Annotated in this window: 196 protein-coding genes, 6 pseudogenes and 2 riboswitches (2 of these 204 cut by a window edge); of the genes and pseudogenes, 115 read left to right on the top strand and 87 right to left on the bottom strand. The window is 72.6% G+C overall.

Features of this window, described 5'->3' with window-relative positions; all coding sequences use genetic code 11:
- Positions 1-299, top strand: partial view of a TetR/AcrR family transcriptional regulator gene (locus QK442_RS01790; RefSeq protein WP_282691946.1) — the final stretch only. It extends 391 nt beyond the left edge of the window; only the last 299 of its 690 coding nucleotides appear in the window; the start codon falls outside the window, past its left edge; its stop codon occupies positions 297-299.
- A 111-nt stretch (positions 300-410) separates the two neighbouring features.
- Entirely contained in the window at positions 411-1,181 is a 771-nt protein-coding gene (locus QK442_RS01785) for a bifunctional DNA primase/polymerase (RefSeq protein ID WP_282691945.1), read from the top strand.
- Between the two features lie 84 nt (positions 1,182-1,265).
- Here the strand turns inward: QK442_RS01785 and QK442_RS01780 are convergent, their stop codons facing one another.
- Positions 1,266-2,231 carry a hypothetical protein gene (locus tag QK442_RS01780; RefSeq protein ID WP_282692053.1) on the bottom strand — a complete coding sequence of 322 codons (966 nt, stop codon included), beginning with the start codon at positions 2,229-2,231 and terminating at the stop codon, positions 1,266-1,268.
- Between the two features lie 103 nt (positions 2,232-2,334).
- Positions 2,335-2,750, bottom strand: a pseudogene (locus QK442_RS01775) (FTR1 family protein); the annotation flags it as partial.
- 72 nt (positions 2,751-2,822) lie between these two features.
- Here QK442_RS01775 and QK442_RS01770 point away from each other — a divergent pair.
- Positions 2,823-3,500: a PhzF family phenazine biosynthesis protein gene (locus tag QK442_RS01770; RefSeq protein WP_282691944.1), complete on the top strand. Its 678-nt coding sequence runs from the start codon at positions 2,823-2,825 to the stop codon at positions 3,498-3,500.
- Positions 3,501-3,548: 48 nt separating this feature from the next.
- On the opposite strand, the gene QK442_RS01765 is transcribed toward QK442_RS01770, so the two are convergent.
- Positions 3,549-4,199 carry a biliverdin-producing heme oxygenase gene (locus QK442_RS01765; RefSeq protein WP_282691943.1) on the bottom strand — a complete coding sequence of 217 codons (651 nt, stop codon included), beginning with the start codon at positions 4,197-4,199 and terminating at the stop codon, positions 3,549-3,551.
- Between the two features lie 161 nt (positions 4,200-4,360).
- Positions 4,361-5,218 (bottom strand): type I methionyl aminopeptidase, encoded by an 858-nt coding sequence (gene map / locus QK442_RS01760; protein ID WP_282691942.1) that lies wholly within the window; start codon positions 5,216-5,218, stop codon positions 4,361-4,363.
- Positions 5,219-5,279: 61 nt separating this feature from the next.
- Between map and QK442_RS01755 the strand changes: the two genes are divergently transcribed.
- Positions 5,280-5,510: a hypothetical protein gene (locus QK442_RS01755; protein WP_282691941.1), complete on the top strand. Its 231-nt coding sequence runs from the start codon at positions 5,280-5,282 to the stop codon at positions 5,508-5,510.
- Positions 5,511-5,540: 30 nt separating this feature from the next.
- Here QK442_RS01755 and QK442_RS01750 read toward each other — a convergent pair.
- Positions 5,541-6,892, bottom strand: a pseudogene (locus tag QK442_RS01750) (MFS transporter).
- Positions 6,893-6,952: 60 nt separating this feature from the next.
- The gene (locus QK442_RS01745; RefSeq protein ID WP_282691940.1) at positions 6,953-7,552 is read right to left on the bottom strand and encodes a hypothetical protein; all 600 of its coding nucleotides are present in this window, start codon (positions 7,550-7,552) and stop codon (positions 6,953-6,955) included.
- 93 nt (positions 7,553-7,645) lie between these two features.
- Here QK442_RS01745 and npdG point away from each other — a divergent pair, with 93 nt between their 5' ends.
- Together npdG and QK442_RS01735 are read left to right on the top strand one after the other, a co-directional pair.
- Complete coding sequence (gene npdG, locus QK442_RS01740; RefSeq protein WP_282691939.1) at positions 7,646-8,380, top strand: NADPH-dependent F420 reductase; 735 nt, start codon at positions 7,646-7,648, stop codon at positions 8,378-8,380.
- Between the two features lie 139 nt (positions 8,381-8,519).
- Complete coding sequence (locus QK442_RS01735) at positions 8,520-8,705, top strand: hypothetical protein (protein WP_282691938.1); 186 nt, start codon at positions 8,520-8,522, stop codon at positions 8,703-8,705.
- On the opposite strand, the pseudogene QK442_RS01730 reads toward QK442_RS01735, so the two are convergent.
- Positions 8,702-9,486, bottom strand: a pseudogene (locus QK442_RS01730) (site-2 protease family protein). The gene QK442_RS01735 and the pseudogene QK442_RS01730 overlap by 4 nt on opposite strands.
- A 125-nt stretch (positions 9,487-9,611) precedes the next feature.
- Here QK442_RS01730 and QK442_RS01725 point away from each other — a divergent pair.
- Positions 9,612-12,914, top strand: a complete 3,303-nt coding sequence (locus QK442_RS01725; RefSeq protein ID WP_282691937.1) for a BTAD domain-containing putative transcriptional regulator — start codon at positions 9,612-9,614, stop codon at positions 12,912-12,914.
- 38 nt (positions 12,915-12,952) lie between these two features.
- Here the strand turns inward: QK442_RS01725 and QK442_RS01720 are convergent, their stop codons facing one another.
- From QK442_RS01720 to panB, 3 genes are all read right to left on the bottom strand, one after another.
- On the bottom strand, positions 12,953-13,807 hold the full coding sequence (locus tag QK442_RS01720) for an ABC transporter permease (RefSeq protein WP_282691936.1): 855 nt from the start codon (positions 13,805-13,807) through the stop codon (positions 12,953-12,955).
- Positions 13,804-14,814, bottom strand: coding sequence for an ATP-binding cassette domain-containing protein (locus QK442_RS01715; RefSeq protein WP_282691935.1), 1,011 nt, complete (start codon positions 14,812-14,814; stop codon positions 13,804-13,806). Before QK442_RS01715 ends, QK442_RS01720 begins: the two co-directional genes overlap by 4 nt.
- Before the next feature lie 117 nt (positions 14,815-14,931).
- Positions 14,932-15,846 carry a 3-methyl-2-oxobutanoate hydroxymethyltransferase gene (gene panB, locus QK442_RS01710; RefSeq protein WP_282691934.1) on the bottom strand — a complete coding sequence of 305 codons (915 nt, stop codon included), beginning with the start codon at positions 15,844-15,846 and terminating at the stop codon, positions 14,932-14,934.
- Between the two features lie 296 nt (positions 15,847-16,142).
- Between panB and QK442_RS01705 the strand changes: the two genes are divergently transcribed.
- Complete coding sequence (locus QK442_RS01705) at positions 16,143-17,171, top strand: endonuclease/exonuclease/phosphatase family protein (RefSeq protein ID WP_282691933.1); 1,029 nt, start codon at positions 16,143-16,145, stop codon at positions 17,169-17,171.
- A 21-nt stretch (positions 17,172-17,192) separates the two neighbouring features.
- On the opposite strand, the gene QK442_RS01700 is transcribed toward QK442_RS01705, so the two are convergent.
- A complete protein-coding gene (locus QK442_RS01700; RefSeq protein WP_282691932.1) occupies positions 17,193-18,971 on the bottom strand; it encodes an NAD+ synthase in 1,779 nt (592 codons plus the stop codon).
- A gap of 154 nt (positions 18,972-19,125) precedes the next feature.
- Here QK442_RS01700 and QK442_RS01695 point away from each other — a divergent pair, with 154 nt between their 5' ends.
- Together QK442_RS01695 and QK442_RS01690 are read left to right on the top strand one after the other, a co-directional pair.
- Positions 19,126-19,917: a DUF998 domain-containing protein gene (locus tag QK442_RS01695; RefSeq protein ID WP_282691931.1), complete on the top strand. Its 792-nt coding sequence runs from the start codon at positions 19,126-19,128 to the stop codon at positions 19,915-19,917.
- Positions 19,914-20,705: an alpha/beta fold hydrolase gene (locus tag QK442_RS01690; protein WP_282691930.1), complete on the top strand. Its 792-nt coding sequence runs from the start codon at positions 19,914-19,916 to the stop codon at positions 20,703-20,705. Before QK442_RS01695 ends, QK442_RS01690 begins: the two co-directional genes overlap by 4 nt.
- A gap of 27 nt (positions 20,706-20,732) precedes the next feature.
- On the opposite strand, the gene QK442_RS01685 is transcribed toward QK442_RS01690, so the two are convergent.
- The 4 genes from QK442_RS01685 to QK442_RS01670 all read right to left on the bottom strand — a co-directional run bounded on the left by QK442_RS01685 (position 20,733) and on the right by QK442_RS01670 (position 23,093).
- Positions 20,733-21,161 carry a CBS domain-containing protein gene (locus tag QK442_RS01685; protein ID WP_282691929.1) on the bottom strand — a complete coding sequence of 143 codons (429 nt, stop codon included), beginning with the start codon at positions 21,159-21,161 and terminating at the stop codon, positions 20,733-20,735.
- Positions 21,162-21,288: 127 nt separating this feature from the next.
- On the bottom strand, positions 21,289-21,921 hold the full coding sequence (locus QK442_RS01680; protein ID WP_282691928.1) for a DUF305 domain-containing protein: 633 nt from the start codon (positions 21,919-21,921) through the stop codon (positions 21,289-21,291).
- The gene (locus QK442_RS01675; protein ID WP_282691927.1) at positions 21,918-22,595 is read right to left on the bottom strand and encodes a DUF3105 domain-containing protein; all 678 of its coding nucleotides are present in this window, start codon (positions 22,593-22,595) and stop codon (positions 21,918-21,920) included. The genes QK442_RS01680 and QK442_RS01675 overlap by 4 nt, the downstream gene beginning before the upstream one ends.
- Before the next feature lie 75 nt (positions 22,596-22,670).
- Complete coding sequence (locus tag QK442_RS01670) at positions 22,671-23,093, bottom strand: hypothetical protein (protein ID WP_282691926.1); 423 nt, start codon at positions 23,091-23,093, stop codon at positions 22,671-22,673.
- A 225-nt stretch (positions 23,094-23,318) separates the two neighbouring features.
- Here QK442_RS01670 and QK442_RS01665 point away from each other — a divergent pair, with 225 nt between their 5' ends.
- The gene (locus QK442_RS01665) at positions 23,319-24,680 is read left to right on the top strand and encodes a glutamine synthetase family protein (protein ID WP_030755173.1); all 1,362 of its coding nucleotides are present in this window, start codon (positions 23,319-23,321) and stop codon (positions 24,678-24,680) included.
- Positions 24,681-24,787: 107 nt separating this feature from the next.
- On the opposite strand, the gene QK442_RS01660 is transcribed toward QK442_RS01665, so the two are convergent.
- Positions 24,788-25,120 (bottom strand): hypothetical protein, encoded by a 333-nt coding sequence (locus QK442_RS01660; protein ID WP_282691925.1) that lies wholly within the window; start codon positions 25,118-25,120, stop codon positions 24,788-24,790.
- A gap of 331 nt (positions 25,121-25,451) precedes the next feature.
- Complete coding sequence (locus QK442_RS01655; protein ID WP_282691924.1) at positions 25,452-26,189, bottom strand: GntR family transcriptional regulator; 738 nt, start codon at positions 26,187-26,189, stop codon at positions 25,452-25,454.
- 72 nt (positions 26,190-26,261) lie between these two features.
- Here QK442_RS01655 and QK442_RS01650 point away from each other — a divergent pair, with 72 nt between their 5' ends.
- The 3 genes from QK442_RS01650 (at position 26,262) to QK442_RS01640 (ending at position 27,831) form a co-directional block, all read left to right on the top strand.
- The gene (locus QK442_RS01650; RefSeq protein WP_282691923.1) at positions 26,262-26,723 is read left to right on the top strand and encodes an NUDIX domain-containing protein; all 462 of its coding nucleotides are present in this window, start codon (positions 26,262-26,264) and stop codon (positions 26,721-26,723) included.
- Positions 26,724-26,781: 58 nt separating this feature from the next.
- Positions 26,782-27,285, top strand: a complete 504-nt coding sequence (locus QK442_RS01645) for an Imm21 family immunity protein (protein WP_282691922.1) — start codon at positions 26,782-26,784, stop codon at positions 27,283-27,285.
- A 390-nt stretch (positions 27,286-27,675) separates the two neighbouring features.
- Positions 27,676-27,831, top strand: a complete 156-nt coding sequence (locus QK442_RS01640; RefSeq protein ID WP_282691921.1) for a hypothetical protein — start codon at positions 27,676-27,678, stop codon at positions 27,829-27,831.
- Positions 27,832-27,840: 9 nt separating this feature from the next.
- Here QK442_RS01640 and QK442_RS01635 read toward each other — a convergent pair whose 3' ends face one another.
- The gene (locus QK442_RS01635) at positions 27,841-28,272 is read right to left on the bottom strand and encodes a VOC family protein (RefSeq protein WP_282691920.1); all 432 of its coding nucleotides are present in this window, start codon (positions 28,270-28,272) and stop codon (positions 27,841-27,843) included.
- Positions 28,273-28,601: 329 nt separating this feature from the next.
- Between QK442_RS01635 and QK442_RS01630 the strand changes: the two genes are divergently transcribed.
- Together QK442_RS01630 and QK442_RS01625 are read left to right on the top strand one after the other, a co-directional pair.
- Entirely contained in the window at positions 28,602-29,765 is a 1,164-nt protein-coding gene (locus QK442_RS01630; RefSeq protein WP_282692052.1) for a cytochrome P450, read from the top strand.
- A 53-nt stretch (positions 29,766-29,818) separates the two neighbouring features.
- The gene (locus tag QK442_RS01625; protein ID WP_282692051.1) at positions 29,819-31,009 is read left to right on the top strand and encodes a cytochrome P450; all 1,191 of its coding nucleotides are present in this window, start codon (positions 29,819-29,821) and stop codon (positions 31,007-31,009) included.
- Between the two features lie 150 nt (positions 31,010-31,159).
- Here QK442_RS01625 and QK442_RS01620 read toward each other — a convergent pair whose 3' ends face one another.
- A complete protein-coding gene (locus QK442_RS01620) occupies positions 31,160-33,382 on the bottom strand; it encodes a PIG-L family deacetylase (RefSeq protein WP_282692050.1) in 2,223 nt (740 codons plus the stop codon).
- 565 nt (positions 33,383-33,947) lie between these two features.
- Between QK442_RS01620 and QK442_RS01615 the strand changes: the two genes are divergently transcribed.
- The 3 genes from QK442_RS01615 (at position 33,948) to QK442_RS01605 (ending at position 39,262) form a co-directional block, all read left to right on the top strand.
- The gene (locus tag QK442_RS01615; RefSeq protein WP_282691919.1) at positions 33,948-36,935 is read left to right on the top strand and encodes a bifunctional [glutamine synthetase] adenylyltransferase/[glutamine synthetase]-adenylyl-L-tyrosine phosphorylase; all 2,988 of its coding nucleotides are present in this window, start codon (positions 33,948-33,950) and stop codon (positions 36,933-36,935) included.
- Between the two features lie 64 nt (positions 36,936-36,999).
- Positions 37,000-37,938 (top strand): RNA polymerase sigma-70 factor, encoded by a 939-nt coding sequence (locus QK442_RS01610; RefSeq protein ID WP_282691918.1) that lies wholly within the window; start codon positions 37,000-37,002, stop codon positions 37,936-37,938.
- A 127-nt stretch (positions 37,939-38,065) separates the two neighbouring features.
- A complete protein-coding gene (locus QK442_RS01605; RefSeq protein WP_282691917.1) occupies positions 38,066-39,262 on the top strand; it encodes an FAD-dependent oxidoreductase in 1,197 nt (398 codons plus the stop codon).
- A gap of 49 nt (positions 39,263-39,311) precedes the next feature.
- Here QK442_RS01605 and QK442_RS01600 read toward each other — a convergent pair whose 3' ends face one another.
- Together QK442_RS01600 and QK442_RS01595 are read right to left on the bottom strand one after the other, a co-directional pair.
- Positions 39,312-40,235, bottom strand: a complete 924-nt coding sequence (locus tag QK442_RS01600) for a phosphatase PAP2 family protein (protein ID WP_282691916.1) — start codon at positions 40,233-40,235, stop codon at positions 39,312-39,314.
- Between the two features lie 82 nt (positions 40,236-40,317).
- On the bottom strand, positions 40,318-41,343 hold the full coding sequence (locus QK442_RS01595) for a LacI family DNA-binding transcriptional regulator (protein ID WP_282691915.1): 1,026 nt from the start codon (positions 41,341-41,343) through the stop codon (positions 40,318-40,320).
- Between the two features lie 435 nt (positions 41,344-41,778).
- Here QK442_RS01595 and QK442_RS01590 point away from each other — a divergent pair, with 435 nt between their 5' ends.
- From QK442_RS01590 to pulA, 7 genes and pseudogenes are all read left to right on the top strand, one after another.
- The gene (locus QK442_RS01590; protein WP_282691914.1) at positions 41,779-43,056 is read left to right on the top strand and encodes an extracellular solute-binding protein; all 1,278 of its coding nucleotides are present in this window, start codon (positions 41,779-41,781) and stop codon (positions 43,054-43,056) included.
- Between the two features lie 19 nt (positions 43,057-43,075).
- A complete protein-coding gene (locus QK442_RS01585) occupies positions 43,076-44,089 on the top strand; it encodes a sugar ABC transporter permease (protein ID WP_282691913.1) in 1,014 nt (337 codons plus the stop codon).
- Between the two features lie 41 nt (positions 44,090-44,130).
- Entirely contained in the window at positions 44,131-44,970 is an 840-nt protein-coding gene (locus QK442_RS01580; protein ID WP_282692049.1) for a carbohydrate ABC transporter permease, read from the top strand.
- Positions 44,971-45,020: 50 nt separating this feature from the next.
- Positions 45,021-46,688 (top strand): glycoside hydrolase family 13 protein, encoded by a 1,668-nt coding sequence (locus tag QK442_RS01575; protein WP_282691912.1) that lies wholly within the window; start codon positions 45,021-45,023, stop codon positions 46,686-46,688.
- Positions 46,676-47,731: a LacI family DNA-binding transcriptional regulator gene (locus tag QK442_RS01570; protein WP_282691911.1), complete on the top strand. Its 1,056-nt coding sequence runs from the start codon at positions 46,676-46,678 to the stop codon at positions 47,729-47,731. Before QK442_RS01575 ends, QK442_RS01570 begins: the two co-directional genes overlap by 13 nt.
- Positions 47,732-47,866: 135 nt before the next feature.
- Positions 47,867-49,552, top strand: a complete 1,686-nt coding sequence (locus QK442_RS01565; RefSeq protein ID WP_282691910.1) for a carbohydrate-binding module family 20 domain-containing protein — start codon at positions 47,867-47,869, stop codon at positions 49,550-49,552.
- Positions 49,549-55,019 (top strand): annotated as a pseudogene (gene pulA, locus QK442_RS01560) (pullulanase-type alpha-1,6-glucosidase). The gene QK442_RS01565 and the pseudogene pulA overlap by 4 nt, the downstream one beginning before the upstream one ends.
- Before the next feature lie 65 nt (positions 55,020-55,084).
- Here the strand turns inward: pulA and QK442_RS01555 are convergent.
- Positions 55,085-55,804: a TetR/AcrR family transcriptional regulator gene (locus tag QK442_RS01555; RefSeq protein ID WP_282691909.1), complete on the bottom strand. Its 720-nt coding sequence runs from the start codon at positions 55,802-55,804 to the stop codon at positions 55,085-55,087.
- 37 nt (positions 55,805-55,841) lie between these two features.
- Between QK442_RS01555 and QK442_RS01550 the strand changes: the two genes are divergently transcribed.
- Positions 55,842-56,198 (top strand): hypothetical protein, encoded by a 357-nt coding sequence (locus QK442_RS01550; protein WP_282691908.1) that lies wholly within the window; start codon positions 55,842-55,844, stop codon positions 56,196-56,198.
- A gap of 15 nt (positions 56,199-56,213) precedes the next feature.
- Here the strand turns inward: QK442_RS01550 and QK442_RS01545 are convergent, their stop codons facing one another.
- The 4 genes from QK442_RS01545 to QK442_RS01530 all read right to left on the bottom strand — a co-directional run bounded on the left by QK442_RS01545 (position 56,214) and on the right by QK442_RS01530 (position 61,117).
- Positions 56,214-57,278 carry a PDR/VanB family oxidoreductase gene (locus QK442_RS01545; RefSeq protein WP_282691907.1) on the bottom strand — a complete coding sequence of 355 codons (1,065 nt, stop codon included), beginning with the start codon at positions 57,276-57,278 and terminating at the stop codon, positions 56,214-56,216.
- Positions 57,278-58,162 (bottom strand): metal-dependent hydrolase, encoded by an 885-nt coding sequence (locus QK442_RS01540; RefSeq protein ID WP_282691906.1) that lies wholly within the window; start codon positions 58,160-58,162, stop codon positions 57,278-57,280. Before QK442_RS01540 ends, QK442_RS01545 begins: the two co-directional genes overlap by 1 nt.
- A gap of 106 nt (positions 58,163-58,268) precedes the next feature.
- Positions 58,269-60,251 carry a hypothetical protein gene (locus tag QK442_RS01535; RefSeq protein ID WP_282691905.1) on the bottom strand — a complete coding sequence of 661 codons (1,983 nt, stop codon included), beginning with the start codon at positions 60,249-60,251 and terminating at the stop codon, positions 58,269-58,271.
- Positions 60,252-60,316: 65 nt separating this feature from the next.
- Entirely contained in the window at positions 60,317-61,117 is an 801-nt protein-coding gene (locus QK442_RS01530) for a tyrosine-protein phosphatase (protein WP_282691904.1), read from the bottom strand.
- Between the two features lie 155 nt (positions 61,118-61,272).
- Here QK442_RS01530 and QK442_RS01525 point away from each other — a divergent pair, with 155 nt between their 5' ends.
- Both QK442_RS01525 and QK442_RS01520 read left to right on the top strand, forming a co-directional pair.
- Complete coding sequence (locus tag QK442_RS01525) at positions 61,273-62,013, top strand: hypothetical protein (RefSeq protein ID WP_282691903.1); 741 nt, start codon at positions 61,273-61,275, stop codon at positions 62,011-62,013.
- A 60-nt stretch (positions 62,014-62,073) separates the two neighbouring features.
- Complete coding sequence (locus QK442_RS01520; protein ID WP_282691902.1) at positions 62,074-63,537, top strand: PepSY-associated TM helix domain-containing protein; 1,464 nt, start codon at positions 62,074-62,076, stop codon at positions 63,535-63,537.
- A 257-nt stretch (positions 63,538-63,794) separates the two neighbouring features.
- Here QK442_RS01520 and glnII read toward each other — a convergent pair whose 3' ends face one another.
- Positions 63,795-64,826: a glutamine synthetase gene (glnII, locus tag QK442_RS01515; protein WP_282691901.1), complete on the bottom strand. Its 1,032-nt coding sequence runs from the start codon at positions 64,824-64,826 to the stop codon at positions 63,795-63,797.
- A gap of 217 nt (positions 64,827-65,043) precedes the next feature.
- The gene (gene tnpA / locus QK442_RS01510; RefSeq protein WP_282691900.1) at positions 65,044-65,505 is read right to left on the bottom strand and encodes an IS200/IS605 family transposase; all 462 of its coding nucleotides are present in this window, start codon (positions 65,503-65,505) and stop codon (positions 65,044-65,046) included.
- Between the two features lie 27 nt (positions 65,506-65,532).
- On the opposite strand from tnpA, the gene QK442_RS01505 reads away from it, so the two are divergent.
- Positions 65,533-66,753 carry an RNA-guided endonuclease TnpB family protein gene (locus tag QK442_RS01505; RefSeq protein WP_282691899.1) on the top strand — a complete coding sequence of 407 codons (1,221 nt, stop codon included), beginning with the start codon at positions 65,533-65,535 and terminating at the stop codon, positions 66,751-66,753.
- 633 nt (positions 66,754-67,386) lie between these two features.
- On the opposite strand, the gene QK442_RS01500 is transcribed toward QK442_RS01505, so the two are convergent.
- The gene (locus tag QK442_RS01500; protein ID WP_282691898.1) at positions 67,387-67,749 is read right to left on the bottom strand and encodes an arsenate reductase family protein; all 363 of its coding nucleotides are present in this window, start codon (positions 67,747-67,749) and stop codon (positions 67,387-67,389) included.
- A gap of 123 nt (positions 67,750-67,872) precedes the next feature.
- On the opposite strand from QK442_RS01500, the gene QK442_RS01495 reads away from it, so the two are divergent.
- On the top strand, positions 67,873-68,148 hold the full coding sequence (locus tag QK442_RS01495) for a hypothetical protein (protein WP_282691897.1): 276 nt from the start codon (positions 67,873-67,875) through the stop codon (positions 68,146-68,148).
- Between the two features lie 75 nt (positions 68,149-68,223).
- Here QK442_RS01495 and QK442_RS01490 read toward each other — a convergent pair whose 3' ends face one another.
- The 3 genes from QK442_RS01490 to glnA form a co-directional block, all read right to left on the bottom strand.
- Positions 68,224-69,417, bottom strand: a complete 1,194-nt coding sequence (locus tag QK442_RS01490; protein ID WP_282691896.1) for a cytochrome P450 — start codon at positions 69,415-69,417, stop codon at positions 68,224-68,226.
- On the bottom strand, positions 69,417-70,148 hold the full coding sequence (locus QK442_RS01485) for a tRNA-dependent cyclodipeptide synthase (protein ID WP_282691895.1): 732 nt from the start codon (positions 70,146-70,148) through the stop codon (positions 69,417-69,419). Before QK442_RS01485 ends, QK442_RS01490 begins: the two co-directional genes overlap by 1 nt.
- A gap of 233 nt (positions 70,149-70,381) precedes the next feature.
- The gene (gene glnA, locus QK442_RS01480) at positions 70,382-71,803 is read right to left on the bottom strand and encodes a type I glutamate--ammonia ligase (RefSeq protein WP_282691894.1); all 1,422 of its coding nucleotides are present in this window, start codon (positions 71,801-71,803) and stop codon (positions 70,382-70,384) included.
- Between the two features lie 222 nt (positions 71,804-72,025).
- On the opposite strand from glnA, the gene QK442_RS01475 reads away from it, so the two are divergent.
- On the top strand, positions 72,026-72,493 hold the full coding sequence (locus tag QK442_RS01475) for an RDD family protein (RefSeq protein WP_282691893.1): 468 nt from the start codon (positions 72,026-72,028) through the stop codon (positions 72,491-72,493).
- 116 nt (positions 72,494-72,609) lie between these two features.
- Here QK442_RS01475 and QK442_RS01470 read toward each other — a convergent pair whose 3' ends face one another.
- The 4 genes from QK442_RS01470 to lipB all read right to left on the bottom strand — a co-directional run bounded on the left by QK442_RS01470 (position 72,610) and on the right by lipB (position 75,799).
- Positions 72,610-73,320 carry a DUF4191 domain-containing protein gene (locus tag QK442_RS01470; RefSeq protein ID WP_282691892.1) on the bottom strand — a complete coding sequence of 237 codons (711 nt, stop codon included), beginning with the start codon at positions 73,318-73,320 and terminating at the stop codon, positions 72,610-72,612.
- A 10-nt stretch (positions 73,321-73,330) separates the two neighbouring features.
- Positions 73,331-73,552 carry a hypothetical protein gene (locus QK442_RS01465; protein ID WP_282691891.1) on the bottom strand — a complete coding sequence of 74 codons (222 nt, stop codon included), beginning with the start codon at positions 73,550-73,552 and terminating at the stop codon, positions 73,331-73,333.
- 393 nt (positions 73,553-73,945) lie between these two features.
- A complete protein-coding gene (lipA, locus tag QK442_RS01460) occupies positions 73,946-74,899 on the bottom strand; it encodes a lipoyl synthase (RefSeq protein ID WP_282691890.1) in 954 nt (317 codons plus the stop codon).
- Between the two features lie 102 nt (positions 74,900-75,001).
- Complete coding sequence (lipB, locus tag QK442_RS01455) at positions 75,002-75,799, bottom strand: lipoyl(octanoyl) transferase LipB (RefSeq protein WP_282691889.1); 798 nt, start codon at positions 75,797-75,799, stop codon at positions 75,002-75,004.
- A 318-nt stretch (positions 75,800-76,117) separates the two neighbouring features.
- Here lipB and QK442_RS01450 point away from each other — a divergent pair, with 318 nt between their 5' ends.
- Positions 76,118-77,596, top strand: a complete 1,479-nt coding sequence (locus QK442_RS01450; protein WP_282691888.1) for a regulator — start codon at positions 76,118-76,120, stop codon at positions 77,594-77,596.
- 13 nt (positions 77,597-77,609) lie between these two features.
- On the opposite strand, the gene QK442_RS01445 is transcribed toward QK442_RS01450, so the two are convergent.
- Both QK442_RS01445 and QK442_RS01440 read right to left on the bottom strand, forming a co-directional pair.
- The gene (locus QK442_RS01445; protein WP_282692048.1) at positions 77,610-78,908 is read right to left on the bottom strand and encodes an NAD(P)/FAD-dependent oxidoreductase; all 1,299 of its coding nucleotides are present in this window, start codon (positions 78,906-78,908) and stop codon (positions 77,610-77,612) included.
- A 569-nt stretch (positions 78,909-79,477) separates the two neighbouring features.
- The gene (locus QK442_RS01440) at positions 79,478-80,392 is read right to left on the bottom strand and encodes a TIGR01777 family oxidoreductase (RefSeq protein ID WP_282691887.1); all 915 of its coding nucleotides are present in this window, start codon (positions 80,390-80,392) and stop codon (positions 79,478-79,480) included.
- Positions 80,393-80,438: 46 nt separating this feature from the next.
- On the opposite strand from QK442_RS01440, the gene QK442_RS01435 reads away from it, so the two are divergent.
- Entirely contained in the window at positions 80,439-80,939 is a 501-nt protein-coding gene (locus tag QK442_RS01435) for a GNAT family N-acetyltransferase (RefSeq protein WP_282691886.1), read from the top strand.
- A 94-nt stretch (positions 80,940-81,033) separates the two neighbouring features.
- Here the strand turns inward: QK442_RS01435 and QK442_RS01430 are convergent, their stop codons facing one another.
- Positions 81,034-81,561 carry a DUF4240 domain-containing protein gene (locus tag QK442_RS01430; RefSeq protein WP_282692047.1) on the bottom strand — a complete coding sequence of 176 codons (528 nt, stop codon included), beginning with the start codon at positions 81,559-81,561 and terminating at the stop codon, positions 81,034-81,036.
- A 161-nt stretch (positions 81,562-81,722) separates the two neighbouring features.
- Between QK442_RS01430 and QK442_RS01425 the strand changes: the two genes are divergently transcribed.
- Positions 81,723-82,661 carry an SDR family oxidoreductase gene (locus tag QK442_RS01425; protein WP_282691885.1) on the top strand — a complete coding sequence of 313 codons (939 nt, stop codon included), beginning with the start codon at positions 81,723-81,725 and terminating at the stop codon, positions 82,659-82,661.
- Here QK442_RS01425 and QK442_RS01420 read toward each other — a convergent pair.
- Positions 82,652-83,641 (bottom strand): WYL domain-containing protein, encoded by a 990-nt coding sequence (locus tag QK442_RS01420; protein ID WP_282691884.1) that lies wholly within the window; start codon positions 83,639-83,641, stop codon positions 82,652-82,654. The genes QK442_RS01425 and QK442_RS01420 overlap by 10 nt on opposite strands.
- Positions 83,642-83,768: 127 nt before the next feature.
- Between QK442_RS01420 and QK442_RS01415 the strand changes: the two genes are divergently transcribed.
- Positions 83,769-85,301 carry a sodium-dependent transporter gene (locus QK442_RS01415; protein ID WP_282691883.1) on the top strand — a complete coding sequence of 511 codons (1,533 nt, stop codon included), beginning with the start codon at positions 83,769-83,771 and terminating at the stop codon, positions 85,299-85,301.
- Positions 85,301-85,438 carry a methionine/alanine import family NSS transporter small subunit gene (locus QK442_RS01410; RefSeq protein WP_282691882.1) on the top strand — a complete coding sequence of 46 codons (138 nt, stop codon included), beginning with the start codon at positions 85,301-85,303 and terminating at the stop codon, positions 85,436-85,438. The genes QK442_RS01415 and QK442_RS01410 overlap by 1 nt, the downstream gene beginning before the upstream one ends.
- A gap of 66 nt (positions 85,439-85,504) precedes the next feature.
- On the opposite strand, the gene aceE is transcribed toward QK442_RS01410, so the two are convergent.
- From aceE to QK442_RS01385, 5 genes are all read right to left on the bottom strand, one after another.
- The gene (aceE, locus tag QK442_RS01405) at positions 85,505-88,207 is read right to left on the bottom strand and encodes a pyruvate dehydrogenase (acetyl-transferring), homodimeric type (protein ID WP_282691881.1); all 2,703 of its coding nucleotides are present in this window, start codon (positions 88,205-88,207) and stop codon (positions 85,505-85,507) included.
- A gap of 273 nt (positions 88,208-88,480) precedes the next feature.
- Positions 88,481-89,104, bottom strand: a complete 624-nt coding sequence (locus tag QK442_RS01400) for a GntR family transcriptional regulator (RefSeq protein ID WP_282691880.1) — start codon at positions 89,102-89,104, stop codon at positions 88,481-88,483.
- 131 nt (positions 89,105-89,235) lie between these two features.
- Positions 89,236-91,023, bottom strand: coding sequence for a 2-oxoglutarate dehydrogenase, E2 component, dihydrolipoamide succinyltransferase (gene sucB, locus QK442_RS01395; RefSeq protein WP_282691879.1), 1,788 nt, complete (start codon positions 91,021-91,023; stop codon positions 89,236-89,238).
- A 62-nt stretch (positions 91,024-91,085) separates the two neighbouring features.
- Entirely contained in the window at positions 91,086-92,474 is a 1,389-nt protein-coding gene (gene lpdA / locus QK442_RS01390) for a dihydrolipoyl dehydrogenase (RefSeq protein ID WP_282691878.1), read from the bottom strand.
- A 317-nt stretch (positions 92,475-92,791) separates the two neighbouring features.
- Positions 92,792-94,300 (bottom strand): leucyl aminopeptidase, encoded by a 1,509-nt coding sequence (locus QK442_RS01385; protein WP_282691877.1) that lies wholly within the window; start codon positions 94,298-94,300, stop codon positions 92,792-92,794.
- A gap of 294 nt (positions 94,301-94,594) precedes the next feature.
- Between QK442_RS01385 and QK442_RS01380 the strand changes: the two genes are divergently transcribed.
- From QK442_RS01380 to QK442_RS01360, 5 genes are read left to right on the top strand one after another with little or no spacing between them, the layout of a single operon-like run.
- The gene (locus QK442_RS01380; RefSeq protein ID WP_282691876.1) at positions 94,595-96,682 is read left to right on the top strand and encodes a hypothetical protein; all 2,088 of its coding nucleotides are present in this window, start codon (positions 94,595-94,597) and stop codon (positions 96,680-96,682) included.
- 26 nt (positions 96,683-96,708) lie between these two features.
- Positions 96,709-98,247, top strand: coding sequence for a GT4 family glycosyltransferase PelF (gene pelF, locus QK442_RS01375; RefSeq protein ID WP_282691875.1), 1,539 nt, complete (start codon positions 96,709-96,711; stop codon positions 98,245-98,247).
- Positions 98,244-99,710: a hypothetical protein gene (locus QK442_RS01370; protein ID WP_282691874.1), complete on the top strand. Its 1,467-nt coding sequence runs from the start codon at positions 98,244-98,246 to the stop codon at positions 99,708-99,710. The genes pelF and QK442_RS01370 overlap by 4 nt, the downstream gene beginning before the upstream one ends.
- A gap of 12 nt (positions 99,711-99,722) precedes the next feature.
- Positions 99,723-100,343, top strand: coding sequence for a spherulation-specific family 4 protein (locus tag QK442_RS01365; protein WP_282691873.1), 621 nt, complete (start codon positions 99,723-99,725; stop codon positions 100,341-100,343).
- Positions 100,340-101,128 carry an endo alpha-1,4 polygalactosaminidase gene (locus QK442_RS01360; protein ID WP_282691872.1) on the top strand — a complete coding sequence of 263 codons (789 nt, stop codon included), beginning with the start codon at positions 100,340-100,342 and terminating at the stop codon, positions 101,126-101,128. Before QK442_RS01365 ends, QK442_RS01360 begins: the two co-directional genes overlap by 4 nt.
- A gap of 11 nt (positions 101,129-101,139) precedes the next feature.
- Here the strand turns inward: QK442_RS01360 and cobS are convergent, their stop codons facing one another.
- Positions 101,140-101,904, bottom strand: coding sequence for an adenosylcobinamide-GDP ribazoletransferase (gene cobS / locus QK442_RS01355; RefSeq protein ID WP_282691871.1), 765 nt, complete (start codon positions 101,902-101,904; stop codon positions 101,140-101,142).
- A gap of 77 nt (positions 101,905-101,981) precedes the next feature.
- Between cobS and QK442_RS01350 the strand changes: the two genes are divergently transcribed.
- Positions 101,982-102,746 carry a hypothetical protein gene (locus QK442_RS01350; protein WP_282691870.1) on the top strand — a complete coding sequence of 255 codons (765 nt, stop codon included), beginning with the start codon at positions 101,982-101,984 and terminating at the stop codon, positions 102,744-102,746.
- On the opposite strand, the gene QK442_RS01345 is transcribed toward QK442_RS01350, so the two are convergent.
- The 4 genes from QK442_RS01345 to QK442_RS01330 all read right to left on the bottom strand — a co-directional run bounded on the left by QK442_RS01345 (position 102,686) and on the right by QK442_RS01330 (position 107,658).
- Complete coding sequence (locus tag QK442_RS01345; RefSeq protein WP_282691869.1) at positions 102,686-103,399, bottom strand: hypothetical protein; 714 nt, start codon at positions 103,397-103,399, stop codon at positions 102,686-102,688. The two genes, QK442_RS01350 and QK442_RS01345, sit on opposite strands and share 61 nt — an antisense overlap.
- Positions 103,396-105,183 carry a phosphatidylglycerol lysyltransferase domain-containing protein gene (locus tag QK442_RS01340; RefSeq protein ID WP_282691868.1) on the bottom strand — a complete coding sequence of 596 codons (1,788 nt, stop codon included), beginning with the start codon at positions 105,181-105,183 and terminating at the stop codon, positions 103,396-103,398. The genes QK442_RS01345 and QK442_RS01340 overlap by 4 nt, the downstream gene beginning before the upstream one ends.
- 111 nt (positions 105,184-105,294) lie before the next feature.
- Positions 105,295-106,374, bottom strand: a complete 1,080-nt coding sequence (gene cobT, locus QK442_RS01335) for a nicotinate-nucleotide--dimethylbenzimidazole phosphoribosyltransferase (RefSeq protein WP_282692046.1) — start codon at positions 106,372-106,374, stop codon at positions 105,295-105,297.
- Between the two features lie 81 nt (positions 106,375-106,455).
- Positions 106,456-107,658: a bifunctional adenosylcobinamide kinase/adenosylcobinamide-phosphate guanylyltransferase gene (locus QK442_RS01330; RefSeq protein ID WP_282691867.1), complete on the bottom strand. Its 1,203-nt coding sequence runs from the start codon at positions 107,656-107,658 to the stop codon at positions 106,456-106,458.
- Between the two features lie 91 nt (positions 107,659-107,749).
- On the opposite strand from QK442_RS01330, the gene QK442_RS01325 reads away from it, so the two are divergent.
- Complete coding sequence (locus QK442_RS01325) at positions 107,750-107,959, top strand: hypothetical protein (RefSeq protein ID WP_282691866.1); 210 nt, start codon at positions 107,750-107,752, stop codon at positions 107,957-107,959.
- A 216-nt stretch (positions 107,960-108,175) separates the two neighbouring features.
- Here the strand turns inward: QK442_RS01325 and QK442_RS01320 are convergent, their stop codons facing one another.
- A complete protein-coding gene (locus QK442_RS01320) occupies positions 108,176-108,952 on the bottom strand; it encodes a methyltransferase domain-containing protein (RefSeq protein ID WP_282692045.1) in 777 nt (258 codons plus the stop codon).
- A 65-nt stretch (positions 108,953-109,017) separates the two neighbouring features.
- Positions 109,018-109,620, bottom strand: coding sequence for a DUF3043 domain-containing protein (locus tag QK442_RS01315; protein ID WP_282691865.1), 603 nt, complete (start codon positions 109,618-109,620; stop codon positions 109,018-109,020).
- A gap of 357 nt (positions 109,621-109,977) precedes the next feature.
- On the opposite strand from QK442_RS01315, the gene QK442_RS01310 reads away from it, so the two are divergent.
- The 5 genes from QK442_RS01310 (at position 109,978) to QK442_RS01290 (ending at position 116,563) form a co-directional block, all read left to right on the top strand.
- Positions 109,978-110,775, top strand: a complete 798-nt coding sequence (locus tag QK442_RS01310) for a PspA/IM30 family protein (protein ID WP_282691864.1) — start codon at positions 109,978-109,980, stop codon at positions 110,773-110,775.
- A 21-nt stretch (positions 110,776-110,796) separates the two neighbouring features.
- The gene (locus QK442_RS01305; protein ID WP_282691863.1) at positions 110,797-111,075 is read left to right on the top strand and encodes a hypothetical protein; all 279 of its coding nucleotides are present in this window, start codon (positions 110,797-110,799) and stop codon (positions 111,073-111,075) included.
- Positions 111,076-111,293: 218 nt separating this feature from the next.
- Positions 111,294-112,511, top strand: a complete 1,218-nt coding sequence (locus QK442_RS01300; protein WP_282692044.1) for a sensor histidine kinase — start codon at positions 111,294-111,296, stop codon at positions 112,509-112,511.
- On the top strand, positions 112,508-113,194 hold the full coding sequence (locus tag QK442_RS01295; RefSeq protein WP_282691862.1) for a response regulator transcription factor: 687 nt from the start codon (positions 112,508-112,510) through the stop codon (positions 113,192-113,194). The genes QK442_RS01300 and QK442_RS01295 overlap by 4 nt, the downstream gene beginning before the upstream one ends.
- 177 nt (positions 113,195-113,371) lie before the next feature.
- Positions 113,372-116,563, top strand: coding sequence for an efflux RND transporter permease subunit (locus tag QK442_RS01290; RefSeq protein ID WP_282691861.1), 3,192 nt, complete (start codon positions 113,372-113,374; stop codon positions 116,561-116,563).
- A gap of 91 nt (positions 116,564-116,654) precedes the next feature.
- Here the strand turns inward: QK442_RS01290 and nadA are convergent, their stop codons facing one another.
- Complete coding sequence (nadA, locus tag QK442_RS01285) at positions 116,655-117,848, bottom strand: quinolinate synthase NadA (RefSeq protein WP_282691860.1); 1,194 nt, start codon at positions 117,846-117,848, stop codon at positions 116,655-116,657.
- Between the two features lie 249 nt (positions 117,849-118,097).
- On the opposite strand from nadA, the gene QK442_RS01280 reads away from it, so the two are divergent.
- Complete coding sequence (locus tag QK442_RS01280) at positions 118,098-118,454, top strand: iron-sulfur cluster assembly accessory protein (protein ID WP_282691859.1); 357 nt, start codon at positions 118,098-118,100, stop codon at positions 118,452-118,454.
- A 95-nt stretch (positions 118,455-118,549) separates the two neighbouring features.
- Here the strand turns inward: QK442_RS01280 and QK442_RS01275 are convergent, their stop codons facing one another.
- Entirely contained in the window at positions 118,550-120,052 is a 1,503-nt protein-coding gene (locus tag QK442_RS01275; RefSeq protein ID WP_282691858.1) for a hypothetical protein, read from the bottom strand.
- A 66-nt stretch (positions 120,053-120,118) separates the two neighbouring features.
- Positions 120,119-120,325, bottom strand: coding sequence for a hypothetical protein (locus tag QK442_RS01270; RefSeq protein WP_282691857.1), 207 nt, complete (start codon positions 120,323-120,325; stop codon positions 120,119-120,121).
- Positions 120,326-120,455: 130 nt separating this feature from the next.
- Between QK442_RS01270 and QK442_RS01265 the strand changes: the two genes are divergently transcribed.
- Positions 120,456-121,430 carry a carbohydrate kinase family protein gene (locus QK442_RS01265; protein WP_282691856.1) on the top strand — a complete coding sequence of 325 codons (975 nt, stop codon included), beginning with the start codon at positions 120,456-120,458 and terminating at the stop codon, positions 121,428-121,430.
- Between the two features lie 379 nt (positions 121,431-121,809).
- On the opposite strand, the gene QK442_RS01260 is transcribed toward QK442_RS01265, so the two are convergent.
- Entirely contained in the window at positions 121,810-123,222 is a 1,413-nt protein-coding gene (locus QK442_RS01260) for a cysteine desulfurase/sulfurtransferase TusA family protein (RefSeq protein WP_282691855.1), read from the bottom strand.
- A gap of 334 nt (positions 123,223-123,556) precedes the next feature.
- Between QK442_RS01260 and coxB the strand changes: the two genes are divergently transcribed.
- From coxB to QK442_RS01240, 4 genes are all read left to right on the top strand, one after another.
- Positions 123,557-124,522 (top strand): cytochrome c oxidase subunit II, encoded by a 966-nt coding sequence (gene coxB, locus QK442_RS01255; protein ID WP_282691854.1) that lies wholly within the window; start codon positions 123,557-123,559, stop codon positions 124,520-124,522.
- On the top strand, positions 124,519-126,252 hold the full coding sequence (gene ctaD, locus QK442_RS01250; RefSeq protein WP_282691853.1) for a cytochrome c oxidase subunit I: 1,734 nt from the start codon (positions 124,519-124,521) through the stop codon (positions 126,250-126,252). The genes coxB and ctaD overlap by 4 nt, the downstream gene beginning before the upstream one ends.
- Positions 126,249-126,647, top strand: coding sequence for a cytochrome c oxidase subunit 4 (locus QK442_RS01245; RefSeq protein WP_282691852.1), 399 nt, complete (start codon positions 126,249-126,251; stop codon positions 126,645-126,647). Before ctaD ends, QK442_RS01245 begins: the two co-directional genes overlap by 4 nt.
- Positions 126,648-126,756: 109 nt before the next feature.
- The gene (locus tag QK442_RS01240) at positions 126,757-128,013 is read left to right on the top strand and encodes an Ig-like domain-containing protein (RefSeq protein ID WP_282691851.1); all 1,257 of its coding nucleotides are present in this window, start codon (positions 126,757-126,759) and stop codon (positions 128,011-128,013) included.
- A gap of 15 nt (positions 128,014-128,028) precedes the next feature.
- Here QK442_RS01240 and QK442_RS01235 read toward each other — a convergent pair whose 3' ends face one another.
- Positions 128,029-128,430 (bottom strand): hypothetical protein, encoded by a 402-nt coding sequence (locus tag QK442_RS01235; RefSeq protein WP_282691850.1) that lies wholly within the window; start codon positions 128,428-128,430, stop codon positions 128,029-128,031.
- A 201-nt stretch (positions 128,431-128,631) separates the two neighbouring features.
- On the opposite strand from QK442_RS01235, the gene QK442_RS01230 reads away from it, so the two are divergent.
- From QK442_RS01230 to QK442_RS01205, 6 genes are all read left to right on the top strand, one after another.
- On the top strand, positions 128,632-129,252 hold the full coding sequence (locus tag QK442_RS01230; protein ID WP_282691849.1) for a heme-copper oxidase subunit III: 621 nt from the start codon (positions 128,632-128,634) through the stop codon (positions 129,250-129,252).
- A 74-nt stretch (positions 129,253-129,326) separates the two neighbouring features.
- Positions 129,327-130,136, top strand: a complete 810-nt coding sequence (locus tag QK442_RS01225) for a c-type cytochrome (protein WP_282691848.1) — start codon at positions 129,327-129,329, stop codon at positions 130,134-130,136.
- The gene (locus QK442_RS01220) at positions 130,133-131,185 is read left to right on the top strand and encodes a Rieske 2Fe-2S domain-containing protein (protein ID WP_282691847.1); all 1,053 of its coding nucleotides are present in this window, start codon (positions 130,133-130,135) and stop codon (positions 131,183-131,185) included. Before QK442_RS01225 ends, QK442_RS01220 begins: the two co-directional genes overlap by 4 nt.
- Positions 131,182-132,807 (top strand): cytochrome bc complex cytochrome b subunit, encoded by a 1,626-nt coding sequence (locus QK442_RS01215; RefSeq protein WP_282691846.1) that lies wholly within the window; start codon positions 131,182-131,184, stop codon positions 132,805-132,807. The genes QK442_RS01220 and QK442_RS01215 overlap by 4 nt, the downstream gene beginning before the upstream one ends.
- Before the next feature lie 129 nt (positions 132,808-132,936).
- Positions 132,937-134,001 carry an anthranilate phosphoribosyltransferase gene (gene trpD, locus QK442_RS01210; protein WP_282691845.1) on the top strand — a complete coding sequence of 355 codons (1,065 nt, stop codon included), beginning with the start codon at positions 132,937-132,939 and terminating at the stop codon, positions 133,999-134,001.
- A gap of 87 nt (positions 134,002-134,088) precedes the next feature.
- Positions 134,089-134,205, top strand: a riboswitch (SAM riboswitch).
- A 179-nt stretch (positions 134,206-134,384) separates the two neighbouring features.
- Positions 134,385-135,785, top strand: coding sequence for an aminotransferase class V-fold PLP-dependent enzyme (locus QK442_RS01205; protein ID WP_282691844.1), 1,401 nt, complete (start codon positions 134,385-134,387; stop codon positions 135,783-135,785).
- Positions 135,786-135,854: 69 nt separating this feature from the next.
- On the opposite strand, the gene QK442_RS01200 is transcribed toward QK442_RS01205, so the two are convergent.
- Together QK442_RS01200 and QK442_RS01195 are read right to left on the bottom strand one after the other, a co-directional pair.
- A complete protein-coding gene (locus QK442_RS01200; protein WP_031006995.1) occupies positions 135,855-136,136 on the bottom strand; it encodes an Lrp/AsnC ligand binding domain-containing protein in 282 nt (93 codons plus the stop codon).
- A gap of 57 nt (positions 136,137-136,193) precedes the next feature.
- Positions 136,194-136,913 carry a rhomboid family intramembrane serine protease gene (locus QK442_RS01195; RefSeq protein ID WP_282691843.1) on the bottom strand — a complete coding sequence of 240 codons (720 nt, stop codon included), beginning with the start codon at positions 136,911-136,913 and terminating at the stop codon, positions 136,194-136,196.
- Between the two features lie 159 nt (positions 136,914-137,072).
- Here QK442_RS01195 and QK442_RS01190 point away from each other — a divergent pair, with 159 nt between their 5' ends.
- The 5 genes from QK442_RS01190 to QK442_RS01170 all read left to right on the top strand — a co-directional run bounded on the left by QK442_RS01190 (position 137,073) and on the right by QK442_RS01170 (position 142,563).
- The gene (locus QK442_RS01190; protein ID WP_282691842.1) at positions 137,073-137,315 is read left to right on the top strand and encodes a hypothetical protein; all 243 of its coding nucleotides are present in this window, start codon (positions 137,073-137,075) and stop codon (positions 137,313-137,315) included.
- A 34-nt stretch (positions 137,316-137,349) separates the two neighbouring features.
- The gene (locus tag QK442_RS01185) at positions 137,350-138,714 is read left to right on the top strand and encodes an NYN domain-containing protein (RefSeq protein WP_282691841.1); all 1,365 of its coding nucleotides are present in this window, start codon (positions 137,350-137,352) and stop codon (positions 138,712-138,714) included.
- Positions 138,715-138,980: 266 nt separating this feature from the next.
- Positions 138,981-140,036, top strand: coding sequence for a C40 family peptidase (locus QK442_RS01180; RefSeq protein ID WP_282691840.1), 1,056 nt, complete (start codon positions 138,981-138,983; stop codon positions 140,034-140,036).
- Positions 140,037-140,222: 186 nt separating this feature from the next.
- Entirely contained in the window at positions 140,223-141,260 is a 1,038-nt protein-coding gene (locus QK442_RS01175) for an NlpC/P60 family protein (RefSeq protein ID WP_282691839.1), read from the top strand.
- 151 nt (positions 141,261-141,411) lie between these two features.
- Positions 141,412-142,563 carry a hypothetical protein gene (locus tag QK442_RS01170; RefSeq protein ID WP_282692043.1) on the top strand — a complete coding sequence of 384 codons (1,152 nt, stop codon included), beginning with the start codon at positions 141,412-141,414 and terminating at the stop codon, positions 142,561-142,563.
- On the opposite strand, the gene QK442_RS01165 is transcribed toward QK442_RS01170, so the two are convergent.
- Positions 142,539-143,813 (bottom strand): glycosyltransferase family 87 protein, encoded by a 1,275-nt coding sequence (locus QK442_RS01165; protein WP_282691838.1) that lies wholly within the window; start codon positions 143,811-143,813, stop codon positions 142,539-142,541. The genes QK442_RS01170 and QK442_RS01165 overlap by 25 nt on opposite strands.
- A 125-nt stretch (positions 143,814-143,938) precedes the next feature.
- Here QK442_RS01165 and QK442_RS01160 point away from each other — a divergent pair, with 125 nt between their 5' ends.
- Complete coding sequence (locus QK442_RS01160; protein WP_282691837.1) at positions 143,939-145,081, top strand: glycosyltransferase family 4 protein; 1,143 nt, start codon at positions 143,939-143,941, stop codon at positions 145,079-145,081.
- 51 nt (positions 145,082-145,132) lie between these two features.
- Here QK442_RS01160 and QK442_RS01155 read toward each other — a convergent pair whose 3' ends face one another.
- Positions 145,133-146,929, bottom strand: coding sequence for an AMP-dependent synthetase/ligase (locus QK442_RS01155; protein ID WP_282691836.1), 1,797 nt, complete (start codon positions 146,927-146,929; stop codon positions 145,133-145,135).
- A gap of 256 nt (positions 146,930-147,185) precedes the next feature.
- On the opposite strand from QK442_RS01155, the gene QK442_RS01150 reads away from it, so the two are divergent.
- From QK442_RS01150 to QK442_RS01120, 7 genes and pseudogenes are all read left to right on the top strand, one after another.
- Complete coding sequence (locus QK442_RS01150; protein WP_282691835.1) at positions 147,186-147,953, top strand: metallophosphoesterase; 768 nt, start codon at positions 147,186-147,188, stop codon at positions 147,951-147,953.
- A gap of 119 nt (positions 147,954-148,072) precedes the next feature.
- On the top strand, positions 148,073-148,513 hold the full coding sequence (locus QK442_RS01145) for an SRPBCC family protein (RefSeq protein ID WP_282691834.1): 441 nt from the start codon (positions 148,073-148,075) through the stop codon (positions 148,511-148,513).
- Positions 148,514-148,544: 31 nt separating this feature from the next.
- Positions 148,545-148,646 (top strand): annotated as a pseudogene (locus QK442_RS01140) (ArsA-related P-loop ATPase); the annotation flags it as partial.
- Positions 148,647-148,985: 339 nt separating this feature from the next.
- On the top strand, positions 148,986-150,023 hold the full coding sequence (locus QK442_RS01135) for an ArsA-related P-loop ATPase (protein ID WP_282692042.1): 1,038 nt from the start codon (positions 148,986-148,988) through the stop codon (positions 150,021-150,023).
- 61 nt (positions 150,024-150,084) lie between these two features.
- Positions 150,085-150,561 (top strand): DUF5304 domain-containing protein, encoded by a 477-nt coding sequence (locus QK442_RS01130; RefSeq protein ID WP_282691833.1) that lies wholly within the window; start codon positions 150,085-150,087, stop codon positions 150,559-150,561.
- A 66-nt stretch (positions 150,562-150,627) separates the two neighbouring features.
- Positions 150,628-151,569 (top strand): ROK family glucokinase, encoded by a 942-nt coding sequence (locus tag QK442_RS01125; RefSeq protein WP_282691832.1) that lies wholly within the window; start codon positions 150,628-150,630, stop codon positions 151,567-151,569.
- A gap of 73 nt (positions 151,570-151,642) precedes the next feature.
- Positions 151,643-152,407, top strand: a complete 765-nt coding sequence (locus QK442_RS01120; protein ID WP_282691831.1) for an endonuclease/exonuclease/phosphatase family protein — start codon at positions 151,643-151,645, stop codon at positions 152,405-152,407.
- A gap of 42 nt (positions 152,408-152,449) precedes the next feature.
- On the opposite strand, the gene QK442_RS01115 is transcribed toward QK442_RS01120, so the two are convergent.
- Together QK442_RS01115 and QK442_RS01110 are read right to left on the bottom strand one after the other, a co-directional pair.
- On the bottom strand, positions 152,450-153,115 hold the full coding sequence (locus QK442_RS01115) for a hypothetical protein (RefSeq protein WP_282691830.1): 666 nt from the start codon (positions 153,113-153,115) through the stop codon (positions 152,450-152,452).
- On the bottom strand, positions 153,108-153,890 hold the full coding sequence (locus QK442_RS01110; protein WP_282691829.1) for an alpha/beta fold hydrolase: 783 nt from the start codon (positions 153,888-153,890) through the stop codon (positions 153,108-153,110). Before QK442_RS01110 ends, QK442_RS01115 begins: the two co-directional genes overlap by 8 nt.
- Here QK442_RS01110 and QK442_RS01105 point away from each other — a divergent pair.
- The 5 genes from QK442_RS01105 (at position 153,822) to QK442_RS01085 (ending at position 157,870) form a co-directional block, all read left to right on the top strand.
- Complete coding sequence (locus tag QK442_RS01105; RefSeq protein WP_282692061.1) at positions 153,822-154,031, top strand: hypothetical protein; 210 nt, start codon at positions 153,822-153,824, stop codon at positions 154,029-154,031. The genes QK442_RS01110 and QK442_RS01105 overlap by 69 nt on opposite strands.
- 34 nt (positions 154,032-154,065) lie before the next feature.
- Positions 154,066-154,812 carry a lysophospholipid acyltransferase family protein gene (locus tag QK442_RS01100; RefSeq protein WP_282691828.1) on the top strand — a complete coding sequence of 249 codons (747 nt, stop codon included), beginning with the start codon at positions 154,066-154,068 and terminating at the stop codon, positions 154,810-154,812.
- 38 nt (positions 154,813-154,850) lie between these two features.
- Complete coding sequence (locus QK442_RS01095; RefSeq protein WP_282691827.1) at positions 154,851-156,077, top strand: DUF5931 domain-containing protein; 1,227 nt, start codon at positions 154,851-154,853, stop codon at positions 156,075-156,077.
- A 41-nt stretch (positions 156,078-156,118) separates the two neighbouring features.
- Positions 156,119-156,766, top strand: a complete 648-nt coding sequence (locus tag QK442_RS01090) for a response regulator transcription factor (RefSeq protein ID WP_282692041.1) — start codon at positions 156,119-156,121, stop codon at positions 156,764-156,766.
- Positions 156,767-156,874: 108 nt separating this feature from the next.
- Entirely contained in the window at positions 156,875-157,870 is a 996-nt protein-coding gene (locus tag QK442_RS01085; RefSeq protein ID WP_282691826.1) for a 2-hydroxyacid dehydrogenase, read from the top strand.
- 1 nt (position 157,871) lies between these two features.
- On the opposite strand, the gene QK442_RS01080 is transcribed toward QK442_RS01085, so the two are convergent.
- Both QK442_RS01080 and QK442_RS01075 read right to left on the bottom strand, forming a co-directional pair.
- Positions 157,872-159,764, bottom strand: a complete 1,893-nt coding sequence (locus QK442_RS01080; RefSeq protein ID WP_282691825.1) for an anthranilate synthase family protein — start codon at positions 159,762-159,764, stop codon at positions 157,872-157,874.
- A 257-nt stretch (positions 159,765-160,021) separates the two neighbouring features.
- On the bottom strand, positions 160,022-162,802 hold the full coding sequence (locus QK442_RS01075) for an N-acetylmuramoyl-L-alanine amidase (protein ID WP_282691824.1): 2,781 nt from the start codon (positions 162,800-162,802) through the stop codon (positions 160,022-160,024).
- 185 nt (positions 162,803-162,987) lie between these two features.
- Between QK442_RS01075 and QK442_RS01070 the strand changes: the two genes are divergently transcribed.
- Entirely contained in the window at positions 162,988-164,340 is a 1,353-nt protein-coding gene (locus tag QK442_RS01070; protein ID WP_282691823.1) for a 3-deoxy-7-phosphoheptulonate synthase class II, read from the top strand.
- A gap of 122 nt (positions 164,341-164,462) precedes the next feature.
- On the top strand, positions 164,463-164,708 hold the full coding sequence (locus tag QK442_RS01065; RefSeq protein ID WP_282691822.1) for a (2Fe-2S)-binding protein: 246 nt from the start codon (positions 164,463-164,465) through the stop codon (positions 164,706-164,708).
- 11 nt (positions 164,709-164,719) lie between these two features.
- On the opposite strand, the gene bfr is transcribed toward QK442_RS01065, so the two are convergent.
- The gene (gene bfr / locus QK442_RS01060) at positions 164,720-165,196 is read right to left on the bottom strand and encodes a bacterioferritin (RefSeq protein WP_282691821.1); all 477 of its coding nucleotides are present in this window, start codon (positions 165,194-165,196) and stop codon (positions 164,720-164,722) included.
- 181 nt (positions 165,197-165,377) lie between these two features.
- On the opposite strand from bfr, the gene QK442_RS01055 reads away from it, so the two are divergent.
- On the top strand, positions 165,378-166,022 hold the full coding sequence (locus QK442_RS01055; RefSeq protein WP_282691820.1) for a sulfite oxidase-like oxidoreductase: 645 nt from the start codon (positions 165,378-165,380) through the stop codon (positions 166,020-166,022).
- A gap of 33 nt (positions 166,023-166,055) precedes the next feature.
- Here QK442_RS01055 and QK442_RS01050 read toward each other — a convergent pair whose 3' ends face one another.
- The 6 genes from QK442_RS01050 to thiO form a co-directional block, all read right to left on the bottom strand.
- A complete protein-coding gene (locus QK442_RS01050) occupies positions 166,056-166,586 on the bottom strand; it encodes a DUF4396 domain-containing protein (protein WP_282691819.1) in 531 nt (176 codons plus the stop codon).
- A gap of 104 nt (positions 166,587-166,690) precedes the next feature.
- Positions 166,691-167,542 carry a deoxyribonuclease IV gene (locus QK442_RS01045; protein WP_282691818.1) on the bottom strand — a complete coding sequence of 284 codons (852 nt, stop codon included), beginning with the start codon at positions 167,540-167,542 and terminating at the stop codon, positions 166,691-166,693.
- Between the two features lie 35 nt (positions 167,543-167,577).
- Positions 167,578-169,491 (bottom strand): Stk1 family PASTA domain-containing Ser/Thr kinase, encoded by a 1,914-nt coding sequence (gene pknB, locus QK442_RS01040; RefSeq protein WP_282691817.1) that lies wholly within the window; start codon positions 169,489-169,491, stop codon positions 167,578-167,580.
- Positions 169,492-169,593: 102 nt separating this feature from the next.
- Positions 169,594-170,388: a thiazole synthase gene (locus tag QK442_RS01035; RefSeq protein ID WP_282691816.1), complete on the bottom strand. Its 795-nt coding sequence runs from the start codon at positions 170,386-170,388 to the stop codon at positions 169,594-169,596.
- A gap of 5 nt (positions 170,389-170,393) precedes the next feature.
- Complete coding sequence (gene thiS, locus QK442_RS01030; protein WP_282691815.1) at positions 170,394-170,594, bottom strand: sulfur carrier protein ThiS; 201 nt, start codon at positions 170,592-170,594, stop codon at positions 170,394-170,396.
- A complete protein-coding gene (gene thiO / locus QK442_RS01025; RefSeq protein WP_282691814.1) occupies positions 170,591-171,781 on the bottom strand; it encodes a glycine oxidase ThiO in 1,191 nt (396 codons plus the stop codon). Before thiO ends, thiS begins: the two co-directional genes overlap by 4 nt.
- A riboswitch (TPP riboswitch) is annotated at positions 171,779-171,892 on the bottom strand. Its footprint overlaps the gene before it by 3 nt.
- Positions 171,893-172,026: 134 nt before the next feature.
- On the opposite strand from thiO, the gene QK442_RS01020 reads away from it, so the two are divergent.
- The 5 genes from QK442_RS01020 to QK442_RS01000 all read left to right on the top strand — a co-directional run bounded on the left by QK442_RS01020 (position 172,027) and on the right by QK442_RS01000 (position 176,314).
- Entirely contained in the window at positions 172,027-173,190 is a 1,164-nt protein-coding gene (locus tag QK442_RS01020) for an FAD-dependent oxidoreductase (protein ID WP_282692040.1), read from the top strand.
- 70 nt (positions 173,191-173,260) lie between these two features.
- Entirely contained in the window at positions 173,261-173,626 is a 366-nt protein-coding gene (locus tag QK442_RS01015) for an Rv2175c family DNA-binding protein (RefSeq protein WP_282691813.1), read from the top strand.
- Positions 173,627-173,703: 77 nt separating this feature from the next.
- Positions 173,704-174,354, top strand: coding sequence for a thiamine phosphate synthase (thiE, locus tag QK442_RS01010; protein WP_282691812.1), 651 nt, complete (start codon positions 173,704-173,706; stop codon positions 174,352-174,354).
- Between the two features lie 127 nt (positions 174,355-174,481).
- Positions 174,482-175,396 (top strand): methylenetetrahydrofolate reductase [NAD(P)H], encoded by a 915-nt coding sequence (metF, locus tag QK442_RS01005; RefSeq protein WP_282691811.1) that lies wholly within the window; start codon positions 174,482-174,484, stop codon positions 175,394-175,396.
- A gap of 54 nt (positions 175,397-175,450) precedes the next feature.
- Complete coding sequence (locus tag QK442_RS01000) at positions 175,451-176,314, top strand: hypothetical protein (protein WP_282691810.1); 864 nt, start codon at positions 175,451-175,453, stop codon at positions 176,312-176,314.
- A gap of 19 nt (positions 176,315-176,333) precedes the next feature.
- On the opposite strand, the gene QK442_RS00995 is transcribed toward QK442_RS01000, so the two are convergent.
- The 5 genes from QK442_RS00995 to QK442_RS00975 form a co-directional block, all read right to left on the bottom strand.
- Complete coding sequence (locus QK442_RS00995) at positions 176,334-177,743, bottom strand: NAD(P)/FAD-dependent oxidoreductase (RefSeq protein ID WP_282691809.1); 1,410 nt, start codon at positions 177,741-177,743, stop codon at positions 176,334-176,336.
- Between the two features lie 10 nt (positions 177,744-177,753).
- On the bottom strand, positions 177,754-178,392 hold the full coding sequence (locus tag QK442_RS00990) for a DUF4126 domain-containing protein (protein WP_282691808.1): 639 nt from the start codon (positions 178,390-178,392) through the stop codon (positions 177,754-177,756).
- Positions 178,393-178,759: 367 nt separating this feature from the next.
- Complete coding sequence (locus QK442_RS00985) at positions 178,760-179,371, bottom strand: TetR/AcrR family transcriptional regulator (protein WP_282691807.1); 612 nt, start codon at positions 179,369-179,371, stop codon at positions 178,760-178,762.
- 29 nt (positions 179,372-179,400) lie between these two features.
- Positions 179,401-181,545: a YhgE/Pip domain-containing protein gene (locus QK442_RS00980; RefSeq protein WP_282691806.1), complete on the bottom strand. Its 2,145-nt coding sequence runs from the start codon at positions 181,543-181,545 to the stop codon at positions 179,401-179,403.
- Positions 181,517-182,296: an ATP-binding cassette domain-containing protein gene (locus QK442_RS00975; RefSeq protein ID WP_282692039.1), complete on the bottom strand. Its 780-nt coding sequence runs from the start codon at positions 182,294-182,296 to the stop codon at positions 181,517-181,519. Before QK442_RS00975 ends, QK442_RS00980 begins: the two co-directional genes overlap by 29 nt.
- Before the next feature lie 251 nt (positions 182,297-182,547).
- Here QK442_RS00975 and QK442_RS00970 point away from each other — a divergent pair, with 251 nt between their 5' ends.
- From QK442_RS00970 to QK442_RS00960, 3 genes are all read left to right on the top strand, one after another.
- Positions 182,548-183,021, top strand: a complete 474-nt coding sequence (locus tag QK442_RS00970) for an SAV_6107 family HEPN domain-containing protein (RefSeq protein ID WP_282691805.1) — start codon at positions 182,548-182,550, stop codon at positions 183,019-183,021.
- 66 nt (positions 183,022-183,087) lie between these two features.
- Positions 183,088-183,876: a methyltransferase gene (locus tag QK442_RS00965; RefSeq protein WP_282691804.1), complete on the top strand. Its 789-nt coding sequence runs from the start codon at positions 183,088-183,090 to the stop codon at positions 183,874-183,876.
- 271 nt (positions 183,877-184,147) lie between these two features.
- Positions 184,148-184,540, top strand: a complete 393-nt coding sequence (locus QK442_RS00960; protein ID WP_282691803.1) for a DUF3040 domain-containing protein — start codon at positions 184,148-184,150, stop codon at positions 184,538-184,540.
- A 236-nt stretch (positions 184,541-184,776) separates the two neighbouring features.
- Here QK442_RS00960 and QK442_RS00955 read toward each other — a convergent pair whose 3' ends face one another.
- From QK442_RS00955 to QK442_RS00940, 4 genes are all read right to left on the bottom strand, one after another.
- Positions 184,777-187,131 carry a DUF3488 and transglutaminase-like domain-containing protein gene (locus QK442_RS00955; RefSeq protein ID WP_282691802.1) on the bottom strand — a complete coding sequence of 785 codons (2,355 nt, stop codon included), beginning with the start codon at positions 187,129-187,131 and terminating at the stop codon, positions 184,777-184,779.
- Positions 187,128-188,504 carry a DUF58 domain-containing protein gene (locus QK442_RS00950; protein ID WP_282691801.1) on the bottom strand — a complete coding sequence of 459 codons (1,377 nt, stop codon included), beginning with the start codon at positions 188,502-188,504 and terminating at the stop codon, positions 187,128-187,130. Before QK442_RS00950 ends, QK442_RS00955 begins: the two co-directional genes overlap by 4 nt.
- Positions 188,504-189,520 carry a MoxR family ATPase gene (locus QK442_RS00945; protein ID WP_282691800.1) on the bottom strand — a complete coding sequence of 339 codons (1,017 nt, stop codon included), beginning with the start codon at positions 189,518-189,520 and terminating at the stop codon, positions 188,504-188,506. The genes QK442_RS00950 and QK442_RS00945 overlap by 1 nt, the downstream gene beginning before the upstream one ends.
- Before the next feature lie 146 nt (positions 189,521-189,666).
- The gene (locus tag QK442_RS00940; protein WP_282691799.1) at positions 189,667-190,260 is read right to left on the bottom strand and encodes a carbonic anhydrase; all 594 of its coding nucleotides are present in this window, start codon (positions 190,258-190,260) and stop codon (positions 189,667-189,669) included.
- Positions 190,261-190,581: 321 nt separating this feature from the next.
- Here QK442_RS00940 and rsmH point away from each other — a divergent pair, with 321 nt between their 5' ends.
- The 16 genes from rsmH to QK442_RS00860 all read left to right on the top strand — a co-directional run bounded on the left by rsmH (position 190,582) and on the right by QK442_RS00860 (position 208,240).
- Positions 190,582-191,538, top strand: a complete 957-nt coding sequence (rsmH, locus tag QK442_RS00935; protein ID WP_282691798.1) for a 16S rRNA (cytosine(1402)-N(4))-methyltransferase RsmH — start codon at positions 190,582-190,584, stop codon at positions 191,536-191,538.
- Complete coding sequence (locus tag QK442_RS00930; RefSeq protein ID WP_282691797.1) at positions 191,535-192,068, top strand: hypothetical protein; 534 nt, start codon at positions 191,535-191,537, stop codon at positions 192,066-192,068. The genes rsmH and QK442_RS00930 overlap by 4 nt, the downstream gene beginning before the upstream one ends.
- Before the next feature lie 7 nt (positions 192,069-192,075).
- Positions 192,076-194,082, top strand: coding sequence for a penicillin-binding protein 2 (locus tag QK442_RS00925; protein WP_282691796.1), 2,007 nt, complete (start codon positions 192,076-192,078; stop codon positions 194,080-194,082).
- 120 nt (positions 194,083-194,202) lie between these two features.
- Entirely contained in the window at positions 194,203-195,807 is a 1,605-nt protein-coding gene (locus QK442_RS00920) for a UDP-N-acetylmuramoyl-L-alanyl-D-glutamate--2,6-diaminopimelate ligase (RefSeq protein WP_282691795.1), read from the top strand.
- A gap of 4 nt (positions 195,808-195,811) precedes the next feature.
- Positions 195,812-197,236 carry a UDP-N-acetylmuramoyl-tripeptide--D-alanyl-D-alanine ligase gene (gene murF, locus QK442_RS00915; RefSeq protein ID WP_282691794.1) on the top strand — a complete coding sequence of 475 codons (1,425 nt, stop codon included), beginning with the start codon at positions 195,812-195,814 and terminating at the stop codon, positions 197,234-197,236.
- Positions 197,233-198,303 carry a phospho-N-acetylmuramoyl-pentapeptide-transferase gene (gene mraY, locus QK442_RS00910; RefSeq protein ID WP_282691793.1) on the top strand — a complete coding sequence of 357 codons (1,071 nt, stop codon included), beginning with the start codon at positions 197,233-197,235 and terminating at the stop codon, positions 198,301-198,303. The genes murF and mraY overlap by 4 nt, the downstream gene beginning before the upstream one ends.
- A complete protein-coding gene (gene murD, locus QK442_RS00905; protein WP_282691792.1) occupies positions 198,285-199,724 on the top strand; it encodes a UDP-N-acetylmuramoyl-L-alanine--D-glutamate ligase in 1,440 nt (479 codons plus the stop codon). The genes mraY and murD overlap by 19 nt, the downstream gene beginning before the upstream one ends.
- Positions 199,725-199,778: 54 nt before the next feature.
- A complete protein-coding gene (ftsW, locus tag QK442_RS00900; protein WP_282691791.1) occupies positions 199,779-201,119 on the top strand; it encodes a putative lipid II flippase FtsW in 1,341 nt (446 codons plus the stop codon).
- A gap of 6 nt (positions 201,120-201,125) precedes the next feature.
- Positions 201,126-202,220 carry an undecaprenyldiphospho-muramoylpentapeptide beta-N-acetylglucosaminyltransferase gene (murG, locus tag QK442_RS00895; RefSeq protein WP_282691790.1) on the top strand — a complete coding sequence of 365 codons (1,095 nt, stop codon included), beginning with the start codon at positions 201,126-201,128 and terminating at the stop codon, positions 202,218-202,220.
- A gap of 25 nt (positions 202,221-202,245) precedes the next feature.
- On the top strand, positions 202,246-203,049 hold the full coding sequence (locus QK442_RS00890) for an FtsQ-type POTRA domain-containing protein (protein WP_282691789.1): 804 nt from the start codon (positions 202,246-202,248) through the stop codon (positions 203,047-203,049).
- A gap of 278 nt (positions 203,050-203,327) precedes the next feature.
- Positions 203,328-204,545 carry a cell division protein FtsZ gene (gene ftsZ / locus QK442_RS00885; RefSeq protein ID WP_282691788.1) on the top strand — a complete coding sequence of 406 codons (1,218 nt, stop codon included), beginning with the start codon at positions 203,328-203,330 and terminating at the stop codon, positions 204,543-204,545.
- Positions 204,542-205,285: a peptidoglycan editing factor PgeF gene (gene pgeF / locus QK442_RS00880; RefSeq protein ID WP_282691787.1), complete on the top strand. Its 744-nt coding sequence runs from the start codon at positions 204,542-204,544 to the stop codon at positions 205,283-205,285. Before ftsZ ends, pgeF begins: the two co-directional genes overlap by 4 nt.
- Positions 205,282-206,001, top strand: coding sequence for a YggS family pyridoxal phosphate-dependent enzyme (locus QK442_RS00875; RefSeq protein ID WP_282691786.1), 720 nt, complete (start codon positions 205,282-205,284; stop codon positions 205,999-206,001). Before pgeF ends, QK442_RS00875 begins: the two co-directional genes overlap by 4 nt.
- Positions 206,002-206,123: 122 nt before the next feature.
- The gene (sepF, locus tag QK442_RS00870; RefSeq protein WP_282691785.1) at positions 206,124-206,744 is read left to right on the top strand and encodes a cell division protein SepF; all 621 of its coding nucleotides are present in this window, start codon (positions 206,124-206,126) and stop codon (positions 206,742-206,744) included.
- Between the two features lie 82 nt (positions 206,745-206,826).
- Complete coding sequence (locus tag QK442_RS00865) at positions 206,827-207,117, top strand: YggT family protein (RefSeq protein ID WP_282691784.1); 291 nt, start codon at positions 206,827-206,829, stop codon at positions 207,115-207,117.
- A gap of 55 nt (positions 207,118-207,172) precedes the next feature.
- Positions 207,173-208,240: a DivIVA domain-containing protein gene (locus QK442_RS00860; protein ID WP_282691783.1), complete on the top strand. Its 1,068-nt coding sequence runs from the start codon at positions 207,173-207,175 to the stop codon at positions 208,238-208,240.
- Positions 208,241-208,460: 220 nt separating this feature from the next.
- Here the strand turns inward: QK442_RS00860 and ileS are convergent, their stop codons facing one another.
- Positions 208,461-211,598, bottom strand: a complete 3,138-nt coding sequence (gene ileS, locus QK442_RS00855) for an isoleucine--tRNA ligase (RefSeq protein WP_282691782.1) — start codon at positions 211,596-211,598, stop codon at positions 208,461-208,463.
- Between the two features lie 571 nt (positions 211,599-212,169).
- Between ileS and QK442_RS00850 the strand changes: the two genes are divergently transcribed.
- The 6 genes and pseudogenes from QK442_RS00850 (at position 212,170) to QK442_RS00825 (ending at position 217,944) form a co-directional block, all read left to right on the top strand.
- A complete protein-coding gene (locus tag QK442_RS00850) occupies positions 212,170-213,204 on the top strand; it encodes a TraR/DksA C4-type zinc finger protein (protein WP_282691781.1) in 1,035 nt (344 codons plus the stop codon).
- A gap of 111 nt (positions 213,205-213,315) precedes the next feature.
- Positions 213,316-213,894: a signal peptidase II gene (gene lspA, locus QK442_RS00845; protein ID WP_282691780.1), complete on the top strand. Its 579-nt coding sequence runs from the start codon at positions 213,316-213,318 to the stop codon at positions 213,892-213,894.
- A 43-nt stretch (positions 213,895-213,937) separates the two neighbouring features.
- Positions 213,938-214,879 carry an RluA family pseudouridine synthase gene (locus QK442_RS00840; protein WP_282691779.1) on the top strand — a complete coding sequence of 314 codons (942 nt, stop codon included), beginning with the start codon at positions 213,938-213,940 and terminating at the stop codon, positions 214,877-214,879.
- A pseudogene (locus tag QK442_RS00835) lies at positions 214,876-215,343 on the top strand (GNAT family N-acetyltransferase). The gene QK442_RS00840 and the pseudogene QK442_RS00835 overlap by 4 nt, the downstream one beginning before the upstream one ends.
- Before the next feature lie 375 nt (positions 215,344-215,718).
- The gene (locus tag QK442_RS00830; protein ID WP_282691778.1) at positions 215,719-217,305 is read left to right on the top strand and encodes a Na+/H+ antiporter; all 1,587 of its coding nucleotides are present in this window, start codon (positions 215,719-215,721) and stop codon (positions 217,303-217,305) included.
- Between the two features lie 57 nt (positions 217,306-217,362).
- A complete protein-coding gene (locus tag QK442_RS00825; protein ID WP_282691777.1) occupies positions 217,363-217,944 on the top strand; it encodes a dienelactone hydrolase family protein in 582 nt (193 codons plus the stop codon).
- Between the two features lie 60 nt (positions 217,945-218,004).
- Here the strand turns inward: QK442_RS00825 and QK442_RS00820 are convergent, their stop codons facing one another.
- The 4 genes from QK442_RS00820 to QK442_RS00805 all read right to left on the bottom strand — a co-directional run bounded on the left by QK442_RS00820 (position 218,005) and on the right by QK442_RS00805 (position 222,638).
- Positions 218,005-219,006: a zinc metalloprotease gene (locus QK442_RS00820; RefSeq protein WP_282691776.1), complete on the bottom strand. Its 1,002-nt coding sequence runs from the start codon at positions 219,004-219,006 to the stop codon at positions 218,005-218,007.
- A gap of 286 nt (positions 219,007-219,292) precedes the next feature.
- Positions 219,293-220,942 carry an alkaline phosphatase D family protein gene (locus QK442_RS00815; RefSeq protein ID WP_282691775.1) on the bottom strand — a complete coding sequence of 550 codons (1,650 nt, stop codon included), beginning with the start codon at positions 220,940-220,942 and terminating at the stop codon, positions 219,293-219,295.
- A 153-nt stretch (positions 220,943-221,095) separates the two neighbouring features.
- On the bottom strand, positions 221,096-221,911 hold the full coding sequence (locus QK442_RS00810) for a DsbA family protein (protein WP_282691774.1): 816 nt from the start codon (positions 221,909-221,911) through the stop codon (positions 221,096-221,098).
- A gap of 43 nt (positions 221,912-221,954) precedes the next feature.
- Positions 221,955-222,638 (bottom strand): hypothetical protein, encoded by a 684-nt coding sequence (locus QK442_RS00805; protein WP_282691773.1) that lies wholly within the window; start codon positions 222,636-222,638, stop codon positions 221,955-221,957.
- Between the two features lie 254 nt (positions 222,639-222,892).
- On the opposite strand from QK442_RS00805, the gene dnaE reads away from it, so the two are divergent.
- Positions 222,893-226,432, top strand: coding sequence for a DNA polymerase III subunit alpha (gene dnaE, locus QK442_RS00800; protein ID WP_282691772.1), 3,540 nt, complete (start codon positions 222,893-222,895; stop codon positions 226,430-226,432).
- 90 nt (positions 226,433-226,522) lie between these two features.
- Here dnaE and QK442_RS00795 read toward each other — a convergent pair whose 3' ends face one another.
- On the bottom strand, positions 226,523-226,696 hold the full coding sequence (locus tag QK442_RS00795; RefSeq protein ID WP_282691771.1) for a hypothetical protein: 174 nt from the start codon (positions 226,694-226,696) through the stop codon (positions 226,523-226,525).
- A gap of 235 nt (positions 226,697-226,931) precedes the next feature.
- On the opposite strand from QK442_RS00795, the gene QK442_RS00790 reads away from it, so the two are divergent.
- A complete protein-coding gene (locus tag QK442_RS00790) occupies positions 226,932-228,233 on the top strand; it encodes an NYN domain-containing protein (RefSeq protein WP_282691770.1) in 1,302 nt (433 codons plus the stop codon).
- Between the two features lie 11 nt (positions 228,234-228,244).
- Positions 228,245-229,137 carry the 5' portion of an ABC transporter ATP-binding protein gene (locus QK442_RS00785; protein ID WP_282691769.1) on the top strand. 91 nt of this gene lie beyond the right edge of the window, so only the first 893 of its 984 coding nucleotides appear in the window; the start codon lies at positions 228,245-228,247; its stop codon lies off the right edge, out of view.

The following is a 229,137-nucleotide window of genomic DNA, read 5'->3' as shown; positions in this document are numbered from 1 at the left end:
ACGACCCCCGCTACGACGCCCCCACCCGGGCGCTCGCCGCCGAGGGCTCCACCGACCCCGAGCTCGGCGCCCGCTTCACAAGTGCGCTGCTCGAACCCCAGCTCCGGCTCTTCGCCCGCCGCATCGAGGCCGCCCAGGCCGCCGGGCAGGCCGACCCCGCCGTCGACCCCCGGCTCGCCACCGAACTCCTCGTCGGCCCCCTCCACCACCGCTGGCTCCACCGCACCGGGCCCCTCACCCACGCCTATGCCGACGCCCTCGTCGAGCACGCCCTGCGCGGCCTCACCCCCCGCCCGTGACGGGCGTGAGCGTCGTCACCGCCCCCGGTTCCCCACTCCGGTCACCCGGGGCGCAGGATGGTGGGACCATGGGCAGAGCCGACCGGGCGAGCATGAGCTGTGAGGGGATAGATGGGCGACGGCATCGGCCGCTACCGCGGCACGGAGGGCAAACTCGCACAGTGGCTGCGCAGGCGTCCGAAACGCGCCGGGGCAGGGGACGGGAACACCCGCGAGAAGCTGCTCCTGGCCATCGCCGCCGCCGGGCTTCCCCTGGCTCCCGCCGCCCACCCCGTCGGCTACAGCTGTTCCTGTGAGCGGATCGGCTGCCCCACCCCCGCCCGGCACCCGCTCTCCTTCGCCTGGCAGACCCAGTCGACCACCGACCGCGCCCAGATCGAGCGCTGGGTGCGCAACGCGCCCGAGGCGAACTTCGTCACCGCCACCGGCATGGTCCACGACGTCCTCGACGTGCCGCTGGCCGCCGGCCGCGCCGCCCTCGACCGGCTCCTCGCCGAGGGCGTCGAGGTGGGGCCCGTCGCCGAGGCCCCCGACAGCACCGGCGACGGCGGCCGGATGCTCTTCTTCACCGCCACCCGGGGCACCCCCGAGGACGAGGACGAGTGGTGGCCCTGCGAGCTCGACTGCCACCCCGAGACCATGGACGAGCACCCCGGCCTGCGCTGGCACTGCCGCGGCAGCTACGTCCTCGTCCCGCCCGCCCGGCTCCCCGGCGACGAGGACGACCACCCCGTCGTCGGCTGGGTCCGCGGCCCCGAGCACGCCCTGCCCGAGCCGTTGAGCCTCCTGGAGGCGCTCACCGACGCCTGCGCCCGGCACGCCGCCGAGCGCGCCGACGAGGAGCACGCCGCCCACGGCGTCGCCTGGCCCCTCACCCGCTGAACCCCGCCGGGCCGGGACCCCCGCCCTCGGAGCCGTACGACTCAAGACTGTCGACCTCAAGACCGTCGGCGAAGGGCGAAGGGTCTACGAGCCCTCGACGGCCACCACGCCCTGGAGCCGGCCCGCGAACGTGACCGCGTCGCGGTCCTTGCCCGCCGGCTTCACCAGGACGGCCTGGCTCGACACCCACTCCTTGGTCACCGTGTTCACGATCTCGCCCCGCATGAGGGCCTTCAGCTCCGGGCCCACCTTCGGCCGGTAGCCCTTGGCGGTCGTCTGCCGCTCGAAGTGGCGGCTCGCGAAGAAGACCAGCGCCCCGCCGTCCTTCGTGGCCAGCGCCAGCGGCGCGAAGTCGCCGTCGTCGGCGGCGCGGTCGATCCACTGGACGGCCAGGCCGGGCCGCTGGGCGGTACGGGCCCGCCGCTCGCGCACCGCGCTGGTGTGCGGCCCGGCGGTGAACGGGCCCTCACCGCCGTCCTGGAGGTACGCGGCGTACCGCTCGCTCAGCTTGCCGGGGGCGACCGCGAGCGCGTCCGAACCGGCGGCGACCGGCACCGCGTCCCCCTGCTCCTCGGCGAACTCGGGCATCTCGTCCCGGCCGAGGATCACCAGGTGGGCGGCCTTCCACGGCTGGTCGGGGCCGCCGCGTACGAAGGCCACCAGCCAGCGGTTGTCCGCGCGGGCCGTGCCGTCGTCCCGGTTGGCGTCGGTGTCCGCGACGAACCAGCGCGGCCAGCCCGCCTTCCTGGGCAGCAGGAAACGGGCGTCGCGCAGCTCCAGCGGCTTGTGCGCCGGATTGCCCCCGGGCTGGGTCACCGCCTTCGACTTCAGACCGGCCTGGTTGATCGCCCCCAGCGGCCCGGTCACCTGTCCGGCGTCGAGCTTCGGGTCGTTGGCCTTGTCGGCCCGGTTGAACGCGGTGACGAAACCGGCCAGCGCCGCCGACGCCTCCTCCGGCGTCGCGCCCGGCACGACCGCCGTCTCGCCGTGGACGGTCACACAGCCGCTCGCCGTCAGCGCCACGACGGTCGCCGCGGCGACCGCCGCCAGGGTCCTGCCGGGACGCCGTCCCTCGGACCGCCGGGTCTGCCGCTCCAGCCTCAGCCTTCTCATCGGTCGCCTTCTGCTTCTCCACGCGCACGGACGGACCCGACCCTATCGGGGCGAGGAAGAGCGCGAGCGTCGGGACCGGATACAGCGCCCGCACCGTGACCTGAAGGACCGTCGGGTCCGGCCGGAAGCCGAGGCCGCCGAGGAAGCGGGCCTCCTGGAGGTCGCGCACCCCGTACGCGAGCACGCCCGCCGCCACCACGACCGGCGTCCCGCCGGTCCAGGTGAGGAACTTCGCCAGGCCGATCCTGAGCGCGCCCCGGTGGAACAGCCGGCCGAGCAGCACCGCCGTCAGCAGCCCGGCACCACGCCGATCAGCGGCGCGTGGCCGCCGTCGGAGGAGGCCCGTACCGACGCCCGCACGAAGAGCGCGGTCTCCACTCCCTCCCGGCCCACGGCCGGGAAGGCGGTGGCGACCAGCGCGCCGGTGCCCGTCGCCAGGGCCGCGTCCAGGCGGCCGAGGCCGTCCGTGCCGCCGGTGAAGGAGCAGCCGCGGCCCTGCCGCCCGCCCCTGGATGGTTCAATTCCGCCATGAACACGACTGGGGTGACGGGCACCGAGATCGACGTCCTGCGGGTCTTCTGCGCGGGCGACGGCCGCCACGGCAACGCCCTCGGGGTCGTACGGGACGGGCGCACCCACCCCGACGAGGCGTCACGGCAGGCACTGGCCAAGGAACTCGGCTTCAGCGAGACCGTGTTCGTCGACGACCCCGAGCGCGGGATCGTCGACATCTACACCCCCGGAGTGCGCCTGCCCTTCGCGGGGCACCCGCTCGTCGGCGCCGCCTGGCTGCTCGACCTGGAGGTGGTCCGCCCGTCCGTGGGGGAGGTCTGGGTGCGCGGCGACGGCGAGTTCACCTGGATCGAGGCGCGCGCGGAATGGGCGCCGCCGCGCACCCTGCGCCAGTACGGCTCCGCCGCCGAGGTCGACGCCCTCGGGGTGCCCGAGCCGGGTGAGTGGGTCTACGCCTGGGCGTGGGAGGAGGAGGCCGCCGGGCGGATCCGGGCGCGCGCCTTCCCCGGCCGGGGCGACGGCATCGACGAGGACGAGGCCACCGGCGCGGCGGCCCTGCTGCTCACCGAGCAGCTGGGCCGGGCCCTGAACATCACCCAGGGCCGGGGCTCGCAGCTGCTCACCGCCCCCGGCCCCGACGGCATCGTGGAACTGGGCGGCCGGGTCCGCCTGGAGGGCACGCTCACGCGCTGAGGGGCCCCCGCGCGCTGGAGCGCCGAGGGGCACCTGCGTGTCGGACCTCTACGCGCTGAGCCGGAACTCGTTCCCCAGCTCGCGGAAGACCGCCGTGTTGAAGGCGAAGGCCCGCCTGCACTCGTCGACGATCCGCTGCTTCTCCAGGTCGTCCGCGTTCACCCCGTCGAGGAGCGCGCGGTAGGCCCGCTTGAACGCGGCCGGGTTGTCGATCGCGTCGAAGACGTAGAACCGCACGCCGTCGCCCTTGCGGGCGAAGCCCCAGGTCCGCTCGGCCTTGTCGCGGATGATCTGACCGCCCGACAGATCGCCCAGGTAGCGCGTGTAGTGGTGGGCGACATAGCCGGCGGGCCAGTCGCGGGCGCACTCGGCGACCCGCTCCGCGTACGCCTCCGTGGCCGGCAGGGCGGAGAGCCCGGCGCGCCAGCCGGGGCCGCGCAGATGGGCGAGGTCCGCCTCCAGGGCGGCCGTGCGGAACAGCTCGGGCTGTATGAACGGTCCGGCGACCGGGTCCTCGCGCAGCGCCTCCGCGCTCTCCTCCAGGGCCCGGTACACGAACCACAGCTGCTCCGTGTAGCGGGCGTACGCCGCCACGCCGAGCCGTCCGCCGAGCAGGTCGCCCATGAAGGCCGAGGTCTCCGCCTCCGTGTGCTGCTCGTGCGAGGCCGTGCGGATGAGGGTGGAGAAGGGCGTGTCCAAGGCGTGCCTCCGGAGCCGATGGGGCGGGAACCAGCGACTCGATCGTGCCAAGTTAGGCTTACCTAAGTCAACTGGTTCCCGACGACCTGTCGGTAAGGAGCTGTACCCCGTCCGGGGCCAGGGGCAACGTCCGGGGCCCGGGACGACGTCCGGGCGGCCTTTCAGGGCAGCGTGAGGATGTCCGCCCCGGTGTCGGTCACCACGAGGGTGTGCTCGAACTGCGCGGTCCGCTTGCGGTCCTTCGTCACCACGGTCCAGCCGTCCTCCCACATGTCGTACTCGTGGGTGCCGAGGGTGAGCATCGGCTCGATCGTGAAGGTCATGCCGGGCTGGATGACGGTGGTGTGGTGGGGCGAGTCGTAGTGCGGCACGATCAGACCGGAGTGGAACGACGAGTTGATGCCGTGCCCGGTGAAGTCCCGCACCACGCCGTAGCCGAAGCGCTTGGCGTACGACTCGATGACCCGGCCGATGATGTTGATCTGCCGGCCCGGCTTCACCGCCTTGATCGCGCGGTTCAGCGCCTCCCGGGTGCGCTCCACGAGCAGCCGCGACTCCTCGTCGACGTCGCCGCACAGATAGGTGGCGTTGTTGTCGCCGTGGACACCGCCGATGTACGCCGTGACGTCCAGGTTCACGATGTCGCCGTCGCGCAGCACCGTGGAGTCCGGGATGCCGTGGCAGATGACCTCGTTGACCGAGGCGCACAGCGATTTGGGGAAGCCCCGGTAGCCCAGGGTCGACGGATAGGCGCCGTGGTCGCACATGTACTCGTGCGCGACCCGGTCGAGCTCGTCGGTGGTGACGCCCGGGGCGATGTGCTTGGCGGCCTCCTCCATCGCCTGCGCGGCGATGCGGCCGGCGATCCGCATCCGTTCGATCGTGTCGGAATCCTGCACCTCGGGCCCCGTGTACGGGGTGGGGGCGGGCTTTCCGACGTACTCGGGACGGCGGATCGAGCCCGGGACGGAGCGGGTGGGGGAGAGCTCCCCCGGAACGAGAAGCGACTGGCCAGACATGCCAGCGAGTCTAACGACCGCGTCTGGGGCAGCATGGTCCCGAAGGAAGGAGCCGACGACCATGGCCCTGTTCAAGAAGCGCACGGCCGGAAAGCCGGGCGAGTGGTACTACTGCCTGGAGCACAAGAAGGTCGAGGAAGGGCCCGAATGTCCGGCGAAGAACCGGTTCGGCCCCTACGCCAGCCGTGAGGAGGCGTCCCACGCCATGGAGACCGCCCGCGAGCGCAACCTGGAGTGGGAGACCGACCCGCGCTGGCACGACGCGCCCCCGCCGGAGGAGGGCCGGGAGTAGCGCCTCTCCGGTGGACGGCCGGCGCCCGCGTCACGCGGTCCCGGCCGTCGTTCCCTCCTGCCGGGCCTGCTGCTCCTTGCGGCGCAGCGCGTCCTCGTCCGTGGCGGAGTCGTACCGGACCAGCTTCGGCAGCGCCAGGCACAGCAGGCCCACCGAGGCGACGCAGGCCACCCCGCCCGCCCACACGGCCGCGCGGGTGCCGGTCCAGCCCGCCATCACGCCCGCCCGCACCTGGCCGAGCTGCGGACCCACGCTGTACGACAGCACCTCGATGCCCGCGAGACGGCCGCGCAGCTCCTCCGGGATCGTCTGGTTCCAGATCGTGGAGCGCCCGAGTCCGCTCAGCATGTCGCCGGCGCCCGCGAGCGCCAGGCAGAGCAGCACCCACCACACGTTCCCGAACCAGCCCGCGCCCGCGATCGCCAGGCCCCAGCCCGCCGCGCCGCCGGCCACGAGCAGCCCGTGCCGCCGGACCCCCGACGTCCAGCCACTGGTCAGCCCCAGCACCAGGGAGCCGACCGAGCCCGCCGCGTACTCCCCCACTGCCTTAAAGGCGTGGGAGGTGCCCCCAGGCCGAGCGACCACGGGGCGTCCAGCTCGTCCGCGAGGAACGGGAAGACCGCGTTAGGGAAGGCGAAGACCATCGCCGCCAGGTCGATCGCGTACGTGCCGAGCAGCACCGGCCGCGACGAGGCGTACCGCGCGCCCTCCGCGATCGACCGCAGCGACGGCTTGTCGGCGTCGTGCGCGGGCGGCGCGGGGCTCAGCCGCCGGCACATCAGCACCGAGACCGCGAACCCGGCCAGCGTCACCGCGTACGCCGGGGCGTGGCCCGCGTAGGCCACCACCACGCCCGCGAGCGAGGGGCCCGCGATCGCCCCGATCTGCCAGCGCAGCGAGTTCAGCGCGGCCGCCGCCGTCTGCTCCTCGTGCGGCACGATCCGGGCGAGCAGCGAGTCCAGGGCCGGCCGCTGGAGCCCGGCCAGCGCGGAGACGCCCGCCGCGACCACGTACAGCGGCCACAGCAGCGGCTCCGCCAGCAGCGCGTTCCCGAGCAGCAGCAGGGCGAGGAGGCCGAGGCCCGCCTCCGTCGCCACGATCACCCGCCGCCGGTCCACCGCGTCCGCCAGCGCCCCGCCGTACAGCCCGAAGACCACCAGCGGCACCAGCTCCACGGCGCCCATCGCCCCCACGGCGAGCGGCGAGTCCGTCAGCTCCTTGATCTGCAGCGGCAGCGCGACCATCGCCATGGCACTGGCGAAGTACGTGACGAGCCCCTGCCCCCACAGCAACCGGAAGTCACGGGAGGAACGCCACGGCGCGGTGTCCGGAAGCACGGCGGCGAGCCGGGCACGAAGTCGGGTCGGACGGGAGGGAGCCACGAGGGGCCATGCTCCGGAGGCGGACCGCCCCGGGCAACCGAATTAAAAGCCGTACGGCTCCTACCAGCGGGCCGGCGGCGGGGACGTCAGACGGTCTGCCAGGGAGGAGAGACGGTCCCGGAACCGGCGGCCCCGCGGGCCCGGCAGGCTGTTCTCGCCGGCCGCCGCGCTGACCAGGTGCTGCACCGTGTCCAGGCCCACCTCCGCGCCCTCCACGACCGTGAGCGCCTCATGGGCCAGGCCCCGGACCTCCGGATCGCCGCCGTCCAGGGACAGCACCGTCGCCCCCGCCCGGCGCGCGTCGTGCACCCGCTGGAGCAGGCCCGCCTCCGGCCGCTCCGGCGCCACCACGAGAAGCGTCGCCCCCCGGCCCGCCGCTTCGAGCCGACCGAGGCCGACGGCCAGGTGCGGGGGGTCCCCGGGCCGCGCCCGGTGCCGGACGAGCACCGGTGCCAGCTCCGGCAGCCCCGACCAGGCCGCCTCGTCCACCAGGTGCGCCGCGAGGTGCCAGGGCTCGTACGCCTCCGTGCCGACGAGCAGCAGTCCGCCCCGCGCCGGCACCACCGACGCCCGCAGCGCCCCGGCGAAGCGGCGGGCGGCCCCCGGCCACTCCGTCCCGGCGAGCACTTCCCGCAGCAACGCGACCCGTACGGCATCCATGGCGCCGCATGATGCCCCGGCCACCGCCCCCGCGCGGGGCGATCGTCGCCGAACCACCCGAACGGGGAACGAACCGGTGGGTAGGGTCGGGCCATGACTTCCTCGACCCCTCCTCCGCAGCAGGACGCCCCGCGGCAGAACGCCCCGAAGCAGGCCCCCAAGGACCCCTGGGACCTCCCCGACGTCTCCGGTCTCGTCGTCGGCGTCCTCGGCGGCACCGGCGACCAGGGCCGGGGCCTCGCGTACCGGTTCGCCGCCGCCGGCCAGCAGGTGATCATCGGCTCCCGCGCCGCCGACCGCGCCGAGGCCGTCGCCGCCGGGATCGGCCACGGCGTCCAGGGCGCCGACAACGCGGAGTGCGCCCGCCGCAGCGACATCGTCATCGTCGCCGTCCCGTGGGAGGGCCACGCCAAGACGCTGGAGTCCCTGCGCGAGGAGCTGACCGGCAAGCTCGTCGTGGACTGCGTCAACCCGCTCGGCTTCGACAAGAAGGGCGCCTACGCCCTCAAGCCCGAGGAGGGCTCCGCCGCCGAGCAGGCCGCCGCGCTGCTCCCGGACTCCCGGGTCACCGCCGCCTTCCACCACCTGTCCGCCGTCCTCCTCCAGGACGCCTCGATCGCCGAGATCGACACCGACGTGATGGTCCTCGGCGAGGAGCGCGCCGACGTCGAGACCGTCCAGGCGCTGGCCGGCCGCATCCCCGGCATGCGCGGCGTCTTCGCGGGCCGGCTGCGCAACGCCCACCAGGTCGAGTCGCTGGTCGCCAACCTGATCTCGGTGAACCGCCGCTACAAGGCCCACGCGGGCCTGCGGATCACCGACCTCTGACCGCCCCCGCCGCACCGGGAACAGCCCGGGGAGCGGAGCCGGGAAGCGGAGCCGGAGAACGGACGCTTCGGGGCATGGGGGACACTGGTCGGGCACCGTCAAAGCCGTACCCGGCCGTACCCGACAGGAGCCGACCCCCATGCCCCGTCTCGCCCTCTACGCCCTCGCGGTCTGCGCCCTGGCCGTCGCCGCCGCCGTGATCTCCTTCGTCAACGGCAGTTTCATCGGCGTCGTCTGGGTCCTCCTCGCCGGCCTCTCCTCCAACATGGCCTGGTACTACGTCCGCCGCGCCAAGGCCGAGAAGGAGACGGCCGCCTCGGTCTAAAGGGGGCAGTACTCCGGCGTGCCCTCCCAGAAGCGGAAGAGCGCCGAGCCGCAGTGACGGGTCAGCTCGTCGACGCCCAGGGAGCCCATCAGGGCGTCGACCGTGTCGAAGAAGGCGCCGTTGACGACCGGCACGAACAGCAGGGCGATCACGACGAAGAAGCCGTACGGCGCGAACGGCTCGACCTGTCTCTTCACCCGGTACGACAGCCAGGGCTCCGCGATCCCGTAGCCGTCGAGCCCCGGCACCGGCAGCAGGTTGAGCAGCGCGGCCGTCACCTGGAGGAACGCCAGGAACGCCAGCGCGTACCGGAAGGCGGCCGGCACCCCGTCGAGCGCGCCCAGCCAGAACGGGGCCGTGCACACCACCGCGAACAGCACGTTCGCCAGCGGGCCCGCCGCCGAGATCAGACTGTGCTTCCAGCGGCCCCGGATCCGGCCCCGCTCGATGAAGACGGCGCCGCCCGGCAGACCGATCCCGCCCATGATCACGAAGAGCACCGGCAGGACCACGCTCAGGACGGCGTGGGTGTACGCGAACGGGTTCAGGCTCAGATAGCCCTTGGCGCCCACCGTGATGTCCCCGCCGTGCGGGCGTGCGCGTACTCGTGCAGACAGAGCGAGACGATCCACGCCGAGGTGACGAAGAGGAAGACCGCCACCCCGGGCAGGGCGGCGAAGTCCGTCCACACCGCCCAGCCGGCGACCGCCATGACGGCGAGCACCCCCAGGAAGACGGGACTGATCCGGCGCTCCTGGCGGCGGACGGCGGCCGAACTCATCACGGACTCCCCCGGGGACGTGCCCGCACGACCGGTGAGCGGGTCTCGTGCGGGAGAACGTACCGTCCCGCCGCCGGGTTCCCCCGCCTCCCCGCGCCCGCCGGGCGCTCGCGGAGAATGGGGGCGTGCGCTACCACCTCCTCGGCCCGACCCGCGTGACGGCGGCGGACGGCACCGGGCCGTCCGTCGGCGGCCCCCGCGTCCGTGCGCTGCTCACCGTGCTCGCCCTGCGGCCGGGCAGGGCGCTGCCCGTGACCGCGCTCGTCGACGAGGTCTGGTACGGCGACGAGCCGCCCGCCGACGCCGTCGCCGCCCTGCAGGCGCTGGTCGGGCGGTTGCGGAAGGCGCTCGGCCGGGAGCGGGTGCGCTCCACCGGGGGCGGTTACCTGCTCGAGGCCGCCCGCGAGGACGTCGACCTGTTCCGCTTCGAGCGGCTCGCCGCCGAGGGCTCCGCCGCGCTCGCCGCCGGCGACCCCGGGAAGGCCGCCGCGCTCCTCGACGAGGCCCTCGCGCTGTGGTCCGGGCCCGTCCTCGCCGACCTGCCCGACCGGCACGCCGAGGCCGCCCGCTGGGAGGCCCGCCGCCTGGACGCCCGCCGCGCCCGCCTCGGCGCGGCGCTCGCCCTCGGCCGGGCCGCCGACGTCCTCCCCGAGCTCACCGCCCTCTGCGCCGACCGGCCGCTCGACGAACCCCTCCAGGCCCTGCGGATCCGCGCCCTGCGCGACTCAGGGCGTCCCGCCGAGGCCCTGGCCGCGTACGAGGAGGTGCGCGGGACCCTCGCCGAGCGGCTGGGCGCCGACCCGGGCCCCGAGCTGCGCGCCCTCCACGAGCGCCTGCTCGTCCCGGTCGCGGAGCCCGCTCCCGTACCCGCTCCCGTACCCACTCCCGCACCCGCTCCCGGCAATCTGCGGGCCCGGCTCACCTCCTTCGTCGGGCGCGACGAGGAGATCGCCGCCCTGCGGCAGGACCTGGCCGGCGCCCGTCTGGTGACCCTCCTCGGACCCGGCGGCGCCGGCAAGACCCGGCTCTCCCAGGAGGCGGCCGAACGGGCCGCGGGAGCCTGGCCCGACGGGGTGTGGGTCGCCGAACTCGCCCCCGTCCGCGACCCGGAGGCCGTACCCGAGGCCGTCCTCACCGCCCTCGGCGCCCGCGAGACCGTGCTGCGTGGCGCGGGCGCCGAGGAACTGCGCGTCGGCGGCGACCCGTCGTCCCGGCTCGTGGAGCACTGCGCGGGACGGCGGATGCTGCTGCTCCTGGACAACTGCGAGCACGTCGTGGACGCGGCGGCGCGGCTCGCGGAGACGCTCCTCGCCCGGTGTCCGGGGGTACGGGTCCTCGCGACGAGCCGGGAGCCGCTGGGCGTGCCGGGGGAGCGGCTGCGGCCGCTGGGCCCGCTGCCGGAGGCGACGGCGCTGCGGCTGCTCGCCGAGCGCGGCGCGGCGGCCCGCCCCGGCTTCGACGTGGCGCGGGACCCGGAGGCGGCGCGGGAGATCGTGCGGCGCCTCGACGGGCTGCCGCTGGCGATCGAACTGGCGGCGGCGCGGCTGCGGATGCTGTCGCCGCGGCAGATCGCGGACCGGCTCGACGACCGGTTCCGGCTGCTGACCTCGGGAGCACGGACGGTGCTGCCCCGCCAGCAGACCCTGCGGGCGGTCGTCGACTGGTCGTGGGACCTGCTCGACGGGCCGGAGCGGGCGGTGCTGCGGCGGCTCGCCGTCTTCACCGGCGGCTGCGACCTGGAGGCGGCCGAGGCCGTCTGCGCGGGACCCGAGGGGGCCGACGTCCTGGACGCGCTCGGCGCCCTGGTCGACAAGTCGCTGGTGGTGGCGGTGCCGGAGGAGGACGGGATGCGGTTCCGGCTCCTGGAGACCGTCGCCGAGTACGCGGCGGAACGGCTGGACGAGGCCGGGGAGCGGGCCGCCGCCGAGCGGGCCCACCTCACGTACTACCGCGAGCTCGCCCGCCGTACCGACCCCGGTCTGCGCGGCCCGGGGCAGCGCGCCGCCCTGGCCCGCTTCGACGCCGAGCACGGCAACCTCCGCACCGCGCTCGCCCGGGCCGTCGCCGCCCGCGACGAGGACGAGGCCCTGCTCCTCGTCCACGCCCTGTTCTGGTACTGGCAGCTGCGCGACCTGCGCTCCGACGCCCTGCACGCGGCGCAGGCCGCCGCCGGGCTCGGCCCCGACCCGTTCACGCCGCCCGCCGCGCCCGTCGCACCGCTCCACGAGCCGTGCACGGCCGCCCCGCCGCCGCTCTCCGAGGAGCAGCGCTGGGAGGCCCGGCGGGGCGTCCGCCTCGTCGAACTCCTCAACATGGACCACGAGACCGCCCGCTGGACCACCCCCGAGGGCACCGCCCGGCTCCGCGAGATCGCCGCCGTCTACCCGCCCGGGCTGCCCCAGACCTGCCGGCTCCCCGGTTCCTTCGCGGTCTTCGTCACCATCCTCATCGGCGAGCCCGACCGGCTGCACGAACTCCTCGACACCACCGTCCAGGCCTGCCGCGACCACGGCTACGCCTGGGAGCTCGCCCACGTCCTCCAGATGCGCGCCAACATGCTGGCCAACCGGGGCGACTGGGCGGAGCGGGCCATCGCCGACGCCGACGAGAGCCTGGAGATCTTCGAACGGCTCGGGGACTCCTGGGGCGCGGCCGAGGCCCTGTCCTCCCGCGCCGAGGCCCACGAGCGGCTGCTCGCCTTCGACGAGGCCGCCGCCGACTTCGCCGCCGCCATCGGTCACGCGGAGAAGATCGGCGCCCCCTCGCAGCGGGCCCTGCTGCGCGCCCGGTACGCCGACATCCTGGTCGAGACCGGCAGGACCGAGGAGGGCGAGGCGATCCTCCGGGAGATCCTGGACGGCGGGCACGCCCCCGGTCACGAACCGCAGGCCGGCGCCCGGCTCTTCCTCGCCATGACGCTCGGCCGCACGGGCCGCACCGAGGAGGCCCGCGAGCATCTGACCACCCTCCTGGGGGAGTTCGGCAACGAGACCCTCTCCCTCTTCGGCGGCTTCACCCTCGGCAGCCTGGGCTGGATCGACGCCCTGGAAGGCCGGTACGCCTCCGCGCTCCGCCACACCGCCGAGGCGTACGAGCGGTCGCTGGGCGCCCTGTCGATGACGGTGGCCCCGCAGATGCCGCCCGTCCACCTGGTCGTCGCGGCCTGGGCGCTCGCCGGCCTCGGCGGCCCCGGGGCGCGGACGGCGGCCGTGCTCCTGGGGGCACGGCAGGGCCTGGTCCCGGCAGGGCACCGGCAGCCGACGGTGGAGCGGGAGAACCTGGAGCGGGCGACGGAGCTGACCAGGGCGGCCCTCGGCGAGGCCGCGTTCGCCGCCGCGTACGCCGAGGGCGACGGCCTCTCCCACGAAGAGGCCGCCGCCCTGCTCGGCGCCGCCGCCGACGCGATCAGTGAGCGTGCCGAGTCCTGACCCCCCGTCCGTCCGTATCCCCGTCAGGTGGCGCTGTCTCAGGTCTTCTTGCGGAACTTGGCGACCGCGAGCGGCGCCGTGACGACGGTGATGGCCAGGGCCCAGCCCAGCGTCATCCACACGGAGTGGGCGACCGGGCCGCCGTTGATCAGGTTCCGGGCGGCGTCGGCGAGGTTGGACAGCGGGTTGTAGTCCGTGAAGGCCTTCAGCCAGTCGGGCATCGTCGTCGTCGGCGCGAAGATCGAGGAGCCGAACTGCAGCGGCATCAGGACCAGCATCGCCATGCCCTGGACCGCCTGCGCGGTCTTCAGGCTCAGACCGAGCAGGATGAAGACCCACATCAGCGAGGCGCCGAAGACCATCGACAGGCCGATGGCGGCGAGCAGGTGGAGCACCGAGGTGTGGATCGTCAGGCCGAGCAGGAAGCTCATGCCGAGCAGGATCGCGGTGGCGACCAGCATCCGGCCGATCTCGACGACGATCTTGGCGACGAGGACCGAGGAGCGGGCGATCGGCATCGTCCGGAACCGGTCCATCACCCCCTTCTTGAAGTCGTCGTTGATGCCGACACCGACGGCCATGGCGATGTTCATGCCCATCATCGCCATCAGGCCGGGCGCCACGTAGTTCACGTAGGCGTCGTTGTTGCCCTTGCCCGCGATGGCGCCGCCGAAGACGTACACGAAGAGCAGGATGAAGATGACCGGCATCAGGACGGCGTCGAACATCGACTCCGGGTCCTGCTTGATCTGGAGGGCGTTGCGCCGGGCCAGGGCGCCGATGTGGCGGAGGTTGGCCCGCAGGCCGATCCGGTCCTCGGCGGCGGACGCGGGGCGGGCGGGGGCCGGAGTCCGGCTGCCGGAGGGGGACTTGGTGGCGGTGGCCGTGCTCATGCGGCGACCTCCTCGTCGATCGCGTCGGACGGGTCGGGGAGTGCGGAGTCGGCGGTCTTCTGACCGGTGATCGCGAGGAACACCTCGTCCAGGCTGGGCAGATGGGTGCCGATGTGGGCGATGCCGAAACCGCGGGCGCCGAGCAGCGCGACCACGGCGGTCAGCTGCTGGTCGGTGAGGATCGGCACGTACAGCGTGGCCTCGTCGGGCACGACGGTCGCGCCGGAGACGCCGTCGAGACCGGCCTCGCGGAGCGCGGCCGCCATCGCGGGCAGCTGCTCGGGATCGGCCGGGCGGACCTTCAGGGTCCGGCCGCCGACCTTCGCCTTGAGCTCGTCGACCCCGCCCTTGGCGATGACCTTGCCCCGGTCGATGACGGTCAGCTCGTCCGCCAGCTGTTCCGCCTCCTCCATGTACTGGGTGGTGAGGAGGACGGTGACGCCCTCGGCGACCATCCGCTTCACCTCGTCCCACACCTCGTTGCGGGTGCGGGGGTCGAGGCCGGTGGTCGGCTCGTCCAGGTAGAGCACGGCCGGCCGGCCGATCATCGAGGCGGCGAGGTCGAGGCGGCGCCGCATGCCGCCGGAGTAGTTCATCGCGGGCCGCTTGGCGGCCTCGGTGAGGGAGAAGCGCTCCAGCATCTCGTCGGCGCGGCCGCGGGCGTCCGCACGGGACAGGTCGAGCAGCCGGCCGATCATGTACAGGTTCTCGAAGCCGGAGAGCTTCTCGTCGACCGAGGCGTACTGGCCGGTGAGGCCGATGGTGCGGCGCAGCTGCCGGGGCTGGCGCACCACGTCGTAACCGGCGACGGTGGCGGTCCCGGCGTCCGGCACGAGGAGGGTGGACAGGCAGCGGACGAGGGTGGTCTTCCCGGCGCCGTTGGGCCCGAGGACCCCGAGGACGGTGCCCTCGCGGACGTCCAGGTCGACCCCGTCGAGGGCCCTGGTCTCGCCGAAGTGCTTCACGAGGCCCCGGACCTCGACGGCGTTGGTCTGTGATCGCGTCATGCCCCCATGGAACAGGCCGCCACTGACAATCCGCTGACAGACGGCCGACAGCCCGCCGACGGACTGTCGGCGGGCTGTCGGCCGTCTGTCGGCCGTCCGGACGGTGCCGGGGCGGGCTCAGTGGAAGGTGTGCTCCTCGGCGGGGAAGGCCCCGCCTGCCACGTCCTCGGCGAAGGCGCGGGCGGCGTCACCGAGCGTCTCGCGGAGGTTGGCGTACTGCTTGCTGAAGCGCGGCACCTTGCCGCCGGTCAGCCCGGCCATGTCGGTCCAGACGAGGACCTGGGCGTCGGTGTCGGGGCCCGCGCCGATGCCGATGACCGGGATGTGCAGCGAGCGGGTGACCTCGGCGGCCAGCTCGGCGGGGACCAGCTCCAGGACGAGCGCGAAGGCACCCGCGTCCTGGGCGGCCTTGGCGTCGCGCAGCAGCCCGTGCGCGGCCTCGTCGGAGCGGCCCTGCACCCGGTAGCCCATGGTGTTCACGGACTGCGGGGTGAGGCCCAGGTGGGACATGACGGGGATGCCGGCCTGCACCAGCATCTCGGTCTGCGGCAGCGAGCGCTCGCCGCCCTCCAGCTTGACCGCCTGTACGCCGGCCTCCTTGACGAGGCGGGTCGCGCTGCGCAGGGCCTGGACGGGCCCCTCCTGGTACGAGCCGAAGGGCAGGTCGCCGACGACGAGGGCGCGCCGGGTGCCGCGGACGACGGCGGCGGAGAGCAGGGCCATCTCGTCCATCGTGACCGGCACGGTGGTGTCGTAGCCGAGGTGGCAGTTGCCCATGGAGTCGCCGACGAGGATCACCGGGATGCCGGCCTCGTCGAAGACGGACGCGGTCATGGCGTCGTAGGCGGTGAGCATGGGCCACTTCTCGCCGCGGGTCTTGGCGGCGGCGATGTCGTGGACGGTGAGGCGGCGCGAGCCCTTGCCGCCGTACAGCGTCTTCGTGCTGTCGGCCTTCGCGCTGTCGGCCTTCGCGCTGTCGGCCTTCGCGTTCGCGCCGTCGGCGGGCTGTTTCGAGGCAGCCTGAAGCGTCATGTGAACGACTCCTTCGTCATCTCGAGGCGCCCTGACGGCGTCCCCGGACCACCTCCATGGTGGCACCTCCCCCGAGGGGCGGGGAAGTGGGCCGGTGTGGCGCTGTTCACACGCCCTTGACTCGCACGAATGTGCGCGTTCTGTCACAGCCCGCCCGTACCGGCCCCGAAGCGGAACCCCGTCACGCGCCCCGCCCGTCCTTGGAGGAGTGCGCCGGGCCCGCCATCCCCTAGGGTCGTGAGCGGGTCGCGGAGCACGCACGGCACGACGGCACGGCAAGGCGAGTGAGGGCAGCGATGGCGCGGGTGGACATGACGGGAACGGACCACGGCGGCGCGGAAAGCGGGCGCTCCGGGACCCGCGACCGGCTCCGCTCCGCCCTCGCCCGGGGCCTGCGCGAGCCCGGCGTCTGGCGGCGCGGCATCCTCCTCGCCCTCTGCGCCGTCGTCCTCACCCTCCTGATGGCCTTCCACGCGCAGATCCCCAACAAGGTCGGCAACCTCGGCAGCCTCACCGAGACCTTCCTGCCCTGGCTCGGCCTCTTCGTCCCGCTCCTGCTCCTCCTCGCCCTGCTGCGCCGCTCCGCCACCGCCCTGCTCGCGCTGCTGCTCCCGGCGCTCGTCTGGCTCAACCTCTTCGGCGGCCTGGTCGCCGACAAGTCGGCCGACGGCGGCGACCTCACGGTGGCCACCCACAACGTCAACGCCGACAACCCCGACCCCGAGGGCACCGCACGGCAGCTCGCCGCCTCCGGCGCCGACGTGCTCGCCCTGGAGGAGCTGAAGGCCGACATGGTGCCGGTCTACGAGCGGGCGCTCGCCGAGAAGTACCCGTACCACTCCGTCCAGGGCACCGTCGGCCTGTGGAGCCGGCTGCCGCTGCGGGACCCGCGGCCGGTGGACATCCACATGGGCTGGACCCGCGCCATGCGAGCCACCGTCGTCGCCCCCCAGGGCGAGCTCCGGGTGTACGTCGCCCACCTCCCCTCCGTACGGGTCAGGCTGAACGCCGGCTTCACCGCCAACCAGCGCGACACCAGCGCCAACGCCCTCGGCGAGGCCATCGCGGGCGACCGGGCCGAGCGGCTCGTCCTCCTCGGCGACCTCAACGGCACCATGAACGACCGCGCCCTCAACGCCGTCACCTCGCAGATGCGCTCCACCCAGGGCGCGGCCGGCGACGGCTTCGGCTTCTCCTGGCCGGCCTCCTTCCCGATGGCCCGGATCGACCAGATCCTGGTGCGGGGCGTCGAGCCGGTCGCGTCCTGGGCGCTGCCGGAGACCAGGAGCGACCACCTGCCGCTCGCCGCCCGCGTCACGCTCTGACGACGTGCCCCGGGAGGGGCCTCAGGAAGCCGGGGGCGTCTCCCGCCAGCGGTTGGTGATCGGCAGCCGCCGGTCCTTGCCGAAGCCCTTCGCCGAGATCTTGGTGCCCGGCGGGTACTGGCGCCGCTTGTACTCCGCCGCGTCCACCATCCGCACCGTACGCGCCACGAGCTCCGGGTCGAAGCCGGCCGCCACGATCGTCTCCGTGCCCTCGTCCCCGTCCACGTACCGGGCGAGGATCCGGTCGAGCACGTCGTAGTCCGGCAGCGAGTCCGTGTCCACCTGGCCGGGGCGCAGCTCGGCGCTGGGCGGCTTGGCGATCGAGTTCTCCGGGATCGGCGGGGTCTGGCCCCGTTCCTCGGCCGCCCGGTTGCGCCAGCGGGCCAGCCGGAAGACGTCCGTCTTGTAGACGTCCTTGATCGGGCCGTAGGCGCCGACGGAGTCGCCGTACAGCGTGGAGTAGCCCACCGCCAGCTCGGACTTGTTGCCCGGGGCGAGGACGAGGTGGCCCTCCTGGTTGGAGATCGCCATCAGGGTCGTGCCGCGCAGCCGGGACTGGAGGTTCTCCTCGGCGAGGCCGGTCAGCTCCAGCGACCCCATGAAGGCGTCGAACATCGGCTCGATCGGGACGGTACGGAAGTTCAGGCCGGTACGGCGGGCCAGTTCGGCCGCGTCGGCCTTGGAGTGCTCGGAGGAGTACTTCGACGGCATCGACACCCCGTACACCCGCTCCGGGCCCAGCGCGTCGCAGGCGATCGCGGCGACCAGCGCCGAGTCGATCCCGCCGGAGAGCCCGATCACCACCGAGCGGAAACCGTTCTTCGCGAGGTACGCGCGCAGCCCGATGACCAGCGCCGAGTAGACCTCCTCGTCGTCGTCGAGCCGGTGCGCGTAACCGCCCGTCAGCTCCGCCTCGTACGCCGGCAGCGGCTCCCCGGCCTCCCCGGCGAGCACCGCCCGGTCGATCCGCAGCCCGTCGTCCACCACCGTGCCCGGCACCGGCGCCGCCGGGTCGGCGGCCGGCAGGTCCAGGTCCAGGATCACGCTGCCCTCCGTGAACTGCGGGGCCCGCGCGATCACCTCGCCCGCCGCGTCCACCACGATCGAGTCCCCGTCGAAGACCAGCTCGTCCTGCCCGCCGGTCATCGCCAGGTACGCGGTCGTGCAACCGGCCTCCTGGGCCCGCTTGCGGACCAGTTCGAGCCGGGTGTCGTCCTTGTTCCGCTCGTACGGCGAGGCGTTCACCGACAGCAGCAGGCCGGCCCTGGCACTGCGCGCCGCCGGCACCCTGCCGCCCTCCTGCCACAGGTCCTCGCAGATCGCGAGCGCCACGTCGACCCCGCGCACCCGCAGCACCGGCAGGGTGTCGCCCTGCACGAAGTAGCGGAACTCGTCGAAGACGCCGTAGTTCGGCAGGTGGTGCTTGGCGAAGCGGAGCACGGCCCGGCCGCGGTGCAGCACCGCCGCCGCGTTCTCCGGAGAGCCGGCCGGACGGCCGAGCCGGGGCACCGCGCGCTCCGTGCGGTCGAGGTAGCCGACGACCACCGGCACCTCGCCGAACCCCTCGTCGGCGAGCCGCTCCGCGAGCGCGAGCAGCGCGGCCCGGGAGGCTTCGACGAAGGACGGCCGCAGGGCCAGGTCCTCGACGGGATAGCCGGTCAGCACCATCTCGGGGAAGGCGACGAGGTGCGCGCCCTGCCCGACGGCGTGCCGGGTCCAGTGGACGATCGCCTCGGAGTTCCCGGCGAGGTCCCCGACGGTCGAGTCGATCTGATTCAGCGCGAGACGTAGTTGAGGCACGCCCCCCACTCTAATCGTCAAACCGACGCTATGTCCTGGGAAGTACGGCCGACCCCGTCACGGAACCCCTCCTCGTCCCTCCGTGCGCCATATGTCCACCCCGCTCGGTCACGGACCCGGGAACCTTCCGGCGCTCCCCGACGTCTGTCCCGGCATGCCCGGAAAGGTCACACGCGCGTCCGCCGTCCTGCTGTTCCCGGGGGCGCTCGCGTACACCGCCTGGGTCCTCGAAGCCGTCGTGGGAACCGGCCTCGACCCGCTCCGCACGTACGTCTCCGAACTCGCCGCCGCCGACCAGCCCCTCGGCGGCCTCTTCCGCGCCACCGACCTCGCCGCCGGGCTCCTCGTCCTCACCGGCGCCGTCACCGGCCTCCTCGCCACCCGCGCCACCGCGGGACCCGCGCCCGAACCCGGCGTCCCCAGCTGGGCCCGCACCGGCCCGGCCCCCGCAGGCCGCCGCCCCCGGCTCCTCGCCGGCTGGACCGCCCTCGCGCTCTTCGGCGCCGCCACCGCCGCCGACGCCCTCCTCCCGCTCAGCTGCGCCCCCACCGCCGACCCGGAGTGCGCCGCCCGCGAGGCCGCCGGGCTCCTCCCCGCCACCCACACGGCCCACGCCGTCAGCTCCGTCCTCGCCATGACCGGCGCGCTCCTCGCGATGCTCGCCCTCACGTCCGCCGCCCGCGGGTACGGCCTCTGGCGGCCCCTGGCCCGTACCGGACCGGTCCTCGTCGCCCTCGAACTCGCCGCCACCGCCTGGACCCTCGCCGCCACCGCCGCCTTCGAGACCGGCGGCGAGCTGTGGGCCCTCGGCGCCGCACAGCGCCTCCAGGTCCTCCTCGTCGCCGCCTGGACCGGCGTCCTCGCCGTCTCGCTCGCGCGCGAGCGGGCGACCGGGGAAGCGGCCTCCGTACGGCCCGCCGAGTCACGGCTCGGGACGCGCGCATGACCCTCGTACGCCTCGGAGGGCTCGCCCACCACGTGACCGTCGACGGCCACGGCCCGGTCTGCGTGCTCTCCGCCGGGCTCGGCCTCTGCTGGTTCGACTGGGACCCGGTCGTCCCGCTGCTCGCCCCGCACCGCACCGTCGTCCGCTTCGACCGCCCCGGCCACGGCCTCTCCCAGGGCAGCCCCGCGCCCCCCACCCTCGCCGGCGAGGCCGGCCGGATCGCCGCCCTCCTCGACGCCCTGCGCCTGCCCGGGCCCGTCACCGTCGTCGGCCACTCGATCGCGGGACTCCACGCCGAGGGCTTCGCCCGCCTCCACCCGGACCGCACGGCCGGCCTCGTCCTCGTCGACTCCTCCGTCGAGGACCGCCCCCGCACCGGCGGGCCCGGCCTGACCGTCGCCGCCGGGACCGTCCTCACCGCCCTCGGCCTGCCCGCCGCCCTCGGCCCGGCCCTCCGCCGCCTCGCCCTCCACCCCGACCCCGCGCCGCAGGACCAGGTCCGCCGGGTCTACCGCACCTCACGGGTCTGGCGCGGCGCCCTGCGGGAGAACGCCCGGTACGGCCCCGTCGCCGCCGAACTCCTCGCCCTCCGCCGCACCCGCCCCCTCCCGCCCGGCGCCCCCGTCACCGTCCTCGCCGCCCCCGACGGCTCCGCCCGCTGGGAGCACCGCCAGCGCACCCTGGCCCGGCGGCTCGGCGCCCGCTACGAGGCGGCCGTGCCGTCGGGCCACCTGGTCATGTGGGACGACCCGGGCACGGTGGCCCGGGTCGTCCTTGAGGCACTCTGAACCGATGGGTCAGGAGGGCCGGGAGCGTCAGGAGGAGGCGGGCGCGGAGTAGACGCTCTCGCAGAACGCCTTCAGCTGCTCGTCCGACAGCTGCTGCGCCAGATCGGCTTCGCTGATCATGCCGACGAGCCGCTTGTTCTCGATGACCGGCAGCCGGCGGATGTGGTGGCCCCGCATCTCCTCAAGGACCTCACTGACGTCCGCGCCCGCGTCGATCCAGCGCGGGGTGCCCTGCGTGATCTCCCCGCACGTCACCTTCGACGGGTCGTGGCCCATCGCCACACAGCGGACCACGATGTCGCGGTCGGTGACGATGCCGCAGAGCCGTTCGTTCTGGTCGGCGACGGGGAGCGCCCCCACGTGCAGTTCGCGCATCAGCTGCGCCGCGCGGTCGAGCGTCTCGTGTTCCGGGATCCACCGGGCTCCCGGGTGCATGATGTCCTTCGCCGTGGTCATGGGGTGCGTACCTTTCGTCGAACGTCGTTGTACGTACGTCGTCCCCGAGCGCCTTCATTCTGCGGGCACGCGTCGGCCCCCGCGACCGCAGCGGGTCACGGGGGCCGGGAGCAGGGGCGGGCTCCGCTCAGGCGGTGGCGCCGCGCTTGCGGAGCATGTCCGCCATCAGGGCGATCTCCGACTCCTGGGCGTCGACCATGCCCTGGGCGAGGTCCCGCTCGACCTCCACCGAGCACCGGTCCACACAGCCCTGCGCCATGTGCACCCCGCCCTTGTGGTGGGCGGTCATCAGCCGCAGGTACAGGATCTCGGCCTCCTTGCCGGACGCCTTCCGCAGCGCGTCCAGCTGCGTCCTCGTCGCCATGCCGGGCATCAGCGCGCCGTCCCCCGCGGAGTCGCCGGTGACGGGCATCCCCATCCAGGCCATCGGCGCGGCGGCCGACTCGACCTTCGGCAGGTCCCACAGGTCGAGCCAGCCGAGCATCATCCCGCGCTGGTTGGCCTGGGTGTTGGCGATGTCGTACGCGAGCCGGCGCACCGCCGGATCCGTCGTCCGCTCACGGACGATGAAGGACATCTCGACGGCCTGCTGGTGGTGGACCGCCATGTCCCGGGCGAACCCGGCGTCCGCCGAGGCGGAGTCCGGCGTACGGGGCCCCTCCTCGCGCTCGGCCGAGGCGACCGTGACCGCCCCCGCGGCGAACAGCACCGAGAGGGCGACCGCGGTGACCGCCGCGTACCGCGTGCGGCGGGCGCTCACTGGGGCATCCCGGTGCCGCCCATGCCGTCGGCGCCGACGCCGCCGGTGCAGGCCGCGCCCGGCTCGGGCGTCTGCTTGCCCTGCACGTACTTGGTGAAGAAGGCGTCCACGCGCGGATCGGTCGCGCTGTCCACGGTCACCTGCTTGCCCCAGGCGGACAGCATGATCGCGCCGGCCTGGTCGTCGACCGGGCTCATCAGCGTGTAGGGGGTGCGGGAGACCTTGTCCTTCAGCTTCTTGACGTCCTCGTCGGCGGCGTTCTTGTTGTACGTCACCCAGACGGCGCCGTGCTCCAGGGAGTGCACCGCGTTCACCTCGGGGACGGCCTTGTCGTAGACGTCGCCGTCGCAGTTCAGCCAGACCGGGTGGTGGTCGCCGCCGACCGGCGGCTTGGCGTCGTACTTCACCGCGGTCTCGACGTGGTTGCGGCCCAGCTTCGCCGCGTCCCAGGACTTCTCGCCGGCGATGGGCGCCTTGGCGGCGGCCTCCTTGGCGGCGTCCTCGTCGGACTTCTTCTTCAGCACGTAGCCGCCGAAGCCGACGAGGCTCAGCACGACGACGGTGGAGAGGCCGATGGTCAGGATGCGGTTGCGGCGCTCACGGGCCTGCTCGGCGCGGCGCATCTCCTCTATTCGGGCGCGGCGGTCGGCGGTGGCGGAACGGTTGGCGGCCATGGTGGTCTCGTCCTTCTGGGAAATCTGGAAAGAAAAAGGGGGATGTCGTTCAGGAGGGGGAAGGGCGGGGCCGCCCTAGGTCCGGAGAACTTGAAGGACGTGCAGGTCCGGGGCGCGCGCCCGCACCCCGGGCCCCCGCGCCGCACCGTCACCGCCGACCGCGTCCACGCGCGGCAGCCGGTCCTCCGCGTGCAGCGGCGGATCGAGGGGCGGGGCGCTGAGCACCGCGGGGGAGAGGGACGGGAAGAGGGAGCAGCCGCCCCGGTCGTACGGGCACACGTACGCCGACCGCCCGGGGGCGGGGACCGCGGTGAGGGAGGGCCCTTCGACCGCCAGGGCGGCACTCCGGCCGTGCCCCGGATGGCCGCCCGCCGCGTCCGCCCCGCCCGGCCCGCTCCCCAGACAGACGAAGAGCGCGGCAAGGAGCGTCGCCACGGCACTCGCCAGTGCCAGGGGACGCGCGCGCTGGGACGGGCGTTCGAGCCGGAGGGCTCCCATGTGCGCAGATGGTAGTGGGCGAAGGGCCCGCGTGGGCCGAACGGGGGACGACCGGAGGGCGACCGGGGTACGACTTCCCCCGCTCCTCGGTTACCTGTGTCACACCCGAACAGGCAGTATGGGTGTGCAACGTGCGCGAAACCATGTGGTGGGATGCTCAGGTGCCCCCCGATGTGCCCGAGGCGGTGGGAGCAGGCGGCCTGACCAGCGAGGATGGGTGTGGAAATGGACAAGCAGCAGGAATTTGTGCTCCGTACGCTCGAAGAGCGCGACATCCGCTTCGTGCGCCTGTGGTTCACCGACGTGCTCGGCTTCCTCAAGTCGGTCGCCGTCGCCCCCGCCGAGCTGGAGCAGGCCTTCGACGAGGGCATCGGCTTCGACGGCTCCGCGATCGAGGGCTTCGCCCGCGTCTACGAGTCCGACATGATCGCCAAGCCGGACCCGGGCACCTTCCAGATCCTGCCGTGGCGGGCCGAGGCCCCCGGCACGGCCCGGATGTTCTGCGACATCCTCATGCCGGACGGCTCGCCCTCCTTCGCGGACCCCCGCTTCGTCCTCAAGCGGGCCCTCGCCAAGGCGTCCGACCTCGGCTTCACCTTCTACACCCACCCCGAGATCGAGTTCTTCCTCCTGAAGGACAAGCCGCTCGACGGCTCGCGCCCCACCCCCGCCGACAACTCGGGCTACTTCGACCACACCCCGCAGAACGTGGGCATGGACTTCCGCCGCCAGGCCATCACCATGCTCGAATCGATGGGCATCTCCGTCGAGTTCTCCCACCACGAGGGCGCCCCCGGCCAGCAGGAGATCGACCTCCGCTACGCCGACGCGCTCTCCACCGCCGACAACATCATGACCTTCCGCCTGGTCATGAAGCAGGTGGCCCTGGAGCAGGGCGTCCAGGCCACCTTCATGCCGAAGCCGTTCTCGGACTACCCCGGCTCGGGCATGCACACCCACCTCTCCCTCTTCGAGGGCGACCGGAACGCCTTCTACGAGTCGGGCGCCGAGTACCAGCTCTCCAAGGTGGGCCGCTCCTTCATCGCGGGCCTCCTGAAGCACGCGGGCGAGATCTCCGCCGTGACCAACCAGTGGGTCAACTCGTACAAGCGCATCTGGGGCGGCTCCTCCCGCACCGCCGGCTCGGGCGGCGAGGCCCCCTCGTACATCTGCTGGGGCCACAACAACCGCTCCGCCCTCATCCGCGTCCCCATGTACAAGCCCGGCAAGACCGGCTCCTCCCGCGTCGAGGTCCGCTCCATCGACTCCGGCGCCAACCCCTACCTCACCTACGCCGTCCTCCTCGCCGCCGGCCTCAAGGGCATCGAGGAGGGCTACGAACTCCCCGCCGGCGCCGACGACGACGTCTGGGCGCTCTCCGACTCCGAGCGCCGCGCGATGGGCATCGAACCCCTCCCGCAGAACCTCGGCGAGGCGATCGCCCTCATGGAGAAGAGCGAACTGGTCGCCGAAACCCTCGGCGAACACGTCTTCGACTTCTTCCTCCGCAACAAGAAGCAGGAGTGGGAGGAGTACCGCTCCGAGGTCACGGCCTTCGAGCTGCGGAAGAACCTGCCGGTGCTGTAGCCGCAGGTCACGCCGGGTAGAGTCTCGAATCAGCACTCAGGGCCGACGTTCGCAAACCGTCGGCCCTGAGTCGTCCCACTCGCCCTGAGGCGCGAGGCGCGACGAACTCACGGTCCGGACCGCGAGGCCGGCCGGGTGCTCCAGGTGTGAGGTCCTGGGTGACCGGTGAAGAGAGCGCAGGCTTCCGGGACCGGGGCCGAGGCCGGGCCTCGGGCGGGGCAGTCGGGGAGTTCGGCGAGGGCGGTTTCGGTGTTGTGCCATCTGATCCAGAGGGCCGGGTCCTGATCCAGGGTGTCGAAGGCTGCGAAGTGGTGGCCGTCGGTGTGCTCGTCCAGGGAGCAGTGGGCGATGAGGTCCGGGACGGGGTCTCCCAGGCGGCGGCTGATCATGGCGCGTAACTGCGGAGCAAGTGGGGTGGAGGCGGTGCAGCGCGGCTTCATCGGGTGCCTTCCTCTCGACAGCGGGGGCACTCGCAGGGTGGGTACTGGTTCGGGTTCGAGATCGGGGCGAGCGGGACGTCTTCCGTGATGGTGGTGGTCGGGCCCCAGGTCTTGCCGGAGTCGCGGGAGACGCGCAGGGTCAGGCGTACGTGTCCGGGCGGGAGGTCCGTTCGGGTCGGGTGTCGGTGCCGCATGAGGGCTCCTCCGTAGAGACCTACCTCCTCTACTTATGTAGAGGAGTTGGTGAGGTGGAGCGTGCCCTGTCTCCTGCATGAGGGTCAATCCCTCATGGGGGTGAAGGCCTGCTTGTACAGGGGAAAGCGAGGGGTGGTCAGTCGGATGCCGGGATGCGGTAGCTGAGGACGAACTGGTCCGCCGCCATGAGCGTGTCGCAGACCTCGATCACCCGGCCGTCGCTCGCGATCGCGCTTCTGACCAGGTGGATCACCGGCGCGCCCGGATTGAGGGCCAGTTCGGTCGCCTCCGCCTTGGTGGCCAAGCGCGCCTGAAGGGTCTCCTCGAACTCCTCGAACCGGTGGCCCGCGTCTTCCAGGCGGGCGTAGATGCCGCCGGGGCCGGGGTTCTCCGCGAAGAGTTCCGGGATGTCCTTGGCGACGGGCCACGGCAGGTAGGACGTCGCCGTCTCGACCGGGACCCCGTTGCGGAAGTACAGGCGGCGGCGCGCCAGGACCTGGGTTCCGGGCGCGATGCCCAGGCGCTCCGCGATCTCGGCCGGCGGTTCGGCCGGGCCGACGTACACCACGCTCACCTTGGCCGTCGCCCCCGACTGCTCGGACTCGGCCAGGTACGCCGCCCTGCCGTCACGTCGGTGCGCGGCCCGGAAGCGGTCCGAAGAGCGGAGTCGTACCGGCGGGCGGTCCTTCACGAACGAGCCCTTGCCGTGGCGGGTGTCCACGAGGCCGCTCGCCCGCACCTCGACCATCGCCTTGCGGATCGTTCCGCCCGACACCCCGTAGCGCTCGATGAGTTCGGACTCGCTCGGGACCATGTCCCCGGCCTTGAGCGCTCCGGCGCGGATCTGCTGGACGATCTCTTCCGCGATCTGCACGTACCGAGGCACGGCCCGGTCGGTTCCTGTGGGGGTTCGCACGGTTCTTCCCGCCCTCCTAAGCTCCTGCACATGAGTAACAGCGCCCCCGGAGCCCGGTCAACGCCGCCCCTGCACTCGGTGTCCGTGGCCGGCGCCGTCGTACGCGAGGACGGGCGGCTGCTGGCGATCCGCCGGGCCGACAACGGTACGTGGGAACCGCCCGGCGGAGTCCTCGAACTCGACGAGTCCCCGCAGGCGGGGGTCGCGCGGGAGGTTCGGGAGGAGACCGGGGTCCGGGTCGAGGTCGGCGAACTGACCGGCGTCTACAAGAACATCGCGCGGGGGATCGTCGCCCTCGTCTTCCGCTGCCGGCCCGTGGGCGGGGGCGAACGGACCTCCGACGAGTCCACCGCCGTCGCCTGGCTCACCCCGGCCGAGGTCGAGGAGCGGATGGCCGAGGTGTACGCCGTGCGGCTTCTCGACGCCGTCGCTGCCTTCGATGGGGCCGGGCCTCATGTGCGTGTTCATGATGGGCGGCGGTTCGTGCGGTAGGGCGGGCGCTGTCGGTGGGCGGTGGCATGCTCGCCGCGTGAAGAGCTGGGCTCGGTCCATGGGTGGGCCACTCGTCGTGGTGCCGCTGTCGGGGCTGCGGGAGTGGCGCGGGTGTACGGATGACGGGGTTCTCGTCGGGGGCGGAGAGGAACCGGACGACTACGACCGGGCCTGTGCGGTGGAGGATCTCGCCGGGGTGATCGAGGGGAACGTCCTGGTGCTGGGGGACGAGCCCGCGACGACGCGGTACCTGCCCGGACGGCGGGCCTTCGTGCGGTGGCTCGGGGCCGGCTCCGAGGAGGAGCTGCTCGCTGCGGCGGAGGTTCTGCTGGACGATCCCGGTACTCCCTGGGAGGAGTGCGGGGTCTGGGAGACGGACGGGGCCGCCGTGCTGATGGACTCCGCCGAGGCCGGGGCCGATCTCGGGACGCCGTATCCCGGTGGCACGAGGATGCCGGAACAGGCCGATGTCGACGTACCGGCAGGGCGGTGGCGGGTCGGTGCCTGCCAGTCGACGGGTGGGGACACCTGGGTGGGAGTGGTGCGGCTTCTGGCCGACTGAAACCCCGTTGCCCGGGGTGCGGGTGGGTCTTCAGACTGCCCACCATGAAGATCGAATCCGTCGCCACCGAGCGGCTGCTCCTCCATCCCCTGACCGTCGCCGAGGGCGAGCGGATCGTCGCCCGGGAGGCTCTGCCGGGGGAGCGGTGGGCGGAGGGGTATCCGGGGGTGGGGGACCTCGCCTCCGTGGGGGCGTTTCTGCGGGGGTGCGCCGAGCGGGGGGATCCGGGGGCGTACCGGACGTATCAGATACGGCTCCGGGGGAGCGGGCTCGTCGTCGGCGGGATCGGGTTCCACGGGCCGCCCGAGGCGGACGGGGTGGCGGTTGTGGGGTACGGGGTCGTGCCGGGGGAGCGGGGGAAAGGGGTATGCCTCCGAGGCGCTCGTGGCGGTGATCGGCATCGCCCGGGGAGCCGGGGCCGCCGTGCTGCGAGGCGATGCCGATCCGGCGAACGCCGCTTCCCAGCGCGTGATGGAGCGGGCCGGGATGCGGCGCGTGGGGGAGAGCGGCGGGTTCGTGCGGTTCCTGGTGGAGTTCGGGCGGTAGTCCGCGCCCTCAGCGTTCGGACAGGTCCGACGGGGCCTCCTGGACCAGCCAGCCGTTGCCGTCGGGGTCCTCGAAGGTGAGGAAGGAGTTCCAGGTGTCGCCCTTGCCCTCCTCCCAGCCGGTCGCGCCTACGTGCATCACGGGGGAGGCGTCGACGCCCGCCTCGGTGAGCGCGGTTCTGGCCGCCTCGATGTCGGTGACGCACAGCTGGAGGCCGTGCAGGGTGCCGGGGGACATCGTCTTCGTGCCGGGCATCGGGGGCATGCCGGAGATCAGGGCGATGGAGCAGCGCGAGCCGGGCGGGGTCGCCTGGATGATACGGATGCCGGGGGCGACCTCGTCGTCCAGGTCGACGGTGAAGCCGCACTTCCCGGCGTAGAACTCCTTCGCCCGGTCCAGGTCGGTGACGGGGACGGGCACGACTTCCAGGGTCCAGTTCATAAGAGCACCGTCGCACAGACCCCACGCCGCCCCTCGGCCGACCTGACGGAAAAACACCTTTTCTTCGGGTGAGTGGCCTGAACATTTCGGCCGGTGAGCGAGATTGATCGCCCTCGACTGCTCCAGTGACACACAACCTCCCTATAGTGACCACGCGTTACCCGCATCGGCCGTGTCGACGCCACGTCCGCCCCAGGAGACCAGGACTCATGACGCGCTCCCCATCCACCGAGCCCGCTCCCGATCCGGCACCCCCGTCCGGGTGCCCCGCGGCCGTCCCGCTCTCCGGGCCCGGCTTCCAGACCGATCCGCAGGCCCTCTACCGGGCCATGCGGCGGGAGCACGGGTCCGTCGTTCCCGTGGAACTGCCGGGCGGGTTCCCCGCCTGGCTGGTCGTCGGCTACCGCGAGGTCCACCAGGTCACCAGTGACGGCGAGCTCTTCCCCCGGGACGTCGGGCTGTGGAACCAGTGGCCGCACGTCCCGGCCGACTGGCCGCTGCTGCCGATGGTCGGACAGCCCATGCCGTCCATCTACTTCACCGCCGGCGAGGAGCACCGGCGGCACGTGCGGATGGTCGTCCCCGCCCTGGAGGCCGTCGACCCCTTCGAAGTCCGCGGCCACTGCGAGCAGTTGGCCGACCGGCTGATCGACGGGTTCTGCGGGCGTTCCACCGCCGACCTCGTCGCCGAGTTCTGCGAGCCCCTCCCCGTCCTCGTCCTCGCCCGGCTCGTCGGCTTCCCCGACGACGAAGGCGCCGACATCGCACGGGTGTTGAAGGACCTCGCCGACGGCGGGCCCGAGGCGCAGGCCGCCCATCAGCGGTTCGGTGCCCACATGGCCCGGCTGGTCGCCGCCAGGCGGGCCGAGCCCGGCGACGACGTGACCTCCCGGATGCTCGCCTTCCCCGAGGAGTTCACGGACGAGGAGTACATGCTCGACCTGATGGCCGTCACGGCCGCCGGGCACCTCACCACCGCCGACTGGATCGGCAACTCCGTCCGGCTGATGCTCACCGAGGACGAGTTCGCCGACTCGATGGCCCGCGGCCGCCGCAGCGTCGCCGACGCCATGACCGAGGTGCTGTGGGAGGACGGCCCCACCCAGATCCTCGCCGGCCGCTGGGCGGCCCGGGACACCCGGCTCGGCGAGCGGTGGATCAGGGCCGGCGACATGCTGCTGCTCGGCCTCGGCGCCGCCAACACCGACCCCCTGATACGTCAGGACGCCCCCGGCGGCGGGCCGTCCGCGCGCGGCGGCGGCGGCGCCCACCTCGCCTTCAGCCACGGCGAGTACCGCTGCCCCTTCCCCGCCCAGGAGATCGCCGAGATCATCGCCAGGACCGGCATCGAGGTCCTCCTCGACCGGCTGCCCGACCTCGAACTCGCCGTCCCCGCAGAGGAACTCGTCCGCCGCCCCTCCGCCTTCCTGCGCGGCACCACCGCCCTGCCCGTCCGGTTCACCCCCGTCCCCACGACAGGAGCCCCCTCGTGACCTGCCCGCACGCGGCCGCCCAGGCCGCCGCCGCGCCCATCGCCGTCGACCCGATGGTCACCGACCTCGACGGCGAGACCGCCCGGATCCGCGCCGCCGGTCCGCTGGCCCGCATCGACCTGCTCGGCGTGCCCGCCCTGGCCGTCACGCGCCACGCCGACGCCCGGCGCCTCCTGGTGGACACCCGCCTTGTCAAGGACCTGAACGCCTGGAGCCTGTGGATGAGCGGCGCGGTCACCCACGCGTGGCCGCTCATCGGGATGATCGACGCGGGCCGGTCCATGTTCACCGTCGACGGCGACGAGCACCGGCGGCTGCGGACCAAGACCTCCCAGGCGCTGACTCCGCGCCGCCTGGAGGCGATCCGCCCCGCCATCGAGAAGTTCACCGCGGAACTGCTCGACGCCCTGGCGGAGGCCGGCAAGGACGGCGCCGTCGTCGACCTCAAGTCCGTCTTCGCGCAGCCGCTGCCCATGCGGGTCGTCGGCATGCTGATGGGCGTCGACCCGGACGCCAACGTGATGCTCACCCGGCAGTACAAGAAGTTCTTCTCGATGCTCACCCCGCAGGACGAGCGCCTCGCCCTCCTCGCCGACCTCGACGTCTTCTACACGGACCTCGTCCGCGAGAAGACCGCCCGGCCCACCGACGACCTGACCTCGGCGCTCATCCTCGCCGACGAGGGCGGCGAGCCGCTGACCGAGGAGGAGGTCGTCGGCAACCTCAAGGCGATGGTCGCCGCCGGGCACGAGACCACCATCGGGCTCATCCTCAACGCCGTACGCGCCCTGCTCGCCCGCCCCGAGCAGCTGCGGCTCGTGCTGGCCGGCGAGGTGTCCTGGGAGACGGTGATCGAGGAGACCCTGCGCTGGGACACCCCCACCACCCACCTCCTGATGCGGTTCGCCACCGAGGACATCGAGGTCGGCGACGAGGTCATCGCGAAGGGCGAGGGCGTGGTGATCTCGTACCGGGCGATCGGCCGCGACCCCGAGCAGCACGGGCCGGACGCCGACGAGTTCGACATCACCCGGGCGACCCCCATCCGGCACATGACCTTCGGCCACGGCCCGCACATCTGCCCCGGCGCGGCCCTCTCCCGGGTCGAGGCCGGCATCGCCCTCCCGGCCCTCTTCGCCCGCTTCCCCGGCCTGCGCCTCGCCGTTCCGGACACCGAGCTCCGCAACCTGCCGGTGATGACCCAGAACGACCTGGAGTCCTTCCCGGTGCTCCTCGACGCGTGAGCCGGTGCCGGGCCTGGCGCTTGAGGCGGTGCCTGGCCCGGTGCCTGAGCCGGTGCCTGGCCCGGCGCACGGACCGGCGCCTGCACTCGACGCCCGGGCCCGGCCGGGCCCGACGCCGGTCAGGCGGCGGGCCCCAAGCCGGTCAGGTCGTCAGGCCGTAGGGGACGGCGCCGGGCCGGGGGTCCAGTGCAGTCGGCCGTCCAGGCCGAGCGCGGCCACGCCGCCCGGGCCCGCCGCCGGGGCGCCCGCCAGGGGGAAGCCGGAGACGCGCCAGGCGCCGCCGCCCTGGAGCGAGGTCACGGCGAGGCGGCCGGTCCGGGAACGGGCCGCGAGCAGGCCGTCCGCCGCGCTGACCGGGCCGAAGCCCGCGATGCCGCCGGTCGGCGGGGCGACCGGCGCGAGGCGGGTGGCACCAGCGAAGTCGACCGCACGCGGCTCGCCGGTGGCCGGCACCCGGGACCAGAGCCGGATGGCGTCGCCGGTCGGCGCCGGGCCCGCGCTCAGCGCCAGGGTCGTCGCCGGCAGGCCGGTCGGCAGCGGACCGGCCACCGGGCCGCCGTCGGACGCGCCGGTCCACATCAGGACCGAGCGGGGCGTGCCCGCGAAGACGTAGACACGCCCCCGGGCGTCGGTCGCCGCCACCGGGTCGCCGTGCAGGTCCGCCCCGCCCAGCGCCCGCCACGGCCCCCAGGTGCCGCCCGGCGTCCGCTCACGGCCGGCGAGCCGGTGGTCGCCGTCGCGCAGGAAGAGCGAGACCCGTCCCGTGCCGTCCACGGTCACGGCGGGCGCGCTGATGTCCGGCGTCCGGTCCGCCTCGTCCCGCTTCCCCGGCGTGCCCAGCGAGCGCCACGGCCCCCAGGTGCCGCCCGGCGCCGTCTGCTCGACCGTGACGACCTCACGCCGGTAGCCCGCGGGCCCCTCGAAGGTGGTCCGGGTGCCGAAGACCGCGATCCGCCCGTCCGGCAGCCGTACGGAGCCGACGCCGCCGTCGAGCCCGCCGCCGTCCAGCAGTTCCGGCCCCCGCCAGGCGCCGCCGGGCGCCCGGTGCCAGGTCGCCAGGCGCCCGTCCTGGACGCCGAAGGCCAGGAGGCCGCCGTCCGCGGCCGGCTGGAGCCAGTTCGTCGAGGAGCCGCGCGCGTACCGCACCGTCCCCGTCCAGCCGCGCCCGCCCGGCCGGCCCGACGCCTTCAGGTCGCCGCAGCCCGCCGGGCTGCCGCAGTGGTCGGTCCCGTCCAGCCACGCGTACGTCTTCAGGCTGCGCAGCTTCTCCTCGGCGGTACGGCTGTCCAGGGCCCGGGGCAGATCGGTGTTCGGGTAGCCCATGTAGCTCTGCACGCCGACGTGCGGGTGCCCGGGCTGCTGCGCGTACCGGGCCAGGGCCGCCTGGACGAACCGCGCCCCGTACGCGTGGTCCTGGTGGTCCCGCAGCTTCCCCGTCTCCGCGTGGGTGCCGGGCGTCGGGTCGAGGGTGCGGACGAAGGTCGGCCGGAAGCGGTCGAGCAGCCCCGTCAGGGTGGCGGTGACCTGTTCCTTCGAGTACGCGAAGTCGGCGGCGACCGGCGTGCCCGAGGAGAGCTGCGAGCCGAGCGTGGCGATCCGGCCGTGCCACAGGCCCCGCAGGCTCACCGGGCGGTCGGCGGAGGTCGAGCCGGCCTCGCGCAGCTGGAGCCAGACCAGCCGCACCTCGGGCCTGGCCCGCAGGGTGTCCAGCTCGGCCGCGCCCCCGCCGGCCGTGGGGATCACGGTCCGGTCCCAGGGGCTGGTGCGGTCGCCGGTGGCCATCTCGGCGTACGCGGCGCGGATGCCGTTCTGCCGGGCCTCGGCGAACGCGGGCTTGTCCGGCGCGGTCACGGCGGCGGCCCGCCCGGCACGGGCGTTGACCCCGTTGGACTCGCCCGCCGTCAGGTACACGGTGGTCAGCGGGGTCCGGTCGGCCAGCGACTGCGCGGTGTCCGGGTTCATGAAGTACAGGTCGTCGTCCGGGTGGGAGACGAACTGCATGACGGAGAGCGGCGCGGTGCCGCGGGCGGCCGGACCGGCGGGGGTGTCCGGGGCGTCCCCCCGCGCGCCCCGGGCGGTGCCGGGGGTCGCCCGCGGCTTCGGGGCGGTGGAGCCCGCCTCGGCGGGGTCCTGGACGGCGGGGTCCTGGACGGCGGGGTCCTGGACGGCGCGGTCCTGGCTCCGGGCCGAGGCGGGGGCCTGGGCCTGGCTCTGGACCCGCTCCGCGCCCGGTATCGCCTCCTCCTGGGCGGCCGTCGCCGTGAGCACGCCCGCGAGGGTGCCGCCGGTCAGTGCGGCGACCGCCGCCGCGGTCACGACGGACCGGCGGTGACGGGAGGGGCGTATGAGGCTGGAGAGGCGGCGTACGGGCATGGGCACGGGAGGCTTTCTCTACCGGGGCGACGCGGTGCGCGCCGAGGGCGACGGGCGTCCGTGACGGCGACGGCGACGGGACGAACGACTCACATGGGTACAGGGCCGAAGCGCCGGACGGGTTCCCAAAAGGGCCCGATGTGCCCGAGGTCACGTGTGATCCGTACCGGATCCGGGCAGACGATCACGCCTTTCCCGCCCCTTCCCGGAGGGCACGCGCCCCCCTCCCGAAGGGCGTGCAGCCCCTGCGGCCCTGCACCGGGAGGCTCCGCCTTCGCACCGGGGCGCTGCCCTTGTGCGGGGAGGGCTCGCGTCTCCGTGCCGGGGTGCACTTCCGTGCCGGCAGTGCACCCCCGTTCCGGGAGGGCGTCCCCCGGCGCCGGAAGGCCGTCGCCCCCGTTCCGGGAGGGGTCCCGTCGGCAGGCCCCCCTTGCGCCGGGAGGGCGGACCACCCACCCCGGGAAGGCGCACCACCTCCGCCAGGAACCCCCGTCCCGCACGCCCGCTCCCGTCGCTGCGGATAGGCTCGATCCGTTCGGGCGTGTGGCTGGAGGGAGCGGCGGAGATGACGGTGCCGGGGCGCAGGAGCAGTACGTTCTCCCGGCTGCTGCGGCACGGGTTCACCGATCCTTCCGGGGCCGAGCGGCTGCTCGATCTGCCCGAGCTCGCCGCGCTCCGTGGGGACCCCGTGCTGCTCGACGCGCTCGGTGCCACCGCCGATCCCGATCTCGCGCTGCGCGGGCTCGTGCGGCTGGTCGAGGCGCAGCCCGCGACCGAGCGGCAGACGCTCACCACCACGCTGCTGTCGGCCAAGCCCTTCCGCGACCGGCTGCTCGGGGTGCTCGGGGCCTCGGAGGCGCTGGGGGACCATCTGGCCCGGCATCCGAGGGACTGGGAGACGCTGGTCACCTACGAGGCGGTGGACCTGCACCCGGGGGTCGCCGAGTTCGAGCGGGGGCTCGCGGAGGCCGACGACCCGGTGGCGCTGCGGGTCGCCTACCGGCGCTGTCTGCTCGGGATAGCGGCCCGGGACGTGTGCGGCACCACCGACGTCGCCCAGACGGCCGCCGAACTGGCCGACCTGGCCACCGCCACCCTGCGGGCCGCGCTCGCCCTCGCGGAGGCCGCCGCGCCCGCCGACGCCGCCCAGTGCCGGCTCGCGGTGATCGCGATGGGCAAGTGCGGCGGCCACGAGCTGAACTACGTCTCCGACGTCGACGTGATCTTCGTGGGAGAGCCCGTCGAGGGCGCCGACGAAGGCAAGGCGCTCCAGGCCGCGACCCGGCTCGCCTCCCACCTCATGCGGATCTGCTCCGAGACCACCGTCGAGGGCACCATCTGGCCGGTCGACGCCAACCTCCGCCCCGAGGGCCGCAACGGGCCGCTGGTCCGCACCCTCTCCTCCCACCTGGCCTACTACCAGCGGTGGGCGAAGACCTGGGAGTTCCAGGCACTCCTGAAGGCGCGGGCCGTCGCCGGCGACCCCGCGCTGGGGAGCGCGTACATCGACGCCGTCTCCCCGATGGTCTGGCAGGCCGCCGAGCGGGAGAACTTCGTCACCGACGTGCAGGCCATGCGCCGCCGGGTCGTCGACAACATCCCCGTCGCCCAGGTCGACCGCGAGCTGAAGCTCGGCCCCGGCGGCCTCAGGGACGTCGAGTTCGCCGTCCAGCTGCTCCAGCTGGTGCACGGCCGCAGCGACGCGACCCTGCGCGGCGGCTCCACCCTGGACGCGCTCGCCGCCCTCGCCGCCGGCGGTTACGTCGGCCGCGCCGACGCGGCCCAGCTGGGCGACGCGTACCGCTTCCTGCGCGCGATGGAGCACCGTATCCAGCTGTACCGGCTGCGCCGCACCCACCTCGTCCCGGAGGGCGAGGAGGACCTGCGCCGCCTCGGCCGCTCCCTCGGTCTGCGCACCGACCCGGTCGCCGCCCTGAACAAGGAGTGGAAGCGGCACGCGGCCGTCGTCCGCCGCCTCCACGAGAAGATCTTCTACCGCCCGCTGCTCGACGCCGTCGCCCAGCTCGCCCCCGGCGAGATCCGGCTCAGCCCCAAGGCGGCGGGGCAGCGCCTCGAAGCCCTCGGGTACGCCGACCCCGCCGCCGCCCTGCGCCACCTGGAGGCGCTGGCCTCCGGCGTCAGCCGCAAGGCCGCCATCCAGCGGACCCTGCTGCCGGTGCTGCTCGGCTGGTTCGCGGACTCCGCCGACCCGGACGCCGGGCTCCTCGGCTTCCGCAAGGTCTCCGACGCCCTCGGCAAGACCCCCTGGTACCTGCGGCTGCTCCGCGACGAAGGCGCCGCCGCCGAGAACCTGGCCCGGGTCCTCTCGGCCGGCCGGCTCGCCCCCGACCTGCTGCTGCGCGCCCCCGAGGCCGTCGCCATACTCGGCGACCCCGAGGGGCTGAAGCCGCGCGGCCGGGACCACCTGGAGCAGGAGGTGCTCGCCGCGGTGAACCGCGCGGACGACGCCGAGCAGGCCGTCGCCGCCGCGCGCGGGGTGCGCCGCCGCGAGCTGTTCCGTACCGCCGCCGCCGACCTCATCGACTCGTACGGCACCGAGGACAGCCCCCGCACCTCCGACCCGGGCGCCCTGGTCGACCGGGTCGGCGAGGCCGTCACCGACATCAACGCCGCCACGATCGCCGGCGCCCTGCGGGCCGCCGTGCGCGCCGGCTGGGGCGAGGAGCTCCCCACCCGCTTCGCGGTGATCGGCATGGGCCGCTTCGGCGGGCACGAGCTCGGCTACGGCTCCGACGCCGACGTCCTCTTCGTGCACGAGCCGCGCGAGGGCGTGGACGAGCAGGAGGCCGCCAAGGCCGCGGCCCAGGTGGTCGCCGAGATGCGCAGGCTCCTCCAACTGCCCACCACCGACCCGCCGTTGCTCATCGACACGGACCTGCGCCCGGAGGGCAGGAGCGGCCCCGTGGTCCGCACCCTCGCCTCCTACGCGGCCTACTACCGCCGCTGGTCGCTCGTCTGGGAGGCCCAGGCCCTGCTCCGCGCCGCGCCCCTGGCGGGCGACGCCGGCCTCGGCCGGCGGTTCGTCGAGCTGGTCGACCCGCTCCGCTACCCCGCCGAGGGCCTCGGCGAGGACGCGGTCCGCGAGATCCGCCGCCTCAAGGCCCGCATGGAGTCCGAGCGGCTGCCCCGCGGCGCCGACCCGACCCTCCACACCAAGCTGGGCCGCGGCGGCCTCAGCGACGTGGAGTGGACCGTCCAGCTGCTGCAGATGCGGCACGGCTGGGCCGAACCGGGCCTGCGCACCACCCGCACCCGCGCCGCGCTCTTTGCGGCCCGCGCCGCCGGCCTCATCGGCACGGAGGAGGCGCAGACCCTCGACGAGGCGTGGGTCCTCGCCACCCGGGTGCGCAACGCGGTCATGCTGGTCCGCGGCCGCCCCGGCGACACCTTCCCCACCGATCCCCGGGAACTGGCCGCCGTGGGACGGTACTTGGGGTACGGCCCTGGCCATGTCGGGGAAATGGTCGACGACTACCGCCGGATCACCCGACGCGCCCGCGCCGTCGTCGACGAACTCTTCTACGGCGCCTGAGGGTTGGGCGCGGCACGGCTCCCGTGCCGTGCCGCGCCCCGCCGGTTACGATCGCGGCACGCCCATGACCCTGAGTGACGTCGACCGGTTCGAGGCGGCGCGGCCCCGCCTGGAGGCCATCGCCTACCGGATGCTCGGCTCGTCGAGCGAGGCCGAGGACGCCGTGCAGGAGACCTTCCTGCGCTGGCAGGCCGCCGACACCGGCCGCATCGAGGTGCCCGAGGCATGGCTCACCAAGGTCCTCACCCACCTCTGCCTCAACCAGCTCACCTCGGCCCGCGCCCGCCGCGAGACCTACGTGGGCCAGTGGCTCCCCGAGCCGCTGCTCACCGGCGACCCGATGCTCGGCCCCGCCGACACCGCCGAGCAGCGCGAGTCCGTCTCGTACGCCGTCCTCGTCCTCCTGGAGCGCCTGTCGCCGAACGAGCGGGCGGTGTACGTGCTCCGCGAGGCCTTCGACTACCCGCACCGGGAGATCGCCGAGATCCTCGACATCAGCGAGGCCGCCAGCCAGCAGACCTACCACCGGGCCAAGAAGCACGTCGCGGACGGCAGGGCCCGCACCGAGATCGACGAGGCCGAGGCCCGCAGGATCGTCGAGGAGTTCCTGGCCGCCGCCACCAGCGGCCGTACCGAACCCCTCGTCCGGCTGCTCACCCAGGACGCCGCCGCCATCGGCGACGGCGGCGGCAAGGTCCCTGCCCGCGCCCGCGCCTTCGAGGGGGCGCGTGCGGTCGCCACCTTCCTGCGCGGCCTCTTCAGGCCGAGCGACGCCAAGCGGGCCCTGGTCGGCGGCTCGCCCGACTTCTACGCCTCCACCGCCAACGGCGAGCCCGCGCTCGTCGCCGTCGTGGACGGCCGGGTCATCGGGATCACCTGCCTGGAGGTCACCCCGGACGGCATCGTCGCCGTCCGCAGCCAGGTCAACCCCGACAAGCTGGACCGCGCCACCGCGCGCTGGGCGGCCGAGGGGCACGAGGAGGCCCCTCTGTACGCCTTCTGACACCCTCCCCGGGGTGTGTGACGCAGGTCACATCCGAATCCTGTCAGGAAACGCGGGGCCGTCCGGTTCAAGGTGCGCAACCACACCGGAGAAACGGCGCGGACCCCGCGCAGACAGGAGCACGGTCATGCAGCACCGCATCGTCGTCCTCGGAGCCGGCTACACCGGAGCCGTCGCGGCGGGCCGCCTCGCCCGCCGACTGCACCGCGCGGACGTGAGCATCACCCTCGTCAACCCCGAGCCCGACTTCGTCGAGCGGGTCCGCCTGCACCAGCTCGCGGCCGGCCAGGAGCTCCGCCACCGCCCCTTCGCCGAGATGTTCGCCGGCACCGGCGTCGAGCTGAAGCTCGCCCAGGTCGCCGCCGTCGACGTCGACCGCAAGGCGGTCACCGTGGACGGCCCCGCCGGACGCGAGGAGCTGGCGTACGACTCCCTCGTCTACGCCCTCGGCAGCGGCTGGAACCACGGCGGGGTCCCCGGCGTCGCCACCCACGCCCACGAGCTCGCCAGCCGCCCCGGCGCCCTCCGGCTCCGCGAGCGCCTGGCCGCCCTGGGGGCCGGACGGACCGTGGCGGTGGTCGGCGGCGGCCTGACCGGCGTGGAGGCCGCGACCGAGATCGCCGAGACCCGCCCCGACCTCGACGTGGCCCTGGTCACCCGCGCCGCCCTCGGCGACTGGCTCTCCGAGAAGGGCCGCGGCCACCTGCGGAAGGTCGTGCGGCGGCTCGGCGTCACCGTCCACGAGCACCAGGCGGTCGCCGCCGTGGCCGCGGACCGGGTGACCACCGCCGACGGCACGGTCGTCCCCGCCGACGTCACCGTCTGGACCACCGGCTTCGCCGTCCACCCCATCGCCGAGGCCACCGGCCTGGAGCTCGCCCCCGACGGGCGGATCGTGGTCGACGCCACCATGCGCTCGGTCTCCCACCCCGACGTCTACGCCGTCGGCGACGCGGCCATGGCCCTCGGCCCGGGCGGCAAGCCGCTGCGGATGTCCTGCGCCTCGGGCGTCCCGATGGCCTGGCAGGCCGCCGACGCCCTCGCCGCCCGGCTCGCCGGCGTCGAGGTGCCCAAGGTCTCCATCCGCTACTTCCAGCAGTGCGTTTCGCTGGGCCGCAAGGAAGGGCTCATCCAGTTCGTCACCGCCGACGACCAGGCCAAGGAGAAGGCCCTCACCGGCCGGACCGCCGCCCTCTACAAGGAGCTCATCTGCAAGGGCGCCACCTGGGGCGTCGCCAACCCGACCGGCGGCCTCCCCTCCCGCCGCCGGCGCGTCGCCCGGCAGGAGCTCCGGGACGCCGCCCGCGCCGAGGCGCTGGCCTGAGGGGCCGGAGCCTCCCCACCGGGCCGACCGCTCCGGCGGCCGGCCCGGTTCACGTACCGGAGCCGACCCGCTCCTCGTGGTCCGCGTCCGTACGGACGTCCGCGGCCACACCGGCCCCCTTCGCGGGGGCGGAGGCCCGCGGCTCGACCGCCGTCAGCGGCTCCACCTGCTTCGACAGGCGGTGCGGCCAGGTGCCGTACCAGAAGTAGGCGACCAGGAAGCCGAAGGCGAGGCAGATCACGCCGCCCACCGCGTCCAGCCAGAAGTGGTTGGCGGTCGCCACGATCACGACCAGAGTCGCCGCCGGGTAGAGCAGGCCCAGGACCCGGGCCCACGGCACCTTCGCCAGGAAGAAGATGGTCAGCCCGCACCACAGCGACCAGCCGATGTGCATCGACGGCATCGCCGCGTACTGGTTCGACACGTGCTTCAGGTCGCCCGAGGCCATCGAGCCCCAGGTGTGGTGCACCAGGACCGTGTCGATGAAGTCCTTGTTCTCCATCAGCCGCGGCGGCGCGAGCGGATACAGGTAGTAGCCGACCAGGGCCACGGCGGTGGTGGCGAAGATGACCGTGCGGAACGCGGCGTAACGGCCCGGGTGCCCCCGGTACAGCCACACGAGCACACCGATGGTGACGACGAAGTGCAGGGTCGCGTAGTAGTAGTTCATCGTCACGATGAGCCAGGTCACCGAGTTCACGGCGTGGTTGACCGCGTGCTCGAAGGCGAGCCCCAGGGACTCCTCGGCCCGCCAGATCCAGTCCGCGTTCCGCAGCGCCTCGGCCTTCTGCTCCGGCACCGCGTTGCGGATCAGCGAGTACACCCAGTAGCTGAGCGCGATCAGCAGCAGCTCGAACCAGATGCGGGGGCGCCGGGGGCTGCGCGCGCCCAGCCACGCCCACCGGCCGTCGGCCCCGATGGGTGACGACGGGGTCGTCCGGTCGTCCAAACTGTTCACGGTCGTTTCACCCATGGGCAGAGAGTGTGCCAGATCAACGCCCCCCGACCGATCATCCCTCGGTCGGGTGTACGGCGCACCCGCTCCCCCTCAAGTACTACGCGGAGACCGGAGGGGCCGAGGCCGTGGAGCCGCGCACGACCAGCTCCGGCATGAAGACGAACTCGGAGTGGGGGGCCGGGGTGCCGCCCACCTCTTCCAGGAGCGCCCGCACCGCCGCCTGGCCCATGGCCTGCACGGGCTGGCGGATGGTGGTCAGCGGCGGGTCGGTGAAGGCTATGAGCGGGGAGTCGTCGAAGCCGACGACGGAGACGTCCTTCGGCACGTTCAGCCCCTGCTGCCGGGCCGCGCGGATCGCGCCGAGCGCCATCATGTCGGAGGCGCAGACCACCGCCGTGCAGCCCTTGGAGATCAGGGCCGCGGCGGCGGCCTGGCCGCCCTCCAGGGTGTACAGGGAGTGCTGGATCAGCTCCTCGGACTCCTCGGGGGTGAGACCGAGCCGGTCCCGCATCCCCTTCTGGAAGCCCTCGATCTTGCGGAGCACCGGCACGAACCGCTTCGGTCCGACGGCGAGGCCGATCCGGGTGTGGCCGAGGGCGGCGAGGTGCGTGACCGCCAGCTGCATCGCGGCCCGGTCGTCGGGGGAGACGAAGGGCGCCTGCACCTTGGGGGAGAAGCCGTTGATGAGGACGTACGGGACGCCCTTGCCGCGCAGCTGGTCGTAGCGGGAGGTGTCCGCGGTGGTGTCCGCGTGCAGACCGGAGACGAAGATGATGCCGGCCACCCCGCGCTCCACCAGCATGTCGGTGAGCTCGTCCTCGGTGGACCCGCCGGGGGTCTGGGTGGCGAGCACCGGGGTGTAGCCCTGGCGGGTCAGGGCCTGCCCGATGACCTGCGCGAGGGCCGGGAAGATGGGGTTGTCCAGTTCGGGGGTGATCAGTCCGACCAGGCCCGCGCTGCGCTGGCGCAGCCGTACCGGACGCTCGTAACCGAGCACGTCGAGCGCGGCAAGGACGGATTCACGGGTGGCCGTGGCCACACCGGGCTTGCCGTTGAGCACGCGGCTGACTGTGGCTTCACTGACCCCCGCCTGGGCTGCGATGTCGGCAAGCCGCGCGGTCATGAGAGTGGACTGTACCGGTCACAGCGCGTATTGCCCACCGGTTCCCCGCGCCGATCGCGCGACGGATCGCGAGGGCGGCATCACGCCGCGTATCGCAAGGTCTTGCAGTTCTTGCAGCGGGGTGCGAGGGACCGCCGTCGCGGACGGGGTGGTTCCGTGCGAGATGGTGTGCCGCTTCTTGCCCCTCTCTGACGGGAGATTCCGGGCGAAGGGGTGGGAATGGAGGCTTCCGCGCCGCTGTCAAGCGGCCTGACGGCAACCTTCGGGACACGCGGATGTAACGATCGCCGTGCCTTGCAGAAATTTCCCGCAAGGTCTTTCGGCGCGTTTTCATCCCTGTTACGTTCCTGGCAACCCGGAGCGCCGCGAGGGAGCGGTCGCAATGAGGAAGGTTCCAGCCCCTCGTCTCCCCGGGATCATGTTGAAGGAGTTCACATGCGGCGTGGCATAGCGGCCACCGCGCTGGTCGCGGCCCTGGGCGTCACCCTGGCGGCGTGCGGCGGTAGCGACAGCGGTTCCAACGGCGGCTCGAAGGGCTCGGGCGAGCTCTCCGGCACCGTGACGTGGTGGGACACCTCCACGGTCGGCTCCGAGGACAAGGTCTTCAAGAAGCTCGCCGAGGACTTCACCAAGCAGCACCCCAAGGTCACCGTCAAGTACGTGAACGTGCCGTTCGGTGAGGCGCAGAACAAGTTCAAGAACGCCGCGCAGTCCGGCTCCGGCGCCCCCGACGTGATCCGCTCCGAGGTCGCCTGGACCCCCGAGTTCGCCGACCTCGGCTACCTCGCCCCGCTGGACGGCACCGCGGCCCTGAAGGACCAGGACGACTTCCTGGAGCAGGCCGCCGCCTCCACCAAGTACAACGGCAAGACCTACGCCGTCCCGCAGGTCATCGACTCCATGGGCATCTTCTACAACAAGAAGATCTTCAAGGAGGCCGGCGTCGAGGTCCCGAAGAGCATCGACGAGCTGAAGAGCGTCTCCGCCAAGATCAAGGAGAAGACCGGCAAGACCGGCCTGTACCTCCGCGGCGACGACCCGTACTGGTTCCTCTCCTTCCTCTACGGCGAGGGCGGCGACCTGGTCGACGCCGGCAGCAAGACGGTCACCTTCGACAACGAGGCCGGCGTCAAGGCCTTCAAGACCGTCAAGGACCTCGTCGACTCCAAGGCCGCGATCACCGACGCGACCAACGGCTGGGACAACATGCAGGCGTCCTTCAAGGACGGCAAGGTCGCGATGATGATCAACGGCCCGTGGGCCGTGGCCGACACCTACGCCGGCAAGGAGTTCGCCGACAAGGCGAACCTCGGCATCGCCCCGGTCCCGGCCGGCTCCGCCGGTCAGGGCGCCCCGCAGGGCGGCCACAACCTCGCCGTGTACGCGGGCTCCAAGAACCTGGACGCCTCCTACGCCTTCGCCGAGTACATGACCTCGGCCGAGAGCCAGGCCAAGATCGCCCAGGAGCTCAGCCTCCTCCCGACCCGCCAGTCCGCTTACCTCCACAAGGAGGTCGCCAAGAACGAGATGATCGCGTTCTTCAAGCCGGTCGTCGACAAGGCCGTCGAGCGCCCGTGGATCCCCGAGGGCGGCAGCCTCTTCGAGCCGGTCAAGGTCGAGTACACCAAGGTGCTCACCGGTCAGACCACCCCGGAGACCGGCGCCAAGGCCGTCGGTGACGCCTACCGCAAGCTCCTGAAGGACTGGAAGTAAGAGGAAGGCTGGCCGGCTGATGGCTGTGGACACTCCCAGCCAGTCGATGGCGAAGGCCGCGGGCGACAGCGTCGCCCGCGGCCGGCGCCGCGCGACTGGACCGAAGCGGCGGGCGCCGAAGCGTTCTCTCGCCACCCACTGGTACGCCTGGGCGATGGTCGCCCCGGTGGTGATCGTGATCACCGTGATCATCGGTTATCCGCTGGTGCGCGGCATCTACCTGTCGCTGACCAACGCCACCGAGCGCAACGTCGCGCGCACCATCGGCGTCAACGAGATCCCGGCCAGCTACGAGTTCGTCGGCCTGGACAACTACACGGAAGCCATCACCGGCAGCCAGTTCCTCGGCAGCCTCGGGTGGACGATCGTCTGGACCGTCTCCTGCGTGGCGATCACCTTCGCCCTCGGCCTGACCCTCGCCAACATCCTCAACCGCAAGATCGCCGGCCGCTCCTTCTACCGGATGCTGCTCATCCTGCCCTGGGCGGTCCCCGGCTTCGTCTCGGTCTTCGCCTGGCGCTTCCTCTACGACGAGCGCCGCGGCATGCTCAACCAGATCCTCTCGGGCATCGGTATGGACGCCGTCCCGTGGCTGAACGACCCGCTGATGGCCAAGTTCTCCGTCATCGCCGTCAACGTCTGGCTCGGCGTCCCCTTCATGATGGTGGCCCTCCTCGGCGGCCTCCAGTCCATCCCCGGCGAGCTCTACGAGGCCGCGGAGATGGACGGCGCGGGCGCCTGGCAGCGGTTCCGGAACATCACCCTGCCGGGCCTGCGGTCCGTCTCCACCACGGTGGTCCTCCTCTCCACCATCTGGACCTTCAACATGTTCCCGGTGATCTTCCTGCTCACCCGGGGCGGACCCGGCGAGGCCACCCAGATCCTCGTCACCCAGGCGTACAAGTTCTCCTTCGAGATCAGCCCGCGCGACTTCGCCCAGTCGTCCACGTGGGGCGTCCTCATCCTGGTGCTCCTGATGATCTTCGCCGCGATCTACCAGCGCGTCCTCCGCAAGCAGGGAGAAGTCTGGTGACCACCCTGACCCCCACGGCCCAGCGCCGCGCCCCCCAGGCCATGAACACCCCGGTCCGGGGCCGCCGTTCGCCGCTCGCCTCGGTGGCGCTGCACCTCACCCTGATCGTCGCCTCCGTGATCGCCGTCTTCCCGGTGCTGTGGGTCCTGCTGACCTCGCTCAAGCCCGCGAAGCACGCGACCACCACGGACTTCTTCAAGGAGCCGACGTTCGAGAACTACACGAACCTGCTGGGGGACACCCCGTTCCTCACCTGGTTCGGGAACTCGCTCCTCGTCGCCGGACTCACCACGCTCATCGGCGTGTTCATCTCCGCCACCACCGGCTACGCGGTCAGCCGCTTCCGCTTCCCCGGCAAGCGCGGCCTGATGTGGACCCTGCTCATCACGCAGATGTTCCCGGTCGCCGTCCTCATCGTCCCGATCTACAACATCATGGCGTCGATGGGGCTGCTCAACCAGCCGCTCGGCCTGGTCATCACCTACCTGACCATCGCCGTCCCGTTCTGCGCCTGGATGATGAAGGGCTTCTTCGACGGCATCCCGCGCGAGATCGACGAGTCGGGATACGTCGACGGGCTCACCCCCTTCGGCACCTTCTGGCGGCTGATCCTGCCGCTCGCCAAGCCGGGCATCGCGGTGACCGCCTTCTACTCCTTCATCACCGCCTGGGGCGAGGTCGCCTACGCCTCCGCCTTCATGGTCGGCGACGAGAACCTGACGCTCGCCGGCGGTCTGCAGAAGTTCGTCAACCAGTACGGAGCCCAGTGGGGTCCGATGACGGCGGCCTCCGTCCTCATCGCCATCCCCGCGGCCCTCGTGTTCCTCTTCGCCCAGCGTCACCTCGTCACCGGTATGTCCGCCGGCGCGGTGAAGGGCTGACGGCCCTGAGCGCCGAACCCGTACGCCCCTCCTTACCTCCCAGGGAAGACATGACCCAGCACCTCGCCACCCCCGCCGCCGCCCCGACCACCGGCACCGACACGGGCTGGTGGAGAGACGCGGTGATCTACCAGGTCTACCCGCGCAGCTTCGCCGACGGCAACGGCGACGGCATGGGCGACCTGGTGGGTATCCGCAGCCGGCTGCCGTACCTCAAGGAGCTCGGCGTCGACGCCGTCTGGCTCTCCCCCTTCTACGCCTCCCCGCAGGCCGACGCCGGGTACGACGTCGCCGACTACCGGGCCATCGACCCGATGTTCGGCTCGCTGCTCGACGCCGACGCCCTGATCCGCGAGGCCCACGAACTGGGCCTGCGCATCATCGTGGACCTGGTCCCCAACCACTCCTCGGACCAGCACGAGTGGTTCCAGCGGGCGCTGCGCGAGGGCCCCGGCTCCCCGCTGCGCGAGCGCTACCACTTCCGTCCCGGCAAGGGCGAGAACGGCGAACTGCCGCCCAACGACTGGGAGTCCATCTTCGGCGGCCCCGCCTGGACGCGGGTCGAGGAGGCGGACGGCACTCCCGGGGAGTGGTACCTGCACCTCTTCGCCCCCGAGCAGCCGGACTTCAACTGGGAACACCCGGCCGTCCGCGACGAGTTCCGCTCCATCCTGCGCTTCTGGCTCGACATGGGCGTCGACGGCTTCCGCGTCGACGTCGCCCACGGCCTGGTCAAGGCCGCCGGCCTGCCCGACATCGGCGCCCACGACCAGCTGAAGCTGCTCGGCAACGACGTCATGCCCTTCTTCGACCAGGAGGGCGTCCACGAGATCTACCGCTCCTGGCGGAAGATCCTCGCCGAGTATGACGGCGAGCGCGTCCTCGTCGCCGAGGCGTGGACCCCGACCGTCGAGCGCACCGCCAACTACGTGCGCCCCGACGAGATGCACCAGGCGTTCAACTTCCAGTACCTGGGGACCCATTGGGATGCAGCTGAGCTGCGTACCGTGATCGACGCCTCGCTCGCCGCGATGCGGCCGGTCGGCGCCCCCACCACCTGGGTGCTCTCCAACCACGACGTCACCCGGCACGCCACCCGCTTCGCCAACCCGGCGGGGCTCGGCACCCAGCTGCGCACCCCCGGCGACCGCGAGCTCGGCCTGCGCCGGGCCCGCGCCGCGACCCTGCTGATGCTGGCGCTGCCCGGTTCCGCCTACGTGTACCAGGGCGAGGAGCTGGGCCTGCCGGACGTCACCGACCTGCCCGACGAGGTGCGCCAGGACCCGTCCTTCTTCCGGGCCACCGGCCAGGACGGCTTCCGCGACGGCTGCCGGGTGCCGATCCCGTGGACCGTCGAGGGCTCCTCGTACGGCTTCGGCGACGGCGGCTCCTGGCTGCCGCAGCCGGCCACCTGGGGTGCGCTGAGCGTCGAGGCGCAGACCGGCGACCCCGGCTCCACCCTGGAGCTGTACCGCAGCGCGCTCGCCGTCCGCCGCGAGCGTCCCGAGCTCGGTGCGGGCGACTCCGTCGAGTGGCTGGAGGCACCCGAGGGTGTGCTCTCCTTCCGCCGCGACGGTTTCGTCTGCACCGCCAACACCACCGGCCGGGCCATCTCCGTCCCGCTGCCCGGCCGGTATCTCCTCTCCAACGAGGACGTCCGGATCGTCGACGACGAAGCAGTCGTGCCCGCCGACACCACCGTCTGGTGGGCGGTGTGACGATCCCCCCGCCGCGGGGCACCGGAGCCGGTGCCCCGCGGCTCGCGGACATCGCGGCCCAGTCCGGGGTCAGCGAGGCCACCGTCAGCCGGGTCCTCAACGGCAAGGCGGGGGTGGCCGGTGCGACCCGGCACAAGGTGCTCGCGGCGCTCGACGTGCTCGGCTACGAGCGTCCCGTACGGCTCAAACGCCGCAGCGCGGGCCTCGTCGGGCTCGTGGTGCCCGAGCTGACCAACCCGATCTTCCCGGCCTTCGCGCAGGTCGTCGAACAGGTCCTGGCCGGGCACGGCTACACGCCGGTGCTCTGCACCCAGATGCCCGGCGGCGCCACCGAGGACGAGCTGGTCGACCAGCTGGTGGAGCGCGGGGTGGCCGGCATCGTCTTCCTCTCCGGGCTGCACGCGGACGCCTCCGCCGACCCGGCGCGGTACGCCCGGCTGACCGAGCGGGGGGTGCCGTACGTCCTCATCAACGGCTACCACGAGCGGATCGACGCCACCTTCGTCTCCCCCGACGACCGGGCCGCGGCCCGGATGGCCGTGCGGCACCTCGCCGAACTCGGCCACGAGCGGATCGGCCTCGCCATCGGCCCCACCCGTTACGTGCCCTCGCGCCGCAAGGCGGAGGGCTTCGCCGCCGAGCTGTACGAGACGCTGGGCGTGGAGCGGGCGGAGGCCGAACGCTTCGTGCGGTCCACCCTGTTCGGCGTCGAGGGCGGGCACGCGGCGGCCGAGATCCTGCTCGACGAGGGCTGTACGGGGATCGTCTGCGGCTCCGACCTGATGGCGCTCGGCGTCATCCGGGCGGCCCGCGCCCGGGGCCTCGACGTGCCGAAGGACGTCTCCGTGGTCGGCTTCGACGACTCCCCGCTGATCGCCTTCACCGACCCGCCGCTGACCACCGTGCGCCAGCCCGTGCAGGCCATGGCGACGGCGGCCGTCGGCGCGCTCCTGGAGGAGATCGAGGGCAGCCCGGTGCAGCGCACCGAGTTCGTCTTCCAGCCGGAGCTGGTGGTGCGGGGCTCCACAGCGGCCGCCTTGTAACTCCTTGCGCAAGTCTTTGCGTTGTGTTGTGCGAACTCTTGACCGCACGCCTGTGCGCCCCTAGCGTCGCGGCTGAAAACAGTTGCTGAAGCTTTCGGCAACTTCTTGCGACAGGGACGTCGTACAGGAGGAAGCATGGCCAGAAAGACCGTGGCCGCTGCACTCGCCCTTGTGGCGGGGGCCGCTGTGGCCGTCACGGGGACCCCCGCCGCGCAGGCCGCAGCCCCTGGCGAGAAGGACGTCACCGCGGTGATGTTCGAGTGGAAGTTCGCCTCGGTGGCCAAGGCCTGCACCGACCAGCTCGGCCCGGCCGGGTACGGCTACGTGCAGGTCTCCCCGCCCCAGGAGCGCATCCAGGGCCCGCAGTGGTGGACCGCCTACCAGCCCGTCAGCTACAAGATCGCCGGCCCGCTCGGCGACCGCGCCGCCTTCAAGTCGATGATCGACACCTGCCACGCCGCCGGGGTGAAGGTCGTCGCCGACACCGTCATCAACCACATGACCGCGGGCTCCGGGACGGGCACCGGCGGCAGCACGTACACCAAGTACGCGTACCCCGGCCTCTACTCCGACGCCGACTTCCACTCCTGCCGCCGGCCGATCAGCACCTACCAGGACCGCTCCGAGGTGCAGAACTGCGAGCTGGTCGGCCTCTCCGACCTGGACACCGGCTCGGACTACGTACGCGGCCGGATAGCCGGGTACATGAACGACCTGCTCTCCCTCGGCGTGGACGGCTTCCGCGTCGACGCGGTCAAGCACATGCCGGCCGCCGACCTCGCGAACATCAAGTCCCGGCTGACGAACCCTTCCGTCTACTGGAAGCAGGAGGCCATCCACGGCGCCGGCGAGGCCGTCTCCCCGAGCGAGTACCTCGGCACCGGCGACGTCCAGGAGTTCCGCTACGCCCGCGACCTCAAGCGGGTCCTCCAGAACGAGAAGCTCGCCTACCTGAAGAACTTCGGCGAGGGCTGGGGCTACATGCCCTCCGGCCAGTCCGGCGTCTTCGTCGACAACCACGACACCGAGCGCGTCGGCGACACCCTCTCCTACAAGTCGGGCGCCGCCTACACCCTCGCCTCCGTCTTCATGCTCGCCTGGCCCTACGGCTCCCCGGACGTCCACTCCGGCTACGAGTGGACCGACAAGGACGCCGGAGCGCCGAACGGCGGCCAGGTGAACGCCTGCTACACCGACGGCTGGAAGTGCCAGCACGCCTGGCGCGAGATCTCCTCCATGGTCGCCTTCCGCAACACCGCCCGCGGCGAGGCCGTCAGCAACTGGTGGGACAACGGCAACAACGCGATCGCGTTCGGCCGCGGCTCCAAGGCGTACGTGGCGATCAACCACGAACCCTCCGCCCTCACCCGCACCTACCAGACCTCCCTGCCCGCCGGCACCTACTGCGACGTCCAGTCGAACTCCCCGGTCACGGTCGACTCCTCCGGCCGGTTCACCGCCACCCTCGGCGCCGACACCGCCCTCGCCCTGCACACCGGGGCCACGAGCTGCGGCTCCCAGCCGGTGACCGCCGGCGCCTCCTTCAACGTCACCGCCACCACGGTCTTCGGCCAGAACATCTACGTCACCGGCAACCGCCCCGAGCTCGGCAACTGGTCCCCGGCGTCGGCCCTGAAGCTCGACCCGGCCGCGTACCCCGTCTGGAAGCTGGCCGTCTCCCTGCCCGCCGGCACGGCCTTCGAGTACAAGTACATCCGCAAGGACGCGGCCGGGAACGTGACCTGGGAGTCCGGCGCCAACCGCACCGCGACCGTCCCCGCCTCCGGCCAGATCGTCCTGAACGACACCTTCCGCAACTGACGCCTTTCCCACCGCAAGGGCCGCCCCCGCCGGGGCGGCCCTCCCTTTCCCGTACCTCCAGGGAGCCCCCGTGACCCGCAAGAGAACAGCGGTCGCCCTCGCCACCGCCCTGTGCGCCGCCCTGGCGCCCGCCGTCCCCGCGACGGCCGCGCCCCGCCCCCCGGCCCCGCCCTCCGACCGGACGCTCGCCGCGCAGCCCGCCCGCCAGGACCTCACCCGCGAGCAGTTCTACTTCGTGCTGCCCGACCGGTTCGCCAACGGCGACGCCTCCAACGACCGGGGCGGCCTCACCGGCAGCCGTACCGCCACCGGCTTCGACCCCACCGACAAGGGCTTCTACCAGGGCGGCGACCTCAAGGGCCTCACCCAGCGCCTCGACTACATCAAGGGCCTCGGCACCACCGCCATCTGGATGGCGCCGATCTTCAAGAACCGGCCCGTGCAGGGCGAGGGCGAGAACGCCTCGGCCGGCTACCACGGCTACTGGATCACCGACTTCACCCAGGTCGACCCGCACTTCGGCACCAACGACGACCTGAAGAAGCTGATCGCCGCCGCCCACGCCAAGGGCATGAAGGTCTTCTTCGACGTCATCACCAACCACACCGCCGACATCGTCGACTACGAGGAGAAGTCCTACGAGTACCTCTCCAAGGGCGCCTTCCCCTATCTGACGAAGGACGGCCGCCCCTTCGACGACGCCGACTACGCCGACGGCACCCGGCCCTTCCCGAAGACCGACCGGGACTCCTTCCCCCGCACCCCCGTCGTCGCCGCCGACAAGAAGAACGCCAAGGTCCCGGCCTGGCTCAACGACCCGGCGATGTACCACAACCGAGGCGACTCGACCTTCGCCGGGGAGTCCTCCACGCACGGCGACTTCGTCGGCCTGGACGACCTGTGGACCGAGCGTCCCGAGGTCGTCGAAGGCATGAAGAAGATCTACCAGCGGTGGGTGCGCGACTTCGACATCGACGGCTTCCGCATCGACACGGTCAAGCACGTCAACACCGAGTTCTGGACCCAGTGGGCCACCGCCCTCGACGAGTACGCCGCGAAGCAGGGCCGCCCCGACTTCTTCATGTTCGGCGAGGTCTACTCCGCCGACACCTCGATCACCTCGCACTACGTCCGCGAGGGCCGCCTCGACGCCACCCTCGACTTCCCGTTCCAGGACGCGGCCAGGAACTTCGCCTCCCAGGGCGGCTCGGCGGCCCGCCTCTCCCGGCTCTTCGGCGACGACTTCAAGTACACCACCGACAAGGCCAACGCCTACGAGTCCGTCAGCTTCCTCGGCAACCACGACATGGGCCGCTTCGGCACCTTCCTCAAGCAGGACAACGCCAAGGCCGACGACGCCGAACTGGTCAAGCGCTACGGCCTCGCCAACGAGCTGATGTTCCTCAGCCGCGGCAACCCGGTCGTCTACTACGGCGACGAGCAGGGCTTCACCGGCGCCGGCGGCGACAAGGACGCCCGCCAGACCCTGTTCGCGTCCAAGACCGCCGACTACCTCGACGACGACCAGCTCGGCACCGACCGCACCCACGCCGTCGACGCCTACGACCCCACCCACCCGCTCTACCGGCGGATCGCCGCCCTCGCGCAGCTCCGCAAGGCCCACCCGGCCCTCGCCGACGGCGTCCAGATCGAGCGGTACGCGGCCGACGGCGCGGGCGTCTACGCCTTCTCCCGCATCGACACCCGGACGAAGACCGACTACACCGAGTACATGGTCGCCGTCAACAACGCCACCGAGGCGAAGACCGTCCAGCTCACCACGGAGTCCGCAGGGCGGACCTTCCGCCCGGTCTACGGCGACACCGCCGCCGCGACCAGCGGCGACGACCGGACGATCACCGTCACCGTCCCCGCGCTCTCCTCCGTCGTCCTGAAGGCCGACGGGCCCGTCGCCGCCCCCGCCACCGCCCCGGCCGTCACCCTGAAGGCCCCGGAGGCGGGCGCCACCGGCACCGTCGAGGTCACCGCCGACGTCACCGGCGGAGGACTCAACCGGGTCGTCTTCGCCGCCCAGCAGGGCGACGCGAAGTGGCAGGTCCTCGGCACCGCCGACCACGCCCCCTACAAGGTGAACCACACCGTCACCGCCCCGGCCGGCACCCCGGTCCGCTACAAGGCCGTGGCCGTCGACGCCAAGGGCCGCACCGCGAGCGCCCTCGCCACCACCACCGCGGGGCAGGCCCCCGCCCCCGAGGCGCCGACCGCGACCCAGCGCGACTACGCGATCGTCCACTACAAGCGCCCCGACGGCGACTACACCGACTGGCGCCTCTACGCCTGGGGCGACCTCGCCGACGGCGAGGCCACCCCCTGGCCCGAGGGCCACGCCTTCACCGGCCGCGACGCCTACGGGGCCTTCGCCTACGTCAAGCTGAAGCCGGGCGCCTCCGACCTCGGCTACCTCGTCATCGACAAGGACGGCAACAAGGACGTCTCCGCCGACCGCCACATCGACCTGTCGAAGACCGGCGAGGTATGGCTGGAACAGGGCAAGGAGCAGGCCCTGGACCAGGCCCCCGACGGCGCCTACCCGCCCCAGGACAAGACCAAGGCCGTCCTCCACTACCAGCGCGCCGACGGGAACTACGACGGCTGGGGCCTGCACACCTGGACCGGCGCCGCCCAGCCCACCGACTGGTCCAAGCCCCTCATGCCGGTCCGCACCGACGCGTACGGCGCCGTCTACGAGGTGCCGCTCGCCGAGGGCGCGACCTCCCTCTCGTACATCCTCCACAAGGGCGACGAGAAGGACCTCCCCGCCGACCAGTCCCTCGACCTCGCCGCCACCGGCCACGAGGTGTGGCTCCTGAACGGCCGGGAGAAGCACCTCCTGCCCCAGCCCAAGGGCGGCGGCGCGGCCCTCGACCTCGCCAGGTCCACGGCCGTGTGGATCGACGAGACCACCGTCGCCTGGAACGCCTCCGCCACGGCCGCCTCCAGCCAGCTCGTCTACTCGCCCACCGGCTCCCTGGCCGTCCAGGACGGCACCCTCACCGGCGAGGACCGCGCCCACTGGCTGCGGCTGAACAGGACCGCCCTGACCGACGCGCAGAAGGCCGCCTTCCCGCACCTGGCGCAGTACACCGCGTACTCCGTCGACCCGCGCGACCGCGACCGCGTCCGCACCGCCCTGCGCGGCCAGTTGATCGCCACCCAGCGGGCCGCCAACGGCGCCCTGCTCACCGCCACCGGCGTGCAGACCGCCGGCGTCCTCGACGACCTGTACGCGGCGAAGGCCACCCGGGCGGAGCTCGGCCCGGTCTTCCACCGGGGCCGCCCCACCCTCTCCCTGTGGGCGCCCACCGCGCAGTCCGTCGCCCTGGAGATCGACGGCCGGACCGTGCCCATGCGCCGCGACGACGCCTCCGGCGTCTGGAAGGCCACCGGGCCGAAGTCCTGGACCGGCAAGCCGTACCGGTACGTGGTGAAGGTCTGGGCCCCCACCGTCCAGAAGCTCGTCGAGAACCGGGTCACCGACCCCTACTCGACCGCCCTCACCGCCGACTCCGCCCGCAGCCTCGTCGTCGACCTCGCCGACCCGGCCCTGGCCCCCAAGGGCTGGAAGACGCTCAAGAAGCCGACCGCCGTGCCGCTGCGCGACGCCCAGATCCAGGAACTCCACGTCCGCGACTTCTCGATCGCCGACCCCACCGCGAACCCGGACCACAAGGGCACCTTCCTCGCCTTCACCGACAAGGACAGCAAGGGCTCGCGGCACCTCAAGGCCCTCGCCGACTCCGGCACCTCCTACGTCCACCTCCTCCCGGCCTTCGACATCGGCACCATCCCCGAGAAGAAGTCCGAGCAGACGACCCCCGCCTGCGACCTGAAGGTCTACGCCCCCGACTCCGAGGAGCAGCAGGCCTGCGTCGCCGAGGCCGCCGCGAAGGATGCCTACAACTGGGGCTACGACCCCCTGCACTACACCGTCCCCGAGGGCTCCTACTCCACCGACCCCGACGGCACCCGCCGCACGGTCGAGTTCCGGCAGATGGTCCAGGCCCTCAACGGCCAGGGCCTGCGCACGGTCATGGACGTCGTCTACAACCACACCGTCGCCGCCGGACAGTCCGACAAGTCGGTCCTCGACCGGATCGTCCCCGGCTACTACCAGCGCCTCCAGGCCGACGGCACCGTCGCCACCTCCACCTGCTGCGCCAACACCGCGCCCGAGAACGCCATGATGGGCAAGCTCGTCGTCGACTCGGTCGTCACCTGGGCGAAGCAGTACAAGGTCGACGGCTTCCGCTTCGACCTCATGGGCCACCACCCGAAGGAGAACATCCTCGCGGTGCGCCAGGCCCTCGACGCGCTGACCGTCGAGAAGGACGGCGTCGACGGCAAGGCGATCGTCCTCTACGGCGAGGGCTGGAACTTCGGCGAGATCGCCGACGACGCCCGCTTCGTCCAGGCCACCCAGCGGAACATGGCCGGAACCGGCATCGCCACCTTCTCCGACCGGGCCCGCGACGCCGTCCGCGGCGGCGGCCCCTTCGACAACGACCCCGGCGTCCAGGGCTTCGCCTCCGGCCTCTACACCGACCCCAACACCTCCACCGCCAACGGCACCCCCGAGGAGCAGAAGGCCCGCCTCCTGCACTACCAGGACCTCATCAAGGTCGGCCTGAGCGGCAACCTGGCCTCGTACACCTTCACCGACACCTCCGGGCGCACGGTCAAGGGCTCAGAGGTCGACTACAACGGCGCCCCGGCCGGCTACGCCGCCGCCCCCGGCGAGGCCCTCGCCTACGCCGACGCCCACGACAACGAGACCCTGTACGACGCGCTCGCCTTCAAGCTCCCGGCCGGCACCACCCCGGCCGAGCGGGCCCGCATGCAGCTTCTCGCCATGGCCACGGCCACCCTCTCGCAGGGCCCGGCGCTCTCCCAGGCCGGCTCCGACCTGCTGCGCTCCAAGTCCCTCGACCGCAACTCGTACGACAGCGGCGACTGGTACAACTCGATCCAGTGGGACTGCCGCGACGGCAACGGCTTCGGCCGCGGCCTGCCCCTCGCCGCCGACAACAAGGACAAGTGGGGCTATGCCAAGCCGCTGCTCGGCAACCCGAACCTGACGGTCGGCTGCGCCGAGATCGACGGCACCTCCGCCGCCTACCGGGACCTCCAGAAGATCCGCACCACCGAACCCGTCTTCTCCCTGGCGACGGCCGGTCAGGTGCAGTCCGCGCTCTCCTTCCCGCTCTCCGGGAAGGAGGAGACGCCGGGCGTGATCACCATGCGCCTCGGTGACCTCGTGGTCGTCTTCAACGCGACCCCGGACGAGCGGCAGCAGACGGTCGCCGCCCTCGCGGGCACGGCCTACGGCCTCCACCCGGTCCAGGCGAACGGCTCCGACGCCGTCGTCAAGTCGGCCTCGTACGAGGCGGGTTCGGGCACCTTCACGGTCCCGGCCCGCACGGTCGCGGTCTTCAGGGCCGCCGACTGATCCGGTAGGACCCGGCAGTACGGGCCCCGGCCGCCACCGGCGCGGCCGGGGCCCTTCTGCGAGCGCTACGAGCGCTGATCCGGTACGGCGACGGCGGCGGGCGCCAGTTCCAGGAGCCGGCCCACCAGGTCCGCGAACGGTCCGTCCGCCGGCTCCTCGGCCAGGACCGCGGTCAGGACCTTCGCCGTCTGCTCGTCGTAGACGGCGCTCACCGCCGTCAGGGCCGCGAAGTCGTGCACCAGCTTCTGCTCCAGCTCCGCGCGCGGCACCCGCCGCCCGTCCAGCCACAGCAGCGCCGTCGACTCCGCGAGCGACACCCAGGACCGCACCACCAGTTCGAGCCGCGGCGAGGGCTCCGCCACCCCGAGATGGGCCAGGATCTGCTCGTACGCGGCCTGCCGCACCTCGTCGATCATCGCGTTCGTCGTCGACGAACCCACCGCAGGACCGCCCCGCATCAGCGCCGCGAAACCCGGCCCGTGGTCGTCGACGAAGTCGAAGAACCGGCCCATCACCCGCAGGAGGCGCGCCCCCAGCGGCCCCTGCGGCGGCTCCAGGAAGCGGGCCGCCAGCTCGTCCGCCGCACGCCGCAGCGCCGCCTCGTACAGGCTCTGCTTGCCGGGGAAGTAGTGGTAGACCAACGGCCGGGAGATGCCCGCCGCGGCGGCGATCTCGTCGATCGAGACCTCGTCGGGGGAGCGGCGGCTGAAGAGTTCGAGTGCCACCCCGATCAGCTGCTGCTTGCGCTCCTCGACGCCCATTCTGCGCCGCACACCGGTCGTCATACGAACAGCCTAACGGGGTCCGTTACGCTCCTCGTTCATGAGCGCTTCCGACCAGGACACCCCGGCCGCCGAGACTCCCGGGACGGACGAGCCCGACGAGGCGGTGGTGGAGGAAGAAGAGGGCCGGGAATCCGGCGAGGGCATGACGCCCAAGCAGGCGAGACGGCTGCGCGTGGCGGCCGCCTCGGTCCTGCTCGTGGCGATGGGCGTGGTCCTGGTGATCCGCCTGGCGACCAGCACCTCCGTCCTCGTCGTCGGCGTGTACGGCCTCGCGATGATCCTCTGCGGCATCGTCATCGAGCTGTCCCGCAACGGCCGCACCCGCCTCGGCACCTGGCTCCTCGTGAGCGGCCTCGCGGCCGCCCTCGCCCTCGACTGGCTGGTCCTGCCCTGACCGGACCTGTAAGTCCTACAGGTCCAGGACGAGCTTCCTCCCGGTGCAGCGCGAGACGCAGACCAGCATCGAACCGGCCGCCCGCTCGGCCTCGGTGAGGAGTTCGTCCCGGTGGTCGACCTCGCCCTCCAGGACGGTCTGCACGCAGGTGCCGCAGAACCCCTGCGTGCAGGAGTACATGAGGCCGGGCACCTCCTCCCGTACCGCCGCGAGCACCGAACGGTCGGCGGCGACGGCCACCGTCCGCCCCGAGCGCCGGAGTTCGACCTCGAAGGGGGTGCCGCCGGCCGGGGCGACCGCCGAGAAGCGCTCCAGACGCGGCGCCCGGCCCTCCGGCATCGCGGCGGTGACCGCGTCCATCAGCCCGTCGGGCCCGCAGCAGTAGACCTGCGTCTCACTCGGCACGGAGCCGAGGAAGGCGAGGTCCGGATACCCGGCCTCGTCCTCCGCGACCACGGTCACGCGGTCCCCGCCGAGCCGTACGAGCTCCGCCAGGTACGGCATGGTGGCGCGGGACCGGCCGCAGTAGACGAGGCGCCAGTCCGCGCCCGCCGCCTCCGCGGCCCGCACCATCGGCAGGACCGGGGTGACGCCGATGCCGCCGGCGACGAAGACGTACGAGGGGGCGGCGACGAGAGGGAAGCGGTTGCGGGGGCCCCGGATCTCGACCTCCGCGCCCTCGTGGAGCTGTTCGTGCACCTCGCGCGAGCCGCCCCGGCCGCCCTGCTCCTCCTCGATGAGCCGGGTCGCGATCCGGTAGACGTCCGCCTGGCCGGGGTCGCCGCAGAGCGAGTACTGCCGGACCCGGCCCGAGGGCAGCACGACGTCGAGGTGGGCGCCGGGCTCCCAGGACGGCAGCCGCTCGCCCTCCAGGCGCAGTTCGACGACGCCCTCGGCGGGGACGGCCCGCCCGGTGACGAGCACCCGGCGCGGGACGGTGGCCCCGCGCCCGTAACCGGAGACCGGCTCCTCCAGGGACGGCAGCGGCCACAGTGGGGCGGTGGTCATCCGCGAGCGGACCGCCCGCCGGACGAGCAGCGCGGCGCCCGCGACCAGGGCGACGGTGGTGAACCGGGGCATCAGCGGCCTCCGTTGGCGCCGGGGGAGGAGGCGAGGTAGGCCACGGCCTGCGCGGTGTCGCCCTCCTGGGAGGGGTGGTAGGAACGGCTCAGATAGCGGGGGATCGAGCGCAGCATGGCCGGGACGGACGGCAGCACGCCCTGGCGGCCCCTGCGGTGGAAGTCCCTCCAGGACGCCTTGGGGTCGAGCAGGGTCGGATCGTTCTCCAGGAAGAAGCGGACCCCGCGCTGCCAGAGGAAGACCAGGGTGAAGAAGGAGAGCGCCCAGGTGCGGACGCGGCGCCGGTAGCCGCCGTCGAGGTGCATGAACAGCTCGAAGGCCACCGCCCGGTGCTCGACCTCCTCGGCGCCGTGCCAGCGCAGCAGGTCCAGCATCATCGGATCGGCGCCCCGCCGGTCCAGCTCCTCGGCGTTCAGCACCCAGTTGCCGAGGAAGGCGGTGTAGTGCTCGATCGCGGCTATCATCGCGACCCGCTCCTTCAGCCACCAGCGGCGCGCCCGCCCCGGCGGCAGCGTCCGGTCGCCGAGCAGCTTCTCGAAGAACCAGTCGACCTGCGCGGTGTACGGCGTCGGGTCGAGCCCCTGCCGGCGCAGGTGCGGCAGGACGTCGTCGTGCGCCTGTGAGTGCACGGCCTCCTGGCCGATGAACCCGATGACGTCCTCGCGCAGCCGGTCGTCGGTGATGTACGGCAGCGCCTGCTGGTACACGTGGACGAACCAGCGCTCCCCGGCCGGGAGCAGCAGGTGCAGCACGTTGATCGTGTGCGTGGTGAAGGGGTCGCCGGGAACCCAGTGGAGCGGGGTCTCCCGCCAGTCGAAGGCGACCTTGCGGGCCTTGAGCTCGACGTGTTCCGACGCCACCGGTGCAGGCTGCGTATTAGACATGCCGTCAATGTACTGAGGGGTAAGCACGACGAACAGAGCCGCGCACGGCCTTTTTCGGCCCGGTGGCCCGTCCTTTTCGGGCCGGGCGGCCCGTCCTTCTTCTTTATCACCCCTGCTTCAGCGCCGGCATGCGGCGGCCGTCCTCCAGGACGGCGCTCAGCTCGGCGCGGGCGCCGGCCTCGGCGGGGGCGGCGAGCACCGGGCCCTCCGCGCGGGCGGTCACACCGCCCGCGACCTCCACGGACGCCACGTCCGGGCCGCCCGCCGCCAGGACGTACCAGCCGCCGCCCGGCGCCTGCCACAGCGCCCCGGCAAGGACCCTCGGCTCCCGCGCCCCGCAGGCCGGGGAGTTCTCCGCGCGGGCCGCCACCGCGGCCGGGACCTTCGGGTCCGGGGCCAGGAACTGGGCGAGGACCCGGGTGCCGGTGCCCCGCCAGGTCTCCGTCCGGGTGCACACCCAGGCCGCACGCCCCCCGCCCTCCGGCAGCGGCTGCCGGGCGAACCGCCAGGCCCGCACCGACCGCACGCCCTGCCCGAGGACCGTCGTCAGCTGGCAGGCCGTCCGCGCCCAGACCGCCCGCGCCTCGCGCCCGGTCGCCTCCACGGGCGCGCCGGGAGGACCCCACAGCAGCCGGGCGGGCGCCGGCTCACCGAGGTCGCCGAGCAGCCGGCTGCCGGAATCGTCCTTCACCTCCAGGACGTTCCACCGCTCGCACCCCTCCGCGAGTGCGGGACTGGGCACGGCGTCGGTCACCCCGTGCGCGTCCCGCCGGAGCGCCCACGGCTCCTTGCCGGGCATCAGCAGGTCCCGCACGGAGGCGCCGGTCACCCACGGGGCGGTCAGATAGCGCACGTTGCCCGCCGCCCGCGTGACGGCCACGGCCGCGGCGCCGGGCCCCTCGGCGGCGTCGGTACGGGCGAAGTCGAGGCCCGCGCCCGCCGTGCCCTCCACCGGCTCGGCGTACCGCACGATCCGCAGCCCGTCGTGGAAGAGCACCACCCGGACCGCGTCCACCCGCCCCGCGAAGAGCAGCTGCGGCGGCCCCATCGGCGGCCCGACCGGCGTGCCCGGCGTCGCCGACGACTCCACCGCGCCGCCGGGCCGCGCCCACACGGCGAGCGCCCGCCGCAGCAGCGCCTCGTCCCCGGTGAGCTCCCCGCGCGCGGGCCACACCGAGAAGTCCCGGCGTACGGCCCCGGGCCACACGGCCGCGGAGACCCGCTTCACCCTCGCCGGGTCGAGCGCGGCCTCGGCGGCGGGGTTACGGGCGTAACTCGGCGCCGCAGCACCGTTTCTGCCCCAGCCGTCCCCCGGCAGCCCGAGCAGCGCCCCGCAGACGAGCAGCGCCACCAGACCCACCAGCGCGGCCCGCCCGTGCTGCCGCCGCCGCAGCAGATCCCCGGGCCGCGCCTGCAGGGTGCACGGGTCGAACTCCGCGGACTCCAGGAGCGAGCCCCCGCTGAACCGGGGACCGGCGGGACCGGTTTCCGCCGCTCCGTCCTCTGCTTCGGGGGCCGGAGCCCCGTCCTCCAGGGCGGCCAGCTCGGCGAGGGCGGCCTCCGGGTCCCCGGCCCCCACGGAGGCGAGGACCCGGAGGACCTCCGCGTCGCCCTGGCGCTCCAGGCCGCGCAGCACGTACGCCGCCCGCGCCGGGGCGGAGAGCCGGGAGAGGAGCTGGTCCAGGGCCAGTTCGTCCGCCCCGCCGGCCCGGGGGAACAGCCGCAGCCCCCACACCTGCGGCAGCAGCGGCGGCAGCTGGGCGCGGCGCGGCACCGCCAGCCGCCGCAGCGGGAGCCCGGCCACCAGCGCCTGCCGCAGCACCTCGCCCCGTACGTACGCGTACCCCGGGTCCACCGCGTCCTCGGGCCGCCGGGGCTCCGGCACGGCAGGACCCGGCACCCGCCTGCGGGGCAGCGCCCGCTGCACGAGCGCGTGCGCGGTCAGCACCCGCCGGTTGCGGCCCATCGTCGGCGGCAGGACCAGATAGGCGATGCGCACGAGACGCGGATAGCGCTCGACGAGCGCGGCCTCGGCCTGCTCGACGTCGACGGGGCCCACGGGCGACGGGACGAGATCCTGGGTGCTCACGTTCAGCAGAACGAGCGATTCTTCCGATGGTCACCCCGGAAGGGGCCGGGCCGGGCGCCGCCCCCTCAGACCGCGTACACCGTCAGCCGCTCCCTGACCAGCTCGGCCAGCTCGTCGGGAACGCCGAGCCCGTCCCGTACGTACGCCTCCATCGAGCCGTGCCGCTCCGCCACCTCCTCCAGCGCCGCGTCCAGGTACTCGGGGAGCACCCCGACCATCGAGAGCACGAGGTCGGGGTCGCCGCCCTGGGTGACGAACCCCTCGATCATCGGCGCGAACGCCTGCCGGACCGCCGGATTGACCGACAGGTACTCCTCCCGGACGGTCGCCTCGTCCGCACCGAGCAGCGAGAGCACCACCGCCGCCGCCCAGCCGGTCCGGTCCTTCCCCGCCGTGCAGTGGAAGAGCAGCGGCCCCGCGCCCGGCGTGCCCAGCTCGGCGAGGAGGGCCCGGTAGGAGGCGCGGGCGGAGTCGCTGCTCACGAAGGCGCGGTAGGTGCGGCGCATCGCCTCCCGGATCCGCCCGCCGCCGAGCTGCTGCTCGGCGAGGGCCGGGTCGGTGAGGAGGGTCTTGAGCCGGGCGGCCGGCGGAAGCCCGCTCGTCGCCAGGTAGTCGGCGAGCACGTCCGCGACGAGCACCCGCGCCCCGTCCGGCAGCAGATCGGGCCGGTCGGCCCGCTCGGCGGCGGTCCGCAGGTCGACGACGGTACGGATCTTCAGCCCGGTCACCGCCTCCTCCGCCGGGTCCAGCCGGTCGAGCTGCGCCGACCGCAGCACGAGCCCGGACCGCACGGACCTGCCGTCGCCCAGCGGCAGCCCGCCGAGGTCCCGGAGGTTGGCGACGGAGACGGCGGGTATCGCGGGCATGGCGTCGGGCTCCTCCCGTTGCACGGCTCTCCCCCGACCGTATGCGCCCCCGCCCCGCTCGGCACCACGAGACCGGCGCACGGCCCGGGAGGCGACGCCCGGGAGTCCGGGAGGCGGTCTGCCCCGTCCCTCCGGCGGGTGACAACATGTCTTCGATGACGCATTCCCGGTCGCCGCTGCGCACCCTGAGGGCCGCCCTGTTCGCGGCCGTATGCGTCGTACTGGCGGCAGTGGGGCATTCGTCCCTGTCTGCGCACTCGCTCGACCCGCTCACCCTTCTCACCGCCTTCGCCGCTACGGCAGGTGTCGCCTGGTGCGCGGCCGGCCGCCGACGCGGCCCCGCAGCCTGCGCGGGCGGCATCCTCGCCGCCCAGGGCGCGCTCCACACGGTCTTCTCCCTGGCCGGGGCCCATACCGCACCGGCCGCAGTCGGTCCGCCGACCCCGGCGGATCACGCGGCCCACCTGGGACACGCGGATCGCATGGGCCACATGGGCCACGTGGGCCACGTGGACCCGATGGGCCACGTGGACCCGATGGGGTCCACGGCGCACAGCGCTCCCGACGGCCTCGCCGCCCTCCTCGCCCCCGCCACCGACGGCGGCCCCGGCATGCTCGCCGTCCACCTCCTCGCCGCGCTGGTCTGCGGGCTGTGGCTGGCCCGCGGCGAGGCCGCCTTCTTCGCGCTCGCGGAGGCCGCGCTCACCCCGCTCCGCCACCTCCTCGCCGTCCCGCTCGGCCCCGCCGCCGTCCCCGCCGACCCGCGCCGCCCGGTCCGGCGGCCCCGCCGGAACGCCCGGCGCCCGCACGTCGTCGTCCTCGCCCACGTCCTCTCCCGGCGCGGCCCGCCCCGGCCCCCCGTCCCCCGCGCCACGGTCCTCGGTCCGCTCGTCTGACGCCGGGGGCCGCTTCCCCCTGCCCGACGGCAGCCCCCTCACAAGACTCCGAGGACAGTCATGACCATCGACGATCCCGCACGCCCCGGAACGGCCGACACACCCGAGGCGCCCCCCGAGGCCCCCGCGTCGCCCACCGTCCCGCGCCGACCCGGCGCCTGGAGCGCCCTGCGCCCCCTCCTCCTGCGGCTCCACTTCACCGCCGGACTGCTCACCGCCCCCTTCCTCCTCGTCGCCGCGCTCAGCGGACTGCTCTACGCACTCTCCTTCCAGGCCGAGAAGATCGTGTACGCGCACGAGCTGGAGGCCCCGGTCGGCGACACCGTCCTCCCGCTGGACCGCCAGGTCGGCATCGCCCGCGAGGCGAACCCGGACGGCACCGTCACCGCCGTCTGGCCCCCCGCCGAACCCGGCGCCACCACCCGCGTCCTGATGGCCGACCCCGACGCACCCGAGGGCACCTCCCTCGCCGTCTTCGTCGACCCGTACACCGGCGACGTGCGCGGGCAGCTGCCCAGTTACGGCAGCAGCGGAGCCCTGCCGCTGCGCACCTGGACCGACGGCCTCCACCGCGACCTGCACCTCGGCGAACCCGGCCGGATCTACAGCGAACTGGCCGCCAGCTGGCTGTGGGTGCTGGTCCTCGGCGGCCTGGCCCTCTGGTTCGCCCGGCGCCGCACCAGGCGGCGGGCGCTCCTGCTCCCCGAGGGCGGCCCCGCCTCCCGCCGCCGCACCCTCTCCTGGCACGGCTCCGTCGGCCTCTGGGCGGCGCTCGGCCTGCTGCTGCTCTCCGCGACCGGCCTGACCTGGTCGCGGTACGCCGGCGAGAACATCGGCGCCCTCCAGGACAGCCTCGGCGGCGCCACCCCCACCCTCTCCGCGAACGCGGGCACAGGCGCGGACGCGGACGCGGGCTCCGAGCACGCGGGCCACGGCACCGCCCACCACCCGACCGACTCGGGCACCGGCCCCGCCCCTTCCCCCGCCGACATCGGCATCGACCGAGCCGTCGCCGCCGCCCGCGCCGCCGGGCTCGACAGCACCTCGATAGCCGTCACGCTGCCCGCCGAAGGCAAGGGCTACGTCGTGAAGGAGACCGACAAGCAGTTCCCGGTCGAGCTGGACTCCGTCGCGCTCGACCCGGCCGACGGCACTGTCCTCGACCGGCTCGACTTCGCCGACCACCCGCTCCTCGCCCAGCTGACCCGGATCGGCATCGACGCCCACATGGGCGTCTTCCTGGGCCTGTTCAACCAGCTGGCGCTCGCCGCCCTCGCCCTCGCGCTGACCCTGATGATCCTCTGGGGCTACCGCATGTGGTGGCTGCGCCGCCCGCGCCGACCGGTCGGCCGCGGCGCCTGGCGGAAGGTGCCGGCGACGCTGCTGCTGCCGCTCGCCGCGGCGACCGCGCTCGTCGGCTGGTTCGTCCCGCTGCTCGGCATCAGCCTGCTGGTGCTCCTGGCAGCGGAGTCGGTCCTCGCCCTGCTGTCCAGGGCGAGGACGAAGCGGAGCGCCGCCTCCTAGAAGCCGGAGCGCTCCCACCCAGGGGCCCGCTCACGGCAGGCACTCGTATGCCGACCCGCCGCACGGTCCGGATCGTGCGGCGGTGCTCGGCGCCCGGCGGCAGGGGGTCGGCGACCCGGGCCCGCCCGGCGACCGCGCCGGGGACGACGGCGCACAGGCGGGGACGGGGCGGGGCGAACCCCGCCTCCATGACGAGAGGGGCGCCCACCGTACGGATACGGCGGGCGCCCCTCTCGTCAGCTACCGGGAAGCGAGGATCAGACCTGCCCGGCCTTCTCCAGCGCCTCGCAGCAGGTGTCCACCAGGAGGCGGGTCACCACGTACGGGTCGACGTTCGCGTTCGGGCGGCGGTCCTCGATGTAGCCCTTCCGGTCCTGCTCGACCTGCCACGGGATGCGGACCGAGGCGCCGCGGTCGGAGACGCCGTAGGAGTACTGGTCCCACGGGGCGGTCTCGTGCAGACCGGTCAGGCGGTCGTCGATGCCGGCACCGTAGTTCTTGACGTGGTCGAGCGGCTTCGAGCCCTCGCCCAGCGACTCGCAGGCGGTGATGATCGCGTCGTAGCCCTCGCGCATCGCCTTGGTGGAGAAGTTGGTGTGCGCGCCGGCGCCGTTCCAGTCGCCCTTCACCGGCTTCGGGTCCAGCGTCGCGGAGACGTTGAAGTCCTCGGCGGTGCGGTAGAGCAGCCAGCGGGCCACCCACAGCTGGTCGGAGACCTCAAGGGGGGCCAGCGGACCGACCTGGAACTCCCACTGGCCGGGCATGACCTCGGCGTTGATGCCGGAGATGCCCAGACCCGCCTTGAGGCAGTTCTCCAGGTGCGCCTCGACGATCGGACGGCCGTGGATCTCGTCCACGCCGACACCGCAGTAGTAGCCGCCCTGCGGGGCCGGGAAGCCGTTCACCGGGAAGCCCAGCGGACGGGTGCCCTCGAAGAAGGTGTACTCCTGCTCGATGCCGAAGATCGGCTCCTGGGCGGCGTACTTCGCGGCGACCTCGGCCAGCGCGGCACGGGTGTTGGAGGAGTGCGGCGTCATGTCCGTGTTCAGGACCTCGCACAGCACCAGGACGTCGTTGCCGCCGCGGATCGGGTCCGGGCAGGAGAAGACCGGCTTGAGGACGCGGTCCGAGGCGTGACCCTCGGCCTGGTTGGTGCTGGAGCCGTCGAAGCCCCAGATCGGCAGCTCCGCCAGCGGCAGCCCCTCGCCCGCGATGATCTTCGTCTTGGAACGAAGCTTCGCGGTCGGCTCGGTGCCGTCGATCCAGATGTACTCAGCCTTGAAGGTCACGGGGTTCATCCTTAGGGCGTGGCGTGCTGCTGCGGGGATCCGCGGCGGCTCGCGGCGCTGCGAGAAGCTGCGGGGCGGCGCCGAACGCCCGGCCGGTGACCCGGCCCGCCGTCGTGAGCGCCTTGCGTGTGACCGCAGCCTCGCAACACGGGATTTCCCTTCGGTTGCTCGTTTGTGAACCCCGTGTTACCGGACCTCTTGCGGAAAGCCCCGGCCTTCAGGCCGGGGATGAACGCATCTCGGTGCTGCTCTGACCCGCGACCTGGGGTGGACGATTCTGCTGCTCGATGTACTGGCGAACGATCGCCAGGGGCGCGCCGCCGCACGAGGCGGCGAAGTAGGACGGCGACCACAGGTGGCCGTGCGTGACGGCCCGGTCGATGCGGCCGGTGAACTCCTGTCGGATCAGCCGGGCCGAGACGCCTTTGAGGCTGTTGACCAGTTTGGAGACGGCGACCTTCGGCGGGAAGTGCACCAGGAGGTGCACGTGGTCCCGCTCGCCGTTGAACTCCTTCAGTTCCGACTCGAAGTCGACGCACACCTTTCGCATGATCTCTTCGAGCCGCGTCAGCATCTCGTCGTCGAACACCCCACGCCTGTACTTCGTCAAAAAGACCAAGTGGACATGCATCGCCGAAAAAACCTGTCTACCACGGCGGAAGTCGTCGGTTGTAGTCATGAGACCAACTGTACTAGGGTCACGATCATGCAGCTTCGCCACAACTACCGGGCCTACCCGGACGCCACTCAGCGCCGTGCGCTGGCCCAGGCGTTCGGGTGCGCTCGCGTGGTCTGGAACGACTGCCTGCGCACCCGGAAGGAAGCTCACGCGGCCGGTCTGCCGTTCGTGAAGTCGGCGGAACTGTCCAAGACCCACATCACGCAGGCCAAGCGCACCCCCGAGCGGGCATGGCTGGCCGAGGTGTCGGCTGTGGTCCTGCAACAGTCCCTCCGTGATCTGGACACCGCCTACAAGAACTTCTTCGACGGATTGGAGGGCAAGCGCCCGCGCGTGGGCGCGCCCCGGTTCAAGTCGAAGAAGGACACCCGGCAGTCCATCCGCCTCAACGCCAACGCGTTCTCCATGCAGGACAACGGCACGGTGTACGTGGCCAAGGTCGGCAACCTCAAGGTCACGTGGTCCCGTGGCCTTCCGGCCGCGCCGACGTCCCTGACCGTCACCAAGGACAGCTCGGGCCGGTACTTCCTCAGCTTCGTCGTGGACACCGAACCCGACCACTTGCCCGAGCGGGACGAGGAAGCCGGGATCGACCTGGGACTGTCCGCGTTCGCCGTCCTCTCCGACGGCACGAAGATCGCCGCCCCGCGTTTCCTGCGTCGGGCCGAGAAGAAGCTCAAGCGTCTTCAGCGGGGCCTGTCCCGCAAGGCCAAGGGCTCGAAGAACCGGGCGAAGGCCCGCATCAAGGTAGCCCGGCAGCACGCCAAGGTGGCCGACCGGCGCCGAGACTGGCACCACAAGGAATCCACGAAGATCATCCGTGACAACCAAGCGGTGTACGTGGAAGACCTCGCGGTGTCCGGCCTCGGACGCACCCGACTCGCCAAGTCCGTGCACGACGCCGGATGGTCCGCGTTCGTCTCCATGCTGGAATACAAGGCCATCAAGCACGGCCGGCACTTCGGCAGGGTCGGCCGCTTCGAGCCCACATCTCAGGTGTGCTCGGCCTGCGGGATCAAGGACGGCCCCAAGCCTCTCAGCGTCCGGGAATGGGCCTGCGGGGAGTGCGGGGCCGTCCACGACCGCGACATCAACGCCGCCAAGAACATCCTGGCCGCCGGACGGGCGGACAGGCTAAACGCCTCGTGGAGTGCTGGTAAGACCGGAACGAAAGTCCCGGCACAGCGCGGTGAAGCAGGAAGCCGCCGGAAGGGTCGGACGACCCAGGCCGGAACCCTCGCCCTTTAGGGCGGGGAGTACGTCAAAAGGCAGGTTCCGGAAGTCGCACCGAAGTCCCGCGACCGGCACCACAGCACGCTGACACCGGAACCGGGGACCGGAGCCACCGGATACCCCAGGCGAGAGCCCCGCCCCCGCCGGGCACTGGCCCCATGGCGATCCTCCCAGGCACCGACCCCCAGACCCCCGCCCTGAGAACCCTCACCCCTCCGTCTGGCCCCTCTGGCGCGAGGCCCGCCTCACCGCCCTCACGGTCTCGCCCGAGGCGTTCCGGACGGGCATGGAGGAGTGGCGGGCCGGCGGCGAAGCCCGCTGGCGGGCCCGTCTGGAGGACCCGACGGCCCTGGGCCTCGTCGCCCTCCTCGCGGGCCGCCCGGTCGGCCTGGCGGGCGGCCTCCTCGCCCCCGACGGGGTCCCCGAGCTCGCTCGCTCTGGGTCGCGCCCGAGGCGCGGGGCCCGGGGCCTGGCGGCCCGGCTGGTCGCCGCCGTGGAGGAGTGGGCCCGCGGGACCGGCGCCCCGGTGATCCGCCCGGCCGTCCTCACCGGCAACACCCGGGCCAGGGACCTCTACGAACGCCTCGGCTACCGCCGCGTCGGCGAACGCCCCGGCGAGCACCTCATGACCCGGCCCCTCGGCGCCGGTCAGCCCCGCCCGAGGGCGTCCCGTACGGCCTCCTCGGAGCGGGCGACGACGGCGGTGCCGTCGTCGGCGGTGATGATGGGGCGCTGGATGAGCTTGGGGTGGGCGGACAGGGCCTCGATCCAGCGCTCGCGGTCGCCGGGCTCCCGGCCCCACTCCTTCACGCCGAGCTCCTTCGCGACGGCCTCCCCGGTCCGCGTGATGTCCCACGGTTCGAGGCCCAGCCGGTCGAGCACCTTCCGGATCTCCTCCACGGAGGGCACGTCCTCCAGGTACTTCCGGACGGTGTAGTCGGCCCCTTCGGCGTCGAGCAGGGTGAGCGCCCCGCGGCACTTGGAACAGGCGGGATTGATCCAGATCTCCATCCCCCCAAGTTACCCCCGGACCCCGTCCGACCAGGGCCGATTGTCAGTGCGAGAACCTAAAATGGAAGCTGAAGGCAAGGGCCCCGGGGAGGGCCCCCGCCACCGTTCGCCAGGAGGTAGCCCATGGCAGCAGCCGTGATCCGCAGGCCGTCCATCGAACCCTTCACGCCGCTCCAGAAGAAGCCCCTCCCGGCGGGCCGCCCGCGTGAGTGGTACGTCACCCACAACCGCCGCCTCAAGGCCATGCGTCTCACGATCGCCCTCCTCGACGCCGGCGTCTACGTCCCGTCGAAGGCCACCAACGCCACGATCCGCACCATGGCCGAGCGCATAGGCATCCGCCCGCCCTCGGACACCACCTGCCGCATGGTCCGCACCCTCATCCGCTACAGCCGCTGAGGGCAGCGGCGCTGCCCGGTCCGGACGGGGACCGGGCAGCGCCGTCGGACCTCGCCCGCTACCAGGCCGAGCCCGTCACCAGGCCGCCGGCAGCCGTTCGGGGAGCCGCTTCATGAAGTTGGTGCGCCACACCAGCTGCTCGACCGGCACCGCGAGCCGCAGCCCCGGCAGCCGGTCGAGCAGCGTCTCCAGGGCGATCTCGGCATGCCGCTTGCCGAGCGCCGTCGCCGGGCAGTAATGCGATCCGCCACCGAAGGAGAGGTGGTCGGAGGCGTTCTCCCGGTCCGGCCGGAAGACCAGCGGATCGGGGAAACGCTCCGGATCGTGGTTCGCGGCCTCCACGAGCACCAGAACCAGCTCACCGGCCCGTACGTCGACCTCGCCGAGCCGCACGTCCTCCAGGGCGAGCCGCGGCAGCCCGTCGCCGATCGACAGATTGACCCGCAGCAGCTCGTCCATCGCCCCGGCGACCCCGCCGCCGGCGGTCAGCGCCTCCCGCACGTCCGGCCGGGTCAGCACCGACACCAGCGCCATCGTCAGGAACCCGGCGGTGGAGATCACCCCGGCCCCGAACAGCGTCACCCCCACCGTCGCCAGCATCTCGTCCGTCAGATGCGCGTAGTCGGGGTCCTCGCGCAGCGCCGCGAGCTCCGCCATCAGCCCGCCGGTCGCCGGATCGTCCAGGCGCTCGGTCATGTAGGCGATGTCCCGGTCCCAGTTGAGCCGGGCCGCCTCGATCTCGCGCGGCGCGTTCATGAAGGCCACGTCCAGGCTGCGCAGCAGCCGCGGCCCGTCCTCCTCCGGGATGCCCAGCATCCGGCAGTGCAGCCCCGCCGAGTACGGATCGGTGTACGCGCTCCGCAGCTCCCCGGGCGCCCCGTCGGCGACCAGCGCGTCCACCAGGGCGCCGGCCCGGGCCCGCAGCCACTCCTCCAGACCGGGCGCCTTCGGGTTGATCGCCTTCATCACGGCCTTGCGCAGCCCGGCCCCGGTGATGTTGCCCATGTTGTTCACCACGTGCGGCGGGATCGTCAGCGCGTACTGCCGCGGCGCCCCCGGCGCCGAGGTGTCCTTCAGGCTGAACCTCGGGTCCTCCAGGACCTGTCTGCACAGCTCGTACGAGGAGACCAGCCAGGCCTCGGCCCCGGCGATCGTGCGGACCTTCCGCACCGGCTCGGCGCGCAGCGCGCCGATCTCGGCGGGCAGCCGGGTCCCGTCCCAGTCGAAGGGGAAGGCCGGCAGGGTCTCGGTCTCGACGGCGACGCTCATCACGCGGCTCCTTCAAGGGACGTTCCGACGGGGGTGAGGATGCCGTGGCCCTGGTTGCGCGAGGCCCGGAGCCCGGACCCCCGCCCGTACAGCAGATCGGCCAGCGGCAGCGCCTGGTGGTAGCAGTTGAGCGAGGACGGCACCCCGAGGATCGCGGGCGTGTCCAGGAACAGCGGCACCTCGGCGCAGATGTACGCCCGGCACACCTCCCGCTGCCGTTCGTCGGGCCGCTGCCCCGGCGCCAGCTTCCCGGCCAGGAAGATCCCGGTCAGCGCGTCGCAGGTCTCCCGCACCACCGGGTCCGCCGCCACCGCGTCGAGCACCGTGCGGTGCAGCTCCCGGTACGCCGGGACGTCCGCGAACTCGGACATCCCCCGGGCCCGTACCCGTACCCCCGCGGGATCGGCCTCCGCCGCGGCCGCCCCGACCTTCGCCCGCACCCCCCGCAGGTTCTTGACGGCCTTCCGTCGCGCCTCGTCGGCCCCGTACCCCAGCGCCTCGTACATGTCGGCGACATGCAGATCGGTGTAGACGAGATCGACCTGATCGAAGTGGTCCGTACCCCAGCGCGTCAGCTCGCGCAGTCGCTGGGCGGTGAAATAACTGTTCCCCGGTGAGACGCCGATGACCACGTGCGCGCCCTCGTCGGCGATGACGCGGCAGTGGTCGGTGTACGGCTGGAGTCGGAGCGTCTCTGCAGGGGCGAAAGCCGCCTGAGTCACGTTCGGCATTCCTCATCGCGCCAGCTAGTCCCAGCGGAGCCCTGTGCTCCGGGTGTGGCGGCAGCGACGACGACACGCTATCGATCGGTCGCGGAGCGTGAACACCCTACTCGTAAGTACATACGAGAGTTCGTCAGCTGTTCGCCTTCCCGTGATCTTGGGCAGAAGGAAAAGGCGAGGCCCGCCGCCCCCTCGGAAGGGGACGACGGGCCTCGCCAGGAGCCTCGGGCGGCAGCCGCGGCTTAGAGGTCGAAGTAGAGCTCGAACTCGTGCGGGTGCGGACGGAGCTGGATCGGCGCGATCTCGTGGGTGCGCTTGTAGTCGATCCAGGTCTCGATCAGGTCGGAGGTGAAGACGCCGCCCGCCTGGAGGTACTCGTTGTCCTCCTCCAGGGCGCGGAGGACGGCCTCCAGGTTGGTCGGGACCTGCGGGACGCTCGCGTGCTCCTCGGGGGCGAGCTCGTAGAGGTCCTTGTCGATCGGCTCCATGGGCTCGATCTTGTTCTTGACGCCGTCGAGGCCCGCGAGGAGCAGGGCGGAGAAGGCGAGGTACGGGTTCGAGGACGGGTCCGGCGCGCGGAACTCGACGCGCTTGGCCTTCGGGTTCGAGCCCGTGATCGGGATGCGCATGGCGGCGGAGCGGTTGCGCTGCGAGTAGACCAGGTTGACCGGCGCCTCGAAGCCCGGCACCAGGCGGTGGTACGAGTTCACCGTCGGGTTGGTGAAGGCGAGCAGCGACGGGGCGTGCTTGAGGATGCCGCCGATGTAGTAGCGCGCGGTGTCCGACAGGCCCGCGTAACCGGCCTCGTCGTAGAAGAGCGGGGCGCCGCCCGACCACAGCGACTGGTGGACGTGCATGCCCGAGCCGTTGTCGCCGAAGATCGGCTTCGGCATGAAGGTCGCGGTCTTGCCGTTCCGCCAGGCGACGTTCTTGATGATGTACTTGAACAGCATCAGGTCGTCGGCCGCGGCGAGCAGCGTGTTGAACTTGTAGTTGATCTCGGCCTGACCGGCGGTGCCGACCTCGTGGTGCTGGCGCTCGACCTGGAGGCCGACCTTCTCCAGCTCCAGGGACATCTCGGCGCGCAGGTCGGCGAAGTGGTCGACCGGCGGGGCCGGGAAGTAGCCGCCCTTGTAGCGGACCTTGTAGCCCCGGTTGTCCTCCTCCTTGCCGGTGTTCCAGGCGCCGGCCTCGGAGTCGATGTGGTAGAAGCCCTGGTTCGCGGAGGTCTCGAAGCGGACCGAGTCGAAGACGTAGAACTCCGCCTCGGGACCGAAGTACGCGGTGTCGGCGATGCCGGTGGAGGCCAGGTAGGCCTCCGCCTTCTTCGCGATGTTCCGCGGGTCACGGCTGTACTGCTCGCCCGTGATCGGGTCGTGGATGAAGAAGTTGATGTTGAGCGTCTTGTCGCGGCGGAACGGGTCCAGGCGCGCCGTGGAGAGGTCCGCGCGCAGCGCCATGTCGGACTCGTGGATGGCCTGGAAGCCGCGGATCGAGGAGCCGTCGAAGGCCAGCTCCTCGGACGGGTCGAAGGCCGTCGCCGGGATCGAGAAGTGCTGCATCACGCCGGGAAGGTCGCAGAAGCGGACGTCGACCATCTTGACGTCCTCGTCCTTGATGAACTTCGCGATCTCGTCGGCGTTCTGGAACCCGTGCTTGGACATCCAACTCCTCCTACTCCCGGCCCGGGGAGGGGCGGGGTTGCAGCTCGGTGATGCGGCCGGTGCGGTGCCACACGCTCGGACCCGACCATAGGCAGCCGGGATTTCTCAAGCATGACCCATTTGTTTCGTCGAAGTTAACCGGGGCGGCCGCGGCCCGCCCGTGTCGCGCCCCGGCCGCACCCGGACCGAAGTGATCGAAAACGGGCGCAGTACGGTGGTCGGGTGGACAACAGGCAAGCACTCGGATCGTGGCTCTCCGGCCCCCGTGCCGCGGCGGAGCAAGCAGGCGTCGACTTCGGCTACCGCGGGAAGCAGCTCGGCCTCCCCGAGGAGGGCCCCGGCTCCATCGCCCGGCCCGGCCGCCGCCTCGGCGCCCTTGCCGTGGACTGGGGCCTGTGCATGCTGATCGCATACGGTCTCCTCACCGACGGCTACGGCCAGGCGACCGGCAACTGGGCCCTGCTCGTCCTCTTCGTCCTGATGACCCTGACCATCGGCACCGTCGGCGCCACCCCCGGAAAGCTCCTCTTCCGCCTGCGGGTCGTCTCGGTGAACGGCGGCCGCCTCTCCCCCCTCCGAGCCCTCCTCCGCGCGGCCCTCACCTGCCTGGCGATCCCCGCCCTCATCTGGGACCGCGACGGCCGCGGCCTCCACGACCGCTTCTCCGGCGCGGTCCAGATCCGGGTCTGAGCCGCGACCTCTGAGTCCCACCTTCCGCACGGAGTACAGACGGAGCGCAGACAAAGGGCGGTGCCCCGGACCATGAGGTCCGGGGCACCGCCCTTCGCACGTGCTCTCTGCGCCGGTCAGCGCATCTTCCCGCCGCGAGGCATCCGCATGCCCTTGGGCATAGGCCCCTTCGGCAGGGGCATGTTGCTCATAAGATCCCCCATCGCCCGCAGCCGGTCGTTGGCGGCCGTCACCTGGGGGCCGCTGAGCAGCCGGGGCAGCTTCAGCATCTTGGTGCGGACCTTCTTGAGGGGGACCTGGCCCTGCTCCTCGTCGTTGCCGACGATGATGTCCGTCACCGGCACGTCGACCAGGATGCGGGCCATCTTCTTCTTCTCGGCCGCGAGGAGGGGCTTCAGCCGGTTCGGGTTGCCCTCGGCGACCAGGATGATGCCCTGGCGGCCGACCGCGCGGTGCACGACGTCCTGGTTGCGGTTCATCGCGACCGCGGGGGTCACGGTCCAGCCGCGCCCGATGTTCTGCAGCACCGCCGCGGCGGCGCCCGGCTGGCCCTCCATCTGTCCGAAGGCCGCCCGCTCGGCGCGCCGTCCGAAGACGATCGCCATCGCCAGGAGCGCCAGGACGAAGCCCAGGATGCCCAGGTAGACCGGGTGCCCGATCAGGAAGCCGATACCGAGGAGGACACCGAGTACGACGATGCCCACGCCGGCGACGACGAGCCCGACCTTGGGGTCGGCCTTCCGGGTCATCTTGTACGTGAGGGCGATCTGCTTCAGTCGCCCGGGGGTCGCGGCGTCAGCGCCGCCCGTGTTTGCCTTCCTCGCCATGCCTTGAAGTCTACGTGGCCCGCGACGTCCGGCCCGACGCGCCCTCCAGGACGTGCTGGGCCTCCATGCGGTCCTTGGCGCGGCGGCGGTCCTCCAGGACGGAGGTCCAGGCGTTGCGGCGGGCGGTGCGCTGTCCGGCGCCCAGGAGCAGCGCCTCGACGGCCCGGAGGGTGCCGGTGACGGACGGGAGGGCACGGAGGCGTACATGCGTCGACGCGGCTGCGGCCGGCATGAGGGGTCCTCTCTCGATCGCGGATGAGACGAGGTGGGGGAGGGAGCGGATGGTGGCGGTGCGTGGAACCATGCTCACAGAACGGTGTTACCAGGGCGTGACCCGGCGGTCAAACACTGATGAAACGCTGATGCCGGGCCCCCGGACGCGGGAGCGGCCCGTACGGCCCCGCTGAGCTGCGGGGCCGTACGGGCCGCTCCTCGGTATGTATTACCGGTTGGTAATCACCTGTGTGGCGATTCACATCGGGATCACACCGCCTGCGTGGCCTCCACCGCGCCCCGCTTCTCGGCGCCTGTGGTCGCGCTCCGCCTCGCCACCGCTCCGGCCGCGTGCCCGCCCCCGTCCCTCTGGGGGCACCCCCAGAGGCAGCTCTGGGGGAGGACCCGCGACCTACGCTCCGGCTCGGCTGCGCTGCTCCATCGCCTGCTGGTACAGCCGGCCCGCGCGGTACGAGGAGCGGACCAGCGGGCCCGACATCACGCCGGAGAAGCCGATCTGGTCGGCCTCCTCCTTCAGCTCCACGAACTCCTGCGGCTTCACCCAGCGCTCCACGGGGTGGTGCCGGACCGAGGGGCGCAGGTACTGGGTGATGGTGATGAGCTCGCAGCCGGCGTCGTGCAGCTGCTTCAGCGCCTCGCTGACCTCCTCGCGGGTCTCGCCCATGCCGAGGATCAGGTTGGACTTCGTGACCAGACCGTAGTCACGGGCCTGGGTGATGACGTCCAGGGAGCGCTCGTAGCGGAAGCCGGGGCGGATCCGCTTGAAGATCCGCGGGACCGTCTCGACGTTGTGCGCGAAGACCTCGGGGCGGGAGTCGAAGACCTCCTTCAGGAGCTCCGGCACCGCGTTGAAGTCGGGGGCCAGCAGCTCGACCTTGGTGCGGCCCGCGGCGCGCTCGGCGGTCTGCTGGTGGATCTGGCGCACGGTCTCGGCGTACAGCCAGGCGCCGCCGTCCTCCAGGTCGTCGCGGGCGACGCCGGTGATGGTGGCGTAGTTCAGGTCCATCGTGACGACCGACTCGCCCACGCGCCGCGGCTCGTCGCGGTCGAGGGCCTCCGGCTTGCCGGTGTCGATCTGGCAGAAGTCGCAGCGCCGGGTGCACTGGTCGCCGCCGATGAGGAAGGTGGCCTCGCGGTCCTCCCAGCACTCGAAGATGTTGGGGCAGCCCGCCTCCTGGCACACCGTGTGCAGGCCCTCGCTCTTCACGAGGCTCTGCATCTTGGTGTACTCGGGCCCCATCTTCGCGCGGGTCTTGATCCACTCGGGCTTGCGCTCGATGGGGGTCTGGGCGTTCCGGACCTCCAGGCGCAGCATCTTGCGTCCGTCGGGTGCGACTGCGGACACATCGGCTCCTGTAGCTTCGATTCTTCGGCGCACACCAGGGTACGCCCGTTGCTTCCATGCCTTGCTACGTCTGGCCAACCCATGGCCAGAGCCCGGCATTCCTCAGGCCGAGGCCCGTTCGATCTCCCGCGGCTTCGGTTCCGCGTTCTCCAGTACGTCGCGCAGGTGCCGCTCCACCACCGGGAGGACCTCGTCGATCGTGATGTCGCGGCCCAGCTCGTTGGCGAGCGAGGTCACGCCCGCGTCGCGGATGCCGCACGGGATGATCCGGTCGAACCAGGCGTTGTCCGGGTTCACGTTGAGCGCGAAGCCGTGCATGGTCACGCCCTTGGCCACGCGGATGCCGATGGCGGCGAGCTTGCGGTCCTCGCGGCGCTGGCCGGCGTTGGAGGGGGCGTACTCGGGGCCGTTCAGGCGCGGGTCGAACTCCTCGTCCGTCAGCCGCGGGTCGAAGTCGAGCGACAGGCCGCCGAGCGACGGCCGTTCCTCCACCGGGTCGCCGAGGACCCACACCCCGCTGCGTCCCTCGACCCGGGTGGTCGCCACGCCGAACTCGGCGGCGGTGCGGATCAGGGCCTCCTCCAGGCGGCGCACGTGGGCGACCACGTCCACCGGGCGGGGCAGCTTGAGGATCGGGTAGCCGACGAGCTGGCCGGGGCCGTGCCAGGTGATCTTGCCGCCGCGGTCGACGTCGACGACCGGGGTCCCGTCGAGCGGGCGTTCGCTCTCGGCCGTGCGCCGGCCGGCCGTGTAGACCGGCGGGTGTTCCAGGAGCAGACAGGTGTCGCCGGTCTCGTCGGCGAACCGCGCCGCGTGCACCTCGCGCTGCTTGTCCCAGGCCGCCTGGTACTCCACGGCGTCCTCGCCGAAGCCCAGGCGGACGAATTGCAGCTCACTCACGGCCATGCCTCCTCCTGGGTGTCCGCGGCCGGGTTCCGGGGATCGTCCCGGGGCGGGAGCCGGCCCGGCACCCTGCGTTGTACGCGCCCCTGCCACTGTACGGCGGCGCGGCGCGAACCCTTCGGGCAGGTGGAGCCCGCAGGCGGAGGGCGCTTCCGTCACCGCCGGGCGACAACGAGGGTTCCGGTTCCTCACACGATCGGATGAATGTGGGGCGAAGCTGCTGGTCCGGGGCGGGATGACCGCTACATTCACGCCGTTCCATGAGGGTCGAAACGGGCTGCCCCTGCGCCCGGAAGGCAGGAGACCGCACAGCCGATGACGGAACGACCACCGCAGCGCGTCCCGAACCGCCAGCTCGCCGCGCTCATCGCCGAAGCCGGGTTCTCCAACGCGGGGCTTGCCCGAAGGGTGGACCAGCTGGGTCTGGAGCACGGGCTCGACCTGCGGTACGACAAGACCTCGGTGACCCGCTGGCTGCGCGGCCAGCAGCCACGCGGCACCACCCCCGCCCTCATCGCCGAGGTCTTCACCCGCCGGCTCGGCCGCCGGCTCTCCGCCCAGGACCTCGGTCTCGACGCCTGCGCGCCCGTCTACGCGGGCCTGGAGTTCGCCGCCACCCCGGAGGAGGCCGTGGACATCGTCAGCGGGCTCTGGCGCAAGGACTCCGGCAGCCACGCCGAGCTCCGCAAGATCGCCTTCACCCCGGCAGGACTCGTCGTGCCCAGCCGCGACTGGCTCATCGGCCGCGCCGACGACCGGGTCGCCCGCGGCACCCCGCCCCCCGCCCCGGTGGCGCGCCCCGGCGCCCCGGCCCGCCCCGACCCCCGCGTCCCGTCCCAGGGCCGCCACTCCGTCCCCCGCCAGCGCGGCGGTACGGAACGCGGCCCCGGCCAGCGCGTCACCGCCGGCGACATCGCCGCCCTCCGCTCCGTCGGCGAGCTCTTCCGCACCCTCGACCACGCCTACGGCGGCGGCCACGCCCGCCAGGCCCTCGTCCGCTACCTGGAGCACGAGGCCGAGCCCATGCTCCGCGGCACCTACGGCGAGACCACAGGCCGGCGCCTCTTCGCCGCCGCCGCCGACCTCACCCGGCTCGCCGGCTGGACCTCGTACGACATCGCCGCCCACGGCCTCGCCCAGCGCTACTTCGTGCAGGCGCTGCGCCTCGCCCAGGCCGCCGGGGACCGCGCGTACGGCTCGTACGTGCTCCTCACCATGAGCTGCCAGGCCGTCTACCTCGGCCACGGGCGCGAGGCCGTGCAGCTCGCCCGGGTCGCCCAGCAGGGCGTCGGGCCCGCCGCGCCCCCCGTCGTCCAGGCGATGCTGCACGCCGTCGAGGCCCGCGGGCACGCCGTCCTCGGCGAGGCGCGGGCGTGCAGCGCCTCCCTCGTCCGGGCCGAGCGGGCCCTGGAGTCCGCCCGGCCGGGCGACGAGGTCCCCTCCTGGGCCCGCCCCTTCGACGAGGCCGAGCTCGCCGACGAGCTGGGCCACTGCCACCGCGACCTCCAGCAGTACCGCCCGGCCGCCCTGCACGCCGAGCGGTCCCTGCAGCTCCGCGCCCCCGGCTACGCCCGCAGCCGGCTCTTCTGCCGGGTCGTCCTCGCCACCGCCCGGCTCGCCCTCGGCGAGCTGGACCAGGCGTGCGCGCTGGGCGCCGAGGCCGCCAAGGAGGCCGCCGAGATGCGCTCCGCCCGCGCCCTCGAGTACGTCCGCGACTTCGAGCGCCGCCTGGAGCCCTACCGCGACGCCCCGCCCGTCCGCACCTACCGCGACCGGGTCGCCGCCCTCGGCTGAGACGGGCCCGGCCTCAAGCGGCCTCCTCCGTCTCCTCCACGGGCGCCGGGCGCAGGCCCATGTCCGCCAGGACGGCGCCCGCGGCCCGCTCCGCGGAGGCGAGCGTGGAGCGCAGGGTTCCCGCCGCGCGGTGGTCGCCGCACACGTACAGGCCCGCGAGGAGCCGCACCGAGCGGCACGGGTCGTACCCCGGCGGGGTGACCAGGACCGCGTCCCGCGTGTGGTGCAGGGCGAGCAGCTCCCACTCGTCCGTCGAGGTGCCGTAGAGCGCCGCCAGGTGCTTGCGGACCCGCCGTTCGGTGTCGTCGGGCGGCGTCCCGAGGACCGTCGAGGTGATCAGCGGCCGGCCCGCCGGGGCCCGCGTCGGGTCCACCGCGCTCATCACCGCCGTGTGCGCCACAGGCCCGCCCCGGTCCGACTCCACGAAGAGCGCCGGATCCGCCGTGGGCGCCACCGGAGCCGTGTGGTGCAGCACCGTCACCGGGTGGTACGCCGGGACCCGCAGGCCCGGCAGCAGGCCGGCCGCCGTCCGCGCCCCCGTCGCGAGGACCACCGCCCGGCAGCCGACCGTGCCGTGCTCCGCCGTCGTCACCCGGGCCGCCGACACCTCCGTGACCCGGACCCCGGTCCGTACCGTGCCCGCAGGAAGCAGCGCCGCCAGCCGCTCGGGGAGCACGCCCGTCCCGCCCTCCGGCACCGAGACCCGGCCCCGGGCGAAGGCCCGCAGCGCCAGGTCGGCCCGGCGGCTCGACACCGCCAGGTCGGGATCGGCGAGGAGCGCCGCGACCAGCGGCCGCAGCACCCCCTGCACGGTCCGGGCGGGCAGCCGGCCCGACAGCGCCTCCCGGGCGGTCCGCTCCGGCCGGGCCAGGATCCGCTGCGTCGGGGTGGCCGCGAGCCGTACCAGCGAGGCGCCGAGCCGGGCCTGGTCCAGCGGGGCCACCGGATGCCGGGGGGCGCTCGCGAGGGCGCGCGCCACGGTGAACGCTCCCCCCACGCTCCGGTGCGTGCCGGAGCGGCGCGGGTGCGGGGCGCCCCAGCGCGCGTACCGCCCGTCGGAGTGGACGATCACCCCGGGCGCGAAGGGGCGCGGCACCACCCCGTCGAGGCCCGGCAGGGCCCGCAGCTCCTCCCGCGAGAGGGTGAGCGGCCGGCCCACCCGGTCGAGAAGGAAGCCGTCGGCCGCGGTGGTGGCGTGCCGTCCGCCGACGAACGGCTCGGCCTCCAGGACGGCGACCGAGAGCCCCGCCCCGGTCAGCCGCCGGGCCGCGGTGAGCCCCGCGACCCCCGCGCCCACGACGACGACGTCCACGTCCCCGAGGCCGTCGGCGCCCCCGTGCCACGGCGAGCCCGCCGCGTGCGGTGCCCGCTGTGCCCCTGGTGCCTGCTGTGCCTGCTGTGCGCTGCGTCCGGTACTGAGCACGTGCCCCTCCCCAGGTCTGCGCCGCCTGTTGGTGGCCTATGCCCCCAACAGGCCCCCGGAATACCCGGGTTCGCGATCCGTGTCGACTGGTGGGCACCGAGGCTGAAAGGCGTTCCGCGATTCCGGTACGATCGTCAAGTCCCGCAAGGGACAGGGCGAGAAGACGCCCTGAGGGAGTCAACCGCATCGTGTTCGTCACCGGCTTGCCGGCACGAATCACGCGGCAGTACGGCCCAGGCCGTACCTCTGCTCCCCGAACGCTGGACCAGCGCCCCGAGCGACCCCGGATGAGCCGCCCCCGGGCGACCACGCCGGACAGCTCGGGAACCGCCCCGGCTGCAATCCGTATCCCTACGGGAACAACGGACCAAGTCTTAGGCAGCGCTCCCACGGCACGGGCCCGCGCACAGCGGGCTTGCCGCAGCACGGGGGGAGCGCAGGGGGCGCGGGAGCCCCGCTCAGCGGGCCGCGGCGGCCCGGATCGAGGCGTCGATGGTGGGGAAGGCGAAGGAGAAGCCGGAGGAGAGCAGCCGCGCCGGGACCACCCGCTGACTGCCGAGGACGTCGTCCGCGAAGTCCCCGAGGACGAGCCGCAGGGCGGGCGCGGGGACCGGGAAGGGCGTGGGGCGGCGCAGCACCCGTCCCATCGCCGCGGTCACCTCGCGGTTGGTGACCGGTTCGGGGGCCGTCAGGTTCACCGGACCCGACAGCGACGGGGTGTCCATCAGGTGCCGCAGCGCGGCGACCTCGTCGTGGAGCGAGATGAAGGACCAGTACTGGCTCCCGTCGCCCATCCGCCCGCCGAGCCCCGCCCTGAAGAGGGGGAAGAGCCGCCCCCACGCGCCGCCCTGACGGGCCACCACGAGGCCGGTGCGGGCGTACGTGACGCGGATCCCGGCCTCCTCGGCGGGTGCCGCCGCGGCCTCCCACTCCACGCACACCGACGGCAGGAAACCGGTGCCGGCCGGGGCGCTCTCGTCCACCGCGCGGCTGCCTGTGTCGCCGTACCAGCCGAGGGCGGTGCCGCACACCAGCGCCTCGGGCGGCTCGGCGAGCCCGGCGAGGGTCCGGGCGATCGCGGTGGTGCCGAGCACCCGGCTGTCCCGGATCTCCCGCTTGTACGCCTCGTTCCACCGCCGCTCGCCGACGCCCGCGCCCGCCAGGTGCACGACCGCGTCCACGCCGACGAGCCCGGCGCCGTCCACGTACAGCCGCTTCGGGTCCCACTCGACCTCGTCGGCGGTCCTGGCGGGCCGGCGGACGAGCCGGAGGACGTCGTGCCCGTCGGCGCGCAGGGAGCGGACGAGGGCGGCCCCGATGAGCCCGGAGGCCCCGGTGACGGCGACACGCTTGCGGATGGCGGAAGGCTGCATGCGCCCATCCTGCCCGGTGGGCTCCGGGCGTGGCAGAGTGGCCTGCATGACCGAGCCGGAGACCTTCGTGATCCGAGCGGCCCTCCCGGGCGACGCCGAGCCGCTTGGCCTGCTGGACCGGGAGACCTGGTCCCCGCTCCACGCGGTGCTGCCCGCGCCCTCGGAGCCGTACCCGCCCTTCTTCGGCGAGCGCCACCGGCCCGAGGACCACCTGGTGGCCGAGCGGGGCGACGCCCTGCTCGGATACGTACGGATCGGCCGGCCGACCCCGCTCGACTCCAACGCCCACGTCCGCCAGATCCAGGGCCTCGCCGTCGCCGACGCGGCCCGGGGCCAGGGGGTGGGCCGCGCCCTGCTGCGCGCCGCCCTGGTGAAGGCCCGTGCCGACGGCGCCACCCGCGTCACCCTGCGGGTCCTCGGCCACAACGTCCCGGCCCGCGCGCTCTACGAGGCCGAGGGCTTCGTGGTGGAGGGCGTGCTGCCGGGCGAGTTCGTCCTCGACGGGCACCCCGTCGACGACGTCCTGATGGGCCGCTCGCTCAGCTAGCCGGCTCCCGGCCGGCCGGGACCGACGTCCCCGCCGGGACCGACGTCCCCGCCGGGACCGACGTCCCCGCCGGGACCGGCGTCCCCGCCGGGGCCTACGCGGCCCCGAACCGCTCCCACAGCCGGGGCAGCCGCTCCGCGAGCGCCGCCTCGTCGGACAGGTCCAGGGGTACGCCCTCCGGCTCCCCGGTCGGCATCACCAGACCCAGGTCCGGGGTCTCCGTCCCGGTCAGCGTCTCGTACGCCTCGTCCGCCGCGAAACCCAGCTCCTCGCCGTCCCCGTCCAGCTCCGGATCGAACTCGTCGAGCAGCTCCGCGAGCTCGTCCGGGTCCGCCACGCCGCCCTCGTACACCTCCCGGCCCTGGCCGATCAGCCAGCAGCGGAAGGCGTCGAAACCCTCCTCGCGCTCGCCCCGCCCGTCGAGCAGGACCGCCGCCGCGCCCCACACGTCCCAGTGGTAGGCGCGGTTGAAGCGGGCCTCGAAATGGCGTGCGTAGTCGAGCACCGTCTCCGGATCCAGCCGGGTCAGCCGTTCCACGAGCAGATCGGCCTGCTCCTCGGCATCACCCTCGGCCTCCTCACGGGTGGCGTCGATGATCTCCCAGAACTCGGTCTCGTCCATCACGCCACCAGCATCGGGGCTCGGGCGGGACGACGCACCCGGAATGCCCGAAAAGAAACCGGACAGCAGATGTCGTCATTGGCTGCCACCGTCGAGGCATGACGGACAGGACAGGCATGACGGACAGGACAGACGGGACGGCCATGACAGGTATGACGGGCATGACGGGTACGACAGCGGGAACGCGGCCGCTCCGCGGCAGGACCGCCCTGGTCGCCGGCGCCACCCGGGGCGCGGGCCGCGCCATCGCCGTGGAGCTCGGGGCCGCCGGGGCCACCGTGTACGTCACCGGGCGCACCACCCGGGAGAAGGCCAGTGAGGTCGGACGGACCACCGAGACCATCGAGGAGACGGCCGAACTGGTCACCGCCGCGGGCGGCGAGGGCATCGCCGTGCCCACCGACCACCTGGAGCCCGACCAGGTGGCGGACCTTGTCGCACGGATCGACCGGGAACGGGGACGGCTCGACGTGCTGGTCAACGACATCTGGGGCGGGGAGCACCTGGTCGCGGCCGGCTTCGGCAAGAAGATCCACGAGCTGGACCTCGCCGACGGGCTGCGGATGCTGGAACTCGGCGTCAAGAGCCACCTCGTCACCAGTGCGGCCGCCGTCCCGCTGCTGATCCGCCACCCGGGCGGACTGCTCGTGGAGGTCACCGACGGCACCGCCGACTACAACGGCACCCACTACCGCGAGAACATCTACTACGACCTGGCGAAGACCGCCCCGATCCGGATGGCCTTCGCCCTCTCCCACGACCTGAGGCCCTCCGGCTGCACCGCCGTCGCCGTCACGCCCGGCTGGCTGCGCTCCGAGCAGATGCTGGACCACTTCGGGGTGACCGAGGCGAACTGGCGGGACGCCACCGGGAAGGTCCCGGACTTCGCCGTCGCCGAGTCCCCCGCGTACCTCGGCCGAGGGATCGCCGCCCTCGCCGCGGACCCGGACCGGGCGCGCTGGAACGGGCGGTCCCTGTCCAGCGCGCAGCTGGCGAAGGAGTACGGCCTCACCGACACGGACGGCTCGCGGCCGGACGCCTGGGGCTTCATCCTCGCCAAGGAGACCGACGAGACGGTGTCGCCGGACGACTACCGCTGAGGACGCCGAGGACGGGGCTCCCCGTACAGCTCCGCCAGCCCCCTGGCCGCCCGCGCGAAGCGCTCGCGCAGGGTCTCCGGGGCCAGGACCTCCGCCTCCGGGCCCAGGGCGAGCAGCTGACCGTACGCCACCTCCTCGTCCTCCACCCTCAGGGTCGCCGTCAGGCGGCCCTCCGCGTCCCGTTCGGCCGCCGCCAGGGCCTCCTCGGCGGCCGCGCGGTCCGTCACGTGCGCCAGGCGGCGGGCTCCCGCCTCCGTCAGACGGAGGGTCACCTCGGCGCGCAGCAGCGAACGGGCGAACTCCGCCGCCCGTTCGGCCCAGAAGGACGGCAGGTCGAACTCCGGATCCCGTACGAAGTGCCCGGCGCGGAGCTCGACCGCCGTGAACCGGTCCACCCGGTACGTGCGCCAGGACCCGCCCGCGCGGGCGCAGACGTACCAGACCCCGGCCTTCAGGACGAGCCCGTACGGTTCGAGCTCCCGCGTCACCTCGCCGTCCGGCCGCCGGTAGCGGGCCCCGACCGGCCGGTCGTCCCAGACCGCCTCGGCGACCGGGGCCAGCAGCTCCGGGGTCCGGGGCTCCTGGTACCAGCCGGGGGCGTCCAGGTGGAAGCGCTGGGCGGCCGAGCGGGGCGCGTCCTTCAGGGCGGGGGAGAGCGCCGCGGCGAGCTTGAGCCGGGCCGTCGACGCGGTGTCCTCCAGGCCCATGTCGCGCAGCGCGCCGGGCAGCCCGGACAGGAACAGCGCCTCTGCCTCGTCGCGGGCCAGGCCGGTGAGCCGGGTGCGGTACCCGCCGATCAGCCGGTAGCCGCCGGTCCTGCCCCGGTCCGCGTAGACCGGGACCCCCGCCTCCGAGAGGGCGAGGGCGTCCCGGGTGATGGTCCGTTCGGAGACCTCCAGCTCCGCGGCGAGCTCGGCCGCCGTCATCGAGGGGCGGGACTGGAGCAGCAGGACCATCTTGATCAGCCGGGCGGCGCGCATGGCCGCCATTGTCCCCCGTCCCGCTCCGCCGCCCGGCGCTTCGAGGAGCGAACCGGGATGTTCCGGGCTAACGTGCCCTCAGGTCAGTTCTGGAGCAGGGACACCCGCGACGACCGAGGACAGGCACATGACGGTACAACCCCGTGAGCAGTGGACCACGCGTGCCGGATTCCTGATGGCGGCGATCGGATCCGCCATCGGTCTGGGCAACATCTGGAGATTCCCGGCCGTCGCCTACGAGAACGGCGGCGGCGCCTTCCTCCTGCCGTACCTGATCGCCCTGCTCACCGCCGGCATCCCTTTGCTGATCATGGAGTACACGATCGGCCGCAAGTACCGGATGTCACCGCCGGCGGCACTGCGCCGGATGTCCCGGCCCGCCGAGGTCATCGGCTGGTGGCAGGTGGTGATCTCGTTCGTGATCGCCACCTACTACGCGGTCATCATCGCCTGGGCCGTGCGGTACGTCGGCTTCTCGGTGGGCCAGCAGTGGGGCGACGACCCGCAGGCCTTCCTCTTCGGCGACTTCCTGAAGGTGGCCGAGACGCCGGGCACCGTGTCGAGTTACGTGCCCGGGGTGCTCTGGCCCCTGATCGCCGTCTGGGTCGTCGTGCTCGTCATCCTGGCGTTCGGCATCCGGCGCGGCGTCGAGCGCGCCAACCGGATCTTCATCCCGCTGCTCGTCGTCTTCTTCGTGGCCCTGGTGATCCGGGCGCTGACCCTGGACGGCGCCGCCACCGGGCTCGACGCGCTCTTCTCGCCCGACTGGTCGGAACTGGGCAACGGCAGCGTGTGGGTGGCCGCGTACGGGCAGATCTTCTTCTCGCTGTCGATCGGCTTCGGCATCATGGTGACGTACGCCTCGTACCTCGGGCGCAGGGCGGACATCACCGGCTCCGCGATGGTGGCCGGCTTCGCCAACAGCTCCTTCGAGATCCTCGCGGGCATCGGCGTCTTCGCGACCCTCGGCTACCTGGCCACCGCCTCGGGGGTCCCGGTGGGCGAGGTCGCCAGCGCGGGCCTCGGGCTCGCGTTCGTCGCCTTCCCCGCCGTCATCTCCGAGATGCCGCTGGGCGGCCTGTTCGGCGTCCTGTTCTTCTGCTCCCTGGTGGTCGCCGGACTCTCCTCGCTGATCTCCATCGTGCAGGTGGTCGTCTCCGCGGTGCAGGACCGCACCGGAATGCGCCGGATCCCCGCCGTGTTCGGCATCGGCGGCCTGGTGGCGGTCGTCTCGATCCTGCTGTTCCCGACCGACGACGGCGTGTACCTGCTCGACGCCTCCGACCACTTCATCAACGCGTACGGCATCGCGCTCGCCGCCCTGGTCGCCCTCGTCGTCATCGTCTGGCTGCTGCGGAAGCTGCCCGAGCTCCAGCGGAACGCGGACGCCACCTCGGCGATCGCCCTCGGCCACTGGTGGCGGATCTGCCTCGGCGTCATCACCCCGCTGGTGCTCGGCTGGATGATGATCGACAGCCTGCGCAAGGAGTTCGACGAGAACTACGAGGGCTACTCGACGACCTTCCTGCTCACCACCGGCTGGGGGGTCGCCCTCGGCGCCCTGGTCGTCGGAGTGGTCCTCTCCCTGATCCCGTGGAAGGCGGGCGGCGAGGACATCGACCTCGACATGGAGGCACCGGAAGAAAGGAAGGAGCCCTGATGTCGGCAGGCGCCATCGTCATGATGATCATCGCCATCGCCATCGTGTGGGGCGGCCTGGTCGCCGCCATCATCCGGCTGCGACGGCACGCCCCCGAGCCCGAGCCCCCGCCGCCGGGGGTCCGTCCGGCCGAGTGACCGGCGAACAGGTGGGGCCCCGCCGCGACGGTCTCCGTCGCGGCGGGGCCCCACCTGTCTCGGTTCCTACAGGCCGTAGCGCTCGCGCGCCTCCTTCACGGCCGTCGCCGGGACCTCGCCGCGGCGGGCGAGCCGGGCCAGCGAGGCGGCCACGATCGACTGGGCGTCGACACCGAAGTGGCGGCGGGCGGCGGCGCGGGTGTCCGAGAGGCCGAAGCCGTCGGCACCCAGCGAGGACCAGTCCTGCTCGACCCACTGCGCGATCTGGTCCGGGACCTGGCGCATGTAGTCGGAGACCGCCAGGACCGGCGAGTCGATGCCCGCGAGGGCCTGGCGCACGTACGGCACCCGCTCCTCGCCGCGCAGCAGCGCCGCGTCCGCCTCCAGGGCGTCGCGCCGCAGCTCGGTCCAGGAGGTGGCGGACCACACGTCGGCGCCCACGCCCCACTCCTCGGCGAGCAGCTTCTGCGCCTCCAGGGCCCAGTGGATCGCGGTGCCCGAGCCGAGCAGCTGGATCCGCGGGGCGTTGGCGGGCAGGGTCAGCCCGGCCGACTCGGCGGTGTTGAAGCGGTACAGGCCCTTGACGATGCCCTCGTCGACGCCGGCGTGGCCCGGCTTGGCCGGCTGCGGCAGCGGCTCGTTGTAGACCGTCAGGTAGTAGAAGACGTCCTGGTCCTCGCCCGGCGCGGCCTCGCCGTACATCCGGCGCAGACCCTCCTTGACGATGGCCGCGACCTCGTAGGCGAAGGCCGGGTCGTAGGTCAGGGCGGCCGGGTTGGTGGCCGCGATGACGGGGGAGTGGCCGTCGGCGTGCTGGAGGCCCTCACCGGTCAGGGTCGTACGGCCCGCGGTGGCGCCGACGAGGAAGCCGCGGCCGAGCTGGTCGCCGAGCTGCCACATCTGGTCGGCGGTCCGCTGCCAGCCGAACATCGAGTAGAAGATGTAGAACGGGATCATCGTCTCGCCGTGCGTGGCGTACGAGGTCGACGCGGCGATGAAGTCGGCCATCGAGCCGGCCTCGGTGATGCCCTCGTTCAGGATCTGGCCGTTGACGGCCTCCTTGTAGTACATCAGCTGGTCGCGGTCGACCGGCTCGTACGTCTGCCCCTTCGGCGAGTAGATGCCGAGCGAGGGGAACAGCGACTCCATGCCGAAGGTGCGGGCCTCGTCAGGGACGATCGGGACCCAGCGCTTGCCGGTCTCCTTGTCGCGCACCAGGTCCTTCACCAGCCGGACGAAGGCCATCGTGGTGGCGACCGACTGCGAGCCGGAGCCCTTGTCGAAGGCGGCGAAGGCCTTCTCGGCCGGGGCCGGCAGCGGGGCGACCGGGTGGACGCGGCGGGCCGGGGCGGGGCCGCCGAGGGCGGCGCGGCGCTCCTGGAGGTAGCGGACCTCGGGGGAGTCGGCGCCCGGGTGGCCGTAGGGCACCACGCCGTCGACGAACTGCGCGTCGGAGATGGGCAGTTCAAGAAGGTCACGCATGTTCTTGAACTCGTCCGTCGTCAGCTTCTTCATCTGGTGGTTCGCGTTCTTCGACGCGAAGCCCTCACCCAGGGTGAAGCCCTTGACGGTCTGCGCCAGGATCACGGTCGGCGCGCCCTTGAACTCCAGGGCCGCCTTGTACGCGGCGTACACCTTGCGCGGCTCGTGGCCACCGCGCGAGAGGTGGAAGCACTCCAGGATCCTGTCGTCCGAGAGCAGCTTCGCCATCTCGACGAGCGCCGGGTCCTTGCCGAAGAAGTCCTCGCGGATGTAGGCGGCGTCACGGGTCTGGTACGTCTGGACCTGCGCGTCCGGCACCTCGCGGAGGCGGCGGACCAGGGCGCCGGTGGTGTCGAGCGCGAACAGCTCGTCCCAGGCGTTGCCCCAGAGGGTCTTGACGACGTTCCAGCCGGCGCCGCGGAACTGGGCCTCCAGCTCCTGCACGATCTTGAAGTTGGCGCGGACCGGGCCGTCGAGGCGCTGCAGGTTGCAGTTGATGACGAAGGTCAGGTTGTCCAGACCCTCGCGGGCCGCGAGCGCGAGGGCGGCGGTCGACTCGGGCTCGTCCATCTCGCCGTCGCCGAGGAAGGCCCAGACGTGCGAGGCGGAGACGTCCTTGATGGAGCGGTTGGTCAGATAGCGGTTGAAACGCGCCTGGTAGATCGCGGAGAGCGGGCCGAGACCCATGGAGACGGTGGGGAACTCCCACAGCCAGGGGAGGCGGCGCGGGTGCGGGTAGGAGGGCAGGCCCTCGCCGCCGGACTCCTGCCGGAAGTTGTCGAGGTGGGCCTCGGTGAGGCGGCCGTCGAGGAAGGCGCGGGCGTAGATGCCGGGGGAGGCGTGGCCCTGGATGTAGAGCTGGTCGCCGGAACCGTCGGCTTCCTTGCCCTTGAAGAAGTGGTTGAAGCCGGTCTCGTAGAGCCAGGCCGCGGAGGCGAAGGTGGCGATGTGGCCGCCGACGCCGTGCTTGGAGCCGCGGGTGACCATCGCGGCCGCGTTCCAGCGGTTCCACGCGGTGATCTTCCGCTCCATCTCCTCGTCACCGGGAACGCCGGGCTCGGCGGAGGTGGGGATGGTGTTGAGGTAGTCCGTCTCCAGGAGCTTGGGCAGGGCGAGGCCCGCGCCCTCGGCGTGCTGGAGCGTGCGGCGCATCAGGTAGGCGGCCCGGTGGGGGCCGGCGGCCTTGGTGACGGCGTCGAGGGAGGCCGCCCACTCGGCGGTCTCCTCGGTGTCACGGTCCGGGAGCTGGTCGAGCTCGCTCGGAATCTTGCCTACGGGATCGGTCATGATCGCCGCCTTCCGGACAGGTGGGGTGGAGACAAAAACGGTGGCCTTGTCTGGCAGGACAGGGCGAAGGGCCGGGTGACGGCCCGCCGAAGACTGTAAACCGCCGATCGATGATCGATCAAAGGGTTGAAGGGGGAAACCTCTCCAGACCAGGAAAGTCGGCACAGGGTGCCGTGGAATCGGGCACCCGGTGCCGCGTTTTCGCTTCTTCTTTCGAATACCGGAAAACGCCGGAAACCCCGCCGGAACGGGGCTCCCACCTGCGGCGACGGCTCAGGCGCGCGGCGCGCAGCCCAGCACGTGGGCCTTCACCAGGGCCCCGATGTTCGGATCGCCCCGGCGGAAGGCCTCCACCAGCTCCTGGTGCTCCTCCGCGTACGACTTCTGCACCGTGCCCAGCCAGCGGATCGACAGGGCGGTGAAGACCTCGATGCCGAGCCCCTCCCAGGTGTGCAGCAGCACGCTGTTGCCGGCCGCCTTCACCAGCTCGCGGTGGAAGGCCACCGTGTGCCGGACCTGCGCTGTGCCGTCGGAGCTCGCGTCCGCCTCGTACAGGGCCGCCACGTGCGGCTCCAGGGCCGAGCAGTCGGCGGACAGCCGGGGCGCGGCCAGCTCGGCCGCGATCTGCTCCAGACCGGCCCGGACCGGGTAGCTCTCCTCCAGGTCGGCGGCGGTGAGGTTGCGGACCCGGACGCCCTTGTTCGGCGCCGACTCGATCAGCCGCAGCGACTCCAGCTCCCGCAGCGCCTCGCGGACCGGCGTCTGGGACACCTCCAGCTCGGTCGCGATCCGGCGCTCCACGATCCGCTCGCCCGGCTTCCAGCGGCCGCTGACGATCCCCTCCACGATGTGCTCGCGGATCTGCTCGCGCAGCGAGTGGACGACGGGGACGGTCATTGAGCGGCTCCTCCGGGAGTTCGTGACCCTTAGACAATACGGCGGTGCCCCCGTCCGGACCCACATCCGGACGGGGACACCGCTGGTGAGGCTTGTTACGTTGCCTCGGAGGGGTAGAGCCCTACAAGTCCTTACAGGCCGAGGTCCACCTCGAACTCGCCGGCCTCCAGGATCGCCTTCACGGCCACCAGGTAGCGGGCGGCGTCGGCGCCGTCCACCAGACGGTGGTCGTAGGAGAGCGTCAGGTAGGTCATGTCACGGATGCCGATGACGGTGCCCTCGGCGGTCTCGATCACGGCCGGGCGCTTCACCGTGGCGCCGATGCCCAGGATGGCGACCTGGTTCGGCGGAACGATGATGGTGTCGAACAGCGCGCCGCGCGAACCCGTGTTGGAGATCGTGAAGGTCGCGCCCGCCAGCTCGTCCGGGGTGATCTTGTTGCCGCGGACCTTGCCGGCCAGCTCCGCCGTGGCCTTGGAGATGCCGGCGATGTTCAGGTCGCCCGCACCCTTGATGACCGGGGTCATCAGGCCCTTCTCGGAGTCCACCGCGATACCGATGTTCTCGGTGTCGAAGTAGGTGATCGTGCCCTCGTCCTCGTTGATCCGGGCGTTGATGACCGGGTGGGCCTTCAGCGCCTGGGCCGCCGCCTTGACGAAGAACGGCATCGGGGAGAGCTTGACGCCCTCGCGGGCCGCGAACGCGTCCTTGGCGCGGGCGCGCAGCTTCATCAGCTTGGTGATGTCGACCTCGACGACCGAGGACAGCTGGGCCTGGCCGTGCAGCGCCTTCATCATGTTGTCGCCGATGACCTTGCGCATGCGGGTCATCTTGACGGTCTGGCCGCGCAGCGGGGAGACCTCCAGGGCCGGAGCGGCCTTCGCGGCGGCCGGAGCGGCGGCGGGGGCCGGGGCGGCCTTCTTGGCCTCGGCGGCCGCGAGGACGTCCTGCTTGCGGATGCGGCCGCCGACGCCGGAGCCCTTGACGGTCGCCAGGTCGACACCGTTCTCGGTGGCGAGCTTGCGGACCAGCGGGGTCACGTAGGCGCCATCCTCCGAGGGCGCAGTCGGAGCGGCGGCCGGGGCCGGGGTCGCCGGGACCGGGGTGACCACGGCCGGGGCCAGCGACGGGGCGGGCGCGGCCGGGGCGGCCGGAGCCTGCGCCGGGGCGGCGGCGGGGGCGGCCGGGGCGGGAGCCGGGGCAGCCGGGGCCGGAGCGGCCGGGGCCTGCACCGGGGCGGCCGGGGCCGGGGCGGCGGGCGCGGCCGGCGCGGCACCCGCGGCGCCGATGACGGCCAGCTTGGCGCCGACCTCGGCGGTCTCGTCCTCGCCGACGACGATCTCCAGGAGCACGCCGGAGGCGGGCGCCGGGATCTCGGTGTCGACCTTGTCCGTGGAGACCTCAAGGAGCGGCTCGTCGGCCTCGACGGTCTCGCCGACCGACTTCAGCCAGCGGGTCACGGTGCCCTCGGTGACGGACTCGCCGAGCGCGGGCAGGACCACGTCCGTGCCCTGGGCGGAACCGGCACCGGCGGCGGCCTCGGCGGTCGGGGCCGGGGCCGGCTCCTGGACCTCGGTGGACGGGGCGGCCTGCGGCGCCGGGGCGGCCGGGGCCTCGGCGGCCGGAGCCGGAGCGGCGGCGGTCTCGGCGGCGGGGGCCGGGGCGGCCGCGGGGGCACCCGAGCCGTCGTCGATGATGGCGAGCTCCGCGCCGACCTCGACGGTCTCGTCCTCGGCGACCTTGATGGAGGCGAGGATGCCCGACGCGGGGGCGGGGATCTCGGTGTCGACCTTGTCGGTCGAGACCTCGAGCAGCGGCTCGTCGGCCTCGACACGCTCACCCTCGGCCTTGAGCCAGCGGGTGACGGTGCCCTCGGTGACGCTCTCGCCGAGCGCCGGCAGGGTTACGGAAACCGACATGGTTTCAGTTGCTCCTAACGAATTGCGGAAGTTGGTCGTCGCGCCCTGTGATGACGTGAGCGTCAGTCATGGGAGTGCAGAGGCTTGCCGGCCAGGGCCAGGTGGGCCTCGCCGAGCGCCTCGTTCTGCGTCGGGTGGGCGTGGATGAGCTGCGCGACCTCGGCCGGCAGCGCCTCCCAGTTGTAGATCAGCTGCGCTTCGCCGACCTGCTCGCCCATGCGGTCACCGACCATGTGGACGCCGACCACGGCACCGTCCTTGACCTGGACGAGCTTGATCTCGCCCGCGGTCTTCAGGATCTTGCTCTTGCCGTTGCCCGCGAGGTTGTACTTGAGGGCGACGACCTTGTCCGCGCCGTAGATCTCCTTGGCCTTGGCCTCGGTGATGCCGACGGAGGCGACCTCGGGGTGGCAGTACGTCACCCGCGGCACGCCGTCGTAGTCGATCGGCACGGGCTTCAGACCGGCGAGCCGCTCCGCCACGAGGATGCCCTCGGCGAAGCCGACGTGCGCGAGCTGCAGGGTCGGGACCAGGTCGCCGACGGCCGAGATCGTGGGCACGTTGGTACGCATGTACTCGTCGACCACGACGTAGCCGCGGTCCATCGCGACGCCCTGCTCCTCGTAGCCGAGGCCGGCCGAGACCGGGCCGCGGCCGATGGCGACGAGCAGCACCTCGGCCTCGAAGGTCTTGCCGTCGGCGAGGGTGACCTTCACACCGTTCTCGGTGTACTCGGCGCTCTGGAAGAAGGTGCCGAGGTTGAACTTGATGCCCCGCTTGCGGAAGGCGCGCTCCAGGAGCTTCGAGCTGTTCTCGTCCTCGACCGGCACGAGGTGCTTCATGCCCTCGATGACCGTGACGTCGGTGCCGAAGGACTTCCACGCGGAGGCGAACTCGACGCCGATCACACCGCCGCCGAGGATGATGGCGGACTCCGGCACACGGTCCAGGGTGAGGGCGTGGTCCGAGGTGATGATCCGGTTGCCGTCGATCTCCAGGCCGGGCAGGGACTTCGGCACGGAGCCGGTGGCCAGGAGGACGTGGCGGCCCTCGACCCGGCGGCCGTCGACGTCGACGGAGGTCGGGGAGGACAGGCGGCCGGTGCCCTCGATGTAGGTCACCTTGCGGGAGGCGACGAGACCCTGGAGGCCCTTGTACAGGCCCGAGATCACGTCGTCCTTGTACTTGTGCACGGCCTTGATGTCGATGCCCTCGAAGGAGGCCTTGACACCGAACTGCTCCGCCTCGCGCGCCTGGTCGGCGACCTCGCCGGCGTGGAGCAGGGCCTTCGTCGGGATGCAGCCGTTGTGCAGGCAGGTGCCGCCGAGCTTGTTCTTCTCGATCAGTGCGACGTCCAGGCCCAGCTGCGCTCCGCGCAGCGCCGCGGCGTAACCGCCGCTACCGCCGCCGAGGATCACTAGGTCGAAAACGGTGCTGGCGTCGTTCGCCACGTCACGTCCTCCATGCATGTGCGCTCGTCGCCGGTCTTCGGTGACCGGGCGGCGGCTGGTGTCCGGCCGCATTATGTCGGCCCTGTGGTGGGGGCCCTGTCCTGCCGAGAACCCATCTTCGCACTTGTTGACGGATGGCGGGACGCGGGGCCGGTGGATGAGACCGGGTGATCGTCCTCACGGACGTCCAGAAGGACGTACGAACCTACGGATTTCGTCGTCGGCGAACAGGACGACACGGAGAAAGAGGAGGGAAACGGGGTGGGGAACGCGAGAAGGCCCCGGGCGGCAAGCCCGGGGCCCTCTCACCGGTGTGCTCAGAGCTCGCCGGCCGCCGTCAGCTCGGCGAGGCGGACTAGGGTGCGGACCGAGGAGCCGGTGCCGCCCTTGGGGGTGTAGCCGTACGGGGCGCCCTCGTGGAAGGCCGGGCCCGCGATGTCCAGGTGCGCCCAGGTGATGCCCTCGCCCACGAACTCCTGGAGGAAGAGGCCGGCGATCAGGCCGCCGCCCATCCGGACGCCCATGTTGGCCATGTCGGCGGTGGGGGAGTCCATCGTCTTGCGCAGGTCCGCGGGGAGCGGCATCGGCCAGGACTGCTCGCCGACCTCCTCGGCGATCTCGTGGATCGCGGTCCGGAAGTCGTCGTCGTTGGCCATGATGCCGAAGGTGCGGTCGCCGAGGGCGAGCACCATGGCGCCGGTCAGGGTCGCCACGTCGACGATCGCGTCCGGGTGCTCCTCGGACGCCTTGGTGAGCGCGTCGGCGAGGACGAGCCGGCCCTCGGCGTCGGTGTTGAGGACCTCGACGGTCGTGCCGCTGTACATGCGCAGGACGTCACCCGGGCGGGTGGCGGAGCCGGACGGCATGTTCTCGGCGAGGGCGAGCCACCCCGTGACGTTGACCTCGAGGCCGAGGCGGGCCGCGGCGACGACGGCGGACAGGACGGCGGCGGCGCCGCTCATGTCGCACTTCATCGTCTCGTTGTGGCCGGCCGGCTTGAGGGAGATGCCGCCCGAGTCGTAGGTGATGCCCTTGCCGACCAGGGCGAGGGTCTTCTCCGCCTTCGGGTGGGTGTACGCGATCCTCACCAGGCGCGGCGGGTTCACCGAGCCGCCGCCGACGCCGAGGATGCCGCCGTAGCCGCCCTTGGCGAGCGCCTTCTCGTCGAGGACCTGGACCTTGAGGCCGTGCTCCTTGCCGGCGGCCTGGGCGGCGGCGGCGAAGGTGGCCGGGTACAGGTCGTTCGGCGGCATGTTGATCAGATCGCGGGCGCGGTTGATCTCCTCGGCGACGGCCAGGGCGCGGTCCGCGGCGGCCTTGTGGGCCTTGTCGCGCGGCTTGGCGCCGAGCAGCGCCACCTCGGCCAGCGGCTTCTTCGCGTCCTTCGCCTGCTCCTGGTAGACGTCGTAGGAGTACGCGCCGAGCAGCGCGCCCTCCGCGATCGCGCCCGCGTCCTCGGCGGAGCCGACCGGCAGCGCGAAGGCGGCCTTCTTCGAGCCGGACAGCGCGCGGGCGGCGGTGCCGGCGGCGCGGCGCAGAGTCTCCGACTTGTACGCCTCGCCGTCCTCGGGGGCGGAGCCGAGACCGACGGCCAGCACGACGGGGGCCTTCAGGCCGGCGGGCGCGGGCAGCTTGGTCGTCTCACCCTCTCCACCCGAGGCGCCCAGGGTCTCCAGGACGGCGGCGAGGCGGCCGTCGAACGCCTTGTCGACGGCCTCGGCGCCGGGGGCGACGACGAGCGCCTTCCCCGCCTTCGCGACGCCGACGACGAGGGCGTCGGCACGCAGCGTCGCCGCTCCGGCAGTGCTGAGAGTGAGAGCAGTCACGGTGGTGATTTCTCGCTTCCATTGAGTTCTGTGGCGGTCGAGGGTTGGGCCGACCGAGCCCGCCGCATCGTATTTCGGCCCGATGAGCGCCGAGAACGAGCCTACGCTCGTACGCCCGGTTCGCTCACCGCGGCATCGATTCACTCATCCGTGGTGTCTCTTTCATGTTTGTCCTTCCGGCCGGTGTGCCGACGCCACACTCGCCTCATCCATGCAAGGGCGGCACTCGCGCCTTCGCTTCATCTCCACAGGTGCCCCCGCGTCCGGGCACTTGCCGAGGGGGGACACCACACCATGCACGCGAACAGATCCCGCACGCCCGCGGCCGCGCCGAGGAAGTCCGGAAACCAGGGGGTGCCGCGCCGCGCAGGGCGTGCCGCCGGGGCGCTCGCCGCCGCCGCGCTCCTCGCCACCGTGGTCCCGTCCGCGCAGGCCGCGGCCGCCCCCGAGCCCCGGATCGACCTCACCGTCCTGGTCGTGGACGACGGCGGCAGCGCGGTCGGGGCCATCACCGCCGAGCTGAAGGGCTCCGGCGTCCCGTACCGCACGGTCGACCTCAACGACCCGAACCGGCCCGTCCTCACCCCGGCCTTCCTCAGCGACACGGTCGACGGCCGGCCCCGCGCCAAGTACCAGGGCGTCGTCCTGCCCCACGAGGCCGCCTTCGGCCCCGACTCCGCCGAGCACACCGCGCTCCAGGCGTACGAGCGCGCCTTCGGGATCCCGCAGGTCGACGCGTACACCTGGTCCCACCCCGGCGTCGGCCTCGACTACACCACCGACGGCGGCTGGTCCGGCGTCCTCGACGGCGTCACCGCCGGCATCACCCCGGCGGGGAAGGGCGGCCCCTTCGGCTACCTCGCCGGCGACCTGACCTTCGAGGACAACGACCCGGCGATCTCCGAGAGTTACGGCTACGCGGGCCGCCCCAGGCCCGGCTTCACCAGCTACGTCGACATGCCGGTGGAAGGCGGCGGCCGGGCCAGCCTGGTCGGCGAGTACGCCGCCGACGGGCGCCGCGAACTCGTCGTCACCTTCGCCTACAACCAGTACCAGCGGCAGTACCGGGCCCTCGCCCGCGGCATCGTCGAATGGCTCACCCAGGGCGTCCACCTCGGGCAGTCCCGGAACTACCTCTCCGTCCACGTCGACGACGTCTTCGCCCCCGACGCCCGCTGGGACACCGTCCGCAACTGCACCCCCGGCGACTTCGACTGCGTCGGTGGGGACGACGAGGCGGAGAACCCCATCCGGATGACCGCCGCCGACGCCACCTACGCCGCCGCCTGGCAGAAGGCCTCCGGCTTCACCCTCGACATGGTCTACAACGGCGGCCAGGGCGAGCAGTGGAAGGCCGAGCACGGCGGCAGCGACCCGCTCGCCGCCCGGCTGATCGCCGACCGCGCCCAGTACCGCTGGATCAACCACACCTACACCCACCCCTTCCTCGGCTGCGTCCAGGACAACACCACCGTCCCCTGGCGGTGCGCCACCGACGCCTCCGGTGCCACCCTCTGGGTCAGCCGCGCCGAACTCTCCGCCCAGATCCGCGACAACGTGAACTGGGCCGCGCGCAAGGGCATCCCGATCGACCGCTCCGAGCTCGTCACCGGCGAGCACTCCGGTCTCAAGACCCTGCCCCAGCAGCCCGTCGACAATCCGAACCTCGCCGGCGCCCTCGCCGACAACGGCGTGAAGTGGACGGCCAGCGACAACTCCCGCGAGCCTCGGCAGCGGGCCCTCGGCGCCGCGAGGACCGTGCCCCGGCACCCCATGAACGTGTACTACAACGTGGGCACCGCCGCCGAGATGACCGACGAGTACAACTGGGTCTACACCTCCCGCGCCGACGGCGGCAGCGGCGTCTGCGAGTCCAACCCGGCCTCCACCTGCCTGCCCGCCCCGCTCGACACGGCCACCGGCTACGCGGAGTACATCGCCCCGCAGGAGGCCCGCATCGCCCTCGGCCACGTCGTCGCCAACGACCCCCGCCCCCACTACGTCCACCAGTCCAACCTGGCCGAGGAACGCCTCCTCTACCCGGTCCTCGACAAGATCCTCGGCGACTACAAGGCGATCTTCTCCGCCAACACCCCGATCGTGAACCCCCGTCAGAAGGACGTCGGCGTCGAGCTGAACCGCCGCGACGCCTGGGACGCCGCCCTCGCCGCCGGCAAGGTCACCGCGTACCGCATCGGGAACACCGTCACCGTCAAGGCGCCCTCCGGCGTCCGGATCCCGGTCACCGCTCCCGAGGGCACCCGCAAGCGGCTCCTCCTCGGCACCACCGCCTTCGGCACCGCCTACGCGGGCAGCCGCTCCGCCTGGACCGCGCCCGAACCGCTCCAGACCGCCGTCACACTCCAGCTCCCGACCGCCTGACCAGCACGTTCTGGGGGGACACGCACATGCCGAGCCGTGGCCGTCACGTCACCATGCTCACCGAGGGCACCTATCCGCACGTCCACGGCGGCGTCAGCACCTGGTGCGACCAGCTCGTCCGGGGCATGCCCGAGGTCACCTTCGAGATCCTCGCCCTCACCGGCAGCGGCCGCGAACCCGTCACCTGGGAGCTGCCGCCCAACATCGCCCGGCACACCGCGTTCCCCCTCTGGGGCCACCCGCGGGGACCGGCCGCGCCCACCCGCGCGCGCCGGGCCCCGCGGGGGCGTGACCGCCGCCGCTTCCTCGCCTCGTACGAGCACTTCCTGCTCGCCCTCCTCGACCCCGAGGCCGGCCACGACCTCGCCGGCAGCCTCTACGAGCTGGCCGCCCTCGCCCGCGAGGGCCGGCTCACCCCGGCCCTGCGCTCCGAGGCGGCCCTCCGCTCCCTCATGTGGATCTGGACCATGCCGCACCTGCCGACGCGCGCGGCCGGGCCCACCGTCCACGACGCCCTCACCGCCACCGACCTGCTGGAACACGCCCTGCGGCCGCTCGGCGCCCGGATAGCCGACGGCAGCGTGGCGCACGCCGTCTCCAGCGGCCTCGCCACCCTGCCCGCGCTCGCCGCGCAGCACTTCGAAGGGGTGCCCTTCCTGCTCACCGAACACGGCATCTACCTCCGCGAGCGCTACCTCGGCTACCGCACCGAGGCCCAGCGCTGGCCCGTCAAGGCCCTCATGCTCGGCTTCTACCGCGAGCTCAACTCCCTCGGCTACCGCAAGGCCGACCTCATCACCCCCTGCAACCAGTACAACCGGCGCTGGGAGGAGCGCGGCGGCGCCCCCGCCGACCGCATCCGCACCGTCTACAACGGCGTCGACCCCGCCCTCTTCCCCGAGGCCGGGCCCGAACCGGAGACGCCCACCCTGAGCTGGTGCGGCCGGGTCGACCCCATCAAGGACCTGGAGACCCTGATCAGGGCGTACGCGATCTCCCGCGCCGAACTCCCCGGGCTGAGGCTCCGCCTCTTCGGCCCCGTCCCCGCGGGGAACGAGGACTACCGCACCCGCCTGGAGAAGCTCGCCGCCGAACTCGGCGTCGCCGACGGCGTCTCCTTCGAGGGCCGCGTCTCCGACGTGCCCTCCGCCTACGCGGCCGGCAGCGTCGTGATGCTCTCCTCCATCAGCGAGGGCTTCCCCTTCTCGCTCATCGAGGCCATGTCCTGCGGCCGGGCGACGGTCTCCACCGACGTCGGAGGGGTACGGGAGGCGGTCGGCGACACCGGCGTCGTCGTCCCGCCCCGCGAACCGGCCGTCATGGCCGCCGCCGTCTCCGCCCTCCTCCGCGACGGCGCCCGCCGCGCCGAACTCGGCCGACGGGCCCGGCAGCGGGTCGTCGACGAGTTCACCCTGCACCGCTCGGTCGACGGCTTCCGCCGCATCTACCGCGAACTCGCCGCCTCCCGCACCCCCCTGCCGGTACCCGTCACCGTGCCGCTGCGCGTCAGCATCCCGGCCCCCCGGCGCTCCCCGGCCCGTGTCCCGGAAGGCTCCCCGGCATGAGCGGCTCCCTCTGGCTGAAACCCCCGGCCACCACCCCGCCCCTGCCGGAGGTGCCGCGCCCGGGACGGCGGACACCCCCGGCACCCGCCGCGGGCCGACCGGCCTCCGCCCCGGCGCCCGCCGGGCCCGGCACCGCCGCCGACCCGCTCGACGAACTCGCCGAACGCCTCGACGCGTTCGTGGCCGCCGCCGTCCACCCGGACGAGATAGCCGCGCTCCTGGAGTCCGACGGCATGACCGACGACCACATCCGGCTCACCTACGGGCGGAACGATTCCTTCACGCTCGCCGAGGACCTGTACGCCCGGGTGGAGCGCCGCCACCCCGAGCCGCCCCGCCGGAGGGACGCGGGCCCGCCGTGGTCCGAGGGGCTCGGCGGCTGCCTGCTGCGCGGGATCGTCTTCGCGCTGCCCGGCCTCGCCTACGTCCTGGCCGGGCCGCTGCTCGCCGGGCCGCCCGGGCGGTACGGGCTGCCCTCCGGGACCGTGCCGCTGCTCGCCGGGGCCCTCACCGGCTGGGTGTGGAACCAGGCCCTCTCGCACCGCGCCCACACCTGGCTCGGCCTCGGCGACCGGGCCGCCGCCGCCCGCGCCCTGCTCACCGGCGCCCCGGCCGGCGCGCTCGCCGGGACCGCCGTCGCCCTCGCGACCGCCCGCGCCGGCGAACTCCCGGCCGCCGTCTTCGCCGCCGGACAGTCCCTCTACCTCGCCGCCGCCACCGTCCTCCTCGTCCTCGGCCGCGAACGGGCCCTGCTCGCCGCCCTGCTGCCGCTCCTCGGCGCCCTCCCCGCCTTCCGCTGGGACCTGCCAGAGCCGCTGCGCGCCGGGCTGCCGGCCCTCTCGCTCGCCGCCGCCGTCCTCGTCGCCGCCCGGGCGCTGCGCCCCGGCACCGCGCGCGGCGCCGCCGGGCGGGGCGGACCGCCGCTCGCGGGCTCCGCCCCGTACGGCCTCTTCGGCCTCGGCAGCGGCGTCCTCGTGCTCCACGCCGGGCTCGGCGACTCCCTCGCCGCCGGGACGGGCGCGGTCATCGCGCTCACCCTCTCCATGGGGCCCGCCGAGTGGCTGCTGCACCGCTTCCGGGGCGGCAGCCTCGCCCGGCTGCGGACCCTCACCACCGCCCGCGCGTTCCGCCGCGCCGTCACCGGCACCCTGCTCCGCTGCCTCGGCGGCTACCTCGCCGTGCTGCTCGCCCTCACCCTCGCCGCGACCCTGGCATGGCCCGGCGCCCCCTGGCCGACCCCGGAGCGGCTGCTCGTCCTCCTCCTCGTCGGCACCGTGCTCTGGCTGGGGCTGCTGCTCCAGTCCTTCGGTGCCGTCACCGGCGCCGCCGCGGTCTGCCTGCTCGCAGCCGCCGCGCAGACCCTCGCACCGGCGGCGGGACCGCTCGCCGCCGGGGGAGCAGCCGCCGTCCTCGCCGTCCTCAGCCGTGCTCTGCTGGTCCGACCCACCGCCCACCGTCCCTGAGAAGGACCGCGCGTGAACCGTTCCCTCCTGGTGCCGTTCTACGAGCACCCCACCGACCGGCCCGAGGACTGGGCGGCCCTGCTCGCGGCGGCCCCGACCCTCCACGGCGTCGTCCTCAACCCCGCGAACGGCGCGGGCGAAGCCCCCGATCCGGCCTTCGCCGAAGCGGCCGACCGGCTCCGCGCCGCGGGCGTCCGGATCCTCGGCTACGCGGACACCGCCTACGGCCGCCGCCCGCACGGCGAGGTCGTCGCCGACCTGCTGCGCCACCGCGACTGGTACGGCGCCGACGGCGCCTTCCTCGACCAGACCGCGACCGGCACCGACGCCCTGCCGCACTACCGGCGGCTCGCGGTCGCGGCCCGCGCCGCCGGGGCGGCGACCCTCGTCCTCAACCCCGGCACCCACCCCGACCCGGGATACGAGGAACTGGCGGACCTCGTCGTCACCTTCGAGGGCCCGTGGGACACGTACCGCACCCTCGACCTGCCGGTCGCCCCGCACTACTGCCACCTCGTCTACGCGGCCCCGCCCGGCTTCCGCCCCGCCACCGAGGTCCACTGCGCGGTCCCGGGCACGGGCGCCCACCCCTGGGGCACCCTGCCGCACGACCTCCTGGAGCCCGCCCGATGAGACGCCTGCCGCTCCTCCTCGCGGGCCTGCTGCTCCTCCTCACGGCCTGCACCTCGGCCTCTGCGCCGGGCCCGGCGCCCGGCCCCGAGCGCTGGCGCCCGACGGCCGGCCTCGCCTGGCAGTGGCAGCTCAGCGGGAAGCTGGACCCGTCCGTCGACGTCCCCGTGTACGACATCGACGGCTTCGACCACCCGGCCGCGACCGTCGCCGACCTGCACCGCCGCGGCCGCAAGGTGATCTGCTACCTCTCCACCGGCGCCTGGGAGGACTTCCGCCCCGACGCCGACCGCTTCCCGGAGTCCGTCCTCGGCGAGGGCAACGGCTGGGACGGCGAACGCTGGCTCGACATCCGCCGCACCGACCTCCTCGAACCCCTCATGGCGGCGCGGATCGACATGTGCGGGGACAAGGGCTTCGACGCGGTGGAACCCGACAACATGGACGGCTACCGCAACCGCACCGGCTTCCCCCTCACCGCCGCCGACCAGCTCGCCTACAACCGCCTGATCGCCCGCCTCGCCCACGACCGGGGCCTCGCCGTCGGCCTCAAGAACGACCTCGACCAGATCCCCCAGCTCCTCGACGACTTCGACTTCGCCGTCAACGAGCAGTGCGCCCAGTACGACGAGTGCCACCGCCTCACCCCCTTCATCGAGGCGGGCAAACCCGTCTTCCACGCCGAATACGAACTGACCACCCGTCAGTTCTGCCCCGAGGCCCGCGCCCTGGGCCTCAGCTCCATGCTCAAGAAGTACGAACTGGGCGCCTGGCGCCGGTCCTGCTGAGGCCCGCCGTCTCAGCCCAGCGTCAGCGCCACCAGGGCCGCCGTCGCCGCCGTCTCCTCCACCGCGCCGAAGACGTCGCCGGTCACGCCGCCGAAGCGGCGGACGCAGCGGCGCAGGAGGAGGGCGGCGGCGGCGAGGCCGGTGGCGGTGGCGAGGACGGCGCGGGCGGCGTCGTACGGGGAGAGGAACAGGCCGGTGGCGGCGGTGAGGAGGAGGACGGCGGCGGTGGCGAGGGCCGCCGAGCGGAGCGGCACCGTCGCGGCGACGATCGCGCCGAGGCCCTCGGGGCGGGCCGGCGGGACGCCGTGCCGGGAGGCGTGGGTGAGGGCGAGCCGGGCGACCGTGGCGGCCAGGGCCACGGCGAACGCGCCGTGCGCCCAGCCCCTCCCGTACAGCTCGGTCACGGCGGCGACCTGGGCGAGCAGGACGAGGACGAGGGTGATGACGCCGAACGGGCCGATGTCGGACTGCTTCATGACGCGCAGCGCGTCCTCGGCCGGCTTGCCGCTGCCGAGGCCGTCGGCGGTGTCGGCGAGGCCGTCGAGGTGGAGGCCCCGGGTGAGCACGGCGGGGACGGCGACGGCGGCCACGGCCGCGACCAGCGGGCCCGAGCCGAGCGCGAGGAGCAGCCCGCCGGCCGCCGCGGCGAGGAGGCCGACGACGAGTCCGGCGAGCGGGGCGCAGAGCATGCCGGCGCGCGCCGCGTCCCGGTCCCAGCGGGTGACGCGGGCGGGGAGCACGGTGAGGGTGCCGAAGGCGAAACGCAGGCCGTCCATCCGGGCAGGGTAATCGCCGGGCCCGGCCGGTAGATTGCCCGTATCCGTACCTACCGGGCATAGCGGAACGGGGTGGCATGGGTCACTGGTTCTCCCGCAACATCCTGGAGCCGGGCAAGCTCCCGATGCTCCTCGCCCTGACCTCCTTCGTCCTCACCTTCCTGATCACCCGGACCGTCACCCGGCTCATCCGCGCGGGGAAGGGCCCCTTCCGGAACGTCTCCTCGGGCGGGCTGCACATCCACCACGTCGTGCCCGGCGTGGTCCTCGCCGTGCTCGGCGGCTTCGGCGCGGTCGCCAGCGGCCGGCACGGCGTCGGGGCGGCCGTCTTCGCCGTGGTCTTCGGGATCGGTGCCGGCCTCGTCCTCGACGAGTTCGCGCTCATCCTCCATCTGGACGACGTGTACTGGTCGGAGGAGGGCCGGAAGAGCGTCGAGGTCGTCGTCCTCACCGCCGCCCTCATGCTCCTCCCGCTCAGCGGCTTCTCCCCGCTCGGCGTCGACGACGTCACCGAGGAGGAGCGGCAGAACCGGGTGGCCTTCATCCTCTCCCTGGTCCTGGACTTCCTCCTCGTCCTGGTCACCCTGGTCAAGGGCAAGCTGCGGATGGCGCTCATCGGGGTCTTCGTGCCCTTCGTGGCGCTCGTCGGCGCCGTCCGCCTCGCCCGCCCCGGCTCCTGGTGGTGGCGGCACCTCTACGGCCGCCGGCACCGCGCCCGGGCCCGGGGCACGGTCCGCGCCTACCGGCACGACAAGCGGTGGACCCGGGTGCGGCGGAAGGTTCAGGACCTGATCGGCGGCTTCCAGGAGCGCGCCCCCGGCGGGGGCTCCACCCCGCCCTGACCGCGCTCCCGCCACGCCTGGACGGCGATCAGTACGAGGACGCCCGCGATGGCCGCCAGGTGCTCCTTGCCCGCCAGGTTCGGCTTGACGATCGCCTCGATCACCATGGCGAGCACCACCGCCGCCCCCGTCCAGTACGCCCGCTTCCGCCGGCAGACGTAGACGGCGAGGCCCACCACCGCCGCCGAAGGGCCGGTGTCCACCACGTGCGCGTCGGAGGCCGGAAGCCCCAGGAGGGGGGTGCCGGGGCCCAGCGCGAGGCCCACGCGCGCGTACAGCGTCCCGCACAGGGTCGCCAGGTAGGCGATCCCCAGCGTCCGCCACCGCCCGAGGCACAGCTCCGCGATCCCGAAGACCAGCAGGATCTGGGCGAGCGCGCCCCACACGGGCAGGTCGAGCGCCGGGACGAAGAGCGACAGCGGGGTACGCAGCAGGGCGAGCACCAGCGGGTCCTCGGCCCGCACCGCGCCGACCGCCCGCACCGGCCCGTACCCCCAGTCCTGGTTCTGTACGAACTGGAAGAGCGCGGTGAGGCAGACCGCCGTGAGCGTCAGCGGGATCGCCTTCAGACGGCGGGCCGTCAGCTCTCTTCGTACGGTGCCGAAGAGCGGCCCCCACTCACGCCGGGCGAACCGTCGTACGGGGGAGCTCACCGCCCACCCGCCAGGTGTCGGCGGTGCAGCCTCCCCCAAGGACTTCGTCCAGGGGGTACCCCCAGCAGCCCCGGTGCCTCCAGGAACCCCTCGGCACGTCCGGCGGCGAGGCCGATGCGCAGCAGGTCGGCACTCTTCTCGAAGAGCATGAAACGGGGCTCCCAGATCGGTCGGTACTTGGCATTGGCGCGGTACAGCGACTCGATCTGCCACCAGCGGGAGAAGAAGCCGAGCAGCGAGCGCCACAGCCTCAGGACCGGTCCGGCGCCGAGCTTCGAGCCGCGTTCGAAGACGGACCGGAACATCGCGAAGTTCAGCGAGACCTGAGTGATCCCGATCTCCTTCCCCCGCTGGAGGAGCTCGATCACCATGAACTCCATCAGCCCGTTCTCGGACTCGCGGTCCCGTCGCATCAGGTCGAGCGAGAGCCCCTTCGGCCCCCACGGCACGAAGGAGAGCAGCGCCCGCAGCTCACCGGCGCCGTCGGTGCACTCCAGCATCACGCAGCGCCCGTCGCGCGGGTCCCCGAGCCGGCCGAGCGCCATCGAGAAGCCGCGCTCGGTGGCCCCGTCCCGCCAGTCGTCCGCCTTCCGCAGCAGCTCGGCCATCTCCTCGGCGGGGATGGACTCGTGGCGCCGGATCCGCACCTCGTACCCGGCCCGCTTCACCCGGTTGTACGCCTGCCGGACGGTCCGCATCGCCCGCCCGTCGAGCGTGAACTCGTCGGTCTCCACGATCGCCTCGTCGCCCAGCTCCAGGGCGTCCAGGCCGTGCCGGGCGTAGATCACCCCGGCCTCCTCGCTCGCGCCCATGACCGCCGGGATCCAGCCGTGCTCCCGCGCCTCGGCGAGCCACGGCTCGATCGCCCCCGGCCACGCCTCGGGGTCGCCGATCGGGTCGCCGGAGGCGAGCGAGACCCCGCCCACCACCCGGTAGGCGATCGCCGCCTTCTCGCTCGGCGACCAGACGACGCTCTTCTCGCGGCGCAGCGCGAAGTAGCCCAGCGAGTCGCGGTCCCCGTGCCGGTCGAGCAGGGCCCGCAGCCGCTCCTCGTCCTCCTCGGTCAGCGGGTCGACCGCCCGCCGGGAGCGGAAGGCGGCGAAGAGCACCGCGAAGAGCAGCAGCGTGGACATCACGTTGACGACCACGTCCACCCAGCCGGGCGTGGCGATCCCGGGGACGCGGGAGTCGTCCGCGGCCAGCGTGACGAGCCGCATCACGCCGTACCGCCAGCGTTCCAGGAAGGTGGAGGTGCCGGTGGCCGTATTGGTGGCGGTGACCAGGACGGCGGCGAGCAGCGAGGTGACGAGCAGTCCGCCGGCCGCGACGGCCGAGGCGAGCAGCGGGTTGGAGCGGTCGCCCTTCGCGTAGAACTCCTCGCGGCCGAGCAGCAGGGAGAGGAAGAAGGCGGCGGACAGGGTCAGCGAGACCCAGTTCTGGGCGTGCTGCCGGATCTCGGGGAAGAACATCGCCACCGCGAAGAGCAGCAGGAACAGGCCGCTCAGCACCGTGTTGAGGATCCACGCGGCCCGCTTGCGGCGGCGCATGGTGATCGCCAGGAAGAGCGTGAAGAAGCCGGAGGCGAAGCCCGCCGTGAGCATGTACGGCGTGAAGTAGTCGTCCTCGTTGTGCCGGCGCAGGTCCTGCCCGAAGGAGACCCAGACGGCGCCCAGGAAGTTGACGAACGTGACGACGCGCAGGTACCAGACGGCGAACGCGGCGCTCCGCCGCGAACGGACGGTGCCCCGGGGTGCTCCTTCGGCGGACAAACGGACCTCTCCCATGAAAAGCGATCATATGGGGCACCGCTTTCCGTGCGGCGACGCCGGAGGCGGCCGTCCGCGCGTCGCGGACGGCCGCCTCCGGGCCTCACCGAATCGAGGACGCCTTCCCCGTCAGACCGCCTCGGCCGAAGCGGCACCGTCCGCGGTGGTCGGCCGCGGACGCTCGGGCAGCTCGGCGGCGAGCGCCGCCGCGGCCCGGACGAGGGGAAGCGCAAGCAGTGCCCCGGTTCCCTCACCCACCAGGACGCCCTGATCGAGCAGGGGGTTGAGCGCCATCCGGTCCAGCGCCTTCACCTGCGCCGGCTCCCCGGACACCTGGCCCGCCAGCCACCAGTCCGGCGCCCGGAACGCCGCCCGCTGCGCCACCAGCGCACAGGCCGCGCCCACCACACCGTCCAGGACCACCGGCATCCGCCGCACCGCGGCCTGGAGCAGGAAACCGGTCATGGCCGCCAGATCCGCCCCGCCGACCGCGGAGAGCAGCGCCAGCTGATCACCGAGGACCGGCCGGGCCCGCCGCAGCGCGTCCCGGATCGCCGCGCACTTGCGCATCCACGCCAGGTCGTCGATCCCCGCTCCGCCGCGCCCGGTCACCACCGAGGCGTCCGTCCCGCACAGCGCCGCGATCAGCGTCGACGCCGGGGTCGTCCCGCCCACGCTCAGATCGCCGAGCACCACCAGATCGGTGCCCGAGTCGGCCTCCTCGTCGGCGATCGCGATCCCCAGCCGCACCGCCGCCTCGGTCTCCTCCGGCGTCAGCGCGTCCTCGACGTCGATCCGGCCGCTGCCGCGCCGCACCCGGTGCCGGGTCACCGCCTCCGGAAGCAGCTCGGGATCGCAGTCCAGGCCCGCGTCCACGACCCGTACCGGCACGTCCATCGAGCGGGCGAGGACCCCGAGCGGGCTCTCCCCGTCGAGCAGCGACCGGACGAGGACGTGGGCGGTGCCGGCCGCACGGCCCGACACGTCCAGGGCGGCGACACCGTGGTCACCGGCGAAGACGACCACCTTCGGCTGCTCGATCGCCCGCACCCGCACCGCCGACTGGGCCGCCGACAGCCACTCGCCCAGCTCGTCGAGGCGCCCGAGCGCACCCGGGCGGACGGCGAGCCGCTCCCGGCGCTCCTCGGCGTCACGCCGGATCCCGCCGTCGGGGCGCTCGATCAGATCGGAGAAGTCGTCGAGATTCAGGGGGAGCAGAGGATCCATCGGAAGTTATCCGCCTTGTGACATCAGCGAGGTTCGGCACACAGGCCCATCGGGATCAGCACCCTACCCGCGCAGCACCAGGGCCTGACCGGCGACCACGAGCACCACCTGCTCGCACTCGTCCCCGAAGGCCGCGTTGAGCCGCCCCAGCTCGTCCCGGAACCGCCGCCCCGCCGCCGTCGCCGGCACCACCCCCGACCCGGCCTCGTTCGTCACCGTCACCACCGTCCTGCGGGTCGCCCGTACCGCCGCCACCAGCTCCGCCGTCCGCTCCCGCAGCGCCTCCCGCCCCCCGTCCGCCCACGTTTCGTCGTCCCAGGCCCCCACCCGGTCCATGGCGTCCGTCAGCCACAGCGACAGACAGTCGATCAGGAGCGCCGGACCGTCCTCCGCCAGCAGCGGCACCAGGTCGGTGGTCTCGGCGGTGCGCCACGAGCCCGGCCGCCGGTCCCGGTGCAGGGTCACCCGCTCCGCCCACTCCGGGTCGCCCTCGCGGGTCCCACCGGTCGCCACGTACACCACCTCGGGGAAGGTCTCCAGACGCCGCTCGGCCTCCACCGACTTCCCCGACCGCGCCCCGCCGGTCACAAGCGTCCGCCGCGGCACCTCCGGCAGCTCGTGGTACTCGCCCAGGTACAGCACCGTCCCGTCCGGCACCGCCCGTGCCCCGGCCGCCGCGAGCCGCCGGTCGAGCTCTGCGCCGGCCGGCGCGTCGTGGTCCAGGTGGACGGCGATCACCTCGGTCGCGGGCCCCACGGCACCGCTCGCCCGCAGCCGCGCCAGCGCGTCCGGCCGCCCCGTCACGTCCGCCGCCACCAGGTCGTACGGCTCCTGGTGGTTCTCCGCGAGCCCCGCCGGCGCCCCGCCGGGCGGCAGGTAGAGCAGCCGCTCGCCGTCGGCCGACACCACCTCGTACCCGGTCCCCGGCGAGTCCATCGCAAGGGCCCGCACCCGGTGCCCGCTGATCAGCGTCAGCTCCCGCCCGTCGGGCACCCGCACGGCCGTCGGCAGCCCGGCCGGCACCTCCACCGCGGGCCCGTCGTGCGGATGCGTCAGGAGCACCTGCCGCACCCCCACGAGGGACCGCCCCGCGCGGGCCGCGGCGAGCGCCGCGCCCGGAGTGAGGTCGAGCAGCAGGGCCCCGTCCACGAGCAGCGCGGTCGCGGCCCGCGCACGGCTCCCTCGGGAGCGCGCGCACACCGCGCAGGGACAGTCGGGACGGGGCAGGCCGAGCGGGGATCCGGTGCCGAGCAGAGTCAGTTCCACACCCTGATCCTCCCGCGCCCCCGCACGCGGTGCTCGCCCGGCTACGCTGCGGGCAGGAAACCGATCATCCGGTGAGCCCCAGGAGGCGGACATGGCATGGACGTGGCGGTTCGAGAAGTCCGACGGCACGGAGGTCGTGCCGGTGGTGACCCCGGAGGAGTTCACCACCCAGGGCGACGCCGAGAGCTGGCTCGGCGAACACTGGCGCGACCTCCTCGCGGGCGGCGCCGACCAGGTGACCCTCTCCGAGGACACCACGAAGATCTACGGCCCGATGCCGCTGGACGCGGAGGGCGCCTGACGGCGTGACGGAAGGGGCGGGACCGGCCGGGTCCCGCCCCTTCCCGTACCCGCCCCCTTCGCCCGCCCCGGAGGGCGCCTCCGACCGGGCGCATCCGTCAGGTGTGGCCCGCGCCGATCAGGGCAGGGGTACGGGTCGGAGGAAGGCGATACGCGGAGGGGCCGGCGCGCCGCATCGGCGCACCGGCCCCTCCGGCCGTCCCACGAGCGTGGCGGTTCAGCCCCGGACCCCGCACAGGTGCAGCAGCGCCGCCACCCGCCGGTACGGGTCGGTCCTGCCCGCCCGTTCCTCGGCGGCGAGCAGCCGCTCCAACTCCTCGGCGGCCGGCAGTCCCGCCGCCGCGGGGACCCCGTCGGTGAAGACCCGCACCCCGTACCAGGCGTGCAGCGGCGCCGCGATCCCCGCGAGCGTCGCCGTCAGCGCCTCCAGCCGGTCGGCCCGCACCTTCACGCCGTCGTCGTCCTGGTAGACGTCGGTGTCGAAGCCGGCCAGCGCGCCCGCCCAGTCCCCGGCGAGCCCCGGCCGCATGGCGAGGGCGTCCGCGTTCCGTACCACCAGGGAGAGCAGACCGCCGGGCGCCAGCATCCGGGCCAGGCCCGCGAGCAGCGCGTCAGGCTCCTCGGCGTACATGAGCACCCCGTGGCACAGGACCACGTCGAAGCTGCCCGGCAGGAAGTGGACGCCGGTCTCGCGGCCGTCCCCCTCGATCAGCCGGACCCGCTCGCGGATCCCGGCCGGCTCGGTCGCCAGCGAGTCGCGCGCGGCCTTCAGCAGCTCGGGGTCGGCCTCCAGACCCGTGACGGTGTGCCCGGCCCTGGCCAGCCGCAGCGCCTGCGTACCGGCCCCCATCCCCGCGTCGAGGATGCGCAGCCGCTGCCCCACCGGGTAGCGGCCGGTTATCTGTTCGTCGACCTGGCGGGCGACGATCTCCTGCCGGATGGTGTCCCGGAGCCCGCCGTGACCGGCGGGCCAGTGGACGACGGCGGGCAGCACGGGACCGCCCGTCCCGGAGGCGTCCACACCGAAAGCGTGACCGCCGGAGGCCGAGCCGTCCGCGCTCAGGGCCGCTCCCCGCGCTTGACCTGCGGCTTCGGCAGCCGCAGACGGCGCATCTGGAGGGTGCGCATCAGGCCGTACGCGATCGCACCGCGCTTCGACTCGTTCGGGAAGCGCGCGTTCAGCTGCTTCCTCAGCCGGATCCAGATGCCGATGGAGTCGATGACGATCATGATGATCACACCGAGCCAGAGCAGCAGCGAGATGTTCTGGAGCGACCGGTTCGCGTTGCCGAACAGCGAGAGCACCAGGATGACCACGGCCATCGGCAGGAAGAACTCGGCGATCGCGAACCGCGAGTCGACGAAATCGCGCACGAAACGGCGCACCGGACCCTTGTCACGGGCCGGCAGATAACGCTCGTCACCGCTGTTCAGCGCCTCGCGCTGACGCGCGAGGTCGGTCCGCCGCGCCTCACGGGCGCGCTTGGCGGCCTCCTTGCGGTCGAGCGGGACGGTCTGCGCACGACGGCGCTGCGACTGGGCCTCACTCCGCTTCGGGGTCGGGCGGCCCTTGGGGGCCTCGGGATCGCGGGGCTGCTTGGAGAGGTCCGCCGTCACCTTCTCGGTGGGGGCCTTCTCATCCTTCGAACGGCTACGGAACACAAAACCCAAGGGTACGGGGTGGCAGGCATGGAACCCCAGTCCGGGAGGGAACGATCCGCTCACAGCCGGCGTCGTAGCCGGTACGCACACGAGGACGCGCCGGGACCGGACACGGGACCGGACACGGGGCCGGGCAAGGGGCCGGGCAAGGGGCCGGGCAAGGGGCCGGGCAAGGGGCCGGGCACGGGATCTCCCGGAGATCCCTCCTCCTCCCGCCGGAGGGGGAGCCGGACCCAAGTCGTCCTTGGGGAGGAGCGCATCCTGCTCCGAACAGTGCGGTAATGGAGACAGGGACCGTAGTGTGGATCCTGACGAAGAGCTGGTGCCGAGTCCGTCAGAAGGGGGCGCGCGAAGCCCATGAGCGGTGTCATGAAGCGTATGGGGATGATCTTCCGCGCGAAGGCGAACAAGGCCCTTGACCGGGCCGAGGACCCGCGCGAAACGCTCGACTACTCCTACCAGAAGCAGCTGGAGCTGCTGCAGAAGGTGCGCCGGGGCGTCGCCGACGTGGCCACCTCCCGCAAGCGGCTCGAACTCCAGCTGAACCAGCTGCAGGGCCAGTCCGCCAAGCTGGAGGACCAGGGCCGCAAGGCTCTGGCGCTCGGCCGCGAGGACCTCGCCCGCGAGGCGCTGTCCCGCCGCGCCGCGCTCCAGCAGCAGGTCAGCGACCTGGAAGTGCAGCACCAGACCCTCCAGGGCGAGGAGGAGAAGCTGACCCTCGCCGCCCAGCGGCTCCAGGCCAAGGTCGACGCCTTCCGCACCAGGAAGGAGACCATCAAGGCCACCTACACCGCCGCCCAGGCCCAGACCCGGATCGCCGAGTCCTTCTCCGGCATCTCCGAGGAGATGAGCGACGTCGGCCTCGCCATCCAGCGGGCCGAGGACAAGACCGCCCAGCTCCAGGCCCGGGCCGGCGCCATCGACGAGCTCCTCGCCTCCGGCGCGCTCGACGACCAGTCGGGCCTCGCCAAGGACGACATCCAGGCCGAGCTGGACCGCCTCTCCGGCGGCACCGACGTCGAGCTGGAGCTCCAGCGCATGAAGGCCGAACTGGCCGGGGGCCCCTCCGACCGGCAGCAGGCCATCGAGGGCGGCACGACCGGCACCCCGCAGCAGAACCAGCAGCAGCCCCACCCCCGCTTCGACAAGCAGTAGCCGACCGGCAGAGGACGCGACATGATCGTACGGATCATGGGGGAGGGCCAGCGAAAGCTGGCCGACAGCCACTTCACCGAGCTCAACAAGCTCGACGACGAACTGCTCGCCGAGATGGAGTCGGGCGACGAGGAAGGCTTCCGCCGCACCCTCGGCGCCCTCCTCGAAGCCGTCCGCCGCCTGGGGACCCCCCTCCCCGACGCCGCCCTGGAACCCTCGGAACTCATCCTCCCGTCCCCGGACGCCACCCTGGAGGAAGTCCGGGACATGCTCTCGGACGACGGCCTGATCCCGAGCTGACGCCCCGGTGGGGGCAGGCGCCCCGCTGGGGCATGGGGGTCCCCCCTGGACGAAGTCCTCGGGGGAGGGTGGGCACACCGGAACGGCGCCCTCAGCGGCGCCTCCGCTGTTGTGCCCACCCGTAGGACGGCACTGTTCCACGCGCCCCGCACCCCACGTACCGTTCCCAGGTGACCCGCACCGCACCAGCCCCCGCACCGCCCGGGCTCGCCACCCGCCTGTGCACCCGTTTCCGCGACCACCCCTTGGCCTTCGACGCCGCCCTGGCCCTCGGTGTACTCGTCGCGATGATCGCCGCCTCCTTCACCGACCCCCACGGCAGTCCCACGGGGCCCACCTTCGGCGACCGCACCCCCACCCTCCTGGGCGTGGTGATGATGGCCGTCGCCGCCGCGGCCCTCGTGCTGCGCCGCCGCCGGCCCTTCGCCGTGCTCGCCTTCACCGGCGTCCTCAGCCTCGTCGAGCTGCTCGGCGAGACCCGCCCCGCGCCGCTCGCGATCAGCGTCGTCGTCGCCCTCTACACGGTCGCCTCCCGCACCGACCGCCCCACCACCTGGCGGGTCGGCCTCGCCACCATGACCGCGCTCACCGCCGCCGCCATGGCCTTCGGCCCCACCCCCTGGTACGCCCAGGAGAACCTCGGGGTCTTCGCCTGGACCGGCATGGCGGCCGCCGCCGGTGACGCCGTCCGCAGCCGCCGGGCCTTCGTCGACGCCATACGGGAGCGGGCCGAGCGCGCCGAACGGACCCGGGAGGAGGAGGCCCGCCGCCGGGTCGCCGAGGAACGCCTCCGGATCGCCCGCGACCTCCACGACGTCGTCGCCCACCACATCGCCCTGGTCAACGTGCAGGCCGGGGTCGCCGCCCACGTCATGGACAAGCGGCCCGACCAGGCCAAGGAGGCCCTCGCCCACGTCCGCGAGGCCAGCCGCTCCGCCCTCGACGAGCTCCGCGCCACCGTCGGCCTGCTCCGCCAGTCCGGCGACCCCGAGGCCCCCACCGAGCCCGCGCCGGGCCTCGCCGTCATCGACGGGCTCCTCGACAGCTTCCGCAAGGCCGGTCTGCCCGTCTCGCTGGCCCGGACCGACGGCGACCGGCCCCTCCCGGCGGCCGTCGACCTCGCCGCGTACAGGATCGTCCAGGAGGCCCTGACCAACGTTCGCAAGCACGCCGGGCCGGACGCCCGCGCCGAGGTGAGCGTCGTCCTCGTGGGCCGTACGGTCGAGATCACCGTCCTCGACGACGGCGCACCGCCCGCCGAACCGGCCCCCGACCCCTCCGGCGGCCACGGCCTGCTCGGCATGCGTGAGCGGGTCACCGCCCTCGGCGGCGCCCTCACCGCCGCCCCCCGCTACGGCGGCGGCTTCCGGGTGCAGGCGATACTGCCGCTGGCCCCCGGGACGTCCCGGGGGGCGGGAACGGGGGAGGACGGATGACGATCCGGGTACTGCTCGCGGACGACCAGGCCCTGCTGCGCAGCGCCTTCCGGGTGCTCGTCGACTCCGAGCCCGACATGGAGGTCGTCGGCGAGGCCGCCGACGGGGCCCAGGCCGCCGCCCTCGCCCGTGCCGAACGGCCCGACGTCGTCCTCATGGACATCCGGATGCCCGGCACCGACGGCCTCGCCGCCACCCGCATGATCACCGCCGACCCGGAGCTCGCCGAGGTCCGGATCGTCATGCTCACCACCTTCGAGATCGACGAGTACGTGGTCGAGTCGCTGCGCGCCGGCGCCTCCGGCTTCCTCGGCAAGGGCGCCGAACCGGAGGAGCTGCTCGGCGCGATCCGGGTCGCGCACGCCGGCGAGGCGCTGCTCTCCCCGGCCGCCACCAAGGGCCTGATCGCCACCTTCCTCGCCCAGAGCGCCGCCGACCCGGTCGGCGCCGGCGCCCGGGTCGACGCCGAACGGCTCGCCGCGCTCACCGCCCGCGAGCGGGAGGTCCTGGTCCTGGTCGGCGGCGGCCTCTCCAACGACGAGATCGCCGAGCGGCTCGACGTCAGCCCGCTCACCGTGAAGACCCACGTCAACCGCGCCATGGCCAAGCTCGGCGCCCGCGACCGGGCCCAGCTGGTGGTGACCGCGTACGAGACGGGGCTGGTGCGCCCGAGGCTGGAGTGACCCCGCCCGTCGGCGTAGCCGGGACCGGTGGCGTACTCCAGACGCGGTATGCGCGGCGTAAGGGATGGGGACCTGCGGCCGAGGACTTCGCCCCGCGGAGGGCCGATCCTTGAGGGGCTGGGGGGCGCTTCGGGCTGCCCGCCGCCCGCCGACGAGTACGCCACAGAAGAGAGACCCATGTCCTGGCTGTCGAGATTCAGTCTCGCGCAACGGGCCCTGATCGGGCTGATGTCCCTCATCGCCGTCGTCTTCGGACTGATCGCGATCCCGCAGCTGAAGCAGCAGCTGTTCCCCTCGATCGAGCTCCCGGTGGTCTCGATCATCGCCCCCTACCAGGGCGCCTCTCCCGACGTGGTCGAGAAGCAGGTCGTCGAGCCGCTGGAGAACAACCTCAAGGCCGTCGACGGCATCAAGGGGATCACGTCCACCGCCTCCGAGGGCAGCGCCGTGATCATGGCCTCCTTCGACTACGGGGACGAGTCCACCAAGCAGCTCGTCGCCGACGTCCAGCAGGCCGTCAACCGGGCCAGGGCGGTGCTGCCCGCCTCGGTCGACCCGCAGGTCGTGGCCGGCTCCACCGACGACATCCCGACCGTCGTCCTCGCCGCGAGCTCCTCCGGCAAGGACCAGCATGGGGGTACCCCCAGGCCGGAGGCCTTGGGGGATCTCGCCGAGCAGCTGGAGCGGACCGTCGTCCCCGCCCTGGAGGACATCGACGGCGTCGGACAGGTCAGCATCGACGGCGTCCAGGACCTCCAGGTCTCCGTCACCCCCGACGAGCGCAAGCTCGCCGCGGCAGGACTGACCTCGATGCGGCTCGCCGAGGCGATCCGCAACGGCGGCGGCACCATGCCCGCCGGCTCCTTCTCCGAGGCCGGCAAGAGCCGCACCGTCCAGGTCGGCGGCGGCTACACCTCGCTCCAGCAGATCCAGGACCTGCGCATCAAGCCCGAGAAGGGCAAGGCGGTCCGGCTCGCCGACGTCGCCACCGTGCGGCAGGAGGAGGCCGGCCGGGTCTCCCTGACTCGGACCAACGGCAGGCCCAGCCTCGCCGTCATGGCCACCATGGACAAGGACGGCAGCGCCGTCGCCATCTCCGAGGCCGTCGAGGAGAAGCTGCCCGAGCTGCGCGAGCAGCTGGGAGAGGGCGCCGAGCTGACCGTCGTCTCCGACCAGGGCCCGGCCGTCGCCAAGTCGATCTCCGGGCTCACCACCGAGGGCGCCCTCGGCCTCGTCATGGCCGTCCTGGTGATCCTGGTCTTCCTCGCCTCGATCCGCTCCACGCTGGTCACCGCGGTCTCCATCCCGCTGTCGGTCGTCCTCGCCCTGATCGTGCTGTGGACCCGCGACCTCTCCCTCAACGTGCTGACGCTCGGCGCGCTCACCATCGCCATCGGCCGGGTCGTCGACGACTCGATCGTGGTCCTGGAGAACATCAAGCGCCACCTCGGCTACGGCGAGGACCGCGAGTCCGCGATCATCACCGCGGTCAAGGAGGTGGCCGGCGCGGTCACCTCGTCCACGCTCACCACCGTCGCCGTCTTCCTGCCGATCGGCCTGGTCGGCGGCATGGTCGGCGAGCTGTTCGGCTCCTTCAGTCTCACCGTGACCGCGGCCCTGCTCGCCTCGCTCCTCGTGTCGCTGACGGTCGTTCCCGTCCTCTCGTACTGGTTCCTGCGCGCAGCCAAGGGCACCTCCGAGGACCCGGACGAGGCCCGCAGGCTCGCCGAGGAGAAGGAGGCGAGGAGCCGCCTGCAGCGCGCGTACGTGCCGGTGCTGCGGTTCGCCACCCGCCGCCGCCTCACCAGCGTCGCCCTCGCGCTCGTCGTCCTCCTCGTCACCTTCGGCATGGCGCCGCTGATGAAGACCAACTTCTTCGACCAGGGCGACCAGCCGGTCCTGACGGTCAAGCAGAAGCTGGCGCCGGGTACGGCCCTGGACGCCTCCGACGAGGCCGCGAAGAAGATCGAGAAGGTCCTCGCGGAGACGGAGGGCGTCAAGGACTACCAGGTCACCGTCGGCTCCTCCGGCTTCATGGCGGCCTTCGGCGGCGGCACCGGCGCCAACCAGGCGTCCTTCCAGGTCACCCTGGAGGAGTCGGTCTCGTACGAGAAGACCCGCGACTCCATCGAGTCCGCCCTCGCGAAGCTGGACGGCATCGGCGACACCTCGATCGCGGCCGGCGACGGCTTCGCCAACCAGGACCTGAGCGTCGTGGTGAAGGCCGGCGACCGCGAGCTGCTGCGGAAGGCGTCCGAACAGGTCCAGAAGGCCGTCGCGGAGCTGAAGGACGTCACCGGTGTCCAGAGCGACCTCTCCCAGTCGGTCCCGCGGATCTCCGTGAAGGCCACCGAGAAGGCGGCCGACGCCGGCTTCGACGACGCCACCCTCGGCATGGTCGTCGCCCAGGCCGTCCGGGGCACCCCGGCCGGCAAGGCCACCCTCGACGACACCGAGCGGGACGTCCTGATCACCTCGGCCGCCCCGGCCACCACCCTCGCCGAGCTGAAGGCGCTGCCCCTCGGCCCGGTGAAGCTCGGTGACCTCGCCACCGTCGAGCTCGTCCCCGGCCCGGTCTCCATGACCCGGATCGACGGCGCCCGCGCGGCGACCATCACCGCCAAGCCGACCACGGACAACACCGGTGCCGTGGGCGCCGCGCTCCAGTCGAAGATCGCCGCGCTCGACCTGCCGGAGGGCGCCACCGCCTCCATCGGCGGTGTCTCCGAGGACCAGACCGAGGCGTTCACCAACCTCTTCCTGGCGATGCTCGCCGCCGTGGCGATCGTCTTCATGCTGCTCGTCGCGACCTTCAAGTCGCTGATCCAGCCGCTGATCCTGCTGGTCTCCATCCCGTTCGCGGCCACCGGCGCCCTCGGCCTCCTGATCGCCACCGGCACCCCGATGGGCGTCCCGGCGATGATCGGCATGCTGATGCTCATCGGCATCGTCGTCACCAACGCGATCGTCCTGATCGACCTGATCAACCAGTACCGGGCCCAGGGGTACGGGGTCGTCGAGGCCGTCGTCGAGGGCGGCCGGCACCGGCTCCGCCCGATCCTGATGACCGCCCTGGCGACCATCTTCGCCCTGCTGCCGATGGCCCTCGGCATCACCGGCGAGGGCGGCTTCATCGCCCAGCCGCTCGCCGTGGTCGTGATCGGCGGCCTGATCAGCTCGACCCTGCTGACCCTTCTCCTCGTCCCGACGCTCTACGCCATGGTCGAACTCCGCAAGGAGCGCCGTGCGCAGAAGAAGGCGGCGAAGAAGGCGGCGAAGAAGACGCTCAAGAAGGGCGACGACGCGGAGATCCCGCAGCAGCCCGACGTCACCCCGCTGGACGCGAGCCTGCTGGACGCGCTCGACTGAGCCTCCGGACGGCGAGCCGAAGGGGCGCCCCCACGGTGGTGGGGGCGCCCCTTCGGCGTACGTACCGGTCGGCGTACGTACCGGAGAACCGTTACGGCAGCGCCAGCATCCGCTCCAGCGCCAGCTTCGCGAAGGACTCCGTCTCCTTGTCGACCTCGATCCGGTTGACCAGGTTTCCCTCTGCCAGAGATTCCAAGGCCCACACCAGGTGCGGCAGGTCGATCCGGTTCATCGTCGAGCAGAAGCAGACCGTCTTGTCGAGGAAGACGATCTCCTTGCCCTGGTCGGCGTAACGGTTCGCCAGGCGGCGGACCAGGTTCAGCTCGGTGCCGATCGCCCACTTCGAGCCGGCCGGGGCCGCCTCCAGGGTGTTGATGATGTACTCGGTCGAGCCCACGTAGTCCGCGGCGGCGACGACCTCGTGCCGGCACTCGGGGTGGACGAGCACGTTCACGCCCGGGATGCGCTCGCGCACGTCGTTGACCGAGTCCAGGCTGAACCGGCCGTGCACCGAGCAGTGGCCGCGCCACAGGATCATCTTGGCGGCGCGCAGCTCCTCGACGGTGAGCCCGCCGTTCGGCTTGTGCGGGTTGTAGACCACGCAGTCGTCCAGGGACATGCCCATGTCGCGGACGGCGGTGTTGCGGCCCAGGTGCTGGTCGGGGAGGAAGAGCACCTTTGTCGTGCCGGGCTCCCCCTGCTCGAAGGCCCAGTTCAGGGCCCGCTCGGCGTTGGACGAGGTGCAGATCGTGCCCCCGTGCTTGCCGGTGAAGGCCTTGATGTCGGCCGAGGAGTTCATGTACGAGACGGGCACCACCTGCTCGGCGATCCCGGCCTCCGTCAGCACGTCCCAGCACTCGGCGACCTGCTCGGCGGTGGCCATGTCGGCCATCGAGCAGCCGGCCGCGAGGTCCGGCAGGACGACCTTCTGGTCGTCGCCGGTGAGGATGTCGGCCGACTCGGCCATGAAGTGCACACCGCAGAAGACGATGTACTCGGCCTCCGGCCGGGCGGCGGCGTCACGGGCCAGCTTGAAGGAGTCGCCGGTGACGTCGGCGAACTGGATGACCTCGTCGCGCTGGTAGTGGTGGCCGAGCACGAAGACCTTGTCCCCGAGCTTCTCCTTGGCCGCGCGCGCACGCTCCACCAGGTCGGGGTCGGAGGGCGACGGCAGATCGCCGGGGCACTCCACGCCGCGCTCGCTCTTGGGGTCGGCCTCGCGGCCGAGCAGCAGCAGGGCGAGCGGCGTCGGCTGGACGTCCAGGGGGGTCTGGGCGGTGGTCACGTCACGCACCCTTTCTTGGGGGGACTTCTCAGGGGACCTTTTCGTCTAAATGACGTTATCTATCATAACCCCTTCACGTCATTCTGACGATGGCCATAGTGTCGATGTGACGAATTCGCCCTCCGCGTCTTCGGGCGCGGTGTGCGAGCATGAAGGAGGGAAATCCCACTCCGACCCGGAATGAATCCGGGGCACCGCCGGTTGCAACCGGTCGGCAAGCAGTCTCCGTACAACCCGGGAGAGATGTAGATGTCCGTATCGGACGAGACCAGCACCGTCAGCGACGGCATCCTTCTGAGCGACGCCGCCGCGGCCAAGGTGAAGGCTCTGCTCGAGCAGGAAGGCCGCGACGACCTGGCCCTGCGCGTCGCTGTCCAGCCCGGAGGCTGCTCCGGCCTGCGCTACCAGCTCTTCTTCGACGAGCGCTCGCTCGACGGCGACGTCGTCAAGGACTTCGACGGCGTCAAGGTCGTCACCGACCGCATGAGCGCCCCGTACCTGGGCGGTGCCTCGATCGACTTCGTCGACACCATCGAGAAGCAGGGCTTCACGATCGACAACCCGAACGCCACCGGCTCCTGCGCCTGCGGCGACTCGTTCAGCTAAGTCGTCGCCGGGCGACGACGAGGGCGGTGGCCCGGGAGGACGTCCTCCCGGGCCACCGCCCTTTCCCGTGCCGCTCCCGCCGGGCGGTGTGGCTCCTACCGCCTCGGGATCGCCTGGCCGCTCGCCGCGTCCACCACCGGCCGGTCGCCCAGCGGCGCCTTCAGCGTCACCTTCACGGTGATCTCCTTGGCGACCAGCATGCAGACCCTGTCGGGGTCCAGCGGCTCCTCGTCTATCCGGACCCTCACCTGCCGCGGGTCCTCCGCCGCGACCGCCGTGTAGCGGCTGCACACCCCGCCCCAGAAGGTCACCGCGAGCGTCCGCCCGTCGTCCTCGACCACGTACGAGCTGATCCGCCGCACCGGCTCCGTCCCGGGCTCCGGCTCGCTCGGCGTGGGCTCGGGCGACGGCGTCGCGGACGGCACCAGGTACTCCGGCGCCACCGCCGTCCAGGTCACCGTGTACGGTGCCCCGTCCGCCGGGTCCGCCGTGAACAGCCACGTCGGTACGAGGATCCGCCCGTCCGCCGTGTCCGTGGCCGCGAGGCCGAGCACCCCACTTGTCACCGGCACCTCGCGCGGCGGGGCCGTGTGCGCGATCGTCTCGCAGGGCATGTCCTCGCGGGGCGGCTGCTCCGTCCCGGCCGGAGGCGTCTCGGCGTGAGGCGTCCCGGCCGGCGGGTCGGTGGCGCAGCCGCCGATCCCGATCGGACCCGTGCCCTTCGACTCCTCGTTCAGCCGCGCGAGCGCCCGCTCCGCCGACACCACCGGGTACGTCTCGCCCCGCACCGGCTCCTTCAGGGTGCCGCTGCCCGCGACCGGCCGCCCGTCCGGGCCGATGTGCAGCCCCGTCGACCAGCCGTAGGTGGGCAGCCCGTCGATCACCGGATCGGCGTTCACCACCCGCACCGAGCCGTTCATGACCTGCGTCGCCGACACCTTGGCGTCGTCCTGCCCCAGCGCCTTGAGGACCGGCGCGGCCGCCGCCCTCGCCGCCGCCTCGCTCACCGGCGAGCCCCCGGCCGGCGGCTTCGTCTCCCCGGGCGGCGGGCACGCCCTGCCCTTCAGGCAGGTGTCGCCGACCGGGCCGCCGTCGTACCAGGAGTACGTCCAGTTCCCCGGCGCCTGCCGGGTCACGTCGAGCCGCGGCCCCTGGCCGTCCTTCTCCGGCCGGATCGTCCACACGTCCCCGACGAGCACGGGCCGGCCCTCGATCCCGAGAACCCCGGCCAGCCTGGTCACCTCTTCCGAGGTGACCAGGCCCTCCGGCCGGTGGACCGCGGCCGACGAAGGCCCTTGGGGGAGTGGGCCCTCGGCTCTGTAGACCGTCCCGTTCGGAGTGCCGCCCGGGTCCGGTTCGCCCGGCGCGATTCCCGCGCCCGGCTCCGTACCACCGCTCCCGCCCGCCAGCCGCAGGGGCGGCGGCGAGGCGGCGGCCCCGGCGCGGGACGCCGTACCGTCCCTGCCGTCGTCCCTGCCGCCCCCGTCGTCACCGGAGGCGGTCAGATACAGCCCGCCGCCCCCGGCCAGCAGCACACCTGCCGCCACCGTGGCGACGAGCACGGTCCGCCGCCCACGCCCGCTCTCCGTACCGCTCACCGCAACGCTCCCTCGTGTCGATCGGACACCGGTGGGACGGGGCGGGGGCGCGGCCGGTTCCGTCCGTCAGCCGCCGTACTCCGCGGTGGCGGCGATCAGCCGTGCCGAGGCCGCCGGGACGACCACGCCGTGGATGGAGGAGGGGGAGACCGGGGTGGGCGCGGGACCGGCCGGCGCCACCCAGTGCGGGGCCATCCGGGCACCGGCTCCGCACAGCTCGGCCAGGCTCAGATCGGACTCGTGTCGCTCCGCGGGAGCGGGGTACGTGGTCATGGGCGCACCGTATGCACCACCCGCCTCCGGAGAAAAGCCCTACTCTGGGGTAGTTTCCACTGTTCGGCAGCGCGCCCGGCACCGGGTAGCGTGAATTGTCATCGCCCTTTACCCGCAGGAGCACCCAGCCGTGCGTATCGCAGTCACCGGCTCCATCGCCACCGACCACCTCATGACCTTCCCCGGCCGGTTCGCCGACCAGCTGGTGGCCGACCAGCTCCACACGGTGTCCCTCTCCTTCCTCGTGGACAACCTCGACGTCCGCCGCGGCGGCGTCGGCCCCAACATCTGCTTCGGCATGGGCCAGCTCGGCGGCAACCCGGTCCTCGTCGGCGCGGCCGGCTACGACTTCGACGAGTACCGCGCCTGGCTCGACCGGCACGGCGTCGACACCGGCTCGGTCCGCATCTCCGAGGTCCTGCACACCGCGCGCTTCGTCTGCACCACGGACAAGGACCACAACCAGATCGGCTCCTTCTACACCGGCGCCATGAGCGAGGCCCGCCTCATCGAGCTCAAGGCCGTCGCCGACCGCGTGGGCGGGCTCGACCTCGTCCTCATCGGCGCCGACGACCCCGAGGCGATGCTCCGCCACACCGAGGAGTGCAAGGCCCGGGCCATCCCCTTCGCCGCGGACTTCTCGCAGCAGATCGCCCGCATGGACGGCGAGGAGATCCGCACCCTCCTCGACGGCGCGACCTACCTCTTCTCCAACGAGTACGAGAAGGGCCTCATCGAGACGAAGACCGGCTGGACCGACGAGGAGATCCTGTCCCGCGTCGGCCACCGCGTCACCACGCTCGGCTCGCGCGGCGTCCGCATCGAGCGCGTCGGCGAGCCGGCGATCGAGGTCGCCTGCCCCGAGGAGGAGGCCAAGGTCGACCCCACCGGCGTCGGCGACGCCTTCCGCGCGGGCTTCCTCTCGGGCCTCTCCTGGGGCGTCAGCCTGGAGCGGGCGGCGCAGGTCGGCTGCATGCTGGCGACGCTCGTCATCGAGACGCTGGGCACGCAGGAGTACACGCTGCGGCGGGCCCACTTCATGGAGCGCTTCACCAAGGCGTACGGCGAAGAAGCCGCCACCGAGGTCCGCGCCCACCTCTCCTGACCCCGCACCCCGCCCCACGCGGGCTGCGCCCGCCGTCCCTGTGGGCATACGTCCCGCTTGGGGGTCCCCCCTGGACGTAGTCCTTGGGGGAGGGACGGGTGGGCACAGGGACGGCGCCCCTCGCCGGGCCAAGGCTTTCCGCGCCTGAACCCGCACCCCGTGCACGGCGCCGTATGGGTGCGGGTCCAGGCACCGGTGCGGAGGCACCCGCAGAGAGTGCCGTTCCGTTGTGCCCACCCTCCCCCAGACTTCGTCCGGGGGGACCCCCACGCCCTGGGGCACCCCCTGGACGAAGTCCTTGGGGGAGGAACGTATGCCCACAACGAAGCGGCGGGCGCCCGCACCGGAGCGGCGGGTCCGTGGGGCCGCAGGCCCCGCGTCACGAGGTGCGGCGGATGACGTAGGCGCGGCCGCCCCGGGGGGACGGGGAGTCGCCCACGTACTCCTGGCCCCGCATCTCGCACCACGCCGGAATGTCCAGCCGCGCCGCCTCGTCGTCCGCCAGCACCGTCACCGTCCCCCCCACCGGCACCGACCCGATCACCTTCGCCAGCTCGATCACCGGGATCGGGCACCGCTTCCCCAGCGCGTCCACCAGTACCTCCCCGGTGGTCTCCGGCGCCGTCCCGCCCGCGCCCAGCCGGTCCCGTACCGTCGCGACGACGCCCGGCAGCACCGTCAGGAAGCGGTCCACGTCCGCCTCCGTCGTGCCGGTCGGCAGCGAGACCCGGACGTTCCCCTCGCTCAGCACCCCCATGGCGCGCAGCACATGGCTGGGCGTCAGCGTGGAACTCGTACACGACGAACCGGACGAAACGGAGAAACCCTCCCGGTCCAGCTCCGACAGCAGCGTCTCCCCGTCGACGTACAGGCAGGAGAAGGTGACGAGGTGGGGGAGGCGCCGCACCGGGTCGCCCACCACCTCCACGTCCGGCACCAGCTCCGGCACCCGCGTCCGGATCCGGTCCACCAGGGCCCGCAGCCGGGCGCCCTCCGCCGCGGCCTCGGCCCGTACCGCCCGCAGCGAGGCCGCCGCCGCGACGATCGCCGGGAGGTTCTCGAAACCGGGCGCGCGGCCCGACTCCCGTTCGTCGGACGGGCCTTGCGGGGCGAACCGGACGCCCTTCCGCACCGCGAGGAGCCCCACGCCCGCAGGGCCGCCCCACTTGTGCGCGCTCGCCGTCAGCAGCGACCAGCCCTCCGGGGCCGGCCCCCAGCCCAGCGACTGGGCCGCGTCCACGAGCAGCGGCACCCCGGCCGCCCGGCACGCCTCCGCCACCTCGGCCACCGGCTGCTCCGTCCCCACTTCATGATTGGCGGACTGGAGGCAGGCCAGAGCCGCCCCGCCGCCCGGCGTCCCGCCCGAGCCCACTGCCGCCCCGACGCCCAGCGCCGCCGCGAAGACCTCCGGGTCCACCGCGCCGGTCCGGTCGACCGGGACCTCCGTCACCGTTCCGCCGGCCGCCGCGTGCGCCTCGCCCGCGTGCAGGACCGAGGAGTGCTCGACGGCCGAGACCACGAGGCGGTCGCCGGCCCGGCGGCGGCCCGCGAGCGCTCCCGACACGCCCGAGTGGACCGCGCGCGTCCCCGAAGGGGTGAAGACGAGTTCGTCGGGGCGACAGCCCACCGCCTCCGCCGCGGCCTGCCGCGCCGCGTCGAGCAGCAGCCGGGCCCGCCGCCCCTCCCGGTAGAGCCGGGCCGGGTCGGCCCACCCCTCGTCCAGGGCGGCGAGCAGCGCCTGGCGGGCGACGGGATGCAGGGGAGCGGCGGACGCGGCGTCGAAGTACGGCATCCGCCCACGGTAGAGCCTGTGGCGCGGGCCGCTCCGCCGCGGCCCGCGGGCGGCGTGGAGGGGCCGGGGTGAGTGCTCGTCAGGAGCGTGCCGCCATCCGCCGCCAGACCCCCGAACGGGCGGTTCCGGCCCCTCCCCGGAACCCTTCGGTCCACCCCTTCGGGGACTCGGACGGCGCGTTGGGCACCCTCCCCGCGCGACCCCAAATAGCGTCCAGTAGGGTTTGGTCCGCATAAACATCCAAACCCCTGCCCGCGGCCGGGGCGGCGACCGACCAGCGAGACGGACGGCCGTGGCCGACCAACGCGGGCCGAGACTCTCGGGAAGGCGCTACGTGAGTCCCAACGGCTCCGACCGCTCGTCGCGGCGCCCGATGCGGCGGAAGCTGCCGCAGGTGCTGACTGCGGGCCTGATCCTGGCGACAGCCACCGGCTGCTCGTACAACTGGGAAGACTTCCCCCGCCTGGGCATGCCCACCCCCGTCACGGAAGAGGCGCCTCGGATCCTCTCCCTGTGGCAGGGCTCCTGGGCCGCCGCGCTCCTCACCGGCATCCTGGTGTGGGGCCTGATCCTGTGGGCGACCATCTTCCACCGGCGCAGCCGGACCAAGGTCGAGGTACCTCCGCAGACCCGCTACAACATGCCCATCGAGGCGCTGTACACGGTCACCCCTCTCATCATCGTCTCGGTGCTCTTCTACTTCACCGCGCGCGACGAGTCGAAGCTCCTCGAGCTCACCCCGAAGCCGGCCCACACCATCAACGTGGTCGGCTACCAGTGGAGCTGGGCCTTCAACTACATCGAGGACGTGCCCGGTGTCGAGGGCGACGCGAAGAAGGACAAGAACCTCGCGTCGATCCCGGACAAGTTCATCGACCAGTTCCCGGAGAACGCGGGCGGCGTGTACGACGCCGGCATCCCCGGCGACCGGAACCCGCAGACCGGCAACCCGGGCCCGACCCTGTGGCTGCCGAAGGGCGAGAAGGTCCGGTTCATCCTCACCTCGCGTGATGTCATCCACTCCTTCTGGGTGGTTCCGTTCCTCTTCAAGCAGGACGTCATCCCGGGTCACACCAACGCCTTCGAGGTCACCGCGACCGAGGAGGGCACGTTCCTCGGCAAGTGCGCCGAGCTGTGCGGTGTCGACCACTCCCGGATGCTCTTCAACGTCAAGGTGGTCTCCCCTGAGCGCTACCAGGCGCACCTGAAGGAGCTGGCCGAGAAGGGTCAGACCGGCTACATCCCGTCCGGCATCGAGCAGACGGACCCGGCCAGGAACGCGGAGAAGAACCAACTGTGAGCATCCCCAACGAAACCAAGGGTGCCGCGGCTGAGGACTCGTACGAGAACGAGGTGCCCGTCCGCCGCAAGCAGCCCGGCAACGTGGTGGTGAAGTGGCTGACCACCACCGACCACAAGACGATCGGTACGCTCTACCTCGTCACGTCGTTCGTGTTCTTCTGCATCGGCGGCCTCATGGCGCTCTTCATGCGCGCCGAGCTGGCCCGTCCGGGCACGCAGCTGATGTCGAACGAGCAGTTCAACCAGGCGTTCACGATGCACGGCACGATCATGCTGCTGATGTTCGCGACGCCGCTGTTCGCCGGTTTCGCGAACTGGATCATGCCGCTCCAGATCGGCGCGCCCGACGTGGCGTTCCCGCGGCTGAACATGTTCGCCTACTGGCTGTACCTCTTCGGCTCGATCATCGCGGTGGCCGGCTTCTTCACCCCGCAGGGTGCGGCCGACTTCGGCTGGTTCGCCTACTCCCCGCTGTCGGACGCCGTCCGCTCGCCGGGTGTCGGCGCCGACCTCTGGATCATGGGTCTGGCCTTCTCCGGCTTCGGCACGATCCTCGGTTCGGTCAACTTCATCACCACGATCATCTGCATGCGCGCTCCGGGCATGACGATGTTCCGCATGCCGATCTTCACCTGGAACGTGCTGCTGACCGGTGTCCTGGTCCTGCTCGCCTTCCCGGTCCTGGCGGCGGCGCTCTTCGCCCTTGAGGCGGACCGCAAGTTCGGTGCCCACGTCTTCGACGCGGCCAACGGCGGCGCTCTGCTCTGGCAGCACCTCTTCTGGTTCTTCGGCCACCCCGAGGTGTACATCATCGCCCTGCCGTTCTTCGGCATCATCTCCGAGGTCATCCCGGTCTTCAGCCGCAAGCCGATGTTCGGCTACATCGGTCTGATCGCCGCGACCATCGCGATCGCCGGTCTGTCCGTGACCGTGTGGGCGCACCACATGTACGTCACCGGTGGCGTGCTCCTCCCGTTCTTCTCCTTCATGACGTTCCTTATCGCCGTACCGACCGGCGTGAAGTTCTTCAACTGGATCGGAACGATGTGGAAGGGCTCACTGTCCTTCGAGACCCCGATGCTCTGGGCCGTCGGCTTCCTGATCACCTTCACCTTCGGTGGTCTGACCGGCGTCATCCTGGCCTCGCCCCCGATGGACTTCCACGTCTCCGACTCGTACTTCGTCGTGGCGCACTTCCACTACGTCATCTTCGGCACCGTCGTCTTCGCGATGTTCTCCGGCTTCCACTTCTGGTGGCCGAAGTTCACCGGCAAGATGCTCGACGAGCGCCTCGGCAAGATGACGTTCTGGACGCTGTTCGTGGGCTTCCACGGCACCTTCCTGGTGCAGCACTGGCTCGGCGCCGAGGGCATGCCGCGTCGTTACGCGGACTACCTGGACGCCGACGGCTTCACCACCCTGAACACGATCTCGACGATCTCCTCCTTCCTGCTCGGCCTGTCGGTCCTGCCGTTCTTCTACAACGTCTGGAAGACCGCCAAGTACGGCAAGAAGATCGAGGTCGACGACCCGTGGGGCTACGGCCGTTCGCTCGAATGGGCGACCTCCTGCCCGCCGCCGCGGCACAACTTCCTCACGCTGCCGCGGATCCGGTCGGAATCGCCCGCGTTCGACCTGCACCACCCTGAGATCGCGGCTGTCGACCAGCTCGAGAACAAGCCCCACGAGGCCGCGGCCCTCACCGGCGGCAAGGAGGCCGGCAAGTGAAGATCCAGGGCAAGATGTTCATCTGGCTGAGCGTCTTCATCCTTGCCATGGCGATCGTGTACGGCGTCTGGTCCAAGGAGCCGGTCGGCACGACGGCGCTCTTCCTGGCCTTCGGCCTGGCCATCATGATCGGCTACTACCTGGCCTTCACGGCCAAGCGGGTCGACGCGATGGCGCAGGACGACAAGGAGGCCGACGTCGCGGACGAGGCCGGCGAGGTGGGCTTCTTCGCCCCCCACAGCTGGCAGCCGCTGTCGCTGGCTCTCGGTGGCGCGCTCGCCTTCCTCGGTGTCGCGATGGGCTGGTGGATCATGTACTTCTCCGCCCCGCTGATCCTCGTCGGCATCTGGGGCTGGGTCTTCGAGTTCTACCGCGGTGAGAACCAGAACCAGTAACACCCCGTAACACCCCGAGGGGCCCGGTCACTTCGTACGCGAAGCGGCCGGGCCCCTCTTTTGCCGCGCTCGGCGCGCCCGGGCGCACGACTGTCCTTAGCGTGAGGTCATGAACGACACGCCGCGCATTCGGACTGTTCTGAGCTGCACCCTCCTGGCCCTCACCGTCACCGCGGGCGCGGCGGCGTGCGCGGGCTCCGAAGGGCATCCGCTGTCGGCGAGCCCCTACGACGCGGCCGACCAGATCACCTTCGAGGCCGCCGACGGGACCCGGCTCGACCCCGAGAAGCCGCTGGAGATCACCTCCAAGGGCGACGAGGGGCGGATCACCGACGTCACCGCCACCGACGCGGCCGGCCGTCACCTGGCGGGCGAACTCACCGCCGACGGCCGCACCTGGCGCTCCACCGCCTCCCTGGCCGCCGGGACCCGTTACACCGTCAGAGTGGCCACGGAGGACGAGGACGGGGCCCCTGGAGCCCGTACGTACACCTTCGAGACGGCCCCGGCCAAGAAGGCCCTGACCGTCGCCTTCGGGCCGGAGGCGGGCACGTACGGCGTGGGGCAGCCGATCACCGCGGAGCTCAGCCTCCCCGTCAAGGACCGGGCCGCGCGCGCCGTCGTCGAACGGGCCCTCAAGGTCCGCTCCACGCCCGCCGTCGGGGGCTCCTGGTACTGGGTGGACGACAAGAAGCTGCACTTCCGGCCCAAGGAGTACTGGCCGGCCGGCGCGCTCGTCTCGGTCACCGGCAACCTCGACGGCCTCCGCGTCGGCGACAAGCTCTACGGAGGCCCGTCCAAGCCGCTCCAGCTGAAGATCGGCGACCGGATCGAGGCCGTCGCCGACGCCGCGTCGCACCAGATGACGGTGCGGCGCAACGGAGAAGTGATCAACACCATTCCGGTGACCACCGGGAAACCGGGCTTCTCCACCCGGAACGGGATCAAAGTGGTGCTCGGCAAGGAGTACTACGTCCGGATGCGCGGCACCAGCATCGGCATCGCCGAGGGCAGCGCGGAGTCGTACGACCTGCCGGTGTACTACGCCACCCGGGTCACCTGGAGCGGCGAGTACGTGCACGCCGCCCCCTGGTCCGCCGGCTCCCACGGCGTCGCCAACGTCAGCCACGGCTGCGTGGGCATGTCCACCGGCAACGCGGCCTGGTTCTACGAGAACGTCCGCCCCGGCGACATCGTCCGCGTCGTCAACAGCTCCGGCGCGATGATGGACGCCTTCGGCAACGGCTTCGGCGACTGGAACCTCTCCTGGGAGAAGTGGCGCCGGGGCAGCGCCCTGGTCGCCGAGAAGGGCGACCCCACGGCCGCCCACGACGCCAGGGCCCGCCTCCGACCGCTGCCCCTGTGAAGCCCGTCCGCGGGCCTACGCGTCGAGGGACAGGCGGGAGCGGAGCAGGCCCGCCAGGGAGGCCGCGAACTCGACCGGTTCCACCGGAAGGGTGACGGCGGCGTCCGCGCGGCTCCAGGTGGCCAGCCAGGCGTCCTGCGGGCGGCCGATCAGCAGCAGCACCGGCGGGCAGCGGAAGACCTCGTCCTTGATCTGCCGGCAGACGCCCATGCCGCCCGCCGGGACGGCCTCGCCGTCGAGGACGCAGACGTCGATCCCGCCCTCGTCGAGCCGCTTCAGCACGGCCGGGAGCGTCGCGCACTCCACGAACTCCACCGTGGGCACGTCGGCCGCGGGCCGCCGCCCGGCGGCGAGCCGGACCTGCTCCCGGGTGTTCGCGTCGTCGCTGTAGACCAGGACCGTGGCACTCGACTGCATCGTTCCTCCGTCCGGAAGGCGGGCGGTCGTCCTCGACCGATGCGCCGGATGCTACTCCGCTCCACACCCCGTCAACACCCGTTCAACACCTGTTCGAAGGTTGCCCGGCGGTCCCCCCGATGGGCCGTTCGGGCTGGACACACCCCTCTGACACTCCGAACGGCACCCCCCGGAGTGAGGGCGGGATAAGCGACCGACATAATGTCGGTCGTGGCGACAGTAACGACAGTAGAAACCGGGCACGCGCACCCGTCGGTCAATCGACCGAACCTCACCAGCGTCGGAACCATCATCTGGCTGAGTTCCGAGCTGATGTTCTTCGCGGCCCTCTTCGCGATGTACTTCACCCTGCGATCGGTGACGGGTCCCGAGTATTGGGCGGAAGAGGCCTCGGCCCTGAACTTCCCCTTCTCGGCGACCAACACCACGATCCTGGTGCTCTCCTCCCTCACCTGCCAGCTCGGCGTCTTCGCCGCGGAGCGGGGCGACGTGAAGAAGCTCCGGACGTGGTTCATCATCACGTTCGTGATGGGTGCGATCTTCATCGGCGGCCAGGTCTTCGAGTACACCGAGCTGGTCAAGCACGAGGGCCTCTCGCTCTCGTCCGGCCCGTACGGCACGGTGTTCTACCTGACCACCGGCTTCCACGGCCTGCACGTGACGGGCGGTCTCATCGCCTTCCTGCTGGTCCTCGGCCGGACCTACGCCGCCAAGAGGTTCACTCACGAGCAGGCAACCGCCGCCATCGTCGTGTCCTACTACTGGCACTTCGTCGATGTCGTCTGGATCGGCCTCTTCGCCACGATCTACATGATCAAGTAGTCGGCCACCGCCCTTCGCGGCGGACCGACATCCAGCAAGCATCGACGCAGAAGATCCTGACACCGGGGTAATCCGTGAAAAAGCTCTCCGCACGACGACGCCATCCGCTGGCGGCGGTCGTCGTCCTACTTCTCGCGCTGGCGGCCACGGGGGGGCTGTACGCCGCGTTCGCGCCCGCGGGCACGGCGAAGGCCGATGAAACCGCCCAGTCCCTCGCCATCGAGGAGGGCAAGAAGCTCTACTCCGTCGGCTGCGCCAGCTGCCACGGAACCGGCGGTCAGGGCACCTCTGACGGCCCGTCCCTGGTCGGCGTCGGCTCCGCGGCCGTCGACTTCCAGGTCGGCACCGGCCGTATGCCGGCGCAGCAGCCGGGTGCCCAGGTCCCGAGGAAGAAGGTCATCTACACGCAGGCGCAGATCGACCAGCTCGCGGCGTACGTCGCCTCCCTCGGTGCCGGTCCCATCACGCCCAAGCCGGGCCAGTACGACCCCGCGGGTGCCAACAGTGCCAAGGGTGGCGAGCTGTTCCGCAACAACTGCGCCCAGTGCCACAACTTCACCGGCAAGGGCGGTGCCCTCACGCACGGCAAGTACGCGCCCGACCTGAACGGCGTCAGCCCGAAGCACCTCTACGAGGCCATGCAGACCGGCCCGCAGAACATGCCCTCCTTCCCTGACACGACCATGCCGGAGCAGCAGAAGAGGGACATCATCGCGTACGTCCAGGCTGTCAACGGCGACGAGACCCCCAGCCCGGGCGGTCTGTCGCTCGGTGGTCTCGGCCCCGTCTCCGAGGGTCTGTTCGCCTGGATCTTCGGTCTGGGCGCGCTGATCGCAGTTGCCGTCTGGGTCGCGGCCCACACCGCTAAGGCCAAGAAGTCATGAGTACCCAAGAGATTCCAGAAGAGAACCTGCCGGTAGAGCAGGCCACCGCGCACGGCGCGGTGAAGGTCGCGGACAACCCGTTCGCCGACCCGGGCCTTCCGCCCCACAAGCCGCGCATCCAGGACATCGACGAGCGGGCCGCCCGCCGGTCCGAGCGTGCGGTCGCCTTCATGTTCGTGCTGTCGATGCTGGCCACCGTCGGCTTCATCGCCTCGTACGTGATCTTCCCGGTCGACAAGATCGTGTACATCTGGCCGTTCGGCCACGTGTCCGCGCTCAACTTCGCGCTCGGCTGGACGCTCGGCCTCGCCCTCTTCTTCATCGGCGCGGGCGCGGTCCACTGGGCCCGCACCCTGATGTCCGACGTCGAGATCGCGGACGAGCGCCACCCGATGGAGGCCTCGCCCGAGGTCAAGGCGAAGGTCATGGCGGACTTCGCGGCCGGCGCCGCCGAGTCCGGCTTCGGTCGCCGCAAGCTCATCCGCAACACGCTGTTCGGCGCGCTGGCCCTGGTGCCGCTCTCCGGCGTCATGCTGCTGCGCGACATGGGCCCGCTGCCCGAGAAGAAGCTCCGCACCACGCTGTGGGCCCGGGGCAAGATGCTCATCAACATGAACACGCACGAGCCGCTGCGTCCCGAGGACGTCGCCGTCGGTTCGCTGACCTTCGCGATGCCCGAGGGCCTCTCGGAGCACGACCACGACTTCCAGGTCCAGATCGCCAAGGCCGCCCTGATGATCGTCCGGATCGAGCCGAAGGACATCAAGGACAAGCGCGAGCTCGAGTGGTCGCACGACGGCATCGTCGCCTTCTCGAAGATCTGCACCCACGTCGGCTGCCCGATCTCGCTGTACGAGCAGCAGACGCACCACGTGCTCTGCCCGTGCCACCAGTCCACCTTCGACCTGTCCGACGGCGCCCGAGTCATCTTCGGCCCGGCCGGTCACGCCCTCCCGCAGCTGCGGATCGGCGTGAACGACGAGGGCTTCCTCGAAGCGCACGGCGACTTCGACGAGCCCGTCGGTCCCGCCTTCTGGGAGCGCGGATGAGCACTGTGACCAACACGCAGAAGAAGGCCCCCGCCGGTGAGCGGGTCGCCGACTGGGCCGACGGCCGCCTGGGGATCTACACGCTGGCCAAGGCCAACATGCGGAAGATCTTCCCGGACCACTGGTCCTTCATGCTGGGCGAGATCTGCCTCTACAGCTTCCTCATCATCATCCTGACGGGCGTCTACCTGACGATGTTCTTCCACCCGTCGATGAACGAGGTGGAGTACGCCGGCTCGTACGTCCCGCTCCAGGGACAGCTGATGTCCGAGGCGTTCAAGTCGACCATGGACATCTCCTTCGAGGTGCGCGGCGGTCTGCTCGTCCGGCAGATCCACCACTGGGCGGCGCTGATCTTCCTCGCCGGCATGTTCGTGCACATGATGCGCGTCTTCTTCACCGGCGCGTTCCGCAAGCCGCGTGAGATCAACTGGCTGTTCGGCTTCCTGCTGTTCTTCCTGGGCATGTTCACCGGCTTCACCGGTTACTCGCTCCCGGACGACCTGCTCTCCGGCACCGGTGTCCGCTTCATGCAGGGCGCGATCCTGTCGGTGCCGATCATCGGCACCTACCTGTCGATGTTCCTCTTCGGCGGCGAGTTCCCCGGCGGCGACTTCGTGGCCCGGTTCTACTCGGCGCACGTGCTGCTGCTCCCCGGCATCATGCTGGGCCTGGTGGTCGCGCACCTGATCCTGGTGTTCGTCCACAAGCACACGCACTTCGCGGGCCCCGGCCGTACGAACAACAACGTCGTCGGCATGCCGCTGCTCCCGGTGTACATGGCGAAGGCCGGAGGCTTCTTCTTCCTGGTCTTCGGCGTCATCGCGGTCATCTCCGCGATCGCCTCGATCAACCCGATCTGGGCCCTCGGCCCGTACCGCCCGGACCAGGTGTCCACCGGCGCCCAGCCCGACTGGTACATGGGCTTCGCCGAGGGTCTGATCCGTGTCATGCCGGGCTGGGAGATCAACCTGTGGGGCCACACCCTGGTCCTCGGCGTGATGATCCCGCTGGCGATCTTCCCGCTGGTCCTCGCGGCCATCGCGGTCTACCCGTTCATCGAGTCCTGGATCACCGGCGACAAGCGCGAGCACCACATCGCGCAGCGCCCGCGCAACGCTCCGACGCGCACCGCCTTCGGTGTCGCCTGGATCACCGCGTACATGATCATGCTCGTCGGTGGTGGAAACGACCTCTGGGCGACCCACTTCGACCTGTCGATCAACTCGATCACCTGGTTCGTGCGGATCTTCTTCTTCGCCGGTCCGGTCATCGCGTTCATCGTCACCAAGCGGATCTGCCTCGGCCTCCAGCGCCGGGACAAGGACAAGGTGCTGCACGGCCGCGAGTCCGGCATCATCAAGCGCCTGCCGCACGGTGAGTTCGTCGAGGTCCACGAGCCGCTCAGCCAGGGCGAGCTGTACAAGCTCACCGCGCACGAGCAGTACGAGCCCGCCCAGCTGCCGCCGGCCGTCGACGAGAACGGCGTGGAGCGGAAGATCGGCGCGCTGGAGAAGCTCCGGGTCAAGCTCAACAAGGGCTACTACGGCGACGACAACCAGGTCGCCAAGCCCACCCTCGAGGAGTACAAGGAGATCCAGAGCGGCCACGGCCACCACTGATCCCTCCTGACCTCCTGAGGCAGGTCGCCACGGCGAGAGCCCCGTCCATTCGATGGACGGGGCTCTTTGCCGTCCCGGCGGATCGATAGGCTGGACCCCGTATCCGACGCACGATCATCAGGAGCTGCCATGAGCGCTGTGACCCCCGCTGGAGGACCGACCACGGCGGGCCGCTCCTGGCCCGTCCTCCTGAACGGCCTGCTGGAGGGGCGGAACCTCTCCGCCGACGACACCGCCTGGGCGATGGACCTGATCATGAGCGGCGAGGCGACCGACGCCCAGATCGCCGGGTTCATGGTGGCGCTGCGCGCCAAGGGCGAGACGGTCGAGGAGATCGGCGGGCTCGTCCGGACCATGTACGCGCACGCCAACACGATCGAGGTGCCCGGACCGTCCGTCGACATCGTCGGCACCGGCGGCGACGGCGCCAAGACCGTCAACATCTCCACCATGGCCTCGATCGTCGTCGCGGGCACCGGCACCAGGGTCGTCAAGCACGGCAACCGCGCCGCCTCCTCCGCCTCCGGCTCCTCCGACGTCCTGGAGAAGCTCGGCATCAACCTCGACCTCACCCCCGAACGGGTGGCGCAGGTCGCCGAGGAGGCCGGCATCACCATCTGCTTCGCGGTGAAGTTCCACCCCTCGCTGCGGCACGTGGCCGCCGCCCGCGGCCAGCTCGGCATCCGCACCACCTTCAACGTGCTCGGCCCGCTCACCAACCCCGCCCGGGTCAAGGCCCAGGCCGTCGGCGTCGCCGACCCCCGGATGGCGCCGATCGTCGCGGGGGTGCTCGCCGAGCGCGGCAACTCGGCCCTCGTCTTCCGCGGCGACGACGGCCTCGACGAGCTCACCACCACCGGCACCTCCCGGGTGTGGGTGGTCCGCGACGGGGCCGTGCGCGAGGAGGTCTTCGACCCGCGGGACGTCGGCCTCGACTACGTGCCCCTGGAGGCGCTGCGCGGCGCCGACGCCTCGTACAACGCCGACGTCGCCCGGCGGCTCCTGGCCGGCGAGACCGGGCCGGTACGGGACGCGGTGCTGCTCAACGCGGCCGCGGCGCTCACGGCCCTGGAGCCCGGCGGGGGCACCCTGGCGGAGCAGCTGCGGGCCGGGATGGCGCGGGCCGCCGAGTCGATCGACTCCGGGGCCGCCCGCGCCTCCCTGGAGCGCTGGATCGCCGCCAGCAACGCCTGAGCCCTCGGCCGTTCGGCCCCGTCACCCCGTTCCGCATGCCGGGACGGGGTTGCGGGGCCGTGATCGTCTGGCATAGGTTTTCCGTCAGGTCATGAGTGACAGCTGCAAAGCCCCGGCTGGCTGTCCGGCAACCCTCCGTCCGTGGCGGGGTGCCCCGGGTGAAGACCGGGCCGCACGAGCAGAAGCCTGCGGCAAGCGCGGACCCCTGCGCACCACCCTGGGGTCCTTGGTCCTCTAGGAGCGGTGTCCCGTGAGCAAGCGAATGCGCTAGGGCTTCGGCCCCTTCTCCCCCTCACACCCGTACGCGGCGCCCTTCCGCGCGCTGTCGTCCCACGGGTCCCTTCACGCCCTTTCGCGCCCCTTTCCTCCCGGGAGATCCCGTCATGTCCGCATGCCCGAACACCGCCGCCTCCGCCGCCTCCGTCATCTCCGCCGACTCCGCCGACGCCTGTTGCGCCGGGCCGCTGCCCGTCCTCGGCCGTGACGTCACCGTCCCGCTCGTCACCGGCGGCGAGGTCACCTACGCGGCCCTCGACTACGCGGCCAGCGCCCCCGCCCTCCAGCGGGTCTGGGACGACGTCGCCGCCTACGCCCCGTACTACGGCAGCGTCCACCGCGGCGCCGGCTACCTCTCCCAGCTCTCCACCGACCTCTTCGAGTCGAGCCGCGCCACCGTCGCCGAGTTCCTCGACTGCCGCGAGGGCGACCAGGTCGTCTTCACCCGCTCCACCACCGACTCGCTCAACCTGCTCGCCCGCGTCATCCCCGCCGACTGCCGGGTCTTCGTCTTCGAGACCGAGCACCACGCCTCCCTGCTGCCGTGGAGGGACGCTCAGGTCACCTACCTCGACGCGCCGCGCACCCCCGCCCAGGCCGTCGAGACCCTGGAGCGCGCCCTCGCCGACCGCGAGCCCCACGGCCCCGCCCTCGTCTGCGTCACCGGCGCCTCCAACGTGACCGGTGAGCTGTGGCCGGTGCGCGAACTCGCCGCCGCCGCCCACGCGCACGGCGCCCGGATCGTCCTCGACGCCGCCCAGCTCGCGCCCCACCACCCGGTCTCCGTGCGCGAACTGGACGTGGACTGGGTCGCCTTCTCCGGCCACAAGCTGTACGCGCCCTTCGGCTCCGGCGTCCTCGCCGGCCGCGCCGACTGGCTCCAGGAGGCCGAGCCCTACCTGGCGGGCGGCGGCGCCTCCCGCACGGTGGCGCGCCAGCCCGACGGCGGGGTGGAGGTGGAGTGGCACACCACCGCGGCCCGCCACGAGGCCGGCTCCCCGAACGTCATCGGCGTCCACGCCATCGCCTCCGCCTGCAAGGCGTTGACCGAGGCCGGTTTCGACACCCTCGTCGCCCGCGAGCGGCACCTTGTCGACACCGTCCGCGCCGGCCTCGCCGAGGTGCCCGAGGTCCGTGTCCTCTCGCTCTTCGGCGACGAGGCCCCGCGCGTCGGCGTGCTCTCCTTCGTCGTCGACGGCTGGAACAGCTCCCACTTCGCCGCCGCTCTCTCCGCCGAGTACGGCATCGGCGTCCGCGACGGCCTCTTCTGCGCCCACCCGCTGGTCCGCACCCTGCTCGGCTCCGACCAGGAGGCCGTCGGCGAGTGCGGCGCCCCCGAGGCGAACCCGGGAGAGGGGTCCCTCAACGCCATCCGGGTCAGCTTCGGCGCCGGTACGCCGGACGAGCACGTCCAGCGGTTCGTCGGCGCCGTGAAGGAGCTGGTGCGCGAGGGCGCCCGGTGGAAGTACCGCACCGAGGACGGCCGCTGCGTCCCGGACCGCGGCTGATCGCTCACTCGTACGGGTGAAGGGGCCTCCCGGGCGGGAGGCCCCTTCACGTGCGCCGTGCGTGCGGCCTCAGGACTCCAGGCCGATGGCGAAGGCCGCTTCCAGGTCGTGCTGCGAGTACGTGCGGAAGGCGACGTGCGTGTCGGTGGCCTCGACGCCCGGGATCTTGCTGATCCGGCCGGGGATGACCTCGGCCAGGTCGTCGTGGCGGGGCACCCGGACCATCGCGATGAGGTCGTACGTACCGGTCACCGAGAAGACCTCGCTGACGTTGTCGAGCGCGGCGATCGACTCCGCGATCTCGGGGATGCGGTCCACGCTGGTCTTGATGAGGACGATCGCGGTGATCACGGCTGGCTGTCTCCCTCGGTCGCCGCTGCTGGGGTTTTCACTCTATCCGCCCACCCGTCACCCACCACCACCCTTCCATCGAAGCGCTTCGCGAGCCCCTCCATACCGCACCCAGGCGTAGAGGAAGCCGACGCAGAAGCCCACCACGTGGGCCAGATAGGCGACCCCCGGGCCCGGACCCGCCGTCCGCGCGGCCAGCCACTGGAGCGTGAACCAGAAGACGAGCACGGCCCAGGCGGGGAAGCGCAGCGGCAGGAAGAAGAGGAAGGGGAAGAGGCTGGTCACCCGGGAGCGGGGGAAGAGGAAGAGGAAGGCCCCGAGCACCGCGGAGATCGCCCCCGAGGCCCCGACCAGGGTCTGCTCGCTCTCCGCGTGCGCCATCGCGTAGCCGAGCAGGGCTACGTACCCGGTGCCCAGGTAGAAGAGGGCGAACCCGACGTGCCCCATCCGCTCCTCGGCCATCGCTCCGAAGACCCAGAGGAAGAGCATGTTGCCGAGCAGGTGCAGCCAGCCGCCGTGCACGAAGAGCGCGGTGAAGGGGGTGGGCAGGGCGCCGGGGTCGCCCCGCGTCAGCTCGGCCGGCACCACCCCCCACCTCAGGAAGTACGCGCCCTGCGCCGCGAGCACCTCGTCGCCGGTCCCGTACGCCGGGTTCAGACCGGAGACCGGGCCGACAATGAAGAGGAGACAGCACGCGGCGATCAGCCCGTAGGTCACCACGGGCCCGGTACGGACGCTCCGGCAGGCGCCCAGGGCCGTGCCTCGCCAGTCGATCACGGACAGATCATGGCGCAGAAGGGATGAAGTGGACAGAGTGCCTCGCCGGACCGGACGCCGTCCGGGGAGGCCGTAGGGTTACGGGATCGAGCACCGCAGTTCGACGGCGCACCGCGGCTCCGTACCTGGTACCACCACGACAGGAAGAAGGACGGCACCATGACGACGGTTCCCCTGCCGACCGCCGAGACCCGCTGGCGCTGCACCCTGTGCGGCAACCTGACCCGCTTCGACGTGACGCGCTCGTCCAAGGTCGTCGAGTACGTCCATCTGGACCTGGCCGGGGAGCCCAAGGTCGAGGAGCGCGAGGTGGTCAGTGAGACCATCGAGTCGGTCCGCTGCCGCTGGTGCAACGCGGTGGACCAGATCGAACTCGTGGACAAGCCGGGCGCCGAGTCCTGACGGACGGCGCCGACGACAGTAGGGGTGACGGATCGTGGAGCAGTCCGCGCACGGTGACGAACCGGCCGGCGCGGCGGGTGACGCTGCCGAGACGCTCGACCATCCCCTGCCGGAGGGGGTACGGCGGCGGGTGATCGCGCTGGTCGCCGACGCCTTCGGCGGCCTGACCGTCGCCGAGCTGCCCGCGCCCCTGCGTCAGTACGCCCGTTTCACCGCGAGCCGGCGGGCCAAGTTCGCCGGCAACGCGATGGCCGCCGCCCTGGAGGGCGATCCGCTCTTCCGGCAGCGGATCGGCGAGCGGTTCAAGCAGGCCCAGCCGGAGCTGGCCGGGGCCGTGGAGTCCGGCGCGCCGCCCGCCGCCGCCGACCCCGTCGACGTGGCGGCGGCAGCCTATGTGCTCCGCCCGCCGGGCTGGGTCAAGCTGGTGGCCGCCGTCGGCGAGGAGGTCCAGCGGGCCGACGCCGAGCGCGCCGACGAGGCCGGCCGGCGCGAGCTGGAGCGGCTCCGCGAGGAGCTGGCCGCGGCCCGCGAGCGGGCCAAGGGCGAGACCGAGCAGCTCCGGCACGATCTGGAGGCCGCCCGCAAGGAAGCCGAATCGCTTCACCGCAAGCTGCGCAGCGCCCAGAGCGACGTGAAGCGCGGCGAGGCGGCGCTGCGCCGCGCCCACGCCGAGTTCGAGGCCGCCCGCGCCGAGGCGGCCGCCCAGGTGTCGGCCGCCGAGAGCGAGTCGCGGCGGCTCAAGGCCCGGCTCGGCGAGGTCGAGGCGGCCCTGGAGGCGAGCCGCCGGGCCGCCCGTGAGGGGCGCTCGGTGGAGGACATGCGGCTGCGGCTGCTGCTCGACACCGTCCTCGACGCGGCCCAGGGGCTGCGGCGCGAACTCGCCCTGCCCCCGGTGTCGGTGCACCCGGCGGACACGGTGGACGCCGTGGAGCCGGGGCGGATGTCGCCGAAGGACATCGCGGCCCGCGCCCTGTCGGAGACCGATCCGGCCCTCCTGGACCAGCTGTTGGCGCTGCCGCAGGCCCATCTCGTCGTCGACGGCTACAACGTCACCAAGACCGGCTATCCGACGATGCCGCTGGAGAAGCAGCGGCTGCGGCTGCTCGGCGGGCTCTCCGCGCTCGCGGCCCGCTCCGGCGCCGAGGTCACCTGTGTCTTCGACGGGGCCGAACTGGCCGCTCCGGTGCTGCTCGCGCCGCCGCGCGGGGTGCGGGTGCTCTTCTCCAAGCCGGGCGTCACGGCGGACGAGCTGATCCGCCAGCTGGTACGGGCGGAACCGCCGGGCCGGCCGGTCGTCGTGGTCTCCACCGACCGCGAGGTCGCCGACGGCGTCGCGAAGGCCGGGGCGCGGCCGGTGGCGTCGGTCCTGCTCCTCAAGCGGCTTTCGCGCCTCTCATAACGACTCGCCCGGCTCGCAACTCTCGCCTTGTATGCCCGATTTATGGGTTCCGATCCGTCAAGTGGCCGTCACAGGGCGTGCGATGCGTGTAAATAATGAGGTGCGTGAGCGAGTTTTTTACCGTCGGGATTTGAACTGATCACAACTCGGTCACTAGGGTCGAGCCTCGAACCTTCGCGCGGTCGATCGCCCATCCGGGCGGTCCGTGGAGGAACCGCCTGCCCTTGACCGGCCGGGCGGCTCTGAGGAAGAAGGAGCTCGCCTTCGTGGCGTCCCACCGTCGACCCAAGCAGCCGAGCCGCACCCGCGTGACCGTGCTCACCGCGACCGCGGCCGCCGCCGTCGCGATCTCCGCCCAGACCGGAGCCCAGGCGGCCCCCAAGCCGAAGATCGACGAAGTCAAGTCGAAGGTCGACAAGCTCTACCACGAGGCCGAGGAGGCCACCGAGCAGCACAGCCTGGCCGAGGAGCGCCGCGGCAAGCTGCAGAAGGAGATCGGCCAGATCCAGGACCGGGTGGCCCGTGGTCAGCAGGAGCTGAACACCCTCCGGGACCAGATCGGTTCGGTCGCCAGCGCCCAGTACCGCTCCGGCGGCATCGACCCGGCGCTCCAGCTCTTCCTCTCCTCCGACCCGGAGGACTACCTGGACAAGGCGACCGCGATAGGCCGGGTCACCGACCAGCAGGCCGACGTCCTCGCCACCATCCAGGACAAGCAGCGCACCCTCGCCCAGCAGCGCGCCGAGGCCACCGCCAAGCTCGCCGACCTCGAAGAGGTCCGCAAGACCCTCGGCGAGAAGAAGCGCAAGGTCCAGGGCAAGCTCGCCGAGGCCCGCAAGCTGCTCAACACCCTCACCGCCGAGGAGCGCGCCCGCATCCAGCAGCAGGAGCGGGAGCAGGCGGCGCAGGCGGAGCGCGCCAGCCGCGCCGCCTCCGACCGCGTCGACCTCGGCAAGGAGGTCGCGGCCAACGGCCTGGGCGCCGCCGCGCTCGCCGCCGCCGCCACCCAGGTCGGCAAGCCGTACGTCTCCGGCGCCGAGGGCCCCAACGCGTACGACTGCTCCGGTCTGACGATGTGGGCCTACCGCCAGGCCGGCGTCCGCCTCACCCGCACCACCTACACCCAGCAGAACGACGGCGTGAAGATCGGCCGCAGCCAGCTCAAGCCCGGCGACCTGGTCTTCTTCAACAGCCTGTCGCACGTGGGCCTGTACGCGGGCAACAACACGATCCTGCACGCCCCCAAGCCGGGCGCCGTGGTCCGTTACGAGTCGATGAAGTACATGGGCACGTTCCAGTTCGGCGTCCGCATCGGCGGCTGACCCGCCCGGCGTGCCGCCCGAACGGGTGGTTCGCCGCACCCCGAGCTGACCTGACGCCCCGCCGGTGACCTTGTGATCTCCGGCGGGGCGTCATTCTGCGTGCCCCACGCCTTCGTTGGACGCGGCCGGGGGAGCGGCTACTGTCTGCGGCGCCAGTCCGCACGAGCCGAACGGAGAGCGCGAGCCGTGGCCTCCCACCGCCGACCCGCCCGGGTCACCGTCCTGACCGCAGCCGCCGCGGCCACCGCGGCGGCCTCTCTCGGAGGCGTCCCCGCGAGCGCGGACCCGGGCGCCGGCACCGAGGCCACCCGCGCCAAGGTCGACCGCCTCTACGAGGAGGCCGAGCGCGCCGCCGAGGGCTACAACAAGGCCGGCGAGAAGAGGGACGCCCTGCGGCGCACGGTGCGCCAGGCCCAGGACAGCCTCGCCCGCGGCCAGGAGCGCGTCAACCGGATGCGGGGCGCGCTCGGCGCGCTCGCCGGCGCCCAGTACCGCTCCGGGGGCCTCGACCCGGCCCTCGTCCTGCTGCTCTCCTCCGACCCCGACAGCTACCTCGACCGGGCCTCCGCCCTCGACCGGGTCACCGCCCGGCAGAGCGCCGCCCTCACCGAACTCCAGCGGGAGCGCCGCCGCCTCGACCAGGAGCGCGCCGAGGCCCGTACCGCCCTCGCCGAACTGGAGCGCAGCCGCGCCGAGGTCGCCCGCCACAAGCGGTCGGTCGAGCGGAAGCTCGCCGAGGCCCGCCGGGTCCTCGCCTCCCTCACCGCGGCCGAGCGCGCCGACTACGAGCGGGCCTCCCGCTCCGGCGGCCGCTCCGGGGGGCCAGGAGCCCCGGACGAGGAGCTTCCGCCGCCCCCCGCCGGCCTCGGCCCGGCCGACTCGCGGTCCGCCGCCGCGGTGCTCGCCGCCCGCAGCGCCGTCGGCAAGCCGTACGTCTGGGGGGCGACCGGCCCCACGGGCTTCGACTGCTCGGGGCTGATGGTCTGGTCGTACCGGCAGGCCGGGATCAGCCTGCCGCGCACCTCCGCCGCCCAGCGGCACGCAGGCCGGCAGGTGCCGCTCTCCCAGGCGCAGCCCGGCGACCTCGTCACCTACCGCGGCGACGCCAGCCACGTCGCCATCTACGCGGGGAACGGCCAGGTCATCCACGCCCCCTACCCGGGCGCCCGGGTCCGCTACGACCCGGTGAACATGATGTCCCACGTGACGGTCACCCGGATCTGAGCCCATCCGGGTCCACCGCCGCCGGACTCGGGGAGGCACCACCCCGTCACCCTTCCGTACGATCGGTGGCGTGGTGGAACAGGGGCGCGGAGCGCGACGGCCGGGTGCTGCGCCGCTCGCCCTGCTCCTCGCCCTCGCCGCGCTCGCCGCCCTGGTCGGCTGCGACACCGCCGCCCGGCCCGCCGACCCGGCCCTCCACGAGGTGCAGGCCCTCCTCGACCGGCACGCCGAAGCCCTCCTCGACCGCGACGAGACGGCCTGGCTCGCCGCCGCCGACCCCTCCTACAAGGCGGCCGCCCGCGCCGAGTTCCGCCGCCTCGCGGCCGTCCCGCTCGCCGGATGGCGCTACCGCGTCACCGGCGTCGACCGCACCGGCGAGGGCCGGCTCACCGCCCGCGTCGAGCGCGGCCACCGCGTCGAGGGGTACGACCGCGGGCCCCTCGACGCCGGCCGCGTGATGGAGCTCGCCGAACGGGACGGGCGCTGGTACGTGACCGGCGAGCGTCCCGCCGAGGGCGCCCCGGTACGGCTCTGGGAGCAGGGCGAGGTCACCGCCGTGCGCGGCGCCCGCTCACTGGTCCTCGGCGTCGGCCAGGACCGGGCCAGACTGGCCGAGATCGCCCGCCTCGCCGACCGGGCCGTGCCCGCCGTCGACGCCGCCTGGAGCCCGCAGTGGGCCCGCCGGGTCCTCGTCCTCGTCCCCGCCTCCCTCGACGACATGGGCGGACTGCTCGCCGCGGACGGCTCGCAGTACCGGGGGATAGCGGCCGTCACCACCGGCGAGACCGAGCGGCGCGCCGACGCGCCCGCGGACCGGGTGATCGTCAACCCCGACGCGTACGGGGTGCTCGGCGGCTTCGGCCGGCAGCTGGTCCTCACCCACGAGACCGTCCACGTCGCCACCCGCGCCCATACCTCGCCGTCCACCCCGGTCTGGCTCTCCGAGGGCTTCGCCGACTGGGCCGCCTACCGGGGCGGCGACCGCACCCCCGCCCAGGCCGCCCCCGAACTGCGGCGGGCCGTCCGGGCGGGCGAGCTCCCCGCCGCGCTCCCCGAGGACGCCGACTTCGGCTTCGACGGCGACGCCGAGGCCCTGGCCCGCGCCTACGAGAGCGGCTGGCTGGCCTGCGCGCTGATCGCCGACCGCTGGGGCGAGGACCGGCTGACCGCCTTCTACCGGGAGGTGGGCGCCCACCCGGGCCGGGACGGCGCGGTGGAGAACGCCCTCCGGAAGGTGCTCGACACCTCCCCGGAGGAGTTCACGGCAAAGTGGCGGGCCTACCTGCGGGACAAGCTGGCCTGAGAGGCCGATCCGGTGAGCACCTTCTCCCGCTCCGGCGGACCCGCCGGGACCGGGATCGTCACCGTGCCGGCCTCGGTGACCGTGTGCCGCCACAGGATCCGGCAGGCCATGAGGGTCGCCGCGATCAGCAGACCGTTGCGCAGGAACAGCACGCCGATGCCCAGCCAGTCGCTCTGCGACACGTGCGAGAACCAGACCGGGAACTCGAACTGCGTCACCGCCGTCGCCCACAGGATCAGATACGCGGGCGTCCGCATCCGGCTCGACCGGTACACCAGGCAGACCGCCGCCAGACCCATCAGCCAGATCATGTACTGGGGGGAGAGCACCCGGCTCGTCGCGGTGAAGAGCAGCACCGCCACGAAGGCCGCGTCCGCCACCGTCGAGGAGGTGAAGCGGCGCGCCTTGAACCGCCACAGCAGCAGCCACGCGAAGGCGGCCACGGTCAGCGCCATGGCGCCCTTCGAGACCCAGGACACGTACGGGCCGAGGAACTCGATCGAGCCGTAGTTCATCCGCGCCTCGCCGTCCCAGCCGAAGTGCCGGGCCACGTGGAAGACCATCGCGCCCAGCGACTCGATCTCCGTGCCCCGCTCGCTCTGGGAGGAGAGGAAGGACAGCGAGCCCGGCATCCAGAGCGCGCACAGCGCGAGGACCCCCGCCGCCGTCCCGGCCGCCACCGGCCAGGACCGCCAGGTCGCCCGGCCCTTCGGGGTGCCCGCGAGCAGCAGCGCCGGCCACACCTTGAGGACCGCGCCGAAACCGGCGAGCGCGCCGAGCACCCGCGGGCTGCGGATCGCGGCCAGCAGCGCCGCCACGGCGACGGCGGTGACCATGATGTCGTAGCGGGCGTACGCGGTCGGGCCCATCAGCGGCACCGCCGCCAGCCACAGCCACGCGCCCCGCGCCGACCGGCCGGGACGGCCGCCCGTGTGCAGCAGGAGCCCGAAGACGACGGCGTCGCAGAGGAAGGCGAGGACGAAGAAGGCCGCCGCGTAGTTCAGGAAGGGCAGCAGCGCGGGGGAGAGGATCGCGAGCGCCGCGGCCGGCGGGTACTGCCAGGTGACGTCGTCCTGCGGGTACGTGCCGGTCTTCAGGACCTCGTACCAGCTCTGGTAGATCTGCTCCACGTCGCTGGTGACGTCCGGACCCGGCACCACCACGATCTTGAAGACGCACACCAGGAGGACGATCCTGGTCAGTGCCCAGAGACTGATCGGGAGCCGTGACTCCCACAAGCGTGCGGCCATGCGCGAGCCGATCCCCGCTGCGCCCGTCATACCTGTCCTGTTCCTGTCCTGTCGGTCCGCTCGCGCGGAGGGGGTGGTGCCGGGCGTAGGGTGCGACCGCGTGCCATCACGTACTGTCTGTCACGATGCACAAGACCCTGATCGTAACGAACGATTTCCCGCCGCGTCCCGGCGGAATCCAGGCGTTCCTGCACAACATGGCGCTGCGGCTGGACCCCGACCGGCTCGTGGTCTACGCCTCCACGTGGAAGCGAGGCCGCGAAGGGGCGGAGGCCACCGCTCTGTTCGACGCGGAACAGCCTTTCACGGTTGTCCGGGACCGCACCACCATGCTGTTGCCCACACCACGGGTCACCGCACGGGCGACCGCGCTGCTGCGCGAACACGGCTGCGAGTCCGTCTGGTTCGGTGCCGCCGCCCCCCTCGGACTGATGGCCCCCGCCCTGCGCCGGGCCGGCGCGCGGCGGCTGGTCGCCACGACCCACGGGCACGAGGCGGGCTGGGCGCAGCTGCCCGCCGCCCGGCAGCTGCTGCGGCGGATCGGCGAGGGCACGGACACGATCACGTACCTCGGCGAGTACACCCGCTCCCGGATCGCCTCCGCCCTCACCCCGGCCGCCGCGGGCCGCATGACGCAGCTGCCGCCCGGCGTCGACGAGAAGACCTTCCACCCCGGCTCCGGCGGCGACGAGGTCCGGGCCCGCCTCGGCCTCACCGACCGCCCGGTCGTCGTCTGCGTCTCCCGGCTCGTCCCGCGCAAGGGCCAGGACACCCTGATCCGCGCCCTGCCCCGGATCCTGAAGCGGGTGCCGGACGCGGTCCTGCTGATCGTCGGCGGCGGCCCGTACGAGAAGGACCTGCGCCGCCTCGCCGCGGAGACCGGCGTCGCCGCCTCCGTCCGCTTCACCGGCGCCGTCCCGTGGGAGGAGCTCCCGGCCCACTACGGTGCCGGGGACGTCTTCGCCATGCCCTGCCGCACCCGCCGCGGCGGCCTCGACGTCGAGGGCCTCGGCATCGTCTACCTGGAGGCGTCCGCGACCGGTCTCCCGGTCGTCGCCGGCGACTCGGGCGGAGCCCCCGACGCCGTCCTCGACGGCGAGACGGGCTGGGTCGTCCGCGGCGAGTCCGCCGAGGACACCGCGGACCGCGTCACCACCCTCCTCCTCGACCCGGACCTCCGCGCCCGCATGGGCGAGCGGGGCCGCGCCTGGGTGGAGGAGAAGTGGCGCTGGGACCTCCTGGCGGAACGGCTCAGGGAGCTGCTGTAAGACATGGCGAAGGGGCCCGGCGCGCACGCGCCGGGCCCCTTCGCCATGGGCTCACTTGCTGTAGATCGCCTCGATCTCGTCCGCGAAGTCCTTCGCCACCACATTGCGCTTCAGCTTCAGGGACGGGGTGATGTGGCCCGCCTCCTCGGTGAACTGGGAGCTCAGGACGCGGAACTTGCGGACCGACTCCGCCTTGGAGACCGCCGCGTTGCCGTCGTCGATCGCCCGCTGGACCTCGGCCAGGAGCTCCGGGTCCTCGCGCAGCGAGGCGGCGGTGGCGCCGGCCGGCTTGCCGTGCTCGGCGGCCCAGCGGCCCAGGAACTCCTCGTCCAGGGTGACCAGGGCGCCGACGAAGGGGCGGCCGTCGCCGACCACCATGCACTCCGCGACCAGGGCGTGGGCACGGATCCGGTCCTCGATGACCGCGGGGGCGACGTTCTTGCCGCCCGCCGTCACCAGGATCTCCTTCTTGCGGCCGGTGATCGTCAGGTATCCGTCCTCGTCGAGGGTGCCGATGTCGCCGGTGTGGAACCAGCCGTCCGTCAGCGCCTCGGCCGTCGCCGCCTCGTTGTTCCAGTACCCGGAGAAGATCTGCTCGCCGTGGAGCAGCACCTCGCCGTCGTCGGCGATCCGCACCACCGAGCCCGGCAGCGGCTGGCCGACCGTGCCGATCTTCGGGCGGTCCCACGGGTTGAAGGCGGTCGCCGCGCAGGACTCCGTCAGGCCGTAGCCCTCCAGGACGGTGAAGCCGATGCCGCGGAAGAAGTGGCCGAGCCGCTCGCCCAGCGGCGCGCCGCCGGAGATCGCGGACTCGCCGCGCCCGCCGAGCACCGCCCGCAGCTTCGAGTAGACCAGCTTGTCGAAGAGCTTGTGCTTGAGCCGCAGGCCCAGGGACGGGCCCTGCGGGGTGGCAAGGGCGCGGCTGTAGGCGATGGCCGTGTGCGCGGCCTTGTCGAAGATCTTGCCCTTGCCGTCGGCCTGCGCCTTGGCCCGCGCCGAGTTGTAGACCTTCTCGAAGACGCGCGGCACGCCCAGGATCAGCGTCGGCCGGAAGGAGGCCAGCTCGTCCGTGAGGGTCTTGATGTCCGGGAGGCAGCCCAGGCGGATCGGGGCCATCACCGAGGCCACCTCGATCAGCCGGCCGAAGACGTGCGCGGCGGGCAGGAAGAGCAGGACCGAGGACTCGCCGGTGCGGAAGAGCGGCTTCAGGCGCTCCACCACGTTGCCGCACTCGGCGAAGAACGCCCGGTGCGTCAGCACACAGCCCTTGGGGCGGCCCGTCGTGCCCGAGGTGTAGACGATCGTCGCCGGGTCGTCCGCGTTCGCCGCCGACATCCGCGCGTCCAGCGTCTCGTCGGAGACCTCCGCGCCGGCGGCCGTCAGCTTCGCGACCGCCCCGTCCTCGATCTGCCACAGGCCCTTCAGGGCCGGCAGTCCGTCCCGTACCGACTCCACCGACGCCTGGTGCGCGGCGGTCTCCACGACCGCGAGCGAGGCGCCCGAGTCGCCGAGGATCCACTGGATCTGCTCCGGCGAGCTGGTCTCGTACACGGGCACGGTCACACCGCCCGCGCTCCAGATCGCGAAGTCGACGAGCACCCACTCCTCGCGGGTGCGGGAGAGCAGCGCCACGCGGTCGCCCACCTCGACCCCGGCCGCGATCAGGCCCTTCGCGATCCCGCGCACCTGGGCGAGGAACTCCTTGGCGGTCACGTCGGTCCACACGCCGTCGACCTTGCGGCCCATCACGGCGACGTCTGGGTGCTGGGAGGCGTTGCGGCGGATGAGATCCGTCAGGTTGCCGTCCGAAGGGACCTCGTACAGGGCCGGAAGGCTGAACTCGCGCAAGACTGCTGCTCCTCATCGGGCTCCGGCGCCACGGCTCTGTGCTCGCACCGGTGCGGTCCATGATCGGGCAGGTGCTCGGTGGGGACGAGCACGGCTGTGGACTGCCCGGACGTTACCCACCAGTACACGGTTCCCGATAGGGGGTCACGGTCAGATGTTCCGTGCGTCACACCAGCGTGACGGCTCTCTCCGCACAGTAGTCGACAGCTTTCCCGTCTCCCAAGTAACCGCAGGTCCGACCCCCTAAGGTGGGCACATGCGAGTCCACGTGATCAGCGACGTGCACGGCAACACCGGAGCCCTCGCCAAGGCGGGGGAGGGCGCCGACGCCCTCATATGCCTCGGCGACCTGGTCCTCTTCCTCGACTACGCCGACCACAGCAGAGGGATCTTCCCCGACCTCTTCGGCGAGGCGAACGCGGACCGGATCGTCGAGCTGCGCACCGCCCGCCGCTTCGACGAGGCCCGCGACTTCGGCCGCAGCCTGTGGGCCGGACTCGCCGTCGACCGCGAGACCGCCATCGAGGCGGCCGTCCGCCGCCAGTACGCCGAACTCTTCGCCGCCTTCCCCACCCCCACCTACGCCACCTACGGCAACGTCGACATCCCCACCCTCTGGTCCGAGTACGCCGGGCCCGGCACCACCGTCCTCGACGGGCAGCGGATCGAGCTCGGCGGCCTCGTCCTCGGCTTCGTCGGCGGCGGCCTGCGCACCCCGATGCGCACCCCGTACGAGATCTCCGACGAGGAGTACGCCGCCAAGGTCGAGGCCCTCGGCGAGGTCGACGTCCTCTGCTCCCACATCCCGCCGGAGGTCCCCGACCTCACCTACGACACCGTCGCCCGCCGCTTCGAGCGCGGCAGCCGCGCCCTCCTCGCCGCCATCCACCGCACCCGCCCCCGCTACGCCCTCTTCGGTCACATCCACCAGCCCCTGGTCCGCCGGATGCGGATCGGCGCCACCGAGTGCGTGAACGTCGGGCACTTCGCGGCCACCGGCCGCCCCTTCGCCCTGGAGTGGTGACGGGGGAGGGGCGACGGGCGGAGGGGTGACGGGGCCGGCACAGGGGCGCGATAGCCTTCCGTCGGCACGTGTGTGCCCTTTGTACGTCCGCCGGACCGCACAGTGGAGGAGCCACCGCGATGGCCGAACACACCAGCTCGAGCATCACCATCGAGGCGGCGCCGGCCGACGTCATGGGTGTGATCGCCGACTTCGCCCGCTACCCCGAGTGGACCGGTGAGGTCACCCGGGCCGAGGTCCTGGAGACCGACGACGCCGGCCGCGCCGAGAAGGTCCGGCTCGTCCTCGACGCCGGCGCCATCAAGGACGACCACACCCTCGCGTACACCTGGAGCGGCCCCCACGAGGTCAGCTGGACCCTGGTGAAGTCCCAGATGCTGCGCTCCCTGGACGGCTCCTACCGCCTCACCCCGCTCGCCGGCGACCGCACCGAGGTCACCTACCAGCTCACCGTCGACGTCAAGATCCCCATGCTCGGCATGATCAAGCGCAAGGCCGAGAAGGTCATCATCGACCGCGCCCTCGACGGCCTGAAGAAGCGCGTGGAGTCCGGCGCCTGAACCCCGCCGGGGGCGCGGTAGCGTCACCCGTATGCGGATCATCCTCGTCACCGGAGCCGGCGGCGCCGGGCGCACCACGGTCGCCACCGCGACCGCCCTCGCCGAGGCCCACGCGGGCCGCCGCGTCCTGCTCGTCCCGTCCGACGCCACGGGTACGGAGGCGGTCGCGGCTCCGGCCGCCGGTGCCGGTCGTGACCAGGGGCGCGAGACCGGCGCGGCCGGAAGCGAAGGCTCTGCCGCCGCCCCGTTCTGCGGCGAGGGCCCCGGCACCGGTCCCGGCGGAGGCACCGCCTCTGGAGAAGGCCCCGGCGGCGGCGCAGCTCATGGCACCGGCACCGCCCGTGGCGGAGGCACCGCCCCCGGGACGGACCCCGGCACCGGCGCTGCCCACGGCGGAGGCACCGGTCCCGGCGCAGGCCCTGGCGCCAGCCCTGGCGTCGGCGCCGCTCATGGCGGAGACCCTGGCACCGCCATCGGCCACGGCGCAGGCCCCGGCACCGCCGTCGGCCCCGGCACCCTCACCGTGCTGCGGACCGATCCCGCCGGGGACTTCCGGCGGGAGTTCCTCGCCTTCCAGGAGCGCTCGGGGGCCGTGCTCGACTTCCTCGGGGCCTCGCCGTTCGAGGACGCCGAGCTCACCGAGCTGCCCGGCAGCCGGCAGTTCGCCCTGCTGCGGGCGCTGCGGGAGGCGGCCGCGGGGGATCACGACCTGGTCGTCGTCGACCTGCCGCCGCTCCGCGAGGCCCTGGCCGTCCTCGCCCTGCCCGAGCAGCTCCGCCGCTATCTGCGCCGGCTGCTGCCGCCCGAGCGGCAGGCCGCCCGCGCGCTGCGCCCGATGCTCGCCCAGCTCGCCGGCGTACCCATGCCCGCGCAGTGGCTGTACGAGACCACCGCCCGCTGGGAGCGGGAGCTCGCCACCGTCCAGGCCGTCGTCGAGGCCCCCGGCACCACCGTCCGGCTCGTCCTCGAACCCGGACCGAACGCCGCCGCCACCCTCCGCGAGGCCCGCCTCGGCCTCGCCCTCCAGGGCCTCGCCCTCGACGCCGTGATCGCCAACCGGCTGCTGCCCGCCGCCTCCGAGGACCCCTGGCTCACCGCCCTGACCGTTCAGCAGCACCGGCACCTGGAGACCCTGCGCACCGGGGCCGGGGACCTCCTGCACGAGCTGCCGCACCTCGGCCGCGACCCGCGCGGCCCCGAGGACCTGGCCCTGCTCGCCGCCGTCGGACCCGGCCTCCCGCCCGCCCCCGCGCCCGCGGCGACCGTCGAGGACCGGCGTACGGAGGACGGCGTGCTCGTCTGGCACCTGCCGCTGCCCGGCGCCGTCAAGCAGGAGCTCTCCCTCGTCCGCAGGGGTGACGAACTGCTGCTCGGCGCCGGTCCCTTCCGCCGCGTCCTGCCCCTGCCGCCCGCCCTGCGCCGCTGCACCGTCACCGGCGCGGGCCTGGTCGACGGCGACCTCAGGGTCCGCTTCGCCCCCGACCCCGGACTCTGGCCCAGGCCCTCCTGAGGGCCGTCCCCGGCGTGTACCGTCGAAGGAGGATCCGAGGAGCGCGACGGAGGAGTACGCCATGAGCAGCGATCCGGACGCCTGGGCCGAGGCCTGCGCCGAGGACCTGGCGGCGGAGAAGGCCCGCCGCCGCGCCGAGCACGGGGAGGAACCCGGCTCGCCCGCCGAGGAGTTCCGCAAGCTCTTCGAGGCCGTCGCCGAGAAGCTCACCGGCGGACTCGGCGCCGCGGCCCCGCTGTTCGGCGGGCAGAACGCGGCCGAGGCCGCCGACCGGGCCGCCGAGGCCGTCAGGGGCCTCGTCGACCAGGCGAAGGCCGCCGTCGAGCCGATCGTCGAGCGCAACCCGCAGGTCTTCGACCACCTCGCCGCCGCGGGCAGCGAACTCCTCGCCGCCTACCGCTCGGCCGTCGAGGGCCACGAGACCCGCTGGACCCGCGGACCCGGCCCCTCCAAGGGCGACCCCCGCGACCCCGCTCCGGAGGACCGTACGGACGGCGAGGACGGCCCCACCACCGGCCGCCCCATCGACCTGGACTGATCGGTACGGCCCCTCCCCTCGGGTACGGTGGGCCCTAGCGGGGCTCGACCGAAAACTGAGGGACACATGGGACTCACCATCGGCGTCGACATCGGCGGCACGAAGATCGCGGCCGGCGTGGTCGACGAGGAGGGCAACATCCTCGACACGCACACGGTGCCCACCCCGCCGACCCCCGAGGGCATCGTCGACGCCATCTGCGCGGCCGTGTCCGAGGCCGGCAAGGGCCACCGGATCGAGGCCGTGGGCATCGGCGCGGCCGGCTACGTCGACGACAAGCGGGCCACCGTCCTCTTCGCGCCGAACATCGACTGGCGGCACGAGCCGCTGAAGGACAAGGTCGAGCAGCGCGTCGGCCTCCCCGTCGTCGTCGAGAACGACGCCAACGCCGCCGCCTGGGGCGAGTACCGCTTCGGCGCCGGCCAGGGCCACGAGGACGTCATCTGCATCACCCTCGGCACCGGCCTCGGCGGCGGCATCATCATCGGCAACAAGCTGCGCCGCGGACGCTTCGGCGTCGCCGCCGAGTTCGGCCACATCCGGGTCGTCCCCGACGGCCTGCTCTGCGGCTGCGGCAGCCAGGGCTGCTGGGAGCAGTACGCCTCCGGCCGCGCCCTCGTCCGGTACGCCAGGCAGCGCGCCGCCGCCACCCCCGAGAACGCCGAGGTACTGCTCTCGCTCGGCGACGGGACCCCCGAGGGCATCCAGGGCAAGCACGTCAGCGAGGCCGCCCGCGCGGGCGACCCGGTCGCCATCGACTCCTTCCGCGAGCTGGCCCGCTGGGCCGGCGCGGGCCTGGCCGACCTCGCCTCGCTCTTCGACCCCTCCGCGTTCATCGTCGGCGGCGGCGTCTCCGACGAGGGCGAGCTCGTCCTCGACCCGATCCGGAAGTCCTTCCGGCGCTGGCTGATCGGCGGCAGCTACCGCCCGCACGCCCAGGTCCTCGCCGCCCAGCTCGGCAACAAGGCCGGCCTCGTCGGCGCCGCGGACCTGGCCCGCCAGGGCTGACCCGCCCGTCGTTTCCGGCCGATGCCCGCCGCGCCCCCTGGGGCGGGGCGGGCATCCGGCCTATGTTGAGGCCATGGCCCTCGACGCGACCGGCGCGCTGCCCGCTCTGCCCGCCTCCCGTACCGAGCCGGACGGTTCGGCCGTGGTCCGGATCCTCAGCTACAACATCCGTTCGATGCGTGACGACGAGGACGCCCTGGCCCGGGTGATCCGGGCCTGCGCCCCCGACGTCGTCCTCGCGCAGGAGGCCCCCCGCTTCTTCCGCTGGCGCAAGCACGCGGCCCGGCTGGCCGCCAAGAGCGAACTGGTCGTCCTCTCCGGCGGGGCCCCCGCCGCGGGGCCGCTGCTGCTCTGCTCCCTGCGCGCCACCGTCGAGCGGACCGAGGACGTGCTCCTGCCGCTCACCCCCGGCCTGCACCGGCGCGGCCTCGCCACCGCCGTCGTCCGCTTCGGCGCGGTCCGGCTGGGGCTGGTCAGCTGCCATCTGAGCCTGGCGGAGGAGGAGCGGTACGCCCAGGCGGGACTGGTCCTCGACCGGGTCGCCGCGCTCGGCACCCCGTACGCGATCGTCGCCGGCGACCTCAACGAACGTCCCGGCGGCCCCGCCTTCACCCGGCTGACCCGGACCCTCCGCGACGGCTGGGAGACCCGCCCCTGGGGCACCGAGCACACCCACCCCGCCACCCGCCCCCACCAGCGCATCGACGCGATCCTGGCGACCGCCCCCGTCGACTTCCTCGGCTGCGGCGTCCCCCCGCACCTGCCCCCGGCCGACCTGACCGCCGCCACCGATCACCTCCCGGTACTGGCCGCGGTCAGACTCCAGGCCCCGGCCTGACGGGCGGCAGCCCGGCCCGCGACCGGCGTCGGGAGGAACGGTTCACACCACCGCGCCGCGGCCCGGGTCGTTGTAGCCGTCGTCGTCCTCGTCGTCGCCCTTCATACGGGCCACCAGGGTCACGAAGCCGCCGAGGAAGCCGCCGATGCACAGGGTGGTGAGCCACCAGGTCATGTCCCACTGGAGGAGGACGGCGACCAGCATCAGGACCGGGCCGCCGATCACCGCCAGCCAGGCGAACTTGGTGGTGGCGTCCGCCTCCGGGAGCGGGGGCGGCTCCGGCGGCACGAAGTGGCCCTCGTCCGCCGCGCCGCCGCCGGGGGCCTCCTCGGGCTCGGCCAGGCTGTAGTCGCGCGGGCCGCCCGGGCGCACGCCGGGCGCGAAGGTGATCGAGCTGCCGAGGGCCGGTCTCCTGCCGCCGTCGTCGCCGTCACCGTCCTCGTCGCCGTCGCCCGCGTCGGGCCCCGGCTCGGGCTCCCGCTTCGTCTTGTCCGGCTTCGGCAGGTCACCGCCCGAGGCGGCCCGGGTCTCGCGGGCCTCCAGCTCCTCCGGCTCCGGCAGTACCAGGTTCTCGATCGGCCGGAACGGGCGCGCCCCCGGAGGGTCCGCGGGCTCCTCGCCGTATCCCGCGACGATCGCGGCCCACGCCGCTTCCTCGTCGATGGGCTGCGGCTCCCGCTCGCCGCCGCCGTCCTGCTGGTCAGCCACCGCTCCTGCTCCCCTTCCCGCCCACGAGTCCCGGGGCGAGGCGCTCGACGAACGCCAGACTCTCCTCGAAGATCCGCTCCGCTTCATGGTCCAACGTCGCCACGTGGTAGCTCTGTTCCAGCAGCACCTCCCTGACGTCGGTGGAGGAGATCCGGCTGAGCACACGGGCCGAGTCGGCCGGCGGCACCACGTGGTCCTGCGGGCTGCGCAGCAGCAGGAGGGGCTGGGTGACCTGCGGCAGCTCGCCGTCCACGAGCCGGAAGAACCGCCGCAGCGAGTACGCCGCGTGCAGCGGCACCCGGTCGTAGCCGATCTCGGTCACGCCCTCCTTCGCGATGTCGTTGGCGACGCCCTTCGTGGTCGGGACGAGGTGCCGCACCACCGGCAGGGCGTGCGCGGCGAGGCCGTGCACCTTGTTGCCCGGGTTGACGAGGACGAGGCCGCGGACCGTATCTCCGTGCTGCGCGGCGAGCCGGAGGGCCAGCGCCCCGCCCATGGAGAGGCCGAAGACGAAGACGGTCGTGCAGCGGGCGGTGAGCTCGCGCAGCGCCCGGTCCACCTCCGCGTACCAGTCGTGCCAGGTGGTGAGCTGCATGTCCTGCCAGCGGGTGCCGTGCCCCGGCAGCAGGGGCACCGACACCGTCAGGCCGCGGTCGGCCAGGTACTCGGCCCACGGACGCATCGACTGCGGGGAACCGGTGAATCCGTGACAGAGAAGGACGCCGACCTCTCCGCCCTCATGGCGGTACGGCTCGGCTCCGGGAAGGACCGGCACCGGGGTCTCCTGTTCGGTTGCGGCTCCGGTGCGTCGAGGGCGCCGGAGTCGTACGGCGATGGGGGAAGGACCTTCACCGTACGCGACCGGACCGACACCGACCAGGGCCGCAGCGGGGAGCGGCACGCCGGTACGGGATAAAGTCGTGCTGACGGCACACGGAAGGCATGGCGAGTTGATCTACGGCGCAATGAAGTTCTCCATCGGAGGGTCCCTGAAGCTCGCCTTCCGGCCCTGGGTGGAGGGCGCGGAGAACGTGCCCGCCGAGGGGCCCGCCATCCTGGCCAGCAACCACCTGTCCTTCTCGGACTCCTTCTTCCTGCCCGCGGTCCTCGACCGCAAGGTCACCTTCATCGCCAAGGCGGAGTACTTCACCACTCCCGGCGTGAAGGGCCGGCTGACCGCCGCCTTCTTCAAGGGCGTCGGCCAGCTCCCGGTGGACCGCTCGGGCGCCCGCGGCGCCGGCGAGGCGGCCATCAAGGCCGGCATCGAGGTCATCGAGAGCGGCGGCCTCTTCGGCATCTACCCCGAGGGCACCCGCTCGCCCGACGGCCGCCTCTACCGCGGCAAGCCCGGCGGTCTCGCCCGGGTGGCGCTGGCCACCGGCGCCCCGGTGATCCCCGTCGCCATGATCGACACGGAGAAGATCCAGCCGCCCGGCAAGATCGTCCCGAAGCTGATGCGCCCCGGGATCCGGATCGGCAAGCCGCTCGACTTCTCCCGCTACCAGGGCATGGACGGCGACCGCTTCATCCTCCGCTCGGTGACCGACGAGGTCATGTACGAGATCATGAAGCTCTCGGGCCAGGAGTACGTGGACATCTACGCGACCGCCGCCAAGCGGCAGATCGCCGAGGCCGAGAAGGCCGCCAAGGAGGCCGTGAAGGCCGAGATCGCCGCGCGGGAAGAGTCCGGCGCCTGACGCTCCCGTCCAGGGGCGTCCACGGGGGGGTGGGGGAGATGGCCAAGCGCGAACGTGTCGTGCGCATGTCGGTCGAGCAGCCGCTGTGGCGGGCGCTGACCGGCTACCGCGTCCTGACGATGGTCTACGCGGTGCTGATCTTCGCCACCGGCCCGGACCGCTACGAGCGGCCCTGGGTCGCCGTCGGCTACCTCGCGGTGCTCTGCGTCTGGACCCTCGCCACCCTGCCCAAGGTGGCGAGCGCGGCCGGCTGCACCAAGCGCTTCCTCGTCGCCGACCTCACCCTCGCCCTCACCGGCATCCTCCTCACCCCGCTCGTGGACGCCCAGGCCCAGTCCGTCGACGGCCCCACGCTGCCGACGATATGGACCGCCGGCTCCGTCCTCGCCTACGCCCTCAAGGGCGGCTGGCGCTGGGCCGGCCTCGCCTCCTCGCTCGTCGCCGTCGCCAACATCATCGAGCGGGCCCACCCCACCCGGGACACCGTCCACAACGTGATCCTGGTCTGGGTCGCCTCCATCGCCATCGGCTACGTCGTCGAGGTCGCCCGCGCCTCCGAGCGCACCCTCGCCCGCGCCCTGGAGATCGAGGCCGCCACCCGGGAGCGCGAGCGGCTCGCCCGCGACATCCACGACAGCGTCCTCCAGGTCCTCGCCATGGTGCAGCGGCGCGGCACCGCACTCGGCGGAGAGGCCGCCGAGCTGGGCCGGATGGCGGGCGAACAGGAGGTCGCCCTGCGCGCCCTGGTGGCCGGCGGTCTCATCCGTACCAGCCATGTCTCCGAGGACGAGTCCGAGGGGGCCGTGGTCCGCGTCGTCGAGGTCGACGACGCGCCCGACGACGCCCCGGTCGACCTGCGCACCCTGCTCGCCCCGCGCGCCGGAGCCCGGGTCACCCTCTCCGACCCCGGCGTGCCCGTCCCGCTGCCCTCCGCCGCCGCGCGGGAACTGGCCGCCGCGGTCGGCGCCGCCCTGGACAACGTACGGGTGCACGCGGGCGCGGACGCGCGCGCGTGGATCCTCCTGGAGGACTGGGACGACGAGGTCGTCGTCACCGTCAGGGACGACGGGCCCGGCATCCCCGAGGGCCGGCTCGCCGAGGCGGAGGGCGAGGGCCGGATGGGGGTCGCGCTCTCCATCCGGGGGCGCCTGCGCGACCTGGGCGGCACGGCCGAGCTGATCTCGGTCCCGGGCCAGGGCACCGAAGTCGAACTGAAGGTCCCGCGACCGTCGCGGGACGCACGGGGGAAGGCAGGAGAGAAGTGAACGAGGCGCAGCACCCGGCAGGGACGGGGCCGATCAGGGTGATGGTCGTCGACGACCACCCCATGTGGCGGGACGCCGTCGCCCGCGACCTGGCCGAGGCGGGCTTCGCCGTGGTCGCCACCGCCGGCGACGGCGACCAGGCCGTCCGCCGGGCCCCCGCCGCCGCCCCCGACGTCCTCGTCCTGGACCTGAACCTGCCGGCCAAGCCGGGCGTCCAGGTCTGCAAGGAGCTGGTCGGCACACTGCCGGGCCTGCGGGTCCTGGTCCTCTCGGCGAGCGGCGAGCACGCCGACGTCCTGGAGGCCGTGAAGTCCGGCGCCACCGGCTACCTCCTGAAGTCGGCCGGCGCCGAGGAGCTGATCGACGCGGTCCGCCGCACCGCTGCGGGCGACCCCGTCTTCACCCCGGGCCTCGCCGGCCTGGTCCTCGGCGAGTACCGCCGCCTCGCCTCGGGGCCCGCCCCCGCCGAGGGCGCCGGGGAGCCGGAGGCGCCGCGCCTCACCGACCGCGAGACCGAGGTCCTGCGGCTCGTCGCCAAGGGCCTCAGCTACAAGCAGATCGCCGAACGCCTCGTCATCTCGCACCGCACCGTGCAGAACCACGTCCAGAACACCCTGGGCAAGCTCCAGCTGCACAACCGCGTCGAGCTCGTCCGGTACGCGATCGAGCGCGGCCTCGACGAAGGCTGAGCCCGCGGCCGGGGGAGCCGAGACCGGGCGGGGCGCGGGACAGGGCCGTATATTCGCGCGTAACCGTACTTTCGGGCGCATACGTGACCTTCCAGCGAGGGGACTGCCGTGGAGATCCTGGCATTCGGCGTGCAGGCGGACGAGAAGCCGCTGATCGAGAAGGCGTTCGCGGGCCACCACGACGTCCGCTGCCTGGACGTCTTCCTCACCGAGGACACCGCCCCCATCGCGGCCGGCTACGAGACCGTCTCCACCAGCGTCAACGCCATCCTCGACCACCGGGTCCTCCAGACCCTGGCGGCCGGTGGCACCCGGATGATCGCCCAGCGCTCCACCGGCTTCAACAACATCGACTTGGAGGTCGCCGAGCGCCTGGGCCTCACCGTCGCCCGGGTCTCGTCCTACTCGCCGTACTCCGTCGCCGAGTTCGCCTGGGCCCTCGCCCTGGCCGTCAACCGGCGGATCGTCCGCGCCTCCAACCGCACCCGCGACTTCGACTTCCGCCTCCACGGCCTGATGGGCCGCGACCTGCGGGGCCGTACCGTGGGCGTCCTCGGCACCGGAAGGATCGGCGAGGCGTTCACCCGGATCGCCCACGGCTTCGGCATGCGGCTGCTCGGCTGGGACATCGTCGAGAACCCGGCCTGCACCGCGCTCGGCATGGAGTACGTCGAGAAGGACCGGCTCCTCGCCGAGGCCGACCTCGTCAGCCTCCACGTGCCGCTGCTGCCCGCCACCCACCACCTCATCGACGCCGTCGCCCTCAAGGCCATGAAGGACGACGCGATCCTCGTCAACTCCAGCCGCGGCGGCCTCGTCGACACCGACGCCCTCGTCACCGAACTCCGTGCCGGCCGCTTCACCGGCGTCGGACTCGACGTCTACGAGGCGGAGGCCGGCCTCTTCTTCCTCGACAAGTCCCTCGCGGGCATCGAGGACGACACCCTGGCCCGCCTGGTGACCTTCCCCAACGTGGTGGTGACGAGCCACCAGGCGTACTACACCGCCGACGCGGTCGGCCAGATCATCGACACCACGGTCCGCAACGTCCTCAACTACTTCGAGGGCCGGAGGGACGAGAACGTCCTGGTACCGCGCGCCTAGCTCACACCAGCACCCCGGCGAGGAGCGCGGCCGTCACCGCCGCGCCCTCGGTCGTGAGCACCGACTCCGGGTGGAACTGCACGCCGGCGAAGCCCGGACCGCGCAGGGCGTGCACCTCGTCCGTCTCCGGATCGCGGCTCACCTCGATCCGGTGCAGGGCGAGCTCCGTCGCCTCGCGCTCGTCGCAGCGGGCCGTGAAGCTGTTGTAGAAGCCGACCGTGCGCTCCTGGCCGAACAGGTCGATCCGGACCTGGGCGCCCTGGTACGGCACGCGCTTGCGGACGATGTCCAGGCCCAGCTCGGCCGCGATCAGCTCGTGCCCCAGGCACACGCCGAGGAGGCCGTGGCGGTGGCCGCGCAGCAGCTCGGCGGTGAGCCCGCGCAGGAACCGCATCTTCGGATCGGCCGCGTCCGAGGGGTCGCCGGGGCCGGGCCCCAGGACCACCGGGCCCTCGTGGGCGAGCGCCAGCTCCCGCAGCCCCGGCTCGTCGTACCGCAGCACCGACACCTCAAGGCCCGAGGAGCGCAGCAGGTGCGCCAGCATCGCCGTGAAGGTGTCCTCCGCGTCGATCACGAGGGCGTGGCCGGTCAGCTCCGCCGCGCGGGTCTGCATCCGCAGCCAGAACGGCGCCAGATCCGCCCGCCGGGCGTCCAGCGCGGCCCGCACCCGCGGATCGTCCGCGAGCCGCGGCCCGGCGGGCGCGTCCTCCTCCGCCGGGCGGCCTTCCCGCACCCCGAGCGCGGCGAGGACCGCCGCCGCCTTCGCGTGCGTCTCCGCGACCTCGCCCGCCGGGTCCGAGTGCCGGACGAGCGTCGCCCCCACCGGCACCCGGAGCCGTCCGTCGGCGGCGATGTCGGCGGTCCGGATGAGGATGGGGGAGTCCAGCGTCTGCGCCCCGTTCCCGTCCGTCCCGAGCAGCGCGAGCGCCCCCGCGTAGTAGCCGCGCCCGACTCCGTCCCGCCCGAGGGGCTCGTACCGCTCGATCACCCGGCAGGCGTTCTGCACCGGCGAGCCGGTCACGGTCGCCGCGAACATCGTCTCCCGCAGCACCTCCCGCACGTCCAGCGAGGACCGCCCCCGCAACTCGTACTCGGTGTGCGCGAGATGGGCCATCTCCTTCAGGCGCGGTCCGATCACCACCCCGCCCCGGTCGCCGACCGTGCACATCATCTTCAGCTCCTCGTCCACCACCATGGAGAGCTCCTCGGTCTCCTTGCGGTCGGCGAGGAAGCCGAGCAGCCCCTCGACGGTCGGCGCCGCCCCGTCCGGGTAGCGGTACGTGCCGCTGATCGGATTCATCACGACGGTCCCACCGGCCATCCGCACATGAACCTCGGGACTGGCCCCGACGAGCACCCGCTCCCCGGTGTGCACCACGAACGTCCAGTACGCGCCCCGCTCGCCCGCGAGCAGCCGCCGGAAGAGGGCCAGCGCGTCGGCCCGCCCGAACCCGGGGATCTCCCCGGTGTACGTCCTCCGGATGACGAAGTTGGCGCCCTCACCGCCCCCGATCTCCTCCTCGACGACCCGCCGCACGGTCCCGGCGTACTCCTCGTCGGAGACGTCGAACCGCCCGCCGGTCACCTCGACCCGATGCGCGGGCAGGAGGTCCAGCACCTCGCCGAGCGGCAGCTCGTACACCTCCTCCGCGACGAGCACGGAGAGCGGGGTGCCGTCGTCCCGCACGTCGAAGCCGCGCTCGCGGATCTGCCGGAACGGCACCAGGGCGAGTGCCGGCCGCTCGCCCACCGGCAGCTCGGCCAGCCGTCCGGCCTCGTGGACGGCGCCGATCAGCACCTCGACGGTGTCGTGGTCACGGCCCGGGGTGCGGCGGCGGAGCAGGGCGAAGGGCGGGGCGGAGTCGTCGAGGAGACGGGAGAGGTCGAAGGTCATGGCGTGCGGGTTCCTTCCGGTCGGAGCGGAGGAACGGCCTCGCGGGTACGTCGGTACGAGAAAGGCCGCCCCTCGGGCGGCCTTCGCGTGGATCTTCGGGTACGCGCAGTCAGTGGGCCGCCGGAGGGACGGTCCACCACCAGTTCTGGTTCAGGGGCGCGTGCACGCGAGCACTGTAACCCAGCCGGAGACGGGAACGGGGCCCGTTCCGCACCGTGGACGGTACGGAACGGGCCCCGCGGCCCTGGACGACCCGATCAGACGATCAGGTTGTAGACGCCCCAGCCGCCGCCGACCCTGGCGCGGGTGGCGTACGGGTTCGGGTAGCCGTTCGTGTTCTTGTAGAACCAGAGCACGCCGGAGCCGTCCCGGGCGATCAGGTCCGGCTTGCCGTCCTTGTCCAGATCGCTCGGGCCGACCATGACGTTGTAGACGTTCCAGCCGCCGCCGACCCTGCCACGGGTGGCGAAGGGGTTCGGGGAGCCGCCGGTGTTCTTGTACAGCCACAGGACACCCGACGTGTCACGGGCCACCAGGTCCGGCTTGCCGTCCCCGGTCATGTCACCGGTGCTGATGAGCTCGTTGTAGATGTTCCAGCCGCCGCCGACGCGGACGCGGGTGGCGAAGGGGTTCGGGGAGCCGCCGGTGTTGGTGTACAGCCACAGCACACCGCTCCTGTCGCGGGCGACCAGATCCGGGCGGCCGTCCGCGTTCATGTCCCGGGCGCCGAGGATCTTGTCGTAGATGTTCCATCCGCCGCCAACCCGGAGCCGCGTCTTGAACGGGACGGACGGGTTGCCGGTGCCCTTGTAGTACCAGAGCACGCCGTCCTTGTCCCGGGCGACCACGTCGCCGGTCCCGTCGGCCCGCAGGGCCGTCATCGGCGTGATGGTGTTGTAGACGTTCCATCCGCCGCCGACCCGGTAGCGGGTCAGGAACGGAGCGGTGCCGGAGCCGGTGCCCTGGTACTGCCAGAGGACGCCGGCGGAGTCACGGGCGACGATGTTGTAGCGGTTGTCCGTGGCGACGGGGGCGGCGCCGGGTGCCTCGACGATGTCGTCCTGCTTCACCCAGACGACCTTGTGGTGGAAGCGGATCGGCACGAACGTCCTGGAGCCGATGACGTTCTTCTGGGCGGAGCCGAACCAGTCGTCGCCCTTCACCGCGGGACCGGCCTTCACATAGGCCTGGTCGGAGGCGAAGGTGAACTTCGTCAGCGGGTCGTTCTCGTTGCCCGGCGCGGACAGGCCGGCCGCGGTGTAGGCGGCGGTCTCCGGGAAGGAACGGCCGAAGACCTTGGTGGAGGCCAGGCCGGACCTGAGCTTCACGGTGGTGGCGTTCACCGGCACGGTGTACTGGCCGCCGGGGTTGTAGAACCAGGCCCTCTCACCCGCGTACCAGATCGCCGTCCAGTTGGACCGGACGTCGGCGACGACGTAGAGGCCGCCGGCCCGGACCTTGTTGCCGTAGTTGGACCCCTCGGACCAGCCGGAGGTGAAGTACGGGTCCTTGATGGTCGCGTAGTTCGTTCCCGGGCCCGTGTACAGGTACCCGAAGTTGGACGGCCGCGGCGGGACGGCCGTACCGCCGACGGTCAGCTTCGGCTGGTTCGCCGTGGTGAACGGCGGGACCACCCGGACCGTCTGGCCGGCCCGGAGCAGACCGCCCGCGCCCTGGTCACCCTGCGGGGCGCCCAGGAGGGACATGTAGTGGTTCCAGTCCCAGTACGGGCCCGCGTCCCAGTGGAGGCTGGAGAGCTTGTTGTCCGTCTGGAGCGCCACCTCGTCGTGGCCGATGATGTGCTCGCGGTCGAGCGGCACCCCGTACGTCTTCGCCAGGTGCTTCACCAGCTCGGCGGAGGAGCGGTACTGGGGCTCGGTGTACCAGCTGCCCTCCTTGATGGCGAAGCCCTCGTGCTCCACGCCGATGGAGTGCATGTTGTGGGTCCAGTTGCCCGCGTGCCACGCCAGGTTCTTGTTCTCGAGCATCTGGGTGACAAGGCCGTCGCTCGCCCGGATCAGGTAGTGGGCGCTGCCCCCGCCGTTCGGGTCGGTGAGCACCCTGAGCGAGCCCTCGTAGCCGCCCTCGGTGTCGTGGATGACGATCTGGCGGATGTCGACGCCCTGGTTGGGGCGGTCACCGGCGGTGTAGTTCTTCTTGCCGGTGGAGGAGGGCACGCTCAGCTTGACGTTGCAGTTCAGGCCGGCGGGGCACTCCGGAAGAGAGGTCGCCGTCGTGCTCGCGAAGGTCGCGGCCAGCGGCACGTTCGCCGGCTTGACCGGTTCGGCCTCGGGGTCGGCCGGCAGGGCGACCTGCTCGCCGTCGAGGGTGACCTCCCGCTCGCCCTTCTTGATCGACTCGAAGACGCGCTTCGCGAAGAGGTCGGCGCCCTTCTTCTGCGGGGACTGGCTGTAACGGGCCACGGCCGGGTACCAGTCGCCGGGCTCGTCCGAGAGCTCGGCACCGGCCTGCTTCTGGTAGTCGGCGAGCAGGGCCGCACCGGCGCGGATCGAGGCGGCGGTGTCGTTCTGCACGGACTCCGTGGAGCTGCCGATCAGCTCGGCGCCCTTGTCCAGGGTGTGGAGGCGCGGGTCGTCGGTGTCGACGATCGCCTTCTCCAGGATGCGGCGGACCTTCTCGCGGTCGAAGGTCTTCTCGATCTCCGGCCGGCCGGAGCCGTTGAAGTGGTCGATCTGCTCGTCGGTGACCTGCTGCTCGACGTCCTCCGGCTCGACCTTCGTCAGACCCATGACGTTGTACGCGCCGGTCGTGCTCGGCTCGCCGTCGTGCGACTCCCAGCGCGTCTGCTGGTACGACACCGCCATCAGCACGCTCTGCGGCACGTCGAACTCCTCCGCCGCCGCGGCGAACTGCTCCTGGAGGGAGCCGGCGCGGCCGGGCTTCGCGTCGCCGGCCGTGCCGAGGAGGTTCGGCGAGGCGACCGCGAGGGTCCCGATCGTGGCGGTGGCGACGACCGCGGCCGCCGCTCCGTACAAGAGTCGTTTCTTCTTGCGGTCCCTGCGGTGCCTCTGGGTCACGCCCACCCCTGTGGTCTCGGCTGTGTCTGTGGAGTTTTCGGAGAGCGGTTCAGCGCGTTTGCTGAAACGGGCCCGAGGGTAACACCACTCGATGGTGTGAAGATCGCGTCCGGACATAACGGGCGCGTGTCTCAGCCACTGGGCAGGGGACAGGACAGGACGAAGAACCCCGTAGTGTGGTCCATGTGACCGTGAACGCCGAATCCCACGCCGTCGCCAAGGCGACCTGGCGAGACCTGCCCGCGGCGCAGCAGCCCGAGTACCCCGATGCCGAGGCTCTGCGCGATGTGATCGCGGACCTCGAGTCGTATCCTCCGCTCGTCTTCGCCGGCGAGTGCGACCAGCTGCGCGCCCGGATGGGAGCCGTCGCCCGTGGCGAGGCGTTCCTGCTCCAGGGCGGCGACTGCGCCGAGGCCTTCGACGCCGTGTCCGCCGACCACATCAGGGCCAAGCTGAAGACGCTGCTCCAGATGTCCGCCGTCCTCACCTACGCGGCCTCCGTGCCCGTCGTGAAGGTCGGCCGCATCGCGGGTCAGTACTCCAAGCCCCGTTCCAAGCCCACCGAGACCCGTGACGGCGTGACGCTCCCCACCTACCGGGGCGACTCCGTCAACGGCTTCGACTTCACCGAGGCCGCCCGCGTCCCGGACCCCGAGCGCCTGAAGCGGATGTACCACGCCTCCGCGTCGACGCTGAACCTGGTCCGTGCCTTCACCACCGGTGGCTACGCCGACCTGCGCCAGGTGCACGCCTGGAACCAGGACTTCGTGAAGTCGTCCCCGTCGGGCCAGCGCTACGAGGCGCTCGCCCGCGAGATCGACAACGCCCTGAACTTCATGAAGGCCTGCGGCACCGACCCGGCCGAGTTCAAGGCCGTCGAGTTCTACGCCTCCCACGAGGCGCTGCTGCTCGACTACGAGGGCGCCCTGACCCGTACCGACTCGCGCACGGGCAAGCTGTACGACACCTCCGGCCACATGGTCTGGATCGGTGAGCGCACCCGCCAGCTCGACCACGCCCACATCGAGTTCGCCTCGCAGATCGCGAACCCGATCGGCATCAAGCTGGGTCCGACGACCACCGCCGAGGACGCGCTGACGTACATCGACCGGCTCGACCCCGACCGCGAGCCGGGCCGGCTGACCTTCATCGTCCGCATGGGCGCCGACAAGGTCCGGGACAAGCTCCCGGAGCTGGTCGAGAAGGTCACCGCCTCGGGCGCCACCGTCGCCTGGGTGACCGACCCGATGCACGGCAACACCTTCGAGGCGGCCTCCGGCCACAAGACCCGCCGCTTCGACGACGTGCTCGACGAGGTCAAGGGCTTCTTCGAGGTCCACAAGGAGCTGGGCACCCACCCGGGCGGCATCCACGTCGAGCTCACCGGTGACGACGTCACCGAGTGCGTGGGCGGCGGCGACGAGATCTTCGTCGACGACCTGCACCAGCGCTACGAGACGGCCTGCGACCCGCGCCTCAACCGGAGCCAGTCGCTCGACCTCGCGTTCCTCGTGGCCGAGATGTACCGCGATCAGTAAGTAGATACCTCCAGCGATGGGGCGCGGATCCTTGTGATCCGCGCCCCATCGTCATATCGAAGGCTTTTACGCTTCCCGCTCGCCGGGTAAGGTTAGGTTAGCCTTATCGATCTCGGCGGGAGGTGAACCGCGTGTACGTCTGCTCATGCTTCGGTGTCACGGAGAAGCAGGTCAAGGAGCACGCGGAGGCCGGCGCCTGCACGCCCCGCCAGATCGCCTCCGCCTGCAAGGCGGGCACGGACTGCGGCTCGTGCGTGCGGCGCATCCAGGCCCTCCTCGGCCGTGGCAGCTGCCCGCGCCGCGAGCTCGTGGACCAGGGCGTACCGGCCTTCACGGCGGAGACCACCGCTCTGTCCGAGGCGGCCTAGCCTCCGGCGGCCTAGCTCGGCTGTTCGATGAGCGTCGAGAGGTAGAGCGCCTCGCCCAGCGACTCGATCAGCTCCAGCTGGGTGTCCAGGTAGTCGATGTGGTGCTCCTCGTCCGCGAGGATCTCCTCGAAGAGGTTGGCCGAGGTGATGTCCCCCTTGGTGCGCATGACCTCGATGCCCCGCTTGAGCCGGTCGATCGCCTCCACCTCGACCTGGCGGTCCGCCTGGAACATCTCGGTGACCGTCTGGCCCACGCGCACGTGGAAGAGCCGCTGGTAGTTGGGCAGGCCGTCGAGCATCAGGATGCGCTCGGTCAGCTTGTCCGCGTGCTTCATCTCGTCGATGGACTCTTCGCGGGTGTACTTCGCGAGCTTCGTCCAGCCCTTGTTGTCCTGGATGCGGTAGTGCAGCCAGTACTGGTTGATGGCCGTCAGCTCGCCGGTCAGCTGCTCGTTCAGAAACTCCAGGACCTCGGGGTCGCCCTGCATCGCTCCAGGTTCCTTCCATCACGGGGTGTGTCCGGCCCGTCACGGGGCAGGATGCTCGCATCCTCGCACTCCCCATGAGGGGCGTCCAGTAAGTGGAGGCTTAGTTGGACTTGCCCGAATGGACGCGGCCGGGCGGGTGGCTGGTCATGACCACCCCTCGCGGTCTGTCACCATGGAGGGCATGGGTCAGCCGGAGAGCGGGGTACACCGGGACGTGGGGATGCCGGAGATGTCGCCCGAGCTTCCGCCGGGGCAGCGGCTCCAGCGCGGCTGGCCGGTCACCCACTACGGGCCCGTGCCCAAGTTCAAGCCGGAGCGCTGGGAGTTCCGCGTCTTCGGCGCGACCGCCGACGGCGACAAGCGGTGCTGGAACCACGAGGAGTTCTCGGCGCTGCCGTTCTCCACGGTGGTGGCCGATCTGCACTGCGTGACCAAGTTCAGCATGCTCGGCGCGGAGTGGGGCGGGGTCGCCGCCCGGACGATCCTGGAGCTCGCGCCGCCCGCCCCGCAGGTCACCCATGTGATGGTCTGGGCCGAGTACGGCTACAGCGCCAACATGCGGCTCGCCGACTTCGCCGCCGAGCGCACGATCTTCGCCACCCACAAGGACGGCGAGCTGCTCACCGCCGAGCACGGCTTCCCGCTGCGGCTCGTCGTGCCGCACCTGTACGCCTGGAAGGGGCCCAAATGGGTCCGGGGCGTGGAGTACATGACGGCCGACCGCCGCGGCTTCTGGGAGGAGCGCGGCTACCACAACATCGGCGACCCGTGGACCGAGCAGCGCTACTCGTACCAGGAGGGACCGGGCGACGGCCCGGAGCTGTAGCGCCCCCGGGCCGTCGCGTACGGCTCGTCCTTCTCAGCGGTGGTACTGGTGCACCACCGCGTGGCCCTTGCCGCGCCCGATCATCCACTTGTTCACCGGCGTGGTGACCAGGAAGGCGACGGCGAAGGCGAAGGCGAGCGCGCCCCAGAAGAGGGCGTCGCCCAGGTGTGCGTCCATGGCGCCGGGGACCATCAGCAGCACGCCGTTGTCGACGATCTCCATCACGGTGATCGAGAGCGTGTCGGCGGCGAGCGCGACCTTGACGGCGGCCCGGAGGTCGAGACCGGCGGCGAGGACGCCGCGCAGCGTGAGCGCGTAACCGAAGAAGAACGCCAGGACGATCGCGAGGGCCATCGTCGGCGCGTTGCCCCAGCCGAGCGCGGTGCCGATGACCATGCCCAGGACCTCGCCGATGGCGCAGCCGGTGAGGCAGTGGAGGGTGGCCCGCGCCGCCATGCTCCAGCTCGCGCCGGCGCCGTGCCCGGCGTGCGCGTCGTGGTGGCCGGCGTACGGGTCGTGACCGGTGTGATCCGCGTGGCTCGTGTGGTGCGCTTCGTGTTCCATGAGGTGCCCCCAGCCTCGGACAGCGGTTCCTGCTGACACGGGAACCGTATACCCCCATGGGGTATTCCTCAATCGAAAAAGATCAGAAGCGGATCAGAGGCGGATCAGGCCCGGAGCTTCTTGAGCAGCTCGATGTCGGCGGCGTGGCCCTCCTTGCCCCCCGGCGTCTCGATGATCAACGGCACGCCGTCGGTGGCCGGATGGCGCAGCAACTGCCGGAAGGCCTCCTCGCCGATGTGGCCCGCGCCGATGTTGGCGTGCCGGTCCTTGTGCGCGCCCGCGACGTCCTTGGAATCGTTGGCGTGGATCAGCCGCAGCCGGCCCTCGCCGACGGTGGCGACCAGCTCGTCCAGGGTCCGTACCGCCCCGCCCGGCTCCGTCAGGTCGTGACCGGCCGCGAAGATGTGGCAGGTGTCGAGGCAGATCCCCAGCTTCGGGTGGTGGTCGAGCGCGTCGAAGTACGGGCCGAAGTCCTCCGCCCGGGAGCAGAGCGAGAAGCCCTGGCCGGCCGTGGACTCCAGGAGCAGGTACGGGTCGTCCTCGTGGGTCAGCTCGTCGAGCAGCGGCAGCATCCGCTCCCGTACCTGCGCCAGGGCCTCCTCGCGGGGGCGGCCGCCGGTCGCCGAGCCGGTGTGGACGACCACGCCCCGCGCGCCGATCTCCCGGCCGCGCCGCAGCGAGTGGCGCAGCGACTCCACCGACTTCTCGACGGTGGCCTCGGTGTGCGAGCCGAAGTTGATCAGGTACGGGGCGTGCACCCAGGCCGAGAGCGAGGCGGCGGCGCACTCGGCGCGGAACCGCTCGTCCTGGGCGGGGTTGCCGGTGGGGGTGGCCCAGCCGCGCGGGTTGGCGACGAAGACCTGGACCGTCTCGGCGCCCAGCTCGCGGGCGTAGCCGAGACCGGTCGTGGCGAGACCGCCGGCCACGGGGACATGGCCGCCGACGGGGTTGCGCATGGGTGTCCCAGATTCCCTTGCTCGGATTTCCTTGATCAGATCCCCTTGATCGTGAGGGTGACGGTGGAGCCCTCCGGTGCGGTCTCGCCGCCCCCCACGGACTGGCGCGCCACCTCGTCGCCGAGGAAGGGGAAGGACTTCTCGACCTTCACCTCGAAGCCGGCGCCCTCCAGCTTCTCGCGGGCCTCGTCGGTCTTCATGCCGACGACGTCCGGGACCTCGACCTGCCGCGGCCCCTTGGAGACGGTCAGCGTGATCGCGTCGCCCTTCGCGGCCCGGCTGCCCTCCGCGAGCGACTGGGCGGCGACGGAGCCGGCCTCCTCGGCGGAGTGCACCCGCTCCGGCGCGACCGACACCTTGAGACCGGCCTCCTGGAGGGTGGCGGTGGCGTCGGCGACGGTCTCGCCGGTCACGTCCGGGACGTCGACCGGGGCGCCCTTGCTGACCACGAGCGCCACGGCCGAGTCCGGGGCCCGCTCGGTGCCCGGCTCCGGGTCGGAGCCGATCACCGCGCCCTGGGCGACGGTCGTGCTGAAGACGGTGGTGACCACGCCGGGGGCGAGGCCCTGCTCCTCAAGGATCCGCCTGGCCTCGTCGAGCGGCTTGTGCTTCAGGTTGGGCACCTTCACGATCTCCGGGCCGCGGGAGAGCGTGAGGGTGACGGTGGCGTGGCTGCGGACCCGCTCGCCGGGCGCCGGGTCGACGGCCATCACGGTGCCGCGCTCGTACACGTCGCTGAAGGCGTGCTTCGTCTCCCCCCGCTCCAGGCCGGCGTCGGCGAGCCGCTTGGCCGCCGTCTCCTCGGTCTGGCCGAGGACGGCGGGGACACGGGTGAACTGGCCGGCGTTGATGTACCAGACGCCGGTGCCGAGGCCCAGGACGAGCAGGACGCCGAGGACGATCAGGAGCGGGCCGCGCGGGGCCGGCCGGCGCGGACGGCGCGACCGGGCCGGCGGCGGCTCGGGGGCCGCGAGCCGGCTGGTGTGCTGCACCGCCTGCGGATCGGTGGGCTCGGGCACGGGGCGGGCGATCACGCTGGTGCGGTCCTCGCCGGTGTCCCGCTGCTCGGCGCGCGCCCGCGGCGGGACCGCGTCCAGCTGGGCGTCGGTGAGGGTCGCCCGTGCCTCCCGGAGCAGGCCGAGGAGGGCCACGGCGTCGTGCGGGCGGACGTCGGGGGTGCGGGCGGTCGCGGCCGCGACCAGCTCGTCCAGGGCCGGCGGCAGGCCGGGGACGGCGGCGGACGGGGCCGGCACGTCGGTGTTCAGGTGCTGGTAGAGCACCTGGGCGGGGGTGTCGCCGGAGTACGGCTTGGCGCCCGTCAGCATCTCGTACAGGACGACGCCGCACGCGTACACGTCGGCCCGGGTGTCGGCGGTGCCGTGCTCGATCTGCTCGGGGGCGAGGTACGAGACGGTGCCGAGGACCGCGCCGGTGGTGGCGGTCGCCGAGCCCACGGACCGTACGAGACCGAAGTCGGCGACCTTGACCCGGCCGTCGTCCCCTATCAGCACGTTCTCCGGCTTCATGTCCCGGTGCACGAACCCGGCCCGGTGCGCGGCGCCGAGCGCGGCGAGCACCGGCTCCAGGATGTCCAGGGCGGCGCGGGGCTGGAGCGCGCCGCGCTCGCGGAGCACGTCGCGCAGGGTGCAGCCGGAGACGTACTCCATCGCCAGGTAGACGTACGCGCCCTCGGCGCCCTGGTCGAAGACGCCGACCACGTTCGGATGGGCGAGGCGGGCGACGGACTTCGCCTCGCGGATGAACCGCTCGACGAAGGCGGCGTCGGCCGCGAGCTCGGGGTGCATCACCTTGAGCGCGAGGACGCGGTCGAGGCGGGTGTCGACGGCCCGGTAGACCGTGGCCATCCCGCCGACGGCGATGCGCGCGTCGACGCGGTAGCGGCCGTCGAGCAGCCGCCCCACGAGGGGGTCCTGAAGGGTCGTGTCCACGGCGACGAGTCTACGAGCCGGCAGGGACACGGCCGGCCCCCCGGGCCCCGACCGCAGCACGCCTGTGACGTACCCGTGCCCGGCCGGGACCGGGGGCCGGGGTCAGAAGGCGGGGCGTTCCGGGTCGAGCCGGGCCCGGCCCTCCACCGGCGAGGACGCCTCCGCGAAGTGGCGGCGGGGGATGCGGCCCGCGCGGCGGGCGAGCCGGCCCGCCTCGACCGCGTGACGCATCGCCGAGGCCATCAGGACCGGCTCCTGCGCGCGGGTCACCGCCGAGGCCAGCATCACCGCCGCACACCCCAGCTCCATCGCGAGCGCCGCGTCCGAGGCCGTGCCCGCCCCCGCGTCGAGGATCACCGGCACACCGGCCTTCTCCACGATCAGCTCGAAGTTGTGCGGGTTGCGGATGCCGAGACCGGAGCCGATGGGGGAGCCGAGCGGCATGATCGCCGCGCAGCCCACGTCCTCCAGCTTCCGGGCGAGGACCGGGTCGTCGTTGGTGTACGGCAGGACGGTGAAGCCGTCGTCCACCAGGGTCTCCGCCGCGTCGAGCAGCTCCACCCCGTCGGGCAGGAGGGTCCGCTCGTCCGCGACCACCTCCAGCTTGACCCAGTCCGTGCCCAGCGCCTCCCGCGCGAGACGGGCCGTGAGCACGGCCTCGCCGGCCGTGTGGCAGCCCGCCGTGTTCGGCAGGACGCGGATGCCGAGCCGGTCCAGGACGGAGAGGACCGAGCCCTGCACGGTGGGGTCGAGGCGGCGCATGGCGACCGTGGTCAGCTCGGTGCCGCTGGCCACCAGGGAGCGCTCCAGGACGTCCAGGCTGGGGGCGCCGCCGGTGCCCATGATGAGACGGGAGGAGAACTCCGTACCGCCGAGGACGAACACGTCGTCGGACATCGCGCTCAACCCCCCTGCACCGCGGTCAGGACCTCGATCCGGTCGCCGTCGGCGAGCAGCGTCGCCGCCCACTCGCCGCGCGGCACCACCGTCTCGTTGACGGCGGCGGCCACGCCGGAGGAGGCGGTGCTGAGGGTGGCGACCAGGGAGGCCAGGGAGACGGGGCCGGCGAGCGTGCGCGGCTCGCCGTTCACGGACACGTTCATGCGGGCTGCTCCTGGAGTGCGGAGAGGGCGGTGGGGAAACGGCGGGGGGAGAAGGGGCGCGCCTCGTCGGGGAGGAGCCCGGTGGTCAGCACCTCCGCCATGACGTCGCCGGTGACGGGGGTGAGGAGGACCCCGTTGCGGTGGTGGCCGGTGGCCAGGTGGAGGCCCGGCAGGGCGCTCGGCCCGAGCAGCGGCGCGTTGTCGGGGGAGCCGGGGCGCAGCCCGGCCAGCGTCTCGGTGAGCGGCAGCTCGGTGAGGCCGGGGACCAGCTCGTGGGCGTCGCGCAGCAGCTCGTACACCCCGCCCGCGGTCACCGTGGTGTCCCAGCCCAGCTCCTCGCTGGTGGCGCCGATCACCAGCTCGCCGTTCTCGCGCGGCACGAGGTAGACGTGGCCGCCGCGGACCACGGCCCGGACGGTGCGGGAGAGGAAGGGGGCGTACGGGGCGGGGACCCGCAGCCGCAGGACCTGGCCCTTCACCGGGCGGACCGGCGGCAGGACCGCCGCGGGCACGCCCGCGAGCCGGCCGCTGAGGCTGCCCGCGGCGAGGACGGTCTGACCGGCGGCCAGCGCGGTGCCGTCGCCGAGGACGACCCCGCGCGCCCGGTCGCCGGCCACCGTGAGCCGCGCGGCGAGGGCCCGGTGGAAGACCACCCCGGCCCGCTCGCAGGCCGTGAGGAGCGCGGCGGCCAGCCGGCGCGGGTCGACCTGGTGGTCGCCGTCCACCCGGAGCCCGCCGCGCACCCCGGGCGCCAGCATGGGTTCGAGGCGGCGGCACTCGCGGCCGCTCAGCCACTCGGAGGCGAGCCCGCAGCGGGCCTGGAGGGCGTGCAGTTCCCGCAGGTGGGCCCGGTCGTCGGCGTCGAGCGCGACGGCGAGGGTGCCGCAGGCGCGGTAGCCGACGCCGAGACCCGTGGCCTCCTCGAGGTCGGCGACGAAGGCGGGGTAGCGGGCGGCGGAGGCCAGGTTGAGCCCGAGCAGGGTCTCCTCGCCGTAGTGGAGTTCGGTGACGGCGGCGAGCATGCCGGCCGCGACCCGCGCGGCGCCGCCGCCCGGCTCGGGGTCGACGACCGCGACGCTCAGCCCGCGCAGGGCCGCCCGCCAGGCCGTGACCAGGCCGATGATGCCGCCCCCGACCACGAGGACGTCGCTGTGCGCACCGCTGGGGGTGCTGTCGGAAGAACGCATGGGCGTGACCGCCCCTCCCTTCGCCGGCATGACCCGGATCAGGTTCGTACGGTCGGAGGCCGGCCAGCCTCCCTCTCAGCCCGGTCCGTCCGGGCTCCCGCGAGTGGTGTGTGTCCGCCACCCTAGCCGCCGTCGGCGGAGCGCCACAGGGGACCTCTATTACTGATAAAGCGTCAGATGCGTAAGGTGGGCGGGTGAGCGAGCAGAAGCAGAACCAGCGGCACGTCGTGATCGTCGGCGCGGGCATGGCGGGCGTGCAGACCGCCGTCGCCCTGCGCGAACAGGGCTACGAGGGCCCCGTCACCCTCATCGGCGCCGAACCCCACCAGCCCTACGACCGGCCCCCGCTCTCCAAGGCGATCCTCCTCGGCAAGGCCGAGACCTCCGCCTTCGACGTCGACTTCGCCTCCCTCGACGTCGACCTCAGGCTCGGCCTGGACGTCACGGGACTGCGCCCGGCCGACCGCGAGCTCGACACCGAGGCCGGCCCCGTCCCGTACGACATCCTCGTCCTCGCCACCGGCGCCCACCCGCTCACCCTTCCCGGCGCCGAGGGCGTCCCCGGCGTCCACCTGCTGCGCACCCTCGACGACGCCGTCCGCCTCGCCCCCGTCCTGGAGAACCGGCACACCGTCGTCGTGGTCGGCGCCGGCTGGATCGGCGCCGAGTTCGCCACCGCCGCCCGCGAGGCCGGCTGCGCCGTCACCGTCGTCGAGGCCACGGCCCTGCCGCTCGCCGGCGCCCTGCCCGCCGAGGTCACCACCGTCATGGCCGGCTGGTACGCCGAGAGCGGCGCCGAACTCCTCACCCACGCGCGCGTGGACACCGTCCGGCCCGGCGCCGTCGTCCTCGCCGACGGCCGCGAACTCCCCGCCGACGCCGTCGTCGTCGGCATCGGCGCCCGCCCCGCCACCGCCTGGCTCGCCGGCTCCGGCATCGCCCTCGACCCCGGCGGCGCCGTCACCGCCGACGGCCGGCTGCGCACCTCCCTGCCCGAGGTGTACGCGGTCGGCGACTGCGTCTCCTTCCCCTCCGCCCGCTACGGCGAACGGCTCCTCGTCCACCACTGGGACAACGCCCTCCAGGGCCCCCGCACGGTCGCCGCCGACATCCTGGGCGCCGCGCGGGAGCCGTACGACCCCGTCCCGTACTTCTGGTCCGAGCAGTTCGGCCGCTTCGTCCAGTACGCCGGCCACCACGCGGGCGCCGACACGCTGGTGCGGCGCGGCGACCCGGCCGGCGCCTCCTGGTCGGCGCTCTGGCTGCGGGACGACGTGCCGGTCGCGCTGCTCGCCGTCGGCCGGCCCCGCGACCTCGCCCAGGGGCGCAGGCTCATCGAGGCCGGCACCCCCGTCGACCCCGGGCGCGCCGCCGACCCGGCCGTCCCGCTGAAGTCCGCGGCCCGGTAGCACCCCCCGTACGGAGGCTGCGGGACGGGTCCGACTACCGGCTGTCGGTCCCGGATGGCAGGCTTGTCCCGTGACCGAGATTGACGCAAAAATCGATGCTCTCGTCCCCGCCTGGCTCTATCTCCCCGACATCGCGGAGATGCTCGGCGTCGAGGTGACGCGTGTGCGGCAGCTGGTGAAGGAGGGCCAGCTGATCGCCGTGCGCCGCGGCGAGAACAACGCGCTCCAGGTGCCCGCCGCCTTCATCCAGGACGGCAAGGTCGTCAAGGGCCTCGCCGGCACCCTGACGCTCCTGAAGGACGACGGCTTCACCGACGAAGAGATGCTGGAGTGGCTCTTCACCCCGGACCCGAGCCTGCCCGGCACCCCCGCGCAGGCCCTCGGAGAGAATCGCGGCACGGAGGTGAAGCGCCGCGCCCAGGCGCTCGCCGTCTGACCCACCGAACCACCACCGAACCGGTGCCGCGGCGGTCCGCCGCCGCGGCACCGGCACCACCCGACGGGGGAACCACCATGTCCACGCCTCGTGAGCTGCTCGCCGACGCCCGCCTCTACCTGTGCACCGACGCCCGGAAGCGCCAGGGCGACCTGCCCGCCTTCCTCGACGCCGTGCTCTCCTCCGGCGTCGACATCGTGCAGCTCCGCGACAAGGGCATGGAGGCGGGCGAGGAGCTGGAGCACCTCGCCGTGTTCGCCGACGCCTGCCGCCGCCACGGCAAGCTCCTCGCGGTCAACGACCGGGCCGACGTCGCCCACGCCATCGGTTCCGACGTGCTCCACCTCGGCCAGGGCGACCTCCCCGTCCCCGCCGCCCGCGCGATCCTCGGCGACCGGGTGCTGGTCGGCCGCTCCTGCCACGCCGAGGCGGAGGCGGCCGCGGCCGCCTCCGAACCCGGCGTCGACTACTTCTGCACCGGCCCCTGCTGGCCCACCCCCACCAAGCCCGGCCGGTACGCCCCCGGCCTCGACCTGGTGCGGTACGCGGCAGGACTCGCCCAGGACCGCCCCTGGTTCGCCATCGGCGGCATCGACGAGGCCAACCTCGACGAGGTGCTTGACGCCGGCGCCCGCCGGATCGTCGTGGTCCGCGCGATCACCGAGGCCGACGACCCGGCCGCGGCCGCCGCCTCCCTCGCCAAGCGCGTCCGGGAGCGGGCCGCCTGACCCGGGCGCGGGAGCGGGCCGCCGTCCGAATCCGGGCGCGGGAGCGGGCCCGTACCGGTGTCCGAAAAGGTGTCCACTCCTCGGACGCTGTTTCCGCGGTCACCTGGACCCCGTCTAACCTGCCGGTATGGCCCTTGGAACCGCCTCCGTCCGTTCGGACCGCGCCCGCACGGTCCGCGAGATCCTCGCCTCCGGCACGTCGTACTCCTTCGAGTTCTACGCCCCCCGGACGCCCAAGGGCGAACAGGTCCTCTGGAACGCCATGCGCCGCGTCGAGGCCGTCGGCCCCAGCTTCGTCTCGGTGACCTACGGCGCCGGCGGCTCCACCCGCGGCGGCACCGTCAAGGCCACCCAGAAGATCGCCTCGGACACCACCCTCACCCCGGTCGCCCACCTCACCGCCGTCGACCACTCGGTCGCCGAACTGCGCAACGTCCTCGGACAGTACGCCGACGCCGGCATCCGCAACATGCTCGCGCTGCGCGGCGACCCGCCGGGCGATCCGCTGGGCGACTGGGTCGAGCACCCCCAGGGCGTGCGCTACGCCGCCGACCTGGTCCGTCTCATCAAGGAGTCCGGCGACTTCTGCGTGGGCGTCGCCGCCTTCCCCGAGATGCACCCCCGGTCCACCGACTGGGACACCGACATCCGGCACTTCGTCGACAAGTGCCGGGCCGGCGCCGACTACGCGGTCACCCAGATGTTCTTCGACCCCGAGAACTACCTGCGGCTGCGCGACAGCGTCGAGAAGGCGGGCTGCGAGACCCCGATCATCCCCGAGGTCATGCCCGTCGTGAACGTGAAGACGCTCGACCGGCTGCCCCAGCTCAGCAACGCCGCCTTCCCCGCGGACGTGAAAGAACGCATCCTCGCCGTCAAGGACGATCCCGCCGCTGTACGCTCCATCGGTATCGAGTTCGCGACGGAGTTCTGCGCACGCCTGCTGGCCGAGGGTGTCCCCGGACTGCACTTCATCACGCTCAACAGCTCCACCGCGACGCTCGAGATCTACGAGAATCTCGGACTGCACCAGCAGTCCTGACCGGTCGTACCCGCCCCGACCAGCGGCGGTGGCCGTAGAGAGGGGCGGCGGGGCATGGGGTGGACGGTCCTCTACATCGCGTTCGGTCTGGTGGCCCTCTGGCTGCTGGGCGAGGTGCTCCTCCAGTACAAGGCACGGCTGCGCTGGCGGATCCTCGCCTTCTGCGGCTTCCTCGGCGTGGTCGTCGGCGTGCTGCTGCCCTCGGTGGCGGTCATCGTCGTCGGCGCGGTCGGCTTCGCCGTCGGCCAGACCTTCGTGACCCTCTCCTTCCGTCGCGGCTTCTCCACCGGCTGGGCGGTCGGCGGCAGCCCCGGCTCCAGCCGCCGCCGCAAGGCGGGCCCGGCCCCCGAGGGCGGTCCCACCCTGGAGGTCTCCGGCCTCTCCTACGAGGACGCCGGCGCCGCCCACGCCCCCGTGCAGGACGCGGACGCCGAGGAGCTGCGCGGCGGCCACGACGAGCCGGCCCCCGTCCACCAGCCCCAGCCCCTGCCCGAGGACACCGGCCAGTACGGCGTCTACGACACCGGCGCCTACGGGACCGGCTCCTACGACACCGCTGCCTACGGGACGGGCTCCTATGACACCAGTGGTTACGGGACGGGCTCTTACGACACCAGTGGTCACGGCACCTACGCCACCGGCTACGAGCAGCAGCCCGGCTACGACTACGGCACCACCGGCGGCCCCCAGCAGTACGCCGCCTACTCCGACCCGTACATCGGCCCCGGCACCGACGGCCAGCAGTACACCTCGTACTACGGCGACCCCTACGCCCCCTCGTACACCTACGACACCCCGCCCGGCGGCGTCTGGGTCCCGCAGCAGCGCGACACCGAGGCGCAGCCGCCCCAGGAGCACGTCCCCGGGACGTACGGCTACGAACCGCACCCGGACGAGCAGTCCCCGTACCGCTACTGAGCGGACGGGGAGGAGCGGCTCACCGCGAGCCGCGGAAGTCCGCGCCCTCCACGATGAGACCGGCCACCAGCGCGCCCGACATGCCCGCGTGGGCGAGCCCGCCGCCCGGGTGCGACCAGCCGCCCGCGAAGTAGAGGCCGGGGACGGGGGAGACGTTGGCCGCCGGGAGCCAGCCCCCGCCGGCGTCTGCCAGCGCCGGGCCCGGGACCTCGGCGACCCCGGTGGCGGCCCGGACGTCCTCCGGCGTGCGGACGTGCCGCCACAGCAGCCGCTCCGCGAGCCCGGGCACCGCCCGCTCGGCCGCCTCGGTCATCCGGTCGGCGAAGGCCTCCCAGTCCTGCCCGGGGGAGGTCCGCACGGTCGCCGTGACCGTCACCGACTCGTGGTCACCGTCCGGGCGCAGTGCCGGGTCGTCCGGCCGCAGCACGGTCACGGTCGGCCGCCCGCCCTCCGCGTGCACGACGGTCCGGTGGACCGCCTCCGCCTCCCGGGGGCCGCGCAGGGCCAGACAGACCGCCACCCGGCTCGTCCCGTCCCCCTGGTGGCGAGGCGCCACCTGACCGTGGGGGAGCGCCGGCAACGGGGCCCCGGACACCACGTGATCGGCCTCTACGGTCTCGCCACCGGACAGCCGGATCCCCACCGCCCGGCCGTCCTTCTCCAGGACGTCCTCCACGGGCGCGTCGAAGACGAACTCCACCCGCCGCTCCCGGCAGCGCTCGTACACCGCGTCAGCCAGCGCCCGGAGGCCGCCGGCCACGTACCAGCTGCCGAAGGTCTGCTCCATGTACGGCAGGACGGCGGCGGAGGCGGGCGCGCTCGCGGCCGGGAAACCGTACGCCTCCGCGTAGGAGCCCAGGAGCGCCATCAGCCGGGGGTCCTTCAGCTCCCGCTCCCCGACCTGGGCGAGCGTCCGCGTCGGACGGCGCAGCAGGCCCGCCTTGAGCGCCGGGTACGGCTCGCGGGCCAGGGCCTTCGGGTCGGCGGGCCGCGGCTCCTCCAGGAGCGGGCGGCGAGTACGGTCCCACGCCTCGCGGGCCCGCACCAGGAAGTCGCCCCAGCGCTGGCCCGCGCCCGCGCCGAGCGCCGCATCCAGGGCGGTGATCGTGCCGGCCCGCGAGGCGTTCGGCAGGTCCACGCGCGTGCCGTCGGCGAAGACGTGCCGGGCGGCCGGATCGACCTGGCCCAGGTCGACGCACTCCTCCAGCGGCTTCCTCCCCGTCTTCACGAACAGATCGCGGTAGACCGCCGGCAGGTGCAGCAGCCCCGGACCCGTGTCGAAGGCGAAGCCCTCGCGCTCGAAGCGGCCCACCGAGCCGCCGTACGTCGACGTCCGCTCGTACACCGTCACCGCGTGCCCGGCGACCGCGAGTCGCGCGGCCGCCGCCATGGCGCCGAGACCCGCGCCGATCACCACAATCCGTCCCATGTCAGGGACCTTATCGGCCTCCACCGACAGGGCGGTCCGCAGGTGGTCCGGCCTCGGCCACGGCCATTCCGCGTTCCGCGCGGCGCTGGGCCCGGCGGCGCCGGAAACGCCGGATCCGGGAGGCCAGGAAGACCACCAGGGCCACTCCGAGGCCCAGCAGCACGGCGGCGACCACCGACGCCGCCACCGGATGGAAGATCGCGAAGGTGATGACTCCGGCGACCGCGAGGTCCTCGGCCGTACTGACCACGATGTTGGAGAACGGCTCCGGCGAGGTGTTCACCGCCATCCGGGTCCCCGCCTTGACCAGATGGCTCATCAACGCCGTCGTACCGCCGATCGCCCCCGCCGCCAGCTCGGGCAGGGAACCGCTCTCACCGGCGAGCAGCGCCGCCACCACGGCTCCCGCGACCGGCCGGATCACCGTGTGGACGGAGTCCCACACGTTGTCCACGTACGGGATCTTGTCCGCGACGGCCTCGCAGAGGAACAGCACGCCGGCCACGATCAGGACGTCCGTGCGCTGGAGCGCCCCTGGCACGTCGTCGCTGAGCCCGGTCGCGCCGAAGACGCCGAGGAGCAGGACCACCGCGTACGCGTTGATCCCGCTCGCCCAGCCACTGGTGAAGATCATGGGGAGTACGGACACGCCCGTGATCGTAACGAGACGGCGCCCGCCCGTCACCAGGCAGGAGCGCTCCGCCGGACGACTGAGTACCCGTACCTAGACGCCGATATGAGTACCCGAGCGGATGGGGGAGCGGCCGCCCGGAGGAGAGAGTGGAGCCCACGGAAGGGGCGCGGCTCCGCACCGCCGACACGGGGCGGCGGAACGGGGCCGCGCGCCTGCCGGTACGAAGGAAGCGCCGGTCCGGCGTGGCTCGGGGGATCGAGCCACGCCGGACCGGCGCTTCTCGTCGTTCGGATCCGAAATCCTGGATTCGAAATCCTGGATCCGGGATCTTGGATCCGATATCCCGGATGGTGGATCCAAGATCCCGGATATTGGATCCAGTTCAGCGGCCTCCGCCGACCCGGCCGTGCAGCAGCAGCGACAGCGCCGCGTGCACGTCGTCCAGGGACCGCTCGCTCTGGAACGCCTTCCAGTCGAGTGCCGCGACCAGGACCATGCCCACCAGGGCCGCCGCCGTCAGCTGGACGTCGATCTCCTCGCTCAGCTCGCCGGCCTCGACGCCCTCGCGCAGGACGCCCTCCACCACGGCGACCGCCTCCTGGCGCACGACCAGGAGTGTGGAGTTCCACGCGCGGTTGGTGCGCCAGAGCTCGGCCACGTACAGCTGGGTGAAGGCGGGGTAGCGGTCGATGAAGACGAGGCCCGCGCGGATCATCGCGTCCAGCGCGGCGACCCGGCTGCCGCCGGCCGCCGCCGTCTCCTCGGCCGCCGTCCGCAGCGAGGCGGTCAGGAGGGAGACGCCGTGGCGCAGCAGCTCCTCGAAGAGTTCGGTCTTGCTCTTGAAGTTGTAGTAGACCGTGCCCTTGGCCACCCCGGCCCGCTCGGCGATCTCGTCGACCGTCGTGGCCGAGAACCCCTGCTCGGCGATGAGGGTGACGGCCGCCTCGTAGAGCTTGGCGCGGGTGGCCCGGCGGCGGGTGCTGCTGCTGTCCATGGGGTCGATTCTCACAGAGGTGGCGGGGGTCACAGGGACAGCTCGGGGTGGAGCCGGTCCAGTGTCCACACCTGCTTGCGCCGCGCGGTGACCGCGGTCAGGGCGAGCGCGCCCAGGGTGAAGGCGGTCAGGACGGCGACGGCCTCCCAGACCGGACCGAGCCCGCCGCCGGTGATGAGCCGGCGCAGCGCCTCGACCACGTGGGTCATCGGCAGGAAGGGGTGGACGGCGTTGAAGAAGCCGGGGCTGGTCTGCACCGGGTAGGTACCGCCCGCCGAGGTCAGCTGGACCATGAGCAGCGCGAGCACCAGGATCCGGCCGGCCGCGCCGAAGCGGGCGTTCAGCCACTGGATGATCGCGGCGAAGCAGCAGGTCACCAGGGCGAGGAAGCCGACCGTGCCGGCCGCCCGGGCCATCTCCAGGCCGAGCCCCCAGTGCAGCACCGAGAGGAGCGCGCCGACCTGGAGGACGCCGATCGCCGCCACCGGGAACCAGCCGGCCAGCGCGATCCGCCAGGCGGAGGCGCCCGCGGCGAGGGCCCGCCGGTTCATCGGCTGGATGATCATGTAGGCGACCATCGCGCCGACCCAGAGGGAGAGCGGGATGAAGTACGGGGCGAAGCCGGTGCCGTAGTTCGGCGCCTTGTGGAGCGACTGGGCGGCCAGCTTCACCGGGTCGGCCATGACCTCCGTACGCCGGTCGCGCTCCTCCTTGTCGTAGTCCGGGATCTTGTCGACGCCGTCCTTGAGGCCGGTGGCGAGCGAGCCGGAGCCGTCGGCCAGCTTGAACAGGCCGCCGTCGAGATCGCCGGCGCCCTTCTTCAGCTTGCCGACCCCGCTGTCCAGGCTGACCGATCCGGCGCGGGCCTGGGTGATGCCGGTGTGCAGCCGCTCCGCACCCTCGGCGACCTTCTTCGCGCCCTTGTTGAGCTCGTTGATCTTCCGGATGGCGTCCGCGACGTCCTGGTCCAGGTGCGGGGCGCGGGCGGCCAGCTCGTCGGCCTCCTTCTTCAGCTTCTTCAGCCGGGTGTCGAGTGTCTTCAGGTCACCCGTGCTGTCCTTGGTCAGCTCGTGCACGTCGTCCGCGACGATGGCCACGTCGCCGGCGGTCGTCGACGCCTCCTTCAGGGCCGCGCACATCTCCTTGGGATCGGGGAGCACGACGCTTTCGGGCAGGGTGACGCCCTCGGGCAGCTCGATCGGCGCGGTGGCGCCGGGCTTCGTGCAGGACTCGCGGTGCAGCCGGCCCAGGATGTCGTCCGCCTTGTGGGCGGCGGTCCGCAGCTTCGGAGCGCGCTCGACCAGGTCCTCCAGGTCGTTGCGGGCGGCGGTGGCCGAGTCCGAGACGAGCTTGGCGGTGTCGCGGATCGACTTCCCGTTGTTCGCCAGGTACGGACGGACCTTGTCCGCGGTGCCGTTCACCTTGTCGGCGAGCTTCTGGGTGCCGTTCGCGACCTGGCGGGAACCCGTCTGGAGGTCTTTGGATCCTTTATCCAGTTTCTTCAGGCCGGTGGCCAGGTCGCTGCTGCCGGTCTTGGCGTCCGTCAGGCCGTCGGAGAGGTCCTTGGACCCCTTCTTCGCCTTGTCCACGCCCTTCTTCAGGTCGGCCGCGCCCTGGGCGGCCTCCGCGGTGGCCTCGTGGATGTCGGAGAAGGAGATGAAGATCTTGTCGAGGAAGGTCCGGGAGGACTTGGTGGAGGCGGCGGTGCGCACCTCGGAGAAGACCGTCCGCGAGATCTGGCCGACGACGTAGTTGTTGGAGTCGTTCGTCCGGACCTTCAGGGCGCCGGCCTCGGGGGAGTCCCCGGAGCTGGAGGCGATCCGCTCGCTGAAGTCGCCGGGCACGGTCAGGGACAGGTAGTACGTGCCGTCCTCGACGCCCTTGCGCGCCTCGGCGTCGCTCACGCGGTGCCACTCGAAGGTCCCGCTGTCGAGGAGACCCTCGGTGATGTCCTCGCCCGCGGTGATCCGCTTGCCGTCGGCGGTGGCGCCGCGGTCCTCGTTCACCAGGGCCACGGGCAGCCGGTCGAGCCTGCTGTACGGGTCCCAGAACGAGTACAGGTACAGGGCGCCGTACAGCAGCGGCAGCAGCAGGACCGCGACGAGCGCGGCGCGCGGCAGCTTCCCCCTGCCGAAGCGCCTCAGCTCAAGCGCGGCCAGTTTCGGCGAGCGCATCGGCCGCCCCCTCCTCGGTGATGTCGTCTTCGTCGTCCGTGTCAGGGCCGGTCGGCTCGCTGTTCCCGCCGTCGTGCGCCTTGGTGCCGACGGCGGTGATCCGCAGGGCGTCGGCCGGGGCCTCGCTGCAGACGGCGAGGACGGTGGTGCCGGCGGCGGCCACCGCGCGCAGCAGCGCCCACGCCTCGGCCCGGTGGGCGTCCGACAGCTTCAGGTCCGCGTCGTCCACGCCAAGGAGACGGGGCCGCCCCATCAGGGCGAGCGCGATCGACAGCCGCAGCGCCTCCAGGCGCTCCAGATCCCGTACGGAGGTCCGCTCGCCCTTCGGCAGGGCGGCGAGGTCCAGACCGGCGGCCGCCACGGCCTCGTCGATCCGGGCCCGGGCCTCGGCGGCACGGGCGCCGGGGCGGCGCAGCAGGGCGCGGACCGAGCCGTCGAACCGGCGCTGGAGCAGCGCCCGCTCGCGCAGGTGCTCGGCCACCGTGAGGGCCGGGTCGAGCTCGCTCACGCCGGGGACCTGGCCGAGCGCGGCGATCCGGCGCACGGCGGCCATCCGGCGCGGCAGCGGCAGCCCGCCGACCTCGGCGCGGCCTTCCTGGACCTTCATCCGGCCGGTGAGCGCGAGCAGCAGGCAGGTGCGGCCGGTGCCGGACGGGCCCTCGATCGCCACCAGGGAACCGGCCGCGGCACGGAAGGAGACGTCCCGGAAGACCCAGCCACGGGGCCCCTCGAGCCCCAGCCCCTCGACCACGACCCCGGCGCCGTGCGCCGCCGGGTCGAGGCCGGTCTCCCCGTCTGCGACCTCCTGAGACGGCCGTGTGGTCAGGTCCTCGGATTCCACGGGTCCACCCCCGTTTCCCACTTTTGAACTGACTGGTCAGTTCAAAAGTTACCCGGGAGTCGCTTCCCTGGCAAAGCCCCAGGTCGCGGTGATTGTCAGTGGGGGCTTGCACGATGGACACAGACGGCGACAAGGCCGTCACAGACGACAGGAGGCTCGTCATGGCCAGTCCTTTCGCAGCAGCCGACGTCCACCCCGTGTCCCGCCGCGCCACGGCCCCGCCCGCCGCCCTCGACCTGCTCGCCAAGGCCCGGGCCGGGCTCGACGAGGCCGAGGCCCTCGACCGCCCTCACGAGAGGTACGCCACCGCGCACCTCGCCGCCCTCCGCGCCGCGGCCGCCGTCCTCGCCGCCCGCGCCCGCCCCGAGCCCCGAGCCCGCCGCCGCCAGGCCATAAGGAGCGCCTGGGAGCTGCTCCCGCAGCTCGCCCCCGAGCTCACCGAATGGAGCGCCCTGTTCGCCTCCGGGGCCCCGCGCCGCGCCCTCGCCGAGGCCGGGGTCGCCGCCGCCGCGACCTCGCGCGAAGCCGACGACCTCGTCAGGGACGCGGCCCACTTCCTCCGCCTGGTCGAGCGGCTCCTCGTGCTCCGGCCGGTCCTGCCCCGGCAGCCCCCGGAGGACGGGGCCGCCGGTTGATCCACGGGACACCCCGGAGGCCATAGGGTGGGGAGGTCCGCACCCGTCACCGAGGAGCCGAGAACCGTGCCGGAGCCTTCCCCCGCCTTCGACCGAGAGGCGTCGTCGCGCCCGTCGCGGGCCTCCCTGCGAACCGCCGTCGTCTGGGACGTCCTCAAAGACGCCCTCGACCGCCGGGTCGCGACCACCGGGAAGACCGCCCTGGACGTCCTCGACACCGGCGGCGGCTCCGGCAACTTCGCGGTGCCGGTGGCCCGCCTCGGCCACCGCGTCACCGTCGTCGACCCCAGCCCCAACGCGCTCTTCGCGCTGGAGCGCCGCGCCGCCGAGGCCGGGGTCGCCGACCTGGTGACCGGCGTCCAGGGCGATATCCACGGCCTCTTCGACGTCGTCGAGCGCGACGCCTACGACACGGTGCTCTGCCACGGCGTCCTGGAGTACGTGGACGACCCCGCCGAGGGCGTACGCAACACGGTGGCCGCGCTCCGCCCCGGCGGCGCGCTCAGCCTGCTCGGCGCCGGCCTCGGCGGCGCGGTCCTCGCCCGCGCCCTCGCCGGACACTTCACCGAGGCCCGGACCGCGCTCGGCGACCCCGACGGCCGCTGGGGCTCCGGCGACCCCGTGCCCCGGCGCTTCACCGCCGAGCAGCTCACCGCGCTGGCCGAGGAGGCCGGGCTCTCCGTGGGTGCCGTCCACGGCGTACGGATCTTCGCCGACCTCGTGCCCGGCGTCCTCGTCGACACCGAGCCCGGCGCCGCCGAGGCCCTCCTGAAGCTGGAGGCGGCCGCCGCCGAGCTGCCCGCCTTCCACGCCGTCGCCACCCAGCTCCACGTGCTGGCCGAGAAGCCCGCCTGATCCCGCGGAACTCCGGGCCCGCGCCACCCGTTCGGAGGTGCGGGCCCTGCTTGCCGCGGGCCGCCCCATATGCGGCCCCGCGCCGTATGATCGAGGGAACATCCGGCATGACGGGCGGACGGCTGGGGAATCAACGCCTCACCGAACGGACCGCGTGGCGGCCCGGATGGGCTGATCGGCATTGAGGGCGGGTTTCACGGGGGCGATTCCCTGCCTATCCTGAAAGGGCCGTACACCGGTCGCCCCCGCGACCGACGACTAGGAGGACTCCGTGCCGCTCTCGGAGCACGAGCAGCGAATGCTCGAGCAGATGGAGCGAGCGCTGTACGCCGAAGACCCCAAGTTCGCGACAGCGCTCGAGGGAAGCGGACTGCGTACGTACACCCGGCGACGGGTCTACCAGGCAGTCGCCGGCTTCCTGGTGGGTATCGCGCTCCTCATGGCCGGAATGGTCGCACAGCAGATCTGGATCAGCGTGGTGGGATTCCTCGTCATGCTGGGCTGCGCGGTCCTGGCCGTCACCGGCTGGCGCAAGGCGCCCAAGCCGGGGGAACAGCGGGTCAAGGGCCACCAGGGCGGTGGCCGGGCGCGACGCTCCATGATGGACCGGATCGAGGCGCGGTGGCAGCGACGCCGCGACGAGCAGCAGGGCGGCGGCCACTGACGCCCCCCTGAGCGGAGACCCCGCGCCCCCGTACCCCGCCCCGCCGGCCCCGAGCCCCGGCGGGGCGCAGTCTTTCCATCACCCTGCACCCACCGGGGCGACGCCCTGCTGCACCCCTGCGCGGGCTGCACCCCCGTCCCGTGCGGGGCGGTGCCCCCAACGAAACCGGCGGCGGCACCGCGCCCGCGACGGAACCGTGGCCCTGGGCGCACCCCGCGAGGGGACGGCGGGGTGCGTCAGGTGGTGGGGCGGAAGCGGGGGGTTCGGGATTTCAGGGTGGTCCAGTGGGCGGAGGCCGCCCAGTGGAGGCGGACCGCCGAGCGGGGGGCGAAGCGCGCGCGGAGGCGGGCGCCGCGCGGGGCCGCCGCGTGGAAGCCGGAGCGGATCCGCTCCGCGTCCTCCGCCAGGCCCGTCACCGGGCGGGGCGACGGTGCGTAGAGGGCCTCCTCCACCGCTCCCGCCACCCGGTGGACCGACTCCGCGGCCGCACCGGACAGCTCGGCCGCCCGTACGATCCGCTCCGCGGTTCTCCGGGGCGTCTGCGCCTCGTCGGGCTCGACGCCGTAGTCCCACGCGGTGTCGCCGATCTCCTGCCACACCGCCAGCGGGCCGGCCGCCGGGGCGAGCCGGCGGGCCCGGGCCCTGATCCGCCACAGCATGGGGACGAACGGCAGGGCGAGCACCAGCAGCACGGCCAGCGTCCAGCCGGCCACCCGCAGCGCGTCCGTACCGCCGCCGGACGACGCGTCGCCGTCCGCCGCCGCGTTCCGGCCGCACTCGCCGAGGCGGCGCTCCTCCGGCGGGCAGCTCTCCGAGGCGCTCGGCGCCGCCGAGGGCTGGGCCGAGGCGGTCTGCTCCGGCCGCGCGGGATCGCTCGGCCGCGCCGTGGGGGAGGTCTGCCGGGTGTAGGCGGGCGTGGAGCCACGGGACGGCGTCGGCTCGAAACGGGTCCAGCCGGCGCCCTCGAAGTACAGCTCGGGCCAGGCGTGGGCGTCCCGGATGCCGACCGAGACCGAGCCGTCGGACTGGGTGGCGCCGGGCATGAAACCGACCGCCACCCGTGCCGGGATGCCCAGCGTGCGGGCCATCGCCGCCATCGAGAAGGAGAAGTGGACGCAGAAGCCCCGCTTGTCCTTCAGGAAGCGGGAGACCGCCTCCGTGCCCGTACCGGAGGTCACGTCGACGTCGTAGCGGAAGCCGCCGTCCTCGGCGAACCAGTCCTGCAGCCTGACCGCCCGCTCGTAGTCGTTCCGCGCGTCCTTGGTGACCTCCAGGGCCGTCGTCTTCACGTCGGCGGGGAGGCTGAGGGGCACCTTGGTGTACTCGCGGCGCAGCTGCTCCGGCACCGGGTCGGCCTTGGCGAGCTGCTCGGCCGTGGGCTGCACGTCGAGACTGGTCACCTGGTAGCGGACGCCCTTGGTGCTCTGCTTGTCGTCGCCGACGAGCATCCGGCCCTCGGGCTCGAACCGCCAGCGGCCCTCGATGTCGACCCGGGAGGCCGGGAACGGCATCGGCAGCCACTTCTGGTCGAACCCCTCCGACGCGACGAAGTTGCTGGTCACCTCGGAGGTGAGGACCGACCGGGCGAGGCCGTCGGGCCACGGCAGCAGCTTCGGCACCGCCTCGATCGGCCGCGCCGAGGACTTCCACGAGGTGCCGTCGAACTGGTCGAGGGCGACGAGCCGCAGGTAGAGCCCGCTGTTGTCCGGGGCGTTGGTCCGGTAGCGCAGGACCTCGAAGTCCTCCGGCTGGCGCAGGTTGTCCTGGAGGGAGACCAGCGGGTTCACGGCGGCGATGGTGCCGCCGCCCCCGCTGCCCGAGCCGGACCCCGAGCCGCCGCCGTTCCCCAGGAGCCCGCCGGAGAAGCCGGGCAGGACGAGCGGCACCACCAGGGCGAGACCCATGGCGGCGGCGCCGATCCGGCGGCCGGTCCGCACCGGGGCGAAGGAGTTCCCGCCGCCGCCCGCGGCCGAGCCGGGCCGGCCGGTGCGCTGGGCCCCGCCGAAGACCCGGCCCCAGGCGGAGAGCCGGTCGCGGCCCTCGGCGAGGAGCAGCAGGAGGTAGCCGGTGGCGGCGAGCACGAACCACAGCCGGCCGGCGCCGCCGCCGGAGAGCCCGGCGGCGACCGAGTACAGGGCGAGCAGCGGCAGACCGGCCGGCGCGGCGCGGCGGAAGGTGACCGCCAGGACGTCCACGAGCAGCCCGATCGCCAGCACGCCGGCGACCAGCATGAGCCGGATGCCCTCGGTGTCCGGGGCGGGGATCGCGTAGGTGCCGACGTCCTCGGCGCCGAGCCGGAACAGCTCGGCCACCCGCTGGACCGCGAGCGGCCCCGGCAGGAAGCCGAGCAGCGCCTGCTCCCGGGCGAAGACCACGGTCAGCGCGAGCACGCCGACAAGGAGCTGGGCGCCGACCGTCAGCGGCCGGGCCAGCGGCACCCGCCGGCAGAGCATGCCGGTGCCGCTCTGCAGGGCGAGCAGGAAGGCCGCGGTGAAGATCCAGGTGGCCGGCTTGACCAGCGGCAGCAGCGCCCCGGCGGCCATCAGGGAGGCCGCCCAGGCGGCCAGTGTCAGGCGGGTGAGCCCGCTCATGCCCATCCTCCGTAGCTGTCTGCGGCGGCGGTCTCCCGCAGCGCCCCGGCGGCCTGCTGCCACAGGTCGGCGATCCGGCCCCCGGGCGGCACGTGGACGACGGTCCAGCCGGCCTCGCGCAGCTGCCGGGTCCGCTGCTCGACGGCACCGGCCACGGCGCCGCCGGTGAGCCAGGTCCCGGAGTCCAGGAGGAAGGCGACGGCCGCCCCGGCCCGGCCGCGCATCCGGGCGGCGAGACGGGCCTGTTCCTCGTCGAGGTCGCCGAGGAAGGCGACGAGCAGCCCGTCGCCGCCGGTGCGCAGCACGTCGGAGGCGCGGGAGAACCCGGCGCCGTCGGAGTGGTCGACGACCGCGAGGGTGTCCATCATCAGACCGGCCGTCTCCGCGGAGTCGCCGGTGTGGCCGTCGGAGCCCTCGCCGGGGACCGAGGTGCCGGTGTCGGTGAGCAGCCGGACCGCGTAGCCGCGCTCCAGCATGTGGCTCAGGACGGAGGCGGCGCCGGAGACCGCCCACTCGAAGGCCGAGTCGGGGCCGGAGCCCTGGTAGCCGATCCGGCGGGTGTCGAGGAGGACCGTGCAGTGGGAGCGCTGGGGCTGCTCCTCGCGGCGGACCATCAGTTCGCCGTACCGGGCGGTGGAGCGCCAGTGGACCCGGCGCAGGTCGTCGCCGTGCCGGTAGGCGCGCGGGATGATGTCGTCGTCGCCGGCGAGGGCCAGCGCGCGCTGCCGCCCCTCCCCGTACCCGGACGCCTCGCCGCCCAGCCGGACCGGCGGGAGCGCCGTGGTACGGGGGACGACGGTCAGGGTGTCGTACGCGCTGAAGGAGCGGGTGAGCTCGCACATCCCGAAGGGATCGCTCAGCCGGAGCTGGAGCGGACCGAGCGGGAAGCGGCCGCGCAGGTCGGAGCGGACCCGGTAGGAGACCTCGCGCCGGCCGCCGGCCTCGACCCGGTCGAGGACGAAGCGGGGGCGGGGGCCCAGCATGTACGGCACGTGGTCCTGGAGCATCAGCAGCCCGGTGGGGAGCTTGGAGACGTTCTCCATGCGGAGCCGGACCCGGGCCTCGGTGCCCGCCTCCACCCGCTGAGGGGTGAGCCGGCGGGAGGTGGCGACCCGGTAGCGGGTGCGGTGCAGGACGCCGGCGCAGATCAGTGGCAGACCGGCGAGCAGCAGGCCGACCCGGAGCAGGTCGGCCTGGCCGAGCACGTAGGCGCAGACGGCGGCGGCCGCCCCGGCGGCCAGGAAGGACCGGCCGCGGGTGGTGAGGCCGCCGAGGGTGGCCCGCAGTCCGCCGCGGCCGTCCCTGCCTTCGAGGGGCCGGGGGCCGTCGCGGTCGTCGGCCCGCCGGTCCCCGGGGGCGGCGGGGGTCGCCATCACAGCTGCCGGCCGCCGGTGTGCCGGCCGTGGAGCGGGCCGGCGGGCGGGGCCGAGGACGGGACGGGGGTGCGCTGGAGGATGTCGAGGACGACCTGCTCGGCGGTCCGGCGGCCCAGCTGGGCCTGCGCGGTGGGCAGCAGCCGGTGCGCGAGCACCGGCGCGGCCAGCGCCTGGAGGTCGTCCGGCAGCACGTACTCGCGCCCGGCGAGGGCGGCGGAGGCGCGGGCGGCCCGCAGCAGGTGGAGCGTGGCGCGCGGGGAGGCGCCGAGCCGCAGGTCGGGGTGGGTGCGGGTGGCGGCGACGATGTCGACCGCGTACCGCCGCACGGCGTCGGCGACGTGCACCGAGCGGACCGCGTCGATCAGCTTGAGGATCTCGTGGGCGTGGGCGACCGGCTGGAGGTCGTCCAGCGGGTTGACCGCCCCGTGCACGTCGAGCATCTGGAACTCGGCCTCGGGGCTCGGGTACCCGATGGAGACCCGGGCCATGAAGCGGTCGCGCTGGGCCTCGGGCAGCGGGTAGGTGCCCTCCATCTCGACCGGGTTCTGGGTGGCCACCACCATGAACGGGCTGGGCAGCTCGTAGGTCTGCCCGTCGATGGTGACCTGGCGCTCCTCCATCGACTCCAGGAGCGCGGACTGCGTCTTGGGCGAGGCGCGGTTGATCTCGTCGCCGATGACGATCTGGGCGAAGATCGCGCCCGGTTTGAACTCGAACTCCCGCCGCTGCTGGTCGAAGATCGACACGCCGGTGACGTCCGACGGCAGCAGGTCGGGGGTGAACTGGATGCGGCGCACCGAGCAGTCGATGGACCGCGCGAGCGTCTTGGCGAGCATCGTCTTGCCGACGCCGGGCACGTCCTCGATGAGGAGGTGGCCCTCGGCGAGCAGCACGGTCAGCGCGAGACGTACGACCTCGGGCTTGCCCTCGATCACGCTCTCCACCGAGCCACGGACCCGCTCCGCGGTGGTGGTCAGATCTGTGAGGCTCGCTCGTTCGTCATAGGTCGTCACCCCGGCCCTCCTCGGCCTTGCAGGAACACGGACACCTGCCCCCGATGGGATGGACGGGGGGTGTCACCCGGGCATTCTTGTGTGGATTGCCGGGCCGTGTCACTTGGCTGTGGACAACTGCGGGCGAAATGCCGGGGTTTGTCGTCTTACGCGGCGCGGGAAGACGTGCCTGACCTGCTGCCGGAACCATTCTCCACAGGGTCGATCTCGCGCAGCAGGCCCGTCGTCACGTCGAAGACGAACCCCCGGACGTCGTCCGTGTGCGGCAGGAACGGCGAGGTCCGGACCCGCTGCATCGACTGCCGCACGTCCTGGTCCACGTCCCGGAAGGCCTCGACCGCCCAGGCCGGCCGCTGGCCCACCTCGTCCTCCAGCTCGTGCCGGAAGTCCTCGGTGAGCGACTCCAGACCGCAGCCGGTGTGGTGCACCAGCATCACGGCGCGGGTGCCGAGCGCCCGCTGGCTGATGGTGAGGGAGCGGATCACGTCGTCGGTGACGACCCCGCCCGCGTTGCGGATGGTGTGGCAGTCGCCGAGTTCGAGTCCCAGCGCCGCGTGCAGGTCGAGCCGGGCGTCCATGCAGGCGACGACGGCGACGCGCAGCACCGGCCGCGCGTCCATGCCCGGGTCGGTGAAGTCGGCGGCGTACCGCGCGTTCGCCTCGACGAGCCGCTGGGTGACGGAGCGGCCGGCGGCCGACGCGCCCGGCGTGTCGGGGGAGGGGTGTGCGGAGGTCGTCATGGCTTCGACGGTAGTGGGCACCACCCCCGCGGGCCTGCTGTGAGAAGAGGACAAAAAACATCAATGAAGCTTCATGTGAGCTAACCCACAGCAGCCGTCGGGTGCCGCCGATCGAGTGAACCGCCCGGAATGTCCGCACGGGCGTCCGGTGCCGCGCGACGCGCCAGCCGGTTGATTGACCGGCCCCCTCCGTGGACTAGAGTGGCGCGGAGTTCCTGGAGACAATCGAGCGATTTCAAGCGGTTTCTCCCCCGTGTGCGCGGCGGCACCCACGGCTCGGCCTCCTCATCCCGCTCGCCGTGCCCGTTCTGAGAGGGTGCGTTGAGCAACGACCGACACGTCCCGGTGATGCTCCAGCGGTGCCTGGACATGTTGGCCCCTGCCCTCCAGCGCCCCGGTGCGGTCGTCGTCGACTGCACCCTGGGCCTCGGCGGGCACAGCGAGGCCCTGCTCCGCGCCTTCCCCGAGGCCCGGCTCGTCGCCCTCGACCGCGACAAGGAGGCCCTGCGCCTCTCCGGCGAGCGGCTCGCCCCCTACGGGGACCGCGCCACCCTCGTCCACGCCGTCTACGACCAGCTGCCCGAGGTCCTCGACCGGCTCGGCATCGACAAGGTCGACGGCGTCCTCTTCGACCTCGGCGTCTCCTCCATGCAGCTGGACGAGGCCGACCGCGGTTTCGCCTACGCCCAGGACGCCCCGCTCGACATGCGCATGGACCAGACGACCGGCATGAGCGCCGCCGAGGTCCTCAACACCTACCCGGCCGGCGAACTCGTCCGCATCCTGCGCGCGTACGGCGAGGAGAAGCAGGCCAAGCGGATCGTCTCCGCCATCGTCCGCGAGCGCGAGAAGGAACCCTTCAGCAACAGCGCCCGGCTCGTCGAGCTCATCCGCGACGCCCTCCCGCAGGCCGCCAAGCGCACCGGCGGCAACCCCGCCAAGCGCACCTTCCAGGCCCTGCGCATCGAGGTCAACGGCGAACTGAGCGTCCTGGAGCGGGCGATCCCGGCGGCCGTGAAGGCCCTCGCCGTCGGCGGCCGCATCGCCGTCCTCTCGTACCACTCCCTGGAGGACCGGCTCGTGAAGCAGGTCTTCGCCGCCGGCGCGGCCACCACCGCCCCGCCCGGCCTCCCGGTCGTCCCCGAGCAGTACCAGCCCCGCCTCAAGCTCCTCACCCGCGGCGCCGAACTCCCCACCGACGAGGAGATCGCCGAGAACCGCCGGGCCGCCCCCGCCCGGCTCCGGGGCGCCGAACGCATCCGGGAGGACGTGCTGTGAGCACGGCGAGGGGGCCCCTCAAAGGCCGGGCCGCGCGGCTCGGACGGCTGATGCCGTCCGGACCCAGCTCGGCCGCCCGCACCCCCTTCGTCCTGCTCGTCGTCCTCCTCCTCGGCGGCGGCCTCATCACCCTGCTGCTGCTGAACTCCGCCCTCAACCAGGGCTCCTTCAAGCTGCGCGAGCTCAAGGACCGCACCACCGCCCTCACCGACGAGGAACAGGCCCTCCAGCGGGACGTCGACGTCCAGGTGGCCCCCGACGCCCTGGAGCGCCGCGCCCGCGAACTCGGCATGGTCCCCGGCGGCAGCCCCGCCTTCCTCGGCCCCGACGGCAAGGTCCTCGGCGAACCCACCGTCGCCCCCTCCCCGAAGCCCACCCGCACGCCGACCCGCGCCCCGGCCCGTACGAGCGACCCCGGCCCCTCCCGTACGGCCGGCCCCTCCCGTACGGCCGGCCCCTCCCGTGCGAGCGACGCCGACCCCTCCCGTACGGCGGAGGCCACCTCCGCCCCCACGACCTCCGGCAGGTGATCGAGCAGTGCCCTCCAAGGAGCCCCCGCGCCGCCGTGTCCCCGCCCCCGCCCGGCCCGCCCGCCCCCGGTCCGCCTCCTCCTCCGGCCGGTCCGGTTCCGGCGGAGGCGGCAGCCGTGGCCCCCGGCCCGCCGCGCGCCCGGCCGCCCGCCGCCCCGCGCCCCGGCCGCCTGCCCGTAAACCCCGCACCATCAAGCTCGGCAGCCCCCGGCCCCGGCTCCGGCTGATCTCCCTCGGCCTCACCCTCGTCATGCTGGTCTTCGTGGTCCGGCTGCTCCAGGTCCAGGCCGTCGACGCCAGCGCGTACGCGGCCAAGGCCGACAAGTACCGCTTCCAGGAGTACACGCTCTCCGCCGAGCGCGGCGAGATCACCGACCGCAACGGCATCGCCCTGGCCACCAGCGTCGACGCCTACGACATCACCGCCGACCCCAAGCTCTTCACCCCCGAGGAGTCCAAGGTCCGCGACGCGCCCGAGCAGGCCGCCGCCCTCCTCGCCCCGGTCCTGGGCAAGGAACCGGCAGAGCTGGCCAAGAAGCTCCGTACCCCCAAGTCCCGTTACACCCTGCTCGCCCGCAAGCAGACCCCGCAGGTCTGGAACCAGATCAAGGACCTCAAGAAGGTCTACGCGCAGAAGGCCCTCGCCCCCGGCGGCACCGGCGTCAACCTGCTCGGCGGCGTCCTCAGCGAGCCCAGCACCAAGCGGGTCTACCCCAACGGCGACCTCGCCGCCGGGATACTGGGATACGTCAACGCGGAGGGCCGCGGCGCCGGCGGCATCGAGTCCATGCTCGACCCCGAACTCGCTGGCCGGGACGGGAAGATCCGCTTCACGGCCTCCGGCGGCCGGCAGGTCCCCACCGCGGGCTCCCAGGGCACCCCCGCCGTCCCCGGCTCCGACATCGAGCTCACCATCGACCGGGACATCCAGTGGGCCGCCCAGCGGGCCATCAGCGAACAGGTCCGCACGTCGAAGGCCGACCGCGGCTACGTCGTCGTCCAGGACACCCGCACCGGCGAGATCCTCGCCATGGCCAACTCGCCCGGCTTCGACCCCAACGACCTCTCCGCCGCCGACGCCGCCGCCATGGGCAACGCCGCCCTCCAGGACGCCTACGAGCCCGGCTCCACCAGCAAGGTCATGTCCATGGCCGCCGTCCTGGAGGAGGGCAAGGCCGCCCCCGACACCCACGTCACCGTCCCCAACCGGCTCCACCGCGGCGACCGGCTCTTCAAGGACGACATCGACCACCCCACCTGGTACCTGACGCTCAACGGCGTCCTCGCCAAGTCCAGCAACATCGGCACCATCCTCGCCACCGGCCAGCTCGGCAAGGACCAGGCCGAGGCCAACCGCGTCCTCGACGGCTACCTCCGCCGCTTCGGCATCGGCAGCCCCACCGGCCTCGGCTTCCCCGGCGAGACCGCCGGCATCCTCGCCAAGCCCGAGGACTGGTCCACCTCGCAGCAGTACACGATCCCCTTCGGCCAGGGTCTCTCCGTCAACGCCCTCCAGGCCGCCTCGGTCTACTCGACCATCGCCAACGGAGGCGTACGGGTCGCCCCCACCCTCGTCCGCGGCACCAAGGGCCCCGACGGGCGCTTCACCCCCGCCCCCGCCCCCGAGGAACGCCGGGTCGTCAGCGAGAAGACCGCCAAGAGCCTCGCCCAGATGCTGGAATCCGTCGTCGAGGACCGCGAGGGCACCGGCACCAAGGCCGCCATCCCCGGCTACCGCGTCGCCGGCAAGACCGGCACCGCCAACCGCGTCGACCCCGAACTCGGCCGCTACAAGGGCTACACCGCCTCCTTCGCCGGCTTCGCCCCCGCCGACCAGCCCCGCGTCACCGTCTACTGCGCCATCCAGAACCCCACCAAGGGCAGCTACTTCGGCGGCCAGATCTGCGGACCCATCTACAAGAAGGTCATGGAGTTCGCCCTCAAGACCCTCCACGCGGCACCCACCGGCAGCGAACCCGCCCGCCTGCCGGTCACCTTCGAACCCACCCCGTGACCCCCGGGAGCACCACCAGTGACGACGATCACCCCCCACTCCGGGAACCGGAAATCGAACTCCGGCGACGCCCCCCGCTCGTTTGGTCCCCCGCAGGGTGCGCCCGGTACGCTCACCGCCGTGCCACACGCTGATCAGTCCAGAACCACCCCGCCCCGCCCGGAGCGGGCCCGCCCGACACCCCTGGGCGAGCTCGCGGCACGGCTGGGCACCGAGATCCCCGACGCCGCACACGACGTCCCCGTCTCGGGCATCACCCACGACTCCCGGGCCGTACGCCCCGGGGACGTGTACGCGGCCCTCCCCGGCGCCCGCGCCCACGGCGCCGACTTCGTCGCCCAGGCCGCCGGCCTCGGCGCCGCCGCGGTCCTCACCGACCCGGCCGGAGCCGACCGCGCCGCCGCCACCGGCCTGCCGGTCCTCGTCGTCGAGGACCCGCGCGGCCGGATGGGCGAACTCGCCGCCGAGATCTACGGCCGCCCCGGCGCGGACCTCCTCCAGATCGGCATCACCGGCACCTCCGGCAAGACCACGACCGCCTACCTCGTCGAGGGGGGGCTGCGCGGCGCGGGGAAGCACACCGGGCTCGTCGGCACCGTCGAGATGCGGATCGGCGACGAGCGCATCAAGTCGGAGCGCACCACCCCCGAGGCCACCGACCTCCAGGCCCTCTTCGCCGTCATGCGCGAACGCGGCGTCGAGGCCGTCGCCATGGAGGTCTCCAGCCACGCCCTCGTGCTCGGCCGGGTCGACGGCTGCGTCTTCGACGTCGCCGTCTTCAACAACCTCAGCCCGGAGCACATGGAGTTCCACTCCGACATGGAGGACTACTTCCGGGCCAAGGCGACCCTCTTCACCCCCGAGCGCAGCCGCGTCGGCGTCGTCAACGCCGACGACGAGTACGGCCGCCGGCTCGCCAAGGAGGCGACCGTCCCGGTCGTCACCTTCTCCGCCGCGGGCAGCGCCGACGCCGACTGGCGCGCCGAGGACGTCGTCCTGGGCGCCGCCGACTCCACCTTCACGGCCGTCGGCCCGGAGGGCGTACGCGTCCCCGCCACCGCCCCGCTGCCCGGCCCCTTCAACGTCGCCAACACCCTCGCCGCCATCGCCACCCTCGCCACCGCCGGGCTCGACCCGCGGACGGCCGCCGACGGCGTCGCCGCCGTCCCCGGCGTCCCCGGCCGCCTGGAGCGCGTGGACGCGGGCCAGCCGTACCTCGCCGTCGTCGACTACGCGCACAAGACCGACGCCGTCGAGTCCGTGCTGCGCTCGCTGCGCGAGGTCACCGAGGGCCGGCTGCACGTGGTCATCGGCTGCGGCGGCGACCGGGACAGCACCAAACGCGGCCCGATGGGCGCCGCGGCGGCCCGGCTCGCCGACACCGCCGTGCTGACCTCCGACAACCCCCGCTCCGAGGACCCGCTGGCGATCCTCACCGCGATGCTCGCGGGCGCCGCGGAGGTGCCCGCCGCCGAGCGCGGCGCCGTCCTGGTCGAACCCGACCGGGCCGCCGCCATCGCCGCCGCCGTCGCCCGTGCCCGGCCGGGCGACACCGTCCTGGTCGCGGGCAAGGGCCACGAACAGGGCCAGGAGATCGCCGGGCGGGTCCGTCCCTTCGACGACCGCCAGGTCCTCCGTGAAGCGATCGAAGAAGCGGTCGGAGCGGCGACCGGCACACCGGTCGCCGCGGCGACCGAACACCGTCACCAGAACAGTCAGGGATGAAGCAGTGATCGCCCTCTCCCTCGCCGAGATCGCCGAAATCGTCGGCGGGCAGGCGCACGACATACCGGATCCGGGCGCCCGGATCACCGGGCCCGTCGTCATCGACTCCCGCGAGGTGAAGCCCGGCAGCCTCTTCGCCGCCTTCGCCGGCGAGCGCGTCGACGGCCACGACTACGCGGAGCGCGCCGTCGAGGCGGGCGCGGCGGCGGTGCTCGCCACCCGCCCCGTCGGCGTCCCCGCGATCGTCGTGGACGACGTGCAGGGTGCCCTCGGCGCCCTCGCCCGCGCGGTCGTCGAACGGCTCGGCACCGATGTCGTCGCCCTCACCGGCTCGGCCGGCAAGACCTCCACCAAGGACCTGATCGCCCAGGTCCTCGACCGCCACGCGCCCACCGTCTGGACGCCCGGCTCCCTCAACAACGAGATCGGCCTGCCGCTCACCGCGCTCACGGCCACCGAGGAGACCCGGCACCTCGTCCTGGAGATGGGCGCCCGCGGCATCGGCCACATCCGCTACCTGACCGGGCTCACCCCGCCCCGGATCGGGCTCGTCCTCAACGTGGGCACCGCCCACATCGGCGAGTTCGGCGGACGCGAGCAGATCGCCCGGGCCAAGGGCGAGCTGGTCGAGTCGCTGCCGTCCGCCGAGGAGGGCGGAGTGGCGGTCCTCAACGCCGACGACCCCCTCGTCCGCGCGATGGCGAGCCGCACCAAGGCCCGCGTGACCCTCTTCGGCGAAGCGGACGAAGCGGCCGTACGGGCCGAGAACGTCCACCTCACGGAAGCCGGCAGACCCTCTTTCACGCTTCACACACCCACCGGGTGCAGCGACGTGACCTTGCGCCTGTACGGTGAGCACCACGTGTCGAACGCGCTCGCAGCGGCCGCCGTCGCGCACGAGCTGGGCATGCCTGTCCAGGAGATCGCCACCGCGCTCTCCGAGGCCGGCTCCCTGTCGCGCTGGCGCATGGAGGTCACCGAGCGTCCGGACGGCGTGACGATCGTCAACGACGCCTACAACGCGAACCCCGAGTCCATGCGAGCCGCCCTGCGCGCGCTCGCGGCCATGGGCAGGGCCGGACAGGCCCGCGGGGCCCGCACGTGGGCGGTGCTCGGCAAGATGGCCGAGCTCGGTGACGCGTCGCTCGCCGAGCACGACGCGGTCGGACGGCTCGCCGTCCGGCTCAACGTCAGCAAGCTCGTCGCGGTCGGGGACAGGGAAGCGTCCTGGCTGCAACTGGGCGCCTACAACGAGGGTTCGTGGGGTGAGGAGTCGGTGCACGTGTCCGACGCGCAGGCGGCTGTCGACCTGTTGCGCAGGGAGCTGCGCCCGGGGGACGTGGTCCTGGTGAAGGCCTCCCGGTCGGTCGGTCTCGAGCAGGTCGCCCTGGCGCTGCTCGACGCTGAGGGCGAGGTATCCGGCCGATGAGGCAGATCCTCTTCGCGGGGGCCATCGGCCTCTTCCTGACCCTGATCGGCACCCCGCTGCTCATCAAGCTGCTGGCCCGCAAGGGGTACGGGCAGTTCATCCGCGACGACGGCCCGCGCGGCCACGCCGGGAAGAAGGGCACGCCCACCATGGGCGGCATCTCCTTCATCCTGGCCACGCTCATCGCGTACGCCCTGGCCAAGGTCATCACCGGCGAGGACCCGACGTACTCGGGCGTCCTGGTGCTGTTCCTGATGGCCGGCATGGGCCTGGTCGGCTTCCTCGACGACTACATCAAGATCGTCAAGCAGCGTTCGCTGGGCCTGCGGGCCAAGGCGAAGATGGCCGGCCAGCTCATCGTCGGCATCGCCTTCGCGGTGCTCTCGCTCCAGTTCGCGGACGCGCGCGGGCTCACCCCGGCCTCCGAGAAGCTCTCCTTCATCACCGACTTCGGCTGGTCGATCGGCCCGGTCCTCTTCGTGGTCTGGGCGCTCTTCATGATCCTGGCCATGTCCAACGGCGTGAACCTGACGGACGGTCTGGACGGCCTGGCCACCGGCGCCTCCGTGATGGTCTTCGGCGCCTACACCTTCATCGGGCTGTGGCAGTTCCAGGAGTCCTGCGTCAACGCGCTGACCCTCACCAACCCGAACGCCTGTTTCGAGGTCCGCGACCCCCTCGACCTCGCGGTCGTGGCCTCCGCGCTCATGGGCGCCTGCTTCGGCTTCCTGTGGTGGAACACCTCGCCCGCCAAGATCTTCATGGGCGACACCGGCTCCCTCGCGCTCGGCGGCGCGCTCGCCGGTCTCGCCATCTGCTCCCGTACGGAGCTGCTGCTCGCGCTGCTCGGCGGTCTCTTCGTCCTGATCACCCTCTCCGTGATCATCCAGGTCGGATCGTTCCGCATGACCGGCAAGCGGGTCTTCCGGATGGCCCCCCTCCAGCACCACTTCGAACTCAAGGGGTGGTCCGAGGTCCTGGTCGTCGTCCGGTTCTGGATCATCCAGGGCATGTGCGTCATCGTGGGCCTGGGCCTCTTCTACGCGGGATGGGCAGCCGACAAGTGAGCGAAGAGCTGGACTGGCGGGGCAAGCGGGTCACGGTCGCGGGTCTCGGGGTCTCCGGCATCCCGGCCGCCCGGGCCCTGGCCACCCGCGGCGCCGTGGTGACCGTGGTCAACGACGGCGACGACGAGCGCTCCCGGGCGCAGGCCGCCGGTCTCGAGGCCGAGGGGATCGCCGTCCGCCTCGGCGACGGGGCGACCCTGCCGGCCGGCACCGAGCTGGTCGTCACCACCCCCGGCTGGCAGCCGGACAAACCGCTCTTCACGGCCGCCGCCGAGGCGGGCGTGGAGATCTGGGGCGACGTCGAGCTGGCCTGGCGGCTGAGGGGTCCGGAAGCGGCCCCGTGGCTGGCGATCACCGGCACCAACGGCAAGACCACCACGACCCGGATGCTCGCCTCCATCCTGGAGGCGGCCGGGCTGCGGACCGCCGCCGTCGGCAACATCGGCGTCTCGCTCCTCGACGCCGTCCTCGGCGAGGAGACCTACGACGTCCTCGCCGTGGAGCTCTCCAGCTACCAGCTCCACTGGGCGCCCTCGGTACGCGCCCACTCGGCCGCCGTGCTCAACCTGGCGCCCGACCACCTCGACTGGCACGGCTCCATGGAGGCGTACGCCGCCGACAAGGGCCGTGTCTACGAGGGCAACCGGATCGCCTGCGTGTACAACGTCGCCGACAAGGCGACCGAGGACCTGGTCCGCGAGGCCGACGTCGAGGAGGGCTGCCGGGCCATCGGCTTCACCCTCGGCACCCCCGGCCCCTCCCAGCTCGGCGTCGTCGAGGGCATCCTCGTCGACCGGGCCTTCGTCGAGAACCGGCAGAAGAACGCCCAGGAGCTGGCCGAGGTCGCCGACGTGCAGCCGCCGGCCCCGCACAACATCGCCAACGCGCTCGCCGCGGCCGCCCTCGCCCGCGCCTTCGGCGTCGAGCCGAAGGCCGTACGCGACGGCCTGAGGGCCTTCCGCCCCGACCCGCACCGGATCGAACTGGTCGAGGAGGTCGAGGGCGTGACGTACGTCGACGACTCCAAGGCCACCAACACCCACGCCGCCGAGGCCTCGCTGGCCGCCTACGACCCGATCGTCTGGATCGCCGGCGGGCTCGCCAAGGGCGCCACCTTCGACGAGCTGGTGCAGAAGTCCGCGAAGCGGCTGCGCGGGGCCGTCCTGATCGGCGCGGACCGTGCGCTGATCCGCGAAGCCCTGGCGCGACACGCCCCGGAGGTCCCGGTGGTGGACCTCGACCGGACCGACACTGGGGCGATGTCCGAGGCGGTCCGCGAGGCGGCCCGGCTCGCCCGCCCGGGGGACACCGTCCTCCTGGCCCCGGCCTGCGCCTCGATGGACATGTTCACCAACTACACCAAGCGGGGCGAGGCGTTCGCGGACGCGGTCCGCGCCCTCGCCGCCACCGGGGACGCCTGACCCGACCAGAGCGAGGGTCCGGCCCGCCGGGCCCGACCGGAGGGGGCAGCGACCATGCCGAGCAAGATCGCCGGGGCGCGCAGGCCCTCCGCCCGACCGGGCGGAGGGCGGGCGCCGGCGACCCCGCGGGGGGCGCGCGGCGGAGGCGTACGGGGGCTCCACGCGCGCGTGCGGCGGGCCTGGGACCGGCCGCTCACGGCGTACTACGTGATCATCGGTGCGGGGCTGCTCATCACCGCGCTCGGCCTGGTGATGGTCTACTCGGCCTCGATGATCACCGCGCTCCGCTACGAGCTGGTGCCGTCCTACTTCTTCCGCAAGCAGTTCTTCGCCGCCCTGCTGGGCACCGGACTGCTGCTCGTCGCCTCGCGGATGCCGGTGAAGCTGCACCGGGCGCTCGCCTACCCGATCCTGGCGGGTGCGGTCTTCCTCATGGTGCTCGTCCAGATCCCGGGGATAGGGCATGCCGTCGGGGGCAACCAGAACTGGATCTCGCTGGGCGGCCCGTTCATGCTCCAGCCCAGCGAGTTCGGCAAGCTGGGCCTGATCCTGTGGGGCGCCGACCTGCTCGCCCGCAAGCAGGACATGAAGCTCCTCACCCAGTGGAAGCACATGCTCGTGCCGCTGGTGCCGGGGGCCTTCATGCTGCTCGGGCTGATCATGCTCGGCGGCGACATGGGCACCGCCATCATCCTCACCGCGATCCTCTTCGGCCTGCTGTGGACGGCCGGCGCCCCCACCCGCCTCTTCGCCGGGGTCTTCGTGGTGGCCGCCACGATCGGCGTGCTGCTCATCAGGACGAGCCCCAACCGGATGCGCCGCTTCCAGTGCATCGGCGCCTCCGACCCGGGTGGCGAGGGGGCCCCCTGCCTCCAGGCCGCCCACGGTATCTATGCTCTGGCGTCGGGCGGATGGTTCGGTTCCGGACTCGGTGCGAGTGTGGAAAAATGGGGCCAACTACCCGAAGCGCACACCGACTTCATCTTCGCGGTCACCGGTGAGGAGCTGGGCCTCGCGGGGACGCTGTCGGTGCTCGCCCTGTTCGCGGCCCTAGGCTATGCGGGTATCCGCGTGGCCGGACGCACGGAGGACCCCTTCGTGAGATTCGCCGCGGGAGGCGTGACCACCTGGATCACGGCCCAGGCCGTGGTCAACATCGGTGCGGTGCTCGGTCTGCTGCCGATCGCCGGCGTCCCGCTCCCGCTGTTCTCTTACGGGGGGTCGGCCCTGCTGCCGACCATGTTCGCCGTCGGGCTCCTGATCGCCTTCGCGCGACAGGAACCCGCCGCGAAAGCGGCCCTGGCCATGCGCCGCCCCGGCTGGGGCAAGCGGGCCGGGGTGAGATGGAAGTCGATGCGACGGCGCGTCAAGAAGCGCCCGTCCGGAGAGCGGTGAATTTCGGTGCATGTCGTACTCGCCGGCGGGGGGACCGCCGGTCACATCGAGCCGGCGCTCGCCCTCGCGGACGCCCTGCGCAGGCAGGACCCGACCGTGGGCATCACGGCGCTGGGCACGGAGAAGGGCCTGGAGACCCGGCTGGTGCCCGAGCGGGGCTACGAGTTGGCGCTCATCCCCGCCGTACCGCTGCCCCGCAAACCCACCCCCGAGCTGATCACCGTCCCCGGACGCCTGCGCGGCACCATCAAGGCCGCCGAGCAGATCCTGGAGCGCACCAAGGCGGACGTCGTGGTCGGCTTCGGCGGTTATGTGGCGCTCCCCGGCTATCTGGCGGCCAAGCGGCTCGGCGTGCCGATCGTGGTCCACGAGGCCAACGCCCGGCCGGGCCTGGCCAACAAGATCGGCTCCCGGTACGCGGCCGCCGTCGGCGTCGCCACCCCGGACTCCAAGCTGCGCAACGCCCGTTACATCGGCATCCCGCTGCGGCACACCATCGCCACCCTGGACCGGGCCCGGGTCCGGCCCGAGGCGCGCGCCGCCTTCGGCCTCGACCCCAACCTGCCCACGCTCCTCGTCTCCGGCGGCTCCCAGGGCGCCCGCCGGCTCAACGAGGTCATCCAGCAGATCGCCCCGGTGCTCCAGCGCTCCGGCATCCAGATCCTGCACGCGGTCGGCCCGAAGAACGAGGTGCCGCGCGTCGACAACATGCCCGGAATGCCGCCGTACGTACCGGTACCGTACGTGGACCGGATGGATCTGGCGTACGCCGCGGCCGACATGATGCTCTGCCGCGCCGGCGCCATGACCGTCGCCGAGCTCTCCGCCGTCGGACTGCCCGCCGCCTACGTCCCGCTGCCCATCGGCAACGGCGAACAGCGGCTCAACGCGCAGCCGGTGGTCAAGGCCGGCGGCGGACTCCTCGTCGACGACGCGGAGCTGTCGCCGCAGTGGGTGCAGGCCAACGTCCTGCCCGTACTGGCCGATCCGCACCGGCTGTACGAGATGTCCCGCGCCGCCTCCGAGTTCGGCCGCCGGGACGCCGACGAGCTGCTCGTCGGCATGGTGTACGAGGCGATCGCCGCCCGCCGGCAGGCGTAGCGGAGGACCGAGGGAAGAGGCGCGCGTGGCAGCCGGACCGACGACCGCGGAGAAGAGCGGCACCGGGAAACCGAAAGGGCCGTCGGACCGGCGGCCCCGGCCGGAACGTCCGGCCGGGCGCCCCGGCCCCACCGGGCCGCGGCTCGCCCTGATCGCCGTCGGCGTGCTCCTGCTCGTCGGCGGCGTGGCCTGGGCCCTCTACGGCTCCACCTGGTTCCGTGTGGAAGATGTGAAGACTTCGGGCACCGCGGTCCTCACCCCCGCCCAGGTCGAGGCCGTCGCCGCCGTCCCCGTCGGCGCCCCGCTCGTCACCGTCGACACCGACGCGATCGAGGCGCGGCTGCGGGAGGAACTGCCCCGCATCGCCTCGGTCGACGTATTCCGGTCCTGGCCGCATGGAATCGGTCTGAAAGTGACCGAACGGAAACCCGTACTCCTTCTGGAAAAGCGCGGAACATTCACCGAAGTCGACTCCACCGCCGTTCCGTTCGCGACCGTCACCACCCCGCCCCGCGGTGTCCCCCGCCTCGTCCTCGACGTGGCGGCTTCGCCCAGCCTGCGCCGCTTCGACGCGGACCGGCTGCTCGCCGAGGCCGTGCGCGTACGGAGTGAACTCCCCGACGCGATCGCGAAGGACACTCGTGTCGTACGCCTCTCCTCGTACGACTCCGTCACCCTGGAACTCGCCGGCGGCCGCACCGTCCTGTGGGGCAGCGCCGAACACGGGCCCGCCAAGGCCCGGGTGCTCACCGCTCTCATGAAAGCGACCCCCAAAGCGGGGCACTTCGATGTAAGTGCTCCCAGCGCGCCTGCGTCCTCGGGGAGTTGACGCACATCGGCGCCGGTCAGCACCCTGGTTGGCCAGCGCTACGGGTGATCACATAGGGTGAAAAGAAAAACGGGAGGTTCGGCGTGTTCGTTGAACGCGCGCCACTTGTCGACTTAGTGTCCTGTTCGGAAGAGTCCAGAGAGCAGAGACACTGATAACCCTAAACTTCAACGTTAGGGTTGGGGTCGGCGTCCGGACCACCCCATCGGCATCCGTCGTCGCGGCGCGCCAACCACAGCGCAGCGACGACACGTAACTCGAGGCGAGAGGCCTTCGACGTGGCAGCACCGCAGAACTACCTCGCAGTCATCAAGGTCATCGGTGTCGGCGGCGGTGGTGTCAATGCCATCAACCGAATGATCGAGGTCGGTCTCAAGGGCGTCGAGTTCATCGCCATCAACACCGACGCACAGGCACTGTTGATGAGCGACGCCGACGTCAAGCTCGACGTCGGCCGTGAACTGACCCGCGGCCTCGGAGCCGGGGCCAACCCCGCCGTCGGCCGCAAGGCCGCCGAGGACCACCGCGAGGAGATCGAGGAGGTCCTCAAGGGGGCCGACATGGTCTTCGTCACCGCCGGCGAGGGCGGCGGCACCGGCACCGGCGGCGCCCCCGTCGTCGCCAACATCGCCCGCTCGCTCGGCGCCCTGACCATCGGCGTGGTCACCCGCCCCTTCACCTTCGAGGGCCGCCGCCGCGCCAACCAGGCGGAGGACGGCATCGCCGAGCTCCGCGAAGAGGTCGACACCCTCATCGTCATCCCGAACGACCGCCTGCTGTCCATCTCGGACCGTCAGGTCTCGGTCCTCGACGCCTTCAAGTCGGCCGATCAGGTCCTGCTCAGCGGTGTCCAGGGCATCACCGACCTCATCACCACCCCCGGACTGATCAACCTCGACTTCGCCGACGTCAAGTCGGTCATGTCCGAGGCCGGCTCCGCCCTCATGGGCATCGGCTCCGCCCGCGGCGACGACCGCGCGGTGGCCGCCGCCGAGATGGCGATCTCCTCGCCGCTCCTGGAGGCGTCCATCGACGGCGCCCGCGGTGTGCTCCTCTCCATCTCCGGCGGCAGCGACCTCGGCCTCTTCGAGATCAACGAGGCCGCCCAGCTGGTCAGCGAGGCCGCCCACCCGGAGGCCAACATCATCTTCGGCGCCGTCATCGACGACGCCCTCGGCGACGAGGTCCGGGTCACCGTCATCGCGGCCGGTTTCGACGGCGGCCAGCCGCCGGCCCGCCGGGACAACATCATCGGCTCGGTCTCCGCCAAGCGCGAGGAGCCGGCCCCGGCCCCCCGCGTCACCGAGACCCCCCGCCCGCTCGGCGGCCTCGGTACGGTGGCCCCCCGCGAGGAGCCCGTCGCCGCTCCGGCCGAGCCCGCCCCGGCGGCCGTCAACGAGGCCCCGCTGCCGTCCGTCCCGCCGGCGGTCCCGCCGGCCCGCCCGTACACGGAGGGCCCGGCCGAGGAGCTGGACGTCCCGGACTTCCTGAAGTGATAGGGCACCGCTTCACGACGAACGGCGCGCACTTCGCCTTCACCGACCGGTGGGGCGGGGTGAGCGCCGTTCCGTACGAGGAGCTCAACCTCGGCGGCGCCGTCGGCGACGACCCGGAGGCCGTACGGTCCAACCGGGCCCGCGCCGCCGCCGCCCTGGGGCTCGACCCCGCCCTGGTCGTCTGGATGAACCAGGTCCACGGCGCCGACGTCGCCGTGGTCGACGGCCCCTGGGAGAACGGCCCCGCCGTCCCCGCCGTCGACGCGATCGTCACCACCCGCCGCGGACTCGGCCTCGCCGTCCTCACCGCGGACTGCGTCCCCGTCCTCCTCGCCGACCCGGTCGCCGGGGTCGTCGCCGCCGCCCACGCCGGGCGGCCCGGCATGACCGCCGGGGTCGTCCCCGCCGCCGTCGGGGCGATGGTGGAGCTGGGCGCCGAGCCCGCGCGGATCACCGCCCGCACCGGCCCCGCCGTCTGCGGCCGCTGCTACGAGGTCCCCGAGGCGATGCGCGCCGAGGTCGCCGCCGCCGAACCCGACGCGTGGGCGGAGACCTCCTGGGGCACGCCCGCCGTGGACGTCGCCGCCGGGGTCCGCGCCCAGCTGGCCCGGCTCGGGGTCACCGACGTCGAGGACGCCGGGGTCTGCACCCTGGAGTCCGGCGACCACTACTCGTACCGACGCGACCGCACCACGGGGCGACTCGCGGGATATGTCTGGTTGGACAGGGAAGACGCATGACGGACCGTACGGCCGAGCTCGCCGAGAACCTGGCGCGGGTGGAGGAGCGGATCGCGGCCGCCTGCGCCGCCGCGGACCGCCCCCGCGAGGAGGTGACCCTGATCGTGGTCACCAAGACCTACCCCGCGAGCGACGTGCGGATCCTGCACGGACTCGGGGTGCGGCACGTGGCGGAGAACCGCGACCAGGACGCCGCGCCCAAGGCCGCGGCCTGCGCCGACCTCGATCTCACCTGGCACTTCGTCGGTCAGTTGCAGACCAACAAGGTCAGATCCGTGGTGGGTTATGCCGATGTGGTGCAGTCCGTCGACCGGCTGAAGCTCGTTTCCGCCCTCTCCGCCGCCGCCGGGAAGGCGGACCGCGAACTCGGCTGCCTGATCCAGGTCGCCCTCGACGCCGAGGCCGGCGGGCGGGGCGACCGCGGCGGGGTGTCTCCGGAAGGGGTCGAGGAGCTGGCCGCCGCCCTCGACGAGGCGCCGGGGCTGCGGCTCGACGGCCTGATGACCGTCGCCCCGCTGGTCGGCGAGTACGCCGGCCGGCAGCGCGCGGCCTTCGATCGGCTGATGGATTTGTCGACTGCCCTGCGCGCGACCCGTCCGGCTGCAAACATGGTGTCAGCGGGGATGAGTGCGGACCTCGAGGACGCCATCGCTGCCGGGGCGACACACGTACGCGTCGGTACGGCGGTACTCGGCGTCCGCCCGAAGCTCGGGTAACGTCGCGAAGCAGGTCGGACCACAGCAGAAAATATGGTCATTCCGCGAACGGCGGAGTGACCCCGTGGATCGCGGGCACTTGGTGACGAGGCCGATCCACCACAGAGCGGAGGAATCGGAGAATGGCCGGCGCGATGCGCAAGATGGCGGTCTACCTCGGCCTCGTGGAGGACGATGGGTACGACGGCCGGGGCTTCGACCCCGATGACGACTTCGAGCCCGAGCTGGAGCCGGAGCCCGAGAGGGAACGGCGCCACACCCCTCCGCGCCAGGTGGAGCGCGAGGAACCCGTGCGCGTGGTGGCACCCCCGGCCCCCCGGGAACCGGTCGCCCACTCTGCCCCGGTACTCGCCGAAAGCGGTCGTCCGGCCCGAATTGCCCCCGTGGCATCCATCACACCCGAACGCCCGAGCCTGGAGAAGAACGCACCGGTGATCATGCCCAAGGTCGTGTCCGAGCGGGAGCCGTACCGCATCACCACACTGCACCCCCGGACCTACAACGAGGCCCGTACCATCGGGGAACACTTCCGCGAGGGCACCCCGGTGATCATGAACCTCACGGAGATGGACGACACGGACGCGAAGCGACTTGTCGACTTTGCCGCCGGACTGGTCTTCGGGCTCCATGGCAGCATTGAGCGCGTGACGCAGAAGGTGTTCCTGTTGTCGCCTGCTAACGTCGATGTCACGGCGGAGGACAAGGCCCGTATCGCAGAGGGCGGATTCTTCAACCAGAGCTGAGAAACACGAGACCGGACGGACCGGCCGCGAGGGCGGCCGGATCAAGTGAGAGCACGAGAGTCAGGGGAGAGGGAACCGCGGGATGGGCGTCGCACTACAGGTGATCTACATCGTGCTGATGTGCTTCCTGGTCTTCCTGATCTTCCGGCTGGTCATGGACTACGTCTTCCAGTTCGCCCGTTCATGGCAACCCGGGAAGGCGATGGTGGTCGTTCTGGAGGCCACCTACACTGTCACCGATCCACCGCTCAAGCTCCTGCGGCGGCTCATCCCGCCGCTGCGTCTCGGAGGCGTGGCACTCGACCTGTCCTTCTTCGTTCTGATGATCATCGTCTGGATCCTCATCTCCGTCGTGAACTCCATCGCGAGGTGAGGGTGGACGATACGGTCCTGCCGACTGCCGACGACTACGTAGAGGTGAAGAAGAGATGCCGCTGACCCCTGAGGACGTGCGGAACAAGCAGTTCACGACCGTCCGCCTGCGAGAAGGCTATGACGAGGACGAGGTCGATGCCTTTCTCGACGAGGTCGAGGCCGAGCTGACCCGCCTGCTCCGCGAGAACGAGGACCTGCGCGCCAAGCTGGCCGCCGCGACGCGCGCGGCCGCGCAGAACCAGCAGCAGGCCATGCGCAAGCCCCCGGAGCCGCAGGACCGTCCCGTCGGTCCCGGCGCACCCGTGCCCGCGGCCATATCCGGACCGCCGGTCCAGCAGCAGCCGCCGCAGATGGGCCCGCCGCAGCTGCCTTCCGGCGCTCCTCAGCTTCCCGCCGGCCCCATGCAGGGCGGACCCATGGGGCCCGGCCCGATGCAGGGTGGTCCGATGGGCCCCGGCCCGATGCAGGGCGGCCCCATGGGTCACCCGCAGCAGCAGCAGATGCCGCAGCCGCAGCAGGGCCCCGGTGGCGACAGCGCCGCCCGTGTCCTCTCGCTCGCCCAGCAGACCGCCGACCAGGCGATCGCCGAGGCGCGCTCCGAGGCCAACAAGATCGTCGGCGAGGCGCGCTCCCGCGCCGAGGGCCTGGAGCGGGACGCCCGCGCCAAGGCGGACGCTCTTGAGCGGGACGCGCAGGAGAAGCACCGCGTCGCGATGGGCTCCCTGGAGTCCGCCCGCGCCACGCTGGAGCGCAAGGTCGAGGACCTGCGCGGCTTCGAGCGCGAGTACCGGACCCGTCTGAAGTCCTACCTGGAGTCGCAGCTGCGTCAGCTGGAGACCCAGGCGGACGACTCGCTGGCCCCGCCGCGGACCCCGGCGACGGCCTCGCTGCCGCCGGCCCCGTCCATGGCGTCCGCCGGTGCGAGCGCCCCGTCGTACGGTGGCAACGGCCCGATGGGCGGCGGTCCGTCCATGGGCGGCGCCCCGTCCTACGGCGGCCAGCAGCAGATGTCCCCGGCGATGACGCAGCCGATGGCGCCGGTGAGGCCGCAGGCGCCGCAGCCGATGCAGCAGGCGCCCGCGCCGATGCGGGGCTTCCTGATCGACGAGGACGACAACTGAGGCGGCGGGTGAACGTGCCCTGAGCACGTAGCCGTCGGCAGCCGAAGGGCCGGGCCCCTGGTATCCCCAGGGACCCGGCCCTTTGCCGTACCCGCGCCCGGCCCGTCCATGCGCCCGGCCCGTGACCGCGCTCGATCCGTGACTTCGTTCGGCCCGTCTGCGCGGAGACAGAAGGGCGCCGCCGCCCTGGAGAGGGGCGGCGGTGCCGGGGAGGTGGGGGTCAGGCCTTGCGGAGGTGGAAGGTGAGGGCGAGGCCCTCGTCTTCGAAGGCGGGGCCGTACGCCTCCGTCGGCTCGCCTTCCGCGTAGTCCGTCGCGAGGACCTCGTCCGCGATGAGGCCGGCGTGGGCCGTCAGGGCCTCGGCCGTCTCCGGGGACGTGGAGGTCCAGCGCAGCGCGATGCGGTCGGCGACGTCGAGGCCGCTGTTCTTGCGGGCCTCCTGGATCAGGCGGATCGCGTCACGGGCCAGGCCCGCGCGGCGCAGCTCGGGGGTGATCTCCAGGTCCAGGGCGACCGTCGCACCGGCGTCGGAGGCGACCGACCAGCCCTCGCGCGGGGTCTCCGTGATGATGATCTCCTCGGGGGTGACGGTGATCGTCTCGCCGTTCACCTCCAGGGTCGCCGCGCCGTCCCGCAGGGCCAGCGCGAGCGCCGCCGCGTCGGCGGCCGCGACGGCCTTCGCGACGTCCTGGACGCCCTTGCCGAAGCGCTTGCCGAGCGCGCGGAAGTTCGCCTTGGCGCTGGTGTCGACCAGGCTGCCGCCGACCTCGGAGAGGGAGGCCAGGGAGGAGACGTTGAGCTCCTCCGTGATCTGGGCCTGGAGCTCCGGGGAGAGCGCCGCGAAGCCGGTCGCCGCGACCAGCGCGCGGGAGAGCGGCTGACGGGTCTTGACGCCGGACTCGGCGCGGGTCGCGCGGCCCAGCTCGACCAGACGGCGGACCAGCGCCATCTGCTCGGAGAGCGTGCCGTCGATCAGCGCCGCGTCCGCCTCCGGCCAGGTGGCCAGGTGGACCGACTCGGGGGCGTCCGGGGTGACCGGCACCACGAGGTCCTGCCAGACCCGCTCGGTGATGAAGGGGGTCAGCGGGGCCATCAGGCGGGTGACCGTCTCGACGACCTCGTGCAGGGTCCGCAGGGCCGCCTTGTCGCCCTGCCAGAAGCGGCGGCGGGAGCGGCGCACGTACCAGTTGGAGAGGTCGTCGACGAAGGCCGACAGGAGCTTGCCGGTGCGCTGGGTGTCGTACGCCTCCATCGCCTCGGTGGCCTCGGCGACGAGCGTGTTCAGCTCGGACAGCAGCCACTGGTCGAGGACGGAGCGCTCGGCCGGGGCCGGGTCGGCGGCGGACGGCGCCCAGCCGGACGTACGGGCGTACAGGGCCTGGAAGGCGACCGTGTTCCAGTACGTGAGGAGGGTCTTGCGGACGACCTCCTGGATGGTGCCGTGGCCGACGCGGCGGGCCGCCCACGGGGAGCCGCCGGCCGCCATGAACCAGCGGACGGCGTCGGCGCCGTGCTGGTCCATCAGCGGGATGGGCTGGAGGATGTTGCCGAGGTGCTTGGACATCTTCCGGCCGTCCTCGGCGAGGATGTGGCCGAGGCAGACCACGTTCTCGTACGAGGACTTGTCGAAGACCAGCGTGCCGACGGCCATCAGGGTGTAGAACCAGCCACGGGTCTGGTCGATGGCCTCGGAGATGAACTGGGCCGGGTAGCGGGACTCGAAGAGTTCCTTGTTCTTGTACGGGTAGCCGTACTGCGCGAACGGCATGGAGCCGGAGTCGTACCAGGCGTCGATGACCTCGGGGACGCGCGTCGCCGTCTTCGAGCAGCTCGGGCACGCGAAGGTGACGTCGTCGATGTACGGGCGGTGCGGGTCCAGCTCCGACTGGTCGGTGCCGGTCAGCCCGGTCAGCTCGGCGCGGGAGCCGACGCAGGTGAGGTGGCCCTCCTCGCAGCGCCAGATCGGGAGCGGGGTGCCCCAGTAGCGGTTGCGGGAGAGCGCCCAGTCGATGTTGTTGTTCAGCCAGTCGCCGAAGCGGCCGTGCTTGACCGAGTCCGGGAACCAGTTGGTCTTCTCGTTCTCCTCGAGGAGACGGTCCTTGACGGCGGTCGTGCGGATGTACCAGGACGGCTGCGCGTAGTAGAGCAGGGCCGTGTGGCAGCGCCAGCAGTGCGGGTAGCTGTGCTCGTACGGGATGTGCCTGTAGAGCAGGCCGCGGGCGTCGAGGTCGGCGGTGAGCGCCTCGTCGGCCTTCTTGAAGAAGACGCCGCCGACCAGCGGCACGTCCTCCTCGAAGGTGCCGTCGGGGCGGACCGGGTTCACGACCGGCAGGCCGTAGGCGCGGCAGACCTTGAGGTCGTCCTCACCGAAGGCGGGGGACTGGTGGACCAGACCCGTGCCGTCCTCGGTGGTCACGTACTCGGCGTTGACGACGTAGTGGGCGGGGGCGTCGAAGGGGATCAGCTCGAAGGGGCGCTGGTAGGTCCAGCGCTCCATCTCGGCGCCGGTGAAGGACTCGCCGGTGGTGACCCAGCCCTCGCCGAGGGCCTTGTCGACGAGCGGCTCGGCGACGACGATCCGCTCGTCGCCGTCGGTGGCGACGACGTAGGTGACCTCGGGGTGGGCGGCGACGGCCGTGTTGGACACCAGGGTCCACGGGGTGGTCGTCCAGACGAGGAGCGCGGCCTTGCCGGCGAGCGGGCCGGAGGTCAGCGGGAAGCGGACGAAGACCGAGGGGTCGACGACCGTCTCGTAGCCCTGGGCGAGCTCGTGGTCGGAGAGGCCGGTGCCGCAGCGGGGGCACCAGGGGGCGACGCGGTGGTCCTGGACGAGCAGGCCCTTGTCGAAGATCTGCTTGAGCGACCACCAGACCGACTCGATGTACGAGGGGTCCATGGTCCGGTAGGCGTCGTCGAGGTCGACCCAGTAGCCCATCCGGGTGGTGAGCTCGGCGAAGGCGTCGGTGTGGCGGGTCACCGACTCGCGGCACTTCGCGTTGAACTCCGCGATGCCGTACTCCTCGATGTCCTTCTTGCCGGAGAAACCGAGCTCCTTCTCGACGGCGAGCTCCACCGGGAGGCCGTGGCAGTCCCAACCGGCCTTGCGGGCCACGTGGTAGCCGCGCATGGTGCGGAAGCGGGGGAAGACGTCCTTGAAGACGCGGGCCTCGATGTGGTGGGCGCCGGGCATGCCGTTGGCGGTCGGCGGGCCCTCGTAGAAGACCCATTCGGGGCGGCCCTCGGACTGCTCCAGGGTCTTGGCGAAGACCTTGTTCTCCTGCCAGAAGTCGAGCACGGAGCGCTCGAGGGCGGGCAGGTCGACCTGGGCGGGCACCTGGCGGTACTGGGGCGGTGTCATACGGCGGACTCTCCTCCGGACGGACAATTCCTGCTTCCGTCGGAGGGACGAGAGCAGCGCTCCCGCGGTACCACCCTCCTTGGCCCCGGGCGTGACCGTCCGAAGCCCCCTCATTGGGGTCGCGACACCGGTTCTAGTCACCGCGCTTCTGGTGCGTGTTCCGCGCGGCTTTCTTCCGGCAGCTCCGGGGTGATGCTTCGCATCGGGCTCGCCCCCGGGCTCTCACCGTCCCCGGGTCGCTCATGGCTGCGTACGACGCTACTGGTCCCCATCGACGCCTCTCGCTGAGGCCAGTGTACGGGGCGCGGGGGCGCCGGGCCGACCGGTTTTCGGGTGACCCGAAGGGTGACCCGAATGGGCACACGGGGTGGGCCGGAGTTCCGGGGGGCCTGCGGGGGCGGGGGCGGACGGATAACCCGGCGGGGAGTTGGGCACCTCTTCCCACGGGTCCGTCCCGGGGCGGCGGGACGGGCGGAACGGGGCGGCGTGCCCCGTTGCCGAGTGCCTTGGGCCGATTTATCGTCCCAGCACGATGCGCGAGCAAGATCACAAAATGTGAAGGGGCCGCGACATGGTGGCGAAGAAGACCGCCGCGAAGCCGTCCCCGGCCGCCGCCGGGGACCCCGGGTCCGCCGGTTCCCCGGGCGACCCCGGGGCCCTGAAGGGCGCGGAGGGGAAGAAGGCGGTGGTCGCGGAGAAGCCCGCGAAGGCCCCGGTGCGGAAGACGGCGAAGAAGGCGGTGGCGAAGACGGCGGCGAAGACCCCTGCCGGTCCCGTCGCCGGGACGGCGGAGAAGGCCGCCGAGGACGCGGGCGCGGCCGGGAAGGCATCCGCGAAGAAGGCATCCGCGAAGAAGGCGCCCGCGAAGAAGGCGCCCGCGAAGAAGGCGCCCGCGAAGAAGGCGCCCGCGAAGAAGGCGCCCGCCAAGAAGGCGCCCGCCAAGAAGGCCGCCCCGAAGAAGGCCGCCACGAAGAAAGCACCTGCCGAGAAGGCGCCTGCCGAGAGTCCTTCCGGGCCCGAGGCGACTCCGGGGTCTTCGGGGTCCTCGGGGTCTTCGGGGCCCTCGGGCGGGAAGAAGTCCGTGAAGAAGGCCGTCGGCCGCAAGGCCGCCGCGAAGAAGCAGACAGGAGCCAGGACGGTGGCAGCGAAGAAGACCGCGGGTGGCGTCACGACCGCCGAGGACGAGGCGGCCGTGCCCCCGGCGCGCGCCGGGGAGCTCGCGGTACGGCCCGGGGAGGACCCCTGGACGCCCGACGAGGTCGCCGAGGCCCGCAGCGTGCTCCAGGCCGAGGTGCTGCGGCTGCGCAGCGAGCTGGTCCACTCCCAGGAGGAGCTCACCGGTCTGATGCGGGACTCCGGCGACGGCGCGGGCGACGACCAGGCCGACACCGGCACCAAGAACATCACCCGTGAGCACGAGCTGGCCCTGGCCGCCAACGCGCGCGAGATGCTGGAGCAGACCGAACACGCCCTGGAACGGCTTGACGCGGGCACGTACGGCCTCTGCGAGGTCTGCGGCAAGCCCATCGGCAAGGCCCGCATGCAGGCCTTCCCCCGCGCCACCCTCTGCGTGGAGGACAAGCAGAAGCAGGAGCGGCGCGGCTAGCAGCCACCGTCCGCGACGTGCGAGCACCGGCGGCACGGGCTGCCGGTCTCGTACGTCTGTGCCGTACCCTCGGTGCACGGTCAGGCAACGAGGTACGAGGGACTCACTCACGTGGCAGAGGCGGAGAGCGTCATCGGTACGCCGGATTCAGCAGGGGCCGACGACTCGGCGGTCCCCGAGGGGCACACGGAGGAGCGCCCGAAGGGGAAGCGGCGGATCGTCGCGCTCTTCGTGGTGGCCGTCCTGGCCTATCTGATGGACCTCGGCAGCAAGATCGTCGTGGTGGAGAAGCTGGAGGGCCGCGAGCCGATCAAGGTCGTCGGCGACCTGCTCCGCTTCGAGGCGATCCGCAACCCGGGCGCGGCCTTCGGCATGGGCGAGGCGTTCACGATCGTCTTCACCGTGATCGCGGCGGCCGTCATCGTCGTGATCATCCGGCTGGCCCGCAAGCTCTACAGCCTGCCCTGGGCGATCGCCCTCGGCCTGCTGCTCGGCGGCGCGCTCGGCAACCTCACGGACCGGCTGTTCCGCTCGCCGGGCGTCTTCGAGGGCGCGGTCGTGGACTTCATCGCCCCGGCCCACTTCGCCGTCTTCAACCTCGCCGACTCGGCGATCGTCTGCGGCGGCATCCTGATCGTCATCCTGTCCTTCCGGGGCCTGGACCCGGACGGCACCGTCCACAAGGACTGAGCGCGCAGGACGGACCGCTCCCGGCACAAGGCATACTCGACGGGTGAGTACGAGTCCCGAGATCCGCACCCTGCCCGTTCCCGATGGCCTGGAGGGCGAGCGCGTCGACGCCGCCATCGCCCGTATGTTCGGGTTTTCCCGTACGAAGGCGGCCGAGCTCGCTGCCGCGGGGAAGGTCCAGGTCGACGGCTCCGTCGTCGGCAAGTCCGAGCGGGTGAGCGGCGGCGCGTGGCTGGAGGTCGAGATGCCGGGCGCGCCCGCGCCCGTGCAGGTCGTGGCCGAGCCCGTCGAGGGCATGGAGATCGTCCACGACGACGACGACATCGTGGTGATCACGAAGCCGATCGGGGTCGCCGCCCACCCCAGCCCCGGCTGGACCGGCACCACCGTGATCGGCGGCCTCGCCGCCGCCGGCTACCGGATCTCCACCTCCGGCGCCGCCGAGCGCCAGGGCATCGTGCACCGGCTCGACGTCGGCACCTCCGGCCTGATGGTGGTCGCCAAGTCCGAGTACGCGTACACCTCGCTCAAGCGCCAGTTCAAGGAGCGCACGGTCGAGAAGCGCTACCACGCGCTGGTCCAGGGCCACCCGGACCCGCTGAGCGGCACCATCGACGCGCCCATCGGCCGGCACCCGAACCACGACTACAAGTGGGCGGTGACCGCCGACGGCAAGCCGTCCGTCACCCACTACGACCTGATCGAGGCGTACCGGGCGGCCTCGCTGCTCGACATCAAGCTGGAGACCGGCCGCACCCACCAGATCCGGGTGCACATGTCCGCCCACCGCCACCCCTGCGTCGGTGACCTCACCTACGGCGCCGACCCGACCATGGCCAAGCGGCTCGGGCTGACCCGTCAGTGGCTGCACGCGGTCCGGCTCGGCTTCGAGCACCCCGGCGACGGGGCGTGGGTCGAGTTCGAGTCCGCCTATCCGGACGACCTGCGCACCGCCCTCGACCGGATCGAGGCCGAGAGCCGGTGAGCGGGGCGTACACCGTCCGCGAGGCCGCGGACGAGGGCGATCTGGAGGCGTGCTTCGCGGTCCGCCGCTAGGTGTTCGTCGAGGAGCAGGGCGTCCCGCGGGAGATCGAGTACGACACGTACGACTCCACCGCCGTCCACGTCCTCGCGGTCGGTGCGGACGGCGTGCCGCTGGGTACCGGCCGGCTGCTGCACGGCGCCGACGCGACCGGCAAGACCGGCGCGGGCGCCTCGGTCGGCTCGCTCGGCCGGCTCGCGGTCGCCAAGGCGGCGCGCGGCCTCGGCGTCGGCGCGGCCCTGGTCAGGGCCATCGAGGACGCGGCCCGCGAGCGCGGTCTGGCCGCCGTCGACCTGCACGCCCAGACGCACGCCCTCGGCTTCTACGAGCGGCTGGGGTACGTGGCGTACGGCGGTGAGTTCCTGGACGCGGACCTGCCGCACCGGGCGATGCGGCGGGCGCTGTAACGCCACCCGGAGGCCGACGGCCCGGGCATGGCCGAGGGCCTGGTCCGGTGGGACAGGCCCTGGGGGAACGCCTGGAGCGGGGTCTCCGGTCCGGGCGCCGTGTGCGGGGGCTGCTTCCAGGCGTGGCAGCCGTGCGGCCGCTCGAACGCGGGGCCGGTGCACTGACCGCTCTGGCCTCCGCCGTTTCCGCCGTTGGTGGGCGGGTGCGGTGTCGCCAGTGCTGCCGGGCCGGCGCCGAGCACGCCGGCGACGGCCGGCACCAGTGCCGCCACGCGGCGCCCGATGTGCTGCTTCAGCATGACATCCTCCTGACGAGTGGCCGGAATGTCCCTTTCGGGGTATTCCCTCGATCTTCGAGATGTTCAAGGGGACGCCGTGGACCAGCTCGCTCTGCTGTTCTTGCTGCTGCTCGGGGCGGTGCTCACCGTCCCCCTCGGAGAACGGCTGGGGCTGCCCGCCCCCGTCCTGATGACCCTCCTCGGGATCGTGCTGGCCTTCCTGCCCTTCGTGCCGAACATCGACGTCCCGCCCGAGCTCATCCTCCCGCTGGTGCTGCCGCCGCTGCTCTACGCCTCCGTGCAGCGGACCTCCTGGCGCCAGTTCGCCGCGAACCGGCGGCCGATCCTCCTCCTCGCGGTCGCCCTGGTCTTCGTCACCACGGCCGCCGTGGGCGCCGTCGCGGACGCGCTGGTGCCCGGCATCCCCCTGGCCGCCGCGCTCGCGCTCGGCGCCCTCGTCGCCCCGCCCGACCCGGTCGCGGCGACCGCCGTGGCCGGGTCGCTCGGGCTGCCCCGGCGGCTCGTGTCGATCCTGGAGGGCGAGGGGCTCTTCAACGACGTCACCGCGATCGTGCTCTACCACGTGGCCGTCGCCGCGGTGGTGAGCGGTACGTTCTCCTGGCCGCGGGCGCTGGGCGAGCTGGTCCTCTCGGCGGTGGTGGCGGTCGCGGTCGGCCTCGCCCTCGGCTGGGCCACCGGCAGGCTGATGGGCTTCCTCGGCGACGCCACCCTCAGGACCGGCCTCACCCTCCTCGTCCCCTTCGTCTCCTACGTCCTCGCCGAGGAGCTGCACGGCTCCGGTGTGCTCGCGGTCCTCGTCACCGCGCTCTTCCTCGCCGAGTACGCGGCCGACGCCGACGACGTGCGGGGGCGGCTCGCCGGGCAGACCTTCTGGGAGGTCGTCGACACCCTCGTCACCGGGATCGCCTTCGGCCTCATCGGCCTGGAGCTGATCCACGTCCTGGACGTCGCCGACGGGCGGCCCGGCGAGATGCTGGGCTGGGGCGCGGCGGTCGTCGGCACGGTCGTCGGGGTCCGGCTGCTGTGGTTGCTGCCGGCCACCTGGCTGACGCGGCGGTTGCACGACCGGCGGGACGTCGAGGAGGAGATCCCGACGAGCTGGCGGGAGACCGTCGTCATGTGGTGGTCGGGGATGCGCGGGGTGGCCTCGGTCGCGCTTGCCCTCGCCCTCCCGCAGACCACCGACGACGGCTCGCCCTTCCCTGGCCGGGACGAGCTGGTCTTCATCGCCTTCTGCGTGATCCTCGCGACCCTCGTGGCGCAGGGGCTCACCCTGCCCTGGCTGGTGCGGAGGCTGGGCGTGCGGGCCGACACGGACGCCGAGCGGGCCTTCGAGCGGGAGCTCGCGGTACGGGCGGCCGGGGCCGCCAAGCGTCGCCTCAAGGAGATCGAGGAGGCCGAGGAGCTGCCCGAGGAGATCTCCGAGCGGCTCCGGCGCGCGGCCTTCGACCTCGGGGCGCGGATCAGCCCGGACCTTGCGGACGAGGAGCGGCGGGCCGCGTCCGCCGGGCGCGTCGAGCGGGTGCGGAGGCTCCAGGCGGTCCAGCGGGAGATGATGTCCGCCGCGCGGCACGCCGTTCTCGCGGCGCGCAGCGAGCCGGGCGCCGACCCCGAGGTGGTGGACCGGGTGCTGCGGCAGCTGGACGTCCGCTCGATGCGCTGAGCCGTGGCGCCCCACGGGTCAGGGGCGTTGTCGGCGGCGGGTGGCAGGATGGCGCGCATGGACATCATGCTTTTCCACTCGGTGCACGGGCTGCGCCCGGCCGTCGAGGCCGCCGCCGACCGGCTGCGGGCCGCCGGCCACCAGGTGTGGGTGCCGGACCTCTTCGACGGCTGGACCACCGACTCGGTCGAGGAGGGCATGGCGAAGAAGGACGAGATCGGCTCCGACGAGCTGCTGAAGCGCGCGGTCCTCGCCGCCGCCCCGTACTCGGAGCGCGGGCTCGTCTACGCGGGCTTCTCCTTCGGCGCCTCGGTCGCGCAGACCCTGGCGTTCGGCGACGAGAAGGCGCGCGGGCTGCTGCTTCTGCACGGCACCTCGGACCTCGCGCCGAACGCGTCGGTGGACGCCCTTCCCGTACAGCTGCACGTGGCCGATCCCGACCCGTTCGAGACGGACGACTGGCTGTCCGCCTGGTACCTCCAGATGGGGCGGGCCGGGGCGGACGTGGAGATCCACCGGTACCGGGGCGCCGGGCACGTCTACACGGACCCGGAGCTGCCGGACTGGGACGCGGAGGCGGCCGAGCGGACCTGGGCGATCGCCCTCGACTTCCTCGACGAGCTCGCGGCAGAGGAGTGACGGAGACGGCCCCCGGGGGGGGATTCCCCCGGGGGCCGTTCACTGTGCGCGGACGGGCCGTCAGGCGCGGTACGCGGTCCAGTGCTCGTTCATGCGGGCCACCTGGCCGGAGGTGAACTGGTACATGCAGGCGTCGTACGTGTAGTCCATGAAGTTGTGGATCGGGTCCACGCCGGCCTTGCGGGTGCAGGAGTCACGGCCGGTCGGGCACTCGTACGCCGGGGACTTCTCGGCAGGGGTGTCCGCGACGTAGTCGCCGTTGCCGTTGCAGCCGCCCTGGAAGGTGTGGTAAAGGCCCATCCAGTGGCCGACCTCGTGGGTGGCGGTGTCGCCCTCGTCGTAGTTGGTCGCCGAGCCGCCCGGCAGGGAGGCGTCGAGCAGCACGACACCGTCCATGGACGGGTTGGAGTTGTACGAGGACGGGAAGGTCGCCCAGCCGAGCAGGCCGCCGCTGAGGTTGGCGGTGTAGATGTTCAGCGCGCCGGCGCCGCCCTGGCGGAGGGTCTGCTTCATCTCCTTCTCGGCCGTGGAACCGGACGCCAGGTTGTACCAGGAGGCGTTGTCCGTGTAGGTGGTGGCGGCCAGCGAGAACTGGAAGTTGGTGTTCACGTTGCCGGTGCCCTGGCCGCCGAAGGCCGAGTTGAGCACGTTCATCTGGTTGTTGATCTGGGTGGCGGACAGCTTGCCCGTCGTACCGCTGTGGATGACGTGGAAGTACACCGGGATGGTGACCACGGCGGCGGCGTCGGCCTGGGCGCTGAGGCGGCCGTTGGCCTTGATGGAGGCCAGCTTCTTGCGCAGGTCGTCGTCCATGGCCTTGGCCTGGGCGGCGGTGACCTCGTTGGGCTCGGCGCCGTGGCTGTCGGCACCGCGCTCCTTGCGGGCTCCGGACAGGACGGCCGTGTCGTCGTCGCACTCCTCGGCGGAGGCGCCGGCCAGGGTGGGGGAGGCCTGGGCGACGACGGGGGCGGAGAAGGGTGCCAGGGCCAGGGTTCCGGCCAGAACGGCGGTGCCGAGTACACGACGTGAGGTACGCGGCGATATACGGACAAGAGCACGCACGGGTGACTCCTCGCGGGGGGTGGTGGAGAGGTACTTCCTCGCCACTGCGGGGAGATTACGCGTCCATGTCAGATCTCGTTGAGCAGTGATCAGGCCCAATCATTCATGGGGCAATTGGGGACATCGGGAAGAAATTTTGGCGTCACTTCCGGAGTTTGAGACGCCGACGTAACAAAACCCATGCCAAAGGCGGGTGGTGTGTCCGGATTCGAGCATCCGGGGTCACCACCCGCCGTGGTCGTGTGATCTTCCGTTAACGAAGAAGATCATGGCTGAAAATCGTCGGTCAGATGACCGGCTGGTACACCCGCTCGACGCGCTGCGTTCCACTGCGCGTCCGGTAGGAGCGGGCCCAGGCCGCCGTCGCGGCCGGATCGCGCTTGTCGGAGACCGTGTAGTAGTCCATCTGCGAGCGCTCGGCGGTCACGTCGAGGACGCCGTAGCCGTGGTGGTCCATGTCCACCCACTTCACGTGCCGGTTGGCCGTCCGCACCGCGCCCGCCGCCACCACCGAGAGCGTGCCCGGGGCCACGTTCAGCAGGTCGTCCAGGTTGTCCGAGGTCACCGAGGTGACCACGAACTCGGTGGCCACCGAGGCGGAGAACGGGTACGTGGCCGCCTTCGCCGGCACGTCGTTGGCCCAGGCCATGTGGATGTCGCTGGTCAGGAAGACGGTGTTCCTGATCGCCCGGGAACTCAGGTGCGCAAGGAGCTCCTTGCGGTCGTCGGTGTAGCCGTCCCACTGGTCGACGTTGACCGCGATCCCCTCGGCCGGCAGCCCCATCAGCTCGGCGAGCGGCTCAAGGAGGTAGGCGGGCAGCGCGCCGAAGGCGACCGGCGAGATCATCACCGAGGTGCCGACCAGCTGCCAGGCGGCGTCCGAACCGGCCAGGCCGGACTTCAGCCAGTCGAGCTGCGCGCGGCCCGTGATCGTACGGTCGGAGTCGTCGACCGCGCCGGAACCCGTCTTCGCCGGGGCCGAGCGGAAGGAGCGCAGGTCGAGCAGGTGCAGATCGGCCAGCTTGCCGAAGCGGATCCGGCGGAAGACCGTGCCCTCGGTGGAGGCGCGGACCGGCATCCACTCGAAGTAGGCCCGCTTGGCGGCGGCGACCCGGGCGGCCCAGTCGCCCTCGGTGCCCGGGGTGTGGTTCTCGGCCCCGCCGGTCCAGGCGTCGTTGGCGAACTCGTGGTCGTCCCAGATCGCCACCACCGGGTGGGCCGCGTGCAGCGCCTGGAGGTCCGGGTCCGTCTTGTACCGGCCGTGCCGGACGCGGTAGTCGGCGAGCGACACGATCTCGTGACGCGGCTCGTGCGGACGGACGGTCTCCTTCGCCTCCGGGTAGACCCCGCTCGCGTACTCGTAGATGTAGTCGCCCAGGTGCAGGATCGCGTCCAGGTCGCCGCGGGCGGCGAGGTGGCGGTACGCGGAGAAGTGCCCGGCCTCGTAGTTGGCGCAGGACACCACGCCGAAGCGGACACCCGGCGTGGCGGCGTCGGCGGCCGGGGCGGTACGGGTGCGGCCGGTCGCCGAGACGGTCGCGCCGGCGGTGAAGCGGAAGAAGTAGGAGGTGGCCGGGCGCAGTCCGCGGACGTCGGCCTTGACCGTGTGGTCGGCGGCGGCGGTCGCGGTGGCCGAACCGGAGGCGACGACCCGCGAGAAGGAGCGGTCCTCGGCCACCTCCCAGTCGACCCGGACGTCCGCGCCGAGCCCGGAACCGGGCACGGCCTCGGCGGAGGGGGTGACGCGCGTCCACAACAGGACGCCGTCGGGCAGCGGGTCGCCGGAGGCGACACCGTGCAGGAAGGCGGGCGCCGGGGCGTCCGCGAGGGCCGGAGCGGCCGCACCGAGCAGGGCGGGGGCGACGGCGGTGGCGACGGCGGCGGCCTTGACGACCGTGCGCCGCGTGGGGGCAGGAGATATGGAGTGACTGGTCACGGCCAGTCAGATTACTGACGGGTAGAAAAGGTTGACAGGGAGAAGCGGAAAGTTCTCCGGGGTTTCGCCCGCCGCTCACGACGATTTCCGGACACCCCCTCCCTGCCGCCGGCCCGCCCGGTTCGGCGGCACGGAGAGGGGACGGAGCGGGACTCAGCCGTCCAGGGCCGACGCGAGGGCGGTGTTGAAGGCCTCCACCGTCAGCGGCGGGTTCTGCGAACCCTCCACCGTCAGGGTCTTGCCGTCCATCTTCAGCGTCGGCGTGCCCTTGACCCCGCTCTCGTCGAAGGCCTCGGACATCTTCATCGCCCAGGCGTCGAAGGTGCCGTCCTCGACGTGCTTCTTGAAGGAGGCGTTGCCCTTCAGGGCCGGGACCGTGTCCGCGATCTCAAGGAGGTAGGAGTCCTTCGCGAACTTGTCGTCCTTCTCCTCCGGGTGCCACTGCGCGGAGTAGAGCGCCGCCTTGTACTTCAGGAACGCCTCGGGGCTCACGTCGAGCGCCGCGCCCAGAGCCGACAGGGCGTTCTTCGAGCCCTCGCCCTGGTCGAACTTGTCGATGAAGGTCGCGCCCACGTACTTGAACCTGTACTTGCCGGCCTCGACGTCCTTCTCGACGGTGGGGCCGACCGCCTGCTCGAAGGTCGCGCAGACGGGGCAGCGGGAGTCCTCGTAGATCTCCAGGGTCTTCTTCGCCGAGGCCTTGCCGATGACGACGGTCGTGCCGTTCGCGCCCTCGGTGTTCCTCGGGGCCGTGACCGTCTTCGCGTCGGCCGCGGCCTCCCACGCGCTGGGCTGGTTGGCCTGGACGACGGCGTAGCCGATGCCGCCGGCGACGGCGAGCACCGCCACCGCCGAGACGCCGACGATCAGCTGCCGACGGGCCCGCTCCTTCTTCGCCTGCGCCTCGCGCTCGGCGCGCAGCCGCTCGCGGGCGGCAGCCTTGTTGGCCTGATTGTTGCGTGCACTCATGATCGTGATTCTCCGAGAAGGGTGGGGACGGGGGGCCGTGCGCTCAGGCGAGAGCGAGCGGTCCCCGCGGCGGCCCCCGCCGCCCCACGGAGTGCACGAGGAGACGCGTACGGGACGGGCGCGGCCGGTCCCCGGGACGCCCCGGGCCCGGCACCACCGGCCGGTCCGCGCCCGCGAGGGCGCCGAGCAGCGCCAGCGGCCGGAAGGCCGAGGCCGCCGCCGCGCCGAGCAGCCGCGCCAGCGCGCGCTCGCCGCCGCGCAGCCAGCCCGCCGCCGAGAGCCCGACCAGCACATGGGCGGCGAGCAGCAGCCAGGGCAGCGCCGGGTCGGGGGAGGCGAGCAGCGCGGCGGCCCCGCTCCTGGGCTCCGCGACCCCGGGCAGCGGGGCGCCCACGGCCCCGCCGCACAGCACCTCCACCCCGAAGGACCGCAGCGCGCCGGAGACCGGGCCGCCGGCGGGGCCGTAACAGGCGACCTGTCCGGAGGTGAAGAGCGTGTCGGCGGCCAGCTCCAGCGGGACGAGCAGCCCCGCGATCGGGCCGAAGCCGCGCTCCCGGCCGGCCAGCGCGAACGCCACGGCGAAGACGCCGGCCGCGACCGGCACGACCGTGCCCAACGGCAGCGGCACCCCGGAGAGCAGCACATGGGACGCCACGGACAGCGTCACGACCAGTGCCGTGAAGACCGCCGCCCGCAGCGCCCTCAGCCGCGTCCCTGCCATGTCCATCGTCGGGTGAGTCTGCCACGACCGTCCGTAAGAGGCCGCTAAGGACAGGCTGTGGAGCCGGCGATCGGGGGTGCGGCCCCGGCACCGAAGCGTCTCCGGACACAGGAATGGTGCAAGATTGGTCATGACAAATGCGGACAGGTGTTCCCCCTCGTCCGACGCGCGCCCATGACCGCCACAACCCCTTCCCTGTCACTCGCGCGACGTAGACTTCGACGCTGTCCCCCAGGAATCCAACGTCGGAGGCACCCCCCGTGACCAAGCCGCCCTTCACGCACCTCCACGTCCACACCCAGTACTCCCTGCTGGACGGTGCCGCGCGGCTGAAGGACATGTTCAACGCGTGCAACGAGATGGGCATGACCCATATCGCCATGTCCGACCACGGCAACCTGCACGGTGCGTACGACTTCTTCCACAGCGCCCAGAAGGCGGGCGTGACGCCGATCATCGGCATCGAGGCGTACGTCGCCCCCGAGTCCCGGCGGAACAAGCGCAAGATCCAGTGGGGTCAGCCGCACCAGAAGAAGGACGACGTCTCCGGCTCCGGCGGTTACACCCACAAGACCATCTGGGCGGCGAACAACACCGGACTGCACAACCTCTTCCGGCTCTCCTCCGACGCCTACGCCGAGGGCTGGCTGCAGAAGTGGCCCCGGATGGACAAGGAGACCATCTCCCAGTGGTCGGAGGGCCTGATCGCCTCCACCGGCTGCCCCTCCGGCGAGCTCCAGACCCGGCTGCGCCTCGGCCAGTTCGACGAGGCCCTGAAGGCGGCCTCCGAGTACCAGGACATCTTCGGCAAGGACCGCTACTTCCTGGAGCTGATGGACCACGGCATCGAGATCGAGCGCCGGGTCCGCGACGGCCTCCTGGAGATCGGCAAGAAGCTCGGCATCCCGCCCCTGGTCACCAACGACTCGCACTACACCTACGCGCACGAGGCCACCGCCCACGACGCCCTGCTCTGCATCCAGACCGGCAAGAACCTCTCCGACCCGGACCGCTTCAAGTTCGACGGCACCGGCTACTACCTGAAGTCCACGGACGAGATGTACGCCATCGACTCCTCGGACGCCTGGCAGGAGGGCTGCGCCAACACGCTCCTGGTCGCCGAGCAGATCGACACCACCGGCATGTTCGAGAAGCGCGACCTCATGCCGAAGTTCGACATCCCCGAGGGCTACACCGAGGTCACCTGGTTCCGCGAGGAGACCATGCGGGGCATGCACCGGCGGTTCCCGAACGGGATCCCCGAGGACCGCATGAAGCAGGTCGAGTACGAGATGGACACCATCATCTCGATGGGCTTCCCCGGCTACTTCCTCGTCGTCGCCGACTTCATCATGTGGGCCAAGAAGCAGGGCATCGCCGTGGGCCCCGGCCGAGGCTCCGCGGCCGGCTCGATCGTCGCGTACGCCATGGGCATCACCGACCTCGACCCCATCCCGCACGGCCTGATCTTCGAGCGCTTCCTCAACCCCGAGCGCATCTCGATGCCCGATGTCGACATCGACTTCGACGAGCGCCGGCGCGTCGAGGTGATCCGGTACGTGACCGAGAAGTACGGGGCCGACAAGGTCGCCATGATCGGCACCTACGGCAAGATCAAGGCCAAGAACGCGATCAAGGACTCCGCGCGCGTCCTCGGCTACCCGTACGCCATGGGCGACCGCATCACCAAGGCCATGCCCGCCGACGTCCTCGGCAAGGGCATCGACCTCGACGGCATCACCAACCCCTCCCACCCGCGCTACAGCGAGGCCGGCGAGGTGCGGGCGATGTACGAGAACGAGCCGGACGTGAAGAAGGTCATCGACACCGCCAAGGGCGTCGAGGGCCTGGTCCGCCAGATGGGCGTGCACGCCGCCGGCGTGATCATGTCCAGCGAGCCGATCGTCGACCACGCCCCGATCTGGGTGCGGCACACCGACGGCGTCACCATCACGCAGTGGGACTACCCGCAGTGCGAGTCGCTCGGCCTGCTGAAGATGGACTTCCTCGGCCTGCGCAACCTCACCATCATGGACGACGCCGTCAAGATGGTGAAGGCGAACAAGGGCATCGACCTCGATCTGCTCGCCCTGCCGCTGGACGACCCGAAGACCTTCGAACTGCTCCAGCGCGGCGACACCCTCGGCGTCTTCCAGTTCGACGGCGGCCCCATGCGGTCCCTGCTGCGGCTGATGAAGCCCGACAACTTCGAAGACATCTCCGCCGTGTCCGCGCTCTACCGCCCGGGCCCGATGGGCATGAACTCGCACACCAACTACGCCCTGCGCAAGAACGGCCAGCAGGAGATCACCCCGATCCACCCGGAGCTGGAGGAGCCGCTCAAGGAGGTCCTGGACGTCACCTACGGCCTGATCGTCTACCAGGAGCAGGTGCAGAAGGCCGCCCAGATCATCGCCGGCTACTCGCTCGGCGAGGCCGACATCCTCCGCCGCGTCATGGGCAAGAAGAAGCCCGACGAGCTGGCGAAGAACTTCACCATCTTCCAGGCCGGCGCCAAGAAGAACGGCTACAGCGACGAGGCCATCCAGGCCCTGTGGGACGTCCTGGTCCCCTTCGCCGGCTACGCCTTCAACAAGGCGCACTCCGCCGCGTACGGCCTGGTCTCCTACTGGACCGCCTACCTCAAGGCGAACTACCCCGCCGAGTACATGGCGGGCCTCCTGACCTCGGTCAAGGACGACAAGGACAAGTCCGCGGTCTACCTCAACGAGTGCCGCCGCATGGGCATCAGGGTCCTCCCGCCGAACGTCAACGAGTCCCAGGCGAACTTCGCCGCCCAGGGCGACGACGTCATCCTCTTCGGCCTCACCGCCGTCCGGAACGTCGGCACCAACGTCGTCGAGTCGATCATCAAGAGCCGCAAGGCCAAGGGGAAGTACTCCTCCTTCCCCGACTTCCTCGACAAGGTCGAGGCCGTGGTCTGCAACAAGCGCACCATCGAGTCGCTGATCAAGGCCGGCGCCTTCGACACCATGGGCCACACCCGCAAGGGCCTCGTCGCCCAGCACGAACCCATGATCGACAACGTGGTGGCGGTCAAGCGCAAGGAGGCCGAAGGGCAGTTCGACCTCTTCGGCGGCATGGGTGAGGAGGACAGCAGCGAGCCCGGCTTCGGCCTCGACGTCACCTTCACCGACGACGAGTGGGACAAGACCTACCTCCTCGCGCAGGAGCGCGAGATGCTCGGCCTGTACGTCTCCGACCATCCGCTCTTCGGCCTGGAGCACGTCCTCTCCGACAAGACCGACGCCGGCATCTCCCAGCTCACCGGCGGCGAGCACGCGGACGGCGCGGTCGTCACCATCGGCGGCATCATCTCCGGCCTCCAGCGGAAGATGACCAAGCAGGGCAACGCCTGGGCCATCGCCACCGTCGAGGACCTGGCCGGCTCCATCGAGTGCATGTTCTTCCCCGCCACCTACCAGCTGGTCTCCACCCAGCTCGTCGAGGACGCCGTCGTCTTCGTCAAGGGCCGGCTCGACAAGCGCGAGGACGTCCCCCGTCTGGTCGCCATGGAGCTCCAGGTCCCCGACCTCTCCGCCGCCGGGACCAACGCCCCCGTGATTCTCACCATCCCGGCCCTCAAGGTCACCCCGCCGATGGTGAGCCGCCTCGACGAGATCCTCCGCCACCACAAGGGCAACACCGAGGTGCGGATCAAGCTCCAGGGCCCCCGGAAGACTACTGTGCTCCGCCTCGACCGGCACCGGGTCCAGCCCGATCCCGCCCTCTTCGGCGACCTGAAGGTGCTGCTCGGCCCCTCCTGCCTGGCCGGATAGCACCGGCGTACCGGCCGGACAGGACCGGCGTACGTACGCAAGGGGCGCGCCCGTCGTCACGGGCGCGCCCCTTTGCCGTCTGCGCGGGCGTCAGTTGTGGCCGAAGCGCTTCTGACGGCCCTTCCGCGCCATGTCGCCAGGGGTGACCTGGGAGGCACGGCTCTCGGCCTGCGACTCCATCGCCGACTGCTGCGCCTGCTGGGCACCGCGCTCGGCCTGCGACTGCTGCTGCTTCTGACGGTTCTGGTTGCGGTTCTTGGCCATGGGGATGATGCCTCCTCGAAGGGATCTAGGGGCCAGGGCCGCTGTCAGACTCACATACGGGAGAAAACGCCGCATGTTGGATCATTACGGTGCGTGAGGGCGTTCCGGGCCGGGGCGGCCGGAGTCTCCGCCACGCCGAAGATCCAGTTCCGGCCGTCAAGCCCCCGGCGGTCGGGCAGACTCGAAGGAACCCGGAACACCTGAGATCCCGAGTCCGGCCGAGATCCGAAAGAGGGTGGAGCACGTGGACCGATGCGTCGTTCTGGTGGACGCGGGCTATCTGCTGGGAGCCGCCGCCAGCCTGCTCGCCGGGGAGCCGGCCCGCTCCCGCATCAGCGTGGACCACGCCGGGCTCATCCGGCAGCTGCGCGAACGGGCCGAGACCGAGACCGGCCTCCCGCTGCTGCGGATCTACTGGTTCGACGGCGCCCCCGACCGGGTGCCCCAGCCCGAGCACCGCCGGCTGCGCGTGATGCCCCGGGTCACCGTCCGGCTCGGCGCCCTGACCCGCAGCGACGGCCGCTGGGCCCAGAAGGGCGTCGACGCGGCCATGCACACCGAACTCACCGAGCTCTCCCGCAACCGCGCCTGCTCCGACATCGTCCTCGTCACCGGCGACGGCGACCTGCTCCCCGGCCTGATGTCCGCCAAGGAGCACGGCGTCGCCGTCCATCTCTGGGCCGTCCAGGCCGCCGACGGCGACTACAACCAGTCCGAGGACCTGGTCGCCGAGGCCGACGAGCGCCGCGTCCTCGACCGGACCTGGATCACCCGGGCCGTCCGCGCCAAGGACCTCACCGGCATCTGCGCCCCGCCGCCCGTGCCCCGCCCCGAGATCGCCGCCATCCTCTCCGCGCCGCTCCCCGAGGCCGCCCTCGCCTCCGCCGAGCGGGCCGCAGGAGCCGCCGAAGCCGCCGAGTCCGCCGCCGCGCGCCGCGATCGGCAGGCCGCCGACGGGGCACCCGTACCCTCCGCCGAAGGACACGCCCCCGCCGCCGTCCCGGCCCCCACCGCGGGCAAGGCCGTACCCACCCCCAAGGACCTGGCCGGACTGCGCCCCACCGCCGCCCCCCACCCCACGGCGCCCCAGGCGGCCAGCGCCCTGCGCTGGTCCTCCGACCGGGGCTGGGTCGACCGGCCCCCGACCGCCCTCGGCGAGCCGCCCGAGACCGCCTCGCTGCCCACCCTGGCCCAGCTCACCAGCGCCGAGCAGCGCTGGGCCGACCGCGAGGAGGACATCACCACCGTCGGCGGAGACCCCTTCGAGGTCGGACAGGTGTTCGCCCGGCGGTGGCTGGAACGGCTCCCCGAGCAGAGCCACATCCAGAAGCTCTCCGTCCTCTACCCCCGCATCCCCCACCGCATCGACGGCGAACTCCTCCGCTACGCCGCCCGGTTCGGCCTCCTCGCCCACAAGGACGACCAGATCGACGAGCACGACCGCTACGCCATCCGCGCCGGATTCTGGCGCGAGATCGACGTCCGCGCCGCCGCCGAACCCGCCCCCGCGCCCGGAGCGGGACCGGCGACCCCGTAGGCTCTTCCCCCGTGAGTACGGTGTGCGTGGTGCGGGATCTGGTCAAGACGTACCCCGCCACGCGCGGCAGGCGGGGCGCGCCCGCGACCCCCGAGGTGCGCGCCACCGACGGGATCAGCCTCGACGTGCGCGGCGGCGAGATCTTCGGCCTGCTCGGCCCCAACGGCGCCGGCAAGTCCACCCTCGTCCGCCAGCTCACCGGCCTCATGCGCCCCGACTCCGGCACCGTCGAGCTCCTCGGCCACGACCTCGTCCGCCACCCCGGGCGCGCCGCCCGCCTCCTCGCCTACCTCGGCCAGGAGTCCACCGCCCTCGACGAGCTGACCGTCGCCCTCGCCGCCGAGACCACCGGCCGGCTGCGCGGCCTCACCGCCGCCGACGCCCGCGCGGGCCGGGACGCCGTCCTCGACGAGCTGGGCCTCGGCGAGCTGGCCGGCCGCCCCCTCAAGAAGCTCTCCGGCGGACAGCGCCGGCTCGCCTGCTTCGCCGCCGCCCTCGTCGGCCACCGGCCCGTCCTCGTCCTCGACGAGCCCACCACCGGCATGGACCCGGTCGCCCGCCGGGCCGTCTGGGCCGCCGTCGACCGCCGCCGCGCCGAGCACGGCACCACCGTCCTCCTCGTCACCCACAACGTCATCGAGGCCGAGACCGTCCTCGACCGGGTCGCCGTCCTCGACCGGGGCCGGGTCATCGCCTGCGACACCCCCGCCGGGCTCAAGGAACGGGTCGCCGGCGAGGTCCGCGTCGACCTGCTGTGGCGCGACACCGCCCCGCTCGCCCTCCCCGAGGTCGCCGCCCTGCGCGAACTCGCCCAGGAGTCCGGCCGCCGCTGGACCCTCCGGCTCGCCCCCGACGCCGCCCGCGCCGCCGTCGCCGCCGTCACCGGAGGCGCCGCCTTCGCCGC

It is taken from the genome of Streptomyces sp. CC208A (assembly GCF_030010625.1).
Taxonomy (GTDB): Bacteria; Actinomycetota; Actinomycetes; order Streptomycetales; family Streptomycetaceae; genus Streptomyces.
Note: the sequence above shows the minus strand (reverse complement) of the source record. Positions and strands in the feature narration are given on the sequence as shown.

Bases quoted from the DNA above. Each gene is read 5' to 3' on its own strand.
- QK442_RS01585 (WP_282691913.1), top strand. From the start codon at position 43,076: ATGGCTGTGGACACTCCCAGCCAGTCGATGGCGAAGGCCGCGGGCGAC.
- QK442_RS01340 (WP_282691868.1), bottom strand. From the start codon at position 105,183: ATGGGAGAGGTCCGTTTGTCCGCCGAAGGAGCACCCCGGGGCACCGTC.
- QK442_RS01045 (WP_282691818.1), bottom strand. From the start codon at position 167,542: ATGCGCAACCCCGTCGGCGGCCATGTCCCCGTGGCCGGCGGTCTCGCC.
- sucB (WP_282691879.1), bottom strand. From the start codon at position 91,023: ATGTCGGTTTCCGTAACCCTGCCGGCGCTCGGCGAGAGCGTCACCGAG.
- QK442_RS01695 (WP_282691931.1), top strand. From the start codon at position 19,126: ATGCCCGGAAAGGTCACACGCGCGTCCGCCGTCCTGCTGTTCCCGGGG.
- QK442_RS01720 (WP_282691936.1), bottom strand. From the start codon at position 13,807: ATGAGCACGGCCACCGCCACCAAGTCCCCCTCCGGCAGCCGGACTCCG.
- QK442_RS01095 (WP_282691827.1), top strand. From the start codon at position 154,851: ATGGCCAAGCGCGAACGTGTCGTGCGCATGTCGGTCGAGCAGCCGCTG.
- QK442_RS01685 (WP_282691929.1), bottom strand. From the start codon at position 21,161: ATGACCACGGCGAAGGACATCATGCACCCGGGAGCCCGGTGGATCCCG.
- bfr (WP_282691821.1), bottom strand. From the start codon at position 165,196: ATGCAGGGCGACCCCGAGGTCCTGGAGTTTCTGAACGAGCAGCTGACC.
- QK442_RS01675 (WP_282691927.1), bottom strand. From the start codon at position 22,595: ATGGCCGCCAACCGTTCCGCCACCGCCGACCGCCGCGCCCGAATAGAG.
- thiS (WP_282691815.1), bottom strand. From the start codon at position 170,594: ATGAACGTGTCCGTGAACGGCGAGCCGCGCACGCTCGCCGGCCCCGTC.
- QK442_RS01620 (WP_282692050.1), bottom strand. From the start codon at position 33,382: ATGCCCGTACGCCGCCTCTCCAGCCTCATACGCCCCTCCCGTCACCGC.
- QK442_RS00810 (WP_282691774.1), bottom strand. From the start codon at position 221,911: ATGAGTGCACGCAACAATCAGGCCAACAAGGCTGCCGCCCGCGAGCGG.
- QK442_RS01325 (WP_282691866.1), top strand. From the start codon at position 107,750: ATGGCATGGACGTGGCGGTTCGAGAAGTCCGACGGCACGGAGGTCGTG.
- QK442_RS01080 (WP_282691825.1), bottom strand. From the start codon at position 159,764: ATGACCTTCGACCTCTCCCGTCTCCTCGACGACTCCGCCCCGCCCTTC.
- QK442_RS01290 (WP_282691861.1), top strand. From the start codon at position 113,372: ATGTCCTGGCTGTCGAGATTCAGTCTCGCGCAACGGGCCCTGATCGGG.
- QK442_RS01580 (WP_282692049.1), top strand. From the start codon at position 44,131: ATGAACACCCCGGTCCGGGGCCGCCGTTCGCCGCTCGCCTCGGTGGCG.
- QK442_RS01165 (WP_282691838.1), bottom strand. From the start codon at position 143,813: ATGGCCGCACGCTTGTGGGAGTCACGGCTCCCGATCAGTCTCTGGGCA.
- QK442_RS00955 (WP_282691802.1), bottom strand. From the start codon at position 187,131: ATGAGCGGGCTCACCCGCCTGACACTGGCCGCCTGGGCGGCCTCCCTG.
- QK442_RS01190 (WP_282691842.1), top strand. From the start codon at position 137,073: ATGACGACGGTTCCCCTGCCGACCGCCGAGACCCGCTGGCGCTGCACC.
- QK442_RS01645 (WP_282691922.1), top strand. From the start codon at position 26,782: ATGGGTGGGCCACTCGTCGTGGTGCCGCTGTCGGGGCTGCGGGAGTGG.
- QK442_RS01705 (WP_282691933.1), top strand. From the start codon at position 16,143: ATGGCGCGGGTGGACATGACGGGAACGGACCACGGCGGCGCGGAAAGC.
- panB (WP_282691934.1), bottom strand. From the start codon at position 15,846: ATGACGCTTCAGGCTGCCTCGAAACAGCCCGCCGACGGCGCGAACGCG.
- QK442_RS00950 (WP_282691801.1), bottom strand. From the start codon at position 188,504: ATGGCGACCCCCGCCGCCCCCGGGGACCGGCGGGCCGACGACCGCGAC.
- QK442_RS01465 (WP_282691891.1), bottom strand. From the start codon at position 73,552: ATGCCGGCCGCAGCCGCGTCGACGCATGTACGCCTCCGTGCCCTCCCG.
- QK442_RS01090 (WP_282692041.1), top strand. From the start codon at position 156,119: ATGGTCGTCGACGACCACCCCATGTGGCGGGACGCCGTCGCCCGCGAC.
- QK442_RS01215 (WP_282691846.1), top strand. From the start codon at position 131,182: ATGAGCACTGTGACCAACACGCAGAAGAAGGCCCCCGCCGGTGAGCGG.
- metF (WP_282691811.1), top strand. From the start codon at position 174,482: ATGGCCCTTGGAACCGCCTCCGTCCGTTCGGACCGCGCCCGCACGGTC.
- glnA (WP_282691894.1), bottom strand. From the start codon at position 71,803: ATGTCCAAGCACGGGTTCCAGAACGCCGACGAGATCGCGAAGTTCATC.
- QK442_RS00875 (WP_282691786.1), top strand. From the start codon at position 205,282: ATGACGGACCGTACGGCCGAGCTCGCCGAGAACCTGGCGCGGGTGGAG.
- QK442_RS01310 (WP_282691864.1), top strand. From the start codon at position 109,978: ATGAGCGGTGTCATGAAGCGTATGGGGATGATCTTCCGCGCGAAGGCG.
- QK442_RS01050 (WP_282691819.1), bottom strand. From the start codon at position 166,586: ATGGAACACGAAGCGCACCACACGAGCCACGCGGATCACACCGGTCAC.
- QK442_RS01635 (WP_282691920.1), bottom strand. From the start codon at position 28,272: ATGAACTGGACCCTGGAAGTCGTGCCCGTCCCCGTCACCGACCTGGAC.
- QK442_RS01665 (WP_030755173.1), top strand. From the start codon at position 23,319: ATGGACAAGCAGCAGGAATTTGTGCTCCGTACGCTCGAAGAGCGCGAC.
- QK442_RS01205 (WP_282691844.1), top strand. From the start codon at position 134,385: ATGTCCGCATGCCCGAACACCGCCGCCTCCGCCGCCTCCGTCATCTCC.
- QK442_RS01035 (WP_282691816.1), bottom strand. From the start codon at position 170,388: ATGTCCGACGACGTGTTCGTCCTCGGCGGTACGGAGTTCTCCTCCCGT.
- ileS (WP_282691782.1), bottom strand. From the start codon at position 211,598: ATGACACCGCCCCAGTACCGCCAGGTGCCCGCCCAGGTCGACCTGCCC.
- QK442_RS01400 (WP_282691880.1), bottom strand. From the start codon at position 89,104: ATGACCGTCCCCGTCGTCCACTCGCTGCGCGAGCAGATCCGCGAGCAC.
- QK442_RS01485 (WP_282691895.1), bottom strand. From the start codon at position 70,148: ATGCCGAACGTGACTCAGGCGGCTTTCGCCCCTGCAGAGACGCTCCGA.
- QK442_RS01495 (WP_282691897.1), top strand. From the start codon at position 67,873: ATGGCAGCAGCCGTGATCCGCAGGCCGTCCATCGAACCCTTCACGCCG.
- QK442_RS01630 (WP_282692052.1), top strand. From the start codon at position 28,602: ATGCGGCGGGAGCACGGGTCCGTCGTTCCCGTGGAACTGCCGGGCGGG.
- QK442_RS01660 (WP_282691925.1), bottom strand. From the start codon at position 25,120: ATGAAGCCGCGCTGCACCGCCTCCACCCCACTTGCTCCGCAGTTACGC.
- QK442_RS01360 (WP_282691872.1), top strand. From the start codon at position 100,340: ATGAGACGCCTGCCGCTCCTCCTCGCGGGCCTGCTGCTCCTCCTCACG.
- QK442_RS01410 (WP_282691882.1), top strand. From the start codon at position 85,301: ATGTCGGCAGGCGCCATCGTCATGATGATCATCGCCATCGCCATCGTG.
- aceE (WP_282691881.1), bottom strand. From the start codon at position 88,207: ATGACCGATCCCGTAGGCAAGATTCCGAGCGAGCTCGACCAGCTCCCG.
- QK442_RS01670 (WP_282691926.1), bottom strand. From the start codon at position 23,093: ATGGGAGCCCTCCGGCTCGAACGCCCGTCCCAGCGCGCGCGTCCCCTG.
- QK442_RS00850 (WP_282691781.1), top strand. From the start codon at position 212,170: ATGGTGGCGAAGAAGACCGCCGCGAAGCCGTCCCCGGCCGCCGCCGGG.
- QK442_RS01755 (WP_282691941.1), top strand. From the start codon at position 5,280: ATGGCCCTGTTCAAGAAGCGCACGGCCGGAAAGCCGGGCGAGTGGTAC.
- QK442_RS01130 (WP_282691833.1), top strand. From the start codon at position 150,085: ATGAGCAGCGATCCGGACGCCTGGGCCGAGGCCTGCGCCGAGGACCTG.
- QK442_RS01745 (WP_282691940.1), bottom strand. From the start codon at position 7,552: ATGGATGCCGTACGGGTCGCGTTGCTGCGGGAAGTGCTCGCCGGGACG.
- QK442_RS01415 (WP_282691883.1), top strand. From the start codon at position 83,769: ATGACGGTACAACCCCGTGAGCAGTGGACCACGCGTGCCGGATTCCTG.
- QK442_RS00865 (WP_282691784.1), top strand. From the start codon at position 206,827: ATGGGCGTCGCACTACAGGTGATCTACATCGTGCTGATGTGCTTCCTG.
- QK442_RS01235 (WP_282691850.1), bottom strand. From the start codon at position 128,430: ATGCAGTCGAGTGCCACGGTCCTGGTCTACAGCGACGACGCGAACACC.
- QK442_RS01505 (WP_282691899.1), top strand. From the start codon at position 65,533: ATGCAGCTTCGCCACAACTACCGGGCCTACCCGGACGCCACTCAGCGC.
- trpD (WP_282691845.1), top strand. From the start codon at position 132,937: ATGAGCGCTGTGACCCCCGCTGGAGGACCGACCACGGCGGGCCGCTCC.
- QK442_RS01370 (WP_282691874.1), top strand. From the start codon at position 98,244: ATGAGCGGCTCCCTCTGGCTGAAACCCCCGGCCACCACCCCGCCCCTG.
- QK442_RS00825 (WP_282691777.1), top strand. From the start codon at position 217,363: ATGGACATCATGCTTTTCCACTCGGTGCACGGGCTGCGCCCGGCCGTC.
- QK442_RS00970 (WP_282691805.1), top strand. From the start codon at position 182,548: ATGGCCAGTCCTTTCGCAGCAGCCGACGTCCACCCCGTGTCCCGCCGC.
- QK442_RS00995 (WP_282691809.1), bottom strand. From the start codon at position 177,743: ATGGGACGGATTGTGGTGATCGGCGCGGGTCTCGGCGCCATGGCGGCG.
- QK442_RS01530 (WP_282691904.1), bottom strand. From the start codon at position 61,117: ATGCCCGCGATACCCGCCGTCTCCGTCGCCAACCTCCGGGACCTCGGC.
- QK442_RS01230 (WP_282691849.1), top strand. From the start codon at position 128,632: ATGTCGGTCGTGGCGACAGTAACGACAGTAGAAACCGGGCACGCGCAC.
- QK442_RS01600 (WP_282691916.1), bottom strand. From the start codon at position 40,235: ATGGGTGAAACGACCGTGAACAGTTTGGACGACCGGACGACCCCGTCG.
- QK442_RS01295 (WP_282691862.1), top strand. From the start codon at position 112,508: ATGACGATCCGGGTACTGCTCGCGGACGACCAGGCCCTGCTGCGCAGC.
- QK442_RS01500 (WP_282691898.1), bottom strand. From the start codon at position 67,749: ATGGAGATCTGGATCAATCCCGCCTGTTCCAAGTGCCGCGGGGCGCTC.
- QK442_RS00985 (WP_282691807.1), bottom strand. From the start codon at position 179,371: ATGGACAGCAGCAGCACCCGCCGCCGGGCCACCCGCGCCAAGCTCTAC.
- QK442_RS01625 (WP_282692051.1), top strand. From the start codon at position 29,819: ATGGTCACCGACCTCGACGGCGAGACCGCCCGGATCCGCGCCGCCGGT.
- QK442_RS01770 (WP_282691944.1), top strand. From the start codon at position 2,823: ATGAACACGACTGGGGTGACGGGCACCGAGATCGACGTCCTGCGGGTC.
- QK442_RS01120 (WP_282691831.1), top strand. From the start codon at position 151,643: ATGGCCCTCGACGCGACCGGCGCGCTGCCCGCTCTGCCCGCCTCCCGT.
- QK442_RS01160 (WP_282691837.1), top strand. From the start codon at position 143,939: ATGCACAAGACCCTGATCGTAACGAACGATTTCCCGCCGCGTCCCGGC.
- QK442_RS01450 (WP_282691888.1), top strand. From the start codon at position 76,118: ATGACGGAACGACCACCGCAGCGCGTCCCGAACCGCCAGCTCGCCGCG.
- QK442_RS01610 (WP_282691918.1), top strand. From the start codon at position 37,000: ATGACCCTGAGTGACGTCGACCGGTTCGAGGCGGCGCGGCCCCGCCTG.
- QK442_RS01590 (WP_282691914.1), top strand. From the start codon at position 41,779: ATGCGGCGTGGCATAGCGGCCACCGCGCTGGTCGCGGCCCTGGGCGTC.
- QK442_RS01150 (WP_282691835.1), top strand. From the start codon at position 147,186: ATGCGAGTCCACGTGATCAGCGACGTGCACGGCAACACCGGAGCCCTC.
- QK442_RS01270 (WP_282691857.1), bottom strand. From the start codon at position 120,325: ATGACCACGTACCCCGCTCCCGCGGAGCGACACGAGTCCGATCTGAGC.
- npdG (WP_282691939.1), top strand. From the start codon at position 7,646: ATGACTTCCTCGACCCCTCCTCCGCAGCAGGACGCCCCGCGGCAGAAC.
- QK442_RS01350 (WP_282691870.1), top strand. From the start codon at position 101,982: ATGGGTCACTGGTTCTCCCGCAACATCCTGGAGCCGGGCAAGCTCCCG.
- QK442_RS01575 (WP_282691912.1), top strand. From the start codon at position 45,021: ATGACCCAGCACCTCGCCACCCCCGCCGCCGCCCCGACCACCGGCACC.
- QK442_RS01145 (WP_282691834.1), top strand. From the start codon at position 148,073: ATGGCCGAACACACCAGCTCGAGCATCACCATCGAGGCGGCGCCGGCC.
- QK442_RS01540 (WP_282691906.1), bottom strand. From the start codon at position 58,162: ATGTCTAATACGCAGCCTGCACCGGTGGCGTCGGAACACGTCGAGCTC.
- QK442_RS01690 (WP_282691930.1), top strand. From the start codon at position 19,914: ATGACCCTCGTACGCCTCGGAGGGCTCGCCCACCACGTGACCGTCGAC.
- QK442_RS01525 (WP_282691903.1), top strand. From the start codon at position 61,273: ATGACGCATTCCCGGTCGCCGCTGCGCACCCTGAGGGCCGCCCTGTTC.
- QK442_RS01430 (WP_282692047.1), bottom strand. From the start codon at position 81,561: ATGGACGAGACCGAGTTCTGGGAGATCATCGACGCCACCCGTGAGGAG.
- QK442_RS01605 (WP_282691917.1), top strand. From the start codon at position 38,066: ATGCAGCACCGCATCGTCGTCCTCGGAGCCGGCTACACCGGAGCCGTC.
- QK442_RS01550 (WP_282691908.1), top strand. From the start codon at position 55,842: ATGAGCGCTTCCGACCAGGACACCCCGGCCGCCGAGACTCCCGGGACG.
- QK442_RS01435 (WP_282691886.1), top strand. From the start codon at position 80,439: ATGACCGAGCCGGAGACCTTCGTGATCCGAGCGGCCCTCCCGGGCGAC.
- QK442_RS01125 (WP_282691832.1), top strand. From the start codon at position 150,628: ATGGGACTCACCATCGGCGTCGACATCGGCGGCACGAAGATCGCGGCC.
- pelF (WP_282691875.1), top strand. From the start codon at position 96,709: ATGCCGAGCCGTGGCCGTCACGTCACCATGCTCACCGAGGGCACCTAT.
- QK442_RS01280 (WP_282691859.1), top strand. From the start codon at position 118,098: ATGTCCGTATCGGACGAGACCAGCACCGTCAGCGACGGCATCCTTCTG.
- QK442_RS01240 (WP_282691851.1), top strand. From the start codon at position 126,757: ATGAACGACACGCCGCGCATTCGGACTGTTCTGAGCTGCACCCTCCTG.
- QK442_RS01020 (WP_282692040.1), top strand. From the start codon at position 172,027: ATGGCGGGCGTGCAGACCGCCGTCGCCCTGCGCGAACAGGGCTACGAG.
- QK442_RS01615 (WP_282691919.1), top strand. From the start codon at position 33,948: ATGACGGTGCCGGGGCGCAGGAGCAGTACGTTCTCCCGGCTGCTGCGG.
- QK442_RS01545 (WP_282691907.1), bottom strand. From the start codon at position 57,278: ATGCCCCGGTTCACCACCGTCGCCCTGGTCGCGGGCGCCGCGCTGCTC.
- murD (WP_282691792.1), top strand. From the start codon at position 198,285: ATGGGCAGCCGACAAGTGAGCGAAGAGCTGGACTGGCGGGGCAAGCGG.
- QK442_RS01420 (WP_282691884.1), bottom strand. From the start codon at position 83,641: ATGCGCGCCGCCCGGCTGATCAAGATGGTCCTGCTGCTCCAGTCCCGC.
- sepF (WP_282691785.1), top strand. From the start codon at position 206,124: ATGGCCGGCGCGATGCGCAAGATGGCGGTCTACCTCGGCCTCGTGGAG.
- QK442_RS00860 (WP_282691783.1), top strand. From the start codon at position 207,173: ATGCCGCTGACCCCTGAGGACGTGCGGAACAAGCAGTTCACGACCGTC.
- QK442_RS00940 (WP_282691799.1), bottom strand. From the start codon at position 190,260: ATGACGACCTCCGCACACCCCTCCCCCGACACGCCGGGCGCGTCGGCC.
- QK442_RS01440 (WP_282691887.1), bottom strand. From the start codon at position 80,392: ATGCAGCCTTCCGCCATCCGCAAGCGTGTCGCCGTCACCGGGGCCTCC.
- map (WP_282691942.1), bottom strand. From the start codon at position 5,218: ATGTCTGGCCAGTCGCTTCTCGTTCCGGGGGAGCTCTCCCCCACCCGC.
- QK442_RS01555 (WP_282691909.1), bottom strand. From the start codon at position 55,804: ATGACGACCGGTGTGCGGCGCAGAATGGGCGTCGAGGAGCGCAAGCAG.
- QK442_RS01650 (WP_282691923.1), top strand. From the start codon at position 26,262: ATGAGTAACAGCGCCCCCGGAGCCCGGTCAACGCCGCCCCTGCACTCG.
- QK442_RS01715 (WP_282691935.1), bottom strand. From the start codon at position 14,814: ATGACGCGATCACAGACCAACGCCGTCGAGGTCCGGGGCCTCGTGAAG.
- QK442_RS01380 (WP_282691876.1), top strand. From the start codon at position 94,595: ATGCACGCGAACAGATCCCGCACGCCCGCGGCCGCGCCGAGGAAGTCC.
- QK442_RS01735 (WP_282691938.1), top strand. From the start codon at position 8,520: ATGCCCCGTCTCGCCCTCTACGCCCTCGCGGTCTGCGCCCTGGCCGTC.
- ftsW (WP_282691791.1), top strand. From the start codon at position 199,779: ATGCCGAGCAAGATCGCCGGGGCGCGCAGGCCCTCCGCCCGACCGGGC.
- QK442_RS01490 (WP_282691896.1), bottom strand. From the start codon at position 69,417: ATGAGCGTCGCCGTCGAGACCGAGACCCTGCCGGCCTTCCCCTTCGAC.
- QK442_RS01595 (WP_282691915.1), bottom strand. From the start codon at position 41,343: ATGACCGCGCGGCTTGCCGACATCGCAGCCCAGGCGGGGGTCAGTGAA.
- QK442_RS00980 (WP_282691806.1), bottom strand. From the start codon at position 181,545: ATGCGCTCGCCGAAACTGGCCGCGCTTGAGCTGAGGCGCTTCGGCAGG.
- QK442_RS01425 (WP_282691885.1), top strand. From the start codon at position 81,723: ATGACGGGTACGACAGCGGGAACGCGGCCGCTCCGCGGCAGGACCGCC.
- thiE (WP_282691812.1), top strand. From the start codon at position 173,704: ATGTCCACGCCTCGTGAGCTGCTCGCCGACGCCCGCCTCTACCTGTGC.
- QK442_RS01520 (WP_282691902.1), top strand. From the start codon at position 62,074: ATGACCATCGACGATCCCGCACGCCCCGGAACGGCCGACACACCCGAG.
- QK442_RS01785 (WP_282691945.1), top strand. From the start codon at position 411: ATGGGCGACGGCATCGGCCGCTACCGCGGCACGGAGGGCAAACTCGCA.
- QK442_RS01055 (WP_282691820.1), top strand. From the start codon at position 165,378: ATGGGTCAGCCGGAGAGCGGGGTACACCGGGACGTGGGGATGCCGGAG.
- cobS (WP_282691871.1), bottom strand. From the start codon at position 101,904: ATGGACGGCCTGCGTTTCGCCTTCGGCACCCTCACCGTGCTCCCCGCC.
- QK442_RS01305 (WP_282691863.1), top strand. From the start codon at position 110,797: ATGATCGTACGGATCATGGGGGAGGGCCAGCGAAAGCTGGCCGACAGC.
- QK442_RS01260 (WP_282691855.1), bottom strand. From the start codon at position 123,222: ATGCCGTACTTCGACGCCGCGTCCGCCGCTCCCCTGCATCCCGTCGCC.
- QK442_RS01470 (WP_282691892.1), bottom strand. From the start codon at position 73,320: ATGGCGAGGAAGGCAAACACGGGCGGCGCTGACGCCGCGACCCCCGGG.
- QK442_RS01565 (WP_282691910.1), top strand. From the start codon at position 47,867: ATGGCCAGAAAGACCGTGGCCGCTGCACTCGCCCTTGTGGCGGGGGCC.
- QK442_RS01220 (WP_282691847.1), top strand. From the start codon at position 130,133: ATGAGTACCCAAGAGATTCCAGAAGAGAACCTGCCGGTAGAGCAGGCC.
- QK442_RS00805 (WP_282691773.1), bottom strand. From the start codon at position 222,638: ATGGACATGGCAGGGACGCGGCTGAGGGCGCTGCGGGCGGCGGTCTTC.
- QK442_RS01000 (WP_282691810.1), top strand. From the start codon at position 175,451: ATGGGGTGGACGGTCCTCTACATCGCGTTCGGTCTGGTGGCCCTCTGG.
- thiO (WP_282691814.1), bottom strand. From the start codon at position 171,781: ATGCGTTCTTCCGACAGCACCCCCAGCGGTGCGCACAGCGACGTCCTC.
- tnpA (WP_282691900.1), bottom strand. From the start codon at position 65,505: ATGACTACAACCGACGACTTCCGCCGTGGTAGACAGGTTTTTTCGGCG.
- QK442_RS00795 (WP_282691771.1), bottom strand. From the start codon at position 226,696: ATGGCCAAGAACCGCAACCAGAACCGTCAGAAGCAGCAGCAGTCGCAG.
- mraY (WP_282691793.1), top strand. From the start codon at position 197,233: ATGAGGCAGATCCTCTTCGCGGGGGCCATCGGCCTCTTCCTGACCCTG.